This window comes from Rickettsia conorii str. Malish 7 (assembly GCF_000007025.1).
In the GTDB taxonomy this organism is placed as follows: domain Bacteria; phylum Pseudomonadota; class Alphaproteobacteria; order Rickettsiales; family Rickettsiaceae; genus Rickettsia; species Rickettsia rickettsii.
In genome coordinates this window covers 1-230,686 of sequence record NC_003103.1, presented here as the reverse complement: position 1 = coordinate 230,686, position 230,686 = coordinate 1, and the positions used below count along the sequence as shown (strand labels likewise).

The window sequence follows — 230,686 nt, the reverse complement described above, 5'->3', positions numbered from 1 at the left end:
GGTATTCCCGGTGCCTCTTTGATAATGCTTCCTATGGTTCTTTCTTCGGTTCACTTACCTATAGAGGGAGTAGCAATTATTGCTGGTATTGACCGAATACTTGATATGCTACGTACTACTATCAATATTACCGGCGATGCAACAATTACTATGATTATAGATAACAGCGAAGATACTTTAGATAAGGAAGTATATTTATCTTAATGATATTGCTAACTAAGACCAGACATTGTCATTGCGAGCAACTATAAGCATTGTTGTCTGAATTGAAAAATGCGTTTTATGTCATTCCCGCGAAAGCGGGAATCCAAGGAAAAGCGAAATTAAAATATAGTTATCAAAAAGAAGATAATAGAATCGAATTTTTACAAGGTGATTCTAATAAAGTAGAGGCAATATTCCCAAAAGAAAAAATATCTGAAATAGTACATCCTATACTTTGAATAGAAGATACTCATATTAATACTATAGGTATTTTAGAATATTTTTGAAGAAGGGGATTATTTCATCATTGAAGATACTAATATTGACTATAATAATGCGTGCTATGATGTTTGGAGGAAAATTTTAGATGAAAAAACTTGTATAGCAACATTAGAAAATTTAAACAATAAAATCGTTAGATTAACTAGCTGGTTGAAAGAAAACAAAGATTTATATTTAGTAGATACAAAATATGTAAATTATACAAAAGAAATTAAAGATGCCGTAAATAATAATGCAGAAATTATACATATAAAAAATATCGATCAAAAAAATTATAATATAATGACTCCCTATGACGGTGAGGTACAGATTAGCGGAATAGAAGAATTAATTTGTCATATGTATGGAGTAATAGGGATAATTGGTAGTTTGCCTGTATTATATAAAGAAGATAAGAATATTATTAGAGCAGTAGCACCAAGACGTAATTCGCATAATGAACATAGCTCTCAATCACCGTATAATGATTGAGATTGGCATGTAGATGCTGCATACCGTCCAAATGACCAAGAAGAGTGATAACTTATCTCCTATAGTTGACTACTTAATTTTGGGGATTGTACATAAAGGACATGAGAATCTACCTATAGTATATATAGTATATATTAGCCTTAAAGCTATATTAAATCAATTGAGCTACCAAGATATCTTAATCGGGCTAACAACATCGCAGTCGTAGACTGCATGGCACTCCCCAAAAAATAACACAAAAATTTCTGTAAATCAGAATTTTTTCTCTTCCTTACTTCGTCAATTGCTATGCAATTTTCTTGCAATGACAGAGATAGAACATAAGGCAGAAAATTAAGATAGGTTTTTATCCTAACTTGTGAAGTATAAATAGAAACGCTACAAAAATTTAACGGTGAGAATTGAGAAGCTTTTTTATTGCTTTTCTTTGTTTTGAGTCTTTATGCTATTTCTTTCTTTTATAATTTTCAGTTTAGTTTTAAATGGAGCAACAAATAAAGCAGTATTATAGTATTCTACGTCAGAAGCATGTAAAGTTCTATTAGCATCCACCGCTATCTAATCTCAAGCTCTTTGCCCTTTGCAATCTTTAATTTTTTTATATTATTATTCGATATAGCATAATCTAAAGGAGTCCAGCCCAAGTATGGTTGATTTACTCCATATCCCTCATCTAATATTTTTTTACTTCATCAATATTATCTGCTTTAATAGCATTTGCTATCGGTGTAATTGGATTTTCGACTTTTTGATCATACTCAACACCATTCACATATATCTTTTTTAAACTCAAGTGTACATTAAATAGAAGTAATAATAAAAATAATTATAAACTTTAAAATTACTTGAATAATTTTCATATAATCAATCTAGGTACTATGTAGCTATACAGCATTAAACCTTTGTCGGTAAGATAGATATTTTCATCTAGTCTAATTAAGTCTAACGCTTGATAATGCTTAAGATTATTCATATCTAAAATATTCTCTAATTTCGTGTTTAATTTCTGCTCTAATGTAGAAATATTTATACCTTTGCTAAGGCGTAAACCCATCATTAGCATTTCTTCAATAATCTCTTGATGTGTTAACTTAGTATTAGTTTGAATACCAACATTTTTTGTTTTAACCGCATCTAACCATTTTTCAGGTTTATGCCACATCATAATTGCCGATACCGAACTTGAGGATTCAATGATTCTACTATGAGCTCCGGGGCCTATACCTAAATAGCTATTATAATTCCAATAAGTTAAATTATGCAAACATTCATACCCTATCATAGCATAATTGGATATTTCATATCTAAAATACTTTTTAGATTCTAGATAATGATTAGTCCATTCATACATTTCAGCTGCCGCATCTGAATGCGGCAAAATCAGATTACCCTCCTTAAATAATTTATAACACGGCGTACCTTTTTCGATAGTCAATTGATAAAGAGAAATATGTGAGGTAGCGAGCTGCATAGCTTGTTTTAATTCTTCTTGCCAGTCTTTTAATGTCTGACCGCTACGTGCATATATTAAATCAAATGACACTCGTAGAAAAATCGTATTTGCCGCCTCAATTGTTTTAATGGCCTGCATACAATCATGAGTTCTACCTAATTTTTTTAAATCGTCCTCTTTTAAGGATTGCACTCCTATTGAAATACGATTAATTCCGACGGCTTTGAATGCTTTAAATTTTTCAGTTTCAAATGATGTGGGATTAGTTTCTAGAGTTATCTCGGTTTGATTATCAATAATTGCTAGAGTACTGATTTTATTTATTATGCCTTCAACTATTACAGGATTCATTAAAGAGGGAGTACCGCCCCCAAAAAAAATAGATTTTATATATTTATTTTGAATAATATCCTTAAAATATTCAATTTCAGTTTCATAAGATTTAAGCCACTGATTATGATCTATAGTACTTGCTACATGAGAATTAAAATCACAATACGGACATTTGGACACACAAAAAGGCCAATGAATATAAATACTTAAATCATTAGCCATAACTCTCATATTTTGTATTTTTGCTAGTGCTAACTTAGGTTTTGTGGACATTACTAAAAAGATTTAATTTTGGTTATTTTTTGCTACAAATTATAAGATTTTTTTGAAATATGAATAACTATTTCTACAAAAATCTTATTAATTTTCGTTAAAAAAGACCTCAAAATAGCAAATCAATTAGCAATGTCCACAAAACCTAGCATTTTCTTTGATGTTATTCAAGGTGTATGATAAAACACTATTCTAATTCAAAGAAAACTTTAAATAAAGCTTTTAATTTAATAGATATTATTAAAATAATAAAAAAAATTACCCACTATTTTATAATTTTTTGTGTTCAAGCTATGGGAAGTAATAATGAACAAATATATAACCCAAAAAACACTAAATTTCTAGAAGAAACTGAAGCTCTAAAATGGGCAAAAGAGCCTACTGATAAAACAGCAAAGGCTTGCCAATCTATGCCTACTTATAAGGTAGTGAAGAAAGAACTAGAATCTGTTTGCTATGATCAAAGAAACACTCCTTTTGGTGCTATACGTAAAGGTTACATGTATAATTTTTGGATGGATTATAAAAACCCGCAAGGGTTATGGCGTAGGACATTGGTTGAGAATTACTCGAAAGATAAACCAAAGTGGGAAGTTCTAATCGATTTTGATAAATTATCCAAAAAACTCGGTAAAAAAGTAATGTATAGAGGTGAGAGTGATTGTTTTCAAAATCCTAATCGTTTCTTAATTACCATGTCATTTGGCGGTAAGGATGAGATGTTTTTTAGAGCATGGGATTTAGAGAAAAAGATTTTGTAAAAAATGGTTTTGAGCCAAAAACAAGTAGCGGGAAATTACTAGAAGGTAAATTTACTGTCCCTACTTGGGTTGATCAAGATACTATTATATTTATCCAGTTTTGCATCAAGAGGAAGTGACTGACTCTTTATATCCTAGCTTGCTCTACATATGGAAGCGAGGAGAACCTATAGAGAAAGCCAAAAAATTATTTGAAATACCAAAGAATTATATACGTGTATCAGCCAGTAAGCTTTTACCGATAATATTTCTGCATCTTTAATATTTATATCTGCAAATAAGGCTTTTTATAATTACGATAATTATATTTTAGATACTAAAGATGAGAGCTTAAAATTACAAAAAATAAATATGCCATCAGATGCAATACCTGAAGGTTCTTTTAAAGCATATGTATTTTGGCTACTGCGTTCCGATTGGCAATTTAAAGATAGTAATATAGAGTAGGTTCACTTGTTGCCATACACTACGCTGATCTTCTAAAAGAAGATAGCGATAAAGCTAGCTTAAAAATATTATTTACCCCAACAGAGAGGGAAGTATTGTATTTTGTAGGAATGACTAAAGATACGGTATTTTTAACTAGCTATGAGAATGTTATTTTCAAAAGTAGTAACATTTACATTAGAAAATCATGAATGGACAAAACCGGTAACTTTACTGTCTTATGAAAATACAATTTTTGGTATGTTGTCTGATGATGAGGAAGAAGATGCATTAATTACTATAGAAAATTCTATAGTTCCTCCCACTATCTATTTATGGGATAAAACTCATGAATTAAAAGTTATTAGAAAGCCTTTATATCCGTTTGATAGCAAAAATTATGTTGTAGATCAAAAGGAAGCTACAAGCTCGGATGGAGTTAAAATACCATATTTTATTGTCTATAAAAAAGGTACAAAGATTGTAAGAATCCAACATTACTTGAAGCATACAGCGGTTTTCAAGTAATCAACTCTCCATATTTCTCTCGCATGGAAAATGAAGTATGGGTTAAACATGGCAGGGTTAGTGTTCTTGCTAATATTAGAGGTGGCGGAGAGTTTGGTCCTGAGTGGCATGAGGCGACTCAAGGAATAAAACGTCAAACCGGCTTGAATGATTTTATTGCAGTAGCAGAGGATTTAATAAAGCAAAATATTACTAGTCCTGAGTATTTAGGAATTAAAGGAGGAAGTCACGGCGGATTGCTAGTAAGTGTTGCAATGACACAGTGTCCTGATTTATTTGGAGCTATAGCATGTGAAGTGCCGATACTTGATACGATATAAAGAATTCGGAGCAGGACATTCATGGGGTACAGAATATGGTGATCCAAAGTAGAAGATTTAGTACATATCAAAAAATATGCACCGCTAGAGAATTTATCTTTAACGCAAAAATACCAAGCTGTGTTAATTACAGATTTCAGTATTAGAGCAGCGTGTACACCCATGACATGGAAGAATTTTTGAGTATGTGCTTGAGAAAAACCCAAATACTAAACCTTACTTTCTAGGAAGTGTAGATAGTGGGCATGGTAGTGGGAGTGATTTAAAAGATAGTGCCAATTATTTGATCAATATTTATACATTTTTTGCAAATGCTTTGAAATTAAAAATTAATTAAATTTAATACTAGGTCAATATGTGTTACTTATTATACTACTGGATAGTTTAAAAAAACCGTCGATGTCATTCCTGCGAAGACACATGGGTGTCAACTTAAGGAAAAGGTCACCCCCGTGGTTTGACCACAGGATCCATATAATTTTAGTATTTTTAACTGGATCCTGCAATCAAGTCGGCATTGTTGCATGGATCGGAAAACCTACTCGATGTCATTCCCGCGTAGGCGGGAATCCAGAAAAATAACTTCAATATTGCTACAGAAGTTACATACTTGATAAAATAACCATACAAACACTTGTTTTTATATGCTTGACTGGATTTCCGCTTCGCAGGAATGACATAATGTAGATATAATATAAATTCAAGAAAACAATTTTCCAATTCCGCTACGTAATAGATTTTTAGGATTCATTTTACTGACTTTTTTCATTATCTCGCTTATTTGTTTATATTGCTTTAGCAAAATATTTACCTTTTGTACCGTAGTTCCTGCTCCAACAGCTATACGTTTCCTACGAGAAGCATTAATTATATCGGGATTTTTACGTTCTTTTGGCGTCATAGATAAAATAATTGCTTCTTGATGTTCAATTATTTTACTATTTAATTTTGATTGATCTATTTGATCCATAATTTTACCGCTACCCGGTAACATACTAAGTATACTTCCAAAACCTCCCATTTTTTTTATACTTCTCATTTGCTGAAGATAATCATTTAAATCAAACTTACCCTTTTTTAATTTAGCTGCCGTTTTTTCGGCTTCTTCTCTATCAACAATACTAGCTGCTTTTTCAACAAAAGAGATAATATCACCCATATCCAGTATTCGAGAAGCTAAACGTTCAGCATCGAATTCTTCTAAATCAATTAGGTTTTCACCGCTACTTAAAAATTTAATCGGCTTTTTAGTAATATATTTTACACTGAGTGCTGCACCACCCTTGGAATCGCCGTCAATTCTAGATAAAATTAATCCTGAAATTGCTAACTTTTCATTAAAACTACTTGCCGTAACTACTGCATCCTGCCCTGTCATACTGTCGATTACTAACAAAGTTTCTGTAGGCTCCACTATCTTTTTTATTGCAAGCGCTTCCTCCATCATCGCTTTATCAATTTGTGTACGACCTGCCGTATCATAAATTACGACATCATAAGCAGAAATTTTAGCCTCGGCAATAGCTCTTTTGACAATATCGAGGGGTTTCTCACCTTGCACAATAGGTAATGAATTAATCTGTACTGAGTTTGCAAGTATAGCGAGTTGCTCTTGTGCGGCCGGTCTGTAAGTATCCAAAGAAACAAGTAAAACTTTCTTATTTTGATTTCTAAGCCGTAAAGCAAGCTTACTACTCGCCGTAGTTTTACCACTCCCTTGCAGCCCTACCATTAGGAAATTTACGGGCGGCTTTGAATTTAAATTTAGCTTTGTCTCACTTTTACTTGAAGCTAAGAGATTGATCATCTCTTCATGGATAATTTTAATTATCATCTGTCCAGGTGAAACAGACTTAATAACCTCCTGCCCTAAAGCTTTCTGTTTAACTTCCGCTATAAAATCTTTTATCACCGGTAATGCAACATCTGACTCTAAAAGAGCCACTCTTATATCCCGCATAGCAGCATCTATTTGGGCTTCCGTCAAAATGCCTGAGCTAACTAGCTTATCAAAAATCTTCGTTAAATTTTGTGTTAAAGTTTTAAACATACAAATAATTTAATTTATAAAGTTCCTAAAACCTAATATATACTACGAGTAAATGAACAATAGTCAAAATAAAACATAAATTAAATTTATATTCAAGCCGCTTTCTATCTTGAATATCTATTAACTATTAAAAAAAAAGAGTATCTCAATATATTTTGTTGTTTTATGGATAACATAGAAAGGAACGTAGTGATATCGTGTTAATTACTAGAAAACTCATTCACCACTAATATATAACTTGTTTTTAAGTCCAAATCATAATCAATGGTATTATATATTAACTTTTTTATGTCGGTAAATTTTTGCAGTAAATATGAAGGGTGTCTATTTGATAGTTTATTAAAAATCTTATTTTCCAAATCTAGAAGTTCAATATTAACGTTGGCAGATTTTTTAAGGATTCTATTCATTAATAATAATAAATTATCAATAAAATCTAGCCATAATTCTCGGTCTTTAGTAGTAAAGCGATGAATAAAATCTAACGTTTTGTTATCTGCTATCGACTGAATAAACTCGGAATATAATTCGTTTTTAGTATGATGGATAGATGATCTAACATTAATTTTAAAACATCTCGATCTAATTGTAGAAATAATACTTGCAGCTCTTGAAGTAATTAAAAAAATGTAACTATTCTTTGGTGCATCTTCAAGAATTTTTAAGCATGAATTCGCTGCATTCAAATTCATAAGCTCTGCCGAATAAATTATTGCAACTTTATAACCTGAAATTGCAGAAGTTTTACTTAAGAAGTCTTGTAATTTTCTTATTTGTTCAATAGAAATATTTTTAGCATTAGATGTAGCTGAAGTTTCCCTAGCGATGAAATGATAATCAGGATTGTTGTCAAGAGGAATGCTATTCTTAAAAAGCTTAATATATATAAACTCTTCTAAATCTTTTAAAGCTTGCTCTATATTTTCGGCTTCGATAAGCCAACTATTGTATAGCTTATTATGTTTTAAGTTAAACTCTAGGCGTTCAATTATCAATGGTTGTAATATCATTATGAATTGTACTTAAGAAGTATTCTATATCATTCCGGCTTTTGCAAAGCATTATTGCATGAGCTGGTTTTTCTAGTGTCACCCCGCAAGCGTGTAACGGGGTTCGGAAATTATTAGTACTGTAAATACGTTACTTCTTTTAATTACAAGCTTCTTTCATTTTTCTTCCGGCTCTAAAAGTAGGTTGATTGTAAGCATCTATTTTCATTTTTGCTCCGGTTTTTGGGTTACGACCCTCACGTGCTTTTCTATGATGTATTTCAAATGAACCGAAACCTGTTATATTAATATTATGGTGGCTCTTTATAGCACTAATCACACTATCAAGAACTAAATTAAGTGCTTTCTCGGCTTCAGCTTTTGTTAATGTTTTATGTGAAGCATGTTTATGATTATGACCATGGTCGGTCATAAATGCTATAAATTCGGTTTTATTCATTTTTTTTGGTTCTTTTGTGTTATGTGTACTCATAATAAAATCAATTCTCCTTTGATAGGTTAATATGTATTGATGTTTTTTTATAAAACAATATATACAACTGGCAATAATATACATCAATATATTTTTTATGTGAGTTAATTATAACAAACTACCCACATACTGCAAATGCCAGTTATTTACAAAATTTAAAATATATACGTTATTATATTAATTTATAGAAAAATGTAGCCATTTTACATCAGTTATACTGTTAAAACTATCTTAATCAAGTAATTAAAGTGCAAATTTATCGTTAAAACCCTAATTTATTATCAGTAGTAAATTACAAAAACTAATTTTCTACTCTATAAAAAATTATAAGTTTTTTAATAAAAAACAATATATACTTAATTTACATAAAAAGTGGAAACCGTCTTTCACCTTTTATATAGAATATTTCTAACCGAATAGCAGATTATGTAATAATTCACTATGCACATTAATTTAGAATAAAATTTTTAATCCAATGTTATTGTCTAAAATTTGTATTAAACGCCCTGTCTTTGCTACAGTTTTGAATTTGGTTATCGTAGCTCTTGGAGCAATTTTTTTTACCAAACTACAAATTAGAGGTACTCCGGATATTTCAGTTCCTATTATAAATGTTGAAGCTCATTATGCAGGTGCCGATGCCTTATATATGGAACAAGAAATAACGACACGTATAGAAAAAGCTTTAAAGACGGTTAAAAATTTAGATTATATAACTTCTCAAAGTTCTACCGGCGAAAGTAGTATTACTTTATCGTTTCTATTATCTACCGATATTGAAGTAGCACTAAACGATGTCCGCGCCAAAATATCGGATATCACTTATATGTTCCCGCAAGATATGAAAACCCCGTCAGTTACAAAACTTGATGCCGATAGTTTCCCAAGCCTCTTCATAAGCATTGAAAGTGATCAATATAGCGATTTAGAATTAACAAAGATCGTCGAAGATAATCTACAAACACCGTTAGATAAACTTGAAAGCGTAGGACAGTCACAAATTTACGGCGGTCGGGAATATATAATGAGAATAGAACCCGATTCTAAAAAATTATATCAACATAAAATTTCTTTATTGGAGATTGAATCCGCAATAAAAGAGCAAAACAAAGATTATCCCGCAGGTACGATTAAAACAAAAAGCAATAATTTTATAGTAACTCTTGCAGGTTCTTTATCTACACCGGAAGAATTCGGTAATATTATTCTAAAAGTACAAAACGGAGGTATCATAAAATTACGAGATATAGCAAAAATATCTTTAACTTCTCCCGATGAGGACATAATTTTTAGATATAACGGCAAAAGCTCTATTGCCCTTGGTCTTATAAAAGAATCAAAAGCTAACGTCATAGATTTATCACATGAAGTAACTAAAGCACTAGAAAGAATTAAAGAATCCATGCCCAAAGGAATAAGCATGGGTATCGCATATGATGCAGCAACACCTGTAAAAGCATCAATTTATGCAGTATTTCAAACAATTTTTGAAGCTTTAATATTAGTAGTTTTAGTCACTTATTTATTTCTTGCTTCTGCTAAAATTACCTTAATTCCGTTTGTAACGATTCCGGTATCGTTGATCGGTACTTTTAGCATAATGTATGCTTTTGGATTTTCTATTAATATATTTACGCTCCTTGCTATGATACTTGCTATAGGTTTAGTGGTCGATGATGCGATAGTTATGCTTGAAAACATTTTTAGATATAATGAAATGGGGCATAAACCCATGGAAGCGGCTATGCTTGCTTCTAAAGAAATCGGCTTTGCAATCATTGCTATGACTATTACGCTTGCTGCCGTATTTTTACCCGTGGGTTTTATAGAGGGTTTTATCGGGAAATTATTTATTGAATTTGCTTGGACTTTAGCATTTTGTATTTTGTTCTCAGGATTTGTTGCTTTAACTTTAACTCCTATGATGTCAAGTCGTATGGTTACAAAACATAATACGGACTTACCGAAATTCTTAGTAAAGTTTAACGACATTCTACAATTTATTCAAAATAAATATATTTACTATCTAAAGCTAACTTTTGACAATCAAAAGAAATTTGTCATCATTATTGCATCATCATTTATAGTGCTGATTATTAGTTTTAAATTTACTCAAAAAATTTTCGTACCCCAAGAAGATGATGGATTCTTACAAGTTTCTCTTAAAGGTCCTGAAGGTTCTAATTTAGAATCTTCTACTAAAGTAGTGAAAGAAGCCGAAAAAATCCTTGCTAATTATAAAGATATATTAGGTTATCTGATGGTAATAGGTGCAGGCGGTAGCGATAACGTTTTTGGATTCATTCCTCTAAAAAATTGGGGTGAGCGTTCTTGTTCCCAAGAAACTATTAAGAATATGTTAAATAAGCAGTTTTCTGAAATACCGGGCATGTCGATTTACGCTATGGATCCACGTTCAATGGTTAGCGGAAATGCAAGTAGCCCTATCGAGTTTACTATTCAAACGAACCTTGAATATGATGATCTAGATAAAATATCACAACAATTTATTGATATAATGAAAACAAATCCTATTTTCTTAAACGTCAATAGAAATTTACAATCGGCAATGCCGACTATAAGTATAGAAGTCAACCGTGATAAGGCTTATTTATACGGAATGGATTTGGCAAATATAGGCAAAACGGTACAATATTTACTTGCAGGTCAACAAATCGGACATTTTAGAATGAGTAATGATTTATATGACGTTATATTACAATTTAATCAAAAAGATCGAAAAGATATTAGCGATTTTAGTAAAATTTTAATCAGAGCAAAAAATAATAATATGTTACCGCTTGAATCGATAGCCAATATTACGGAAAAAATATCAGTAAAATCATATAGTCATTATAATAATTCAAAATCCGTTACTATTTCTTCCGATCTTGCTCCTGACAGGAAAATTGATGATGCAATTAATGAAATCAATAAAATAGCCGCTAAGTTACTTGATCCTAGTAATACTATAATTGAATATATCGGAGAAATTAAACAAATGAGAGAGGCAGACAGTAATATGCTTATAACATTTGTGTTTGCTCTTATATTTATCTATTTAGTGCTTGCAGCTCAATTTGAAAGCTTTACTGACCCTTTATTAATATTACTCGCCGTACCTTTCTCAATAACCGGTGGTGTACTTGCTCTCTGGCTTGCCGGTAATAGCCTTAATATGTATAGTAATATCGGACTTATTACTTTAATTGGATTAATTACTAAGAATTCTATTATGATAGTAGAATTTGCTAATCAGCTAAGAGCAAAAGGAGTAAAGGTTCAAGAAGCTATAATAGAATCCTCAAAACTTCGCTTGCGTCCAATTCTTATGACTACTCTTGCTGCCGTAGTCGGAGCTTTACCTCTAGTTTTTGCAGACGGGGCCAGTGCTGCTGCTCGTAATTCTATAGGCTTTGTAATAGTTGGAGGATTAAGCATCGGTACTATATTTACAATTTTTGTTATACCTGTAATATATCACACTTTTAAGAAGGATTAATAAATTATAGAATTATAAAATTTAGTAGACATATAGCTCAAAATGAGGAATGATTATTTTACGTTAGTTTTGTTGCATGGCTCGGAAAACGCATGTAGTGTCATCCCGAGGCCTCGCCACAGGATCCAAAAATGTAACTCATAATACTAGTGTAATTTTAGTATTTTAACTGGACCCCACTATCAAGTTGTGGGATGACAGAGGTATGAGCCACACAACAAGGTCTTTTACGTTTAACTAAAAGGAGATTAAATATATTAATAAATACTTCTAATAATCCACTTATTACTACTGTACATTTATTATCTTCTATAGGTGCTATAAATTGGGGCTTAGTCGAATTATTTAATTTTAATTTAGTCACACTTTTATTTGGCTCATTTCCAATTATTGTTACAATACTTTATATAATTATAGGCTTTTGTGGTGTATATTCTTTCCTTTGTTTAGGTAAGCTATTTTGTAAACCCGGAATAGAAAAGGCGAAGTAACTCTACCTTTTCGTCATTGCGAGCAGCCGTAGGCTGCGTGGCAATCTCATGAAATCATAACAAACTCCTGAGATTGCTTCGTCAATTGCTATGCAATTTCCTCGCAATGACTACCTAACAACCTCACTTGTGCTATAGCAGTTATTGCTGCTGTTTCAGCACGTAATATATTACTTCCTAAACTTATAGATTTTGTATTCTTATATGAGGCAAGAAGTTCCAGCTCATCATTAGTAAAGCCTCCCTCCGGTCCTACAATAATAGTTATATCACTATTACTAAGTGATGATGAAATTCGTAATATAGAATTTTCTTCTTTTTCATGTTCATTAGCATATAACATCAAATTATTATTCTTTTTTAGGTAATCTTGTATTGTGATAGCTTTTTCAATTATCGGGGGAGTAAGACGTTCTGATTGCTCTGTTGCCTCAATAACACATTTTGTTAAACGTTCGATATTTACCGATCTAAATTGACACCACCTAGTAATTAACGGAATAATTTTAGTTATACCGAGTTGCGTAGCCATATTTATTGCAAGCATTAATTTATCTTGCTTTATTATAGCAACAGCAAGAGTTAACGTAGATTTTGTATAAGGCTTTTTTAACTGTTCTTTAAGTCTAACCGATAGGTTATTTTTACCTATATCGTTAATTTGTGCTAGAAATTCTCCATCCGTACCGTTAAAGAGACGTAAGCCGTCATTTACTTTAAGACGTAGCACCGTTTTGACATAATGAACATGATGATCACTTGCTAATTCTATCTTGCTATTTTCAGCTAAACGACTATTAATATAAATACGGTTATATTTCATATATTTAGTACTATGGACGATAAAAAAGATAATAGACATCTTTCCAAACCAGCTTATAGAGAGGAATGTACAGGAGACACGGAACGCAGCACTACAGCGTATATGGACATACTTGAGGATGTGAGTACCGGATCGACGTCTAAATTACCTCTAGAAGCGAAGTTTGTAAAGATATCTAATAATATATCAGAAAAAGAAAATTTACCAAAAGAAAAAGAAATTGGCGGTGTTAAAGGTCTAGAACCGACAAGATACGGGGACTGGCAGCATAAAGGTAAAGTTACAGATTTCTAATGCCTTCCCTTCAACACACTAAAATTTTACCCTATAAACCGCAAGAATTGTTTGATTTGGTCTGGGATGTAAAATCTTATCCTAAATTCTTGCCTTGGTGTTCTGCTTCTAGAATTATTTCAGAAAATAATCAAGAGGTTATTGCTGAATTAGTAATTCAGTTAAAAGGCTTTTCAGAAAAATATAACTCACGAGTTACAAGCGAAATAACAGATGATGGAATATATTTGATTAATACGGTAGCTATTTCAGGACCTTTTGAATATTTAAAAAGTACTTGGCAATTTGTGCCATGCACGGCAGGAACTGCATTAAAATTCTTTATTGATTTTAAAATGAAATCCGTAATACTGGATAAATTAATCGGCACTTATTTTACCAAAGCAACCGAAAAAATGATTATAGCTTTTGAAAGGAGAGCTAAAGAGGTTATTAAATAAAAAAGAGTAAGGTTAGAGATCTATAACCTTACTCTTTAGAAAGTTTTGTATTTAGTTACTAGGCAATATCAGATATATATCCTGCATCTCCCTCATCTCCTAAGATTTGAGTTTGATCACCATTAAGATTATTATAATCAAAGCTATAAAACTGCTCTTCTTGTTCTTCACTAGTACTGGAAGTATGATAATTAAATAATTCTTCATAAGCTGCATTTATTTCAGCATATTTCTGTATTTCTTTTGAAAGTTCTACTACTTTATTTTGTATAGCTTTTTCTGTACCATGCCATAACTTACTTGTCAAATTTGGCTTGTATTCTGCTAATTGGTTATTTTTGTAACTTTCTCTCTTTGCAACAGTTCCTAAACTTAAAGCTTTTTCAATATCGTCACTTGAATAGCCATTTTGTATTAGCTGCTGAATAATACAAGAATGTAAAGGAAGAATACTAGTATCTAGAACTAATTTATTTGTATATTGTCCTTTCACGCCAGGTATTGCCTGATATAACGCACGATCTGTTGATTCTACTATTTCATAGCCACCATTATATTTGTAACCAACGCCGTCTCCCGTTAAACTTAAGGTTGGTACGCGAGTTATTGCATTAGATATTATCTTAGCGTTTGTTCCTTCAATATATTTACCGGTAAATTTATCTATACCGTTTTTATCTATAGCAGTAGCGTATACAAAACTTCCTAACCCCGAAGTAGCCAAATACTCTTCAAATTTAGTTGCTTCATGAGCTTGAGTAAAAAGCTTTATTTGTTCATTACTCTCCATAATGCCTTTTGCCCCATAACTAGTACCAAAAACACCCCATGTTATTAAAGGTATTTTGCTTAACCAACTACTAAATGAAAACAAACTACTTACTCCTACAAAAAAGCTTCCTGATGCTAATTTTGTATAAAAACCATAATCTGCTTTTGCTTTTTCTATTAAAGATAAGTAAGTAATCGGTTTATTACTGCCGAATAAGTTTTGTATTAATAATTTCAACATAGTCTATCTCATAATTTTAATTTAAATCACCATGTTTCATGGTTGTAAATGCACTATATAACAAAAGTAATCAAATATCAATCCTTTATTTAATAATAGATTAATATTTGACTTGACATTTTTTAGAAAAAACCATATTTTATGGTAATATTGATCAAAAAGAGGTAGATATGCCTACGTACAAAAATTCTAAACATATTAGCACTAAAAAGCTTGCTTATATAGGTTTAGACCTCGCATATAAAACAGATGATTTAAATATTTATAAGCTAAAAGCATCAAAGGTCAATGAACAATTAACAGATAGCGGCTGGGAAATACTGACTGCTTCATGTGATAATATCAACACTGCTAAATATGCTTATAAAGCTGTCGCATTTATAAATAAAGACACTAAAGAAGTTCATATTGCTAGTGCCGGCACAAAATTCAATATATATGATTTATTAGACGACTTGCTTATCGCGCTGCACTACTTACCTACTAAACTAACTCCAATTCAGGATTTTGTTAATGAAATAATTAATAAATTAGGCGGCTTAAGTAAAGCCACAGAATATAGTTTTAATACTAGCGGTCATTCACTTGGAGCAATCATTGCAGATTTAACCTTAGTAGAAATACATTCTCGCAACCTACATTTTAATAAATCTACAACTTTTGATAGCCCTGGTTCAAAACCGATAATTGAAAGAGGCATAGAAAAAAATTTATTTACCGGAAAAGTAACAACTCCAATAAAAGAGCTAGCTACCCATTCTAAGATATATAATGCAAAACATAATCTTATTAATATTACTAATAAGCATTTTGGACAAACAACAATGGTACTTCCTGGTAAAAAAACAACACTATCACAATCAGAAGAATGGGCATCATATTTATATAATTTTGCCAAACAAAAAGTTACAAAATATCTAGGAATTAATGGAATAGTCGAAGGCTTTGAAGAAATCATAGCCGGAATCAGTAAACATGGACTTGTTAATTTTTCTGATTTGAAACAGAATATTACTTTAACCATAGATGATTGGGAAGCAGCAACACCAAAATATGCTAAAAATACTCTAAATTTAAAAAATAATTTATATAATCAAATAGTTGAAACTGAAACCGGAGCTAATTTAGTTGGGATGTATAATAATTTTCAAAGCTGCAATCAAGAATATGCTCAGGAAGTCCAAACAACAGGAGATATAAGTAATTATAATCTATATCCTCTAATATATTAAATAAAAAAATAAATTTATAGGCAGAAATCACCTTTAGCCTTTCATATTCATTATTTCTTATTTAGAGCCACTAAATAGATTTCCGTAGATTCACTGCGGCTGGATGAAGGTTTAAAATGTTTCACTGTTTTAAATTCACGCTTTACTTTATGTAATAATTCATTTTCTGCACCGCCACGAAAAATTTTAGCAATAAAATGACCGGAGGGTTTTAGTACTTTTAAAGCAAATTCAAAAGCTTGCTCACATAAAAGTAAGGTTCTTATATGGTCTGTAGCTTTATGACCTATGGTATTTGATGCCATATCACTCATTACTATATCAGCTCTACCGTCTAAAGCCTGAATAATTAATTCTTCCGTATCTGCTTCAAAAAAGTCCTTTTGAACAAATTCAACTCCAGCAACATGTTCAATTTCTAACACATCGATAGAGATTATTTTATTATTTAGGTTATTATCCGAAGCTTTAATCAGCTTGGAAGCTACTTGACTCCATCCCCCAGGAGCTGCTCCTAGATCAACAATTTTCATGTTAGGAGTAAAAAGTTTAAATTTTTCATGAATTTCAAGTAGTTTATATGCAGCTCTCGACCTAAAGCCGTCTATACGTGCTTTTGCAACATACGGATCGTTTAATTGGCGTCTAAGCCAATTACTAGAAGAGACGGTGCGTTTTTTAGAAGTCTTAACTCTAACAAATTTATTTCTATAACCGCTTAAATTATTTGTCATAAAATCCTTTATACTTATAAATAAATGAAGAATAAGTAGACGAAGTTTAATCTGGAAAAGATCAAGGAATCCACAAGATGAGGCACGAAAGCCGTTAATAATACTTGAGTACCACAGTACTTATAGCTAATTTTTCAAATTAAACGAGTATGCTCTTTTGCTATTTTATCTAATACAGAATTAACAAAACCAATTTCATGCTCATTTAACATATCATTTGCTATGTCCGTATATTCGTTGATTACTACTTTAGCAGGCGTAGTAGGGCAAAACAATAGCTCACATATACTAACACGCAATAAAGCTCGGAGTAAGATCGGCATATGTGCAGGATCTTTATCATTTGTTAAATGATTGTCGATAATTTCGTCTAGTTTATGAATATTTTCAAATACTGACTTTACCAGCATTTTAAAATGACTTATACTTAATGATATTTTTAAATTCTCAGGTAAATCTGTTATAGCATTATTATTTTGATAAAAAGAAAGTACATTTTGCATGATATCATCCATATCGTCGTTATTTTGCAATATGTTTTGATAAATAGCTTGCACTGCTGCAATACGTGCAATCGACTTTTTATTAATTTTATTTGAACTCATAGAGAAAAGAAATTTAAAATTTAATTTTCGTCAATGCGTAAGGTGATATGGCGTGATGTTATTCCCGTGAAAGCGAGAATCCAGTAATTCAAAAACATAAATACTATTAGTTTTTAAAACTAATACATTTGGATTACTTCATTTTTTTTCTGTGGATTCCCGCTTTCGCGGGAATGACATCGGACACCAAGGAGCAACGTCCACTCACAACGACGAAATGATATCTATAACCTTACAAGGTATACCTTAAAATAATTTATTAGTAAACTTATAAAATTTTTATGCTCTCTATAATAGGATTTATTATAACAATTAGTATCTTGGTATTTATCCATGAATTTGGACATTATTGTATTGCTAGATATTTTAATGTAAAAGTTGAGGAGTTCTCGATAGGGTTCGGTAAAGCACTAATAGGCATTACCGATAAAAAAGGAGTTAGGTGGAAGATTTGCCTTATACCACTTGGCGGTTATGTCAAGATTTACGGCTATGATCGCAGCCTTATGGATAAGACTAAAGAAGTTAACGAAAAAGTAGCTTTTGATGCTAAATCTTGTTTAGAACGTTTTTTAATCGTTGCAGCAGGTCCGTTAATTAATTATTTACTTGCCATAATAATATTTGCAGGTTTTTATTGTTACTTTGGAAAAACAGAGATTCCTCCTATAATAGGTAATGTAGTAGCTTCATCACCGGCAGAGAGAGCAGACTTAAGAGCAGGAGATAAAATTGTTAAGGTTAACGATAAATCTGTTAAAGATTTCGGGGACGTGCAAAGAGAGATATTAATTAACGGTTTTAGCTCTTCTACTTTAACTATAGAAAGAAAAAGTGAGGAATTTATCGTTAATATAATGCCTCAAGAAATAATTATATCACCTCCCGAAGAAAAGCAAGTTAATAAGAAAACTCTTCGCATCGGTATTATAGCTAAAAATGAATCTATTCATACTAAAATAGGAATTTTAGGAGGATTATGGGAAGCTATTAATACTACTATAGATATGTCTGCTTTAACTCTAAACGCAATATCGCAAATGATTGTAGGAAAACGTTCATTCGATGAGATAGGAGGGCCGATAGCTATTGCTAAAGAGTCAGGCAAATCTATAGCTGGTGGAACCCAAATGTATCTGTTATTTATAGCAATGCTTTCCGTTAATTTAGGGTTACTTAACTTACTACCTATACCAGTGCTTGACGGCGGACATTTAGTATTTATATTATATGAAGCAATTACAGGTAAATTACCGCATCCTAAGACTAAAAATATTTTGTTACAATTAGGAGCAATAATCATAATTTTTCTTATTATAATTGCTGTTTCCAACGATATACAAAATTTGTTTTCCTAAATTATAGATTTGCTTGCTCTCGTTTATATTATCTACTATAGTGGAGTACATTAATTATGTTTGAATGCATTAGTTAGGAGAACTTTGTATTATTCTTAGCTAAAAGCAGAAATCCAGTTCTTTGTCATACCGCGACTTGAACGCGGTATCTAATTTATTATTTTTACCGTGGTCAAGCCACGGGATGACATTGGGTTTAAACACAGAAATTTAAATTAAATCTTAAAGAAGGTTTTAGGTGACAATCAGATCAATTAGTAAGTTAACAATTTTATTATTAACGATTTTTTATTATCATATTTCATTAGCTGACTCTGTAATTCGTAAAATAACTATCGAAGGTAATCATAGGGTTGAGCGTTCTACTATTGAGAGCTATTTAAAGCTTAAGGTAGGAGAAACCTATAATAATTCTAAAGAAGATGAGGTAATAAAACGTTTATATGCCACCTCACTTTTTAGAAATATAAATATGCATATAACAAATGATGGTAATTTAATAGTTAACGTTACTGAAACGCCTTTTATAAGTAGTGTAGTATTTAGCGGTAATTCTAAAATCAAAACTAATATGCTCGCTAAAGAAATTTACACAATGTCGGGTGAATCTCTTAGCCAAGCTAAAATTGAATTAGATGTAAAGAAAATATTAGAAATTTATAAACGTAGCGGACGTTTTGCTACTACGGTAACACCTAAAATCGAAAATTTAGAAAACAACAGAGTTAAGGTTATTTTTGATATAGCAGAAGGACCAAAAACCGGTATTAACTATATTTATTTTAGCGGTAATGAAAATTATAGTGATTCAGAACTTAAGTCTATTGTTTTAACTAAAGAATCTCGTTGGTTTCGTTTTTTAGAAAGTAACGATACTTACGATCCTGATAGAATGGAGTATGATAAAGAATTACTGAGAGATTTTTATCAATCTGTAGGTTTTGCAGATTTTAGAGTAATTTCGGCATCGGCAGAACTCAATAATACTAAAGAATATTTCACCCTTACCTATTCCATTGAAGAGGGAGAAAAATATAGCTTCGGTAATATTACAATAGATAATAAATTAACTAATATAGATATAACACCGCTTAATAAAATTGTTAATATTAAGCAAGGCAAGGTTTTCAATATGAAAAAGGTTGATGATATAGCTGAAAAAATCGGAGAATATTTTACAGCGAACGGTTACCCTGCGGTAAATGTTTATCCGAATATAATGAAAAATGCTAATCATACTGCAGATATTAAATTTATTATTGAAAAAGCCGATAAGGTTTATATTAATAAAATTAATATTATTAATAACCTTAAAACCGAAGACCCTGTTATAAGAAGAGAATTTAAAATAGAAGAAGGTGATATAATTAATCGTTCATATATTGAAAAAGGTGAGCGTAATCTTAGAAATTTAGATTATTTTGAGAAAGTAGCAATTAGCTTAGCTCCGACTAAAGCTAAAGATAAATATGATGTTAACGTTGAAGTTGATGAAAAATCTACTTCCTCTATAGGTTTTGATTTAGGATATAATACTGCCGGCGGTTTATTCGGACGTTTCTCTTTCTTAGAGCGTAATTTAGTCGGTACCGGGAAACTGCTTAATGCCGGTGTGCAAGTAAGTAAAAACACTACAAGCTATTACGGTGGTATTACCGCACCGCACTTTTTAGATCGTGATTTATCACTTGGCGTAAACACATTTAGAAACTATACCGGACGCGGTGCTAGTGTATTAAATACAACTGATCAAAGCTATAAGTTACACTCTATAGGAGTCAAAACTTCTCTTGGTTATGAAATTAAAGAGGATTTAGGTCACGAAATAGATTATTTAATCAAACGTGATATTTTAAGTGCTCCAACTCCATCAAGCTCAATATTCTTAAAGGAACAAATGGGAAGATTCATTACTTCTGCTATAGGACATACTATTACTTATGATCAAACCGATAATAAAATTGTTCCAAAGAACGGTTATTTAGTAAGTGGCACACAAGAATTTGCCGGCGTTGGAGGTAATAACAAATATATAAAGCATGAAGTTGACGGTAAATATTATAAATCTTTCATACATAACAAGCTTACTTTAAAATTATCTGCTTCCGGAGGCAATATTACAGGCCTTGGAGGAAAAATTATTAGAATTTCCGATCGCTTTAATTTAGGTGATTATAGTTTAAGAGGCTTTGCAAACGGTGGTGTAGGACCTCGTGAAAAGGTCACTAACGAAGGACTTGGTGGTGAGCGATATTACAAATTCTCAACAGAGCTTAATTTCCCAACACCTATACCTGAGGAATTTAATTTAACTGGTACAGTCTTTATGGATTTAGGAAGCGTTGGGGGAGTAGGCCTAAATAAGAAACAATATCAAACTCCAAACGGTTTTTATAATGATACATCTCTTAGAGCTTCCATTGGTTTCGGCTTTATTTGGGTAACACGTTTTGCACCAATCAGAATGGATTGGGGTTTCCCGATTAAGAAGAAGAAATATGACGATACGCAGCATTTCCATTTAAGATTTTCGACGCATTTATAAAGATGTCTCATTGTCACCCCGTGGCTTGACCACGGGGTCCAATTAAGGATGCTAGTCTTTTAGCATTTTAAAATTTTTTATTGGATTGCCACGCTCCTTGTCAGTCGTCGCTCGCAATGACGAAACATGTCTCGTAGGAATCCGTATCTCAGCATAATATAATCATATTTCAGCCGATGTAGCTCAGCTGGTAGAGCGGCGCATTCGTAATGCGTAGGTCTGGGGTTCAAATCCCCACATTGGCACCATCTTCTAAATAAAACTATAGCCCTATTTGTGATAGGCGTGGTAGAACCTGATATACTAATAATGTGTAGAAAAACGCTTTCGTGTCATACCGTGGCTTGACCACGATATCCAAAAAAAACTTAAAATACTAATCATTTATTATCACCCTCAATTCAAGTGGTCAAAAAGTCCAGCATCTAAAGAACCTAAGGCGGTTTTAAAAAATGCTTATAAAATAAGTAATGATACTGAAAAACTTATTGCTGTTGATATAAAAAATGACCAGTTTGTAATATTTGATAATACAAGTGGTAATGTAGCTCATGTAAGGACATATCAAGAAATAGAGAGAGATGCTGTTTTAAAAAAATAACCTAATCACAACAAAAATATGCAAATAAGGTAATAAAAACTTTAATGAAACCTCGAAGCGGTATAAATTATTAGAATAACAAAATGAAATAAACAAATAATATACACTTAGCTTTACATAAAAAGTGAAAGCCAATTGTCACCTTTTATATTCAACTTCTTAAGCCGAATAGCAGATTATGTAATAATTCGCTATTTGTGTTAATTAACTATTATCTTTTTTCTTGGAGGAATATAGATTGTTTCATCTTCAGCATGCGAAATCTTTTCTAAAAGTCCGATAAAACGGTCGTTATTAGGTACTAGCTTTACTATCGCCCACCCCTCTTCTATTGATTTCTTTATGCGTTCTATATCAGATTTATGCTCTGAAAAAGATATAACTTTTTGTGCTGGGTTTTGCATATTGATAAATCAATTATAGTTAATTAATATTATAGTAAATATTTTTAATAAATCAATCACATATTTATTATTTGCTAAATATAAATAAAATGATTACCATATATTATGTCTTGTCTACTTATATCCTAATCAATAGTTTAATTAAAAATTAAAAGTTGTACGATGATTTTTTATTTTAAACATATATGTCACTTATTAACTTTATTTAATTTAAACTGTATAATTTAATTATGTCAAATTATAATTTACAACCGCCTGCTCTTTCTAAAAAGCAATTATTTGCTTTTTTTGGTATGGTTGTCGGCATGTTTATGTCGGTACTTGATATTCAAATTGTCGCTAGCTCATTATCCGTAATAGCTGCCGGTCTTGCCGCTTCAAGCGATGAACTTTCTTGGGTTCAAACATCGTACTTAATAGCTGAAGTTATCATTATTCCTATTACCGGCTTTTTAGCAAGGTTACTTACTACTAGAATTTCTTATTTTATTGCAGCTTTAGGGTTTACGGTTATGAGCATATTATGTTCGCTTGCAACTAATATTGAATCCATGATTATCTTTAGAGCATTACAAGGCTTTTTTGGCGGTGCTATGATACCGACGGTCTTTAGTACCGTTTTTATACTTTTTCCTGCATCGCAACGTCCTATCGTTACTATCTTAATTGGACTTGTCGTAACTGTTGCCCCTACTTTAGGACCTACACTCGGTGGATATATTACGGAGATTTTATCATGGCATTTTATGTTTTTATTAAACGTCATACCCGGTATTTTCGTATGTACGGTAGTTTTTTTATATGGGGATTTTGATAAACCAAATTATAAATTACTGAAAAATTTTGATTTTCTCGGTATATTATTAATGGCTTTAACGCTTGGCTTATTACAGTATGTGTTAGAAGAAGGAAACAAAAAAGGTTGGCTTGAGGATAATTTAATATTATTCTTAAGTATTACAGTAGTTTTAGGTTTTATTTTATTAATCATTAGAGAACTAACCTGTATTAATCCAATTTTAGACTTAAAAACATTTCTTTATAAAGACTTTACTTTTGGTTGCCTTTATTCGTTCGTTATGGGTATCGGATTATACGGGACAGTATATATATTACCGCTATTTCTCTTTACTATTGCCGGATATGATACATTACAAATCGGGGCTACTATGATGGTGACGGGCGGAGCACAATTTTTATCTGCACCACTCGCCGGTAGAATGTTAGGATTAGGGGTAGATTTACGCCTGATGCTTATTATAGGTCTTGGAGGGTTTGCTCTTGGATGTCATTTGAATAGTTTTCTAACGCCTGATTCTAAATTTGCTGCATTTGTGCTTCCTCAATTTGTTAGAGGGCTTTCATTAATGTTTTGTTTTATACCGACTAATAATATAGCTCTTGGCAATATGCCGAAAGAAAGAGTAGGTAACGCTAGCGGGCTTTATAATCTTACTCGCAATTTAGGAGGAGCGGTAGGGCTTGCAATAATCAGTACTATACTTACTAATGATACTAAAACCTTTATGCAATATTTATCGGAAAATATCTCGTCTACTTCTATAATGGCATTAGAACAACTAGATTCTTATACTGAATTATTAAGCGGAAAAGTTTTAAATCCCGAAAAAGCATCATATTTGTTATTAGCAAACAAATTAAATCATGATGCTTTTGTAATTGCAATAAATAATATATTTAATATGATAGGGCTGTTATTTGTATTTATAATGCTACTAATACCTTTTACTTCAAATATCAAATTAACCGAAAATGTTAATGCTCACTAAAATTAAATTTATATTATATTTTCCTTGGTTATTATTAGAAATATGGAAATCGGCTTTCGCGGTTATTAAAATAATTTGGCAAAGAAAGATAGGAATAGAGCCAGTTTTTGAATGGGTTGACGCAGAAGGGCTAGAAGAAATAGGCGAAATAATTTATGGTAATTCGATTACTCTAACTCCAGGTACAGTAACACTTGATATAAATAATAATATGTTATTAGTGCATGCACTCAATAAATCATCGATTACCGACCTACAAAGAGGTATAATGATTAAAAAAATTAAGCAGATATTAAAAACAACTTGAAGCAGAAAATGATATCAGATATAAACGCTCTAAAGTATAAAAAAGTTTTACTTAAAGTGTCAGGGGAAGCTTTAATGGGAGATAAGCAATTTGGGCATGAATATGACGTAATAAAAAAGATTGCCATCGATATTAAAGAAGTTATCGATTTAGGAGTAGAAGTCGCTATTGTAGTCGGCGGTGGAAATATTTACCGCGGGATTAATGCAGCACTTGTCGGTATGGACCGAGCTTCAGCGGACTATATAGGTATGCTTGCAACGGTGATTAATGCTTTAACTTTACAAAACGTTATGGAAAGCCTCAATATCTATACAAGAGTTCTATCGGCTATTCCTATGATGAGCGTGTGCGAACCTTATATTCGCCGCAAAGCTAAAAGACATATGGAAAAAAAGCGTGTAGTAATTTTTGCCGGCGGTACGGGTAACCCGTTTTGTACAACCGATAGTGCCGCAGTACTTCGCGCAATCGAAATGAATTGCGATATTTTATTAAAAGCAACTCAGGTTGACGGTGTATATGATTCCGACCCTAAAAAAAATCCGGATGCTAAAAAATATTTCACTATTAGCTATAAAGATGTTATAACTAATAACCTGCAAGTCATGGATACAGCAGCTATTGCAGTTGCAAGAGAAAATAAATTACCTATAAGGGTATTTTCGATAAAAGAACAGGGAAATTTTGCTAGAGTAATACAAGATAAAGGGGAATATACGACAATTGAGGCATAATATATTGTAGTGTGAATTGTTGTATGATTTTTATGTCATTTCCGCATAGGTGTTGTTGCGTAGAGACTAAATCGTCATTGCGAGCAGCCGTAGGCTGCGTGGCAATCTAGAAAAAATAATAAAAAATTCTGTAGATCAGAATTTTTTACTAGATTGCTTCGTCAAAACTTATAGTTTTTCCTTGCAATGACGGAAAAACCAATCTACACGGGAATTACATCGGGGACATTTCCTAATACATATAACAATGTCTCAATTCGTGTACTAATAATATATGGATAAATAAAGATGGATAAAGAGCATTTAAAGAAAAACTTACAAGAAAAGATGGAGAAAGCTCTAAAAGTTTTAGATCATGAGCTTAAAGGGCTACGTACCGGTAGAGCTTCAGTGAATTTACTTGATAGCGTAACCGTGGAAGCTTACGGGAGTAAAATGCCGCTTTCACAAGTTGCTTCTCTATCCACCCCTGATGCACGAACAATTAACGTGCAGGTTTGGGATAAATCTATGGTATCATCGGTAGAGAAAGGAATTACGATAGCAAATCTTGGCTTAACTCCTGCAACGGACGGTCAATTAATCAGACTGCCGATACCGGCTTTAACTGAAGAAAGACGTACAGCACTGGTAAAACTTGCTCATAAATACGGTGAAGATACTAAAATTTCATTACGTAATATTAGAAGAGACGGCAATGAAGCACTTAAAAAGCTAGAAAAGGATAACGTTATCGCAAAAGATGAGCATCATAGCTTATCTGAACAAGTACAAAAGCTAACCGATGATTATAGTAGTAAAGTTGACTCGGTAATAAAACAAAAAGAACAAGAAATAATGACTGTTTGATTTTCTATGTCATTCCTGCTTTAGATTTGTTTCGTGGATACTAAATCATCATTGCGAAGAGGCCATTGTTGCGTGGACCGGTAAAATCCACTGTGTCACCCCGTGGCTTGACCACAGGGTCTATAAAAACAATAAAAAATACTAATAATTTTATAACTGGATCCCACAATCAAGTCGCGGAATGACAGCAGTGGAATTGATCCACGCAACAATACCTTGCGAGGAGAAAAGCGACGTGGCAATCCAGAAAAATCGATCCATGCAACAATGCTACGCGAGAATGACATACATTGAATCTATACTGACAAAATAAAATGACAAAATTAGTTAGAGATTTAATTCCAGAAATTATCTTAAAATCAGGCAGGATACCAGTTACTCATATTGCTGAATCATATGAGTATAAAGAATTATTAAAAAATAAACTACTAGAAGAAGTAGAGGAAATTTTACAAGATGAGTATATGGAGAAGTTGCCGATATATTAGAAATACTTGAAACAATCTGTAATATTAATGGCTATAAACTAAAAGATATATTAAAAATTAAAAAACAAAAAAAGAAAGTTAATGGTGGTTTTGATAATAAGATAATTTTAGAAAAAATAACTAATTAGCTTTTTTGCCTTAATAAAATAAATGAGTCATGCAATAAAATCGGCTATAGAATCTTGTATCACAGGCTGTATCCAGGATCTAGCTCACAAGTCGCAGGACGACAGAAATACCGTTACAAACAGGCAAGCCTTCACAGGAATAACATCAGACTATACCACTCAAAATAATAAAACTATGATAACAAAAGAAGAAGCACAGAAAATAGCAAAATTAGCTAGATTAAAATTTGAAGAAGATACTGTAGAAAAATTTTTTACTCAGCTTAGTACTATTATGGATATGATCGATATTTTAAATGAAATAGATTGCAAAGATATAGAGCCTTTAACTTCGGTTTGTAATATGAATGCTAGAATGCGAGAGGACGCCGTTACAAGTTCTGATTTATCAAGTGAGTTATTGGATAATGTAAGTGGAAATAGTGCTCAGCTGGCTAAAGAAGTAAAATATTTTATCACTCCAAAGGTTGTTGAATAATTATGACGGAACTAAACAAACTAACAGTAGCAGACAGTATAAAAGGTCTAAAAAATAAAGATTTTACAAGTACGGAATTAATAGGTGCACATATTAAACAAATAGAGAAGCATAGAAACCTAAATGCTTATGTTACCGACACTTTTGACTTAGCTTTAAAACAGGCTGAAGCAGCCGATCAAAAGTATGCTCAAAATAACGCAAGAACCCTTGAGGGTATCCCGTTTGCCGCTAAAGATCTTTTCTGCACGAAAGGAATTAGAACTACGGCATGTTCTAATATACTGAAAAATTTTATACCTAATTATGAATCAAGTGTTACACAAAATATTTTTGATAAGGGCGGTGTGATGCTCGGCAAAACCAATATGGATGAGTTTGCTATGGGTTCAGCAAATATCACTAGTTGTTTTGGAAATGTAATTAGCCCTTGGAAAGCAAATGATGATAATGCTGATTTAGTTCCAGGCGGTTCTTCAGGCGGTTCAGCTGCAGCAGTTAGCGGATTTATGGCATCTGCTGCTCTTGGTAGCGATACGGGCGGCTCGGTACGTCAACCTGCAAGCTTTACGGGTTTAGTCGGTTTTAAACCGACATATGGTCGTTGCTCAAGATACGGAATGATATCGTTTGCTAGCTCCCTTGATCAAGCAGGAATATTTACTAGAAGCGTTTTAGACAGTAGCATTATGCTTGAAGCGATGATGGGGTTTGACGAAAAAGATTCTACTTCGATTAAAGCAGAAGTTCCAGAGCTACAATCGGCTATCGGAAGTTCTATGAAAAATATGAAGATAGGCGTACCTCTTAGCCTTGGTGAGGGCAGTATTATTGAACCTGATATTATGAAAATGTGGCAGGATACCATAGAACTACTTAAAAACGCCGGTGCTGAAATAGTTGATATTACTTTGCCGCATGCTAAATACGGTGTTGCTGTTTATTACGTAATAGCCCCGGCTGAAGCGTCTTCAAATTTATCTAGATATGACGGCGTTAGATACGGTCTTCGAGTAGAACGTGAAAATATGACGCTTGACGAAATGTATGAAATGACTAGATCAACTGGATTTGGGGAGGAAGTAAAACGTCGTATTATGATTGGAACATATGTGCTATCATCTAGTGGTATGGATGCATATTATCTAAAAGCTCAAAAAGTACGTCGTTTAGTTGCAAACGATTTTAATAATGCTTTTGCAAAAGTTGATGCCATTTTATTACCGGCTGCCCCGACTGCAGCTTTTAAGATTGGTGAAAAACAAAATGATCCGACTATTATGTATTTAAACGATTTATTTACTATTCCTGCAAGTTTAGCCGGTTTACCTTGTGCATCGGTTCCTGCTGGATTATCGGCACGCGGTTTACCTCTTGGGATACAGATTATAGGTAAACAATTAGACGAATATAATGTTTTGAAAGTAGCATCGACAATTGAGTCAGGTGTAAAACATATTAAATTTGAACCAAAGGGTTTTTAATTATGGCATATATTGAAGGTAATACGGGGAAATGGGAATATGTAATAGGGCTTGAAATCCATGCTCAAATTTCCTCAAAATCTAAGCTTTTTTCAGGAAGTAGTACTATTTTTGCAGCAAATCCAAATTCGCAGGTTTCCTATGTCGATGCAGCAATGCCCGGGATGTTACCGGTATTAAATAAGCATTGTGTACACCAAGCAATTAAAACAGGGCTTGGGCTTAAAGCTAAAATAAATAAATATTCGGTATTTGACCGTAAAAATTATTTTTATGCCGATCTGCCGCAAGGTTACCAAATTTCGCAATTTTACTATCCTATAGTACAAAACGGCACTATGGAAATACCGACTAGTACCGGCGATCTTAAAACTATTCGTATTAACCGTTTGCATTTAGAGCAAGATGCGGGTAAATCTATGCATGATCAATCACCACATTACAGCTTTATCGATTTGAATCGTGCCGGTATTGGACTTATGGAAATTGTGACCGAACCTGATATATCATCACCGGAAGAAGCAGCTGAATTTGTAAAAAAGCTAAGAAATTTGTTACGTTATATTGGCAGCTGTGACGGTGATATGGAAAAAGGCTCGATGCGTTGCGATGCTAATATTTCAGTAAGACGTAGCGGCGAACCACTCGGCACAAGATGCGAAATTAAAAATATTAATTCAATTCGTAACATCATTAAAGCAATAGAATTTGAAGCTAAAAGACAAGTTGACTTGCTTGAAAGCGGTGAAAAAATAATTCAAGAAACACGCCTATTTAATGCCGATAGCGGCGAAACAAGAACTATGCGTTTAAAAGAAGAAGCACTTGATTATAGATATTTTCCTGATCCCGATTTATTACCGCTTGTTATTTCTGATGAGTTAATAAATGAGCTAAAAGCAAATTTACCTGAGCTACCTGATCAAAAGATTGAAAAATATACGAAGGAATTTAGCTTAAGTAAATATGATGCCGAAGTAATAGTAGCCGATGAATCGGTTGCTGAGTATTTTGAGAAAGCAGCAAATGAATGTAACCCTAAAATGCTTACTAATTGGCTAACTAGTGAATTATTTGGCCAATTAAATAAAGCATCGATAGGAATCAATGAATGCAAAATTACCCCTAGTAACTTTGCAAAACTGGTAAAATTAATAGAAAATGATACTATTTCCGGTAAAATTGCAAAAACCGTTTTTGAAATTATGTTTGAAACCGGTAAAGCACCTGATAAAATAGTAGAAGAAAAAGGACTTGTACAAGTTTCGGATAATAACGTGCTAAACACGGTAATTGACGAGGTAATAGCTGAAAATCCTGAATCAGTAGAGGGTTATAGAAGTGGTAAGGATAAATTATTCGGTTTCTTTGTAGGACAGGTAATGAAAAAAACCGGCGGTAAGGCTAATCCGACGCTTGTGAATCAGCTTTTAAAGGAGAAATTGAGTTCTTGATGCTATTCCTTTGAAGATATTGCCCGAGTGGATAGATTTTTCTGTCATTGCGAGCAGCCATAGACTTTGTTGCATGGCTCGGTTTCATCGTCATTGCGAGCAACCGTAGGCTACATGGCAATTTCGCCAAATATCCTGAGATTGCTTCGTCAATTACTACGTAATTTTCCTCGCAATGACGATTTGATATCCGTACAACAAGGGCAATGCCTCGTAGGATGACACAGAATATACTCAAACTTAAAACATTATTTTTATGAAATTTCTGAAAATATTTTTACTATCTTGCTTACTAGTTTCTTGTGAAAAAAAAGAAACGGAAAAAACTTTAATAGTCGGTACTGCCGCAGATAATCCTCCTTATGAATTTATCCAAGACGGAGAGATTGTTGGGATTGATATTGATATTATCAAAGCAATAAGCGAACGTCTAAATAAAAAAGTTATCATAAAAAACTTCGACTTTAACGGTTTACTTGCAGCTTTGGTTAGTGAAAATATTGATGTTGCGGTGGCGGAGCTTTCCGTAACACCGGAGCGTGCTGAATATATCAGCTTTTCCGATAATTATGCTACTGCAAGATTTGCCATAATATATAGAACAGGTGATAATATACAAAATAGCAAAGATCTAGAAAATAAAATAGTAGGGGTACAGCTCGGTAGTGTTTTAGAAAAAAAAGCACACGATCTATCACAGACGATAAATATTAAAGTTCATTCTTTAGCAAATCATTTAATGTTGGTTGAAGAATTAAAAGCCAGAGTCATAGATGCTATTATTTCTGAGGAATTTCAAGGCAAAAAATTAAAAGAAAATAATTCAAATTTAGAAAGCAGTACTTTAGAAGAATTTTCATCCGATTTTGCTATAGGCATGTCTAAAAACTCAGGACTAATTAATGAAATTAATGAGGCAATCGATTCATTAAAAAAAGACGGAACCATTAACAAAATTATGAAAAAATGGCTGGGACAGTAACAGAAAGTCAATTTAAAGATGCTATGAGCCGATTCCCTCAGGGAGTGACTATTATAACAACAAATTGCAATAACGAACTTTTTGGCTTTACTGCTAGTTCTCTTACTTCCGTATCTTTAAAACCGCCGTTAATATTATTTTGCCTTAATAAAAACTCTTTTAGTATCAACAGTTTTCAAAAAAGTGATAAGTTTGCAATTAGTATTTTAGCAGAGAATCAAATTGATATCTCAAAACATTTTGCTAAATCACAATCTAATAAATTTACAAAAATTGATTATGAGCTTGGTAATAAAACTGATTGCCCTTTAATAAACGGTGCAACTTATCATATAGAGTGTAATAAATATGCTTCTTACGATGCCGGTGATCATGTTATATTTATCGGTGAAGTAATAAATACCGCTATTAAAAATGATTTAAAGCCTCTATTATATTTTCATAAATCGTATACAAAGATTTAATTTTGGTTATTTTTTGCTGCAAATTATAAGATTTTTTGAAATATAAGTAACTATTCCAGCAAAAATCTTATTAATTTTCGCTAAAAAATACCTCAAAATAGCCAATCAATTAGAAATATTCACAGAACCTAGTTTAATTTGAAAAATTGGCGTCGTATAATAAGATCTGCGGTTCAAACTATATTAAGTATACACTGCGATCCAAGGACTTTAGATGCCTTGCTCTTGTCCAAATTAAACTTCGTCTACTTACTGTTCATTTATTAGGAGTATACATTGCCAATATGTTAAATATCGGTCTTAGTGGTTCTACCGGTAAAATGGGAGAAACCATTCTAGAGAGAATAGATAAATTTAAAGATTGCAAAATTGCAGCAAAATTTAATAGTACTAATAATTTAGATGATTTAGATAATTTTTGTAAAAATTCTGATGTGATCATCGATTTTTCTACCCCTGAAATATTAGAAAAATTAATTAATTATGCATTAAAACATAATACAAAATTAGTAATCGGAACCACAGGTCTCCAACCTCAACATTTTAAGCTTTTAGAAAAAGCAGCTCAAACTTTACCTGTTTTATATTCTGCAAATATGAGTATAGGAGCTAATTTGCTTAGCTATCTAGCTAAAGAAGTAACAAAAATACTAGATGATTACGATGTTGAAATTCTAGAAACGCATCACCGTAATAAAAAAGATTCACCCTCAGGAACTGCTGTTATGCTTGCTGAAACAATTGCCAGCAAAAAAGGATTAAATATAACATTTAATCGTGGTAATAGACTAAGAAGCGAAAAAGAAATAGGTATTTCCTCGCTTCGTGGTGGAAATGTTCACGGTATACATGAAATATCTTTCCTAGGTGACGATGAAATAATCACCTTAAAACATGAAGCTCTGAATAAAAATTCTTTTTCTATTGGTGCAATTAAAGCCGCTATTTGGCTACAAGATAAACCTTCTGCTTTATATTCAATGCAAGATATTTATAAAATATAATTAATATAGCTTGAAAAAATACCTTTAAGAGGCTATATTTTATTATGTAAATAACATAATCCTAAGGTTACTTATGATCGATTATACAAAAACTTTAACTGCCGCCTCAAAACATAAAACTTTTGATGAAGGCTTAAGACAATACATGCTTAAAGTATATAATTATATGGCTTTAGCACTTTTACTAACCGGTGTAGCAGCCGTAACGACTATATCAGTTGAGCCTATTTATAATTTAATGTTTCAAACAGGTTTCGGTACTATTATAATGTTTGCTCCGCTCGGTATTGCTTTATATTTCTTTATGGGCTTCGGACAAATGAACCTGCCAACGGCACAAATATTATTTTGGGTTTATGCCGGTTTAACCGGTATGTCGCTTGCATATTTAGCTCTTATTTATACCGGTGCATCAATAGCTCGTACTTTCTTTATTTGCTCTTCCGTTTTTGGAGCAATGAGTTTATACGGTTATAGCACAAGTAGAGATTTAACATCTATGGGTTCATTTTTTGCAATGGGTCTTATAGGTCTTATCATTGCTTCATTAGTTAACTTGTTTCTAAAAAGCTCGGCTCTTTCTTTTGCTACTTCTCTTATTGGAATAGTAATATTTATGGGATTAATTGCTTGGGATACTCAAAAGATTAAGTCTATGTATTACATGGCAGGAAACGATGAAGTAGGACAAAAGCTTTCTATTATGGCAGCCTTTACTTTATATTTAGATTTTATAAATCTTTTCCTATATTTAATGAGATTTTTAGGCAATAGAAGAGATTAATTGGTATCATTCTTGCAAAGTCATGATTTTATTTCATTGCTTCGGTTTTTTCATTGTTATATCACGATCAAATCTATTACTGAATAGTTTTTAAAAAGACCTGGATGTCATATCCCCGCAAAAGCGGGGGCTTTGTTGCACGGCTTCAAAAACTTATTCAATGTCATGCCCACGTGGCATTGTTGCGTGGATACCGAATCATCATTGCAAACGGTCGCAGCGAACTCGGCAATCCAGAAAAAATAATAAAAAAATTCTGTAAATCAAAATGTTTACTGGATTGCTTCATCAATTGCTGCGTGGTTTCCTCACAATGATGAGGATTTTGACCCACGCAACAACACTTTTTCACTATTAGTTAATATTAAGCAGGTTATTTTTATGTCTAAAGAGAAAACTCAACAAGAATTATTATTACAAGAGCAACTTTTTAAAGCCCTGAAAACTAATGATACAGAATTGAATGCCAAAATATCTAGAACCTGCAAAGGCATTGCCGAATCTGTTATTGACCTTTCTAATGACCAATCTCCTACTGCTGAAAGCCTATATATTAGCTATATGGCCCTAGCCGATTTAAACACTAAGGATTTAGCTAAAGTTACAACAATAATAAAAAACTCGTTTCCAGGAGATAAAAACAAGAAATTAAGGGAAATAATCGATGCACCTCTTTTAGAGCACTTAGTTATGATAGAGGCAATTGAACGACAGGTTGGATTAGATGATAGCCGATATAACGCAGATTACAGAAAACTTGAAGAAATAAGAAATCCTAATGACCCTAAAAAAGTAATTGATGCTATGCTACGTGATAAGAGGGTGGCACAGCAAGCTGAGTTTGAGGAGAAAGGAAAAAAGGCAGCAGGCGTCTCAGCCGGTTATGTTGCTAAAGATAACGCCGGTAATACTTTTATTTTAAAACATTTTTATAAAACTCATGCTGCATGCCAAAAAATACAAGGTAATCATGCACAAAGACAGGCTATGGCTGACCGAAGAGACGGAGTACAAGAATTAATAGGCTCTACCATGTATCAATTTTTATTACATGATCGCGCACCAAAAGAAGGGCTGGTAACAGCGGATGAACAACACCCTGATTCACTTTATGTACGTTCTAAATTTTTTGATAATGCTGTAACACTAACAGAATTTTCCGGTTTATCAGGTGAAACTAGAGTCAGAGATAATGATCAAAATTTAAAAAAGTTGGAAGGATTTGAAAAAGCCATAGCTGCTTGTCATATGCTGGGGGAAGTAGATTATCATGCTGGTAATTTAATGGTACAGGATGGTAAAACAATAACCAAAATTGATCATGGTCGCTCTTTTTTAGCATTTCATAAGAATTTTAGCAGTATGATTCAATCAACAGCTGAAATGTTTACACATCCTGGTGTTGGCTACAGTGCTGCTATTAAAGCAGGTAATTTCTCATTTAGTATCGATAAATATAGCGAATCATTAAATCAAATGATAAGTCAATTTGATGAGAAACATATGGAAGCAATAGTTGATCAAAAAATTGATGAATTAAAAAAAGCTGGGTTTGATCCAAAAAATATTATGTTATCCACTAATATTCAAAATTTTGATGATTTGAGAAAACACTATAAAAGCAGTATAAAAGAAAATCTTGTTAATATGCAAGAAGTGGCCAAAGGAGCTGAGATAGTAACAAAATTCAGTAATGTTTCACCTGAATTTAAAAATGGTGGTTGGTTAGAGGCTTTCGCTAATTCACCTGTAAAAGACCCGGTACTCTATGCAATAGATAATAACATTACAATTGAAGGTAAAGATGCTAAAGAGTGGGCGTATGAAAATAATTACCAAATTAAAATTTCTATAGGCTTGAAAAAAGAAACAATCAAGGAACAACAATGGAGCAAAGATTTGGACGGAAAATGGAAAGAAAAAGAAGTTGAGGTTAAGACAGATAAAGTAGAAGTACAAATTTCTGATCCTGCAAAATCAATGCGTATACAAGACAAATCTACAGGCGAAAAATTGGCATCACTAATTGTTGATTTTACAAAGCAGGCAACAACTAAAAACGTAACCGATAAAGCAGTAGCAAAATTCTACGACAATATAATGAAAGTGCTAAAAAAAGAAAATTATCTTACCGAGCAAGATATTAAGGGTATAAAGAAAAATTTAAAATATCAGGATAACATCGAAAACACGACCAACTTATTAAATGCTAAATCTTTCAAGTTAAATTCTAAAGATACTATATATTACAAGGTAGGAATTTTTTGTGAAAAGAGAGGTTTACCTAGTATCTCAAATTATTTTATGAAACAAATTTCTCCTGAGAATTTAAATAAAATTCATAATACAGAAAAACTTATAGCAGAAACTATAAAAATTGGTAATATACTACAACAGAAGAAGCAAGAAAGACTCCAAACAAAAAGAGTAGAAACGGTAAAAGAAATCGCATTCTCTCAATTACAAGCTAGGAAGGAAAGACATCAACAAAGATAAGCATTGTTGAGTATATGCTTTAAACGTCATTGCGAGCAGTCACAGAGTCGTTGCATAGTCCTAATGTCATTTCTAGCTAAAAGCGGAAAGCCAGTAACTATTAATCTCATCCTGCAACTTGATCGCAGGATCTAGTCTTTTTTAAATTTTTTTCTCGATACCGTGGTCAAGCCACGGTATGACAGCGAAAAGTACTGGATTTCCGCTTTTAGCTAGAAATGACATACTATAGACCAAGTTGCGGTATGACATAATAACATACAACAACTATAAATTCTTATTCTTTTTCTGCATTTTTTCTAGCAGACGGTGAGAGCATAATGCTTAGCTCTTTTAGAGCTTTATCCTCTACATAGCTTGGGGCGTTCATTAGTAAATCTTCAGCCTGCTGGTTTAAAGGAAACGCAATTATTTCCCTTATATTTGTTGCTTCCGCAAGCAGCATAACGATTCGGTCAATACCGGGGGCTATTCCACCATGTGGTGGAGCTCCAAACTTAAATGCTCTAATCATCCCTCCAAATCTCTTATCAACTTCCTCTTCACTATAACCTGCTATGGAAAATGCTTTATACATAATTTCCGGCTTATGGTTTCTAATAGCACCGCTGGACAGTTCAATACCGTTACAAACAATATCATATTGGTATGCGGTAAGTTCTAATAACTCTTCAGTGGTTTTAGCTTGCTCTAAAGCATCTATTCCGCCCTGCGGCATAGAAAACGGATTATGGCTAAAATCAATTTTTCCTGTTTCTTCATTTAACTCATAGAATGGAAAATCGGTAATCCAGCAGAATTTAAAACAATCTTTTTCAAGTAAATCAAGCTCTTCACCAAGTCTTATTCTAACCTTACCGGCAAGTTTAGCAGCTTTCTCTTTCTTATCGCTAGCGAAAAATACAGCATCACCGTTACTAATACTAGCTGTAGCTTTTAGACTCTCTAATTGCTGCGGGCTTAAGAATTTTACTACTGGTCCCTTTGCTTCACCGGTTTCACTAAACTGAATATAGCCAAGTCCACCTGCTCCTTCTGATATCGCAAACTCTATCATTTTATCGAAGAAACTACGAGGCAGTGCAGCTGCCTTAGGTGCAGGAATTGCACGCACTATGCTACCTTTTTTAATATTCTCTCTAAAGATTGTAAAATCGGAATCTCTAAATATCTCAGTTACATCGGCAATTATAATAGGGTTACGCAAATCAGGCTTATCAGAGCCGTATTTTAGCATAGATTCATTATATGGAATACAAACAAAAGGAGTCTCTGATACTTTCTTATCCGTGAATTTAGTGAATAAATCATACATCACAGGCTCAATAGTACTAAATACGTCTTCCTGTGTAACAAACGACATTTCTACATCTAGCTGATAAAACTCGCCGGGTGATCTATCGGCTCTTGCATCTTCATCCCGAAAACAAGGAGCAATTTGGAAATAACGATCAAAGCCTGATACCATCAATAACTGCTTGAATTGCTGAGGTGCTTGCGGTAATGCATAGAACTTACCCGGATGCATTCTACTAGGTACTAAAAAATCCCTAGCCCCCTCAGGTGAGCTTGCTGTTAAAATCGGAGTTTGAAATTCGGTAAAACCGCTTGCCGTCATCAAATGACGAATATGAGAAATAATTTGTGAGCGGAGTATTATATTATTATGTAATTTCTCACGCCTAAGATCTAAAAAGCGATGTTTAAGCCTAGACTCTTCGGGAGCGTCTTTTTCAGTATTAATAACAAAAGGTAGAGTGTCCGCAGCTGACTCAACACTAAATTCCACAGCTAGCACTTCAACATGACCTGTCGGAAGCGTATTATTAATCGTGTCCTCTGATCTTGCTACAACTGTACCCCTTACCGTAATTACCGACTCATAACGCAAACGACTTGCATCCTCCATAAGCTGAGGATTTTGATCGGTAAACACGATTTGAGTTATACCGTAATGATCACGTAAATCTATAAAAACTAGATTCCCGTGATCTCTTCTTCTATGTACCCAACCGGATAACTTAACTTCTGTTTCTACATCGGATATTTGTAATTCGTTACAATTATGAGTTCTGTATTTATGCATTTTTATTTTTTTATTATACGATTTCCCCATTATATACATAAAATCACAAATTTTCGCAAATAAAAACTAAAAATTTATCTTGCCAAAGTTTTATCTTGATATTGCAGCAGCTTTTGGCTTTGATGGACGTTGCTGATAATTTTGTTGTTGAGGTTTTACTTGATTTAACTCACCTTTAATCCATTCATATATTGCTTTCTTAGGATTTTTAATTATCTCTGCAACATTTTCGACTAGATTTATTATTCCTTTAACTAACGATAATACATCTTTTGCTATTTCACCTATAGAATTATTACCTGCTTGTAGTTTTTCTTGGTCTTGCTTAGACAAATTACTACGTATCCTATTCATTCTTGATTTAAGCTCATCTTGTTCTAGCTCTTCTTTTGTAAAATGTGACTTAAGTTTTCTATCAACAATTTTTTGTTCTTCCGGAGTTAAATTTTTATATTGATCAACAAGCTTATTAACTTTTTCTTGTTCTTCCGGTAGTTTTGAAATATTTTCAGCAATATTTGACATTTGTTTCTCTTCTCTTATAAAGTTAAAACATATTAATTTACATTATATATATATTTTTATACAAGAAAAACTTTAATAGAAATTAACCTTTGAACGCAGCCTTAATACCTAGAAAGTCTAAAAAATTTCGTAATTCTTGACGTGCAAGCACGTGTGAGCTATTAAATGCTCTATCATATTTTGCAGTTTTTAGATCAAGTAATGTTAGACCTTGTAAAAATAACTCCCTATATATTACACGTTCACTAAATCCTTCTGCGAGTTTAAAGTTAATTCTTTTAGCAAGTTTAGCTAATACATTTCCTACGCGTCTTTTATTTAATGCATCAAGATTACTTAAACGATTACGAAGTATGACCCAATCTATACTAATTCTATCACGACTAGCACGTTCCATTTTCTGCTCCCAAATCATTTGACTATATATTGATGGGCTAATAATTTCATCCTTGCTATCGACTTTTGCTATTACGTCTAAATCTAGAAAGCTATCATTAATCGGTGTAATAATTGTATCGGCGTAAGAATGAACAACCCTTGATAAAGGAGTATGACTGCCTGGGGTATCAATCACTATATAATCGACATCCTGATTATTTTTGAGTATCGGCTCAAAACTCTTTGCTTGCTCTTCTACGTTGCTTTCCGATATATGAAAATGTTTCGGTACTAATACAGGTTTATCAGGATTGTGTTTATTATATAAATCTCGATTTTTTAAATAATTCGTTAACGAACTTTGACGTGAATCGGTATCTATACTTACTACCGAATAATTTTGATAAAGCAGAGCGATTATTAAATGCATAGAACAGGTAGTTTTACCTGCTCCGCCTTTCTCATTACCTATAACAAATATATAAGGTTTATTTATTGTGTTCATAATTATATTCAGAATAAACGAATAGTAAATAGACGAAGTTTAATGTCATTCTTAGCTCAGTATTACACATTTGGATAGTTTTTTCCGTCATTGCAAGAAAATGACGTAAGTAATTGACGAAGCAATCTCAGAATATTTGACGAGATTGCCACGCAGCCTAAGGCTGCTCGCAATGACGACTCGGTATCCATGCAGGCAATGCAACGCAAGAATAGCATTTAAGTATATTCTTTGATAAATTTCTCTAGTAATCTCACGCCGTATCCTACTGCCCCCTTAGGACCGAGTGCTGAAGCTTTATTACTATTTGCAACGCCTGCTATATCTAAATGAGCCCAATCTACTCCATCTTTAATGAAACGTTTAATGAAATGTGCAGCTATGCAGCTTCCGGCAGCTCTCGGTACGTTCCCGATATTTGCCATATCGGCTATGTCGGAGTTAATCATTGCATCGTACTCATCATGCAGCGGCATTCTCCAAAGTTTTTCATTAACTTCTTCCCCTACTTTTATTAACTTATCAGCTAACTCATCATTATTGGAAAAACAACCAGCATATGTATTACCAAGTGCTATGGTTATTGCTCCTGTTAGAGTTGCAACGTCAATCACGCATTTAGGCTTAAATTTTTCTTGTGCATACCACACAGCATCAGCAAGTACTAACCGCCCTTCTGCATCGGTATTTAAAACTTCGGCAGTTTGCCCTGACATGGTAGTTACTACATCCCCTGGACGCTGTGCATTACCGGACGGCATATTTTCGACAAGCCCTACAACACCGACTATATTTATAGGTAATTTTTGACCAGCAACCGCAATGATGGTACCCACAACTGCTGCAGAACCTCCCATATCGTATCGCATTAAGTGCATATCACTTGACGGTTTTAATGAAATACCGCCTGTATCAAAAATCACTCCTTTACCAACCAAAGCAATAGTCGGAGCATCTTTACTGCCACCTTTATATTCCATCACCACTAACTTTGACTCGTTTTGTGAACCTTGCCCCACACCAAGTAATGCTCCCATACCAAGGTTTTTCATCTCACGTTCACCGATAACATCAACATCTACCCCTAGCGGTTCAAGTCTATCAACTATTCTTTCGGCATAAACTTGAGGAGTTTTAATATTTGACGGTTCATTACTTATATCTCTTGTAAAAAATACTGCTTCAGCAATTAATTTTTTGATTTCAAATAATTTTGCCGTTTCAGTGCTATTATCAGTAAAAATTTCAATTGACTCTACTGCGAACTTCTCTGCTTCTTTTAAGGTAGTTCTATATTTATCAAATCTGTAAGAAGCAAGAAACGCACCGCTAGCAACTAAAGACGCAAATGTTTGAGATGTAAACCTGCTAATTCTATTTGTAAGTTTTAAGCCAATAGTAGAAATTTTACAACCGGTTGCATGCTGTAAGATTTTGCCGCCTAACTCTTCAATTTTTGCTTCAGTTAATTTTTCTTCATTCCCAAGACCTGCTATTATCAAATATCTAACCTCGCCTGATTTAATGACGGACGGAATAACCTTGATCTGTCCATATTTACCGGTAAATTGCAGTTTATTCTGAATAGTTTTAGAAATTAATCCATGATGTTGTTGATCAAGTCCTATTAAATTACTATCAAGCTTTAACTGTTCATCAATAAAAACTACTAGACCTTGATTAGTAGATGATTCTTCATTCACAAAATTTACGTTAAGCATATTTACTCCTTATATTATTTTTGACTTTGGATCATTCTATTTATCTTGATAAAACTTTGCAAGTATTATAATTGATTTAAAACAAAATCTCATTAAATAGCATTTGACAAATGTTAACGTTTTTTATATCTTACTGACGAATTAGTTAAATTTAAGTAATAATATGCCAGTATATGACATCACTTCTCATTTAATTAAGCAGAAGTATAAAATGATTAAAGCATCATGTGAGTTAAACCAAGATATGGGTAAGATTTATAGTCTCACTCCTCATCCAATACGATATAATTGCCTTAACTATTTAAAGTTATTATCTCTACCTATATCGCTAGCATTTTATATAACAAAGCTTTGTTTTACGGCTAATCCGTCATGGACATGGATCGGGGTTAATATTTTGCATGAGAAGATGGGTCAAGCAACAGCCAAAAAAATACTACACGGCTTACCTGACGAAGTAGAACCAGATCAAAATATACCTAAAATTGTTGAGTATGTATTTAGACAATATGAAGAAAATCCTACATTAACCCCTATTATTGAACCTACATTTATACAAAAATTTTTAGCAAAGGCCAGTAACTATATTCCTGCTTTGTCTAGAATAGTAAAGTTTTGGAATGAAGGAGGAATTAACTATTCTGATGAAATACAAACAAAACGAGCATTAATTGACGTTATTTATAAACACATTATTGCTAAAGCTTATGAAGTAGGTAAAAAAGGAGGAAAACTTGAAATAACGGATGTGACAGCACTTTTCCCAGAGATAAATTTTGAAGAAAAAGTCAATGCTGCATCAGCAAATCTTGAAACAGAGAAGGTAGAAGTAAGCAATGAAGAGTCTTTAATTTCTGAATTGCCTGTTAGACATCTTTCTAAACCAGTTTATAGAGAGGAATTTAAAAGAGATACGGAACACAGCACCGCAGACATACGTGAGGATGCGAGTACCGGATCGACGTCTAAATTACCTCTAGAAGTGAAGTGTGGAAAGATGTCTATTGATCAAAAACACGAAGAAGCTACGATTACTACTAATGCAAATAATAGTATTAACCCATTAGTAAACTTACTCATGTTAAAAGCTTTACATGATGCAATTCGTCAAGAAGTACTGAAAACTTATGTTGAACATTGTTTAGCAGAAATTCAGATATCTAAAAATCAAGAAACACTTGAAAACTTCCAATATGACGATTCTCTAGCAAAATTACAATTATACGGTAATTATGATAACAATGATACGTATATCTTTGAACAACCAGTATCTTATTTAGGTCAAACCTACGAGCATTTAACAGCACCGATTGCTTGTTATTAAAGCGTCATTTCTGCAAGTGGGCAATAAGAAAAAGCCTATAAAAAACTTGGTTTTTTATAGGCTTTTTTTTTGTCAATAATGCGCGTAGTAAGGTTATTTTTCTGGATTCCCACTTCTGCTAGGAAGGCATTGTTGCGTGGATACCACCTCGTCATTGCAAGGACATTACAAAGTAATTGACGAAGCCAGCTCAGGGGAGTTTGTTATTATTTCATGAGATTGCCACGCCAGCATAAATGTTGGCTCGCAATGACGGGTTTTTTATAAACTATCCGGTACATACGAAGATCAACTTGGAAAAGAGCAAAGGGTCTATAAATCGAGGAGCGGAGCGTATATTAAACGTTCAGCATCCTACGACTTACAAAGACGACACCGCCAATTTTTCAAGTTCTATCTTAGTATATTTATACATTCTCTTCATCAAGCTTTGCAGCTGCTTTACGCATTTTATCCATAAAGTAACCGGTTCCAGCAGGTACTAATCGTCCAACTATCACGTTTTCTTTTAGTCCTCGCAACTTATCTACTTTACCAGCAATAGCTGCTTCAGTTAAAACTCTAGTAGTCTCTTGGAATGATGCCGCGGAGATAAACGATCTAGTTTGCAGAGAAGCTTTAGTAATACCTTGTAATATTAATTGTGCTTCAGCAGGTTTTAAACCATTTTTCATAGCTTTTTCATTTATCTCATCAAATTCATGTCTATCTATTTTTTCACCTACTAATAACGTAGTTCCTCCTGAATCCGTAACCTCTACTTTTTGTAACATCTGACGGATAATAACTTCTATGTGCTTATCATCAATCTTTACACCTTGTAGACGATAAACGGCTTGAACCTCATTAACAATATAATTTGCAAGAACCTCTACGCCCATTACTTTTAAAATATCTTGAAGTACCGGATTACCGTCAATCAATAAATCACCTTTTTTAACAAAGTCACCTTCGTTAACTACAACATGCTTGCCTTTTGGTACCATATACTCAATAGACATTGTTTCATCAATCGGATGTATAATAATACGTCTTTTAGATTTATAGTCTTTACCGAATTCTACTCTACCGTCAATTTCGGCAATAACTGCATGATCTTTAGGGCGTCTTGCTTCTACAAGCTCGGCAACTCTTGGTAAACCACCTGTAATATCTTTAGTAGTTGTTGATTCTTTCGGTATACGTGCAATGATATCACCTACCGATATTTGTACTCCGTCTTCTACGCTTAAAACTGCTCCAACCGGCAAGTAATATCTAGCTTCTAAACCGTTTGATAAGGTGATAACTTCACCTTTAGCATCTAAAAGCTGTATACGCGGACGTAATTCTGCACCGCGTGAATATTGCTTTGATTCAATAATAACTTTACTCGGTATTCCGGTAGCTTCGTCAGTTACGTCACGAATAGAAATACCCTCAACCATATCTTTGAATAAAACTTTACCTGACTTCTCCGTGATAATCGGTATAGTATAAGGATCCCATTCTGCTAGTTTTTGAGTTTTAATCACCATATCACCGTCATCAACAAGTAATCTAGCACCGTATGGAATTTTATGACGAGCCTTTTCATTACCGTTATTATCAAGCAATAATAATTCACAATTTCGGCTCATAACAATTTTGCGTTCTTCAGAATTAATCACAACGTTACGACTTATAATTTTCACTTTTGCGTCATAGGAAGCGTCTACGGAAGAAACCTCAGCACCTTTTGTTGCCGCTCCTCCGATATGGAAAGTTCTCATTGTAAGCTGCGTACCCGGTTCACCGATAGATTGAGCAGCAATAACCCCGATTGCTTCACCCTCCGATACTAATGTACCGGTAGCAAGATCCCTACCGTAACATATGCTACATATACCGGTAGTACTTTCACAGGTTAATACGGATTTTATCATAATTCTGTCGAATCCTGCCGACTCAATCTGCTCTAACTTTGCTTCATTAATAAGCTCGCCTTTATTGAGAATTAGATCATTAGTTACCGGATGAAATATATCAATAGCAGCAGTACGACCTAAAATCTTTTCAGCTAAAGGTACTATAACTTCTCCACCTTCAATAACACTCTTAACTTCAATTCCTTTATCAGTTCCACAATCTTTTTCAGTAATAATACAATCTTGTGCAACATCTACTAATTTTCTTGTTAAGTAACCTGAGCTTGCCGTTTTTAAAGCCGTATCTATTTGCCCTTTACGCATTCCGTTAGCAGAATTAAAACACTCAAATTCAGTTAATCCTTCCTTAAAGTTAGAGATAATAGGAGTTTGTATAATTTGACCGTTTGATTTGGTCATTAAACCTCGCATACCGCCTAGCTGCTTAATTTGCTGGAAAGAACCTCTTGCTCCGGAAATAGCCATCATATATATAGCATTTATTTTCTGATGATTTGGAGCATCATTAACCGGCGGCGTAGCAATCTCTTTCATCATGTCGTTTGCTACTCTATCGGTACATCTTGACCAAGCATCGACTACTTTATTATATTTCTCTCCGTAAGTAATTAAACCGTTTGAATATTGTTGTTCAAATTCTTTTATTTCAAGCTGAGTTTCGTTGATATGAGTACTCTTAGATTCCGGTACTACCATATCGTCCATTCCAAAAGAAATACCTGAAGAACAAGCATATTTAAAACCTAGTTTCATTAACTGATCGGCAAAAATTACCGTAGCTTTTTGACCGCAGTGACGATAAACTAAATCTATAACTAATGATATGTCTTTTTTAGTTAGTTGTTTATTAATACACTTGAATTCTATATTAGGGTTAGAAGGCAATAACTCACCGACCATTAACCTACCGTAAGTAGTATCAATGATAACAGGGACCATTTTACCTTCGGCATTTAACTGATTTCTGCGATATTTTATCTTTGTATGAATAGTTATAAATTTATTATATAAAGCATGTTCCATCTCAGCTAAATCTGAGAACATCATCCCTGCGCCTACTTCATTATCAAATGCAAGGGTTAGATAATATAAACCAAGCACTATATCTTTATCCGGTACAATGATAGGACGACCGTTTGCGGGGCTTAAGATATTATTTGTAGACATCATAAATACCCTAGCTTCAAGCTGTGCTTCAATCGATAACGGGATATGTACTGCCATCTGATCACCATCAAAATCCGCATTGAACGCAGCACACACAAGCGGATGAAGCTGGATCGCTTTACCTTCAATTAATAGCGGTTCAAATGCTTGAATACCAAGCCTATGTAACGTCGGAGCCCTATTCAGTAAAACCGGATGCTCTCTAATTACCTCTTCAAGCACGTCCCACACTTCGGATTTTTCAGCTTCCACCATTCTTTTAGCGGCTTTAATAGTTGTAGCGATGCCGTACAACTCAAGCTTAGAATAAATAAACGGCTTAAATAACTCCAGAGCCATTTTTTTAGGTAAACCGCACTGGTGAAGTTTAAGCTCAGGTCCTACCACGATAACCGAACGTCCTGAGTAATCAACCCTCTTACCTAGCAAGTTCTGACGGAAACGCCCCTGCTTACCTTTAAGCATATCACTTAATGACTTAAATGGACGCTTATTAGCATTTTTCGCTGCTCTACCGCGACGACCGTTATCAAATAACGCATCCACCGCTTCTTGTAACATTCTTTTTTCGTTTCTGACTATTATATCAGGAGCTTTTGACTCTATTAATTTCTTTAAACGATTATTTCTATTAATTACTCTTCTATAAAGTTCATTTAAGTCTGAAGTAGCAAATCTTCCGCCGTCAAGCATAACAAGCGGTCTAATTTCAGGAGGAATAACCGGTAAAACATCCATAATCATCCATTCCGGCTTGTTTTCCGACTCTAAAAAATTCTCTACTAATTTTAAACGCTTTACTAATTTTTTCTTTTTGACTTCTGAAGAAGTGGTTTGTAATTCCTCGTATAACTCTTGCTTTAACTTTGAAAAATCAAGCTCTTTAAGCATTTGTTGTATTACTTCTGCACCTATAGAGGCAGTAAATGCATCTTCACCGTACTTATCTTTTGCTTTCTGTAATTCTTCCTCTGTTAAGAGTTCGCCTTTTTGTAAAATCGATAGCCCTGGGTCAACTACTACATAATTTTCAAAATAAAGAATCTTTTCTACATCTCGCATTGTCATATCAAGAAGTGTACTAATTCTTGAAGGTAGCGACTTTAAAAACCAAATATGAGCAACGGGAGCTGCAAGTTCAATATGCCCCATTCTTTCACGTCTTACTCTAGAAACCGTAACTTCAACGCCGCATTTCTCACACGTAATGCCACGGTTTTTCATCCGCTTATATTTACCGCAGAGACATTCATAATCTTTTACCGGACCAAAAATTCTTGCACAAAATAAACCATCTTTCTCAGGCTTAAAAGTTCTATAGTTAATTGTTTCAGGTTTTGTTACTTCACCGAAAGACCACGAACGTACCTGATCGGGACTTGCTATATTAATCCTTATCTGATCAAATTGTTGAGTATTACTTAATTGTCCGTAAAAATTTACTACGCTCATAAATACTTTTCCTTAAAAATTACTCGTATATACTCAGTGAATTTCAAAAATTGGCGTTGTCGTTCTACAAGTTCTGCGGTGCTCACGTATTAAGTATACGCTCCGCTCCTCGCCTTGTGAACTCCTAGCTCTTTTTGAAATTGACCTTCGTCTACCCAGAGTTCTTATTGCACCCTATATGTCATTCCCGCAAAAGCGGGAATCTAGTAAAACAGATAAAAAACAAGTTTTTTATCTGTTTAAATGACCTGTCTTTCTTAACTTGAAGTTACTTCAAGCTTTACGTTAAGACATAAAGATCTAAATTCTTTTATCATAACATTAAATGATTCAGGAATGCCTGATTCAAAATTATTTTCACCACGTACTATAGAATCATAAGTTTTGATCCTACCATTTACGTCATCCGACTTAACCGTTAACATTTCCTGTAACGTATAAGCTGCACCGTAAGCTTGTAATGCCCAGCATTCCATTTCTCCGAAACGCTGTCCGCCGAAATGAGACTTACCTCCAAGCGGTTGCTGCGTTACTAAGCTATAAGGTCCTATAGAACGGGAGTGAATTTTATTATCGACTAAATGATGCAATTTCAGCAAATATTTCTGTCCGACAGTTACTAGACGGTCAAAATATTCACCGGTTCTACCGTCAATTAATTTCACTTGTCCTGAAGGGTCTTGACCGGCAAGCTTTAGCATATCTTTAACGTCCTGAACTTTTGCTCCGTCAAATACAGGAGTTGCAAAATGTACGCCTTTACTTACTTTCTTACAAAAAGAGATAATCTCTTCTTCCGGTCTTTCAAGTATAGAATTAATATTTTCTCCATACAGTTCAATTAAGAATTTCTTAATCTGCTCAATACCTATATGTTTATTTTTATATTCCTTTACTAAGGTAGATATTTTTTTTGCTAAATTTATTGATGCCCACCCAAGATGCGTTTCTAAAATCTGTCCTATATTCATACGGGACGGAAGACCTAGAGGGTTAAGAACGATATCTACCACAGTTCCATCTTCTAAAAACGGCATATCTTCTTCAGGTACGATACGTGAAATAACACCTTTATTTCCGTGTCTTCCTGCCATTTTATCCCCGGGTTGTAATTTATGCTTAGTTGCAATAAATACTTTTACTACTTTTAAAGCTCCCTGAGGTAAATCATCACCACTTTGCAATTTCTCTACCTTAGTAGCAAATCTTTTATCAAGAGCCTCTTTTTTCTCATCATAATGAGTCTTTATCTGCTCTATTTCATTCATTACATTTGCATCTTCCACGATAATCTGCCAAAATTGCCCTTTAGATAAGCCTTTTAGCATTTCAGTAGTAATAGTTTGTCCTACTTTTACTTGCTTAGGACCGTTAATAATCACCTGCCCTACTAAAAGCTTTTCAAGCCAACTAAACACAAAATGCTCAATAATTTCTAATTCATCGTCTCTGTCTTTTGCGAATTTTTCAATTTGTTGTTTTTCAATAGCAATAGCTCGCTGGTCTTTTTCTACACCTCTACGAGAAAATACCCTTACTTCTACTACAGTTCCGCTCACTCCGGAAGGTACATGCAGCGATGAATCTTTTACGTCAAAAGCTTTTTCCCCGAAAATAGCACGTAGTAGCTTCTCTTCAGGAGTAATAGGCGATTCACTTTTTGGTGTTACTTTTCCAACTAAAATATCACCGGCTTTTACTTCTGCACCTATATAAATTATTCCGACCTCATCAAGATGACGCAACGCTTCTTCACTTACATTCGGTATATCACGGGTAATTTCTTCAGGACCAAGGCGTGTATCTCTAGCTATTACTTCAAACTCTTCAATATGAATAGATGTAAATACATCCTCTTTTACTATACGTTCGGATATTAAAATGGAATCTTCAAAATTATAACCGTTCCAAGGTAAGAAAGCCACAAGCACGTTTCGACCTAAAGCAATTTCACCGTTATCGGTACTAGGACCGTCAGCTATAATATCGTTTTTCTTAACGTAATGACCGACCTTAACTAAAGGCTTTTGATTTATACAAGTATTATGATTGGATTTTTGGAATTTTAGTAAGTTATAAATATCAACCGAAGGAGAACCGTCAACTTTTTGTTCTAGAGTTCTAATCACGATTCTATTTGAATCTACCTGCTCAACAATACCGTCATGTAATGCAAGCACTGACGCTCCAGAATCTTTAGCTACTACCCCTTCAACTCCGGTACCTACAAAAGGTGCATCCGTTTTAATTAAAGGAACGGCTTGTCTTTGCATGTTTGAACCCATCAAAGCACGGTTAGCATCATCGTTTTCTAAGAAAGGTATAAGAGAAGCCGCAACCGATACTACCTGCATAGGAGTCACATCAATGAAGTCTACCTCATACGGTTCTACCATTACAAAATTACCGCCTTCAACACGGCAATTAATAAACTCTCCTTGCAGCTTTCCGTCTTTATTAATTTTAGAATTTGCTTGTCCGATTTTGTATTTACCTTCTTCAATAGCAGAAAGATATACCACTTCATCGGTTACACATCCATCTTTAACTCTTCTATACGGACTCTCTATAAAACCATGTTTATTTATTCTAGCATAAGTAGCCATAGAGTTAATTAACCCGATATTCTGACCTTCAGGTGTTTCAATAGGACAAATACGACCGTAATGAGTCGGATGTACGTCACGCACCTCAAAACCTGCTCGATCTCGACTAAGACCTCCGGGACCGAGTGCCGACAGCCTTCTTTTATGAGTTATTTCCGATAATGGATTTGTTTGATCCATAAATTGGGATAATTGGGAGGTACTAAAAAATTCTTTTACTACTGAAACTAAAATTTTAGAATTTACTAAATCATGAGGCATTACGGTATCAACATCACCTGCCGACATCCTTTCAATTACAGATTTTTCCATTCGGACTAAACCTATTCTAAATTGATTTTCTATCAATTCACCTACCGATCTAACCCTTCTATTACCTAAATGATCAATATCGTCTATGATACCTTTACCGTCTTTAAGCTCTACTAAAACTCTTACGATATTTTTAATATCATCAATTGTTAAAACCGTAACTTCTTCAGAAATATTCAGCTCTAACCTAGAATTCATTTTTATTCGCCCGACTTCTGACAGATCATATCTTTCCGTATCAAAGAATAAATTATAAAACAGGCTTTCAGCCGCTTCGATATTAGCAGGTTCGCCTGGTCTTAGAACTCTGAAAATATCACATAATGCTGCCTCACGATCCTGATTTTTATCAGCAAATAAGGTGTTCCTTATATATGGACCGGATTGAGGATTGATTACTAATACGTTAACATTTTTAATTTTAAGATCATTAATAACATTGAGCATATCAGCAGTAATCATTTCACCGATTTTTGCTAATACTTCATCGCTTGCAGGATCTCTTAAATCTTCGGATAGATATTTGCCGATTAAAGTTTCATGAGCTACTAAAATATTATTAAGCCCTTCCCCAGAATATTTTTTAGCCAAACGCGGAGTAATTTTTTGTCCTGCTTTCAGTAGAATATTTCCGGTATCTGCATCTACTAAATCACTTGTTAAACGATGAGCAGTAATATGCTGAGGTATAAATTTAACCGCCCAACCTTTATTTTTAACAAGCTTATAAGTTACTGAATTATAATAAAATTTTATAATTTCTTCAGTACTCATACCTATAGCTCTAAGCAAAGTAGTAGTATAAAGCTTTCTTTTTCTATCAATCCTGAAATAAATCACATCCTTAGCGTCGAATTCTAAATCAAGCCAAGACCCTCTATATGGAATAACACGAGCAGAATATAAAAGCTTGCCGGAAGAGTGGACTTTTCCTTCATCATGATAAAAGAATACACCAGGTGAGCGATGCATTTGTGATACAACTACTCTTTCCGTACCGTTGATAATAAAAGTACCGTTTTTAGTCATTAATGGGATATCACCCATATATACTTCTTGCTCTTTAATCCCTTTAATTTCTCTAGTACCGGTATCCTCATCTATATCCCAAATACTTAATCTTAAAGTAACTTTAAGAGGAGCAGCATAACTTAAACTTCTTTGACTGCACTCTTCTACATCATATTTTGGAGTATCAAATTCATATTTTACAAATTCTAAATTAGCAATATTGGAGGAATCTGAAATAGGAAAAATCGAGTTTAATATAGATTGTAAACCTTTGTTTTTTCTTTCAGAATCTTTAATATTTAACTGTAGAAAGTTTTTCTCATATGAATTTTTTTGAATTTCAATCAAATTCGGTATATCTGCTACTAAATTTATGTGACCGAAATTTTTTCTTATTCTTCTATTATGTGACAAGGGTTGTGCTTCTATATTATCCCTTAATGAAACCATATAATCTCCTGACTGATAAAATTACTGCCCGTAACAGTGATTAGGTCCTATGCACTTTTAATAGAATAATCATAATTATGGCTCTTTTTAGCTGTAAATCATAAGATTTTTTTGAAATAGTTAAACTCTCCTCTCAAAAATCTTATTAATGTTCGCTTAAAAATATCTCCTAATTAATAATCATTAATCAAAAGTGTTCAGAACCTAGGTTCTGTATATAAAATTTAAATTATTTATATTTTAAACAATAAAGTTTTTATTGGAATAGCTACCTATTTCAATAAAATACTTATAATTTGCAGTAAAATACAATATACTGTTTTAAAATTTTTCACATAACACTTAAATTAAAGAAACCTAGTAAGTTTCTTATTTAGATCTTGTGTAGGCTCTACGAACATTTCCAAAAAGATTTGATTTTGGTTATTTGTTTGTTGCAACAAATTATAATATTTTTTTAAAAGTAGGTAGCTATTCCTTCAAAAATCTCATTAATTTTCACTAAAAATCAATTATAAATGTTCACAGAACCTAGAAAATTTCAATAATTTAAACTTCTAGACGTATGGTACATTAACAAAATTATTTTAATCAATAAGATTTTTAATGTAATAGCTTTATCCTATTGCAAAAAAATAACTTAAATTAGCTTTAAATTAACTTCTTAAAATCTAAAAAGCCTTATTTAGTAATTAAATTTGAATAAGGCTTTTTGGATTTTAAGAAGTTAATTTAAAGCTATAAAATATTTCATCTGTAATGCAAAAACATTAGGTCCTGTAAAAAAATTAATCTATACTTAGTTGTTTTTGATTGAAAATTATAAGATTTTTCTTGGAATAAAAACAACTGTTTCAACAAGAATCTTATTAATTTTTACTTAAAACTATCTAAAATACGAATAATTCAACTTTTCTTTACAGAACCTAGTGCAGAAATAATTATTTTAATTCAACTTTTGCTCCAGCAGCTTCTAACTTACCTTTGATTTCGTCTGCTTCTGCTTTTTTCACATTGCTTTTAATCGGCTTTGGAGCTTCATCAACTAATTTCTTAGCTTCAATTAAACCAAGACCTGTGATATCTTTCACAACTTTAATTACTTCAACTTTCTTATCACCGGCAGCTGTTAAAACTACTTCAAACTCAGTTTTTTCAGCTACTGCTTCAGCTGCAGGAGCTGCAGCACCGACAGCTGCTACAGCTACAGGAGCTGCTGCAGATACACCCCATTTTTCTTCTAGCATTTTCACAAGCTCAGCTGCTTGCATTAACGTTAATGATGATAATTGTTCTTCAATTTTAGCTAAATCTGCCATAATTTTTTCCTTTTTACTTTTTTTATATTGAGAGATTACTAACATCAGGCATTTTAAAGTTAATTAAATTCTTTTGTGCTTCAAATTATAAGACTTTTTTAAAATAAGAATAATATCCTATAAAAAACCTTATTAATTTTCACTATAACAGCTCTTTAATTATCAATTAAAATACCTGATGCAGTAACCTTTAAGTTAATTTTTACTAGCATGTGCTTGTATTACTCTCGCCATACTCGAAGATGGGGCTTGTAAAACACCTACAACCTTAGTAGCCGGTGCTTGTAATAACCCAACAATTTTACCCCTAAGCTCATTAAGTGTAGGTAGCTTAGAAAGTTCTTTTATTGAATGTTCATCTAATACGTGATTATCTACTATTCCACCAATAATCTTAAGATTATCATTAGCCTTAGCAAAATTAACTACTAATTTTGCCATCTCAACCGGTTCTTTAGAATAAACAATAGCAGTAGGACCCGCAAATAAATTAACAATACTATTAAGCCCTGTTTGATTTGCAGCTATTTTTGCTAAAGTATTTTTAACTACTTTAAAACCTGCTTCTTTAGATTTAAGTGATTCTCTAAGCGAACTCACTTGACTAACGGTTAACCCGTGATAATGAGTAATAATTATAGAGGGCGATTCTTTATAAATATTTACAATATCCTCTACTGCTACCGGTTTTTCTGATCTTAACACCTTTTAATTCTCCTTTTATAATACAGTTTAATATATTTAAACTGATACAAATGCTTAAAATAACAAAATTTTTTTATTATTACTATACTACCGTTAAACGGCTATAAAAATTATGCTATACTAGTTAAATCTATTTGTACCGATGCTCCCATAGTAGAAGATAAATACATTGCTTTTAAATAACTTCCTTTTAATCCGGCAGGTTTTGCTTTAATTACTGCCTCAATAAACGCATTTAAATTTTTTAATAAATCTTGGTCTGAAAAAGATAATTTTCCAAGCCCTGCATGAATTATACCTGCTTTCTCTGCTCTATATTCTACCTGACCGCTTTTAGCATTTTTAATAGCATTTTTAATATCTAAAGTTACGGTACCAAGTTTAGGGTTAGGCATTAAACCTTTTGGTCCTAAAATTCTTGCAACTGAACCTATAGCTGCCATCATATCGGGAGTAGCTATACATACATCAAAATTAATTTTCCCTGCTTTAATTTCATCAATAATATTTGTTGAACCTACTAAATCTGCTCCGGCACTTTTAGCTTCTTCTTCTCTTTCTTCTTTACAAATAACGGCAACTCTTACGGTTTTGCCTGTACCGGCAGGTAAATTAACTACACCACGTACCATTTGATCGGAATGCCTAGAATCAATTCCAAGCTTCATAACTATTTCTAAGGTTGGATCAAATTTAACATATGATGCTGATTTTAATCGTTCAACTGCATTTGTTAAATTATATAAAGTATCTGATTTTACTTTTTCTCTAGCTTCTCTTATTTTTTTACCGCCGCTAATTTTTACAGCAACATCTTTCTTATTTGACATAATAATTAATTCCCTACTACTTCAAGTCCCATAGATGCAGCACTACCACAAATAATTTTTGTTGCTGCTTCAATATTTTTTGTATTTAAATCAGGCATTTTTAACTTTGCAATTTCACGACAATCATCCATAGTAACTTTACCTACTACGGCTTCTTTTTTAGTAGCACTAGAACCTTTAGTAATTTTAGCATATTTCTTTAAAAAGTAAGAAGCAGGAGGAGTTTTTATTTTAAAAGAAAAACTACTATCTTCATAAACGGTAATTACGGTTGGCAGAGGTATTCCTTTTTCCATACCTTGCGTAGCATCATTAAAATCTTTACAAAATGCTGCAATATTAACTTTTCTTTGTCCTAGGGCCGGTCCTATAGGAGGTGCAGGAGTGGCTCCAGCAGCTGGAATTATCAAGTTAATATAACCTTTTATTGCTTTCTGAGACATTTATAAATATCCTTATTTTTCTCTTAAATTAATATTACTTTGTAACAATTGCATGGATCTTGTGTCCCATCATTGCAAGGAAAAGCTGTAAGTTTTGACAAAACAAGGAAGAAAAAAATTCTGTAAATCAGAAGTTTTTTATTATTTCTCCTAGATTGCCACGCAGCCTACGGCTGCTTGCAATGACGACGCATTATCCCGCAACAATGACATCCTGAACATTCGTACAATACAGCTTAAGTAATTTATAAACCGTATTTAGCCCAACTTTTAATCATTTTTCTTTACTTGATTAAAATTTAGTTCTATTGGAGTTGCTTTACCAAATATTGCAACTGAAACTTTTAACCTATTTTTTTCTTGATCTATTTCTTCTACTGTACCCATGAAAGTTTCAAAAGGACCGTCTGTAACAGTCACTATTTCACCAACTTCATACAATTTAGAATTCTTTGCTTCTTTAGCTTCTGCTTCCAAATTATTAAAAATATTTTGTATTTCACTTTCTGTAAGAGCTTTTGGCGTGGTTTTGCTTCCTAAAAAGCCGGTTACTCCAGATATATTTTTTACTAAATGCCAAGATTTATCAGTCATATTCATCTTTATCAAGATATAACTCGGCATTAGTTTTTTTTCTACCTTGACATTTTTACCGCGTTTAACTTCAGAAACTCCAAAAACAGGTATTAATATATCTTCAAAAAAATGCGTCATGTTCTGTTTAGCGATTTTTCTAAGCATATCTTCTTTAATGCGTTTCTCTGCTCCTGATGCCGTATGTACTACATACCACTGCTTTACATTTTTTTCAGAAGAAGACAATATATTATCTATACTCTGTGCTGTCACAATTTATTCCTTATACTATTTGCCGATATTAAGCAAAAGCTGCATTATGTTATGTATACTATAATCAAGTACCAAACAAATTAGGCTAAAAATAAAAACTGCTACTACCACTACTAATGTTGAAGCAACAAGCTCTTTTCTAGTTGGCCAAACTACCTTATAAGTTTCTTGTTTAACTTGTTCAAAAAACTTATAAATTTTATATTCTTTAAACATATTTTTGTTAGGTAATTTATTAGACTCCTTACAAAATGCTACTTCTAGAGGCAATTGAGACGATAATCCAGCACTGGAATTCTCACATACTAGTATGTACGCTGCGATTCGAGGTGAAGTACCTCTTTCAAATTTCTCTCTATAAGCAAATTTTGTAAAAATTCTATATTTTATAGCAAAAAAGCTCTAAGCCTATAATGGCAGGAGCGACAGGTATCGAACCCGCAACCTCCGGTTTTGGAGACCGGCGCTCTACCAATTGAGCTACACTCCTATCATATTTTTAATAAAAAATCAATAAAAGTTATTAAAAATATTTGTTATTATTAAAAAATTACTATAATAAACAGTACTGTTAATTTATAAGCTGCCACGGCAAAACAACATTTATTTCTGTAAGACGTGACACCTTCACCCCTAAATTATTTTTTAGCTTTAATAATATCAGCTACTTGACTCGGCACTTGATCATAATGAGAGAATATCATACTAAACTGAGCTCTACCTTGAGATAAAGACCTAAGCGTATTAACATAACCAAACATTTCCGCTAAAGGAACATTCGCAGTAACTACTTGAGCATTCCCTCTTGGATCCATGCTTTGAATTTGTCCTCTACGACTATTTAAATCGCCTATAATATCACCCATATATTCATCAGGAGTGATAACTTCAACTTGCATAATCGGCTCAAGTAATTTAGGATTACCTTTCGGCATCCCTTCCCTAAATGCTGCCTTTGCAGCAATTTCAAACGCAAGTACACTAGAATCTACATCATGAAACGCACCGTCAACTAAAGTTGCTTTAAAATCAATCATAGGATAACCGGCAATAACACCGGTTTCTCTAATATTATTTAATCCTTTTTCAACACCTGGTATATATTCTTTAGGCACGGCACCGCCGATGATTTTACTTTCAAAGACAAAAATTTTATTTTTATCTTCATCTTTTAGATCTTTTACCTCTTTTAGAGGCTCAAAAATAATTTTTACACGAGCAAATTGTCCTGCACCGCCGGATTGTTTCTTATGGGTATAATCAATTTCACAAACTTTTGTTATAGTTTCACGATATGCTACTTGAGGAGCTCCAATATTTGCTTCGACCTTAAACTCTCTTCTCATACGATCAATGATAATTTCTAAATGGAGCTCTCCCATTCCTTTTATCACTGTTTGTCCTGTTTCATAATCAGTTGACACTCTAAATGATGGATCTTCAGCTGCTAAACGAGAAAGTGCGAGGCCCATTTTTTCTTGATCGGCTGTTGATTTAGGTTCTACCGCAAGCTCAATTACCGGCTCTGGAAATTCCATTCTTTCTAAGATTACTTGCTGATCAATATCAGATAACGTATCACCTGTGGTAGTATCTTTAAGACCTGCTAAAGCTACTATATCACCTGCTGATGCTTCTTTTACGTCTTCACGATTATTAGCATGCATTAATAGCATTCTACCGATTTTTTCTCTTTTATTCTTTACGGTATTAATAACAGTTGTTCCTGAAGTAATTTTACCTGAATATATTCTAATAAAAGTTAATGAACCGACAAATGGGTCATTCATAATTTTAAATGCTAAAGCTGCAAAAGGCTCAGTTACCGAAATAGGGAAATCTTTTTCTTCACCGGTACTTACTTCCATACCTTTTACTATACCTATATCAATAGGCGAAGGTAGGAAATCTACTACGGCATCAAGTAAAGGCTGTACCCCTTTATTTTTAAAAGCACTACCGCATAAAACCGGATAAAATGCTGCTGAAATAGTACCTTTTCTAATTAATCTTTTAATTTCTTCTGCTGTTACTTCTTCACCTGATAAATATTTTTCCATAACATGATCATCTAATTCAACAACCATATCAAGTAATTTAGCACGATATTCTTCAGCTTTATCTTTCATATCGGCAGGTATATCTTCTTCAAAATACTCAGCTCCAAGTGCTTCATCTTTCCAAATCACTGCTTTCATTTTGATAAGATCAATGATACCTTTAAAATTTTCTTCAATCCCTACAGGCAACTGAATAACAAGCGGTTTTGCTCCTAAACGATCTTTGAGCATTTCCACGCATCTATAAAAATCTGCTCCCATTCTGTCCATTTTATTGACAAAACACATTCTAGGAACATTATATTTATCTGCTTGCCTCCAAACCGTTTCTGACTGCGGTTCAACACCTGCTACACCGTCAAATACTGCAACCGCACCGTCAAGAACACGAAGCGAACGCTCTACTTCGATAGTAAAGTCAACGTGTCCAGGAGTATCGATAATATTAATTATTTTATCTTGCCATCTACAAGTAGTAGCAGCTGAGGTAATGGTTATACCGCGTTCTTGTTCTTGTTCCATCCAATCCATGGTAGCACCGCCCTCATGAACTTCACCTATTTTATGCGATTTACCGGTATAATATAAAATACGTTCGGTAGTTGTGGTTTTACCGGCATCAATGTGAGCACATATACCGATATTACGAATATGCTCAAGTTTATTTATTTTACTCATTATACCCTACCTTATTTCATTTTTTTAGGGCTAAAATGAGAGAAAGCTTTATTAGCTTCGGCCATTTTATGAGTATCTTCTTTCTTCTTAATGGCAACACCTCTATTATTAGAAGCTTCAAACAGCTCTTCGGCAAGTTTATCAATCATCATTTTTTCAGAACGTTTTGACGCAGCATTAATAATCCAACGGCTAGCAAGGGCATATCCTCTTCTTTCATCAACATGCGTCGGAACTTGATAATTAGCTCCTCCAACCCTAACCGAAGTTACTTCTAAATGCGGCTTCACGTTATGCATAGCATTATTAAAGGTTTGATACGGATCAACTCTATGCTTCTTTTCAATTTTATTAAAGGCTGAATAAACAATTTTCTCTGCAAGGGCTTTCTTCCCTTCTTTCATAATATTATTGATAAATCTTGACAGTAAAATACTGTTATATTTCATATCAGGTAAAATTACTCGCTTCTCTGCGGCATGACGACGTGACATTTTATTTTTTCTCTCTAACTAATAATTTATTTTTTTGTAACTGCAACTTGTTTACGAGGAGCACCGTAACGTGACCGACCTTGCTTACGTCCTTTAACTCCGGCAATATCATAAGCACCGAGTACGATATGATATTTCACCCCCGGAAGATCAGGAACCTGACCGCCTCTTACTAACACCCTATCATGTTCCTTTACACTATGCTTTTCACCAGGAATATATGCATTTACGGTTCTTTTATTACTTAAACGCACCGTTGCAATCTTACGAAGTGCAGAGTTAGGCTTTTTAGGGGTAACGGTTTTTACAACTAGGCAAACACCGCTTTTAAAAGGATTAGATTCTAAGGCAGGAGATTTGGTCTTACGAGTTTTTGACTTTCTCCCAAAACGTACTAATTGATTATATGTCGGCATTAAAAAAAATACTCCAAAAAAAACTTATATATACGATAATTAAAGGGTGAAAAATACTTCCACCCTTTATTTTCAATCATTTCTAAATACAAATTATAAGAATTTGTAAATTACACTAAATTTAAATTATAATTACTTTTTCCATAAAAGCAAGTATGTTTTAATTAACAATCATTTTTTTCTCAATTATTTTTGCTATAAAGCTGATTAACATCACTAAAATATAGTAACAGCACGCAGCAATAAGCATTGGAAAAAAATAATTATATGTTTCAATTGATACAATTTGTGCTCTACGCATTAAATCCATTTCTCCAAGCATAGAAATAATGGCTGATTCTTTAATCAAATTTACAAGCTCATTTACTAATGACGGAAAAATATTTTTAACTGCTTGCGGCAGAATTATATCTTTCGTTATTAAAAACTTTGGAATAGCAAGAGCTTCAGCCGCTTCAAACTGCCCTTTATCAACTGCATTAATCCCTGCCCTGATTACTTCGGAAACATATGCTCCCGAATTAAGAGAAAAAGCAATAGCTCCCGCCATAAACACACTAAATTTAATGCCTATGATATAAGGTGAAGCAAAATAAATAATACTTAATTGAATTAATAAAGGCGTTCCTCTGAAAATAGAAGTATAGAAATTTGCAAAAAGCCTTAAAGCACGATTTTTATTTACCTTACAAATAGCGAGCAGCATCCCTATTACTAAACCGAATATAACGGCAATAACGCTATATTTTAAAGTTACCAAAGTTCCCTCTACAATAAAAAAGATTTTTGGATAGAATTTTATTAAATACTCAAACATATTTTATATATATTTTTTTCTGTCATACCGCGGCTTGACCGCGATATCTAAAAAATAAGCATTTTTGGATCCCGCGATTTAATCGCGGGATAACATTAAAGGTTTCTAGATTCCTGCTTTCGCATGAATGACATAAGAACATTAATCAGTACACTCTCTTCACCGGCGGGACTGCTGTTACTTCATCGGTTAAAGTAGTTAAAGTCACAGGTTTATAATCAAGAACTACTTTACCTGCTTCATCGATAGAGCTAAGAGTATGCTTCATCCAGTCCTCATCATTACGATCAGGATAATCTTCACGTGCATGAGCTCCTCTGCTTTCTTTTCTTGCAGCTGCCGAATATACCGTTACTAAAGCTTGATCAAGTAGATTATCTAGCTCTAAGGCTTCCACCAAATCGCTATTCCAAATTAAAGATTTATCGTTAATTTTTATATCTTTATAGCCGCTTCTTATTTCGCTAATCATTCCTGCCCCTTCATCTAGTACCTCTTGAGTTCTAAATACCGAAGCATGGCTTTGCATAGTTCTTTGCATTTTAAGCCTTAACTCTGCAACTAAAATATTACCGTTAGCGTGACGGACTTTATCAAATCTATTTATAATTTTTTCAAGGCTTTCTTCTTTTATAGACCTGTGGGGACTCGCAGGCTTAATAAGCTCGGCTGCTTTTAATGCAGAACTTCTACCAAATACTACTAAATCAAGCAAAGAATTTGATCCTAATCGGTTAGCACCGTGTACCGATACGCAAGCCGCTTCACCGATTGCCATAAGCCCTTTTACTACGCTATTATGATTTTTACCGTCTTTAATTATGACTTGACCGTGATAATTCGTCGGTATCCCGCCCATATTATAATGTACCGTAGGAAGTACCGGTATCGGCTCTTTAGTCACGTCAACACCGGCAAAAATTTTAGCCGTCTCAGAGATACCGGGCAAACGACTATGTAAAATCTCCGGCGATAAATGATTTAAATGTAAAAATACATGATCTTTATGCTCGCCGACTCCTCGCCCCTCTCTGATTTCTATAGTCATTGCTCTTGAAACTACATCTCTTGAAGCTAAATCCTTTGCAGCAGGAGCATAACGCTCCATAAAACGCTCACCGTTTGCATTAACGAGATATCCCCCTTCGCCTCTTGCCCCCTCGGTAATAAGACAGCCGGCCGAATATATACCTGTCGGATGGAACTGTACAAATTCCATATCTTGCAGTGGAAGACCGGCTCTAATCGCCATGCCGCCCCCATCACCAGTACAAGTATGAGCAGACGTCGCCGAAAAATAAGCACGCCCGTATCCGCCCGTTGCAAGCACTACATTATGCGCTCTAAAACAATGCAGACTACCGTCATCTAAATTCCACGCAACTACGCCTCTACATTCACCATCTTCCATCAATAAATCAATAGCAAAATACTCAACGAAAAACTGTACTTTATGTTTTAGTGACTGTTGATATAAAGTATGCAGTATGGCATGCCCTGTACGATCTGCCGCAGCACATGTACGCTGAGCTGCTTTTCCTTTGCCGTACTCTGTTGTCATTCCTCCAAAAGGACGCTGATAAATTTTTCCCTCTTCAGTTCTTGAGAAAGGTACGCCGTAATGCTCTAGCTCTAAAATCGCATCGGGAGCGTTTTTGCACATATACTCAATGGCATCCTGATCGCCTAACCAATCAGAACCTTTGACCGTATCATACATATGCCAACGCCAATCATCTTCGCCCATATTCCCAAGAGCCGCACTAATTCCGCCCTGAGCAGCCACAGTATGACTACGGGTTGGGAACAGCTTAGTTATACAAGCGGTATTTAGCCCTTCTTTAGCCATACCGAATGCAGAACGAAGACCTGCTCCGCCTGCACCTACAACTACTACGTCAAATTTATGATGAATGATATTATACGCTTTGGTCATTAAATTAATTTTTTACTATTTTGATACGTGAATTGTCTACCTCTGTCACCCCATGGCTTGACCACGGGGTCCAGTAATTCAATACACAATATTGTTTTCTGGATACCGCGGTCAAGCCGCGGTATGACACTTTTTATCCTTTATAAAACAGCGCTACTACAAAAGCTACAATAGTAACAATGCAAAATAATTGCACTATTATAATCAATGTATTACGTAATTTGTGATAACTTATATAATCTTCAATTACTACACGCATACCAAGCATCGCATGATACAACGAAATAACCACCGTAATTAACAAAGCTACTACATTAAAAGGCTTTTTAAGTTCCCACAACATAATAATATTTATATCATTATTTTTGTTGGTTAACGTAAAATATATTAGCCACACAGAACATAAAGCTAATATAATCCCCGTTACTCTTTGCAATAACCAATGATGAGAACCGCTTTTAGCAGAACCGCTATTTTTTGCTTTTACAATTTCTGCTTTAAAATCATATACCATTAATTTTCTCTATTATTTGTTTTAGCTTTTCGTCATTGCGAGGAAATTGCATAGCAATTGACGAAACAATCTCAGGCATTTGTTATTATTTCTGAGATTGCCACGTCGATGCTACGCATCTCCTCGCAATGACATTTTTAATTACTACACCCATAACAATACCGTTAATAATACAGATCCTACCACTACACACCAACCGGTGATATTAACCAATTTTATAGAAAAACCGTACCCGATATCCCAAAATAAATGCCGAATGCCGTTACATAAATGATAAAACCAAGCGTAGCTAACAGCTACTAAGCATATTTTTATAATACAGCATTCAGCAAGCTGTAAATAATTATTGTCATATTTACTAAGAATCAACCACCACACCAAGATTGACACCGCAAAAAACAAAGCTACGCCGGTCATACGATACAAAATTGATAATGTAGAACTTATTTGCGGCTTATATATAGTTAAATGCGGTGAAGTTGGACGCTTATTATAAATTTCTTGTTTGGTTTTAGTCATATATTTCTAATAAATAAACAAAGGGTTATGTCATTCCCGCGGAAGCAGGAATCCAGTAATTAAAAAATACAAATATACTGAATTTTTAAAATTAAAAGCTCTCTTTTTTCTGGATTCCCGTTTTCGCGGGAATGACATACTACACGTTTCAATCGGTCAACGACATCTATCTCTGCAACCAATGTCTTTCTACAGGCGATAAATCATCTGTCACTGCTCTCCTATCATCGAAGACAAAACATTCACCTTGCCATAAATTGTTCTTGTTTTGTGTATCTTCTAGATATTGCAGTATTCCACCCTTTAAATGATATACCTCATCATAACCTATGCTTTTAAGTAAGCTGGTGGATTTTTCACACCTGATACCACCTGTACAAACCATAGCAATTTTCTTACCTTTGAGCAATTCTTGATTCTGCTGAACCCAAGCAGGAAATTGTTTAAATGTTTTGGTATTAGGATTAATTGCTGATTTAAATGTACCAACCTCTACTTCATAATCATTTCGAGTATCTATTACTATAACATCTTGTTGTGTGATAAATTCATCCCAATCTTTCGGCTCTATATATTCGCCTTTAAACAAATCAACATTTAAACCATCAACGTTCATTGCTACGATCTCTTTCTTCAGTCTGACTTTCAATTTCTGAAAAGGATGAACATCACTATAATTTATTTTAACGTTAACATCTTTGGGACCGGTCAGCTTTATCAATTCTTCAAGTACAAGATTTACATTTTCATATGAACCTGAAAAAGAACCGTTAAAGCCTTCATTAGCTAATAAAATAGTACCTCTAACATATTTTCTTTTACCTATAAGCAAAAGTTTCGGTATCAAATTCGCCGGTTCTTCTATATTAACAAAACTATATGCACTTAAAATTGCTATTTTTTCATTCATACATAAATTATTTAGGTATTATTTTTACATTCTATGTCATTCCCGCGAAGACGGGCATCCAGCAAAAGCTATAAAAAACTTATTTTTATAGCTTTCTTTTATTAAATATGTAATTTTTGTATCAATGTTAAGATTATTTTTCTGGATTCCCGCCTTCGTGGAAATAACATAGAAAACTACATAACCTGCAATGGTACGAACATATTACTACTCCCCCTTTCAATCAAGAGCAAAATATTTTTCTTATCTGATTTTTTAGCATTTTCATATAATTCTTCTAGCTTACTTATATCGTCTATGCTTTTCTGATTAATATTGGTTATCAGATCACCAATTTTGAAGCTACTTTCTTCTTCATCAATATTGGTTATCACTATTCCCATTTTATCTTGAGGAATAGTATATTTTTGTCTTAGTTCTTCAGTCAAATTACCAAAAGTAATATTATTTTTAGTAATAGATAAATTATTTTCTTCTTTATTTGTTATTTCTTTCTTATTGGTCTCTTCTGTAGAATCTTTGGTAACCTCTTCATTATCCGAAGTAATTTTAATAGGTAACTCAAGCTCCTTTTTATCGCGAAGTATTTTTACTTTTACTTCCTGATCAATAGGAGCATCTGCAATAATTACACGTAATTTTTTAGTATTTTTAACCGGTATATCTGCAAACTCTATTATTATATCACCTGTTTTAATTCCCGCTTTATCACCTGGACCGTCTTCTTGTACTTTAGCTACTAACACCCCTCTAGTATTTTTAAGTCCTAGCCCTTCAGAAATGTCCTCGGTTAAATCTTGTATTGTTACTCCAAGGCGCCCTCTACTTACTTTTCCATCTTTCTTAAGACGTTCGATTATAGGCTTTGCAGTATTTGACGGTATTGCAAAACCGATACCTATATTAGTACCGAGCGGTGAAAAAATTGCCGTATTTACGCCGATTACTTTCTGATCCAAATTAAACATAGGACCACCGGAATTACCGTTATTAATTGCAGCATCCGTTTGAATAAAATTATCGACTATATTGTCCGTATCTATATCGATATCCCGCCCTTTAGAAGAAATAATACCACTTGTCACCGTACCGCCTAGATTACCGAACGGATTACCGATCGCAATAACCCAATCTCCTACTCTTGCATCATTTGAATCTCCAAACTCAACAAAAGGTAGAGGTTCCTCGCTATCTATTTTTAAGAGAGCTAAATCGGTTTTAGTATCGTTACCTATTAATTTAGCCGATAATTCGGTATTATCTGCAAGTTTTATATTAATTTTATCAACATTTGCAATTACATGATAGTTTGTCACTATTAAGCCGTTAGGTTCAATAATAAATCCTGAACCAAGCGGGACACTTTTCGGAGTTTGATCAACCTCTTCCAAATTCAGCGGTATATTAAGCTTTTCTAAAAAATCATTAACTTTTTCTTGCAGAGGATCTTTCTCGGCGTTTTCCGATTTACTATTAACATATTCTATTGTTGAAATATTAACGACTGCAGGAATTAACGGTTCAACTATATCGGCAAAGCTATAACGAGCGGCTTCACTTACTTTTAAAGGAGCAGAATTTATTTCCGTAAATTCATTCTCTTCTTGAGCTGCTACTTTTAAAGACCTACTATTTTCTTTTGCTAGAACAACGTTACTTGATATTAAAACTATTATAACAATAACTATTTTCAGATTAACCATATACTCCAAGTAAATAAAAAGTAGATAGACTAGTATACTACTTAGTGAGATTTAGATATTTTAAAACTTCAGCATCCGGTGAAATTACAAAATTAGTATTCTCTTTCTTTAAAGAATTTTTATATACTAAAAGTGATCTATAAAATTTATAAAATTCCGGATCAACTGAATAAGCAGAATTATATATTTTTGCCGCTTTCTCATCGCCGTCACCTTTAATAATTTGTGCATCTCGATAAGCTTTAGCAAGTATTATTTTACTTTCTTTATCTGCTTTTGAACGAATACGCACGCTTTCTTCTTGTCCTTCCGCTCTAATTTGGGTTGCTTCTTTTTCACGTGCCGTTTGCATACGACGATAAATAGCTGCACTATTTTCTTTTGGTAAGTCTGCTCTTAAAATTCTAACATCTACAACATCAATACCGAAGCTTTTAGCTTCACCGTTCACTTGATTTAAGATATTTAACATTACATTACTACGTTCCTGACTTAAAAGGCTACTTAGCGAGATTTTACCTATCACCTTACGCATTGACGATTCAAGATTACGAGTCAGCCTAATTTTCACACCTTGATAATCATGTACCGTTTTATAAAACATTACGGGATTATTAATTTGGAATTTGGCGTAGGCATCAACAATAACTCGTTTACCGTCAGCAGCCGTTAATTCTTTTGCCTCAACCTCAACATCTAAAAGACGCTTATCAAAAAATTCAACATTTTGAATAAACGGGATTTTAATATTCAGTCCTGGATTTTCTATAGTTCTAATTGCCTCACCAAACTGGAATACTACTGCAGATTGGCGTTGGTCAACTGAAAATAAGGAGCTAGAAATCAGTATCAGCCCAAAAACAATTGTAAAAATTATATAATAAATCTTTTGTTGCATTTAATATTCCTTGTTGTTTAGATGTCATTTGTGTATAGCGTGAAAAACACGCTTGATGTCATTCCCGCAAAAGCGGGAATAACATAGCACCCCTATGGTTTAATAGCCATGTGCGGCAGTAGTGCATTATTAATAATCGTTTTATTTGAACCACCTAATATCTCTTCGACTACTTCTAAATATAATCTATCTCTAGTTACTTGCCTACCTGTAGCATATTGTTTATAAATAGCATTAAATCTTTGGCTATCACCTTCTGCTTTCGATATAACTTCTGCTCTATAACCTTCTGCTTCTTGTATAATCTTTGCAGCCGCTCCTCTAGCTTCCGGCAAAATCTTATTATTATAGGCTTGAGCTTGATTTATTTCTTTTTCTTTATCTGCTTTTGAAGTTTGCACGTCTCTATAAGCGTCTATTACTTCGGCAGGCGGCTCGGCTTTTAATAATTGTACTTTCTCAATCATAACGCCGGCATTATAACTATCCAATATCTTCTGTGCTAATTTCTCTATTTTATAAGTAATCTCCTGCTTTTGATCGGATAATACCCAAGAAATAGGAGTATTACCTATGACTTCCCTAACGGCACTCTCGACTGTTGCTTTTACTGTTTCTGCAGGTCTTTGTACGTTAAAAATAAAATCTTCAAGATTATTAATATGCCACATTACGTCACAATTTAAAGCAATGATATTTTCATCACCGGTGAGCATTATACTTTCACCGGCAATATTTTTAGTATTATCGCCACCGCTACGCAGAGAGCTATTTGTACGATAACCAATCTCAATCCGACGTGATTGTTTAACTTTCTCAACTATTATCTTTTCAAAAGGTGCCGGTAAATGATAATTAAGCCCGGGATAGCCCTTACGCACAAAACGCCCAAATCTTATTACCGCTGCTTCTTCGCCTTCTTTTATTTCATAAATACCCGAAGCGAGCCATAAAGCAACCACTGCAACAACAGCTAAAATTATTGTTTTAGCATTGAAATTAAACGGGAATTGAAATTGATCAAAATTAAATTGATTTTTACGCGGTCTTGTGAATATGTTATCTTCTTTATCAGAATCAAAATCTTTCCATGGGGATTTTTTTAAAATTGAGATATGTTTTTTATTAAGCATTTGCTTTATTGTTTTATATTATTTTTAAAGATGAGATAATTATATATATTATAGTATATAACGTCAAGTTACGAGCTTAAACAGCTTTAAAAAGGAAATTTAATTATGGCGAATTTACACCAACGACAAATTATAGATAAAATTCAGCATATTACCTTTAAAGACGGTACTTTTTTAAATGAAGTTATATCGGATATTATAATTAAAGGTAATAATATCGGTTTCTCAATAGATATATCAGGTAAAAACAAGTTAGAAGCCGAAGAAATTAGACTTAAGGCAATTAATAAACTTAACGAGATTTCGGAAGTAAATAAAATAACAATTGTTTTTACCGAAAGTAAACCGATGGAGAAAAAAGTTCAAAAACCAAAACATTTTGTAGAAAATGTAAAAAAAATTATCTTAGTAGCGTCAGGTAAAGGCGGAGTCGGAAAATCTACAATATCGGCTCTTATCGCTCAGCAGTTAAGTCTAGCAAATTACCGAGTCGGGATAGTAGATGCGGATATTTACGGTCCGTCAATTCCGCATATATTCGGCATTAACGAAGTACCGCAAACGAAAGATGGACGAATAATACCGGTACTTGCTCAAAGCATCGAAATTATATCTATAGGCTTCTTCGTTAAAGACCACTCGGCAATTATTTGGCGTGGTCCTATGGCGAGTAAGACTATTTATCAATTATTATCGGTAACAAAATGGGATAATTTAGATTATTTAATTATCGATATGCCGCCGGGAACAGGTGATATTCATTTAAGTATACTAGAAAATTATCATTTAGACGGCGTAATAATCGTAACTACACCACAAAAAATATCAGAAATAGACGTAATACGTTCTATAGATTTATATCAAAAACTAAATTTACCTATTTTGGGAATAATTGAGAATATGAGCTATATGCTTAAAAATAATAGTGGCGGACATTTATCACAAAAATATAATATACCACTAATCGCTCAAATGCCGATCACACCACAAATAGCCGAGGCTTGCGATAAATCACTACCTCTAACAAACTTATTAACATTACCTTTAGAGAAGTATTTACAATGAAAATACACGTATTGGAGGATGATAGAACAGGCAACACCCATCAGGCTATTGCACTTGCTGAAAAATTAACGGAAGAATATACAACAATTAAGCTTGAATATAATTGCTTAGCTAAGCTACCGAACTTTTTACTAAAATATTATCCTATTCATATAAAAAGTGAGCTATTGCAGTATCTTTTGGATAAGTCCCCGCCTGATATGATAATTACCGCTGGAAGAAGAACGGCAGTACTAGCATTTTATTTAAAAAAGAAATTTAAAGATATCAAGTTAATACAAATAATGCATCCTAATCTTCCTTACAATGCATTTGATGCCGTTATTCTGCCTTATCATGACCAACGTCATTGCGAAGCCACAAAGTGGCTGAAGCAATCTCAGGGCTTTTTTACTAGATTGCTTCGTCAATACTTCGTATTTCCTCGCAATGACGACTTTAAAAACATCATCCCCATCAACGGAGCTATCAACAACGTAACTGAACAGTTCGCCGCAGCGAACTTGGAACTCCAAAAACATTATCCTAATCTTAAACAGTTTATTGCAGTGATAATCGGTGGGAATAATAAAAAATTTAATTTCCATGAAGATGAAGCAGTTTTATTTGCTTCATTATTAAATAAAATATATACTAATCAAAAAATACCTTTTTTCATTAGTTTTAGTAGACGTACACCACACACTGTAAAATCAATTATTAAAAATAATGTGCCGTCCTCCACAATTATTTATTACCCGAACGAAGACACAGGCTATAATCCTTATATAGCTATGCTCTCCAAGGCAAAATATATAATCTCTACGGCCGACTCAATCTCAATGTGCAGTGAAGCAGCTTCAAGCGGCAAGCCTCTTTATATATTCTGCCCACCAAACTTTAATTCGTCAAAGCATAAGATTTTTATAAAGCAGTTAGTAGAACAGAAGATAGCAAGAATTTTTGATAAGTCGGCTATTGCTCTAGAAGAATATAGCTACAAACCCTTAAATGAAGCGGAAAGAGTAGCTGAAATTATTAAATCTTTAATCAAAAGCTGGTAATTATATGGATAAGATATACAATCATATATATTCATTAATAAGCTAAAATCTTTACCGTTTGTCAACGCAATATGGCTTTTTGGCTTTTCGTGCTAGAGGGGATAACGATGAGCGTTCTGATATTGATATTGCAATTATCTGCCCTAATATTCCAAGATCAAGAATGGCTAGCAGTTATTTCTATTATAGAGAATGCCGACACGCTTTTAAAAATAGATTGTGTAAGGTTTGAAAGTACTAAAATAAGCTCTGAACTTTATAAAAATATATTAAAAGAAAAAAAATTATATATGTCAAAAATAAACCTTAAACTTGAAAAATTTCGTAAAGCTTTTATGACGCTTGAAGATATTTATTTAAAACCGACAACAGAAGATAGGGCTTATATTGATGCCACTATACAAAGATTTGAATTTACTTTTGAACTCGCTTGGAAGTTTTTAAAAGAATATTTTTCTCAAAAAGGCACATTTCTTCACTATCCTAAAGAAGTGATAAAGGAAGCTTTTGTTGCCGGTATTATAAATGATGAGAGTTTATGGATTTATATGCTTACTGATCGTAGTAATATGATATCTTATACTTACGATAAAAAGCTTGCTGATGAAATATATAACCGAATAAGAAATTATGTTCCTGAACTTAAGAAATTACTAAATATCATTGATTTAAAGATTTAATAATACCTTACAGAGTTTGGACTTCAGGGGAAGAGAGACTATTTATACGTGTAAATATATTAGTGATACTTTGTTGCATAGCAGTTTTTTTGTCGGGAGCCTTGAAGAATCCAGCTTTATCGAGTTTGCCGAATAAATTTACTAAAAAATGCTCTATTTCTTCTTTAGTAGCTAATTTTTGAATGTTATGTATATCCTCTCTGGGCGTAGAATTACGCAACAACTCATAACATATAATAATAACCGCTTGAGCAATGTTTAATGAGCTAAATTCGGTTGTATTAATAGTGATAATCTTATTAGCAAATGCGATTTCTTCGTTGCTAAGCCCATTATTTTCCCGTCCGAACATTATCCCGACTTTTTCAGAATTTGGATAATCTAAAGGTAAATTTTGTGAAAATACATAATCTTTATTCATAGCCCTTTTAATGCAAGTAGTAGCATATAAATATTCGAGGTCTTTAATGCTATCCTCTAGGCTATCAAAAATTTTTGCATGATCTATAATATTAACCGCTCCGACTGCATTACTACGTGCTTGCTCATTAGGCCAGCCGTCTCTTGGAGCCACGATTCTAAGCTCATTTAAGCCAAAATTCTTCATTGCTCTTGCAGTAGCACCGATATTCGCACCCATTTGCGGGGCAACTAATATTATTATTGGATTCATTTTAATAATTTTTTGTAACTAAGCAGGTATAGGCAATCGCTACGGCGTCAGCTTCATCAGAATTGGTAATTAAGGCAGTGCCAGACAGCAAAAGCTTTATCATATGCAACATTTGGTCTTTTTCTGCATGCCCATATCCTGTTACGGTTTTTTTTACCGTATTTGGCTTAAACTCTCGCATGTCCAAATTATATCTACCGATCAGCGACATTATCGCCCCTCTAGCATATCCAAGCTTTAAAGAAGTCACGCTATTAGTATTAACAAATGTTTCTTCAATCGCTACCATATTTGGTTGATATTCTAATATTACTTTTTCTAATGTACTATTAATAAAAGCAAGTCTATGATGAATTGCATCCTTACTATTTGTTCTAATAATACCACTAGCTAAATATTTCAACTGTGCGGTCTCCTTTGCCACTACTGCCCATCCAAGACTCCCAAGTGCCGGATCAATCCCAAGTATTATCATGATTATTTAATGTTATTTTTATTGGCATTATTATATGGCTTTTATGTCATTCCCGCTTTCGGGGGAATGAAATCGAAAACGATCCAACAAAGCCTGTCAAGCCACAGGGTAACAGCTTTATATCTTCATATACTGATAAAATTCTTGATTATTCTCCCACAGCTCACGCACCTTAACGAATAAAAATAAATGAACAGGAAATCCAAAAAATCTCTCCATTTGCATTCGGGATTTTGCTCCTATTTCTTTGATTTTAGAGCCGTTTTTACCGAGTATTATAGTTTTATAGCTCTCTCTTGAAACTACTATAACTTGATTAATCTTTACGGATTTGTCTTTAAGATCTTCCCATTTTTCGGTTTGTACGGTTAATTTATAAGGGAGTTCTTTCTGCAAATTTAAAAATAACTGCTCTCTTGTAATTTCTGCTGCAATAAAACGCATAGGTAAATCCGTTATGTCGTCTTCCGCATAAAGCCAAGGAGAAATTTTGGCCTTACTTGTTATATATTCAAGTAATCCATCAATATTTTTGCCTGATAAAGCAGATATAGGAAAAAGCAAGCTATCAGGATGATTTTCTGTTAAAAAAGCTTTAATGTCATTTAGATATTTTGATTCGATGTCTATTTTGTTCAATAAAAATATCGGAACAATATTAAGTGAGCGAAGCTTATCTACAATATTATGCGTTATATCATCAAACGACTTTAGACTATCAATAATTAACAGAACTAAATCCGCACTATGCAAACTAGACCACGCACATCTTACCATTGCTTTCTCTAAGCTCCCTTTCGGCTCAAATATACCGGGCGTATCGTATAAAATTACCTGTGTATCTTTTAAGGTAATAATACCGGTAATAATTGACCTAGTAGTTTGAACTTTTGGGGTAACGATTGAAAGCTTCTCACCGATTATTCTGTTTAATAAAGTTGATTTTCCGCTATTAGGTCGCCCGATTATACAAACCGATACCGTTTTCTGATTAGACATCTTCCCAAACTGCACTTCTAGAGGTAATTGAGACGTCGATCCAGTACTCGCATCCTCGCGTACTGCGGCGGCAAGTGCTTCCGTGTCTCCTTTAAATTCCTCTCTATAAGCGAATTTGGCAAGATGTCTATTAGTCATTTTTAAGTCTATGCAATAAGCTACGTGCTGCGTTTTTCTCTGCTTCTTTTATTGTGTGACCAGTGCCTGTTTGTTCATAATCTTTTACTTTTACAAGAACCGTAAAAGTCGATGAATGGGAGGCTCCTTCTCTTTTTATCAGACGATATATAGGTAGGTGATGATCACTAGCTTGAGCCCATTCTTGTAAAGCAGTTTTTGGGTCATAATCCGTTAAATTCTGAACTTTTATAAATTCTGCCCATAAATTCTCGATAATATCATGGGTTGTTTCAATATTGCTATCAAGATATATAGCTGCAATTAAAGCTTCCGTGGCATTTTCTATATTATTAAGATTATCACGCCCGCCTGCTACTTCTTCACCATGAGTCATAATTATATAATTTTTTAAAGTAAGTTTAGCTCCAACCATGCATATTGTTTCTTTGCAAACCAAATATGATCTAATTTTAGCTAAATTCCCCTCATTATAATTGGCAAAATTTCTAAATAAAATTTCTGTGATTACTAAATTTAATACGGCATCACCTAGAAATTCTAATCGTTCATAATCTTTATCATCCTTGTACTCGTGATGTTGCCTTAAAGACGGGTGACTCAACGCCTCTATTAAAAGCTCTTTATTTTTGAAACTATAGCTAAGTAGCTTTTCTAACTTCTCAAATGATTCCATTACGCATCCGTGTTATAAAGATTTCTGAAAATTCGATTTAACCTAACAGATTCAATCCATGGCTTTAACTTTAGTACTAGATTAATAACTCCTATATCATTATCCCACCAAGTTATTTTTGTTGAGAACCAAATAAATTGTGCTTTAGCAATAAAATTTTCAAACGGTACAAATCCAAGATTTACTCTACTATCATTTGACTGATCTCTATTATCCCCTAAAAAGAAATATTGCCCTTCAGGTACATAAAAAACATCCGTATTACTGTATCTATCATTATATATAACGCCATAAATAGGAGCAAGCTTATAAGAAAAATATGTTCTACCGTTTGGCAGTGTTTCTTTAAACTTTAAATATTTTATTCCCTCTTCGCTTATATAAGTTCCAACTTCCGTGCGTTCTATTTTTTTGTCGTTAATATATATTACGTCATCAATCAATTGAATTTTATCACCGGGTAGCCCTATTAAACGCTTTATATATCTAACACTCATATCGTTAGGCGGACGAAAAACTACAATATCGCCACGATCCGGTTCACGAGCAAATATGCGCCCTTTAAAAAGAGGAATAAAATCAAAAAAAGATAAAGAATAATTACTATAACCATAACTATATTTCGTAGAAAATATATAATCATTCTCAAGTATGGTTGCTTTCATAGACCCGGTCGGAACGTTAAACGGCTCCATAATAAGTATTCTAATAAGTAAAGCGATACATATTACAAAAGCAAAAGACCCCCACTCTTGCTTAGCTGTTTTATTAGTGTTTGATTTTGTATTATCTGTTTGCATAATCTCTTAATTATTTATAAATTGGAATCATCATTGCGAGGAAATTACAAAGTAATTGACGAAGCAATCTCAGGAGTTTGTTATTATTTCATGAGATTACCACGCTCCTTTCTCCTTTCAGTCGCTTGCAATGACGGCTTAGTATCCACGCAGGCAATATCTCCTCGCAATGACGATAAAAAGTCAAACCACACTATCACTCTTTATCCTTGCCTCAATCTCGCTTCTAAAATGGCGTATCAGCCCTTGAATCGGCCAAGCTGCCGCATCACCTAAAGCACAGATAGTATGCCCCTCTATTTCTTTCGTAACGTTAAGGAGTTCGTCTATCTCAGATTTTTTGACATTACCTTTAACTAGTCGCATCATAACTCGCCACATCCAGCCCGTACCCTCACGGCAAGGAGTACATTGCCCGCAAGATTCATGCATGTAAAATTTACTAAGCCTTGCTATTGCATAAATAATATCGGTAGATTGATCCATAACTATAATACCGCCTGTACCAAGTCCAGAACCTGCTGTTCTTAAACTATCAAAATCCATATCCACTTCACATAATGACTTAGGAAGTAAAGGCACGGAAGAACCGCCCGGGATTATGGCTTTAAGATTATCCCATCCACCACGAACACCACCCGCATATTTCTCAATCAATTCTTTTAACGAAATGCCCATTGCTTCCTCAACATTACAAGGCTTGTTAACATGCCCTGATATGCAGAAAATCTTAGTGCCCGTATTGTTAGGTTTACCTATACCAGCAAACCAACTAGCTCCTCGTCTTAAAATGGTTGGCACTACTGCGATAGACTCAACATTATTTATAGTAGTCGGACAGCCATATAACCCAAAGCCGGCAGGAAAAGGCGGCTTTAAACGAGGCATACCTTTTTTGCCCTCTAAGCTTTCAAGCAATGCCGTTTCTTCGCCACAAATATAAGCACCCGCCCCACGATGTAAATAAATATTACAATCAAAGCCCGAACCGCAAGAATTCTTTCCTATTAACCCTTCTTTATAGGCTTCATCTAAGGCACGCTGAATATTAGAGGCTTCATTATAAAACTCACCTCTAATATAGATATAACAATTATTCGCTCCTATAGCAAAGCTTGCAAGCAAGCAACCTTCTATTAATTTGTGCGGCTCAAACCTTAATATATCACGATCCTTACAAGTGCCAGGCTCAGACTCGTCGGCATTTACTACTAAATAGCAAGACTTCTCTAAATTTTTAGGCATAAATGACCATTTCATACCGGTAGAAAATCCGGCACCTCCTCGCCCTCTAAGCCCTGATTTCTTAACCTCTTCAACGATGAAATCTCTACCTTTATCAAGCAAAGCTTTAGTATTCTCCCAATCGCCTCGCTTCTTGCTAGATTTCAAATCATGGCTTTGCTGCCCATGCAGGTTAGTAAAAATTTTGTCTTCTTCTTTTAGCATAAACTATTCTCATTATGGCTTAAAAACGTCATTGCGAGGAAAAATTGAAAATTTTGACGAAGCAACCTCGTGCCAAAATCCTGAGATTGTCATGCAGGCTACGGCCACTCGCAATGACAATAAAGCCGGCCCAAGCAACAATGCCTGCTCGCAATGATGATTCTTTACCTTTCTATTACTTTTTTATTAAACTTCCTATTAACAAACATTGTAAGTATCGGAGCAGAGATAAAAATTGAGGAATAAGTACCGGCTATTATCCCAAAAAATACAAGTACGCTAAAACTACGGATTGCCTCACCGCCAAAAAGAATAAGGGCTAAATTGGCAAGTAGCGTGGTAATAACAGTTAAAATAGTTCTTGATAAAGTCTCATTAATACTTAAATTTATAATTTCCGTGATATTTTTTTTATGATATTTACGTAAATTTTCTCTAATCCTATCATATATTACTACCGAATCATTAACGGAATAACCTATAATAGTTAACACTGCAGCAATAGTACTTAAGTTAAAATCAAGCTTTGTCATACTCATAAACCCAAGAGCGAGTATTACGTCATGCACTAAGGCGATAAGTATACCAAGACCAAAATACCACTCAAAACGCACCCAAATATAAACCATAATCGCTAAGAAAGAGAATAGCATCGCCATAGCCCCCGCTTCTATTAGCTGCCTACCGACTTGCGGACCGACAAAATCTACCTTACGATATTCAAACTTATACGGAAAATTACTTTGCAAAAATCCCTTAATTAACTCAATATTTTTCATGAGATTTTCTTCACTACTACTACCGAATCTAATCGATAAATCACGCTCACTACCGAAATTCTGTAAGACCACCTCACCTATTCCAAGCTTGCCTAGAACCCCACGCATTTTTGGCAAATCAGGAGCTTGATCAAGCCTTACTTCAATAACTATACCGCCGGCAAAATCAATACCGAAATTAAATTTATATATACCGATCCAAATAAAGCTAATGAGTGATAAAATAATTGAGAAAGTGTAACTAACTTTTTTAAAATTCATAAAATCAAAATCGATTTTATTAGGTAAAAGTCTTAAAGGATAAATTTGCATTATTATATATTTTGTTGAATAAGGATTATATTTGTATTATATAGTAAATTCAAAAAGGTTAAATGATTTTTTATGTCAGAAGTAGTAGTAAAAGAACAATTAGAGCAATATATAAGCAAAATAGAAAGATTAGAACAAGAAAAAGCTGATTTATCTCAAGAAGTAAAAGATATCTTCCAAGATGCTTCTTCACATGGATTTGATGTTAAAGCTATGAAATCTATATTGAAACTAAAGAAATTAGATAAAGATAAACTTGCCGAGCAGGACGCTATGCTTGAGCTTTATAGAGATACTTTAGGGATTTGAGGCATACGTCATTGCGAGGAAATTACGAAGTAATTGACGAAGCAATCTAAGGAGTTTGTTATTATTTCATGAGATTGCCATGCAGCCTACGGCTGCTTGCAATGACGTATTTAGTATTCACGTAGCAATGCACTCTTTCGCAGTAATGACATAAGAGATACAAATATATTTAAGCTTTTGCTGCCTTAGTTTTAGCAATAGGGATATGTCTCTCTTTAATTCTAGCCGACTTACCGCTTCTATTTCTTAAATAATAAAGTTTAGCACGACGAACTACTCCGTATTTTACTACATCAATAGAGTGTACCATCGGCGAGTAAGTCATAAAGCGTCTTTCGACTCCTTCACCGTGGCTAATTTTACGTACTAAGAAAGATGAAGTAATACCGCGATTTCTTTTTGCGATAACTACACCTTCATAAGCTTGAAATCTTTCCGTTAATTTTTCCTTACCGTCTTTCTCAATCGATCTATCAATAATTTTAACAGTTACCTTAACTGTATCGCCGGCTTCAAAATCAGGAATTTTTTTATTTGCAGTACGCTTTGAAATATTTTCCTGTTCAAAGCGGTCAATAATATTCATTTTTTAACTCCTTAACTCTATAAATCTTTAAGTAACTCCGGACGGCGTAATTTAGTAATCATATGTGATTGCTCTTTTTTCCATTCATTAATTAGCCTGTGGTTACCGGATAACAAAACACTCGGTACAGCTCGACCACGCCAAATTTCAGGTCTTGTATATAGGCTGCATTCAAGCCCGCCCTTAAATTCCCCGTCTTCTTCAAAAGACTCAGAAGATAAGGTATTTTGGTTCATTAAAACACCTGGCAGTAGTCTAATTAAGCAATCGAGAATGGTGAGGGTAGGTATTTCTCCGCCGGATAAAATGTAGTCGCCTACACTAATTTCTTTAACATTATACTCTTCAATTACACGTTCGTCAATCCCTTCGTAACGTCCACATAAGAATATGAGGTTTTTATTTTTTAACATCTCTTTAGCAAAGCTTTGGGTAAAGACTCTACCGCGAGGTGAAGGATAGTACATTTCAGCATTAGGATTTAAAGCAAGAGCATGATCTATGCTACTGCCTAGAACATCAGGACGCATTATAAGCCCGTTACCACCGCCATAAGCCTCATCATCAATATTTTTATGCTTAGTTAAACCGAAATCTCGAATATTAATAACGTCATATGACCAAATATTTTTATTTAGTGCTTGTCCTGCTAAAGAATGTCCTAGAGTTCCAGGAAACATTTCAGGAAAAACGGTTAAGATTGTGGCATGAAGTATAGACATACGTTTAAAATAGTAGACAGTACCAATTAACGCAATTAAATTATAATTTAATTATTTATCCCACCCACCTGTCCTATAATCTTCTTTTCTTTGTTTTTTAGCAGCAGCTGTTGTACCACTCCTAAATGCTTCAGCTTTTTGTTGATGCGTTTTATGAGCTTGATCACTTTGAAATTTTTGAAATTCTGCTTTCTTAGCAGCTGCTATATTAATGGACTTGTTATTTTCTCTAAGCGTTTCATAGCATCTTTATCTAAACTAATACCTGCTTCTTTTGCTTGCTGCTCTTTTAATGCTGTCTTATAACCTGCTGCTGCGTTTTTAGCTATAACTTGCCTCTGCATCAACCCACTTTTCTAGAATCTTTCTTCATTGCATCATTATATGGATTTATCTTATTATTTTTAATATCCTTTATTTGTTTTTCTGCTTTCATTTTATCAAAAAATCTTCTGGCATAACTTCCCCCCAAATTTAAGTTAAAAATATATCTATAGTTGCATATATTTCAAAAAAAGTTAATAAAGAAAAATAGATGTATAAGTAATTAAAAATTAACCAATTTGTGTTATAAAAACTTCATCACTTCCTCAGCGATGATTAGCTCTTCGTTTGTCGGCACAGCGAAAACTTTAACCTTACTGCTTTCAGCACTTATTAGATGCTCATTTTTTTGGTTTTTTGTATCATCTATTTTAATGCCTAGCCATAAAAAGTTTTTCAGTAATCATTTCTCGTATTACAGTGGAATTCTGTCCAACACCGGCAGTAAAAATTAGACAATCAACTCCCTCAAGTGCAGCAGTTAGCTTACCTATTTCAAGTACAATGCGATATACAAATAAATCTATAGCAAATTTAGCATCAGGTGAGTTACTGGCAAGCAAAGTACGCATATCGGAGCTTTCACTGGACATACCGAGTAATCCTGATTTCTTATATAGTAACTCGGTTACTGCTTTCGTAGTCATTTGCTCATGATCGATAAGATATAACACTACTCCAGGATCAAGGTTACCTGTCCTTGTACCCATCATAACACCGTCAAGTACGCTAAAGCCCATGGAACTTGTTAAACTAAGACCGTTTTTAATAGCACATAGACTACTACTGCGTCCTAAATGAGCTATAATAGTCTTTTTGTAGGTAAATCTTCCTTTGTCATTTCGTTAAAATGGCTGCTAACATATTTATATGATAACCCCTGAAAACCGTAACGAATTATCCCTTTATCATAATATTTTTTCGGTAAACCGAAAACTTTTGTAATAGGAGGATTGGTAAAATGAAACGACGTATCAAAACAAGCTATATGTGAGATTTCTTTATATTTTTGAAGAAATAAAGCCAGTACCTGCAAATTATAAGGTTGATGCAAGGGACTTTTAGAGGTATTAATGGTCTTAAATCTTCACTAACTTTTTCATTAATAATAACCAGTTTATTAAAAATTTTCTCGCCATGGACAATACGGCGACCGGTTGCAATTAACTTGAGATTTTGTTGTTTTTTCCACCAATCTTCAAAAAGATCAATAATCATTTCAATAGCATCATTTTTAATGTCGGTAGCAGATGCCTGTGTTTTATTTATATGAAATAATATTTCATTATCATTTTTTCTAAAAAAATATTATAAATTTTATCCTTAACTTTTTCATTCTGAATTTCAAAAATAGAAATTTTCAAACTAGATGAGCCGGCATTAGCTATTAAAATAACATTTTTCATTATTTACCTGCTTGGATATGTAGCTTCGCCTTAGTGTGATTATAAATAAATGAAGCAAGTACACAGGAAATACCATAGGATCGGCTCTACTTGTTAAAATAATAGGAACACGGGCTCCAAGAACGATACCCGCCATAAGCCATAACCGCTTGACCCAAATATTTTAGCTGCTTTGCAAGCATATTGCCTGATTCAAGATCAGGTACTACTAATATATCAGCATTTCCTGAAACTGAAGAGCTAATGCATTTTGCTTCTGCAGCAAATAAAGAAATAGCATTATCAAACGCAAGCGGTCCGTCAACTATAGCATTCGTAATTTGCCCTCTATCTACCATTTGCGATAAAGCAGCAGCATCAAGGGTTGTAGGGATTGCAGAAGTTACCGTCTCAACTACCGATAATACCGCAACTCTAACCTGCGTGTCTTCTCTGATCATATGCATTAAATCAATAGCATTCTGCACTATATCACGCTTATCTTCTAGAGTAGGACGAATATTAATAGCAGCATCGGTAATAATGAACGGTTTTGGAAATGTAGCAACTACCATTAAGAAAGCATGGCTTATACGACGTTCAGTACGTAGAGTCCATTCTCCTTATAAACTACCACAGACATAAGCTTATCAGTATGAAGCGCCCCCCGCCCCCCTTGGCATAATAGCCGCAACTTCCCTTTGCTTCGCAAGCTCTACGGCTTTTTTTGCTGCTTCGTGGCTATACTCAACATTAATTACTTAGTTTTAACAGGCTTAAAGCCGTCGGCTCTAAGTAATAGATCGATGAAATGCTTTGCTGCTTCATCACAGTCAGGATCGTTGATTTCTTTTGGCGGAGTATAAGTAGTACCTAATTTCTTAGCTAGAATGGCATCTAAAAAAGTCTCGTTTATTATATTATTATATGTTGCTTCTTCATAAACCCCTTAATAAATTAATCACTAACTTAATTAGATAGTATATAAGTTAATTAATAAAGGGAAAACTAATTATTGTTTTTAGCGGGCATTTCTTAAATGCTATTAACGCAACAGTGTATATTCGCGTGTAGGCATTGTTGCGTAGTTCGGAAAATACCCTTATAATGTCATTCCCACGGAAACGAGAATCCAGTAAAGCATAAAAAAACTTGTTTTTTATATGCTTATTTTATCAAATATGTAACTTCTGTATCAATATTGAAGTTATTTTTCTGGATTCCTGCTTTCGCAAGAATTACATAAGAGCTATATATCAATCATTTAAATAATTTCCAATTTCGTTCTTGCGGTGGAGAATCTTCTCTTCCTTCAGAAAAAAATCATTAGTAGGATTTGAGCTTAGTTCTGTAAATAGTTCTTCCCAACTTTTTGCGGTTTTAAGCTTTTATCTGATGATAAATACTTGAGTTCTTCAGAACCATTTTTAGTTTGATCATTCATCAATATGTTTGTTTTTACATATTCTATATACTGTAATTGTTAAAAAAAACAATTATGAGTTATTCTACTTCATATTTCTTAAATGATCTTCTAATTTTCTTAGCTTTCTACCCTCGTTTACTATAGGCTTTACATAGGTTTGCATTTTGGCATTTTCTCTATATTTATTAATCTTATCGATCTGAGCATTGACTTCATCGGTAATGGCTTGCTTTCTATCCTCTATTTTATTTAATACTTCAGTACTATATTCATAATTTTTAACATCAGCATTAAAGTTATTAAGCTCTTCTGTAATCTTTTGGTCTATTTCAGCTCCCTCGGCGGTATCTTTAACTTTTTGTGCTATTAATGCCGGCATTTCTTCGATCTTGATATCATCTCTTTTGAAATGATCTTTAAGCTCTTTATAAGTTTGCTCTAAATTTTCCTGGGCTTTCTCGTGCATAATATCATAATGCTCTTGGCGACGAATATATCGATCTCCATCTATAAATTCTGCATGTTTTCTATGAGCGTTATCTATCATATCGCGCATCTGAGAATCAGTAGCTTTCTCACGCATAAATCTGTCGCCCATCATTACCGGTTCACCTTCCTCAAATAACCTACCATGCACCTCATGAATAAGCTTTCTTTGAGCTAATTCTTGATAATATTCCACATCACTATGTCTGCCTGCTTTTTCTAGTCTTGCTAGATATTCCGGTGATAATATATCTGCTTGAGCAGCTAGCGCCTCCTTATTAATATGCATTTGGAGCTCTTCATGTTCTCGTGCTTTTTCATCATCTTTTAATTTTTCGCTATAAGTTCTAAGCCTTGGATCGTTATATTCAAAATCATGCCATTCGGCACTGGTTAGATTACCCTCATAAGCATCACGTAAATCTTTACCGACTATTGCAGTTAAAACTCCTCTTTTTATTCCTGTATAACCTGCATATATTTTTTCGCCTATACCTACACGCTTTTCTTCTTTTAATTTACGTTTTGTATCAACACGATGTTTTATCTCTTGCCAACTTCTAAGCACTCCTATATTCTTACCGAACAGACCAACACCTCGCCCGGACATTTCTTGGTGAGCATTTTTATAAGCATCTTGATAATCTCTAGTAAAGTTTGCATCGCTAGCGAGTTCACGTAAGTTAGCATCTTTTAATGACTTATCAAGCTCAGCTTTTTGTTCTTTACTTAAAGCAGCGTAATCTTTCACTCCATATTTATTTGCAGCAATTTTATCTCGAAGCTGAGTAAACTTCATTTGCGATAGTTCTTTTGCTTTTAATTCATTCCCCTTAGGTAAATTCTTTAATAATCCTGCAATACCGTTTTCATAATCCGTAATAGCATTCATTTTTACATCTTTAGAATCTATACCGTATTTTCTCTTAACCTCATTTTGTACGGTTTTATTTGCTGAAGAACCGAGAGCTTGCTTTTCAAGCCTTCCCATCATCATATTTTCAAACTTCTCGGCAAAAAACATACGAACTTGCTCTTTCCCGGCACTTACACGGCTAGTTACAGGTGCACTTACCGTCTTAGCCACATAATTTAGCGGTCTATTCATTTGTTTCGCTGCAGATTCATAAGATTGCTGATTAACTTTTTGTATTTCTGTTAAATTACCTGAAGTACCGGCAATAAATTGTGCCGTCGATATAGCAGTATCGTTAAATTTACTTAGCAAATAAATAGACACAAAAATTAGTAATATCCCATCAAGTTGGACAAATTTCCCATTTATAAAATTACTAATTCTTTTTGCATCTTTAACTAAATCTAAAAACGGTAATTCAATATAGCGTTCATCTATACACTCATACGCAGCACAATGCTTACATTTATCAGGGTCATTCTTACAAGAATCATCTACTACTATATGATCTTTAGGAACTAATATATTTGCTTTGTGGAAATTATTTATACCACCTTTCATCGGTACTGGGAACCACCAATAAAATATTGAATGACCCAGGCTTGGATCTATATCCTCAAGGAAGCTACCGAATATTTCATTTATCGGACCTAAATTAGGAAAATCATGTTTACATACTGCAAAACCAAGCGTTGAATATATTTCGGTTCTGATGATCATTGAAATAAAAGCGATACCGGTAAATAAAATTATAGGCTGTAATGCATATGATATTAATTGTCTTAACCAATTCTCAAATAACGAACGCGTTATATTAAACAACATGAAACAAATAAATATCGGTCCCATAATTATAATCATACCGATAGTTATAAGAGCGGTTAGATAGATAATAGTGGCTTTAAATATAAGAAAGAAAATAAAATATAAGGCTATTAAATATAGAATGATATATATAAAACCAAGCCAATCAACAAATAGTAAAGAAAATAATTTAGATAAAGTTTGAGGAGAAATAAGTAACCCAAGCAAGCTTTGAGAACCGGGACCGGTAGCCGAAGCTTCATTAATTATTTGCAGTATTTGCTGAACCCCATCAATAAAAAATACGAATAAATAATCATGAAAAAATGTCCAAGCTTTATCAGTACTTAATAATATTGAGACTATACTAACTTTTAATATTCTAACTATAAGTTCGACATGAGTAAGGTTTATATTACCTATTAAAAAGGAAAAGCCTGTAAACATTATGTATAGAGTTAAAATAGCCGAGACACTCATCCTATAACCCGACGTATCAATTATTTGTTGATAAGTTTTCTTTATAATCCCATCCTTACCAAATAATACTCCTTTTATTAAATCCGTTAAAAATTGTAGCGGATCGGCTCTAGTATCAGTAACTCCGGACTTTATTACTAATCTATATTGCCCGCTATTATCATTATAAAATTTATCTATAATCTTAAAATAAAGAGGAGATTGAGCATATTTTGACTTATCTTCACCTTTATATTGATAATTTATACCGCCGGCTTTCGAGAATTGTCCTGTACTACTAGTACTATAAAATTCATAGCCCGAAGTAAGCTCCTCTCCTAAATGCTGAGTTATACCTTGCGGTTTACTCTGTGAGTCCGGTGAAATATTGGGATCGGTATTTTTAGCGGCAATAAGAAAATAAAGCCCGACACCGTTTGTCATTATACATGGAGCATTACTAATCATTGCATCATTTTGATTTGCGGGATTAGGAGTACACATATCAAGTCTAGTATTATCCCAAAAAGTACACGGTTGTAGCTTAACGCAAAAAGCAGCCAAAGTAGTTGTGTTATTTTTTTGACCATACCATGGACACCATGCAGATAACTGACCTGAAGTATTTTTATCGCCAAGTATATAACTCCACGGTCTTACCATAATGGTTAAAGGATAGCCGTTTACTTTATAAGCACTATCACGCCATGGTGCTACCTGATTACCTTCCTGTCTTGAAGTAATTTCTTCCGGATCATATCTAGCAGAGACATTGAATTTGATAAAACCGAAATCATCAGGGTCAATACAAGTATCGCCGGTACAACCGGAAAGCAGCAATAGCGATATTAATAATGTAATAAAAATATTTTTGTTCATTTATTATGTGTTATTTCCATATGTCTTAATTTCAATGTCATTGCGAGCGACCATAGGGAGCGTGGCAATCTCATGAAGCAGTATTAAATTCCTGAGATTGCTTTGTCAATTGCTATGCAATTTCCTCGCAATGACGGTGAAAATATTTACAATTATTCTTTCTTCTCTCCTTCCTCTTTCTTCACATCATTACGCTCAGCAAGAAATTTATTTGTAAATTCACCACCTACTTCCGCTTTTCTAGCTTTATAATTTTGATCAATTATCTTGTCTTTGAAAACTCTAGCCGGAGCCATTGCAGCCTTTTTAATCGGTTTTGTTACTGAATCTATATCCTGCATAACGGCTCCCACAGGATCAGAACGTTCTTGATAATTTCCTGATATTCGTGCCGGTGTAACATTTGTAAGCATTCCAACTACTATATTTACAAAAGTTACTAAACTATATGACATCAAGCAATATGAATAAAATAATAAAGCCGTAGTAAATAATACTAAGAAAGTATTAGCATTGTTCGTTAGAATATTCGAGCTACTAATTTCTGGAACATCCGGTACATAGAAAGGTATTCCGGGTAAGAACGGTAATGTAAAAGAGAAATGAATCGGAATACCAAGATTTGTTAAATCAAGCCCTATTTTTATTGGTATAAGAGTATCCCAACAGGCTCTAACTACCACTTTTAAAAGCTGCTCAGATAAAACCTGATCTATCAATAAAAAGAAAATCAATAATATTGTCGGCTGCACTACATAGCTAAGCAATGTCGATATCCAATTATCAAATAAACTTTTAGTTTTTTCAAATAACATTAATATTATAAAAAACGGTGCCAATGAAATCATAACAGTTACCCCTATGAATGCAATCACATAACCTATTATAACTTCTAAAATAGCTCTAAAATAAGTAATAAGTGAATAAATGGTTATAATAGCGATAAATGCTAAACCATTATGTATTTGTAATAATTCAATAAATAGTAATCCCCAAATCCTACCGTTAGTATATTTATCAAATATAGGATCAATAAAACCAAAAATATTAGATCTAGAGCTTGTAGCACCTACTACGTTAGTTACAAAGAAATCAATACCGTCAGTAAATGCACTAAAGAAATATGTATTAAAGAAGCTCCAACTTTCTTCTCTAATTAAAAAAGCTACTATAGCTATTTTGCATATACGTGTTATTACTTCTACGGCAGTTAATTTTAATGCTCCTGTAACGAACATTAGCCCAAATATAGTAACATAAAGGGTTAATGCAGTTTTAGCTAAATTCTGCACTGCAGAATTTTTAACTAACTTAATATAAAAGTTTTGACTAAAAGTTCTAAACTGATCTGTAATAGGTTTAATAGCACCGTTATATATTATATCAGAAAACCAAGTTGTACCGGTATAATTAGCATAATTTACACTAACTACCCCTTGTATATTACTATTAGGATTTACCACCCTTAACCATAAATATCCATCTTGCGGGGCATCAGTCGCAAAGTTATAATCTACCGGCATACCACGAACAGATGGATCAGGTAATGTACCATCAGACGTTATTAAATATTCTAACTTTATATTTTGTTGATCATCAGGATTAATTAAATTTGCCCCATTACCTATTTCAACAATCATTGAATAACAACCAAAATATAAAAAATTAGCTGACCAATCATTCTTATTTATATAATCTACAAAACTAGCATAATTTGAAAAATTTCGGCTCCAATCATTCATTAAAACTGAATTACTAAACATGTTACTAACTTGCCAATCGCTAGTAAAATCCATAATACCACCGCTAGTGGCTTGATAATATATAAAGCTACTTTGAGTACTGCCTGAATTTACAAAACTCTGATCTTGTCCCTTAATAACCTGCCCGCCTACTTTAATTATCATCCCTCTACCTTGATCGTAATAGCAAGCAGGGCTAGTATTTATACCGGCATTAGCAGGACAAGCCTTAATTAAGCCCATGAAATACTGTACCGCTCCCGTTATCATAGGCTTACCGACTATTACTCCATTATCGGTATTTTTATACTTTGTAGCAGTACCCGTGCCGCTACATACACTTTTTCTTTCCTTATCTATCATATTACACACCTGCTCTGCAGAAGAGTAAATTATTCTATTATCAAAATCTCCAAGGTTACTTTGAGTATAAAGTGCAGAAGCAGCGAATATCGAGCTATCAAGTTCCTGTGTTAAAATATTATCTACGGTATTAGGAAGTTTTAGAGTATTAGGGCTAAAAAAATTATCTTTACCAACTAAACTAATATTTACTACATCGCCGGCCTTAACTTCAATTCTCGAATTACCGTTAGAATAGTTAAAATATTTAACAAAATCAGACATTTTAGTAAATGAAAGTGCATCAAGGTCTTTATCAGGCGGTATAGTCCCCGGTGTTTCACTGTTATTGTCCGTAACAAAACGAGGAAATCCTAAAGCTTCAAATTGTAATTTAGAATAATTATAAGTTTTAATGAAAACTTGCGGCATACTAAACCTTGGATCAATTCTATATAATACTAGATATTTTCTAGGTTCAAGAGTAATACCTGAAGTAGACCAATTTATTTTTAACAATTTACCTTTCTGAACAGTATTACCTGTTGATTGCCAAATTCCGGCTGTAGATAAACTAATTCCTATATTACCCTCTTGAAAACTTGTAAATTCAGGCACTTCTAAACAACCGAATAAGCTTTTTAGCCCACCAAAACTGGTTGACATCCATGAAAAAGCATCATCGGCTTTAGCTGGCATCGCCATAAACAAAACTAATAAAACTAAACTCTTAAGAATTTTCATAATTTTAAATTGTTATCCAACACGTCATACCGTGGCTTGTCCATAGTATTAAATAGTAAACCTGTCATTGCGAGCAGTTGTATGGCTGCACGGCAATCTCATGAAATCACTCCTGAGATTGCTTTGTCAATTATTTCATAATTTCCTCGCAATGACGATTTTCGATTCACCCTCTATTTCGGTGTTTCAGGTTTAGGTGGTTCTTCATTTGTCTTCTCGCCCCCTTCTTTTTGCGTATTTTTCCTATTTTTCTCAGCCTGATCTAATGTCTTATTGCGTTGTTTTAATCGTGCTTCCGCTCTGCCGGTAATACCTTGTCTTGTTTTATCATCCATTCCTATTGAACTTAATACTTTTTGTCCTGCATCATGAGACATTTTACCACCAATTTCAGTAGCCGAAGGCCCAACAGCACTAGTTAATTTTACTACTATACGTCCTGAAAATTCGACATAACCGTACATACCGTAAGCAATAATAACTAGAGCTACGATATTTTGCATATTTACTCCCATCATACCCGACATATAATCCATTCCCCAAGGGGCAAACCAATTAATACAGAAGATAGGTACATTCAGCAAGGCAATAGGTAAAATAGTACCGATAAACGGAATTTTTATCGGTAAAGCACATTTCCAACACACGCTATAACCTAAAACAAAATCTAGATAAATGGTAAATAGTTGTGTTAGCACTATAATACCTGCCATCATAACTACCGGTTCCATCATATAGCGGATCGTAAACCTCACCCAATTATCAAATAAATACCTAGTAAAATCAAATAATAAGAAACTAATAAATAAAGGGGCTATACCGATTAATATACAAGTTGCCATAAATGCCATAATATAAACGGCAACAGCTCTAAGCGCCGTAATAATTACTATACAAACCGCAATAAAAGTAATTATAAAATATATAATACCGCTAAGCCCAAGAGAAAGAAGTGCAAGTAATTGAGCGATAAAGGTTTGACTAAAAAATATTTTACTCATTACTGCATCTAAAAACATGAAAGGATTAGAAATAGTATTAGTAGAAGTAAACAAACTATATCCACTCATATTAGCAATAATTGAGTCTGAAAAATTGGTAATTGCATCAAAAAGATAGTTATTGAAAAATTCAAAGGTATTACCGTTCATAAGTCCGCTAACTACCCCGATTTTTGCTATTCTAATTACTAGCTCTTTTTGGTTTATCTTAGCAAAACCAAGTAAAAACATTGCTCCGTAAGTCATCACATACAGAATTAAAATTGCTTTAATATAGGTAAAAAAGTTAGTACAGGACGAACTATCATTAGCTTTATAACATACCATATTTTTAAAAATAGAAGTAGCAGCCCCTTGCACTTTAGTTTTAAATAACTGAAGTAACGGATTCATTACTTTAATAGTAAAACTTCCTACTTTTAAGGATGTTGAGAAATGTACTTTATAGCTACCTTCACTATCTTTATAGTCCCTTAAATTATTACCAGGATCATTTAGAATTTTCATCCATATATAACCCGCCTCATTTGCGTTAAAGCTATATTTACCTTCACTATCAACACTAATTCCTTGAGGTGAATAGGTTTTACCGCTAGTATTCGGGTTTTCCGAAGGCTTTACTATGATGTATTGCACTCGTCCTCGATCATCAAAAGTATCGTTAAAACTATTACCGTTTTCTCTATAGCATTTAGTCTGTTTAATATTTAAAACGTATCCTCCCGTATTCTTACTACTATCTTGTGAGGTAGGCGACCACAGCCTATATTGTAAATAACTTTTTGCAATATTACTGTTAAAAGGTATATTATATATAACTTTATATAAATATTTACCGTCTTTACCTTTATAGTCAGGCGGTTGATCTGTATCTGCAACAAATTTAGCAAATTCTAGCTTAGAAGGCAGAGCTTGACTTACAGAACCCGCATCATTCATTTGATATATTAATCCAGTTGGTCCTTTGCCTCCTTTACCGTCCGCCGTATACCAAAATCTCCGATTCTTTTGAAAATCTCCATCGCTACATATGCCCGAAGTACAATGTACACCTCCAATATAATCTTTATCTTTTATACGACGATCGCGAACACGATCAGGACATTTATCAACTGGAGGAATATTAGCATTATAAGAACATTGAAGGGCTGAATAGTCGATAAATAATTTACCTGTGTTGTCAGACCACGAAAATGTAAAACTCCCATCATCTAGGTAGTTTTCTGGTGCTGGTCTCGTTATATTAACCCAAGCCATACATTTCGTTGTACATTCTGGTATCTTTTTACAAGACGCAACACAGCCCAATGCTCCCCAGTCGCAACCTATTTGCTCATGCCAGGTAGGGCACCTCCATGTGACTTCACAATTCCAATACTTCTCTTTTAACTCGCAAGCATTGACATACTCACCTGAATAAACAGAATATTTTCCACAAATTGGATTATAAGTAGTTTTATTCTCTGAACAATCTTGCGTAACTTCAGCACCTTTAAAAGCATCTTTAACTGTCGCATCCGTATTGGCAAAATTAGGAGATACGGAAACTAAAACTCTATCATTGGCGTATAATTCGGCAATATTACGCCATTCATTATTTTTTGCATCCATTATTAGAGAGACAGGTGGATTATTTGCATCGTTAATACGAGGAATCGGGATCATTTGACCGTTATCGTCTAAATTAGATCCAGCCCCTGTACGTTGTAAATTATCTTTCGGTATATAAGCTAAACACAAACTAACCTGACCGACCACTTGTAAATTCACCGGTTGGCTGTTTTCTACTAGCACCTGAGTATTTAGCCATTCACCGTAACGAGTAGGATCAGGAACAAGTAGAGTCGTGCCGTCGGACAACATCTTAGCAGTGTTTACATAATTAGCATTAGCATTAAGGGTTATAGTACCGATTATTGAATCCGCTCCTCCTTGACCGTCCGACGCATATCTCATGTAGCAGCTGTCACCGACTTTTACTGCTCCTATCATACCAAGTGCTGCAAAAATAAAGCAAACTAACGTTGCTACTATAGCAAGTACTCCTAAAACTTTTAATAAGTTACCCTGCATATTCTATCATTTACCTCCACCCGAACCGCTTGCTAAATCCCCGCCTTGCTGCTCTCCCTCTTTACGCTTACCTCCAACACCCGGCTTATCTCCTACCAGCGGCTTACCTTGCGAAGCCATAGCAGCATCCTTAAGGAAAGCTGCTCCTTTCTTTACTAAACCAACGATTTTAGTGGGACTTGCCGTTACTGCATCCATATTAGGACCATTAGTTAAATCAGAAGCAAATCGCCCTATAGATTTAGAGAAGTAATAAAAAATAACCGAAAATACTAATACGCATAAAAGTTCTGCTAAAATAGATACAACATCTCTAACAATTGATTTTATTGGAAAAAGTATCAATAAATGCTCTTCCCAACCTTTACCTGCATAATATTCTAACATTTTATATCCAAAACTTTCCTGACATTTATCTGCCCCACCAACAGGAAGCCTTAACTCAAAAGTACTAAATCTAATATCCCCTCTTTCATAATCATATCTCAGGAATTCACAATTTTTAAATATTGCGGAATCATACATAGTTATTAATAAAGCTATAAAACCTGCTACTACTGCCGGCTGCAATGCACATGAAATACATACTTTTAGCCACCCGTCAAAATAAGCTTTTGTACGAGTAAATAGAGCCATAGGAATGAATATAGGAGAAATATATGTCATAACGTAAATAGTAATCATGCAAACTAAATAATGCGTAATAAAATATAAAAGTATAGATAAAAATATTACAGAAAATACTAAACCTGCTGCAAGTATAATAACATTTCCGGCCATAAAGAATCCAAACATAACGGTAAAAAATCTAAGTGCTCCTGCTTTACTTAAATCCTTCGGTCTGTCATTTTTGCCTTCAGGATCAAAATTAGGTATAGGTGTATTATTACCACGGGGACCATTGCCGACCACATTCCCTAACACTCGATTCTTATCTATATTATAAAGTAAATCCAAGCCAAGATAATAACCTATACGGCAATCAATCGCATCCCATAAACCGTAAAATTTATAACCGTCCTTATACTTTGAATTATCAAATTGACATAATCCTCTAGAACCTGCTGCATTAAAGATCATCTGTGCAAAGTCCGGTGCTGCTCCTGTCAAAAGAGGTAATCCATATTTTAACATACCGTTTTCTTTTGTCGGCTGACCGCCGCTAAAATCTAAAGGTCCAAGACCGATAGAAAAATAAGCAACAAATAAGAATTTTATTACAAAAAGAGCTATTTTTTCAGTACTTGCATATTCTGTATTTAGAGCCATATTAAAGGCAAAAAACATAGTATAAAGAATTAATGCCGCACCTATAATTCTCTTTAAATAACCTTGAAACGTAGAAAAAGCAGCAAGATTAGTTATTCTAGAATTTTGATCTTGAGCACTACAACTCTTTCCAGCAAAAAATATTTTATTAAGCGTTTCACTCAAACACTGAACTGCAAGACCGGAAAAATTAATTAACGATTGACTATAATTTGCTCCCGTATAGCAACTTTTGCCTATATTACAATTCTTATCCTCAGAAGGAGGTGGAGTCGGTGTAGCACTCAAAGATTTACATGCTACCGGCATCGGTCCCCTTGACGTAGGCATAACTAAACATAGATCATTATCCCATTTTTTAACCGTTAAAACGATATTCTTTAATACAGGATTTGCTCCAAGATCAGGATTATTATCGGTACTTAAATCACTAATCTTTTTAGAGTCACCTTCATTTAAAGTATACATGGTGCAAGGGCTACTACTACCTTCTACATTTTTAAAACAAAACGTTATACTAGACGCAACTGAGTTACAATTACCTCTCGGATCCTTCATATCAATATTACGAATTATATAGCCATATGCCGTGTCCGTTTCTAAATACCCATCTGAAGTAGTCGGTAAACTAGAACATGATTCTCCAAAGCCGGCAAAGCTAGCTAAGCTTACAGACGCTATAAAAACTATAATAAATATCTTTAAGGTTTTAAGAGTTTTCATTAGAACTATTATCTTTTTTTTCTGTTACTACGCCGCTTTTTACTAACTCATCCCATGCCTTTTCAGCATTTGCACGTCGTTCTGATATTTCTCCTCCTTCTTGTTCTCTGACTCTTCCTCCTCCTCTTGCTACTAGTTCATTCCATGCTTTTTCTACTTTTACACGTTTATCTCGAATCTCTGCATTTTCCCGTATCTGTTTTACGCCTGTCGGATTATCATGTTCCTTTAAGTTAAAACTATAATCAATTACTCCTGTACCTTTACTTGTGCTGTCAACTTTTTCTTGTGGAGCTGCATTATCAACTTTTTCCTGTGAAGGCGGAGTATTATCAATCTCTTTTTTACTTTCTTGATTATTATCTCTTATGATTTTTCCAACACGTGGTGCAAGTGTAGAAATAGAAGTTCTAATACTAGCAGGCGGTGGTGAAACAGCTTCTGTAGGAGCAGGAGGAGTAACAACATCTGATCTTGCTTCACTACTTACAGTTTTTGGGCTAGAACTTGCTACAGAAGACGAAGCTGTCGGCGTTGTTACCGCAGGTGCCGACGTACCTCCACTTGCAGCAATATTATCATTTGGTAGTCCGCCTTTCCCTACCTCTAAATCACTTGCTCCTCCACCTTGACCAGCTTTTAAATCACCAACTCCTCCTCTACTTGCTATCTGATCGCCCCCCTTAGTTGCAGCACCCGCAGTAGCAAGTACTGCCATAGCTGCCTTAAATATTGCTTGCGGTTTTATAGCAACATTATTAAGAGCTACTCCTTCCGTCATATCTGCAGCAAATTCAGCTAGCTGACTACTAAAATTATACATCAAATACAATGTAAAACATGCCATAACTAACGCAAGCAAAATATTTTTAATTTTCTCAAAAAGCACTTTTGGAGACATGAAAAACATTCCGGGCCCTAAAACTACTCCTGATAAAAACTGGAATTTAGCAAGAAATTTATCGGTAGGGGTACTACCCGGTTTACTACCGACAATTTCACTTACACTATCTTTTGTAAAGTTAAATACCGTGGTAATAGGGTTATTTAACATATAACCTAAACTATTTTGACAGCTTTCTACGGCATCTTTATCAGGATACTGTGACGTATCATCCCAATCATTATTAATGTAAAATATTAAAACATCCCTCTTAGAAGTAATGCCACCTTGAATTTTGTCTTCTATACTATTGTGAATTAACTTGCTCTTATATTGACATTTACCGTAGAAACCATAATCATATACCGAAAACATTGTGATCATAAAAGTAACTACCACCATAGGTTGTAGCAAGAACGAGATCATTAGTTTAACCCAGCTCTCAAAATAATTTCTTGTATATGCGAATAAAAACATAGGTACAAAAAGAGGAGCCAAAATACCGAGTATTACTATAGATATCATACACATAATCGTTGCATTAACCATAAAGGCAGCAACCGAAATCACAAGTAACGGATAAGAAAGAGCGAGTGACACCAACATCATATTACCGGAGATTATCGCCGGAATTAGCAAATAAATATATGGTGGAGCACTAAAACTAAAGAAATCAAAATTTAAAAAATCATGACTGCGATAAGCATTTTCGACAAGTAACGTAGATAATATATCAAGCCCTAAATAATGAGCTACCCTACAATCTAATGCATCCCATAATGCAATATAAGAAACGGTACCGTCATAAGAAAGATTGTTAAATTTACATAAACCGGACGGAGCAGCATTCATAACCCAGCTTGCTAAACCGTTTATACCGTCAAGTAAGAAAGGAAACGCCCACTGAATCATGCCGTCTAACCGGTCATACGGAGAACCATTACCAGGGGTTATATTAATTCCTATTGAAAAATAAGTTACGAATATCATTTTCAATATAAAATTTATATACTCACTTTTTGGCGGCACTTCACCTGCAAGTAATAGTTTAAAGCCAAAAAACATAACATATAAAGTTAGAAAAGCCGTAACTATTTTATACATTCCTACTTGAAACTGAAAGAATACACTATCTTGCCTTGAAACCAAATTAACCACTTGGCTTACATTATCAAAACTACAAACATCTTTACTAATTAGTAATCTAGCAATCATTTGCCTCATACATTCTATAAGAGGAGAAGTCATGACTACTGCAGTTTTTGAAGCATTATAAGCTTTTTGATAACATCCATCACCCGCTGCACTACAGGAAACTAAAGCTAAAGGATCGGTAGGAGTTTTATTTGGATCCTCAATAAAATCCTTATCTGCTACATCCATAAAGCTATTATACATGGATTTTGGAAACGGCTCTTTCATATATTTACAGCCAACGGGAACGTCTCCTGTAAATCCTTTTGTCGATACGCATATTCTATCTTTATCTTGAATAACTTTCCAATATATTACAGGAAAGCCTAAATCAAATGCAAAACCGTCATCACCGGGCTTACCACTATATGGAACATGATATTCCTTTTTTTTATTTGCCCATGCTGTCTTTATATCATCCCAAGGGTCGCTCCCTGTTAAGACGGCTTTAGCAATAGCAAGTGCCGATTCTGCAACAGATTTTGCCCGAGATACAATTAATTTAGCATTATTACATAAAGCAAAGCGTAATTCTGGATTTTTAGGATCAATTCTGTTTTCACGAGTACATTGACCTCCGGGAAAATTCCCAAAGTTACTATCGTTAAATAAATCACTGTCGTTTATTTTAAGCTTTAAAAACGTATTCATGTATAAAACGGGAGAGACAAGATTCATTACCGCAAAAGTAAAGAACGGAGCAACAATACATGTATGAGAAAATTCAGTACGCAGCAAATCGCCTACGCCTTGGGTTTCGCAAGTTAAGCCACTCAAAATATCTACAATGCTATCAAGAGTATCTTTAGCATGAATTTTAGTAACTATCCCTAAATTTAGGGCAAAGCTTAATACTAATGTTATAAGTATACTACGAGGAAATAATTTCATAACTAGTTACTTGCCTCGCATTGTAAAAATGTCATCCCGTGGCTTGTCCACGGGATCTCAGAATACAGTCTGTAAGACAAGATCCCGCGGTCAAGCCGTGGGATGACAGACAGGCATTTATAATGTTTTAACTGCTGCATAAAATATAGGTAACCATTTATCCGGATCATTGCCGTGTTTCTCTCTAATTTGATCGAGCAATATTACAGTCTCAACTCTACCGGATAAAACACTGATTATGTTATCCATACCATCTAAGCTAACTTTTGCCACTACGGCATCTATTCCTTGTTTTATTAAAAAATAACGTGTAGTAGGGTCGGTAGTTTTAATTAAAATATATTCTCGTTGACTTAACATAAATGCACTACGATAAATATCCGTAGCTTTCAAATTAGGTAAAAAAATCTGCGTAGCTGTTTGTTGAATCAACGTATCACTAATTCTACTTTTTGCAGCATCTTCGACACTCTGCGTAGCAAATATAACAAAAGTATTTAATTTTCTCAACACTTTTAACCAATCTTTGATCTTAGGTGCAAATACCGGATTATCGATTAAAGCCCATGCTTCATCAAGTACTATCATAGTTTTCTGCCCATCTAAAGAGATATTAATACGATGGAAAATATATAGTAATACCGGTGCAAGACTTACAGGATCTTTAAGTAATTCAGTCATATCAAAACCGAATACTCTTGCTTTTTGTAAATCAATATCATCTATTTCATTGTCAAATATCTTAGCGTGTGAACCTTTACCAACCCACATTGCAATCCTACTTGCCAAACTATTTGGTGTATCAATACCAAGAAATGCTATAACATTACTAAGCCTTCTATCTTGTTTTGCTAATCTAAAATTACCGCTTACCGCTTGAGATAAGATTTTATTATCTTGTGCAGTTAAACTTTCACCGTTAGAAGTTACAAGCACACGAAGCCACTCTAAAATAAACGTTCTATTCTCACTAGTATCTTCAAGCTGTAAAGGGTTAAAGTTGCATTTTAAACCCGGATCAATTACTGTATAAACTCCGTTTAAAGCACGTATAAATATTTCTGCTCCTCGATCTTTATCAAAAAAGAACATACGAGGTTTGAATTTTTGTGCTTCAGCACATAAGAAATTCATAAGAACTGTTTTACCGGCACCGGTTGGACCGATAATGAGAGTATGTCCAACATCCCTTACATGGAAATTAAAATAAAACGGTGTACCTGAAGTAGTATCAAGTACTGTGACATATTCTCCCCAATGGTTATCTCTAATTTTACCGAGCGGATAATTATGTTGTGAGGCAAAGCTAGCCATATTAAGAGTATTTATAGTGGATTTACGCACTATATAATCCATATTTCCCGGCAACTGTCCCCAATAGCTAGGTTCCATGTTAACTTTTTCTCTAACCGGCTGAATTCCTGAATTAGAAAGCTCAACTGCTGCCATTGACAATATATCTTCCAAAGCTTTAATATTATTTGCGGAACATAAAAGCGATAAATGATGCTCACCGAAAGCGATATCACCGCTGGTGGCCATATCAAGGGCCGTATTAATTTCAGCAATTTGTGAAGTAGCTTTATCACCGGATTGTATCATTCTATTTTGCTGTAATTGCATTTTACCGATCGCTACTGTTCTATTAACAAAGACAAAACTTTGCGTCATAACAAATTCAAAAGGCATTTGCAGGAATCCGTCAAAAATTCCTGCCGAAGTATTAGGACCGTATTCAAGTATACTGATCATTCCAGCATATTTCTTGCCAAGCGGACTTCTTGCTTCAATAGTACGAGAATCAAAAAATAAGCGATGAGTCGGTAAATACTCGTCAATAGTACCACGCGGTAATGCTATAGGACCCGGTGAATCGCCGCAATTGATTAAAGATGAAAGGAATTCTAAAATTTCACAATAACTACCTGACTGCGTTTGACGAACTCCAAGTAATCTTGCTCCGTAACTTCTGAATGTATTAATCACTCTAGTTGACATTTCTTGAAGATTTTCTTTCATCTCTTTCATGTCGTTTTCCCAAGCGGTTTTATTAGATTTCTGTCTAAGCTTCTTTAGAAAATACTCAACTATAGCAACACCGCCAGTATCAGGCTTATATAAAATACTAACATATAATTCATTAAAAAACGACCTAGCCCCAGCATGTTTCTTACGCCATTCTGCACCTAAATAAGTAATAAAATCATTAGGGACTTTTACGGTAGGATCATAAGTAAATTCTGTATCGTCAAATATTACTGCTTTACGTCTTCTAATAGTATGGAAATACATAACGATATTTCCCGAGGCCATATTTTTAAGTAAGGCATTTCTGATATTCTTTTTAATGTCTAGATCTTCATCATCAGCAGTTTCAAAAGAAAATCCATTTATTTTAATAACTTGTAATAAAGAATTATCTTTTGTTAAAATAGTATTACTATCCCAATGACATTTATAAGGAATAAAATGCGAAGTGGGTCTTTCTTGTTTAGACCTTAATTCTTTAGCGGCTCTAGTTCTAAATAATTTCATTACCTCACCTGATTTAACTATTTTGATTTATTTTGTCAGTTATACCTCTTTTTATGTCATTCCCGCGTAAGGCGGGAATGACATAAAACTCAAATATTATACGAATTTGCTCCGTAGTAAAATTTATTAGGACATTGGCTAGTTCTTGACATTTTATTTAAATATAGCTCTATGAATCTCGGTTCTTTAAAACATATAATATAAGCTACCAAATGCAAAGCAGCTGCAATGAATAAAATCATAATGCCGTTATTCCAAATAAATACTATCATCGTCATTATCATATTTAATGCAGCAAACTTAATACTTACTCCAAATATCATCGGCGGTCTAGTTAACCCTACAAATAAAAGATCGGATGCTAATGCTCCTGCCATAAAAAACCTCTATTAATTTATATTAATATCAAACATAGTTGACAATATTGAATTCGGTGCTTCACTATTCACAAAATGTACGTAACCATTATTATTTTCAAGGGCATTAACTGCTATCTTAATTAATGCTTCTTCGATGAAATTATTACTATCATCTAACATTGATTTCAACAAGTTAATATCTCGTATTTTTATATTATACGGAAACGTCTCGGATACCTGTAATATCTCATATGGCAATATTAAATGTTCTGCACTTAATGCAGAAGCAATTGTTGCTAACGTTAAGTTAACATTTAATAAATGCGTTTTCTCCTGATCGTCGCTCGCAAACGGTGCTATCACGGGTATAATATTATTATCTGCAAAATTTAATAAAATTTCTGGATTAATCATAATAGGCTCACTTAAAAAACCAATATTTATAACATCATGATTTACAATTTTTCGGTAAGATAGTTTTGATTTTTTTGCTTGCAGTAAATTAGCATCCTTACCTGAAATACCAACTGCATAACAACCTATACTACTTAACTTTGTTACTATAAGCTTGTTAACGTAACTGGATAAAATTTCCATAATAATAGGATTATTTAGAGAACTATAGTCGCTTATTTTACTAATTTTTTGACTAAAATTTTCATCTATTTGTGATATTAAAGACGAACTTCGTAAATCAATATGATCATGTACTATATATATTTTAGCACCGCACATCTCAAGCAATCTAACAGATTCAATAAAAGCCGTAAATAATTTATCGTCAATAATAATAGTAGCAGGTAATTTTAGAACTATTGCTTGATTCTTCAACTCACTACTACACTTTATTATATTCTTAATTATAGCAATGTTATTTAATGAAGAAATACTATCTACCTCTTTATTTTTGAGGTTTGATGCATTTTGCCAAACTAGCTTTAAGTTCTCTTGCACCTTCTTTACTCCTATTGCTTACATACATAACATTACATGAGTAGTTTAAAGTTGCAAGAAAATTCTGTGCTTCATCGTGAAGGTTTTTATGATCCGTAACTTTATCGGATTTTGTGAAAATAATTTGAAATTCTCTTTTATTTGCAAGTAATAGATCAGCTACTTTCTTATCATTTTCTTTTATACCCCTTCTTGAATCAATCAATAAGTTAACTAACCTTAAATTATAACTATTTCGTAAATAATAACTAATTAACACTCCCCACTGCTCTTTGACTGATATAGGAACATTAGCAAAACCATAACCGGGAAGGTCAACTATAATAAGTTTATCTGCAAGGTTAAAGAAATTGATTTGCCTAGTACGCCCTGGAGTATTAGAAACTTTAGCAAGATTTTTATTATTGCATATCGTGTTTATTAGGCTTGATTTGCCGACATTTGACTTACCGACAAAAGCAATTTCCGGTAATGAAAAATTGAGGATTTGATTTATATTCATAGCACCGGCTACAAATTTAGCTTGATGACGAAAAAGCTTACTGCCATCAGTTGATTTTGTAGGCACTATTTTCTGAGTAGTCATAATTTGCTTTCGTATTGGATGTAAGTAAGGCATTGCCTGCGTGAATATCAAGTCGTCATTGCGAGAAGGCATTATTGCGTGGTTCGGTAAAATTCGCTGTGTTACCCCGTGGCTTGACCACTGGATCCAGTTAAAAATACTATATTAGTATTTTTTATTGTTTTTATGGACCCCGTGGCTTGACCACGGGGTAACACAGCGAATTTTACCGAACCACGCAATAATGCCTTCTCGCAATGACAGGAAAACCAAACCATGCAACAACACTGAGTTAGGAATGGCATCAGCAGACTTCAATAACACTATAAGTGAGCTAGCATGACATTAAAAAATATGGTAGCGGGGGCTGGATTTGAACCAACGACCTTCAGGTTATGAGCCTGACGAGCTACCAAGCTGCTCCACCCCGCAATAATTGAGAATTGACGATTTATCTGTGTTATATTTTGTTGTTAGTGTCATTCTTGCGTAAATACCGAGTAGTCGTAGACTGCACGGCAACCCAGAAAAAATAATAAAAAAATTCTATAAATCAAAATTGTTTACTGGATTGCTTCGTCAATTGCTATGCAATTTCCTCGCAATGACGATTTGTTATCCACAAACAAAGCCTAGCTAGCTTCTTTCTTACTACCGAAAGAAAGACCTGAGAATCTTTTATTGAAATCACTAACACTTTTGTTCGATTGATTTACTACATTTCCGGAATCTTTATTCCATGCCGGATGCTTTCTAAAATCAACATCCATTAAAATTTCACCTGTAGGATGAGTAGACATTGTTTCAAAAACATCGCTTCCTACTTTAATCAAAAACTTTTTATATTCTGGATGTATACTGCTTTTCATAATGATTTTGCTGTTTTAGTCTGAATTATTTTTTTCTTAATAGCTCTAGCGTTACTTGATAAAACATTATCATCGGCTTTTAGAATATATGCATCAAAACCCCCGGCTTTTTCCACTGAACTAATACATCTAGCATTAACCGATAATCTATATTCCCCGGCTGTTATATCACTTGTAAACTTAACCGACCTTAGGTTAGGTTCAAAACGTCTTCTAGTTTTACGCTGAGAATGTGATACATTGTTGCCGTATAAAACACCCACACCTGTGAGTTCGCACTTACGAGACATAAGCTAAATACCTTAAAACTTATAAAATATACTTCAAGTAAATGAAGAGTCATATACGAAGATCAACTTCAAAAAGAGCTAAGAGTTCACACGCCGAGAAGCGGAGCTTATACTTAACAAGTGAGCACCGCAGATCTTGTAGAACGACGTAGCCAATTTTGAAGTTCATCCAGTATATACAACAGATAAAGAATATAAAGCAATACTCCCCTAGTGTCAAGAGATAATTATTTTGTAGCTAATAATGCTTGATTTTTATTAAATAACAGAGTTTTATATAAAAATATAAATTAATTAAACTATTATAAATCTATGCTTATTAATGGGAAGCCAGTTCAAGGAGTAATATCACCGGACTAATTAAAAAATTAGGCGAGTTGCCTTCAAGTTTTCCTGAATATATTAGTAATCTTAATCCAAAACCATTAAGTACAAAGGAGCAAATTGATCATAATCAAGCAGCTTTTTGTATAATGAAGGATTTAAATTATATAGATAATCATCTTGTTGCTCTTAAACAACTACAACAAGCTGAACAAATTGCTATAGGTCAAACTGACAGTAATTTTCTTTCCTATATTAATGCTATGATAGGACGTAGCTATCAACAGCTAGGACTGTTTGATAATGCTATTCAACAATTTCAAGATAGCATAGAGAATTCTTTTGAAGCAAAACAATATTATAATGTCGAAAATTCATACAAAGAATTAGTCACTGCACATCAACCACAAGGAACATTAGCCAAGCTAAAGAATTAATGGCAAGATTAGCTTTAGGAGCTGCTTATAAAACTCAAAACCGTAAAGAAAATTCAATAGCACAGTATGCATATTCTTACTCATTACAGCAAGGTATAGTTGATTATGAAGCTGTTCGTGTGGAACAGCATAAAGTTGGTTTTTCTGATCAAGAAAAGATAGGCACTGATAACATTCAACAATGCGTTGCTGTAATTTTACATGATCCATTAACTAAAAAAACTGCATTAGCCCATGTTGACAGGTTTACTTATGCTGGTTCTTTAACACATGATGTAATAAGCAACTTTCCTCCTAATACTCAATTAGAAGCTTATTTAGTAGGAGGGCGTGATAGATCTGCAGTATCAATTTCGGTATCAGATGGTAATATTCGTAAAGTAACACAAGAATTAACTAACCACTTTAACGTAAATATAAAATCTGCAGATATAGAAGACAAGGGAGCCCCATTAGGAATTATATTTGATCCAATAACAAGTAACTGTTCCGGATAAAAAGGATAAAACAACCACTGCTAGACAAGTACATTTAAGTATAGGAAGTAATACTCCTGTACTTTATAAAGCTTTTGATTTCACTAAAAATAAAAATATACCTAATCGCTCTTTAAATAAAATCCAACAAAAACATATTATTCAGCAATATTTATTAGGATCTAATCAAATATCAAGACCACTTACTAAAGTAGCAGAGGAAATTCAAAAAACTAATCCAAAATTAGTAAAAAATGTAGTAACTAAAAATATTAGTAATCGAGTTCACGAATTGAATCTAAAGGATCAAGAACAAACAAAAATTGTAAATAATTTAATAGCTAAAACTGATTATTTATTATCTAACAATTTAAATCCGTTGGAAAGTGTACGTTCAGAAATTAATAAAACATTAGCACTTACTCATTCTACCTACCAACAAGATAGTAATATTAAAAAATCCTGGATACAAAAAAGTGTACAAAAAATAAAAGATTTGTTCATAAATATTTTTAGTAGTAATAAAACAAAAAATGAACCAAAATTAAACTTAACAAGTGATAAGATATTAAAAAAATATAAGTACTAAGACAAAAATAGCTGCACCTAGCTATACTCTTCCCAATAAAAATATTGCTTTACACAAAAATAATCAACAAAGTAAATAAACTATGCAAATTGAAATTAACTCACAAGAATATAAAATTTTTGATATAAATGATGATTTAGTAATTTATACTAAAGATTTAAATGAAGAGATTGCCTGTAGTTTCTTTTCCGTAAAATGAAATAAAATAGCATTAGCTAGAAATATTAATTCACAACAGTTAGAGCAATTAATTACTGACTTTAATCAGAATGAATTGATAGAACAAGATTTAATAAAAGTACGAATAATTGGAGGTAATGATTCGCCTGAATCATCTAAATACTTGGAAGATATTCGTACTACTTTAAATGGTATTGATAATAATACTAATATGATTAATATAATAGGTTTAGATGCATGTAAAAATATACATCCCAATTCTTTTGAATTAGATGGCTATCACGGGGGAGTTAGAGCTTTAGATTGTAGAATATTAAATTGATACTATTAGAAGAGAAAATAGCTGAGATGTGGGGCGTCACTAATAGCAATATTTATCTTTATGGTCCATTTAGTAAAGAAATAAAGATAGGTACGATGTATTTATACGTGAAATAGGCACAAGACAAGCCTAACATAGTACCGATAACGATTATACGGAATTTTGCAGGACTAAAAATTAAAATAACTATTCCAAGAATAATTACTATTTTTATTATATCATCTGTCGTATAAGAGCTAGAATTTATAGCATAAACATTTAGATTTATACCTAGAAATATTATTATACATAATAAGTTCTTAAACATTTTATACCTCTATAGGCCCAGTAGTTAATCCATTTATAAATTGTTTTAAATAAGGATTATCACTATTACGCATTTCATCTTTACTACCGTACCATTTAATTTTTCCTTGATAAATCATAGCTACTTCTTTAGCTATTTTTGCGGCACTAATCATATCATGAGTTATAGTAATCGTAGTTGCCTCTAACTCTTCTTGGATTTTTATAATTAATTCGTTGATAACATTTGCCATGACAGGATCAAGCCCTGTGGTCGGTTCATCAAGAAATAAAATCGACGGTGTACTACAAATAGCCCTAGCAAGGGCTACTCTTTTTTGCATTCCTCCCGATAACTCGGCAGGGTAAAGCTCGAGTATTCTAGGAGATAAACCAACGGCATTAAGCTTTGCACCGGCAAGGTCATTTTTTTCTTTCTTAGATAATTTTTTAGTCTCGAAAGTAATATTATCACGTATATTTAAGGAGTCAAATAATGCTCCGCCTTGGAATAAAAAACCTATACCATCCATAATCTCAAATTTTTGTTTACTTGAGATATCTTGGATTTCTACATTATCAATAAAAATTTTACCTTTATCAGGTTTAATCAATCCTACTATATTTTTAATTAGAACTGATTTGCCACTACCAGAACCACCTAAAATCACTAATGAACTGCCCTTTTTTACATCCAAATCTATTCCGTCTAACACCTTATGATTAGCAAATGATTTATATAATGACCGAATTTTAATTTTAAATTCTTCTACACTCATGCATACTCCAAATAAACAAAAAAACTGTATACTCGTTTAATTTGGAAAAGAGCTAGGCGTTTTATATTTTTTGACCGCAGCGTACATAAACGTACGTGAGGATCAAAAAATATAAAACAACAAAACCAATTTTTCAAATTAAACGAGTATACCTATACTTTAAAAAATAATTCGGTTATTAAATAATTACTGATTAAGATAAGGATAGAAGAATTCACTACTGCCGAGGTAGTTGCTCTTCCAACTCCCTTAGCCCCTTTACCTGAATAATAGCCGCTATAGCAACTTATTATAGAAATAATAAACCCAAAAACTCCCGCTTTAACAAGACCGGAAATTACGTCAATCGGTTCTAAATACTGAAAAGTACTGGTTAAATAAGCTGCACTATTAAAATCAAGTTTATATACCCCTACCAAATAACCGCCCATAACACCAATGATATCCCCGATTAAAACAAGACAAGGCATTGTAATAATAGCTGTTATTACTCTTGGAAAAACTAAATATTTAATAGGATCGGTAGATAAAGTATATAAAGCATCTATCTGCTCCGTTACTCTCATTGTGGCTATTTCGGCGGCGATTGATGCCCCAACTCTTCCCGCTACCATTAGTCCAGCTAAGACAGGTCCAAGCTCTCTAGTCAGCGACAATACTACTACCGTTGCAATAGAGCTTTCAGCTGAGAAACGGGAAAAACCGATATAGCTCTGTAATGCAAGTACCGCCCCTGAGAAAAAAGTCGTCATCGCAACAACCGGAAGCGAGTGAAACCCGATAAATAATAATTGTCTGATAATTAAACTCAAATATAAAGGCGGTCTTATGATACTGCTAACGGCAGCAAAGCTAAATAGAGAAAAACTACCTACACTTTGTGCAAACTTTACAGTACGTTTACCGACCGAATTAGCTATATTGAATAACATTTGTATTTTTTCTATTTAATTTAAGTACGCTATGTCATTTCTGCGCAAGCAGGAATCCAGTAACCTCTAATGTCATCCCGCGACTTGATCGCGGGATCCAGTCTTTTTTAATTTTTTTCTGGATACCGTGGTCAAGCCATGGTATGACACAGATATCTACCCGATATACTTTCTTTTATATCTACTACCAAGGTTAGTTAATACCTCATACCCGATAGTACCTATAATACTCGCTATTTTATCGGGCGTGCAATAATTTCCGATAATTTCCGCTTCCTGCCCTAGAAAAATCTCGGATGGTGGTAGATCGGTAACATCGATATTTATTAAATCCATCGATACTCGCCCTACTATAGGAACGCTGCGACTGTTAATAAATACTTCGCCTTGATTGCTAAAATTACGACTAAACCCATCGGCATAACCAAGCGGTAACGTTGCAATGACACTATCACGCTTAGTTGTAAAAGTCATATTATAACCGATATGGCTATCTAGTGTCAAATTCTGTAAGTGAATTATAGGAGCTTTTAAGGTTACGGGATTCTTTGTTAAGGGATTAAGACCATATAAGGCTGCCCCTGGTCTTGCTAAATCAAAATGGTAATCCTGTCCTAAAAATATGCCGCCGGAATTAGCAAGGCTTGCTTTGACGTTTGGGAAATATTGTAAATAAGCTTTAAATCTGTTTAATTGTTCTAGATTATAAGGATTATCTATTTCCTCGGATATAGCTAGATGGCTTATAATATATTGTAAATCTAGCCCTTTTAACAAATCACGATCATTAATGAGCTGCTCTATCTCATCAGAGCTTAAGCCAAGACGATTAATCCCCGTATTGAAATGTAAATAACAAGGCAATAATCGGTTTTTCAAATTACTAAATTTTTGCCAAATTTCTATTTGTTTTAAGTTATTTAGGACAGGTGTTAAATTATATTCTATCAGCTCTAAAGCATCATGTTCAAAAACGCCGTTAAGAACTAAAATATTAACATCTAATCCTAAAGCATTGCGTAAATTCACTCCTTCTTCACTTGAGGCCACAAAAAAATGCCTACAATTTTCTTCTATTAAAGCTTTAGAAATTTGTACTGCTCCAAGACCGTAACCGTTAGCTTTAACGGCAGCACCGACTAATGAGGTTTTGCAAATATCTTGTAATAAAAGGTAATTATTTTTTATTGTAGATAGATTTATTTCTACAGTACACAAGCTCATAGTATATTTATTAACTCTTTTACGAGGATAGACAATACGGGTATTATATGAAATTTTGTAGATAAGTCACTTGTTTCTAGTATCCGTGATAAAAATATTGTCTATTAGACCTCTTGCATAACTTGCTTCTAAAGGTAATTTGTACGTCAATCCAGTACTCGCATCCTCACGTACTAAAGTGTACGCTGCGATACTGCGTTCCGTGTTTCCTACAAATTCCTCTTTATTAGCTTCGTTCTCCAAGAGGTCTATTATCGAATTTTTAGAACCGGCCGGCAGAAAACACTGCATGAGTTATAAAAGCACTAACCGATAAAGCCGAATGTTCTTTTAAAAATCTCGCTGCTTTTACGATTGTTTCTCCACTATCTATAATATCATCAATTAACATGCAATTTTTGCCCTCTACACTACTTGTGATTGATATCAATCTCGCAATTATTATTTATATCCCTTTCTTTGTTTATATAAGCTGAATCTATATTTAGTAAATTACTAATTTTTTGAACTCGATTGATACTTCCTTTATCAGGTGTAACTATAACGAAATTGCTATAAGTGCTTAAAAACGGGATATATAAATTTATAGGTTCAAGATTAGAAACAGGAATATTAAAAAATTGCTCTATTTTATCGGAGTGTAAATCAATAGTAATGACATGGTTTACTCCGAGCTTCTCTAAAAAATCTGCTATTAACTTAGCAGGAATTATATTTTGAGAATTTATATTATCTTGCCTTGCATAACCAAAATAAGGCATTACTAAAATTATTCGATTTGTGCTCCCGCTTTTTTTGCTGCATCTACTAGCAAAAACACCTCAATTAAGCGATCATTAACGGGTTTTGATGTGGATTGTACTATGATTATATCTTCATTATGAAACGATTTTTGAATTTCTACTTTTATTTCGGAATCATTGAAATAGGTAATTTTCGGCTCAATATATTTAATATTTAATGCTATAGCTAAACGCGTTGCAAGTAACTTATTACTACTTGCCTGCTAAGATTTTCATGTGAGTGATTTATGTTGTTTAACACTATTAGCGAGCGGACTTTGTTGCGTGGATATCTAATCATCATTGCGAGCAGTCGTAGACTGCGTGGCAATCTCATGCAATAATAACAAACCCCTGAGATTGCTTCGTCAATTGCTACGCAATTTCCTCGCAATGACGACGAGGTGTCTACGCAACAATACCTCCTCACAATGACGATTTAAGATGAAAGTGAAATAAACTTAAGAACGACTTTCTAATTTTTGTATTAGTGCCTTAAAGCCTTGATTTTTTAAAGTATCAGTAAACTCGTCTTGTTGAGCTCCAATAAGACTTACACCTTCCGTAATTATATCAGAAACTTTAAAAACGTCTTTTCCGTTTCCTTTCATTTCACGTACAAGATATTCTACTTTAATAGGGTCTTGCTCTTTATTACTAATGATATTCATAGCAACCATAAAATCGGTTGAGCTTAAAGGACGAACTCCTACTATTTTAGGCTGTTTGCCTTTATAATCTTTTATTAAATCAGTATAAGATTTAGTAACATATTTAGAGTAAACTTTGATGAATTCCTGAACCTGCCCACCTGATAAAGTTTTTATCCCATTTCTGCCTAATGTATATTTAGCCATCCAATCAAAATCTAGGTTCTGAGACATTAACTCACGTGCTTTAGCAATTTTTACTCGCTCAGATAACTTACTATCGTTTAATATACTAGAAGCTTCATTTACTAAATTAGTAACGTAACTGTTCAAACCGGCAGGCACTTTTTCATTAGAATAAGCGTAAAACGTCATAACTAATAAAAATAAACCTGTAATAATTTTTTGCATATAATCCTCTTTAATTTCATTAATTCTTGGGTTTAGGACATTTAAAATTTTCAGGATATTGAACCGATGCTTCACGAACACGATGTAATGCTGATCTAATAGCCACATAAGGATCGGTAGAATTCTTCATCACATAATCACTAAACGGTAATACAACATATCGATCGTTTATTTTACTAACTGCTAGTACTCCTAAGTCAAAATCATTATGAGTGTAGTACATTAATGGATTAAGAGCATAATTAGTAATTACCGAATCCGTCATATCTCTTGCGTTAGTACTACCGATTATCGGCAATACTAAATAAGGACCTGGGGCAACTCCATAATGTGCGAGGGTACTACCGAAAGTTTGACGATCAGACGGCAAACCTACTTTACCTGCCACGTCAAATAAACCGCCTATGCCAAGCGTCGTGTTAATGAGAAACCGCCAAACGCTTTTCATAGTTTTATCGTAATTTAACTGAAGCCCGTAATTTATCGCCGTAAGCGGTGTATCGACATTACTGACGAAACTATTAACGCGTGCTTTTACGTAATCATTCGTGATGTTCTTATAACCTACCGCTAAAGGACGCAATATTATATAATCTAACACAGAATTAAATACAAACACTTTACGGTTAAATTTTTCATATGGATCATAAACTTCCACGCAACCGTTTTCATTGCTTCCACCATTATAGTTATATATTTCATTATCAACATATTCAAGATCAGCTCTTATCGATAATGAACATAAAATAATGGATAATATAATTAATATTCTCATTGATTTATGCTGTTTTCTTACAAACAATAATACTATATTTATTGTTTTCCGCTAGTATTATTTCTTCCGAAGTTAATATAGTAAAATTATTTTTTTGTAAAAAATTATTTATTTCATTCAAGTTAAAAATAAATTCTTTGCGTTTTACTGAAAATTGTGTCTTCGTCGCATTCGGTAAACAAAGGGCAAAATACCCTTGTTTATTAAGAGATGAGTATATTAAATTAAAATATTCTATTAAATTGTTAGTAAACGATAATCCGCAAAAACTAAAAATAATATCAAATTTATTAGAGTTTTGTTTTAAAAATTCATCGATAGCAATATTATATATTTGATCGTAAATTTTAGTGTTCGGGTAATATGTTGCTTGTAACTTATTCATTAAAGCAGAAACTTCTACACCGGTTAAAGTCAAACGTTCCGGAAAACGTTTTTGTATTTCATAACCTACAAGCCCTATATTACTTCCCAGTTCCAAAATAGAGTAATTATCCGGTAAATCAGATATCTGCTTAAGTGCTTCATTAACAAACCTATAAGGAAGATGGATATTTTTATCGTTATTAAAAATAGTAGGATAATATTGTGCAGTTAAATCACGATATTTTCCACAAATTTCTTGAGGTATTTCAGTAATATCCTTATAATTTTTCAAAAAATTTATAAATATAGGTTTATATTTTTCATTAGATTTTTCTAAATATTCTATAGCTTGCCTGTAATTATTTTTTAAAAAATAAACCCATCCGAGTTGAGAATATACTTTAGAATCATTAGGATTAAAAAATTTATCGACTAGTTTAAACCTAAGTAATGCATCATTTAAATTACCTCTATATAAATGATCGAGTCCAAGTTGATAATTAGTTTCGGTTAAATGAGAGAATTTATATTTACAATCACTTATATAATTTTTAAATTCTAAAATTTTATTCTTAATAAAATTCGGTACATTTATTATAGTTAAGCAATAATGTTTGATTTTGTCTTTTATTTTACCGAGCATAGTTTAATTACTAAATTAATATTACTTACTATAATAAAGCATATCTTGATAAATTTTTAAATAAAATAATAATTTTACTTGTGAATTAATGGTATTGAAGCTAGGATGTACATGTTATTATATGTACATCAGTAGGTAGCTCATGAACTCAATTAGCGGCACTTCATTTAGAAAAAACTTAAGCTCTGTACTAAATACCGTAGAAAACGATCATGTCCCTTATCTTATTAAAAGAAAGAATCATAAGAATATTATTCTTTTAACCGAAGAAGAATATGAATCTACAAAAGAAACATTATATTTATTATCTAATCTGGGGCTAATGCGAATCGAATAAAAAAATCTATCGAACAAGCAAAAAGAGGAGAGTTTGCTAAAGTTAATTTAGATGATTGAGATTGAGTAGACACTAGAATCAGCGGAGGATTTAGCGTATTGGAAAAAATACGATATTAAAAAATATGAACGTATTAAACTTCTAATAAAAAATATCCAAGAAGCACCGGTTACAGGTATAGGTAAGCCCGAACCTTTAAAACATATATTATCAGGTTTATGGTCACGTAGAATTAACCACGAACATAGACTAATATATTCTGTCAATACTAAACAAATTATAATATATAATTGTAGCTTTCATTTAATACGGACTCAAACTATGTCAATTATTTCTACGAGGCTAAGTTCTATAAAACCGTCGCCGACCCTTGCAGTCGTTAAAAAAACTCTTGAACTTAAAAAAGCGGGAGTTGATATTATCACACTCGGTGCCGGTGAGCCTGATTTTGATACGCCTGACAATATTAAGGAAGGAGCGATTAAAGCGATTAAAGACGGCTTTACTAAATATACTAACGTTGAGGGTATGCCTCTTTTAAAGCAAGCAATAAAAGACAAATTCAAACGTGAAAATAATATAGATTACGAACTTGATGAAATAATAGTAAGCACCGGCGGTAAACAAGTTATATATAATTTGTTTATGGCATCTTTAGACCAAGGGGATGAGGTAATTATTCCAGCACCCTATTGGGTTTCATATCCTGATATGGTTGCACTTAGCACAGGAACACCTGTTTTTGTAAATTGCGGAATTGAAAATAACTTTAAATTAAGTGCAGAAGCTTTAGAACGTTCAATTACGGATAAAACTAAGTGGCTTATTATTAACTCACCTAGTAATCCAACAGGTGCAAGCTATAATTTTGAAGAACTAGAAAATATTGCTAAAGTTTTAAGAAAATATTCACATGTAAACGTAATGTCCGATGATATTTACGAGCATATTACTTTTGATGATTTTAAATTTTATACATTAGCCCAAATAGCACCTGATTTAAAAAAGAGAATATTTACCGTAAACGGAGTATCTAAAGCTTATTCTATGACGGGTTGGCGTATAGGCTACGGTGCAGGCTCTAAAACTTTGATTAAAGCAATGACTATTATTCAGTCGCAAAGTACTTCAAACCCTTGTTCAATAAGTCAAATGGCTGCTATTGAAGCATTAAACGGTCCTCAAGATTATATAAAGCCTAATGCTTTAAATTGTCAAAAAAAGCGTGATCTTGCTTTATCAATTTTGAAAAGAGTAAAATATTTTGAATGCTATAAGCCGGAAGGGGCGTTTTACTTATTTGTTAAATGCGATAAAATATTTGGGCATAAAACTAAATCAGGAACAATTATTGCAAATAGTAATGATTTTGCCGAATATTTACTTGAAGAAGCAAAAGTTGCAGTAGTACCTGGTATCGCTTTCGGCTTAGAGGGATATTTTAGAATCTCTTATGCTACTTCTATGGAAGAGCTAGAAAAAGCTTGTATTAGAATTGAGAAAACAATTGATGTCATTCCTGCTTAAGGCTTTGCATGGATACCAAATCGTCATTGCGAGCAGCCATAGGCTGCGTGACAATTTCGTCAAATATCCTGAGATTGCTTCGTCACTTACTTCGTAATTTCCTCGCAATGACGGAAAAGTTAAAAAGCCACCTAAATCAACAAAAAAATAATGCGGAAAGTTTTTAAAAAATTTTTAAAAAATAATAAATACGTACTTAGTATAATTACTATTTTACTATATTGGTATTTGCGTTTTGTTTACTTTACTTCAAAGCAGAAATTTATATTTTACGATAACGGCAATAAGGAAAAATTCCTAAACGAACAAGGGGTAATCTTTGCATTTTGGCATAATATGCTTGCCTTAAGTCCGTCTATGTTTATAGGACATAAAAATATCTATGCTTTAATATCACCGCATTTAGACGGAAAAATTTTAAACGATCTAGTAGGAAAATTCGGTTGCAGAGTGATAGTAGGTTCTACTAATAAAAATCCAATTGGAGCTTTACGTAATATTATAGGTAAGTTATCTCAAGGTGCAAATATAATAGTCACGCCGGACGGTCCTAAAGGACCGGTATATAAAGTAAATAGCGGTATTACCGAAATTGCCTATAGATATAACACAAAACTTATTACTATAGTCAGCTCCACTTCTAGATGTTTCAGATTAAAAAGTTGGGATAAATTAATAATACCCCTACCGTTTGGTACCATTAAAATCATAGTTGGCTCGCCTTTAGAACTCACAAATGATAAAATACAAAACCATATAAGCCTTGAACAACAATTAGCAAGCTTAACAGAAAGTTTAAAGAAATGATGTTATTATATTATGCTTTAAGCTTTATATTATTACCTGTTTATTTTATCATAATTCTTATACGTTTATTAATAGGTAAAGAAGATATAAGACGCATCCAAGAGCGTTTTGCTATTGGCAAACACAGACAAGACGATTCATTAGACTTCATGCAAACGTCCGCTAATAAAGAGGAATTTAAAGGAGACACTTCACTGCGAACCACAACGTATACACTAATACGTGAGGATGAAGGGTTAGGATCAACGTATAAATTACCTTTAGAAGCAAGTGATGCACGAAGGCTGATATGGATTAATGCAGCAAGCATTGGCGAGTCTATGGTAGCTTTAACATTAATACATAATATAAGTAAACGCTACCCTGACGTTCGTTTTCTAGTAACTTCTTGGACTAACAGCTCCGCTAAAATATTAACTGCCAAATTACCTAAAATAGCAGTTCACCAATTTTTACCGATAGATAATATTATTTTTACTCGAAAATTTTTAAGAAATTGGCAACCTGATTTAGGCATTTTTATAGAATCGGAATTATGGCCGTGTACTATTAATGAGGGAGCAAAGCAGTGTAAATTACTACTAGTTAATGCTCGTATTTCCGATAAATCGTTTAAAGCTTGGCTACAAAGAAAAAGCTTTTTTCAGCTTATTCTCAAAAATTGCAGTAAAATTATCGTGCAAAGCGAACGTGACTTACAAAAATTCAATGAACTTGGCGTATCAGATGCAGTGAATTTAGGCAATATTAAATTTGCCAACGAAAAACTTCCGGTTAATCAAGAAGAGTTATCAAAATTAAGCTTACATTTAGACAATAAGCGAGTCGTGCTATTTGCCAGCACTCATCCCGAAGATGAAGAGGTGATTTTGCCCATAATCAAAAACCTAAAAGAGCAGTTTTTAGACTGCTATATTATCTTAATTCCAAGACATCCTGAGCGAGTTAAATCAATTATCGATAATTGTAAGTCACATAATTTATCCGCTACCGCTAAGTCACAAAATGATTTACCTGTTTTAAGCGATGATCTTTATATAGTTGATAGGTTCGGCGAAATGGGACTATTTTTTTCTGTAGCTACAATTTCTTTTATCGGCGGTTCTTTTAAACAAGGCGGGCATAATATTTTAGAAGCAGCATATTTCTCTAATTGTATTATATTCGGTCCCGATATGAGCAAAAACACTGATATCGCTAAAGGCGTACTGCAAAATGAAGCAGCTATCCAAATCAAAAACGGTGAAGATTTACTAACTAAACTAACATATCTACTCAGGTCTAATAATGCTCTAGAACTTACAACTTACCGCGAAAATGCTTTAAAATTTATTAAGGACAACCAAAAAGTCCTAGATGAATATTTAAACGTAATTACGAAGTTTCTTTGATAGAATTTAACTAAAAACTCTTATTCTCCTAAAAGCTCTATAGTAAATTCAGGATCTACGTGACTGATTTCTATACTTCCGTTATTTTCTAGTATTTTCTTATTCAAATACCTATAATACCCACTACTTATAGGCAAAGAACAATCATTCACCTTTATAAACGGTTAAGGCCGGATACCATTGGTTATGCAAAATTATAGGTGGGTTTGGCAACGATAACTTATTTAATTTTCCGTCTCTACCGTAATGTATCTTTAAAAAAGCAGGATCTGCTTTAGGCATATTTGCCCCATCAGAATATTTTAAAATTAGCGAAATCTCAAAAGTTTCTCCTGTATCTTCTGTAGTATCAGGGACAATCATGCTTCTAAATTCTTTAATCTTACTATACGCTTGTTATTTAATCTTAATGTTAAGGAAGCTTCAATTGTCTCTTCCAACACAATACCGCACTTATAACCGTTTTCGGTTTTAAATTCTTTTTGAACAACTTTAAGCTTAGTAGGTTCAGAAAATATAAATTTTTCCTTACCGGTGCTGTTAAAAATCACTTCCCGGACCGACGACTTCTATTGTACCGATTGTCACTTTATAAGCATTTGAAAGGGTTTTAGCTCCAATCTTTGCACTATCTACCAGTTTTTTTCCGTATATTTTAGCCTTTTCTCTTTTAGAGGTAGGAGTATTAGGGGAAGTTTGCTCTAAAGGATCTACACGATTAGTTGTCATCGACTGAGTGGGAGTACTCGTATTACCTCGAGACGAAGGATACTTAAGTAAAATAACTTTGTTATATAAGTTATTTTACTTTCAGCATCAGTACCGAGTACTGCTATTTGTCCACTTCCTATCTTATAGGCGTTTTCTATAATTTTACTTCCTGTGACGGTAACTTTTACTGCCCCTTCTACTGCTTTATAACATGCATAACCGGCACATACTATAATAACTTCAAGCAATTCGGCATCATTGTCACTATAATTAGCTTGTCTCCTACGATGCTCTTCGGCAACATAAATTTGTGCAGCATATTCCTCTTGTGTCCTTGACATAAAATGCTCTTCATTTAAACTAATAATAACAATTAATGTAAGATTTTCTATGATTAAGTCAATATAAATCTTTTATTATAAAGTAACAAACCGAAAATTATTTATTAATAGATAGTTTTGTAGTTAGAGAGATATTATAAATACAAGTTTAGAATAAGCACTTATCCTAAATTCGCCTTTGTTTGCTTTGAAAAGGTGTGAGTGAGTATTCACGAGTTTTTTACTGTCACCTAGTTCAATTGACCACGGGAAGGTATTATTGCGTGGATAGAAAAACGTATTCGGTGTCATACCGTGGTTTGACCACGGTATTCATAAAAATAACTAGTATTAGGTGTTTTTATATTTTTACTGGATCCCACGATCAAGTCACGGGATGAGAGGACAGAATTGTGTCTGCACAACAACGCATGCTCACAATGACGATTTGGTATCCACGCGGGAATGACATTGAAGCTATGAAACAAGCCCATTAACCTTGCGTAATGGCAGCTACTTCATCGGCAAAGTTTTTTTCTTCGTGTTCTATACCTTCACCAAGTTCGTATCTAATAAATTTGGCAATTTTAATTTCTGCACCGAGTTCTTTTTCAGCATTTTTAATTACTTCCGCAACGGTAAGTTTAGGTTCAAATAAGAAATTTTGCTGAAGTAATACAACTTCTGAGAAGAATTTACGTATTCTACCTTCTACCATTTTTGCTATAATATTATCAGGCTTTCCTTCTTCTTTAGATTTTTCAAAAAATACTTTTCTCTCACGCTCTACGAGTGCTTGATCCAAGCTTGAATCATCTATACTTTGCGGGTTATTTCCTGCTACATGAACAGCAATTTGTTTAGCTAAAGCTTCTAGTTTTGCTTTATCTTTTGCGTTAGACGCAAGACCTACTAATACGGAAATTTTTCCTAAATTCGGTACAACTTCATTATGCACGTACGAACCGATTGCTCCTTCAGATATCTCTAATATATCCATACGACGTAATGTTAAATTTTCACCGATTGTAGCGATATTTTCTATAATTTCTTCTTCAACTGATTTACCACTTTGCATTTTAAATGTTTTTAGCGTGTCTATAGTTTTTGCAATTACTGCAAGATTTGCAATATCCTTAACTAGATCCTGAAACTGCTCATTTCTAGCAACAAAATCTGTTTCGGAATTTACTTCAATTACCACTCCGGTAAGCCCATCAACTTTTGCAGCCGTTAAACCTTCAGAAGCAATGCGTCCGGCTTTCTTTGCAGCAGCAGCTAAACCTTTCTTACGAAGAAAATCAATAGCTTCTTCAAAATTACCGCTGGTTTCTATTAATGCTTTTTTGCAATCCATCATACCTGCACCGGTTTTTTCTCTTAATTCTTTAACTGCTGCAGCACTTATATTTATTTCACTCATACCTTACTTTCTCCTTAATTATTATATTTGGCTTGGGTTGTAGCTCGAAGAACGACCCCGGTGTCACCCCGTGGATTGCTCCTGGGGTCCATAAAAACAATTTAAAATACTAATATTATTAATATTAGTATTTCAAGCTGGATCCCGCGATCAAGTCGCGGGATGACAATGGGAAATCCGATCCATGCAACAACACTTATGCATTATCAGAATTTTTATTTTCATCGGCATCATTTAATGCTTGCTCAAATTCTGTATTTGTCTCTTCATCAATATTTTTCGTTTTAGAGAATTTTTTAGTTTGTTTTAATTTAGAAACATTTTTAGAAGTTAACCCCTTATCTGTATGCTCTTGCATAGCACCCATATCAACTCCTGAAGCTTTCATTGATTCTTCAAGTCCTTGTAATGCCGCATCTGCAAATAAACTACAATAAAGTCTTATTGCTCTTATAGAATCATCATTACCCGGAATAGGATAATCTACATTATCAGGATTAGAATTAGTATCAACTACTGCAACTATAGGAACATTAAGCTTTACCGCTTCATTAATTGCGATATGCTCTTTATTAGTGTCAATAACTACTAGAAGATCAGGTTTAGAATTAAGATTTCTAATACCGGCAAGAGATAGAAGTAATTTATCTTTCTTACGACTCATATTGAGTATCTCTTTCTTAGTATAACCCATAAGTGCTTCTTCGTTTTCTAAGGTTTTGTCTAACTTATTTAGCTTTTCTATTGAACCCGCAATAGTTTTCCAGTTAGTTAGCATACCACCAAGCCATCTATGATTTACGTAATACTGCCCGCATTTTTCGGCATATTCCGCTATAATATCGCTTGCCTGTATTTTAGTACTTACAAATAATATTTTACCGTCTTTTTTTACAGTTTCATATATTGCATTCAAAGCAACGCTCATTAAAGCGACACTTTGTCTTAAATCGATTATATGAACATCATCACGTTCACCATATATATAAGATGCCATTTTAGGATTCCAGCGTGAGGTCTTGTGACCGAAATGCACGCCCGCATCTAATAATGCTTTAATGTTAACAGATGGTATTTTCGACATTTTTAAATTCTCCTAATTGTTAGTTTATACCTCCGTAAGATGTCCATTCTAATGAACTAACATATATCTTACGTGTGAATTTTTTGCTTAAGTTTTGGATAATCGTCATTGCGAGCAGCCGTAGACTGCGTGGCAATCTCATCAAATATCCTGTGAGATTGCTTCGTCAATTATTACATAATTTCCTCGCAATGACGACTTACAAGCCCATAAATTATATACGCATATTGCGTAATTTACAAGCTTTTATTCTTTTCGCCAAATAGTAGTACCATCAGGTCGATCTTCTAGAATTATTTTTTCCTCTAATAACTGGTTACGAATTTGATCGGCTAATAACCAATTTTTTTGTTTTTTTGCTTCCAAACGCTTATTTACAAGCTCATTTACATAGAGTTCATCCACACCGCTATTAAACCACTCGTGTGGAGTCTTATTCATTAAACCAATAAAATTAGCACAAGTAATAATAGCAGAGGCGTTAAGCTGCCTTTCTTCTTCAGTTTTAGAAATAAAAACACCTTTAGCGTAGTCATTAATGATTTTAACGGCAAGCGGCGTATTCATATCATCAAGTAAGCTTTGCATGAAATCATGAGGTAAATCTATTTTCTGCACATTAATATTTTCTATAGCTCTATACCAATAATCTAAAGTTTTCTTAGCATCTTCTATAGCTTTATCATTATAATCAAGAGGACGCCTATAGTGACTACTTAATAAAAATAACCTTACTACTTCTCCTTGAATTTGTTTATCCATTAAATCCCTTACAGTAATAAAATTACCAAGAGATTTACTCATTTTCTCACCGTTAACCGTTAGAAACCCATTATGTACCCAATATTTAGCATAGGTAGAACTTGGAAAAGCACATCTACTTTGAGCAATCTCATTGGTATGATGCGGAAAGATTAAATCTGCTCCGCCGCCGTGAATATCAAAATTCTCACCTAAATATTTGTAGCTCATGGCTGAACATTCAATATGCCATCCAGGGCGACCAAGTCCCCAGGGGCTTTCAAAATTCATATTTGCCGATTCATTTTGCTTTGCCGGTTTCCATAATACAAAATCTTGTGGATTTTTTTTGGTTTTACTATTTTCTACATGCACTCCCTCAAACATTTCTTCTAAATTTCGGTTAGATAATTCCGTATAATTTGGCGCTGATAAAACATCAAAATAAACATGATTATCAGCAATATATGCGTGATCTTTTGCTATTAAGCGTTCTATTATTGCGATCATTACATCAATATGCTTTGTAGCTTTCGGCTCAATACTAGGTAGCATACAACCTAAATATGCCATATTTTTATGAAACTCTTTCGTAACTTTATCAGTCAACTCATCAATAGTAACACCAAGTAGTGCAGCTCTATCGATAATTTTATCGTCAACATCCGTAATGTTACGTACATATTTTACTGCCTTCTCACCGAATATTTTTATAACTATACGATAAAGTAAATCATATACTACTCCCGACCTACTATTGCCTATATGAGGATTATAATAAACAGTCGGTCCACATACATACATTTTTACGTTAGCTTGATCTTGAGGATTAAAAACCTCTTTAGTACGACTAAGAGTGTTATATAAGTGAAATTGAATTTGCATATTTTATATTTACCAAAAACTGAAGTACATTTCTTTCAAAAGTAGTATTACATAGTCCTTTTGAAACAAGTTTAAAATTCGGAGTATACATTAGCTTGTGATATATTAAACACATTTTGGCTAAAAAATTTATTGGTTAACAAAAATTAGTAATTAATAGTTCACATAAGTTAACAAAAATTATATAATTTGCCTCGTTTGTATTTAAAAAATAATAACTAATCGAGGTTTGAATGAATTTACAAAATTCCCACTCAAAAAAATATGTTTTAACTTTTTTCATGTCAACATGTTTGTTGACTAGTAGCTTTTTAAGTACAAGTGCTAGAGCGGCAAGCTTTAAAGATTTAGTTAGTAAAACCCCGGCATGGGAAAAGCACAATTCAACACAGCAACAAAATATTTGGAAAGATTTGACTCCAAATGAAAAAATCAAAAAATGGCAAGAAGCAGCTTTAGTTCCTAGTTTTACTCAAGCACAAAATGATCTAGGAATAAAGTATAAGGAAACAGATTTATCAAGTTTTTTAGATAATACTAGACATAAAGCAAGACAAGCAAGAGCTGAAATTTTATTATACATCGAAAGAGTAAAACAACAGGATTTTGATACAAAAAAACAAGCATATATTAATCAAGGTGTAGTTCCTACAGATATAGAAGCAGCAACAAATCTTGGAATAAGTTATGACCCTAGCAAAATAGACAATAATGTAGAACACGATCAAAAGGTACGTCGTGCAGAAAAAGACAAAAAAGCAGTAATCGAACTATATGTCAGCTCAATAAACAGAGGTATTAAATACAAACATTATGTTGATAATGATATTATCCCTGAAATACAAGAAGTAAGGACTGCTCTTAACATGAATAAAGATGATGCACAATCTTTTGTTGCTTCAATAAGAACTGAAATTATGGAAAACGCAAAGGGACAATATATAGCCGATAGCCATATTCCTACAGAAAAAGAGTTAAAAAAGAAGTTTGGTATATCTCGTGATGATAATAGAGACGGCTATATTAAGTCAATAAGACTTAAAGTTATGGACAAAGAAAAGCCACAATATATAGCCGATAGCCATATTCCTACAGAAAAAGAGCTAGAGCAGAAATTTGGTGCTGATAAAGGTGAGGCAACAAACTATATCGCATCAATAGCAACTCAGATGATGCTTGATAAAAAATCGTACTATATAGATAATAATATTATCCCTAACGCTGACGAATTAATGAATGAATTTAAGATAGGGCCAGTAAAAGCAACTTCTTATATAAACCAAATAAGAGCCGGAATAGAAGCAAACCAGTTTCTAAACAACAATGATACTACTAAACCATCTACCGGACGCTCTCAAAAAAAGAGCGGAAGCAAAAACGACCATTGGTATATGTCAAATCAAAGTATAAATAATACAGGAACATCTGCACGGATTGTCACGGGTAGAGAAAAGAAACAACGATATTTTTTTGATCCTATAAGTACTTTTAAAACTTACTTTAATACTAAAGCAAGTAAGGGTAATTTAACGCAGTCTCAACACAATATAAATAGAATAATACAACAAGAAGAAAATATTGAAGAATTTAAAAATCTTATTAAAACAGATCCTATAGCAGCATTAACTCTTCAAGTAGATAGTAGTTATAAACAAGAAGCAGTAACGACTATCTTAAGTGATTTTAATGATGATACTATTCAAAGGGTATTATTTAGCAATGATAAGGGAAAATTAGATTTCAATACCAATATTGACGTTAAAAATAGACCTATTTTACAAGAATTACTAGAAAATAGTTCTTCTGAAGAAAAAACTAAATTTGCTGAAAGAATTCAAGACTATGCAACACGAAATATATCTAATAGTCAATTTGAAGAAAAGGCACGATTAGATCTTATCAAACTAGCAGCAAGTAAAGATAAGAGTTCAGTAGAAAACTTTTTAACTCTGCAATTAGAGTTAAAAAACAGAATGCAACCCTATGTTGTAAACAGCGTCTATATTTTAACACCAGAAATAGTAAAAGAAATAAATATAGAACTAAAAAATAAAGGGCTAATAAGAGATAGTTTAACTAAAGACTATATGATTAAACTAGCAAAAGAAGTAAATAACCACACATTAAATTCAGTAATTAAAGTAATATTATCTGATAGTAAAATACTCAGCAATGAAACCAATAAAATTTTAGGGTTAGCAGTAAGTAATAATGCAAATAATTTAGAACAAACACAAAGCGGCATTCCGAATCCACCACCGCTACCGCTAAATGGGGGTATTCCAAATCCACCACCTCTACCGCTAAACGGAAGCATGCCACCACCACCCTTACATTCTCAAGGCTTTAGTAGCAACTCTAAACATTTTGATTTAAATCAGTTACAAACAGAATATCCTCACATACATTCATTATATGTTCAGTTTACTCACAATACTACTGTTCAATCAAAAGCACCACTTCAACCTACAGCTTCTAGTGCAACCAGCACAGGCAGAAGCACGCCAGAGACAGCTTATGCCAAACTATATGCAGAATATAGAACTGAGACAGGAGGTACAAAAGCTAATGATTTACAAGATCAGCTTATAAAAAGACAAGCTGATCTTACAAATGTTATACGTCAAATATTAACAGAATCATACGCCAACCAAGGAGCTGACGAGAAAACTCTTTTAAATTTATTTAGCATTTCAACCCCTGAAATCGCAGAAAAAGCTAAAGAAGCTTTTAACACCCTTGCTCAAGACCAGTATATAAAAGATATAACCGTAAATGGTAAGAAAACAATAACAAGCGAAGAGATAATTAAAAATCTTTTCAATGAAGACACTGATGATGCAATAAAACGTATTTTATTATCGTCATGTAAAATATCTGAAGAATTAAAGAGACCTATTAAACTTGAATTCAATAAATCAGAATTGATTAGAGAGTTACAGGGCAAACAAAATCCGTTTAAACAATTAGAATTTGCCTATATTAATACAAAAAATTTCGATCAAGATATATTTGGCAATAGAATCGACGAGTTAATTAACAACCCTAATATATTAACTATAGTACAACAAGCTACTTTTTTAACAAAAGAAGATACAAACTTAAGAAAAACAATTAATTCTGATCAAGCACAGGCTAAACTTGATGATTTAAGAACAGCTATTTTAAGCACAATAAAAATTGAAGAATTAATTACAGCAAATTTACCTCAACATGATTTTATTGCTATAGTAAAGGAAAAAGACCCCGAATTATTAAAAGAGTTTTTAAAAGCTACTACTCTCACAGTAACAGGTAATAATAATTTAGATCAATTAAGATTAGCTTTGCCTTCATTTACAGGCATGAGCAATGAACAAATAAGAATTCTTTCTAATAAATTAAAGATGTCTATAATATTAAAAGCTCTTAAAGAGTGCTCGCAAGAAAAAGCTACACAATACATCCATACCGGAAACATGCCACCACCACCACCGCCACCACCGCCACTGCCTGATTCACAAGATTTGGAATTAGCTTATCTAAAAAGTTTAGGGATTACTAAAGCAAATACATCTACTTTTAAAACCACTCCAAAAACTTATCACTTTAGCTCCGATATAGCTTTAAGATATAAAGAATTTACTTTATCAGGACAAAAATCAGCAGGATATAAAGCAAAATACTCCGATGCCGATTTATTGAAAAAAGCTATAGTGGAATCAGTAGCATTTGAGCATTCAAAAAATTTATCTAAAGCTCATCAAAATAATAAGTATTTTGAACAAATCCAAAAAGCAGTCAACACTATGTACTCTAGCTTTATAGGTCATAGAACTGAACTAGAACAAAAAATACATAATATTTATACTTCTAAACTTTTGGAATTAACAAAAGATAAAGAATTTATTAAATATGTTGAAGATAATATTATACTTAACAAAAAATTAACGAAGGCGTTTACTTCCGCTGACTCTGATTTTATAGATTCTAGAACTGAACTAGAACAAAAAATACATAATATTTATATACAGCAATTGACAAAATATCCAGAGGAAGAGGTAAAAGAGGCATTTAATACTGCTAGCCTTGATTTTATAGGTCCTAGAACTGAAATAGGGCAAGAAGTACATAATATTTATAAATCTCAACTTTTAGAGTTAACAAAAGATACAGAATTGTGTCTATTTACTCAACAAGTACTAGCAGAGGCTACTGAACTAGAACAAAAATATGGTAGTGATATTCAATCAGAAAATAGTAACAATGAAAAGAAAGTAGAGCGTTTAGATCAGGAAAAATTACAATTATTCAAACAAGAAAACGAAGCTACAAATGACGAATCCTCAACAAAGGATGATACACAACCTGAAGATAGCAATAAAAAGTCAGAGCAATCTGATTCAAAAACCGCTTTATCACCGAGATTATTGAGTTCTAACGATAGCAAAAATGATAAATCATCAGATGACAAAAAATCACTTCTAGCATTAAGATCTAGTGATGAAGACGATACAGGGTATGCAACTGATGAAGAAGAATTAGAAGAAAGCAATAGCACCACTGACGAAGAATTAAAAAAAGATGTAGTTTTAGAAAGCGAAGATGAAGCTATCGATGTGTCATTCAAAACTGAAGCAATTACAGAACAAGATGAGGTGACACAGAGACAACAGGTATCTGATGATACTAGTGGGAAAGTAGCAATATTAGTTCAGGCGACTTCAACTCTTCACAAACCTGTTCACTATAATATAAATGATAGATTAACGGTTGCTGCAATAGGAGCCGGTGATGAAGAAACTAGTATAAACAGAGGGGTATGGATTAGCGGCTTATACGGCATCAACAAACAAAGAATTTGGAAGAATATTCCAAAATATCAAAATCGTACAACCGGCATAACCATCGGGACTGATGCTGAATTCATCAATAGTCATGATGTTATAGGAATAGCTTATAGCCGTTTGGAATCCCAAATTAAATATAATAAAAAACTAGGGAAAACAACAGTTAACGGTCATCTTTTAAGCATTTACAGTCTAAAAGAACTAATTAAAGGTTTCTCATTGCAGACTATAACATCTTACGGTCATAATTATATTAAGAATAGATCTAAAAATATTAATAATATAATTGGAAAATATCAAAACAATAGTTTAAGTTTTCAAACTTTATTAAATTATAAATATCGTACAAAATACGATTTACATTTTATTCCTAATATCGGTTTTCAATATGATTATTCAAGAGCTAGCAACTATAAAGAGTATAATGTAGATATAGAAAATCTCATGATTCAAAAGAAATCAAATCAATTATTTGAAAGTAGCCTTGGCGGTAAAATAGTGTTTAAGCCTATAGTGACCACAAACAATATAGTATTAACACCAAGTTTGTATGGTAATATTGAGCATCACTTCAATAATAAAAATACAAAAGTTAATGCAAAAGCGACTTTTAAAGGACAAACATTACAAGAAACAATTATTACACTAAAACAACCTAAGCTTGGATATAATATTGGTAGTAATATACTTATGAGTAGAAAAAATATCAATGTTCTACTTGAGTATAATTATTATACGCATAGAAAGTATCAAAGCCATCAAGGGCTTATTAAACTAAAAGTCAATTTGTAAATCACCAATAGAAAATTTAAATAAGGATAAGCTTTTCCTAAGAGCTTATCCTTTCTTAATGAATAAACTTATTAACAAAACTCCTGCATAGAATACTGGAGTACTAAATATAGTAAAAAATAAAATGAATAGCTATTAAGTACAATATGACCTAATTGATCAAAAGGAAAAATACTAAATAAGCTCATAATACCAATTACAATAAAAGTATCGATAAATAAAGAAATTGCCGTACTAAAATTATTTCTGATCCATAAATAGATATTAATATCAACAAGTTGAGCTATATAACAGGCAAAAGTTGATACTAAAAAAGATATTAGTAGCTTCCAATTTATCCATGAGACTTATTATTAAAACTACTATTATATTAAAAATAATAGCAAGCTTTACACAAAAATTGGCTCTTTCTTTACCGTAAAACTCAGCTATTAAATCCGTTAATAAAAAAGTTAACGGGTAAAAAATTGCTCCTATAGATAATTCAAGAATATAAAAATTAAAAATATTAAGGTAAACAAATTTTTGCTATATTAAGTTTCCTACTATAATAAGGACTGTAAAAAACGTACATAAGATGATATAAATTTTTTCTTTTATATTAAATTCTATAGACATTTCTAAAATTATTTTAGGTGCAAAAATATTGCTGTACTCTAATAATATATATTGGGAGTTCTGAAAACTATACTAAATTCTCTGATGTCATGCCATTGATCCATAGGTGTTGTTACATGACGCCTGTTATGTCATTCCCGCAAAAGCAGGAATCCAGTACTTTTATCTGTCACCCCGTGGTCAAGCCACGGGGTGACACAGTGGATTTTACCGATCCACACAACAATACCAACAAAGGTAGACAATGACAAGTATGAGAGATATTACTAAGATAAAGCTGTAACTATTTAGCTATAGGTAAACTATTTTCTGCTTGATTTTCTTCAATTTCATTAATCTTAGAAACTAAATCAGATTTCTTTTTTGAGGAAAGGTTAGCAAGTACTATTGCATTTATTAAAAATAATGTTGTAAGTATTATAGTGCTTTTAGTAAGAAAATTACCGACTGTTTTAGCACTGACTACTCCCATATTATTACCGCCGCTTATACTACTAATTCCATCCGATCCGCTACGCTGCATCAGAATAACTATAATTAGCAATATTGCAATAGTAATATGTACAAAAAGAAGAATGTCTATCATATAATAAAATAATCGTTACCGTATTTTAAATGTAAATCATACATTAGTTTTATATTATTTGCAACTTAGCTTTTAAAATAAACATAATACTATAATAGTATCTGACAGAAACTAGACTAAAATCATCATATGAGTTTTTCAAGAAAGGTTAAAAACTCACAAAGCTTAGGATGTGTGGTGGTGCTACTAGGGGGAATCGAACCCCCGACCTCTTCATTACCAATGAAGTGCTCTACCCCTGAGCTATAGTAGCAAGATTATTTCAAACCCTTTTTGCCACATATTTGTCATTAAATCAAGAAAAATTTTGGAAATTCGTTTACTCTTTACAAAAAAGCTCTTATTCAATCTCTTCATTCGCTCCACTTATATGTACCCATCATAAGATGCTATTGTAGTTTCATTAGCATGCATCCCAAATTCTTTCTGTAAATAATCACTTAAAATCTTTAGTGTTTTTTCTTTGGTTTGGCATGCTAATATCATTTTATTATCTTGTACTAACTTGTGTAATTTGGGTATCTCTTCTGCAGTAACAAGCCTCATTGCCAAACAACCATTTTCTTCTTATTGTAGAAGGTCAGCCGTTACACTCGTAGTAACTCTATGACATGTACCGAATAAGTCTAGATCTATCCTTGAAATTGCTTCGTCACTAGTTACTTCTTTAAAAGTTCTGGAATGATTGATGTATCCTCAGAAATACTGGCAAAGACTAATCCCTTTTCAGTTATTTTATGTTCACAAGCATCGCCATAGTAATAACTCTTAGGTTTAAAGACTACAATTTTGTTATTAAATTCAACTAGGTTTGTAGGTTTTGTAATTTTTTTCATATTTTATCTAAACTTCTATTTTTGTAAAAAAATAAGGCAATCAATGCAAAAATACAGCTTAATATGACATAATAAACTGCTGAGGTTACATGCCCTGTTTTGTGTACTAAATATTCAAAGACAAGAGGCGTAGTACCACCAAAAATACTTGTAGCAGTGTTATATGAAATAGAGAGAGCAGTATTACGTATATTTGTAGGATACAATTCTGCTTGTAATGCTGGTTCAGGACCGATATAGCTAGCAGCAAGTATAGCAAGTATCAATTGTGAGATAATTACACTTGTGAAGGCCCCATTCTCAAAATTATTAAGTAAAAATGGCGTTGTTACAATAATTATTATCAGATTAATTACAAAAATTTTCCTGCGACCTATAATATCGGATAGATAACCACTTAATAAAGTTACGGCTATCATAATCACGTAACACACGCTAGCAAGGCTATTTACCTCATTTTCAGTAAAGTTGCGGCTGATTTTTAAAAACGATACCAAGTAAATTGTAGTGAGATAGAATATTATCGAACCGGGAGCATTGATAAAAATCGAGATTAATATATCAAACCAATAATTGGTAATGACTTTTTTTAACGGTGATTGTAAAATCTTTTTCTGCTCTTTTAGATTTTTAAAATTCGGTGTTTCGTGTGTATTTTTTTTAATATAAAATGCTGCAAAAAGAATAAAAAAACCAAGTAAAAAAGGTATTCTCCAGCCAAAACTATCAAATTGTGAAGCTGTTAGGATATTCTTAACGATATAAGAAACAAAAGAACCAAGCAATAAACCGGAGCATATACTAGACATTGAAATACTACCGGTGAAGCCTTGGTGTTTATGGCTAGTATGCTCAATAACAAAGGAAATAGAGCCGGTCAAAACTCCCCCCATTGATAATCCTTGTAGAATTCGTACACAAATCATTAATATAGTCGCAGTTATACCGATAGTATGGTAAGTTGGTAATATTCCTATTAATACGGTTGGGGCAGACATGCAAAATAACGCACTAGTTAAGGCTACTTTGCGTCCAAATCTATCACCGATAACACCAAAAAATATGCCGCCCAACGGTCTTGCCAAATAACCTATAGCAAATACTAAAAAAACTTGCAGTAAAGAAGTATTAGCATCATCATTTGGAAAAAATTTTGTTCCTATTATGGGTGCAAAATAACCGAATAATACATAATCATACCATTCAAAAGTGTTAGCGATACCGCTTGAAAATACTAGTTTACTGCGATTCATGTTTTCTATTCATAGCTTTTTTTTCGGAATATATTATAAACAAGGTGGTAGGAATTATTATTACTGCTCCATGAAGTGTGCTTTTATCAGGAAATTCGTTAAATATGAAATATGCCGCTATTACCGAAATCACCAGCTCTAAATATCTATAAGGAGCGGTAGCGGTTGCATCTACCATAGAAAAAGCTTTAAGCAGGAAGAATAATATTAAGCTTCCGCTACTACCGAGTACAAACAATAAAGCTAATTCAAAACTACTAGGAGTTAGCCAATACTGCGATGCTACAGGTAACGACACTATAGCAGTTACTATTGCCGAATAAAATAGCATGCTAATCATCGATTCTTTTATTACGAATTTTTTATTAATAATATCAAGCATAGCAAATGAAATAGCGGCTAATACAAAATACAAAATTTCTGGGTTAAAATCCTCGGCATGCGGTTTAAGAGTAACAACAAGTCCTATAAATCCTACTACGGTAACTACCCATCTTGGCCAAATAATATTTTCGTTCAGAAAAAATACGGCAAGTATTAAAGTAAATAAAGGAATAGAAAAACTTACGACTGTTGCAGTAGTAACGGGAGCTATGGTAAGACCGTAAGTCCAAGAAGTCATACCGAAAAATAATAATAACCCTCTTAATATATGTACAAAAGGACGACTTGTTTTTAAAGTATTTTTACCATAATAAACAACAAAAGGTAGTAAAACTATGCTACTGAAAAAGAAGCGGAAAAAAGCTACTTCAAAGCTATGTAAACGAGTCCCAAGATATTTAGATATTACATCATTGGCACTACTACTTACTAAACTAAGTAAAAACCAACCTATACCGGTTAAATATGTTTTTAATGCATCATTCATTAATATGCTCCAATAATTTCTATAATTTTACTTAAATGTCTTGACTTTTAGCATAAAAGAATTCTATCTTTTATGACAATGGTATAAATATATAAACAAAAATTTTATATAATAATACGGTAATCAATTTTAAGCAAGTAAAGGTTATAATTATATGTTAAGAATAGTGAAAAAATTAGGGATAATTTTGTTTGTATCCACCATAAGTATTAATAGTTTTGCTAAAAGCATGTATGATGATGTAGACTCTGCTTCTGACTATGATAGTACACCGTATTACGAAAACGAAGGCAGTTTAGTTTTCAAGATGCGTCTAGGAGGTGTTGTTTCAAGTGCTAAGCAAAAAGGATTACCTACTCCTACCTCTCCTCAACCTGTTTCAGTAGGAGAAGTGGCAAAAAACGGTTATGGAGGTGATGCGTCCACTACTATATTCTTTAATAATTATTTAGCTACTGAATTATCACTTGGCTTTAATGTTTTACGCACTAAATATACATCCCTTGCAGCCGTTGCTCATAATTATGGCGTTGATAATGTTAAACTAGGAAAACACAAACCTATTTATATGATTCCTGCAACAATTACCGGACAATTTCATATAGCTCCTTACGGTGGAATAAGACCATATATAGGTATAGGTTATCACGGTTCTTATATGCTTACTCAAGCTACCGGTCTTAAAATTAGAAACGGACACGGTGCCGTAGGACAAATAGGTGTAGATTTTTATGCTAAAGACGATACTTTAATCAATATTGACGTAAGACAATTTTTCTTAAATCCTAAACTTGAGTATAAACCGAATTTAGTAGGTAATAAAACCATGACCTCTAAAGTTAAACTTAATCCTTTAATAGTGTCTATAGGTATAGGATTTACTTTTTAGCCTTGTTGCATGGTTCTTGAAGCGTATTTGTCATCCCGCGACTTGATATCGCGGGATCCAGTTTTTTTATTTTTTTTGGATACCGTGGTCAAGCCGCGGTATGACACTAAATAGCTAATAATATAAACATACATTCACCTATGTCCCTACAAATTATCCAGTTATTATACTTAGTTGCGGCTGTTTGCTTTATTCTATCACTCAAATTCTTATCCTCACAGAAACAAGCACGTTTAGGCAGTACCATAGGTATTTTGGGGATGGCGATAGCAGTCATCGTTACTTTTTTCCTACCGGATTTTACTCATAAATTACCCATTATAGCAACCATATTATTAGGTGCTGTAATCGGCGGGATTATCGCACTTAAAATCTCCATGACGGCAATGCCTCAATTAGTAGCGGGATTTCACTCTTTTGTCGGTCTTGCTGCGGTATTTGTAGCTTATGCTACAGTACTTGCTCCTGAAAATTTTTCTATAGGAATAGCAGGAAGTTTACCGATTAATGCATTAATAGAAATATCAGTAGGCGTCTCTATCGGTGCTTTAACTTTTAGCGGTTCGATTATAGCTTTTCTAAAACTACAAGGCTTAATGAAAAGTAGCCCGTTAAAATTCTACGGTCAGCAATATATATGCTTATTAACGGCAATAATATTGGTTATTCTAGTAATATCGTTTATTCGTTCAGAGAATATATTTTTATTTAATCTAATAGTCTTTTTATCACTGTTAATCGGAGTATTACTAATAATACCGGTAGGCAGTGCAGATATGCCTGTTATAGTCTCAATGCTAAATTCTTATTCAGGTTTTGCGGCAGCAGGTATAGGCTTTACGCTTAGCAATAGCCTACTTATTATTACTGGAGCATTAGTCGGTAGTAGCGGAGCTATACTTAGCTATATAATGTGCAAAGCGATGAATCGCTCATTAATTAAGGTTATTTTTGGGGCGTTTTTGCCTGCACCTACTGGAATTAACAAGGATATAGACGACGATAAAATAGCAAAAACAAGCTGCCCTGAAGATGCGGCACATTTACTACTTAATACATCATCGGTGATAATTGTTCCCGGTTACGGTATGGCAGTAGCCCAATCTCAGCATATCATAAAAGAGATGGTTGATATATTAGAACGTTCAGATATTAATGTACGTTTTGCCGTACATCCGGTAGCAGGTAGAATGCCGGGGCATATGAATGTTTTACTTGCAGAAGCTAATATAGATTATGAGAAAGTACTTGAGCTTGAAGAAATTAATAGAGATTTCGCTACCACTGACGTAGTGCTTGTGATTGGTGCAAATGACGTAACTAATCCTGCTGCTAAAAATGATCCGAACAGTCCAATTTACGGTATGCCGGTACTCGATGTCGAAAAAGCACGTACGATCTTGTTTATTAAACGTTCTATGGCATCAGGATATGCAGGTATAAAAAATGCGCTATTTTATCACGATAATACTTTTATGTTATTCGGCGATGCTAAGAAAGTAGTTGAGGAGATAGTTAAGTTTCTAAATGAAGATTGACTTAAATAACTCTATTTGTTATAACTTCTTAAATTAAGCCAAAAAACAATTATCATGAATTCGCAAAAAACATTACCGCTTCTGCCAAAAGCCACGGCTATATGGTTAATTGAAAATACTTCTTTAACTTTTAAACAAATTGCCGATTTTTGCGGTATTCATGAATTTGAAATAAAAGGTATGGCTGACGGTGAAGTAGCACAATCTATAAAAGGTTTAAATCCAATTGCAAACGGTCAGTTAACTTTAGAGGAAATTGAGCGTTGCAGTAAAGATCCTAATGCTAATTTACAAATTTCATATAGCCCTGCTTATGAATTGATGAAAAATCAGAAAAAAAAACGTGCTAAATACACTCCTATAGCAAGACGTCAAGATAAACCGGATGCTATATATTGGTTATTGTCTAATTATCCGAACATCCAAGACCATCAAATAATTAAATTAATAGGTACTACTAAAATTACTATAGATGCTATTAGAACCCGTAGCCATTGGAATATGAATTCTATTCGTCCTCGTGATCCCGTATTACTGGGGATCTGTAGTCAAATAGACCTAAATAAAATAGTAGAAAGCCTAAAGCCTCCACAAAATCCTACAAAAGAATCATAAAATTATACTAACTGCTATCCTGCGAAAAGCTTGCTTACGTGAATTATTTTTGATTGTTACCCCGCCTTGATCAGCGTTATTGCGTGGCTCGTTTATGTCATTCCTGTATAGTCGAACATTGCTGGATGGACCGGTAAAAGCCACTGTGTCACCCCGTGGCTTGACCCACGGAATCCAAAAAAAATCTAAAATACTATTAATAAGCTAGATTCCGTGGTCAAGCCACGGAATGACAACGGATGCGTTTTTCAATCCACACTGACAATACTTTTCGCACAAACGGATTTTTTTATGGATTAGAAAAGTGATTATTGCCTAATAAATCGCTTATCGCTAGGTAAAGTATAACTTTTATCGGTAGAACGATAGGGACAAATATCAATGCCTCCACGCCTAGCATATACTATATAAATAGAAAGAAAATCAGGACTTATAGCATTTTTAATATCCGTAAAAATACGCTCAGCACACTGCTCTGCAAACTCATTACAATTTCTAAAAGATATTAAATATTTCAGAAAAGAATCATATTTTAACTTTTTTCCTTTATATTTTATAACGATTGTACCCCAATCCGGTTGACCGGTTACTAGGCAATTTGATTTGAGTAAATGAGAATTAATCTCTTCTTCTACCAAAACATCTTCATACTCAATTAAACTATTATCGGGTGCACCGTAATTATTGCATACTATATCTAAATCATCGATATTTTTACCGCTTGGAACACCAAATTCTACTTTTGTATTTATAGGAAATATACGTCCTGTTACTTTAGCGTGTGTAACATTACTTAGATCCTGCAAGATAATTCTTTCTAGTTCTTTTACTGATTCAACAACAAAGTTATTAAAAGAATTTAGATATAATTTAAATGATTTTGATTCTACTATATTTTCAGAATCCGTCGGTATATAAAAAGTGCCTACTCCAACCCATGGCTTACCGTTCTTATTAAGACAAGATAGTTCATATGTATTCCAAACATCTACACCGTAAAACGGAAGATTATTACTATTTATTCCAAGTTCGTTTCGATTATTTATACGTGGAATTTTAAATAATAAAGTCACATCATAACTATCTTTATAAGTACTTTTTTTACCAAGTAAAGAAGTAGATAAAGGCATTAATTATGCTCCTTGTGCTAAAATTTCTTTTTGTTGTAACTCATCATATTCTTTTAGCATATAACCACGTCCCCATACTGTGTCGATATAATCTCTACCACCGGCAGCATCACTTAACTTTTTACGAAGTTTACAAATAAATACGTCAATAATTTTCATTTCTGGTTCATCAACACTACTATATAAGTGATTTAAGAACATTTCTTTAGTTAAGATAGTTCCTCTTCGGAGTATTAATAGCTCTAAAATAGCATATTCTTTGTTCGTCAAATGTACTTTTTTGCCGTCAACTTCTACACTTCTAGTATCTAGGTTTATGCTAACCTTATCAAACCTAAATACTGATGCTGCATGACCTTTAGAACGTCTAACTATAGCTTTAATTCTAGCAATTAATTCCTCTCTTACAAACGGCTTGGTTAGATAATCATCGGCTCCGGAAGAGAAACCAGTAATCTTTTGATACGTATCCGTTAAGCTAGATAAAATTAAGATTGGGGTTTTTATTTTTGCAGCACGCAATCTTAGTAATATCTCAAAACCATTAATATCCGGTAACATAAGGTCTAAGATTACTAGATCATAACCACCAACTTTACCAAGTCTTAAACCTTCTACACCAACTGAAGCTTTATCGCAAACTATCCCTTCTGAAGCTAAAGTTAGTTCAATTAAGTTAGCCATTTCCGGCTCGCCTTCAATTAACAAAACTCTCATTATTTTTCTCCATAAAATTCAATTTTTATATTGTGCTATAATTTAATTACAGTTAATTATTGTTAACTAAATTATAATTTTTTATCTAGTGCTTTATACAGTCATTAATAACATAAGTAAAGAATATTTAATCAAATTTATAAAATTTTTACTATTAAGCTCTATCTGTGGTTTAAAAACCATGGCGTTTACAATGAAATTTATTAAATAATTAAATGATTTTCTTAGTTTTGATGCTCTGACATTTTCTTATGATATAAGGCACCAAAATCTATAGGATCAATCATTAAAGGCTGGAATCCTGCATCTTGAGTACAGCTAGCTATAATTTTTCTGGCAAATGGAAATATCATTGCCGGACAATGAACGGATAATAAAACCGGATGTTGTTCAGAATCAATATTAATTAAATTAAATACTCCAGCATATTTTAATTCTATCTGAAATAATTTATATTTCTCATTTCTTGCAATTGCCTCGATATTTAACTCTACTTCATAGAAATTTTCTTCCGATAAATTAGTAATATTTATATCTAGAGATAAATCAATTTGAGGGCGTTGATCCAAAGCCGCAAGAGAAGACGGGGCAGAAGGGTTCTCAAGAGATAAATCTTTTATATATTGTGCATTAACGGAAATATGCGGCATTGTCTCATTAGTATCGGTGTTTATTGTACTCATAAAAATCCTTATTAAAAATTTAATATAATTTTCTACATAAAAAAGTTATGTTAGCGGTAAAGTTACGCCTACTTGTTTCATATATTTTCCTTGGCGATCGGCATATGAAGTATCACAAATTTGATCACTCTTTAAAAATAAAAACTGACAAGCTCCTTCATTTGCATATATTTTAGCAGGTAATGGAGTAGTATTAGAAAACTCTAAAGTTACATGTCCTTCCCACTCCGGTTCTAACGGAGTCACATTTACTATTATACCGCATCTTGCATAAGTAGACTTGCCGACACAAATAACTAATACATCACGCGGTATTTTAAAATATTCTATAGTTCTGCCAAGGGCAAAGCTATTAGGTGGGATAATACACACATCTACTTCTCTATCAACTAAATTATATTCACTGAAATTTTTTGGATCAACCGTAGTAGAATTTATATTGGTGAATATTTTAAATTCATTAGATACTCTAGCATCATAGCCGTAAGAAGATAAGCCGTAAGAAATAATCTTTTCTTTATTATGCACTCTTACCTGCTTTTCCGCAAAGGGCCTTATCATACTGTGATTTATAACAGCTTCTTTTATCCACTTATCTGACATTATAGCCATAATCAAAATTTGATTTAATTAATAAACTAATGATTATAACTCATAATTATTTACAATACAAAATTTTTCTTTAAAACTATAAGTCTGAGACTACTTGAATAATGATAGTGATAATAATACAACATTATATACTTAAAATTAAATTATTACAAATTAAAATAGTTTTTTATTATCAATTCTGAAAAGTATTATTATATTATAGCATAGTTGACTTAATATTTATTAATACTAAACATTTACTTTGTATAGTAAATATTTATTTAAATTTATAGGAGCTTTATTAAAGTGAAAAAGTTATTATTAGCTGCAAGTATTATTTGCCTTGCATCGGCTGGTCTTGCTGAAGAAAATCCAACACCTGTTATTTCTAATTCTGATACTGAAATAAAATTAGAAGGATTCTATTTATTTGAAAACGGTTATGTTAAACAGGATCATTTAATTTTATTTGATAAAAATGTAACTGATAACAGGAAAAAGCTAGGGTTTTACACAGAAGCAGCGTTTGCGGCCACTATTGCTAAAACTATCAATGATGTAATAGCAGGTGCTAAAATAGTGCTTCAGCCTACTACAAGAGCAAAAACCTCTACAAATTATAATGGATCACATATATTTATTGAAACTAGTTACGGTAAAGTAGAACTAGGCTCTCCTGCTGATGCAAGCGCTAAGTTGCGTATTACCGGTAGTCAAGTAACTGCAGGTACCGGAGGATGGTCTAGATATGCTCTACTTGACGGTCAATATATGCGATATAATGGTTTAAAATCGGATTTTGATACTAATGCTAGCTTTTATCTTGAGTCATACTCTAATTCTTTTGATCAAATCAATGATAAAGCTGAGAGAGCTAGAAGATTGAATTTTTTCACGCCTAAAATGAAAGGCTTCCAAGCCGGAGTTTCTTATACTCCCGATACTGCTAATACAGGCGGTAATAGAGATATAAATAATTTAACGCTTGCAAGCTCAGGCAGAAACGGAGTTAGTGTTTCTAAAACCGGAATAAAGACGGTTAAATTAGAGAATAACGAAACCATGACTATTAATCAGAATATTAGGGATGCTTTTTCTGCCGGCTTAACTTATGAACATGAAATTAGCGAAGATGCAGACTTAAAACTATCTGTCACCGGAGAATACGGTAAACCTGCTCGTCGTCTTATTCATGCTAAAATGGACGGAACTACAATTCAAGTGCTTAATACCTATAAACTTTCTAATTTAAAAGCATATAATCTTGGAGCTGTATTTACTTACGGTAATTTCTCTTGTGGTGCTTCTTACGGTAATTTAGGTAAAAGCTTAACCGCTAAGGAATATTATAAAGTCGGTCGTGATACCTATTATTACAATGGGGCAGTTGCTTATGGACAAGGACCTATAAAAACAAGTCTTGAATATCTTAAAACTTCAAGATATAAAAACACCGTTGATGCTGTAAGCCTCGCTACTGAATATAAGATCATGCCTGGTTTATTACCATATGCTGAAATTTCTCATTTCCAAGCTAAAGGTAAACCTGTATATTACCCTGAAGCACCTAGTAAAACAACACGAGGTACTGTTGGCCTTATAGGTACAAAACTTAAGTTTTAATTATTTACAAATTAATTTGCCATCACTATTATAATCAAGGCTTAGAGTAATCTTATGCCTTGGTTATTATATTTTTTTTAATTGAACTATCAATAAACTTTATAGTTCCGTCGTTGTAATAATCTTGTTTTCTCTGCTGTTAAATCTTTAAACCATTTTATTAGCTTACAGTGCTCTAATTCTTGTCAAATTATGCTTAGCTTTTGTACTTCAAGTACCGGCCCAAACCTTGAAAAATTTATGTTATACTGCCTTTTGATTAAATAAAATTATATATTTTACTTTTTTTATTTTTAGATATTGATTTTCTCTGATTACCATATATTGTGACGCAACCACAATATATGGTAATCACGTGATATATGATTTTTATTATTTTAAAACAGGAGTAACACTATGAATCATGCTCAATTTACAAGCTCAGGATATTCCTTTGTAAATGGATTAAAAGCAGTTACAAGATATGCAACCGCTTCTAAATTATTATTTAAAGATGCATATAATTTTGTTTCTAGTTCCAACTTAAAAAATATTTACAATATTACATGCTTTAAATATTCAGAAAGTCTATACACAAGACAGGGATTTTGAGACAGCATTGAAGTTTTTTAATATGCAACAGGATAATTCTCTAAAGATATGTAACTCAGAACATCGAAAACCAGCATCAGAGAACAATGAAAATCTTTTCCCTCCTATATTAATATGATGAAAATCTATTATTTTTTGGGAAGCCCATAGGAGGTAATTTACCGGTACTACCTCTTTTGCCTAAAAATGCAACAATGTTTTTCTCAAGTTTTACTTTTCCATTGTTATTCCAACCTAAGCCGTCTTCTTTATTGAATATTTTAATATCTAGAAGCTTAGCATTCTTAAATTTTTGCAGCGTTACACCTTGCCCTTTTTTCATTTCAGGTATTTCATCTATATTAAATACCAGTAATTTACGACTTTCACCAATACAAGCAATACTATCACCGTTTACAGGTAAACAAGCTATACATACATGACCATCCGGTACATTCATAATTTGCTTTCCTGTTTTTGTTTGAGCCATTACTTCATTTGAATTAACTAAAAACCCCTTACCTACACTACTTGCAAGTAATAAAAGCTGATCAGGTTTATAGACTAAAATATTCGTAATATCGTTATTACCTATATCCACAAGTAGTTTTATAGATTCCCCTGTTCCTTTACCTTTGGAAATATTATCGGCAAGCAAAGTAAAAAATCTGCCTTCTGAACTAACTATTAATATTTTATCAGTCGTGTAAGCTTCTAAAATAAATTTTTCTGCATCACCTTCTTTATATTTGATAGTCGATAAATCGGTGTTATGACCTTTTAACGAACGCACCCACCCCATTTTTGAGCAGATAATAGTAATCGGCTCTTTAGTAATGAAAGCCGTTATATCAACTACTTGATTCGTAAGCGTTACTTCCTCAAAGCTTGTACGCCTTGCTCCTATTACCGTATTTAATCCAAATTTCGTTTGTACTGTTTTGATTTCTTTTTTAACTATTTTCCATAGTTCTTTAGGATTATTTAGAATTTCTTCTAATATAGCTTGTTGCTTCTGCAAATTACTATGCTCATTAATAATTTCCTGCTCTTCAAGCTTACGAAGCGAGCGAAGACGGGTATTTAATATCGCTTCTACTTGTATTTCGGTTAGTTTAAACCACTCCATCATTATCGCTTTTGGCTCATCTTCTTCACGAATAATTTTAATGATCTCATCAAGATTTAGATAAGCTATCCTAAGCCCTTTTAGAATTTCTAAACGATGCTTGATTTTGTTTAAAAGATAAGTTGATCTGCGAGTAACAATATTTTGTCTATGATATAGAAACTCTTGTAAAATCTCTAAAATATTCATTACTCTCGGCACGTTATTACTGCCGATCACATTCATATTTAACTGAATGCGGCTTTCTAAATTCGTTAGCTTGAATAGAGATTCCATAACTATTTGCGGATCACATCCCCGATCTCTCGGCTCTATAACCAACCTTATAATGTCTGTTGATTCATCTCTAATATTGCTAACAAGGGGAATTTTTTTATCCTTTAGTAATATTGCTATTTGTTCTATAAGTTTTGATTTCTGAACCTGATAAGGTATCTCGGTTACGACTATCTGATATGTACCGTAACTTAGCTCCTCTTTTTCCCATCTGCTTCTTACTCTAAGACTACCGCGTCCAGTAGTATATGCAGCATTAATAACTTCAGCTTTATCAATAATTATGCCGCCGGTCGGGAAATCAGGACCTTTGACAAAGTTTATTATATCGTTAATTTCAGCTTTCGGATGGTTGATTAAATGTATTAGAGCATCACAAAGCTCATGTAAATTATGCGGCGGTATATTGGTTGCCATACCGACTGCTATCCCTTCAGAACCATTAGCTAGTAAATTCGGAAAACTTGCCGGCATTATTACCGGTTCTAAATCGGAACCATCATAAGTAGGACGAAAATCTACCGTATCTTTATCGATGTCCTCCATTAATAACGTACATATGTCCGTCATACGTGATTCGGTATAACGCATAGCTGCTGCATTATCACCGTCGATAGAACCGAAATTACCCTGCCCATCAATTAAAGGATAACGCAACGAAAAATGCTGAGCAAGGCGTACCAAGGTATCATACACTGCCACATCACCGTGCGGGTGGTATTTACCTATTACGTCACCGACCACCCTCGCACATTTCTTATAGCCGGAATTCGGCTCAAGCCTTAACTGTAGCATTGCGTATAATAACCTACGATGTACAGGCTTGAGTCCGTCACGTACGTCAGGAAGCGAACGTGACATAATTGTTGATAACGCATAAGCAAGATAACGCTCTGATAATGCATTACCAAAGTCAATATTTTCTACTTTAGCTTCTTTCATAAGTTATTTAGTTTTTATTTATAGTCGTTGTTGCGTGGTTCTCTATGTCATTCCTGCGAAAGCAGAAATCCAGAAAAAAAGTATAAACACAGCAAATTCTTAAAATTAAAAGCTCGATTTATCTCGCTTTATGATGGATTTCTGCTTTCGCAGGAATGACATAAGAGTATACAAATATCACTTCAATACACAACTCTGCTTATTATAAGCTAATTTCTTACAAACCGCTTTAGCTTGACTAAGACTACCATAATCACCGGCTAAGATTAAATAGAAAAATTTGCCGTCGTCATATTTAACTTTTTTGGTTGTGATAACAACATTTTTAAGAATTTTCGGGAATTGCTTTTTTATTCTTTCCCCTTCTTTCATTGCTTCTGCTTCAGATTTTACCGAACCTAGTTGTACTTTATAACTTTCATTATTTTTACAATTTTTAGCATTACTAACCTTATCTTTACTTCCTTTTTCAAGCTTTATTATATTTAAATCCGTTTCATTTTTGGCGTTATTATTTGGCTCTATTAATGCAATAAGGTTAGATATTTCATCAAAAGATTCATCGCTTTGACTTTGGTTGCGAGAATCTATACTCATAGGTTTCTCAGGGTCAGGAAGCAATTTTACGGTTTTAATATTTGTATCTTTAGCAATAAGATTTTCATATATAGTACTATGTACTGCGGCTATTTGGTTATTTTCTATTATAGACGGTTTTATTTTTGTAGGCAGCTCATCAGGATAAATAGTAATTACCGGCTTGCTATTCTGATAATATTGATAACCAAAATAAATAGCGGACATACATACTAAAAATACTAGAAATATTTTAATAAAAATATTATTGATCATATTTAGTAATTTGATAATAGAAAAACGTCATTGCGAGGAAAAATTGTAAGTTTTGACGAAGCACTCTCAGGAGTATTATTTCATGAGATTGCCACGCAGCCTACGGCTGCTCACAATGACGACTCGGTATCCACATGAGCAATACCTCCTTGCAATGACGATGAAAACCTAACTACATTTTGTTCATTGGTTCTACACCTATCACTTCGAGACCGCTAGCTATAACTTTCTGTATGGCACTTGCAAGAGCAAGGCGTGCTAGAGTTAATTCTTTATTGCTCTCAATTACAAATCTATAATCGCTATTTTCTTTACCGAAATTCCACATAGAATGAAATTTTGAGGCTAAATTTATTAAATAAAATGCGATGCGATGCGGTTCAAAATATTTTGCAGATGCTTCTAATGTTTTTGTCCAGCTAGCCAAAAGTTTTATAATCTCAATTTCTTCTTCAGAGGATAATAAAGATAAATCATACTTACCTGATTCAAAGTTATTATAAGATTCAGGCATTAATTCTTTAGCTTTTGATAAAATAGATATCGTTCTCACATGTGCATATTGTACATAAAAGATAGGATTTTCTCTTGATTGTTCTTTCACTTTTACCAAATCAAAATCAAGTGGCTTATCATTTTGTCTAGTTAACATCATAAATCTTATGATATCTTTCCCCACCTCATGATTTACGTCTTGTACACTAGCAAAGCTCCCAAGACGTTTTGACATTTTAACCGGCACACCGTTTTCAACGAAATTGACCAATTGACAAATTTTAACGTCCACTTTAACCTGCTCCTTACCTAAAGCTTTAACTATTGCCTCAATTCTTTTAACATATCCACTATGATCGGCACCAAGTACATAAATTAAGTGATTCGCTCCCCGCTCTATTTTATCCTTAGCATATGCAAGATCAGAAGCAAAATAAGACCAACTTCCATCAGCTTTTTCTATAGGACGATCTTGACTATCACCGTACTTAGTAGATTTAAATAATTTTTGAACTCTATTATCCCACTCTTCGTGAATTTTACCTTTAGGGGCAGGTAACGTACCTTCATAAATTAGCCCCATACGCTCCAGTAGTTTAACTGTTTCCTCTATCTCACCTTTATCATGCAATGATTGCTCAGAGAAAAATATATCATGTTTAATCCCTAAATCTGCTAAATCTTTTCTATTTAAATCAAGCATTTTTTCTACGGCAAAACTTTTAATTATTTTGAACCTTTCAGCATAGTTCATCGTTAATAATTTATTGCCGTATTCTTTCGCTAAAATTTGCCCAAGCGGAATTAAATACTCTCCCGGATATAACCCGGCAGGGATAGTAATTTGCTCACCTAAAGCCTCTTTATAACGTAATAATACCGTACTAACTAAATCATTTATTTGTGAGCCTGCATCATTAACATAATATTCTTTTGTAACGGAATAACTTACCTTTTGCAAAATCCTTGCTAGCACATCACCATATACCGCACCCCTAGCATGCCCTATATGCATTGGACCGGTGGGATTTGCCGAAACATACTCGATGTTAATATTTCTGCTTTTATCTATATCAATTTCAAAAAACTTTTCTTCATGCTGTAAAATATCCTTTATTGATGCCTGCCAACTATCAGCTTTTATAGTAAAATTAATAAAGCCAGGTCCTGCTATTTCTATACTTGCAATATAAGGTAATGTTATAAGGACTTCTTTAAATTTTAAAGCCACTTCCCGAGGAGCAATACTTTCTTTAGCTGCAATAATCATTGCAATATTACTTGATAAATCACCGTTAAAACTATCTTTCGGTATTTCAATAGTAGCAGTATTTGCTATTTCTTGATTATTATATAATTGCCTGCTTGCCACAATTATATCTTGTTTCAATTGATTAAATATATTCATAATTATTAAATGTTATTAAAATTCAGCGAATAGAATTCTTACAAACGCTTGCTAATAAGGAGGAATTTGTAGGAGACACAGAACGCAGCACCGCAGCGACGCACAAATTACCCTTAGAAGCAAGTTATGTAGGAAGTCGAGCAGAGCTGATTATATTCCTGAATGGCAAAACGGTCAGTCATCCCTGCTATATAATCAGCAACAACTCTAGCTTTACTATATGTTTCATTAGAGTCTATTAGCATTTTCCAATTAACCGGCAATAAATTAATATCATCCATATAAACCTTAAACAGCCCTTGTACGATTTTAGTACATTTAAGGCTGATGGCCGTAATTTTATTACTTTTATAAACTCGCTCATGAAGAAACTTCTTAGTTTCCTTAATATTTTTATTAGTTTTTTCCGTAAAATCCACTATCTGATAATTTAAGTTACGTATCTCATCTATGTTAGTAATTTTTTCTTTATTTAAATTTTCTTTTGTTTGCCATAATAAATCGGTAATTAACTCATGTATTAGCTTACGTACTACCTCATAAATCAGACATGAGGAACTAATATTTTTAAATTTTGACTTGAGTTCAACAACATGTTGATCAATATATTTAAGTTCAGCAAGACTATGAAAATCGATAATTTTAGCACCGATACTATCTTCCAAATCATGCGAAATATAGCTAATATCATCGGCAAGAGCTGCTATTTGAGCCTCTGCTGATGCATAGGTACTAAGTTCTAAATCATTTTGCTTATTATACTCTGCTATATATTCATTTATCTCGCCTAGTATAGGACCGTTATGTTTTACTATTCCTTCTAAAACTTCCCATGTTAAATTTACTCCATTATAAGCCGCATATCTTTTTTCAAGTAATGTTAGTATCTTTAAAGATTGAGCATTATGAGAAAAGCCGTTATACTCTCTCATACATTCATTTAAAGCCCGCTCTCCCGCATGACCGAAAGGCGTATGCCCAAGATCATGAGCAAGTGCTATTGTCTCAGCTAAATCATTTGATAAATTTAAAGTACTAGCGACTGAACGTGCAACAGTCGAAACCTCTAGAGAATGAGTTAGCCTATTTCTGTAATGATCTCCCTCGTGATTAATAAAAACTTGAGTTTTATATTGCAAACGCCTAAATGCATTAGTATGTATAATGCGATCACGATCACGTTCAAACTCGTTTCTATAAGAGGTCGGGATTTCCTTATATAATCTTCCCCTACTTTTAAGAGGATCAGAAGCGTATGAAGCAAGCATCGTTATCCTTTATTTTGAAAGACGTTGTTGTGGTTCTAACTTTTCGTCATTGCGAGGAAATTGCATAGCAATTGACGAAGCAATCTCAGGAGTTTGTTATTATTTCATGAGATTACCACGCAGCCTACGGCTGCTCGCAATGCCGATTGGGTATCCACACAACAAACCAACTTGAAAAATATCAAGATATACTATATAATTTATGAGACTTTTACAAGGTAATTTTAAGTGACGATAACAATTACGGATAGAGCTTTTGAACGGGTTTGCGAGTTAGTAAAGCTAGAAAAAGATAAGAATTTAGTACTGCGAATTTCGGTTGATAGCGGCGGTTGCTCAGGACTTATGTATAATTACGAACTAGTCTCAAAAGATAATATAGAGCAAGATGATTATGTCATTACTAAACATAATGCTACAATTATTATTGATCCTATCTCTCAAAAATTTATACTAGATTGCACTCTTGATTTTATAGAAGAACTAGGCAGTTCATATTTCAACGTTAGTAATCCGCAAGCTAAAGCAAAATGCGGCTGCGGTAATTCTTTCTCAGTGTAAATGCAAGTATTGTGAGTGGACATTGTTATTAGAATGCCGATGTCATTCCTGCAACAGCAGCAATGACATCGCAACGTCAAACTTTTAATGTTAATCATTAAGTTGCATAGTTGCTCCACCTACCTCAACTTCGTCCTTATTATCATAAGGAGGACGCTCTACTTCATTACTTATTAACGTTATTATCTTTATCTTCTTCATTATCTGAAGCATTACTATCTAATGTTAATATAAACATGTTGTTCTTGGACTTGTTGAGGACTATTAAACTTTGTTTTAATGTTTCAGCTTGAGATTTTCTTAAATTTAGTCCTTGTCCTTTACATTGCTCCGTAGAGAGAATTTTAAGGCCTTGAGATTGTCTTATTAAATCATCGCATACCAAAACTCCGTAGTCCTAAGTATTTCCTTCTTCTTGTTGTTGAGTTTTTAAATCCATTATTTCCGCATCAGAGCAAACCTCGGTCTGCCCAAAGGATCATTATAAGTAAATATTATCTTATTTGTATCATTATCTCATATTTACCCAATGCCTATGTCCTGTATTAATTGGCATTTGTTTACTTCTTGTTGATTATTAGTCAATTGCTCATTTTGATTTTGTTGTACTTCTGGCCACTCCTTGGCTTGCAACTCCGGCAGTGAAACAAAATCATTTATTATAGTCTGTGTATCACTTAAAAATTTTGTTCTGTCAGCCTCTTTAGTAACTATACTCAGATCTTCCATCTTACCTTTGTCAAGCATTGAGCGTATAAAAACAGTATTTTCCTCCATCTCCGTACTATAAACTTTATGAACTTTTAACAATAATTTTTGTTCTTCCTGAGGGCTAGCTATACTTGCAGCCTTTAAATATTCAAAAGCAGCTAGCGGTATTAAATTTAATTTAAATAAAAATTCTTCTAAAGATATATAAAGATCTTTTTTTAAAGATAGATACTTCTCTACTTCTTTTTTATTCTTAGGGATGTTAAAAATTTCTCTAAGAATAAAACTACACTCTTCTATCGGGTCTATACTTAAACTTACCTTGAAATATTTTATTGCTTCAAGAAGCAATTTAATTACTATTTCGCTTTTATTTTCGTCCTTATAGAATCTCCCTAAATTTAAAATAATCCACCTATTTTTTTACAAATATTGCTAAAAATGTATAGATATAATAATATGCTCAGCTTGCGATCCCGTAAGTTTATCAAGCCATTCTAATGCTTCTTTATAATATTTTTTTTGTTCTTTATTAAATTCTACATTATAGGTTACTTGATAAGGTTTTAATTTTATATTATTATTTACTCCGTCAAAAAATCATTTATATTTTTCTGTTTAGAACTACCAAACAGTGTACTGCCAACTGCTTTTATTTGATTCCATATAATAATTATACCTATAAATTATTTGCATTTATACAAATAAAAACATTTTTGATCTATAAACTGAATAAATTAATATTAATACTATTTAAAAAAATTATTACTTCTATTTTAAAATTGAATTAATAGGGGATATTTATATATATTTTGAAAGGTAACATTTGAAGTTATTTTTCTTTTGTAATTTTATCATATTTTTTTAGTTTGATAAGAATAGACTCTAGATTATCCAACTTCATCATACATGGACCATCGCTTGGAGCGTTATCGGGGTCTTGATGTACTTCCATATAAATACCGGCGATACCTACAGAAGTTGCTGCCTTTGCAAGTAACTCTACATATTTTCTTTCTCCGCCGGTACTGCCTCCTAACCCGCCCGGTTGCTGAACGGAATGTGTGGCATCAAAAACTACAGGTACATTTAACTCTGCCATTATTGCAAGACTACGCATATCAGATACCAAGTTATTATAGCCAAAACATGCTCCTCGCTCTGTAAATAATATATCCTTCACTCCAAAAGCTTCTAGTTTTGTTTGTACATTTTTCATATCCCACGGAGCTAGAAACTGTCCTTTTTTTACTTTTACTATCTTACCTGTTTTTGCTGCAGCTTGAAGCAAGTCGGTTTGTCTACATAAAAATGCCGGAATTTGTAAAATATCTGCTACTTCGGCTGTTTCAGTACATTGACTCTCTGAATGAACATCAGTAACAATAGGGCAATCGAATTCAGATTTTACTTTTGATAAAATTTCTAAACCTTTCTCAATACCAACTCCTCTAATCCCATGTACGGAAGTTCTATTAGCTTTATCAAAAGAAGATTTATAAATAAATGGAATCTCAAGCTTGCTAGTTAATTTAACAAGTTTTTCTGCCATAAACAACGCATGATCTTTTCCTTCAATCTGACAAGGCCCTGTAATTAGAACAAACGGTAAATCATTTCCTATTTTGATATTGTTAAGTTTTACTACTTTTTGCATAATTCTTAGATTTAATCAATTGAACGAGGCACGGATTAGTGTTTCTCTGTTATATCAGGTACTGATTCATTTTCTATTAAGTCATTATTAATTATTAGTGTATAATATTTTTCTTTTATTGTCGTTAAATCATAACTACCATGATAATAACCTTCTAGGTTAATAATTTTTTTTAAATAAAAATTTACCTGCTCTGTTTCTAACGGTTCATCTATATTTTTTACAATAGATGACTTAATATTAATTAAATACGCTTTTATTTTTTTTAATTCTTTAATAATTATAAAAATATCATGCGGTGTTGTTACCAATATTCCTACAAACAAAATTAATAATATTTGTGTTAAAGACATATTTATATTAATTTCTTATGTTTATATTTTGGATTTAAAATACTTTCCCCGTTAGTACTTAGCATATATTCATGATAATCTTGATAATTTCCTTCAAACCATGTAGCATTATTTTCTTTATCATATGATATAATATGAGTGGTTATTCTATCTAAAAACCATCTATCATGACTAATCACTAATACACAACCTGCAAAATCTAAAATAGCATCTTCAAGTGCTCTTAACGTATCAATATCTAAATCATTAGACGGCTCATCTAATAATATAACATTTGCTCCTTCTTTTAGTAATTTTGCCAAATGTACTCTGTTACGTTCTCCACCTGAAAGTTGTCCAACTTTTTTTTGTTGATCACCGCCTCTAAAATTAAAAGCTGCACAATAAGCTCTACTTTTAATTATTCTATTACCAAGTTGTAATTCATCTAGACCTTCTGAAATTTCTTCCCATATAGTCTTATTATCATCTAAATGATCCCGTGATTGATCGACATAACCTAATTTTACCGTTTGACCAATTTTAATAGAACCACTATCTGGCATTATTTTACCTGTAATAATATTAAACAAAGTAGACTTACCTGCTCCATTCGGTCCAATAATTCCTACAATAGCTCCACGTGGAACTTTAAAACTAAAATCTGATAATAATATTTTATTATTAAATTTTTTAGCTATATGTTCTGCTTCAATAACAAAATCACCTAAACGAGGTCCGTTAGGTATAATTATTTGAGTAGGATCAGTTTTTTGTTCTTGTTGTTTATTTAATAACTCTTGATATGCTGTAATACGTGCTTTATTTTTTGATTGTCTAGCTTTTGGAGTTTGACGAATCCATTCAAGTTCACGATTCAATTGTTTTTTTCTATCATCGTCTTCTTTACTTTCTAAAGCTAATTTTTTTTGCTTCTGCTCAAGCCAAGAACTATAATTTGATTCCCACGGTATACAATTTCCACGATCTATTTCTAATATCCATTCTGTAACATTATCTAAAAAATAACGATCATGGGTAATTACTATTACAGTACCTTCATAATGCTTTAAATAATCCTCAAGCCAAGAAACTGATTCTGCATCCAAATGATTTGTAGGTTCATCAAGTAACAACATATCAGGTTTCTCTAAAAGCAATTTACATAAAGCTACTCTTCTTTTTTCTCCACCGGAAATTTTTGTAATATCTGCTTCTTTTGCTGGGCAACGTAAAGCAAGCATTGCGATCTCTATTTCACGTTCTAGATTCCATCCATCACAATTGTCTATTTTTTCTTGCAATTCTGCTTGTTTATCAAAAAGCTTTTGCATTTCTTCATCAGCGATTTCAGCAGCAAATTTGTTACTTATATAATTAAATTCATCAATAAGTTTTTTCTTTTCATGAAGACCTTCTATGATATTATCAAAAACATTTTTACTAGCATCAAGATACGGTTCTTGAGGTAAATATCCTACTTTTATACCAATTTTAGCTGTTGCTTTACCTTCAAACTCTTTATCAATACCTGCCATTATTTTTAATAAAGTCGATTTGCCTGCTCCATTTGGACCTATTATACCGATTTTAGCTTTTGGTAAAAATGATAAATTTGTTTCTTTTAAAATTCGTTTACCATTTATAATTTTGCTTAAACCAACCATTTCATAAACATATTGATATGACATAAATTACTTATTTCCTTATATTATTATTTTACACCGATATATATATTTACTACTGTATTGTATGAATTTATTGCTCTATGATCATATAATTCAAAATTAGACATTGTAATTTCTATCATTGTGTTTCTCGTTTAGATATTTATTTTAAGAAATAAAATGCTGTATATATACTTTAATTTTAGCAGCTTGAGGATTGTGTATACTTTTATACTTATAATTTTTCGTTCAAGCTTATTGATAATTTTTCCATATGCATTTTAATTTAATTTTAACAATATCAAGTCTAATTCTTCCAAATCTTTATAATGAAATATTAATTTTCCACCTAATGGATAATTTTCTATTGTTATTTTTATACCAAATTTTTCTGATAAAGCTTTTACTAATAATTCTAGATCATTATCCGTAGCGTTGTCCTTTAAAAAACGCTTTCCTATTTTGTTATTATTGTTCGGGGATTTTGTATACTCATTTTTATACCATTGTCTTACTAGTTCTTCTGTTTGACGTACATTTAAATCATTATTTATAATATAATCGGCTATTACTTCTGCATGTTCATGATTTATTAAACACCGAGCTTGACCCATACTTAGTATATTTTCATTTACTTTATCTTGAATAGACTGCGGCAAATTATTAAGCCTTAATAAATTAGCTATATGACTACGACTTTTACCAAGCCTTTCAGCTAATTTTTCTGCCGTATAATTAAAATTTTCTATTAAATATTTAAAGCCACGAGCTTCTTCCATCACTGTTAAATCAGTTCTTTGTATGTTCTCAATTAATGCTATTTCCATACTCTCTCTAGCATCTAAATTTTTTATAATTACCGGTATCTCTAAAACTTTTGCTAATTTACATGCACGCCAGCGTCGCTCTCCTGCTATAATTTGGAAATTATTGTCAACAATAATAGGCTGTAATAAACCATTATTCAATATAGAATCTGCTAATTCTTTTATTTTATCATATTCAAAGTTTTTTCTAGGCTGATTCTCGTTTGGTCTTATTTTATCAATATTTATTATTTGTACTATTTCTGATTCTATAGAAATAACTTCTTCTCCAAGTAATGAAGATAATCCTCTTCCTAGTCCTTTATTTTTCGCCATATCTTTCTAAGATTTCTTTTGTAAGTTCTATATATGCAACTGCTCCCGAACATTTATAATCATATATAATAGCCGGTTTTCCATATGAAGGAGCTTCAGATAGTTTAATATTTCTTGGAATAACGGTTTTAAATACTAATTCTCCTAAGCATTTTCTAACATCATCTTCTACTTGTTCCGTTAAACGATTACGCTTATCATACATTGTAAATAATATACCTGCAATCTTTATCTTAGGATTTAATTTTTTCTCTACAATTTCAATTGTTTTTAACAAATGACTTAATCCTTCTAAAGAATAAAAATCACATTGCATTGGAATCAGTACTTCATCGCTTGCAACTAAAGCATTTACCGTTAATAAATTTAATGAAGGAGGGCAATCAATAATTATATAATCATATAATATTTTTATTTCTGCCAATAGCTTCATTAAAATATATTCTCGGTCCTTTAATTTTGTTAAGTCTAATTCAGCTGCAGATAGATTAGTGTTTGAAGTAATTATTTCTAAATTTGGTATATCTGTAGAAATTATTGCATCTTGCAATTCTATTAAATTTGTTAATACTTGGTATATAGTATTTTTGCGTTGTTGCTGACTAATTCCAAAACCGGTACTACTATTCCCTTGAGGATCAAGATCTATAACTAAAATTTTTTTATTTACAGCAGCAAAAGCTGTAGCTAAATTCACAGTAGTTGTAGTTTTAGCTACCCCTCCTTTTTGATTAACAATAGCAATTACTTTCATATCATTTTTGTTAAATTACTAACTTCTAGAATTTTCCCTTCTTCACAAGTAATACTTTGATGTATTAAATAACCAAATAACCATCTCTCTTTAGCTTCTACTATTTCAGTTAAATAATTTTTTCCTTTTAATAACAAAAATTTTTCTCGTACTGAAATATTTTTTATGCAATTAAATATTGTATTTAAGTTAGAGAAAGCTCTACAAGTTAATATACTACAATCTATTTCTACTTTTTCTATTCTTTGATTGATTATTTGTATGTTATTATTTGATATCTTTGATGCTTTTTCTAAAAATATACATTTACGTAAATCAGCTTCTATTAAACTTACTTGCGCTACCCCCGCTATAGATAATACTATACCAGGCAAACCGGAACCGCTTCCTATATCAACCAAATGTATTTCTTTATTATCAATATATTGTATTAATTGTAATGAGTCTAATATATGACGTTGCCAAAAATTATGTATAGTATTATCCGATACAAGATTGATTGATTTATTCCATTTTTTAACTAACTTTTGAAAAATTTCTAACTTTTCAATTATTTCACGTGGAACTTCCATCACTATATTTAGTTTTTAAATAAATTATAATAGCCGTAATTGCTGCAGGTGTAATCCCTGGAATTCGACGTGCTACACCAATAGTAGTAGGTTTATGGGAAGAAAGTTTTTCCTGTATCTCTAATGATATACTTGGTATTTTAAAATAGTCAATATTTTTAGGTATGAACTGCGCCTCTTCACTTTGAAATAAATTAATATCTGCGTGTTGTCTAGTTAAATATGAAGCATATTTTGCTTCAATATAGAGTAATTGCAAAATGTTATTATTTTGTGTTTCTTTAAGCATAGGAAAAATTTTAATAGCTTGTTCAACATTAAAATTAGGTATTTTAAATAAGTCTAATACTGTTTTATATGTACCATCCTGTGCAACCTGTATACCCATTTTAGCAAGTTTACTAGTACTTAAAGACAAGGTATTCAATAATGATTTTATTTTTTCTATGTCTTCACATTTTTTTGTGAATATTTTTTTACGTTTTTCTGATACGACTCCAATGTTCATCCCTAATTCCGTTAAACGTAAATCAGAGTTATCTGCTCTTAAAGATAATCTATATTCTGAGCGAGAAGTAAACATACGATAAGGTTCTATAGTACCAAATGTTGTTAAATCGTCAATCATTACTCCAATATAACTGTTTGCTCTTGTTAACATAAACGGTGCTTGATCTTTTACTGCTAAAGCAGCATTTATACCGGCTATTATACCTTGCCCTGCGGCTTCCTCATATCCTGTAGTACCGTTAATTTGCCCGGCCAAATACAATCCAGCTATTTTTTTTGTCTCTAGCGTAACACTTATTTCACGTGGATCAACATAATCATATTCTATAGCATAACCTGGACGTAAAACCTTTACATTTTCTAATCCTGGTATTGTTTTGATTAATTTATGTTGCACATCTTCAGGCAAAGAAGTAGAAATACCGTTTGGATAAATCGTATAATCATCTAACCCTTCAGGTTCTAAAAATATACGATGTTCTGATTTTGTACTAAATCTGACTATTTTATCTTCAATAGAAGGACAATATCGTGGTCCTATTCCTTCTATTTGCCCTGAATACATTGCGGATTTATCAAGATTCTCACGTATAATATCATGAGTTTCTGAGGTTGTTTTTGTGATAAAACAATTTATCTGAGAAACATTAACAATATTTGTTAATTCAGAAAAAGGACGAGGAATTTTATCGCCGGGTTGTAAAATTGTTTTACTATAATCAATAGTACGTCCATCAATGCGAGGCGGTGTACCTGTTTTTAAACGAGCCAGTTTAAAACCTATTTGTTTTAATGTATTTGATAATCCATACGAAGGCTCTTCATCTACTCTACCTGCAGGAATTTTTTTTTGTCCAATATGAATAAGACCTGATAGGAAAGTACCTGTAGTTAATATAATTTTTTGACAAAGAATTTTGCTACCGTTATTTAAAATAACCGCTTCAATTTTAGAAGATTTAATTTCTATATCTTCCACTTTTCCATATAATATATCTAGATTAGGATAATTTGTTAATATTTGATACATTGCTTTTTTATAAAGCTTTCGATCAGCTTGAGCTCTAGGTCCCCAAACTGCTGGTCCTCTAGTCTCATTCAGCATTTTATAATGTATACCGGCTTGGTCTATAACATAACCCATTAACCCATCAAGTGCATCGATTTCTTTAACTAATGTGCCTTTTGCAATGCCACCGATTGCTGGATTGCAAGACATTTCGCCTAAATTTTCTGGTTTTAACGTAATTAAGAGAGTAGGAACTCCAAGACGTGCAGAAGCAGCGGCTGCTTCTACGCCTGCATGTCCACCGCCTATAACTATTACGTCATATTTTAGCATTAATTATTCTATAATTTCAGATTTATTAAAGAAAAATTCGATTTCTCTTTTCGCACTATTTTCACTATCTGAACCATGAATACTATTAGCCTCAATTGATTCGCCTAAATCTTTTCTAATAGTGCCTGCTTCAGCTTCAGCAGGATTAGTTGCACCCATAACGGTACGGTTTAAAGTTATAGCATCCTCCCCCTTAAGCACTTGAAGTACTACCGCTCCTGAAGTAATATATTCAACTAAGCTATTAAAAAACGGTCTTGCTCTATGCTCATCATAAAAACATGCAGCTTCATATTTAGTTAAAAATTTCATTTTCTGAGCCACTATTTTTAAACCGGCATTTTCTAAGTAAGTATTAACTTGCCCTATTTTATTCCTTTTGATAGCATCAGGCTTAATCATTGAAAAAGTATATTGTATTGTCATTTTGTAACCTATTTATTATAATTATTAAATGTATTTTTTAGCTGAACGATTCCATATTAAAGCAAATAATCCTCCTCCTAAAAGAGCAGAAATACTGAAAAATATAAATACCCCATTCCAACCATAATTATCGCTAATCCATCCTACGCCGACTCCCGCAATAGCCGCTCCTAAATAACCAAATAACCCTGATAATCCATTAGCCGTACCGACAGCCTGACGGGTACTAAAATCAGCAGCTGCTATACCTACAAGGAGCTGAGGTCCTGAAACAAAAAAGCCTATTAAAGAAAGAATTACTATACTTAATAATTCACTGTGAATAGGAAGTTTCCAAAACAAGACTAACAATAAGCTAAGCAATACCATACATATGGATGCAACAGGACCTCGACGACCTTGAAATAGTTTATCAGATAACACACCTGCTATTAATGCCCCTGGGATACCTATCATTTCATATAAACCGATTTGTAAGCCTGCATTTGCAAGACTTATATTACGTAAATCTTTTAAAAATGTTGGAGCCCAATAAATTACTCCGGAACGTATTATATAAACAAACATGTTTGCTAAACAAACATACCATATTAGCTTATTACAAAAGACCATTTTAAGTAATTGTGGAGTTAATAGCTTTTCATAATCTCCTATAGCTTCAAGCGGATATTCTTTATATTCCTCTACGGTAGATAAACCTACTTCTTTTGGAGAATTACGAAGCCTATTATATAAAAAAAGCGATACTACACAAGCAACTACACCTGGAACAAAAAAGGCAGCTCTCCAATCAAATTTATCGATTAAATAACCGCAGCTTATCATAGCAAGGGCACCACCTATTTGATTAGAAGTTGCACCCATAGCCCATTTAGTTCCAAGTTCTTTTGAAGCGAACCAGTGAGTAAGCATCTTTGTTGCAGGAGGCCAGCCCATAGATTGAAACCAGTTACTGGCTATCCATAAAATTCCTATAAGCCATAAAGAATCTGAAAAACCTATTAGCATAGTAATGATCCCGACAAATAAAAGACCCAAAACCATAAATATCCGAGCATTAACTTTATCGCTAATAAACCCGTTACACGCTTTACTAACTCCATACATAATAGATGAAGCAGTTAATATCCAGCCAATTTGCGTTTTAGTAACCCCAAAATATTCTCTTATAGCAGGAGTTGCTATATTAAAATTCTGACGACAAAAATAAAAAGTTGCGTAACCTATAATAATAGAATACAAAATCCTTACTCGCCAACTATTATATTTTTTTACATATGGCGATCTTGGAGTTTTAATTTTGGATCTTGTATTTGTCATATTATAAACTCTCCGACTATAAAAAAAGCAAGTTTAAGAGTCTAGCAGTAATAAATTTTCATTAATAATTAAAGAGCTTTTTTGCTACAAAAATCTTATAATGTGTAGCAAAAAAGCTCTTTAATTATTAATGAAAATTTATTACTGCTAGACTCTTAGAAGCTTGTTTTTTTATAAAATTAAATTTTAACAAATTCTATTTTTCGGTTTTATTTACCAAAACTTTATACTCTTTATTTAAACCTTTAACGGCATATATCCATAATATTACTATTACAAAGAATATAGAAGCAAAATAAGGAGTTGCCTCTACAAAACCAAATGCAGGAAATAAAATAAAGAATGTAGATTGAATAATAGCACCACCTGATTTACCAAATCTTCCTCCGATAACTTCAACAGCAGCTTGCCCTTTTACTCGTAAATCCTTATCAAGCGGAATATACGCCATGTTTTTAGTGGCATCAAATAAAGAATATTTTACACCTTTACTTAAAACATTTTGAATCATACCGATCATAACAGCAAGTGCTAAAGGACCTGAAGCAAGAATACCTGTTAAATGCATAGCAATAACACTATCAAAAAAGATAAATGCAAAAAACGCTGCACCGGTAATTAACATCATTAATGGAGTTATCATAGCTGCAGTTAGCCATGATACTTTTCTTAAAATATTACTACCTATAAGCATGAAAGCAATTGCAACCCAACCCTGATAAAATTGGAACTTCCCCATATATATAGTGTAAGCCTCTTTCGTCGGATATAATTCTTTTACTTTGGATTTCCAAACACCTTCAACTAAATTTACTGAAACACCGTAAGCAATAAGTAACAATGCAATATAACCTACATACTTAGAAGTAAAGATCATTTTAAAACTGTCTATTAATGACATTTTAGCTTTAGCTTTCTTTTCTTTTACTAATGCCGGATCATAAAGTCTAGGATCGGTTAGAACGTTTTTATTCATCCATCTATATGTTAATATTACCAAAAAGCTACTTGTTATCATTATAACAAATAAAGGCACAAATTTTAGATGTTCTGCAACTATTTGAGTTTTTTCATGCAAGCAATATCCAATAATTACGGATGTTACAGGCAATGCTAAATTAGCAAGTAAACCAAACATTGAGTAAAAACGTTTAGCTTCATCGGTTTTAGTAATTTGGTTAGCAAATTGCCAAAATAATAAACTAAGCATCATTGTTCCCCAAAGCTCTGCCATAGTATAAAAAGATGCAAAACTCCATTTCCCAACTATTCTTATAAACCATTTGACATTAGGATAAGCTACACTCCAAGATTCTATGGTTTCAGGATCAGGATGAACTAAATCAGGGTAAGGGTAAAGAACAAACGCAAATAATGCAAAATACCCTAAGAAAAATGAAGTAATAACATAAAACACGTTTTCTTGCTTTAAAATATCGCAGAGCTTAACATAAATTACCATAGCGATTACGGCAGAAGGTAGTACTATATATGTTTTTAAGAAACTTATTGCTTCTGCTCCTATATCCGTTACTACAAACCCGTCTTTAATTGAACGAAGCGTTGAGTAGTTTAATAAAATACAGAACATCATAAACGCCATAGGAAGAAACTTCTTATTTTCATATCTTTCTATAGGCCAAATTACCTTGCTTAGTTCCGAGAGATAATTGTCATTTTTGGGATTATTCATAAATTAAATTTTTCTATTTATTTTGAAGATAAGTATTATACTAGAATATGTTAGAAAAGTCAAACCTATTGATTTTTCTCAAAAGAAATTAAATAAAATTATTAACTATAGGATGCGTAAAAGAAATATGACAATTTATTTACTTGATTTTAGTTTCTATCTATAATTTTCTATTTATAAATTATTATAATAAAATATATGTCCAAATTAAAAACAGCTCTATTATTAACTGCTATAATTTTTATAACAGGTTGTAAAAGTAATATGAAAAATGAAAACAATATTTCATTACCGCAATATGTAACTTTGAACATTCAAACCTTAAATAGTTCAGAGGATAAAACTATTAGAATAAAGGCAAAAACTTTAAACTTTCCGTTATCTTCAGAAGATTTACGTGATATATCTATTTTAGAAAAGAAATATGATCAAGAAGAAAATTGTGCAGGACTTGCTGCACCGCAAATAGGCATATCAAAATGTATAATAATATTTGCAGTACATGAAGATGCAGAGTTAAAAAAATGGCATCCTGACCTTAAGGATACAATGCCTAAAACTATTTGGATTAACCCCTCATACAAACCGATAGGTATTGATAAACATGAAGATTACGAGGGATGCTTTTCTGTTGAAAATGCTACAGGACCGGTAGCAAGATTCAAGAAAATTCATTATCACGCATATGATATAAATGGCAATCAAATTCAAGGTATCGCAGAAGGATTTTTAGCAAGAGTTATCCAGCATGAAATCGATCATCTAAACGGAAAAGTATTTTTAGATTATGTAGCTCCCAAAAAAATAATGACTAAAGAAGAATATTTAGAAATGCGTAAAAAAGCAATGGAGCAGGAAAATATAAAATCTTAGAGTTCTCTAAATCTCAAATATCATTCTAGCTAAAATTTGAGTATGTCATTCCCGCGAAAATTTACTTTATATTATTTGGTATAATACTATTGAATCGGATACGGGACGCACGCGATGTTCGCCTAAAGCTTCATCTTCATCACCTGTTACATTATTTATAATTTTCCGCCCATGAATAATGTAGAAGAACCGCCACCGTCTAAATTGATTGCCGATTCATATCCAAGTTAACATATAATCTGCAAGTTCTGTTTTAGTTAATCCTATCACAGTATAATTAACCAGGTGTTTTTCTAAAATTTTCAAAGCTTCAGGGATTATTAATTTATCAACATTTATTTCTTTCTCTTGCCGTAATATTGATCTTACTTGCACAAGCTTAAGGTCTTTTACATGTTGCTTATAAATATGCTCGACTACAACTATAACTATAGTGCCGTCATTACACACTCCTAAGGCAGTACGAGCATGAGCCGGATCATCTTGCTTTGGATTATCTACAACATTTTTACCGTTTTGAACCAATAAGGGAATACCGGTTACTATTGAAGCAGTGTTACTTAAATTTATAAGCTTACCGTCTTTATCGATAAATTCCAAAATTAACTTTACAGAATCATTTATATTTACTACCGGCAAACTTGTTGCTTGTGGAAAGGACAATATAAAGCCTTTCTGTGGGATTTGATTATCACCATGCTTACTTATTGCCGTAACAATAAAATTAGACCTATTCTGATCAATCAAAATTTCTTTGTTAGTATACGACGTTAATGTGGTAGACGCCCAAACATCATTATAGAAAGTAATATCTTTTAGGTTTGAAAAATAATGAACTTGATTTGGAATAACAGATTTATCGCCTATTACTACTAAAATTTTTGCACTAGCCTTGGTAATTTGAATATTGCCCTGATCTATAATTAACAAACTTTGTAGTTGTTTTCTAAGGCTAAATAGCTTGCTGTCTATCATTAAAGTAAGACCTGGTCTGCCGTCATCACTACCAGCGATTTCAAAGAATCCGACATTAATAGCAGCAACTGCATTAGTGCGGTATGCCATAACGTTTACTGTTTCTCTGCCTTATCACCTGATTATGAGCTTTAACTAGTTTTAACCCAAAATTCTTAGGATCAATAGTTAAGACATGAATCACATGCTTATCTTTTTCATAACGATTATATGTTAAGCCTTTATATTCCTTTGCGTATGTTTTAAAACTAATTATTAAAGCAAGAAATAATTAAACTAATCTAATCATATTGTTTTACTTTTTTTAACAATAAAATTTAACCATAATGCCTCTTTACTTGGAGAGAATCTCTTACTCTTTTCCGTCCATATTTTAACTATTTCAAAAAGCCTGTTAAAATAAGGTTTTATTGTATCTTCATGCATATTGTAAAAATCGCGATCATCACGTTGTATAATATCTGAACCGTATCCGTAAGAAACATAAAAAATGCCTTCCGGCTTTAATGCAGCATGAATTTTTTATACACATTGATTGTTTCATTATAAGGTACATAAATGAGAGTTGCTTGAGCCCAAACACCATCAAACGACTCCTTAAAATCGATATCTTGAAAAGTGGAGTGCAGTACATCTATTCCGGTTGCTTTTGTAGCTCATTTAACCATTTCGGTTGAACCGTCAAAAGCAGTAACTTGATATCTTTGACTTAAAAAATATTTTGTATCACAACCAACTCCGCAACCTGCATCTACAATATGAGCTTGTTCAGGTAAATAGCTAGTAAATGCTTTATAGTTATCAGACAAATCTGCATTGATTGTTCTGCTATAAAACTCTTGAGCGTTATTATTATAATATTGTATATTTTTCCCAACTATTAGTATATTTATACTCACCAAACAATAACATACAAATAGAAAATACATATAATTTCTATTATATAATAGACTTCTTTTCGAACTCGCTTATAGGGAGGAATTTGGAGGAAACATGGAACGCAGCACCGCAGCGTATAAAAAAGTACGTAAGGATGCGAGTACCGGATTGACGTATAAATTACCCCTAGAAGTAGAGTTCCAAAAGAAGTCTATTGACTATTAGACTTAAAAATGGTCTACTTATCAAGAATAAGGCTTAAGGTTTATATGATAAAAAAAATAATATTTGGAATAGCTATTTTACTTAGTACAAGCTGCTTTGCCAATAGTACAACTTCTGACGGCTCAAAAAAAGATGCAGCAAAAACTAACGATATTACAACACAAAAAATTATAGATGATTTTTCTGCTTACGCCGGCACTATAAAACCGGAAGTACGGGAGGAAATACAAAAATATAGAGTAGCAATAGTCAAGATTAATAAGAAGAAACGTGAACTATATAACAGGCTTTCCAAAGAGGCTCAAAATTTTTTAGCAGAGCAACAAAAATATAAACAAAAACTATCTATCTCTAAGCTAACGGTAGAAAACGACCAAAAGAATAATACTGCTGATTCTAATGATAATAAGAGCAAAGATACAAAATAAATTACTTTTCTTAGCCGTTATTGTGCGGGCCAAAAATCGTCATTGCGAGCAGCCGTAGGCTGTGGCGGCAATCTCATGAAATAATAACAAACTCCTGAGATTGCTTCGTCAATTGCTACGCAATGTCCTCACAATGACGGATAAACCTATCCATACAACAACTCCGCTTTTAGCTAGGTATTTCATAAATCTGCTCTACTACACCATCAAGACCCATTAAAAAAGTATAAACTTTTAATTGGGGGAATTTTTCTTTTATTATATCACGGGCCTTGTTTAAAATTGCTGCATGTGCTGCCGTTTCTTTTTCCTTGGTATTTAGCTGTTCCTGACCTATAAGTATTTTATAAGCTCCACATTCTCTATGATCAAGAAAAACAATTTGTTTTATGTTATGTAATTCTTGCAAAATTTCAATAGTATCTTCTATTGTTTTTCCCCAATAAGTATATTTGTCGTTAATGAGAGCAAGCGATGCACCGGGCAGTGATACTTTATCAAAATTATCTTCTAATCCTAATTGCTTCATTAATTTATCTGTTTCGTCTATTAATCTAAAATCTACACAACTAATTAAAAGAGTAGAAGCTTCATTTAATGTTTTTAAATGTTCATTACTTACTTCTACCTTCACAACTTTCTTATTGGCAATTATATCATTGTTAGCAGCGTAAAGATTTAAACTAGACACCATAATAAACCCTAAAATTATATATTTTACATGTATCATAAAATTCCCCTATTTAAAAATATTTCTTACAGGCTTTAAAATAAGAATAACCTGTAATGATTGTTAAAAAAGCGGCAATCCATAAAATTATTTCCCCTACTATATCTAAATAAATAATTCCTGAACCTTTTGAGCCTAGTATCAATATCGATAAAGCAAACATTTGTAAAAACGTTTTTACCTTAGCAAGTCTCGATACAGGCACACTAACCTTTACTAGAGCTAAAAATTCCCGAAGACCGCTAACTAAAAATTCTCGTGCTAAAATTAATAAGCAAGGTATCTCATCTACATTATCTTTTTTTAGTAGCATGATAATAACGCAACCTACAAGTAGCTTATCTGCTATAGGGTCAAACATCTTGCCGAAACTTGTAACTAAATTATATTTTCTTGCAATATAACCGTCAAAAAAATCCGTAATACTAGCTAAAACAAATAATAATGCCCCAAGTGTACGTGCAAGTGAATTATTTATATAAAATACCAGTATAATAACTGGAATTACCATTATTCGAGCAATAGTTAGATAATTAGGTAAATTTTTATCTATTCTCATTAATTAATTAAATTTATTAATATAATATTGTTGAATGATGGATAGAATATTATTCCAAGACCAATATATTAAAAGTCCCACAGGAAAACTACTAAACATAAATAAAAAAATTAGCGGCATAAATTTCATTACTTGAGCTTGCATCGGATCCGCAGGTTCAGGACTCATTTTTTGCTGTAAGAACATAGTAATAGCCATTAAAATAGGCCATGCTCCAATCATTAAAAATGACGGCGGCGAAAACGGTAATAAGCCGAATAAATTAAAAATAGTAGTAGGATCAGATGCAGATAAGTCTTTAATCCAGCCGTAAAACGGTGCTTGCCGCATTTCAATAGTTACATATAATACTTTATAAATGGAGAAAAATACCGGAATTTGAACAAGTATAGGTAAACAACCAGCTACCGGATTTACTTTTTCTTTTTTATATAAAGCCATAATTTCTTGATTTAAACGTGCTTTATCATCACTGTATAAATTTTTTATCCTATCGATTTCCGGCTGTAAATTTTTCATTTTTTTCATCGAACGATAAGACTTATTGGCTAAAGTAAACATTAATAGCTTAATTATAACCGTAACAATTAATATACTAACACCGAAATTACCGACATAGCCATAGAAAAAATTCATGGCGTAGAAAACCGGTTTGGTAATTATATAGAACCAGCCGAAATCAATAGCTCTATCAAATAATTTAATATCATATTGCTTTTCATATTTATCAAGCAAGTCTACTTTTTTTGCTCCAGCAAAAATTCTGCTTTTAATTGAAAAATTTTCGCCGGGCTTTATTATTTGTACCGGTGAAATAAAATCTACCTGATATCTTTCAGTCCCTTGCTTAAGAGCATAATTAAAATTCGAGCTGTAATTACTTGATTTATCCGGAATCAAGGAAGATAACCAATATTTATCGGTAATCCCTATCCAGTCAACCTTACTTGCTGCAAATTTTTCACTTTTCTTATCTTTAATATCATCATAAGAATATTCTTTAAGATTCTCGTCTATACACCCGATAGGTCCTTGATGTAATATATTCACCGCTTTCTCTACGGCAATATATTTACGATTTATTAAACCGTAAGATTGCACAGGAAGTTCTTTATCACTATTATTAACGATGGTTTGCTCTATAGTAAATAAATAGTTTTCATCGACAGTAATAGTAACTAAAAATTTAACTCCGTCTTCATTAACCCAAAATAAATGCACAGGTTTTTCAGGGCTTAATATTTCACTATCACTATTCCATATAGTATCGTTGTTAGGGAGTTTTACACTAGATAAATTACTAACTAAACCAACTTCAGCAAAATATGCATTTTCTGTATTAGCCGGTGAAAATAATCTCACTTCAGGACTATTTTTAGATAAATCTTGTTTATATTTCTTTAATATTAAATCATCAAATCTAAGTCCTTTTAATGAAATAGAACCGGTAAGTGATTCAGATTCTATTTTAATACGCTGTACTTGACTTTCTTCTTGCACAACAATACCAGTTGCAGGTTCGACTAAAGCTTTTAACTGTTGTTTCTTTAAATTTTCTGCTTTCTGCACTGCTATTTGCTGTTGCTGTTTTTTTTGTTCAGGTTTTACAACAAAATACTGCCAACCGAAAATTATACTTAAAGACAGTATAATAGCGGCTATTAAATTAATTATATTATTATTCATTCCTAGGTCTTAAATTTTAATATTTTTAAAGCTTTAAGTTTTAAAGCATTTAGAGCAAATAATCAAGTAGTATAATATACTTCTTTGCTTTCAAAAGTAGTAAATATCCAAGCTGAAAGACAACTTCCATCTTGGATACAAATTTAATTTATTTTTTTATTTTTACTACTTTTCATTTTACTTCGGATATATTATACCACTCCTACATTCTGAAATATTTTTAATTTAAATTCAGGAAGTATAGAAATGAAATGTTCAGAAATATTGTCCTGTATATTTTCATAACCTACTAAATTTACTTCTTTAACAAAGATATATATTTCTATAGGCAACCCATTAATCGTAGGTTCAAGCTGTCTTACTAGAAAAGTAAACCCTTCGGTATAAACTGCTGGATTATTTTTTAGATATTCCTGAATATATAATTTGAATAGTTTAATGTTGGTTAAATCTTTCTCTTCTTTATCAAGAGTGATTTTATCTATTACATCCTTTGATATATAAGGAGATTTTTTTAGTGCTTTTAAAATAGTAGCATCACAGAAGTTAATAGTTGCCATATTAATATTAAATACTCTCTTTACCCTTCTTGCTCCTGATTCACTAATTCCTCTATAATTAGTTACGTTAGAATTTAAAATGCTGTAAGTAGGAACTGTGGAAATAGATTGGTCAAAATTCCTAATTGTTACTACGGAAATAGTAATTTTTTCAACTGTTCCTTCAATTGCGCCTATACGTACCCAGTCTCCAATATTAATAATTTCTTGAGTAGTTAGTTGCAAGCTTGCAAGTAATCCTAAAACGGTATCTTTGAAAACAAATGTTAAAAGAGCTGCGGCTGCACCTAAGCTTGTTAAGAATGTACTAAGCGAAATATTTAATATATATGAAATAGTTACCATTGCTGCAATAACTATGACAATAATTTTTAATATTTGAAAATATAAGCTAAGCGGTGCATTTTTTGTAACGGCTTTGATTCTATTGTGATACAGATCTGCAAAAGCATCTATAAGCGTTAATAATAACATCGTCACAGATATACCAGTATATAAGATTACTATAGTATCTTTGATTCCCAGTAATACATGTGCTTTAAAAGAAGTAGGATGAAAAATCTTTCCCCAACATATAAAGTAAAGTGCTAATAAAGTATGTAATAAATAACGAAATATAGGATATTTTTTTATCCTTTCATAATCATCATAATGATGTCTAGTTAAATAATTTTTTACCGGAATAAAAATTAATCTTTTAATTAGAAATATCACCGGTATAAGAGATACTAACATAACAAACAATAATACTAACTCAGTACTTGAGGTATGATATAGATCCATTAAATATTGCATATTTTACCTATCATTATTATTATAAATACAAATCTTTTTTATTATTACTAAGAATTTTATTTTTATCAATAATTTTAACTCAAAAGAATTTGGTATTGCTAAGCAAATATAGATACTGTCATTGCAAAGCCACGACGCAGCTGCGGCAACCCATAAAAATAATAAAAAACTGAATTGCCTAGTCAATTACTTACGTAATTTTCCGTAACTCAGACGTTAAATGAATTAAATAACTTATTTATCTATGACATTTCCTAATATCAATCCAATTATTTTCTCTATAGGTCCACTTGCTATCTCTTGGTATTCTCTTTCATATGTAATAGGAATTTTGCTAGGCTGGTTCTATGCAAATAAAATTGTAGAAAAATTTAAGCCTCAAATTACCAAAAAAAATCTAGAAGATTTCATTACTTATGCCGTTATAGGCATAATAGTCGGAGGCAGACTAGGGTTTGTTTTATTATATAACCCTTCTAGATATTTTTCAAATCCAATAGATATCTTAAAAACTTATGAAGGCGGGATGTCTTTCCATGGCGGAGCTTTAGGGGGGATTATTGCTGCTTATTTGTTTTGCCGAAAATATAAAATTAATTTTTTAAGTCTCACGGATATAATAGCCCCTGTAGTACCTATCGGATTATTTTTAGGTAGAATCGCTAATTTTATTAACGGCGAACTATACGGACGTATTACAAATTCTTCTTTTGGTATGATTTTTCCGAATAGCGATTTGATGCCAAGACATCCTAGTCAACTATATGAAGCTTTTTTTGAAGGTTTAGTATTATTTAGTATCTTAGCATATACAACATTTAAGCACAAAACTCTTAAAAAGTGCGGTTTAAACTCAGGAATATTTTTCACATTTTACGGTCTTTTCCGAATCACTATTGAAATATTTAGAGAACCCGACATACAAATCGGGTTTATTTTAGATAGCTTAACTATGGGACAAATTTTATCTGTACCTATGTTACTTTTAGGAAGTTATTTAATATGTCAATCGAATCCAAAATAAGACAATTAATTGATCAAAACGGTTATATTACTTGCGATGTCCTCATGCAGGAGGTATTAAACTTAAATCCTACTTCCTATTATAAGCAAGTAAAATCATTAGCTAATGAAGGTGACTTTGTTACGGCTCCTGAAATTTCACAGCTATTCGGTGAAATTATCGGCTTATGGTGTATCAGAGAGTGGCAAAGAATTGGCTGCCCAAAAAGTCTTAGTTTAGTAGAGCTTGGTCCTGGTCGAGGTCTATTAATGCGTGATTTACTACGTACTGCAAAATTAGTACCGGAATTTTATAAAGCCTTATCAATTGAACTAATAGAAATTAATAAAAATTTTATTGCTTATCAAAAGGCTAATTTACAAGATATTAATTTACCGATTAGTCATCAATCATTTGTAGAAGATATACCAAAAAAACCTACTATAATAATAGCTAACGAATTCTTTGATGCTATACCGATAAAGCAATATATTAAAGTCAAGGAATTATGGTATGAAAGAATATTTGTAGTGCAGCCGGTAGACGAAAGAATTAAATACGATAAAATAAGCGTTAATAAGCAACTACAAGAATATCTGCTGTGTACTCATATTGAAGCAAAAGACGGGGCAGTACTTGAAGAATCTTATAAATCGATAGAAATTATAAAATTTATAGCGCAGCATCTAAAAAGACTAAGCGGCAGTGGCTTAATAATAGATTACGGCTATGATATAGCTCCGAATGGTAGAACTAGATATCAATATAATCAAACATTACAAGCGGTTAAAAACCATAAATATTGCCCCATCCTTGAAAATCTTGGAGAAGCTGATTTATCGGCACATGTGGATTTTTATGCATTGAAGACGGTAGCTAAAAACAGCAAAATAAACGTAATAGATACAATATCGCAACGAGATTTTTTAATAGAAAATGGAATCTTATTACGTAAACAAACATTGCAAGACAAGCTTAATGATAGACATCTTGCCAAATTCGCTTATAGAGAGGAATTTAAAGGAGACACGAAACGCAGCACCGCAGCGTACACTTTAGTACGTGAGGATGCGAGTATCGGATCGACGTATAAATTACCTCTAGAAGTAGAGTTTGGCAAGATGTCTGAGCAGGCACAAATAATAGAAAGACAGGTAGAAAGACTAATATCACCGAAACAAATGGGAGAATTATTTAAAGTATTACAAATTATGAATTAATTTAGGTTTTGTAAACATTTCTAAAAAGATTTAATTTTGGCTATTTGTTGCTGCAAATTATAAGATTTTTTTGAAATATGACTAACTATTCCGCAAAAATCTTATTAATTTTTGTTACAAAATACCTCAAAATAGCAAATCAACTAGAAATGTCCACAAAAAAACCTAGGTTCTGAGTCTTGATTATAAATGGACAACTTAAGTCCCCTTCTTCACATTTCAGCATGGCTTCAAATTCTTTTTTATACGCTCTTCGGTTTTTCCTGTAAGATGTAAGACACATAAGCAGTATCATTGGATATACGGAACCGCCATAAACCCCAAAACTTCGAAATTCACAATCAGCATCTCGGTACTTAATCCATAAATTTGGGGATTTTTTAAGTAAATTAACTTGTTCTCGTTTGTCTGAAATATGTTTTAATATTTCTTTGGTATATTTGATTTAGTTTCTTATCAACTTTCTTATATTCTGCAGCGACACAATAATTCATGTCACCTTGTATCATGGTATTATTACAATCAACAGAAAATAATTGCTTTTTTCATTATTTTATCATTTTTAAAAATAATTAATTAAGAATCACAAACCGTGACGTTCTGCAATTAAACTTTTTATTTTACCGATAGCTTTAGCAGGATTTAAACCTTTCGGGCAGGTCTTAGTACAGTTCATAATCGTATGACAACGGTAAAGCTTAAATGGGTCTTCTAAAGCTTCAAGACGTTCACCGGTATTATCATCCCTTGAATCGGCAATCCATCTATATGCTTGTAGTAAAATCGCAGGACCCAAATATTTATCACCGTTCCACCAATAACTAGGACAAGAAGTAGAACAGCAAGCACATAATATACACTCATATAAACCGTCAAGCTTTTCTCGGTCTTTAATCGACTGTAACCTTTCAGAGTTTGAAGGGGTAGGGCTATCGGTTTTGAGCCAAGGTTCTATAGATTCGTATTGTGCATAAAAATGCGACATATCAGGTACTAAATCTTTCACTACTTTCATATGAGGAAGCGGATAGATTTTGATATCGCCTGATATATCTTCTATTGGTTTTATGCATGCTAAAGTATTTGTACCGTCAATATTCATTGCACAACTACCGCAAATTCCTTCCCGACAAGAACGCCTAAAAGTTAAAGTAGAATCGATTTCGTTTTTGATTTTAATTAAAGCATCTAAAATCATCGGTCCGGTTTTGCTTAAATCTATCTCAAAACTATCGATAGTAGGATTCTTATCAAGATCAGGGTCATACCTATAAATTTTTATCTTTCTAGGTTTAAGCATTTCCTCTTGTTCTTTATGCTCTCTACCTTTTTTTACTACTGAATTTGGCGGTAACCTTAACTCTGCCATTTTAAGTACTCTCTTAAAATTTGTTTTTAGAACTATACAAAATAATTAGCTAATTCACAATCTTTCATACCTGTTACGTGGATGACATTAATGTCTCTAGGTTGCCATGCTACTTACAGTTACTCACAAGGTATTGCCAGCGTGGATACCGATGTCATTCCCGCAGCAGCAGGAATCCAGAAAAAATAGTCTTAGTACTAACAAAATAAACCTAAAAAAACAAAGATTCCCGCTTCTGCGGGAATGACATCAAGAGCATTTACTGGTCCACGCAACAACGCCTACTCACAATGACGATATTTATAGTTAGCAATCCATATACGAAGATCAACTGTAAAAAGAGCCAGGAGTTCACAAGACGAGGAACGCAGCATATACTTAATACGTGAGTACCGCAGTACTTGTAGAACGACTTAGCCAATTTTTAAAGTTGATCGAGTATATTCCATTATCCATTAAACTGCTCTTTTATTGAGTCATATATGGTTTGTGATATTGTACTATTCTGATTATTTCATACAAAAGTCTACATGGCTTATCACCGAAATTTCTTTTATATGCTTCTTGTACGTCTTTGTCTATGAAAAAATACATTCAAGACCCTTTATTTCCAAGGCTTTTCTAAAACCACCGATACCACAAAATAAATCTATAAATTTATACATAAATTATACTACTAAACTTAGGAAGCGTAATTTTCTTTTTTAGCTTTAGTTGTTTTTGTTTTCTCAGGTGATTTTTCTTTATCTATTTTTATAGTAGATGAATCATTAAAAGGAAATTTATTCTCCTCTTCTGAATCTAAAGCTCTACCACTAAGTAAATTTTTAATTTGCTGACCGGACAATGTCTCATATTCAATTAAAGCATTTGCTAAGGTATGAAGTTGATCTATATGTTTTGTTAAAATATCTTTTGCAAATTCATATCCTTGCGTAATAATTCTTTTAACTTCAGCATCAATTAACTCTGCAGTAGCTTCCGAGGTTTCATTATTAGGTTGTCTACCATACATATCATCACCACTTGAACCGTGAAATATCGGTCCTATTAAATCACTTAAACCTGCTTTTGTAACCATCGCTCTGGCAATATTAGTTGCACCTTTTATATCCGACGAAGCTCCTGAGGTAACTTTATTTCTACCGAAAATAATTTCCTCCGCTACTCTTCCTGCCATATAAACTGCTATAGATGATTCCATCTGTTCACGATTCTGAGAATATTCATCAGTTTCAGGAAGTCTTTGCACCATCCCAAGAGCATTACCACGCGGTATAATCGTAGCCTTATGAATAGGCGATGCTGCAGGACAATAAAGTCCTACTAATGCATGTCCGCCTTCATGATATGCAGTCAACCTTTTTTCTTTCTCCGACATTGCAATGGAGCGACGTGCAACTCCCATCAGCACCTTATCTTTTGCCTCTTCCATGTCGTGCATATCTACTTCTTTCTTACCAAGCCTTGCAGCAATAAGAGCAGCTTCATTAACTAAGTTAGCAAGTTCAGCACCGGAAAAGCCCGGGGTACCGCGAGCAATAATTCGTGCTAGTACCGTACTATTATATTTAATTTTCTTTAAATGTACTTTTAGAATTTGCTCACGACCGTTTATATCAGGGTTTGCAACGGCAATTTGACGATCAAACCTACCGGGACGCAATAATGCACGATCAAGAACGTCAGGACGGTTTGTAGCTGCAATGATCACAACTCCCTCGTTTGCTTCAAATCCATCCATTTCGACTAACATTTGGTTTAAGGTTTGCTCACGTTCATCATTGCCGCCACCCATACCGATACCTCTATGACGACCTACCGCATCAATTTCATCGATAAAGATAATACAAGGAGCATTACGTTTACCCTGTTCAAACATGTCACGCACACGGCTTGCACCGACACCTACAAACATTTCAACAAAATCAGAGCCGGATATGCTAAAAAACGGAACATTAGCCTCACCTGCAATTGCTTTAGCAAGAAGTGTCTTACCGGTTCCAGGAGGACCTATAAGTAAGCAGCCTTTCGGTATTTTACCACCAAGCTTTTGGAACTTGCTTGGATCCCTTAAAAAATCTACTATTTCAGTTAATTCTTCTTTTGCTTCATCGATACCTGCTACATCTTTAAAGGTAATTTTTGGTCCTTTATCTGATAGCAACCTAGCTTTAGATTTTCCAAACCCCATGGCTTTCCCACCTCCATGCATTTGACGCATGAAAAAAACCCAAACACCTATCAATAAAAGCATAGGAAACCAAGAAATTAAAAAGCCTAAAAAGGTATTCATTCTTGTTTCAAGAGGCACTACTTCAATATTAACGTCATTGCTAGTAAGACGATTTACTAAATCAGGATAATCAGGAGCATAAGTATTAAAAGTAGAGCCGTCATTTGAAGTGCCTTCAATTACTCTACCCTGAATTTTTACCGAATTAACGGTCTTTTCATCAACTCGTGTTAAAAAATCCGAGAAAGTTATATTATTTCTTCCACCAAGTAAACTGTCAGATTGGAACACATTAAAAAGTAATATTACAAAAATAAAAAGTGTTGCCCAAGCTAAAATACTTCTACCTTGATTATTCATCGATATAAAACCTAATAAAAATTTTTATTGGTATAAGAGAGGTCTGTAAATAAATTTTATCGTTAAAATTTATTTACAGATAACCTCTTAAATACCGGTGTTAGCAAAAATGGGTGAAACGAGATACAAAATTTGGAGAAAAAGATACTTCAAAGTTCCACATGTCGTTATCATAATATGATATATGTGGTATTGCTATAACTTTTTCAAGTATTTTAATGATAGGTAAGGTCAATAAAACTGCATTGTGGTTTTTGCAGGATAGATTTTTCAAAGGTTCTAAATCTAATTGTTTCTTTATTATTTTATAATCTTTTAACGATAGATGAGTTACAAAACAATTTGGAGTTTCTTGATTTTTTGTGATACAAAATCTATTATCCCAAATAACGGATTTATCTAGTAATATTTTACTCTCAGGCAATTTTTTGCCGAATTCCCTGTATATAAGTAACTCGTTTTGTATGCGCTTAATTATACAGCCATGAAGTGTATTCTTAAAGTTTACGTCTTGAGTAATTAATTTCAAAATAGGTTCTACCGAATAAAAACGAGCTGCTCTAGATTGTCCACTAATTATTATCAGTAAAAAATTAATTATTTGTACTTTCACCTCATTTGAAAACTTATCAAATTTAACTAAATCAAGAAAAGCAAAGCCATATTCAAAAATCTTGACCGCTTCAGCTATCGCCGATATTAATTCAGGCTTAAACTCGTTTTCTATAAGTTTGTTGGTTTTAAGTTGTTGTGAGATTATTGCGGCTTTAGACATCTTTCCACACTTCGCTTCTAGAGATAATTTAGACGCCGTTCCGGTACTCGCATCCTCACGTACTAAAGTGTACGCTGCGGTGCTGCGTTCCGTGTCTCCTTTAAATTCCTCTCTATAAACTGGTTTGGAAAAATGTCTAATATAATCTGCACCTTTAGCTAATTTTTGCCTAATAACATTTCGTCTATATTTATCAGATGAATTTGACTCATCTTCAAACCATTTTATATTATGCCTGACTAAATATTCTACTAATTCACTTTTTGGAATATTATATAGCGGTCTAATTATTTGTATATTATTATACCAATTGATATTACTGCTACTAAGTCCAAATATACCGCTATTACGCTCTAATCTTAAACAAAAATTTTCTACGTAATCATCTTCATGATGAGCAGTTAAAAGTACTAATATATCGAGTTCTAGACATAGATTTGTCATCAAATCATAGCGTCCTTCTCTTGCTCTTTCTTGTAAATTGGAAAAATTATTTTGATGGTCAAAAGATAAACTATAATGCTTGCGATTTAGACTATTACTGATATTTTGGATATAATGGGTCTCTTGCTTCGACTGTTCCCGTAAGTTATGATCAACCGATATAACAAATAATTCTATATTATTTTTCTCTGCCCAAATATTAGCAAGATAAAGAAGTGCTACCGAATCGCTCCCACCAGATACTGCAATCGATATTTTAGATAAGCCAAAATTACCTATTAGATTATTGATATTATACTCAAATTTTTCATATAGCATAGTTGAAAAATGTTAGTACTGTAAAGTGTTTGGATATTGTGGTCAAACTTAGTAGTATATCATTTCCGCGTAGGCGGGACGTTGTTGCATGGCTCTTATGTCATTCCTGCGAAAGCAGGAACCCAGAAAAAAAGTATAAATACAGCAAATTCTTGAAATTAAAAGCTCGATTTATCTCGCTTTATGCTGGATGCCCGCCTACACGGGAATGACATCGAGCAAGTTTCTCAATCCATACAACAATACTCTACTTTTGCAATGGTAACAAAAAACTACACAATTAGATGATAAAAAAAATTTATGCTAACTCAGCTAAATCTTCTGAAGTTTCAGTCTTTTGTTCGCGTAAATAATCTTGTGCTTCTGATTCTGATCTTGCAACAATAACCGTAACTATAGCATTAAGCTCTGCATGGAGTCTTATTTCAACTGTATAAATTCCGGTAGATTTAATTTGTTTATCAAGAATAATATTTGAATGAGAGATATTATAAGATATATTTTCAGATAATTTATCGGCTATTTCTTTATTAGTAACCGAACCGAAAAGTTTACCGTCATTTGATGTTTGACGGATAAAAACTAATTGTTGATCTTTAATAAGAGCATTAATTTTTTCTACTTCTTCTCTTATTTGCTTATCTTTTGCTTCAAATTCGTGTTTTTGTTTAACTATTAGCTCTTTATTAGGCTCAGTAGCTCTAATAGCTAATTTTTGCGGTAAAAGATAATTACGACCAAACCCGTCTGCTACTTTGAGTATGTCGCCAATTTTACCTAATTTTCTTACGGGTTTTATTAATATAATTTCCATGTACTATGCCTTTATTTAGCTTGAAATACAAAAGGTAATAACGCTAAAATTCTTGCAATTTTAATAGCATTATTTAGCTTTCTTTGTTTCTTTGCACAAACATTTGTGATCCTGCTTGGTAACATTCTACCGCCTTCAGAGACAAATTTTATTAAAAGCTCAGGGTTTTTATAATCAATAACAGGTGCATTAGGCACAGAAAGAGGGCATCCTTTACGTCTTCTAAAAAATACTTTTTTAGCAGTTTTATCTCCTACCTTGTGAGCAGCTGTTTCACTAGCATTATTACTTTTTAACATTCTTTAACCTTAATTCTTACAAATTTAATTATTAATCGTTACGTCAATTACCGGAGTATTCTCTGTACTTTGATTTTTTAATATCGGTGAAGGTTCACTACTAATTGAATCTGCTTGAATTGTAAGAAATCTAATGATATTTTCGTTAAGCTTCATTTTTCTTTCTAGCTCTTCTTTTACATTACCAGTAATATCTAGACCTAAAAAATAATAATGTCCTTTTTTGTTATTACCGATTTTGTAAGCTAAAGTTCTTAACCCCCAATATTCTTTTTTTATGATAGTGCCATTATTATCTTTAATAATTTTAGCAAAATCATCAACGATTTTATCTATATCGTTTAATGATACGTCTTGACGTATAATAAAAACTGATTCATAAAAGCTCATGATATATAAGAATCTCCAACAAACAAACTTTAAAATAAAGCTATTTATAGCAACTAAAACTATTAAATTCAAGTATTATCTTTAAAAATTATTATTTCTTTGTTTCTTTTTATAAAAAGTTTGCTATAAACCCTAATAAATTAGAAAATTATTACAAAAATTTTTAATTATTTACTAAATATTAATGAAGATTAATTCAGTGTTTGATAAGCTACTACCTGAAGTTTTAATTATAGAAGAAAAAAATAAAAAAGTGTTAATCTTTCTTTAAGTAATGATATAAGAGAGAGCAGGATTTAATATAATGAGGGCTTCAACTCTAGAAAAAGCATTAACTTATTTTTTTTAGTCAGCTGCTTGTTATCATGATTATTAGTGCAGAATTACAAGAAAATCCTTTAATAACAATAAATAACTAACAGAATATATAACGTGCTATTTTTTTATAAGCCCTTCTTATCTGAGCAAATAGTAGGTACTTTAAAGAGCTTATTGAGACGTTTCAAGTCAGTTGTACAAGATAATATTATTAAATTTAAGAATCTAAATATTGATTTAAATACTGAAAAAGTATACAAAGACGGACTGAATATTCCTCTAGGTCCTACTGAGTTTAAAATTTTACAACTTTTTTTTCAGGTTCCAAATGAAGTATTTTTGCGTCAAGAAATAATAAAATATTTATGGGAAAGTGAAGAGACCTTTAATGAACGTCTCATAGATGTTCATATAAATAGGATTAGAGACGTCTTAGGGAAAGACAATTTAATTATTACAACCGTTCGTTTATCGGTTGTTGTCTAAATAAAGGATAACTAGAATTTTATTGTCAAAATTTTCTTTGTATTTATGCATTAAGTATGTATAATATAATTAAGATTTTATTCGTTGCCGATTTATATATATTTTATAACTAAAAACTGTAAATTTTATGTTAAGTAAACTAAATAAGCCCGCTTTATTTGCTTTAATATTTTATCCTATTTTTATTATATCTCTTGTAGTTAAATATTCGTTTGATTATGGAATAGGGCTAACTGAAGTTATTTTTATAATTGCTAGTTATTATATTAATAATATTACCGTTGGGATCGGTCTGCATAGGTTATGGTCTCATAATGCCTATAAAATAAATAAATATGCCGAGTTTGTCTTAATTATGCTGTCTGCAGGAACATTACAAGGACCAGCTTTATCTTGGGCATCGAATCATTATAAACATCATAGATATACGGATCAAGACCAAGATCCACATACTCCTTTAAAATTTGATAATAAATTTTTAGGCTTTATGTGGTCTCATATAGGATGGATGCTAGTCGGAAGCGGTAGCTATAAGTCTATTGATCGCATTACTTGGGCTAAGCACGGGAAAAACAATTTATTAAAATGGCAGCTAAAATATTATTGGCAAATAGCAGCTTTTATGAATATTGTCGTGCCTTTATTTATCGGTTACTTAGTCGGTGGTACTATGCAATCGGCATATGCAGGATTTTTATTTATGGGGCTCGGTAGATTCCTACAGCAGCAAGCAACCTTCTGCGTTAATTCTTTATGCCACTTTGCCGGTAGTAAAAAATATTACAAAGGCACTGCTGGAGATATTTGGTGGATGGCATTATTCTTACTCGGTGAAAATTGGCATAATTACCATCATGCTTTTCCTTCAGATTATCGTAACGGTGCAAAATGGTATCATTTGGACGTTCACAAATGGATAATATTTTTAATGAGTAAAATCGGTTTAGCTTCAGAACTTGAACGTACTACAAAAGTACGTATACAGGCAAAAATGCAAGAAACTTTAAACTATCTTAGTGAAAAACAAAAGCAAAAATTGACTTTAATGCAAACTAAAATAGATCATTTATTAGAAAATCTATGCTTAAAAATTAAAGAGCTTGAAGAATCATCTATTACTATCAAAGAACAATTTAAAAAATCTTTTGTAGAAATACAAGAATCACTTAAAAATTTAGCGGAGCAAGTAAGTGCTGCAACGCAAATAACAGAAAAATCTTCAGAAAAACTATTAAAAATAGTTAATAAAAAAATTATTGATGCCGAACAATCTATTTATAAGCTGTATAATCAATTAAATACCTTAAAGGTATCTCATTAGGCATTATTAAATAAAGATAGATATCGTGATTACAAGCGGGTGTTGGTGTTGTCACAATGACGCAAACTATCATTTTTTACTTAACAACGCCTCTAATTAGTTTCAATTTGAATGATAAAAATTTTAGGTATAGAATCAAGCTGTGATGATACAGCTGTTTCTATAATCACCGAAAATCGAGAAATCTTATCTAATATAATCATTTCACAAAATACAGAACATGCAGTTTTTGGAGGGGTAGTACCTGAAATTGCTGCACGTTCTCACTTATCGCATCTAGATAAAGCATTAAAAAATGTTTTAAAAGAAAGCAACACTAAATTAACGGACATTAGTACAATTGCTGCAACTTCCGGTCCAGGTTTAATCGGCGGTGTTATAGTTGGCTCAATGTTTGCAAGATCACTAAGCAGTGCTTTAAAAAAACCCTTTATTGCAATTAATCATTTAGAAGGTCATGCTTTAACCGCAAGACTAACCGATAATATTCCTTATCCTTATTTACTCTTGTTAGCTTCAGGCGGACATTGCCAATTTGTAGCAGTTTTAGGTCTCGGAAAATATAAAATACTAGGATCTACTATAGATGATGCCGTAGGCGAAGCCTTTGACAAGGTAGCCAAAATGCTAAACTTAGCTTTTCCCGGAGGACCTGAAATTGAGAAAAGAGCAAAACTTGGCGATCCTCATAAATATAAATTTCCAAAACCTATAATTAACAGCGGTAATTGCAATATGTCCTTTTCAGGACTTAAAACTGCCGTGCGTACTTTAATAATGACTTTAAAGGAAATTAATGACACTGTAATCAATGATATAGCGGCAAGTTTTCAATTTACTATAGGAGAAATTCTAAGTAGTAAGGTACAAGATGCTATTAGAGCATATGAACAAATAACAAATAATTTTGATAAGAAGAATATAGTTATTGCCGGCGGTGTCGCTGCTAATAAATATTTACAAAAAATATTAAGTAGCTGTGCTAAAACATATGGTTATCGGCTTATTTATCCACCTATCCACTTATGCACCGATAATGCTGCAATGATTGCATATGCAGGACTTGAGCGTTACAATAATAAGTTATTTACTCCTTTGAATTTCTGTCCAAAAGCTAGGTGGAGTTTAGAGGATATTAGTAATTAAAATTTATTTACTGATATCCTCTAAGAAGAAATATAATTTTTTAATATTGACACTTCTTAATTTAGTAGTATGATATGTAATTACCATAAAACATGGCAATTACATATATAAAAAAGAGGTAAGTTTATGAGCAATAGCAATTATGAAAACATATACAAAGCATTTTATTGTTTTTCAGAAGCAACCAATTCTGCCTATTCAGCCATAAATACTTTTTTAGAACTACCTAATGTATTTAATAAATATCCTGCTGTTATTTCTTTAATTTTTTCTAAAACAGCAACATTAGACTCTAATATAAACAATATAATTAAAAACGGTGTTATTATATATGATATATCAACAGCCTTAATAGGGGCCATAAATACTTTTTATAAAGATAAAAAACTAGTCAATAAAATATTAAAAGACGGACAGAATGCTATTGATAAGCTTATTGAAACAACAACCTATTTATCGCCAATAGTTACAGATATTACAAATTCTTACTTAGTTGATCCGTATAAAGAAGAAAACGCACTATTATTTGACTTACAAATTCCTAACTCTACTAGTAGTGATTATTATAAATTATCAGGTACTGAAAGTATAACATTAGCTGAAATTGAATATTATTAATACTAATTTATAGAATTTTTTTATTACTTTTTCTAGATGACCATACTCCTTTTAGTTGTGGTCTTGTTGCATTGCTCGTTTTGTGTCATTCCCGCTCCCGCAGGAATGACATCAAACGCATTTTTTGAGCTATGCAACAAATCTTTTAATAGCTCGCAATGACAAAATCAATAATTATTAAACAGTGCCTTTAACAAGAATAGTGGATTATGCGATAATTCGTTATTCGGAAAAAATTAATCAACTCATTGTTACCTTCAATTCTTTATCCTTTGAATTTATTTTAACCGTTTTACCGCTACTTATTTCACCTGCTAAAATCATTTTGGCTAAATTATTTTGTATTTCCCGCTGGATAAGACGTTTTAAGGGTCTTGCTCCAAAGCTTGGATCATAACCTTTTTCGGCTAAATAATTTAATGCAGATTCATCAAATTCAAGAATAATATTTTGTGCTAGTAAAATTTTCTTTAAACTTTCAAGCTGTATCTTAACTATATCATGAATATTATTACGATTTAGGCGATGGAATAATATAATCTCGTCTAGTCTGTTTAAAAACTCAGGTTTAAATACTGCTTTTACATATTCCATAACCTCATCCTTTACTTTATATGTATCTTCGTCCTCTTTCTGATTAACGAGTATCTCAGCACCTAAATTAGACGTTAAAACTATTATAGTATTCTTAAAATCAACCGTTATACCTTGACTATCTGTTAATCTTCCCTCATCAAGTATTTGCAGCATAATATTAAATATGTCGGGATGGGCTTTTTCAACCTCATCAAATAATATTACCTGATAAGGACGGCGTCTTACTGCCTCCGTCAACACTCCGCCTTGATCATATCCGATATAGCCGGGAGGAGCTCCTATCAGGCGAGAAATAGCGTGCTTCTCCATATATTCTGACATATCTATACGAAGTATTGCATTACGGTCATCAAAAAGAAAACCAGCTAAGGCTTTGGTAAGCTCGGTTTTACCGACTCCGGTCGGTCCTAAGAATAAGAACGAACCAAGCGGGCGGTTAATATCTTGAATCCCTGCACGTGATCTTCTTACCGCATCACTAACACCTTTAATTGCCTTATCCTGCCCTATTACCGATTCTCGTAATTTCTGCTCCATCACAAGCAGACGCTCACGTTCACTTGATAGCATCGTATCAATTGGAATACCAGTAATACGAGAGATAATACTTGCTATATCGCTTTCCGATACAATTTCTTTTAACAGCCCTTTATTATCCATACTTTCGGCTTCCTGAAGCTTTTTCATAATCTCAGGTATAATTCCGTATTTTAGCTCACTAGCTTTAGCGAGATTAGCATCACGTTCGGCACGTTCAAGCTCGTTTCGGCTACGGTCTAGTTCTTCTTTGAGCTTTTGTGTTTGCTGTAGTTTAGACTTTTCAGCTTGCCATTTAGCTCCCATATCATAGGATTGAGACTCTAATTTTTCTAATGCTGTAGTTAAATGCTCTATTTTCTTTTTAGAATGCTCGTCATTTTCTTTTTTAAGTGCTGCAAGCTCTATTTTTATCTGAATAATACGACGGTCCAGCTCATCAAGCTCTTCTGGTTTACTTGATAGCTCTATTTTCATACGGCTACAAGCTTCATCAATCAAATCAATAGCTTTATCAGGTAAATAACGATCGGTAATATAACGGTTTGATAACGTCGCTGCTGCAACTATTGCACTATCGGAAATTCGCACTGCATGATGCAGCTCATATTTTTCTTTAATTCCTCTAAGTATTGATATAGTATCCTCAACCGTCGGCTCACTCACGTAAACAGGCTGAAAACGACGAGCAAGTGCCGCATCTTTCTCGATATATTTACGATATTCATCTAAAGTAGTAGCACCGATACAATGCAGCTCACCACGAGCAAGCATCGGCTTTAGTAAATTCGAGGCATCCATAGCACCGTCGGTTTTTCCCGTACCGACTAATAGATGCAATTCATCGATAAATAAAATAATTTCACCGCTTGATTCTTTGATTTCGCTAAGCACTGCTTTAAGACGTTCTTCAAATTCGCCTCGATATTTAGCTCCCGCTATTAAAGCTCCCATATCAAGCTCAATAATACGGCAATTAATAAGCGATTCAGGTACGTCCTTACTAAATATTCGTTGTGCAAGCCCCTCTATTATAGCAGTTTTACCGACTCCAGGTTCTCCAATCAATACAGGATTATTTTTCATACGTCGTGATAGTACCTGCACCGTTCTTCTTATTTCTTCATCACGTCCAATTATCGGATCAAGCTTACCGCTTTCGGCAAGCTCTGTTACGTCTCTGCCGTATTTCTTTAAAGCATCGTAACTATTTTCTGCCGATTCGGTATCTGCTTTTTTGCCTTTACGAAACTGTAAAATAGCTGTTGCTATTTTTTTATTATTAATTCCATTATTCGTTAAAATTTTACCGGCTATAGTATTATCATACGTTAATGCTTCAAATATACGCTCTATGGTTACAAAGCTATCCCCATTGTCTTTAGCAATGCTACTAGCTTTTTCTAAAACTTTAAGAGCTTCAGCAGAAGAATAAACTTGTCCCCCTCCCTCAACCTGAACTTTTGGGATTTTATTTAGTTCTAGCTGAACTTGATCTTTTAATAAGTTTATATTACCGCCAGTATTATTAATAAGGGTTTGAATTATACCTGTTTCTTCACTTAAAAGACTAGATAATAAATGCAAAGGTAATATTTGCTGATGATCATTTTTAGCAGCAAGTAATTGGCTACTAGCTATCACTGATTTAGCATGTGCAGTAAATTTATCAATATTCATATAAATAATATATTTTAATTAATAAAGTTAAATATTTTTAACTAGATTATTTTTATATAATAATTTTTAATTAAAATAACAAGAGATGCACAACTACATATAGAATTTTATAATGCTTTCATCATTAAAAAAACAATTTGATAACGATAAGGAGTTTTTATTAAATCATACAAAAGAATTTTTAACCACACCCGGAGTAGGCGTTACTTTAGAAACAAATAGAGCGAACATTGAAGGAAAAAACGGTGAAACTCCAATATTAATACGTGACGGTCGTAACAATCCCAATGAAAAAATTGTTTTAGGCACTAAAGCTTTTGAATATTTAAATGCTATCAGAGGAGCGATAAACATAGCAAAGGGCAAAAATAAACCTGAGCTTGTACTGAAATTAAATAAAAAAACAGTAAAATTTATTAATCGTTTTAATGCTTTTAATATGGAAAAATCACAAGAAAACATCTCAAAAATAGGCAAGCTGAAATTGACAGTGTTGCTGAATTGCTAGGAAAAAATGATATTAAAAATGTTCATAAAAAATTAAATGTTGCTAAAGATTTTCAAAATTTCAATGATGAGCATTGTAATATAGTCACTTTGTCAAAAGTCATCAATGATGAGGGAAAAAAGCATATTGTAGTCGAAGCGGAAGTAGCTTTTAAAGGCTTGACAGAAGAACAAAAGCAAGAATATCAAAATAGAGACGGTAAAAACTGGTATAATGTAATGCCTGAATGCGAGAGGAAGCTTGTTGATCAGTATACTGATACAATTTAAAACGGTAGGCATGTTATCCCAACCCAGTTACGACAAATTGTTGGCATGAAAAACGCCTTTGAGAAAATTGGGGCAATAACCGACAAAGACGGTAAAAATTTTGAAACATTGCTTACATCTAAACATGCAGGTACATTAGCTTCGATTTCAAATGATATAGATTCTAGACAAAAAATTACCAAATTAAATGCACGCCAAGCTCAAGAATGGCTTGAAGAAGGCGTTATTCTTCATACTAATACATTAAACTCAGGTCCTATAGGAGCTGGCAATGATCCCACAATTACTGATCAGACAAAAAAATCTATGGAAAATGTCGGTGGGAAAAATACTAATACTCCTCTTAATTTATTTAGGCTTATAGGAGTAACAAATAACTTTGCAGGAGTGAGTGATACTTTAAACAAAATAGCAAAAAATTTACCGACTGAAAAAGGAATTGATGAATTAAAAGCACATATTAAACCGAGAAGCAAATTTGAACATTTTTTTAGGATAAATAAACCTAAAGGAAATGCAGCAGAAACAATTAACAATGCAAATTTAACGGATCAGGAAAAAGAAATATTAAAAAAAGCTGTAACATTAAGAAAAAATATTGAACAAGCAGATATTCCTTTTAGAGTATCCTTCTAGACAAAACTTCCTTTTATATCTTTTGATAAAGAAAATATTAATCTAAATATATCAGATGTCTTAAGTAATTTAACAGCGAAAATAAGACAAAATAAACAAGAAACTAAAACCACTAGTTTAATAAATTTACCTCAGGAAGAAATATGCACAATGTGTGCTAGCGGTAAAGATAGAGAAGGGCTTAATGAACATAATAAAATATCTCAAGCAGTATCATAAAAAGAAAACAAACATCGATAAACAATTACTTAAAAACTGTCATATTACTCAGCAAGCAGGTAGTAATTTATGCAGGCGGTGCAACAATAGGTTGTTACGGCACTATAAAAAAGAAAATAAAAGAGTCATTCCAAAAAGTAGAAAAGAAACACTTGCTGCTATAATGGCATTAACTGCTAAAACTAATAAAATTGCAGACAAAAAAAAGATGGATAAAAGATAGATGCAGAATATGAAAAAAAGCACCCTAGAGAATCTATCGCAATACGCAGTGATAGGAAAGTTGTTAAACCGTTAACTAAATCGGTATCACAGCTTAAACTAAGTATAACCCCACCGGTTAAATTTAATAAAAGTCAAAATATAGGTATGGAGAAATAATGTCAGAACTTACAATTGTAACAGGTGGTACTAGAGGAATAGGTAAAGCTACCGCTTTAGAATTAAAAAATAAGGGTCTTACGGTAGTTGCTAATTTTTTCAGCAATTACGACACTGCTAAAGAAATAGAAGAAAAATACGGTATAAAAACCAAACGCTGGAATATTGCGAATTTTGAAGAATGTAGAAAAGCAGTAAAGGAAATTGAAGAGGAGTTTAAAAAACCGGTAAGTATTCTTGTAAATAATGCCGGTATTACCAAAGATAAAATGCTACATAGAACGAGTTATCAAGATTGGAATGATGTGATGAACATTAATCTCAATTCTTGCTTTAATATGTCCAGTAGCGTAATGGAGCAGATACGAAACCAAGATTACGGTCGTATAATAAATATCAGTTCAATTAATGCTCAAGCAAGGCAGATTGGGCAGACTAATTACTCTGCTGCTAAAGCTGGAATTATCAGCTTTACTAAGGCCCTTGCTCGTGAAACTGCTTCTAAAAATATCACCATTAACTGTATAGCTCCAGGGTATATTGCAATCAAAATGGTAGGAGCAGTACCCGAAGACGTGCTTGTTAAAATCGTTAATAGTATCCCCAAAAAAAGACTAGGACAGCCGGAAGAAATAGCTAGAGCCGTGGCATTTTTAGTTGATGAAAATGCCGGATTTATCACAGGTGAGACTATTTCTATCAACGGCGGCCATAATATGATTTAAACAATTAACTAATAATAGATTAGAATATGAAAGAGATCGTAAACCAATTAATCTCTAAAGGAAGAGAACTTTTAAGTAAAAATGAATATAAAGAAGCACTTAATATATTTACCTTAAATTAAACAATATAAAGGTTTTCTACATATCTATTATTATGAAGGCATCACTTACTTGTGTTGGAGAGTATTATAATAATGTTGAACAAACAGAGCTTTACCTTAAGGCAGTAGCTTCATTACGACAAACAGCTCTATATACATCTAAACCTAAAGATACTGATATTTTATTAGGAAAAGCTTTTTATAAAGCAGGCAAATTAAGCGAAGCTGGTACTGTACTTAACAAATATATATATATCTTGTCCAGAGAATGAGGAAGAATTTCAGGAAATTCTCAGTCAAATAACTCCAGAACTTAATAAAACTAATAATTCACCGATGTTATCGAGAGATAGTAGTCAATTAACTTCGTTTAATAATAAAGATTCGCATGATATAATAGAAGTGAGTCAAACATTAAATGCATTAATAAGCATAATAGCTAAACATGACCACGATATAGCTCGACATGCGCAAGCAATTGCAGACATAAAAAAATGTTACAATCTGCAAATGTTGGGTATACTGCAGATATAAACAACCAAATTAAAGAATTGAAAGTCATTAACCCTAAATTAGAAGAATATTATAAATGTTTTAATATGGCTTTACAACAATGTATGTATTACTGCTAGTGCTGTAAGTAGCGGTCTAGTAGTTCCTGATGTATTTAACGTGTGAGTGCCTCTTCTCTTATAAAATGGGTTTGTTATCTTGGCGACATAGCAGCGTCCGGTTTTTTAAATTCTATTGCCACTGCTCTAATAGCAGTTCTGCATGATGCCGGTGATAATATGTTTAATTCTAAGGAAGAAAAAAAGCTAGTAGATATACTTACTAAATTTTATAAAATGATTAATAAACAATCTGATATAACCGTACCTGTAGGACAAGATCTACAGAGATTAGCTTTACTTTTTGCTAATTTAAGGAGTGTAGAAATCAAAAAAAATAATGAGACAGATTTCAGTAATTTCTTTACGACTAAATTGCCAATGCACAATAAATTTTTTCGTTATGATACCAAATAATATCAAAGAAATGAATAGTAATCCTATGGAAAAATTAGCGTTTCAAGATGCTATTTCTTTGATTAGTTATATGTATCATCATGCAGAGGATATATTAAAGAGTTCTAAATCGTTGTTAAATCAAATTTTAACTACTACAAAAGAAGGATTAAGCACATCATGGGATGATATAAAGAAAACTACTTCCGGCAATGTAGAGTACGATTTATGGCAAATGGAAAAGCAAGTACCTGAATCTGAAATAATAACTGAGAAAGCAAAAAGTGGACAGCTGCGAAGTATAAAGATATCTTGCTTTTCGGTTGATTGCTCAAAACCACTTTAAAAAAATAGCGATTTCTTCAACCGGTATCAGAAGAGGAGTTGAAGATTTTCTTAATCAAAAATATTTTGCTGATAAATTTACTGAAGAAGAACAAGGTTGTTTTGTCTTATTCTTAGCATATAAAATATTTAGATATGGTAATAAGGTATGTCTCAAATATTTTAGCGAGCAACAGCCGGAGCTAATTACAAAAATTTTCGATGATTATCCTCATTTATTTTTTAGGAGAGAGGCAATTAACATATGTATTAAAAATAAAGATGGTAGACAAAAAGCATTAGATGCAATAAAGTTAAAATCGTCAAATAAATTTTTTAAAGATTGCTTTGATACAGTATTCCCTAAGGTAGATGTTGTTGTAAACCTCATATTTGAAGAAGAACCTAAACCGAAGCACGTACCTAATGAACCTGAGCTTGTATTTAACTTAGAGCTCATACCTTTAAATATAGACGAAAATGATGATGTACTACCAACAAGTAATGTAGAAAATAACCACTAAATTTTTAAAATGACTAGCATATATCACATTCTTGACCGTGTTCCTGCTATTTATAAGCAAGACATGGAAATAGAGTATGAGCATTTGGCTATGCAATTAATTAAGTCCGGTAAATTACGGATAGATACCGATGATTGCTGCAATTTTGCAAGGTTTACCGAACCTGCTCTTAATATAAGCTTAATGGTTAGTCAAGAAGAGCTAACAAGCCCGCATTTAATCCCTGAAACTACCAAGCTTTTTCAAAATTTATACAAAAATTCCGCTTCAGATCAAAAAATAAAATCAATTTTCGATAATTTAAAAAAGCAAATACAAAAGCTACAGCCGGTTAAGAAAGAAGTAACCGAAATGCTAGCACGTATTTTTGTTCAGTCGGCTCATCCGATCGTAATAAGGTGGCTTCTTCTTAATAAGACGGAAGTATTTCTTACCTACTCACATAATATCGGCGATATGATGGATATGGTTAGCTGGCAACGAGTAGGCGGTAATAGCGGTATGCAAAGCACTAACGGCAAGGACGTAGCTATTTTTGTTTCATGCGGCGGTAATCCTTTTGCTGAAAATAATAAAGATCATCCGACTTACGGCAACGGCTTTGCTGCGGCAGCAAGACTTCAGATTATCGCAGCCCAAGAGCTTGGGCATTTTGCCGATATAAAGAGAGATGATAAAGGCAGGCAAATAACTCGTCATTCAGCTAATTTTTCCGGTACTAAAGCTACCGATAAAGTACGAATTGCTAGAAAAAATGACATAATACATTGTCATAATTTGCTGAGTAAGCTCCTTAAAGCAGGTATGAAAAAGCAATTAGATTATGAAACGAAACTTAAATTTTATAATGCAAATAAAGTTAGCGGCTTAAAAGTTTATGCTATAAAATTCATGATTTTTATATATAAATTTCAGCTTCTAAATTATAGCAGTAGGAATAATCTAATATTTGTAAGAAAATTTAAAACCGATGAATATATGGCATTAATGATTGATGCTATGTTTAAAGATATGCAAGCTAATTTATCACCGGCAGCTGACGTGTATAAAAATAAAAACCCTGAAATTGAAGAAGCGATAGCCTGCATTGAAGCCTTAGCAAGAGTACCGCAACAAACCGTAAAATGGGGATATTTAACTACCAAAGAAACTATGCATGACCTTTATAAAATATATTATAACGAGGTCATACCTTCTTTAATTACTAGCTATAATGCTATCACCGGTGAAAATTATCAACGTGATTTTAAAAAGCCAAAAAGTAATTTCTTTTCTAAAATCAATATCTTTAGTAACAAAAAGTTAGTACTAAAACCGGTTAGGGAATTATGAGTATACTGATGTGAAATGAAGAATGGTAGACGAAGATTAACTTCAAAAAGAGCAAGGAATTCACAAGGCGATGAGGCATTGCTGCGTGGATATTGTTTTTTCGTCATTGCAAGGAAAATTACAAAGTAATTTGACGCAGCAATCTCAGGAGTTTGTTATTATTTCATGAGATTGCCACGCAGCCTACGGCTGCTCGCAATGACGATTTGGTATCCCGCACAGGAATGATATTTTTAGAACAATATCTTTAACTTTATGAACCTTTGGTGGCTAGTATATTTGCTGCGTAAATTACAGTTATACGTTGCAAATAGCTCAATATTCTCTTATGAGCGGTAAGTAAACTTGCACCTACATTATAGCCGACTTTCGGTGTGCTGCTACTTGTAGTGTTCTCAAAGTAATTATCTGCCCAAATAAATCTAGCTTTCACCTTAGGTTGCTTATTGCTAAAGCTATTTTCTACAGAAGCATGTAGTCCCGGTACTATTTGAGTATCGTTTTAGGAGCGGTTAATTTTATGCCTGCAATCCCTGTAGTTAAGTTACCGGCCTTACCAGCGACATACATATTATTCACACCTGTACCGGTTTGCTGCAGTATAAGTATATCCATTAGAAATCCATCTCCATTACTCATCCTCAAAATTGATAGGGCGGCTACATCATTCGCCGTGTGAACCCTATTAATATTAATCACAATATTTGTACCGAATGCCGTAGGGAGATTTTGAAAAACTATACCGCTTTCTCCTAAAGCATTTATAGTAATATTACCTTCAAGTACTACATCACCGGTAAGAATTACGTTACGTCTAAGATCGAATGTCGAGCCATTAACGTTACCGTTAATTGTAATGTCCTGCGTGCAAATATTATAAGTTCCCGAATCAAAATTAGTTTGTCTAGAATGAATATCATTATGCAATTTGTGTTCATGATTACCTTCAAACATCACTTTAGAAACTTGTTTGGTTTGTGAGCCGATTTCATAAATATCAGGAATCTTTACGAAAGTTACCTCTCCTCTCATAGTTTTAGTATTAGTAATATTACCGGTAATGGTTAGCTCAGCACCTGTTCCATTACCGCTTATAAGCTTTAGCTTTGCTTTTGCATTATTATTATTGGCGCCATATGCAAGAGGTGCTCCTAAAGCATTTTGAACTGCCCTTTGAGTTTGCAGATTGTCAACGTTAGTTATATTGTTAATACTAACTCTTGTAGTTGGATTGCCTTCAATAATAGTAAATACCCCATTAAAACCATAAAGATTAATATCATTAATATTAATATTTTGGGCAAAATTAACCATATGGTTATTTTCTGCGATAATAATATTGTTATTATCTTGTGGAAGATAATGGTTGTGATTATATCTTCAATCATTCATCGTACCTATATTAGAAGATGGATTTCCCGCCGGAATAATATCCGCCGCAAAGCCTCCCATGCTTGCAAGCAGCCCAATAATACTACTGGTTGCTAGTAAAAGTTTATTAAAAAAAATTTTGTTCTTATTAGTTATAATTTCCCCTATAACTTATTGCTTTTAATGATTTTACCACTTAACTTATCGGTCATTATACACTATTTATTTACGACACACAATAATTAATGAATAAATTTACTATTAGTTAATATTTATTAATTATTTACGATGGCGTGATTTATGAAATTTAAGGGAAATAGGCTGGTTTAATGAAAGGTAGGGGTTATGGTGTTTGTTTGATAGGTAATCATCATTGCGAGCAGACATTGCCCGTGTGGATCAGTTTTCCGTTGTCATCCCGTGGTTTGACCACGGGATGACACCGAGTGCGTTTTTCAATTCGCACAATAATGTCGTAATTTCCTCGCAATGACGTCAAAATAACATCCTATTCATCATCTATATTAGAAAGCTCATCTTGTAATTCTCGAGAAAATACATCCTCATCATCGTTAGAAGCATTCGATTTCTTAAGAGAGTTTTTGAAATTATTTAGGTCTTTATTTTCAAATATTTCAATAGATTTTAAAGTCTCGTTTGGAATTATAACTATAATATTTTTACTTAATTCATCTAAATAATCAGTGGTAACGGCAACTTTCAGTACTCCTCCATATTTGCTCTGTTTGCTACTTACTACAAAATCTTTTAAAGATTTACTTTTAAAATAGTTTTCAGAAGTAAAGATCATTGTTATAAAAAATAGTACTAACGAGATAGTAGTACCTACGGCAAATCCTGCTAATAGCCCTAAGAATCTATCAATAAAACCGTTTCTCATAAATGAAATTATAGCAAGAAATTTATAAACTATAAAAACACATAAAATTAAAGCAATAACATAAGATATAACACCGGCAATAATTATTCTTATAACCTCATTATCCATATATTTCCCGATTAGGTCAGAAATATATGGATATAAAAAATATCCTAACATTATAGAAGTAATAAAACCGAGTATTCTAGTTGTAAACCCGATTATGCCTTGATATAAGCCGAAAAATGAGAAAAGAGTAATAATAGCAAAAATAGTAATATCAAAAAATGTGATCATTATTGTTAACTTCTATTGAATAATTGGATTTAAATCTTATATATTATATAATTAAAGTTTAATTTATGGGCGATAAAATTTTTCATAACTTATCCGGTAAAACACTAGTTGCTACACCGCATGTAATTACAAAAGGCATTTACCATAAATCCTTAATTTATATGTTATCACACACGGAAGAAGGAGCAATAGGATTAATATTTAACCGCTTAGTAAATCATATAGATTTAAAATCGTTTTTTAAAATAAAAAATGACGAAATAACAACCCCGGTTATGGTTCCTATATATCTTGGCGGACCCGTAGAACATGAAAAAGGGTTTTTTCTTCATTCTAGCGATTATAATAAAAATTTGTTATTGGATTTCCATAATGATTTAGCAGTAAGCTCTAATTTAGAAATTTCAGAAGATATAGCTTTCGGTAAAGGACCTAAAAATAGCTTATTCATTGTCGGTTATACAGCATGGAAACCAGGGCAGCTTGAAGAAGAATTAGAGACAAATCTATGGCTGGTTATGGATTGTAATAAAGAATTTATTTTTGCCGATAATCCTGAAAGTAAATGGCATAATGCATTAAAACACTTAGGCATTGATGAAATACATTTCTCATCACAAATAGGAAATGCTTAGAGATTATCTGTTAACCATTTTTCGGTAAGCCTAAGTAATAATGCTTTAAAAATTTTCCCTGACTGCTAATTAAATACACAAAATTAGAATGTTGTAATTCATATTTGTTTGTTTTTACATCAAATATTTTGGATGTATAGAAGAAGACCTTAAATTGATCTGCTAATTGTTCAATATCTTCGACTCTCCCTGTTAAACCTATAAAATTATCATCTATTTTTTCTAAATATTTTTTTAATACTTCACTTGTATCATGCTCAGAATCTAGAGTAATAAAAACTACTTGTACTAAAATATTCTCTTTCTTCAAAATCTTAATAATATCTTCTACTCTTTTTAGTGTTTGATTGTCATATAAGGAATAGGTAGTACCAAAATAAATCAAACTTAAATGACCTTGCAAATGGGTACTATCAAATTTCTTTCCTTCTTGATCTATAAGAGTAAACTTAATTTTAGGCGAATCGTCCATATTACTAGTTTTCACACCAATCTTAAGCTTAGACGGAGTTAATGAAGAATACAATAAACATAAAAATATTATGCCCGTAATCATAGCTAGGGCTATAAAAATTTTTATAATATACATTTGGTTTTTATTATTTCTCATAACCTATTAATATTTATTTATAATAAAACTTATTCTTATCATATATGCAATAAAAATCATCTTTCAGTATATTAAATATCGTAATATCTAAATTGTGATATTTTTAGTTAAAATTAATTAATTTATTAACTAAATTGAAATTTTTTGAGTTAAGATTATTAAATAAAAAACAACTAAGAAACGGATTAATTATGTACAATTATACCGTTTATGTAAAACGTTTAAATGATAAATTTAAAAAACAAGAACAGAAATAGTAGATAGTACTATTTCAAATACTAAATGACAACAACAATGCAACTCAACCGATACAAACACACTCCTAAATCAAAATTCGTTTGAAAGAACAAATAATATTGAACACAATAAAGCAGAAAAATATGAGGGATATAATGATGTTGAAAAAAGAAGAAATAAAGGAAGCAGAAACGGAACATTTTATATCCAATATGTAAAGGATAAAAATTTTATCGACTTAATTAATAAAAGATACTGAGAAATATGAATCTATTATTGATAGGAGTAATAAAGCTATAATTATATTAGGGCAAGAGAAAGAAGATTTAAAGCTCATAGCTACTTTTCTTAAAGACGGTGAATTAATATTAGAAAGTAATGAGTATTGAGATTGGGACTGCTCAAAAAAAGTCTAACCACAAGTTCAAATATTTTAGATAGTTTTTATATAAAAAACGCAAAATATTTAACATATAACAGTTCTTATTTGGATGCTGCTAATTCATCCTCTGAATCTACTATTGACAAATTTTTCCTACAAAAAATCTAAGTACGACTCCTACTAAATTTATATTAGCAATAAAAAATATTGAAACCAAAAACTCTAACTTTTCCCTTGTCAAAACCAATGTCGGTATATTTGAACAATTTACTAAATTATATTGATATAAATGAAGCTAATTTATCTATAGTAGTGACTGATAGCCCAAACAAGCAATAATCATACTCGTATATCTAAAATTATTGATGAAACTATAAAACTCGGTAATTTTAGCGATGAACAAAAGAGTATCTAATAAAATAAAAGATTCTATTTTTACTTCAAGCTAGCGAGCAAGCAAAAGACTATACAAAGCTATTAAATATTAGAGATGATAATTATATCATTCTAGATGAATATAATAAAATAACAATCGACGGCGAAAATTTAACATATATTTTAAATTCTATAAATATAATTAATAAAGAAGTACCAATTAGTATCAATGAGCTTAAAACATATATAGAAAATAATTTAAAGTTTTGAAGATGTTTTGCCTAAAACAGACAAATTGAAACAATTAATAGATATAGTAAATTATTATAAACAGTTAGAAGACAATGCCAAAACTATAGGAAATTTCTTAGAAACCGTTAAAAAATTAAATCAGCTTTTAGAAACACCGAAATCAGAAAATAAATTAGAGAATCTTCTAAATTACCTTAAATATATTTATCTAACATCAAATTTTCCGAAAAAGAAAATTTGGTTACACTTAATTCTGCAAAATGGTTTAACGATTTATTTACCTCGGGGCATATAATATAAAAGAAAAGTTATTAGAATCATTTAAGCATACAATATGCAAAGATAAAGATTCATTTTATAACAAATTAAATAAGACTATTGAAAAATTTTATGAAGATATCAAAAATAACGATGTTTTAGACTTAAAAGCAATCAATAATATATATAAAAACTTTTTACAGCATATTAACAATTCTAGCACTGATGTTGAAAATTTAGATAATATTAAATTATTTTTAACAAAGAGCTTTAAGAATTTTAATAATATATTAGGTATAACTATAAATAATAGCATTAGTAATTTAGAAAAACTAATAGGCTCAGTCAGCAAGCAAGAAGCTAAATCTCTTTGGAAGTATATTACCGCCTCTAAATCTATTACAGAAATATCTCAAAATCTCGATAAAGTAATATATGATAAGCTTTTACATCAGCCTGTGTTACCTGATCAAGCGCTACCTATTTATAATTTATTAGAAAAATTACTAAAAGAAACTCACAAATCTATTAATGATTGTTATAAAAACGAAAACTTATATAAACATCAATTAGCAAAAATTTATTGTCAACAAGCACAAATCTGTACACCTAATGGCTCAACAAAACTATCTAAAAACTCAATAGGATTGTATGAAAACGCTGCTAACCTTGGTTCTGAAGAGGCAAATATAAAACTTGGGAAGATTGAATTTAAGAGCGGAAATTATGTAAAAGCTTTAGAATATTTTAAAAACTTATGCAAAAGAAGCTTTTAATGAATTATTACATCTAAAAGAATCAGAACTAAAAAAGAAAATACAGCAAAAGAAGCTAAATTAACATCAGAAATAATTGAATTATATTCAAGCCAAGGTGATTTTTATAACCAATATAATCTAGATATATCAGAAAAAAGTCTGCAAGATTCACTAAAAGTATTTTGTCTTAATACGAAAGCTCTCATAGAAGAACAAGGAAGACCTAAACCTTATGGAATATTATATGATTTGTCTAAAGAGTTAACATCAATAATTTCTGCACCGTGTAGTCAACTTAAATTTATACAAAAAACTGAAAAATATAAAAATTTAAAGAAGAAAAACTAGAAACTAATTATACGAATATTACGACAAGCCGGTCACATGATTCATACTTTAAAGAACCTTTACTGAAGTTCGATGATTTACACCTTAATTCTTCATTTAGACCATATTATGATAATAATGAAGATTCTAGCAATATGTTAGGTGCTTGTTATAATTCCTCAGAGTTAGCCTCAATGAGAAAAATTTAATATCTCTTAATACAATTTTTATAGACAAGCAGAAATGTGGTGCTAGTATAAAAATAGCTATATTTAATGATGAATTAGATTATGACAAATAATCAATTTTCTGAAGATACCAAAAAAATTGCTGATCAAATAAAAGATGCATTAATGGGTATTAGTGACGATCTTGTACTTGAAAGTAAAGAGGTAGAGGAAATTTTTGAAGAATTAAGCCAAAATGAAGAATTTGAGTATGAGATGGAACGAATGCTTTCTATCTTAAATGAACAAACTATGGATTTAACTCAACTGCAAAGTCGGATTATCTTATTAATCCGTAAGTATTTAGGTAAAACTAAAAACTTAAAGCTTAAAATGCTTAAAATGGATGAGAAGCTCATTAACAAGAATGTTGCCGAAGTCAGTAATTATTTAATGCATCAGCATTCTAAAATAGTTAGAGATGCTAATAAAAACCTTACAAACCCAAAAGACAAATTACAAGGTTTAACCAAACAAGCTAGAATAGACTTAAAACGTTTATTAAAAAGCTTTGCCGTTTACCAAATTTATATGTTTATGAACCCAAAAAGAATAGCAGGCGAAACGAAGCTAATGAACTTCGCCTATAATATGATCAAAGGGGGCATGAAACTCGCTAAAAAATATGAAGGCGGCAAGGAACAAGAAATTAAATCATATTCACCTAGACTTATTAAAAAACTTAAAAAAGCTCATGTCGGCTTTAAAAAAAGTGGCGGTATATCAATTTAACTATTGTATCTTTTTATAAATTTTTATAAAGAGCTTATACTAAACTAACATTAATATTATGATAGGTATCAAGCTTTCAACTTAAATTATGTAAACTTAATATTGCGGAACTAATAACTTGGGTACATCTTGGCTGCAGTACTCAAGAAAAACACCACGCTCAACCTGTAAAAATTAACATAAAACTCTTTCTCTCAACTCCTCCCCTTGCTACTGTAACGGATAATATAAACGATACTGTTTGTTATGCAAAAATCGTACGGCTAGTACAAAAACTTTCTCAAGAAAATCACTTTAATCTTATCGAGTATTTAGCCGCACAAATATATGTGATATTATTTATCAAAATTTTATCGAATCTAAATTAGAAAAGATTTTTCTAAACGTAACCGTTACTAAATTAAAATCACCGGTTTCAGGAGTGCATGGCGGAGTTTCTTTTTCTTATTCAGGAAAGGAGACACTATGATTTATATTTCTATAGGCAGTAATTTAGGTAATAAACTTTTAAATATTAAAAAAGCTCTAAATTCATTAAAAAGTTGTAATTTTATATCGCTTAAGCAAGCTATTATTTTTGAAACACAAGCTATTCTACAACCTAATGCAGATAAAGCTTGGGATAAATCATATTTAAATATGGTGGTGCAGGGCAAAAGTACTTTAACGCCTAGTAAACTTCTAATTGAGCTTAACAAAGATTGAAAAACAACTAGGTCGAGTAAGCTCTTACGATAAATGGTCTCCAAGAGTTATTGACTTAGATATCCTACTTTGGAATAATTGCCATATAGATTTACCTGATTTAAAGATACCGCATCCTGAATTATTAAACAGACCGTTTCTTATTCATCTAATTGCAGGTTTAAGCTTGGAATGTCGTTATTCATGTCCGATCAATAATTTTTACAACAATAAAACCTTTGCAGCAATAGCACATTTAATTGAACATCAAGGAGTTATACGCTCTCTTGTTTTAAATCCTCAATTTGTCGGTATTTTAAACATTACTCCTGATTCTTTTTCTGATGGAGGATTGAGTTTTCATGAAGAAGATGCCGTTAGAAATTTTGTACGCTTGATAAATGAAGGGGCTACAATAAATTGAGCTTGGATCACAATCAACACGTCCTTCTGCTTTAATTATTAATGAAGATGAAGAATATGCAAGGCTTAATAATGTTCTTGAAGAGCTTAAGGAAGTTATAAAGGAAAAAAAGTTATAGTCAGTATTGATAGTTTTACTCCTGAAGTAATTAAACGTGTTTTAAAAAAATACCCTATTTCCTGTATCAACTTGGTTAAAAATAATCTAGATGATTATACATTACGATTAATTGCCGATTATAATTGTAAAATTATTACTATGCATTCATTAACCGTTCCACCGCAAAAACAAAAATGTCTTGATTTCGATAAATCTCCGCTTGCTAGCTTAAATATATGGACAGAGCAAGAAATAACAAAATTAGAAAAATGTGGATTTGATAGAAAAAATATCATTCTTGATCCTGGAATTGGTTTTGGAAAATCCGTTTATCAAAATTTATATATTACAATATATTAAAGAATTTAAAAATCTAGGATGTGAGATATTGTTAGGACACTCACGAAAATCTTATATTTCCGCTTTTTATAATTCCAAAGCATCGGAAAGAGACTTAGAAATAATAGCAATATCAAAATATTTAATGGAAAACTTAGTTGATTATTTACAAGTGCATAATGTTATAGAGCATCAAAAATTTTTTGTAGCAGACCATATGATTAACTATATCTTATGAAAAATAGAAAAATCATCGGTATAATGGCATGTGACCCACAAGGGGTGATAGGTAATAAAGGTCAGATGCCTTGGTCTTATACTAAGGAGTTTGAATATTTTTATCAGACGGTAAAAAATAATATTATAGTCATGGGACGAAAAACCTTTGACTCTATACCTACAAAGATTTTAAAAAATTGTATTTGTATTGTTTTTTCAAGAAATACACCATTACAATCTTATAATAATATATTTTTTATTAAATCCTTAGATGATTTTTGGCAGGTAATAAAACCTTTTACTGATAAAAAAATTTTTATGGTTGGAGGGACAAAAATAGCAACTCTTTTCCTAGAACAAAATCTTATTGATGAATTTTTACTTACAAAAATAAATAAAAATTATGATGGAGATACTTTTTTGCCTCTTAATCTTTTAGCAGAATGGCATTCTGTAATAATAGATAAAACAAACAATTATCAGATTTATAAATTTACTAAGAGGAGGTAAGATGAAATTTTTAGAACAGCTTAATATAAAAATCTTGAGCAATATAACCTCTTAAATCATCCATTTTTCAATTATGGCATATGGGAAAACTTACTCATTCTACTTTACAAATTTACACAAAAGAATATTATCATCACGTTACAGCTTTCCCACGTTATATTAAGTGCAATACATTCCAAATGTAGTGATATACAAGCTAGACAAAGATTACTTGGTAATCTTATAGAAGAAGAACAAGGTGAAGAAAATCACCCGGAACTATGGAAACGTTTTGCTAAAGGACTTGGATGTTTAAGAAACCAACGCACTTCAGAACCTAAATTAGACTTAACTCAAAAACTTGTTCAAGGTTATTAAATTAACAGAGGAATCTTTTTCTATAGGTCTTGGAGTACTTTATGCTTATGAGCGTCAGACTCCTAAAGTATCTGACTCTAAAATTCAAGGATTACAAAAATTTTATGGAAATTCAGATTACAGAACTTTACAGTCCTTCATTGTTCATAGTAAAGTTGATCAATGGCATACACAAGAATGTGCAAATTTGATTAATAATTTAAGCTCAAAAGAACAAACATTAGCATATCAAGGAGCAAAACTACTATGGCAATTTCTAGACGGTATAAATGCAACGTATCAATAATTTAACTATTATTCTTTCATAAAATGAAAAATATCTTCCTACATTCCTTAAATCTTGAGAATTATCGTAATTTTAAAAATCTTGAACTAAAAACAGATAATACACCAATAATTTTAATAGGTGAAAACGGTAGCGGTAAAACTAATATTTTAGAAGCTATATCGCTATTTTATCCAGGAAGAGGGCTGAGATCAGCAAAACTTGCCAATGTATGCAAAACTTCAGAAGATCATTGTCTAGTTAAAGCTCTATTGCAAAGTAAGCTAGGACTTGCAGAATTTACCACCCAATTTAAACGTAGTTCTAATAGAAGGATAACTGAGTATAACGAAAGTAAAATAGCCAATAATGAGTTAAGTAAATTCACTAGCATGGTATGGCTGACTCCACACATGGAAGGAATCTTTACAAGCGGTAGCAGTGATAGAAGAAAATTTCTTGATAGAATAGTTTATAATTTTGATCCAAAGCATGCAGAGCTAGTTAGTAAATACGAATATTACATGCATGAGAGAAATAAAATTCTAGTAGAAGATAGAAGAGATGATAATTGGCTTAAAATTATTGAAGAAAAGATGGCTGATATTTCTAACCATATTGCTAATAATCGCTTAAAAACCTTAGAATTTATGCAGCAAGCAATAGATGACCTTGAAAATGAATTTCCAAAAGCCGATTTATCGATTGACGGCATTGTTGAACAAAAAATATTAAACGGCAAAAAAAATATTGTTAGTTTTATTACTGCAGAACTTTATCAAACAAGAAGCAAAGATAAACTACTTGGTCGCACTAGTTTTGGAGTTCATAAAAGTGACTTTTTAGTAAAGCATCAAAAGAAAAATATCTTAGCCAAATTCTGTTCTACCGGTGAACAAAAAGCTATATTAATTGCAATAATCCTTGCTGAAATGAATTATGCTATAAAGCTAACTAAAATAGCACCGATTTTACTTTTAGATGAGGTCTTTGTGCATTTAGACGACAAAAGACGTCAATATTTAATCGAATTTTTGACCGGCTTAAATATGCAACTATGGGTTACCACTACCAATCTAGAGGGAATAGACAATTTTGCAACTAAAGCACAATTGATTAAGTTATAGTTTGTTTAATAATGTCATTCCTGCGAAAGCAGGAATCCAGCATAAAGCGAGATAAATCAAGCTTTTAATTTCAAAAATTTGCTGTATTTAATACTTTTTTTCTGGATTCCTGCTTTCGCAGGAATGACATTGAACACTTTTCTCACACCATGTAACAACGCCCGCTAAAAGCGGGAATGACATCAAGTGTATTTTCTGATCCATACAATAAAGCACTATCCCAATCAAATTCACAAGAAAAATTTCATCCTTCTTGATTTTTATCGCACCTCTTAAAAAACCAAAATAACTATTATTATTTTTCATAAAATAAAATTACACTTCACTTACATATTATTAGTTAAATTTAAAGTTTTTTGTATATAAATATATTGCTTAATCTTTTGAAACTGCTTAAAATTGATTTTTAATTTATGTAAATACTATGACAAAACAAGCTAATAAAATATCCTATGATGAAGTACCTTATTCTCCATTTACTTTCAGTTATACCTCCCCACCTTATTTAAGAACTATAGGCAAGCTATTCGGGCTAAACCCTCCACCTCTTGAAACTGCTAAAATACTTGAACTCGGTTGTGGAATCGGTGTTAATCTGCTTAACTTTGCTGAAACATATCCTAAATCACAATCTCTAGGTGTTGACTTATCCAAAACACAAATAGAATTAGGTAAAAAAATTATCAGTGATTTGAAAATAAAAAATGCCGAACTAAAGGCATTATCTATATTGGACCTTGATGAGTCATACGGTAAGTTTGATTACATAGTTTGTCACGGCGTATATTCATGGGTACCTGAAGAAGTACAAGATAAAATACTCAAAGTCTGTAATAAACTGCTAAATCCGAACGGTATAGCTTTTGTAAGCTATAATACGCTCCCGGGCTGGAATATGCAGAGAACAATACGTGAAATGATTATGTTCCATTCAGAGCCATTTAATACTAGCCATGATAAATTACAGCAAGCTAAATTACTTTTAAAGTTCATCAATGACTCATTAGAAAGCTCCACAACGCCTTATTCTAATTTCTTACGAGATGAAACAAAATTATTATCTGCATATACGGACTCATATGTATTACATGAATATTTAGGCGAAATTAATACAGGTATATATTTTCACCAATTCATAGAAAAAGCTCAAAAAAATCATCTAAATTACTTAGGTGATACGTCGCTTACTGCAATGTTTATCGGTAATTTACCTACTCAGGCAGCAGAAAAGCTACAAGCCATTAATGATATTGTTCGTACTGAGCAATATATGGATTTTATCACTAATAGAAAGTTCCGCTCGACATTATTATGTCATCAAAACATACCTATAAACAGAAAAATTGAATTTAATAATTTAAAAGAGTTTTTTACTAGCCTTAATATTAGACCGGTAATTCTAGAAAAAGCTGTTGATTTAACTAACGAACAGGAAAATGTTAGCTTCTATTACGAAAATTTACCTGAGCCTTTTATTTCAACCACTTCGCCGATCATGAAAGCTATTTTATATGTATATGCCGAAAATATTAGCAATCCGATAAGCTTAGAACAAGTAGCAAAAGAAGCTTTTAAAAAGCTTGGTAAATATCAATTACAAGATTTCTTAGCAGCATTAGAACAGCATTTTATCATATTCATTTTTCAAGGTTATCTCAAAATATTTGAGACAAAACCTCATGCTATAGCAACTATCACCGAAAAACCTAAAACTAGCGAATTTGCAAGATACCAAGCAAAACAAGCATATTTTAATAATGTAACTAGCGTGTTTAGCGTCACTAATAGACTTAACGATATGGTAGGTATACCGATACATGAAAAATATATTTTAGAAATGTTAGACGGTACGCATAATATTGATGATATTAAGAAAGGTGTTCTTGAAAAAATTAATTCAAAACTTTTAACTGCTCGTGACGATAAAGGACAGGAAGTAACAGATCCAAAATTATTAAAAGAATTTGTTGACTATGTAGTTAATACATCCCTTGAGAAATTCCGGATGAATTATCTGTTAGTAGAGTAATTAAAATGTTCGTGATCAAGTCTGCTTTGCTGCATGGATCAGCTTTTTCGTTATTGCGAGTAGTCGTAGACTACAGCCAATCCATAAAAATATAATCCGAGTAAATGAAGGGTAGCTATACGAAGCTCAACTTGGAAAAGAGCAAGGAGCCTGTAAGCCGAGGAGCAGAGCGTATACTTTTAATACGTGAGCATCCGAGGACTTACAAAGACGACACAGTCAATTTTTCAAGTTGAACGAGTATAACTATGCTACTAATTTTTCACGCAATACTTCAACTAACTTATTAATTGCTTCGGTTGGGTGGATGTTTTCAAGGATAGCAAGCTCGCCTGCAAGTCTATTTAAAGCTGATTCGTAGAGTGTTCTTTCACTGTAAGAACGATCATTATCAACATTTTTATGTAAGTCCCGTAATACTTCGGCTATAGCTACAATATTACCTGAGTTAATTTTGCCTTCATATTCTTGGGCTCTTCTACTCCACATTCTATTTCCTTGTTTTGGTTTACCTTGAAGAGTTGAATATATGACATCTAAATCTTTTCTGCTTGCAACCGCTCTAAGACCAACAACCGCAGCTCTACTAACAGGCACTTTTAATGTCATTTTATCCTGCGAAAAGGAAATTACATATACTTTAATTTCAGTACCTGCAATAGTATGATATTCTATATTTGTTATTTCACCAACTCCATGTGCAGGATAGACAATTCTCTGCCCTATTTTAAACTCAGATTTTTGTTCGGATTGTGTTGTATTTGCCATTATTAATTCCTCCGTAGTGGTTTTAGTGCCTAAGAACTTAATGTTAGACTATTATTTTCTATAGCATAGCACATTTTGCTTTTATTATAAAGTAGAGATTTTTATTGAAATAAAATTGATACGATCTTATTGTAGATAATATTAAATAAGTTAAAGGAATAAATATGCGAAGTATTTTTATTATACTAATATTTTTATTATTTTTGAGTAGCTGTTCAGAAGAAAAAGCACAAGATAAGAACCATGAGGAAAAACAAATAATAGAGCACGAAACTCAAAATAACGAAACTTCTAAAGCAACGAATCAGGAAGCCGTAAATTCTGAAAATACGACTGAATCAATAGTTCCTGCTAATGATAATAATCAGACTGATGAAGTATCAACGCCGGCTTCACAAAAACAAAAAAATCCTGCAATAAAAGCTGTTAAAGTTACTTTTAAAGTTGATGATAATGATATGGTTCTTGGTAACAAAAAATCAAATGTTATAGTAGTCGAGTATTTTTCTCCTACCTGTCCGCATTGTGCTTATTATCATCAAACAATTTTTCCGGAACTTAAGAAAAAATATATTGATACTAACAAAATTGCATATGTGGTTCGTGAATTTATTGCTACTAAACAAGATTTAGATGCTGCAATTTTAGCCCGCTGCAAGGGGGATACAAATAGTTTTACACAACTTCATAATATCATATTAATACAACAAGATAAGTGGGCATATAGCAATAAATACAGAGAATTATTAACTGATATAGGACAACTTGGCGGTATTTCTCCAGAAGAATATAAACAATGTTTAAATAATGATAAAATTACTGCAATACTAATTGCTAATACCAATTTTGTAGCAAAAGCACCCCAATTTATAGGTACTCCTTCTTTCTTCGTTAACGGAGTACAAACAGGAAATTATAGCATAGATACTATTTCCACAGCAGTTGATAAAGCTTTAGAGGAGCAGAAAGAAAAAGCAAAAAATGAAATGAGCTTGTAATTTAGATCGTCATTGCGAGCAGTCGTAGACTGTGCGGCAATCTCGTTAAATATCCTGAGATTGCTTCGTCGACGGCTATGGCGTCTTCTCGCAATGACGGAGATAAACTAATGAATACGGAAAAACTAAAAGATATCAAAGCAAGAATTAAAGACTTAACAACTCCTAAGTTTTCTAATCCTAAAATTCGGCAAGAAATTAGCCCCTTCACTATCGCTGTAGATTTAGTTTCAGGTACAATGTTAGGTGTCGTAATTGGAATATTTACGGATAAAATTTTTAATTCTAAACCTTTATTCCTTATTATATTTACAATAATAGGAATGATTGCCGGCTTTAACATTATAAGGAAAAAAGTAAATAATAAAAAGTAAGGAAATGACTCATAGCCCTTTAGCACAATTTGATATCAAAAAATTAATAGACATCAAAATGTTCGGTTTTGACGTCAGCTTTACTAATTCGAGTATCTATATGTTACTTGCTAGCATCTTAGCTCTAACTTATTTTTACTTAGCTTTTTATAACCGGAAATTAGTACCTTCTAGATTACAAGTGAGTGCTGAAATAGTTTATAATCTTGTAGCTGATATGTTAAATCAGAATATAGGAGTAAAAGGACGTAAATTTATTCCGTTAGTTTTTAGTTTATTTATTTTCATTTTATTCTGTAATTTACTTGGTATGACACCTTATAGCTTTACTACTACTAGTCATATTATCGTTACTTTTACCTTGGCAATTCTAGTATTTTTAATGGTAACTATAGTCGGTTTTGTAAAACACGGCTTACGTTTTTTAACCCTTTTTTTACCGCATGGTACTCCTCTATGGTTAGCACCGTTGATGATAGTAATTGAACTATTTACATATTTAGCAAGACCGGTTAGTTTATCATTGCGACTTGCCGCTAATATGATGGCAGGACATGTTTTATTAAAAGTAATAGCCGGTTTTACCGTGTCATTAATGATTTACTTGAAATTTCTGCCAATCCCTATTATGGTGATACTAATTGGGTTTGAAATTTTTGTTGCAATACTTCAAGCTTATATTTTTACTATTTTATCTTGTATGTATCTTAATGATGCTATTAATTTACACTAGGCTTTTTGCACAACTTGCTTCTAAAGGTAATTTGTACGTCAATCCGATGCTTGAATCCTCACGTACTTTTTTGTACTCTGCAGTTCTGTGCTTCGTGTTTCCTGCAAATTCCTCTTTATTAGCTTCGTTGTGCAAAAAGCCTATTATACAGATAATTAGATAAAATTTTTTGATTAATTAAAAGTGAGTTTTTTTATGGACATGGTTTCTTTAAAATTTATTGGTACAGGACTTATGGCTATCGGCATGTACGGTGCAGCTTTAGGCGTTAGTAATATATTTAGCTCTCTACTTAGTTCAATAGCACGAAACCCTTCGGCTACAGAAAACTTACAAAGAATGGCTCTGATCGGTGCAGGTCTTGCTGAAGCAATGGGACTTTTTTCCTTTGTAATTGCTATGTTACTTATTTTTTCTTAAAATTCATTTTTAAATAAGATGCCTCAATTTGATATTGCTACCTATTATTCACAAATTTTTTGGCTTATCGTTACTTTCGGCTTATTGTATATCTTTGTTTATAAATTTATAACTCCAAAAGCTGAAGAAATTTTTAATAATAGACAGACAAATATTCAAGATAATATTACGCAAGCCGATACATTGACCATAGAAGTAGAAAAGCTAAATAAATATTATAACGAGGAAATAGACAAAACAAATGCTGAAATAGATAGACTAAAAAAAGAAAAAATAGACTCTTTAGAATCAGAATTTTTAATTAAAAAAAAGAATCTAGAGCAAGATTTAAAAAACGCTATAAATCAAAACATTGAAGATATAAATTTAGCTGCTAAGCAATTTAGAACTAATAAAAGCGCAGCAATCATAAAGCTTGCCGTTAATATTATTGAAAAAATAGCTGGCACTAAAGCAGATATGAATTTACTACAAAATATAAAAGTAAAATAATGAATTTCCTAGATGAGAGCTTCTGGCTTGCCGTTAGTTTTGTAATTTTTTTATATTTAGTTTATAGACCGGCAAAAAAAGCCATTTTAAATTCTTTAGATGCTAAGATTTTAGAAGTCCAAGAAAAAGTTCTACAAGCTGAAAAGTTAAAAGAAGATGCTGCTTTGCTCTTTAAACACACCAACGCACAAATAAAGAAATTAGAAACTTTACGCTCTCAAATGATAGAAGACAGTAATGAAGTTACTAAGAAAATCATTCAAGAAAAAACTAAAGAAATTGAAGAATTTTTAGAGCATAAAAAATCTGATGCTATACAGTTAATGCAAAACCAAAAATCAACCGCAAGTAAAGAGCTACAAGATGAATTTTGTGATGAAGTGATAAAACTTGTATCCGAATATTTTCAATCAGTTAAGCTTTCAGAAAGCAATATTGCTAAAAATTTAATGGATAAATCTGATTTTCCTCAGGATGAGGGTAAAGCTACATAGCCACACTAACCACTAGCTAGCAATTTATTTAAAATTGCTTTATCATTAACACATATCCGTAATATTGAGCCATCAATAAAATATTCAGGATGTTCGTTTGTTATCTTATTTGTTAATTCAGGATAGGCTCTAACAAATTCTTTTACACAAGTGAAGTTTTTGCTAGAGCTGTTAATCGCTCCTAAGCAAATCGCTTCAAAACATAACATTTTAGCTATTTCTATATTTTTAAGGTCAGATAAAAACTCCTAGTTGTTTTGCTATAAATATCTATCACCTAAATAGCCTTGCACCCCCAATTTTCTAAGATTGAGAACTTACTATTCCACTTATCTTTAGCAACATTAATATATATTTTATTTAAAACATTCTTTTGTATTTTTTGTTTAATTTCTAATGTAACTTCCTCAAAATCGCCTCTTTATAATATAAACTCCCTAGTTTCATTATTTTTTATAAATTCTGGTGTAATTTTTTTGAGATAAGTTTTTAGCCTTGTAGTGGCCTAAACCTAAAGTTTGACGTACATTAAATAAGATTGTTTATAGAACTCTATAGCTTCGTATGTATTATCTAATTTTCATAAATCACTCCGATATTATTAAGAGAACTAGCAATAAAAGAAGGATGAACTAATTCTTGATCGATTTTTAAAGCTTTCTTATAATATTTTAACGATTCTTCAAATTTACATAATATATATTCATTATAATAACCCATTTTTTGATATAAATTTGCCTTTCTACATTTATCCATTTCAATATCATCATTTAATATTTTTACTACATGGGGATAAAATATTTTAGAATTTTCCCAGTCTTCACTTGGAACATCTGTTAATATTGGAAATAAATCATCTAAGATTTCTGCTAGTCTTGTATAAATCTCTTTTTCATCTATCGCATGTTCTTTATTTTATTTATATATTGCTTTGTTATAAATTGCATTAATCTATGTAATTGTAAGCCGGCTTGTCTATTTTGGTATGTTAGATTCATTACCGATAATGCTTCTATAACCTTTTTATAGGTTCTTGTAGCTTTTCTTCATCTATTAAAAATAATTCTTCGAAAATCTCTATACTGATAAACTCAGGGTCTAAATCTGCAGAATATTGTAAAATATCTGCCAAGCTAAAGGTGATTTTTCTAATAATTGTAGTAATAAAACAGTTTCTATATGATCATCTTTGCTATTTTTAAAGTAATTAATGTTAATCATTTACTTTAAGTAATTTATTTGCTTTTAAATATGCTACTGCTTTAGATAGCCTATAAGGTGATGCAGCATCGTTACTACCAAAGTCTTCTACTAATTTATCAATATCTTTCTTGTTTAATCTATTTTTTAGAGATTTCTTTAAATATAATATCGCTTCTTTTTTACTAAAAGACTCTACTAATATAATATTTTCTATATCATCACTTAAATTATTATTTTTAGTAGTAATTATCACTTGTGCCTTATCATTAAGTATATTAATTATACTGTTAAGATAAGGCTCTATATCTTTATGATCTTCAACATTATCAAAAATAAATAATATAGCTGAATTTAAATTAGCAATCCTTTCATGGACTAATCTTATTATGTTTTCTTCCTTTTCATCTATTACGTAAATAGTAAATTCTTTAGCAAGTTGTCTATATGCTTCAAGGACTTTGTCTGCAGAATCTACGTTAATAAAACGTACTATTTTCTTTTTCGCTTGTGTTTGTCTATCTCCATATTTTATAGCTAGAGTGGTTTTACCGGCTCCAGCGAAAGCACTAATTGTTACAAATCGTTTTTCGTTTAAAGTTTCTTCTATTTGTTGTAATATTTCATTATGGACAATCAAATTATAAGTTGATAAACTTACTTCAATTAACCTTAAAATTTGCTCTCTTAAGTCATCTACTTTAACTTTAGGTAAGTTTGTAAAGATATAATATTTGCCATATTGAGGTTCATATAGTTTTTTTATTACTTTTAACTATTGTTTTATTAAATTTGGTATTTCTTTTTTATCTATACTCAATTTACTCAACTGTGCTAGATACCAATCACTACTGCCCTTATTATTTGTATTTGCTATATCTACAGACAAATTTACTTCTTTTATACGATAATGACCTTTGTAAGAAAGTTCAAATGTTCCCTCAGGGGTTATGATCTCTTTTGATGGGCAACCTTGTGCGGCATTATTTTCTAAATGCTTATAAACCTCTAAAAATTGTCCGGTTGCAATATTACCGCTTATAGGCTGATCGATTACCTCTAAGAAGCTTCCAAATGTCGTTGCAGTAGCATTTTTATATATTAGATTGCTTGCTAAAGGTAATAAATATCAAGTGCTTTATTAATATGCGGATTACAGACATTTACAAAATTTGGAGCTGATAAATAAGTTGTTATTTTAAAATTTTTACGTCAAAGGTAGTTTCATGGCTATACATCTGCGGCTAAAGATTTTCTGTAGCTAAACCCGGGCTATCGAATGTGATTGCCTTTGCTTTTGGATAATGAAAATCTCTATGAGCAAAATATAAACTAAGCTCTGCGAGCCATACACCTAAAGAATGACCTGTGAAAGATAAATTATAATTATTCTCTTCAGCATATTTGGTAATCTCCTTTGTAACTTCATATGCGGCCGCTTGCTGTGCCACTATCTGTCCACCTAAAATACTTTTAAAATGAGCTTTAAACGGTGAATTAGTTTTGAGCAAATCTAATTTTTCAAATGTAGTACCTCGATAGGTAAGTACAATCTGTTTTACTTTTTCATTTACATATGCTACTGCGTAATATCTACCTATTTCAGGCTCCAGTCTTTTAATTGTTCATTTCGGGTTTTGACCTTTTCATTATTTTCTTTTTCTACAGCAAACTCTACAATATCATTTTCCGTAGAATCCATATAAGCATGTAAACTAAATAACCCATGGACAAAATCGGTAGGGTGGTGCTTTTTATAGTTTTGATTATTTAAGATCTTATATTATAGGAAAATATAGAATGGTGACCCCTACGGGACTCGAACCCGTGTTCCCACCGTGAAAGGGTGGTGTCCTAACCACTAGACGAAGGGGCCTTAATTTTAAAGTAAGCAATATAGTTAGTCATACCGTGGCTATGACCACGGCATGACATTAAGTTAGAAGTTTTATATAACACCTTTGCAAATATTGCAAGTATAAAAATTATAGGTTTACCTTAAGCTTAACACTACCTTGATGACTTCTATAATGTTTATTTAGATAATAATTATAATCCAACGAAATAGTAGTATTTTTGATACTGCCTATAATACCCGTTCCTAAATTATAGGATGTTTTCGGTTGCTTCGGTATTAGATAATTATGTTTGAATGTATTATCAAATATTTTAACAACTCTATTTATTCTTTGGGTTTTCTCTTTAAAATTATGTTCTACCGCTCCTTGGAATATTAGACCTAAATTATTAAATTTTAGAGCATCTTTTAAAGGTACTGTGACTTTAGTACCGACAATTCCGGACAATATATTATTCTCTTTCATTGTAAGAGCTATTTCTTGTACGTTAACACCGGTTTCATTATATACCCCGTCTCGTGACTTCCCGTATCTTAAGCCGATATTCGGGGTAATAACGAGCTTGCTCTGCAAAAGATAATTATAATGCAGTAATGCTTCCGCATTATAACTATGATTACGATGTTTTACATTACTTTTAATTTTAGTATCACCATATGAATAAGTTGTTTTATCTTTAATAAAGTTTTTAGAAGCAGATACTAAAGCTTGTAGTGCAAAATTCTTCGGTAATTCTTTTTGTCCGTAAATAGAAACCACATGACTATTAATAAGTTCTTTATCATTATTTTTACTATTTTTAAATTTAAATACTGAATGAACATTACTATAAGCTATACCTACGATATTATTGTCGATTTCAGCATCGAACCCGATAGTAGCACCTTTGTTAGTACCTCTATAACCGGTCATATTCTCAACGCGTCCATGATTATTAGTGCCGTACATACCACGCATCCACAAACCTCTTTTTATATGAGACTCTTCTTCATCACCGGCTCCCACTGCTACCATATTATTAGACATATTCATAGATGCATCTAATCTGTTACGAATCATATTATTTACAATAGTATTAACAACTTTCGCTTGATTTAAAGTAGGAGCGTTTTCTGAAATTTGCGTTTGCATTTCTTTTTTTGCTTCCTGTTCAAGAGGAATAACCGTATCAACTTCCGTTATTTTAAGATTATCCCCATCGGAATCGGATAATTGCCCTATTGTTTCTTCTTCCTCTTCAAACCCTGAATCATAACTTTCTTCATCTTCGCTACTATCGCCTAATGCTAAACATTCCTTTTCTCTATCGTCACTTAATGCTAATGCACTCTCATTACTTGATGCAAGTGCAGGTAATGAAGATAATTGTCTACTTACTTCTGTGTCTTCTTGTTCTTCATCTCCTGCAGGTAAGGTAGATTCTGATTTACCATCCGACACTAACATTTCTTGTAGCAATAACTGAGCAAGAATATCTGTAGCTTCTTCGCGAAGTAACGAAGAAATTTTTTCATCATGTTCTTGTAATTGTGCATTTATTGCTAAAAGCATTTTTTCATCTAATTCCTCTACATCCTGTATACGATTACTTATATAAGCCATTGCTTCTTTAATATGATTAAGTTCCTCACTTCTAGAACTTGAGCCAGACAATTCTTCTATTTTTTGTATTTCTTCTATTTTTTGTATTTTATTGCTTAATACTCTTATATAGGTATCTACATAATCTTTATTAATTTCTATATTTAGAGTATCTACCGGAGTTACAACATCACGACTACTCAAATCATCATCATTAGAGAAGCTGTTTATGCTACCAACTGAAGATGAACATGAAAATACCGGCTTACTCTCAGTTACCTTAGGTTTAAATTCAGTATCTAGATGCTTTATCTCCCCTTCTAACCAAATCTTTTCTTTATTTAAAGTATCTAACTCCAATTCCTTATTATAATCATTGGCTATTTTTTCATGTTTAGATTTTAATTCCTCTAATTGCATAACATTAGAATTGTTTAAATCCTCTAAGCCACTAACCGAAGGTGAACGGGATAGATTTGATTCTGCATCACTAAGTACACCGCTTATGTCATCAATTGAATAGGAACGTAATATTGATACATCTGTGCTTGAAGACTTTTCATTTAAAGAAAATTCTGCTTCTATGGCTTTCCTTTTTTGTTTTAATTGTGATTCTTTTGAAGATAAGTCTAGTGCTTCCATAGCTAACCGCTTAAATTCTAGGTTTTCTGGATCTTGATATTGATTCAATTTGGCAATAGCTTCCTTTTCCTTAACTATTCTAGCTTCCTCTACTTCTAACAGTTTATCTTCTAAATCCAAATACTCTAATTTCTTGTCAAGCTCGGCACTTCTGAATAATGGTATAGGTAATTTTCGTTTACTAGTATTCGTGTAACTTATAGATGGCTTAGGTTGCTCTGTCTTATATATTGTTTCTGATGCTAAATTCTCATAACTAACCGACTCATATATAGTAGATAAATTAGATAATGGCTGTGTACCTTTTTTAATAGTATTATCAACCAAATTTAGTCTACCTTGTGATCTATCAAGTAAAGCTTCAGCTTCTTTTAATACCTCAGGAGGAGCAGTATTATATATTGAAGCATCTACATCTGTAAGTTCTCTTACTATAGTACTATCAACCAAATTTAGTCTACCTTGTGATCTATCATTTATTATAATATTTTTATGATCTTCTTGAAATTGTTGAGCTTGCGGAGAGTTATATAGTGACCCTACATTTGTAGGTGGGGTTACAGCTAAATTTTTTGGTAAGATATCCATATTAGCAGTTGGCATAGAATGACTATTTCCCCCATTTGGATTAAATCCAACATCTACATCTGTTTCTATATTATTAAAGTGTTTATCTGCTCTGCTTTTAATAGCATCCAATTTTTTTTCTGCTTTTGCATTATAAGCTTTTATATCTTCCGGTTTGCGTATTAATACCTGCTGTAATTTTTGAGAGATCTTAATTGCTTCTCGGTAATCATTTTCTATTTCCTGTAAAACTAAACTAACTGATCTTCTTTGTGAAGGACTGGTTGTTTGCAGTATTGCGGTTCTCTTTGCATCTAAAAGGCTTATAAGCTGAGTTGCCTTTTTTATGCATCCACTAACTACACTTAAACTAGACTCCTTATGATTCTCATTTCCCCAAGCGTGGCCAAATTCTCCCTCTTGATCTACTGTTCTTTGCTTTGAGGTTTCTCCATCTCTTTTCCTTCTTCTGTTCTCTGCATAATTTGTTTGCAAAATTGACCCTACTTTTGATACAGCTCTCTTTATTATATTACCTTGTTTTTTCTTACTAGAAACTAAATAGGTACTTTTTTCAGTTAAAGTTTCTTGAGGTGTATAATGTAAATCTAGCCCTAGATCATCCTGCACACCTAAAGTTTCTGTACGCATTTTTTCTGATTGCAGTTGTTGTATCTCCGAAATACTTCCACTTACATTATTTTTCCTCGATGAGTCACTTTTAGCAACAGTTGTATTTTGTGTTGGCGTTATTAAACCAAGAGTTTCTATAGTTAACGTATCAGGTTGTTTTAGATTCTGAACGAACGCGTCGCCAGCTAAATCTAAATATTCTAATCCTCTTTTATCAAGCTTTGGACTTGAAGAATATGGTGCAGAATTTTTCCAATTGTTGTCAGATCTCAAGCTTTCATCTGTAGTTGTGGTTTGTAACAATGCTGATTTTTCTTCAAAATTTGATGATATTACACTTTTAGCTGAAGACGAACGTGATAATACTGGAATACTGCTTTTTCTTGAATTCTCTTCATACTCTGCATAAGACTGAGATATTTCCGCTTGCTCATATACTTTTTGAGTTTCTAGAATTCTAGCTTGCTGAATTTCATATAACTTCTCGAACAAACCTTCATATGCCTTTATACTGGCAAGATGTGCAATCTCACCTAATTTTTGACTAAATTGATCTGCACTAAACTTTCTCATTTCTGTTGCTAAACCATCTATTACACTATCTATTTGAGCTTGATTTGACTGATTTGGCTGTATGCTATTCAAATAATTAATGTATTGTGAAACCTTAGCCTCATAAATATCTTTTGAATGACTTGGAATAGGGTCCTCTATTTCTTGATAAGGTTGCTGCTGAACTTTTATTGGCACTAAGTACCCCTCTTCATCCTCTGGTTGTTCACCTAAAATTCTCTGAACCCCATGACTTAATGGTATAGTTGGCGTTGCTTTTGGCGACTGCTTATAAGTAGGACCGGTAGAACTATTATAAACAACAGGAGTTAATAACTTTAGATTTTCCTCTATCTTATTTAATTGTTCAGAATCACCATTCATTTTATCTTGCATGGCTCGTAATGCCGTTCTACTTGTTTCTTTTTTCGCACTAGCAGCTACTTCTTTAGCTTTATCTGATGCCGTTTTTATAGCTTTTTCTTGTTTCTTTATTTCTGATAACTGCTTTTGTGCTTCTTGTTTTTTCTTTTCTCTTTTTGTTCCAGCACTACTTTTTCTTGCATTACCTCCGCTTGATTTATTTTTATTAAATACACCTTGCCGAGCCTCATTAATTCTTGCTTGCTGTGCTTGAAACGCACTAACTTCGGTTGACGCCGTTGTAACCGGAACTGTTTCCTGCGATTTTATCGAAACTTTATTTGCTGGAATATCTATTTTTTCTATTTTCTGAAATAATCTATCTGCTTTATTGTTTTTACTTGTTAACTCTTTTTCAAGTTTCTTTATTTTATCTTTATTTTCACCTATTTTGATTTTTGTTTCTATCTCTTCAGCTCTTGACTTGAGTTTTTCTGTTGTTTTTTGTGTTGAAGTTAGCTGCGTATACAACTTCTGCAATCGTTCTTTATCTTTTTTATCTGTGGTATCAATAGCCTGTGTTACTTCAGCTAACTTGATTCCTATCATCTCATTAACTCGTGATATATTACTTACCATTCCTGCTACAATTTCAGTACTGCTTTTTTTTATAGGCAACGGTACAAATGTCGGCTTCGGAGGAACTTCTGATTTAACCTGTGAGCTAGATTGCACTGCCTGTTGTTGCGGGCCGCTACTGCTAAATGATAATCTTCGTACTGCCTTTGAGTTTGTGTTTATGTTTGGTGGTGTATTAGCTCCTAAACTATCATTTGGTTTAGAATCTGAAGTAGACTGATACGGAGTCGCCGGTGTTGATGATGGAGTACCAGGTGCCGTAGTATAATGTTCAGGTGATGTCAGGGTAGTATTTGGTGTATTAGGTGCAGTGATAAAACTATTTGAAGCTGGGCTAACAGTAGGCGAAGACGCTGTTATTATAATCTCTGGTTTTTGAGGCATTTGTTCTGTCGATTCAGGAGTATAAGTATTTTGACTTTGTTCTGTTTTTTCAATGCCTGCAAATGTTTTGCATCTAGTAATTGGTCGTACTTTTCTTGCTGTCCCGACATCAGACTTACTACGTGCTACCACTTTATAATGATCCTCTATAGGAACATCTTTTAATGGATTAGATGCCTTAGGTTTGTTGGATATTTTCATTTCTCTTATTTCAGATGGAGTATATGTGTTTATTTTTGGTTCCGATACAATTACTTTTCCTATCTGCTGCGGGGTATTATTTGTCGTATCTTTGTATCCGTTTAATTGTGACACGTGATTCAACAATTTATTACTGAGATCGATACGAAATGCTTCTTTACTCATCGCCATACCCTCAAAAGGTATTGCAGCTCCTACTGAAATAGAGGCAAGCAGAGAATATTTTAAAAATCTTGATTTTTTTAGTAAATGTTGTTCTGTTAACTTATTCATTACAAATATCTCAATTTAAATTAAAATTTCATGTACATAACGTTGGACATTATAATAAATAAGTTAATAAAAAGCAATATATAAGTTAATTTATCTTAATTTATAATTACAAGAGAATTTTGTTCTAATTATTGAAAATATAACAGATATAACTATAATCTATAATGCATTTTTAACTTTTGATAGAAAATACTGCGATATTTTAAAATAACTTTGGAAACAGAGTATAATAATTTAAATATTTGATATTTGGTATTTTGTTAGTTTTATTTACAGTATTATTGTTTATTTTTCGCTTTTGTGTTTGTTTAATATTAACCTTTACTAGAAATTCTAATATATTTTTACAGTTTACTTACTGAATGATTATTGCTTTTATTTTTGGCATATTCATCTCTAAATATCGTGTAACAAATTTACATAGCGAAATGCTTTATAAACCTATCATCACTAAAATTAGCGGTAAAATAGAATCGATAAAACCGACTATTATAGGAGGATAAGTAGTATTAAGTCGCATAAAGATAGAAAAAATTAATCGTAACTTACAAAAAGTTAAAAAATTAGTATACCGAAAAAATATATACAAGAAATTAGGGTAAATCACCGAATTACTTTGCTTGCTAAGCTCTATAAGCCGCAAAATAGTATACTACCCGAGGGTTATGATTTTGGTTTTTACGCTTATCTATCGGATATTGGAGCAAACGGCTATGCGATGTCTGAGCCGCAAATTATAGAACGTAATGAAACAAATTTTGATAGTTTTATTTATAGAGTGCGTTCCTATATTTATAATAATTTAATAGAAAAGATAAAGGGACTTTTGCAGCTGCAATATTACTTGGCAAGACAAAAGGTTTAAACAGGCAAATAATGCAGGATATGAGGCAAAACGGTATATCACACGTGCTTTGTGTTTCAGGATTGCATCTATCTTTAGTTGTGATGATTATTTTCCTTACTACAAGGTTTTTATTAAATCTTTCAAATTATTTGGCATATAATTTCAATATAAAATTAATCTCTGCTTATTGTTCGCTAATAGGAAGCTTTGGTTATTTAGAACTAAGCGGTATGCAAGCAGCGACTAGAGCTTTTATTACTGCTGCAATTTTTATTTACGGTATTATATTTATCGGACGCTCTTGCTTTCCCCTTCATTCACTTGCAATTGCGGCTTTTATAATATTATCGTTAAATCCCGAATATATTTTTCATCCAAGTTTCCAATTATCTTTTATCGCCGTATTATCGCTTGTTGCCGGTTATGAATTTTACTTAAAGAATTCATGGTTACTTGGAGAAAAGAAAGGCATTTTTGGAGCAGTAAAATTTTATACAGCCTCAAATATTTATTCAAGCTTCTTAGCAAGCATCATAACGGCACCTGTAGTAATTAATCAATTCTTTATATTTGCTACTTACTCAGTACCAGCTAACCTCATTGTCGTTCCAATAACGTTATTTTTTCTTATGCCTCTTGCTTTGTTATCTCTGCCTTTTACCATGATCGGGTTTGATAACTATATCCTAAAGCTTATGGGATTCTTTATTGATATAATAATAAAATCAGCCGCCTATTTTAATAGTTTACCGGCTGCTGTATAGTATTTCAGTTATATTACAATTTCAGCATATTACTCTTTTTTATTCGGCTTTTTTGGCTTTGTATATGGAAAACTGCTTGGCGTTTGCTTGGTCTTGCAATCATGGCAATATCTTTTATATTTATGTCCTACTCCCCAAAGCCAGAATTAATATTTGATGCAAATCATATGGCGGTAGGCGTTAAAGATAGAGAAAATAAACTAGTAATACATGCTGATAAAATACCTGCTTTCAATAGAACTTACTGGGCTAATTGGTTTGGACAAAAAGATAGTATGGTGTTACCTTTAGAGAATAATATTTTTTAACCAACTACGGACAAAAAATTGTCATTAATAAAGATAATCATTGTGAGAAAGCCGAAATTCATATTAATCTCAATTATAAATCTAAATGCCGCGGGAGCTTAATAACGATTAATAAAGATTAAAAAAAAAGCCCTATTATACTTATCTTTTGCAATAAAAAGGAATGTACGTAAAATCTTAGTACCGGACTGTTCTTGTTCTATGTCATTCCCACTTGGCATTGTTGTGTGGATACTTAGTCGTTATTGCGAGGAAAAACTGTAAGTTTTGACAAAGCAATCCAGTAAAAAATGCTAGTTTTTAACATTTTTTTATTATTTTTCTGGATTGCCACGCTCCTTACAGTCGCTTGCAATAACGACTAAGTATCCACACAACAATGCCAAGTGGGAATGACATAAACGAGCCATATAACAAGGTCCAGTTTTTAGCTAGGATGACATCAAAGTCTTTTTAAAAACTATCCGATACTTTAGGTAAAATCGAATAATGCAAGTTACACACAAAATACTAAAAATCCCCTCAAAAGGATATAGAAAAATCTTGAGTCTCTTAAATGAAAAAGGACAAGCAAGACTTATAGGCGGCTGCGTACGTGATGCGTTACTAGATCTCTTGCATAACAAAACTAATAAAGAGGAATTTGAAGGAGACACGGAACGCAGAATCGCAATGTACATAAACGTACGTGAGGATTCGAGTACCGGATCAACGTACAAATTACCTTTAGAAGCAAGTTATCCAAGAGATCGACTTGAGAAAGGTAGCTGCGATATAGATATAGCTACTAATTTGACACCTAGTGAAGTAACAAATATTTTATCTGGAGCTAAAATAAAAACTATTCCGACCGGTTTAAAATTCGGCACGATTACGGCTACTTTAAATAATGAAAAATTTGAGATCACGACTCTTAGGAAAGATATTGAATGTAACGGCAGACATGCCAAAGTAATATTCACCAACGATTTTGCCGAAGATGCCGCAAGACGAGATTTTACTATTAATGCTTTAAGCTATTGTCCCTTTAAGAACGAGATATATGATTATTTTGAAGGGTTTAAGGATTTGCAGCAGGAAAAGGTTGTATTTATAGGGGAAGCTCTAGATAGAATTAAAGAAGATTATTTGCGAATTCTACGCTTTTTTCGGTTTTCTAGCTATTATGCGAATCAGCTTGATGATGGCAACTTTAAAGCATGTAAAGCTTTAAAAGACGGCTTAAAAACTTTATCACGAGAGCGAATTAAAAGCGAAATGGATAAAATTATTGTTTCAAAAAGAGCAGCACAAATTTTAAAAGCTATGTTTGAAATAGGAATATTAGAACTAATATTCTCTATCCAAAATTATGAAATAAAATTTTTTGAGCAGGCAAATGATTTTAAATTAGAATTAGTTACTCGATATGCACTCTTATTATATTGTCAAAAAGATTTAAATTTAAAGGTCTTTCTAGATTGGAAATTCTCAAAACATGAAGCAATGCAAATATTATCAATAACGAACTTTCTGAATGACGCTAAATTTAACATGAAAAAAATTTGGTTTGAAAAAAAGAATTATAAGGAATATTTATTAGCAGCTAGAATAATCGGTAAATTAAATCATTCACAAGTAAAAGAATTTATTCTTAAATATGATGCGTTATTACGTCCTAAATTCCAAGTAAACGGTAATGATTTGTTAAATATGAATATAGAAAAAAAAAAAATAGGAGCAAAACTAGAATATCTAAAAAATTTTTGGATAGAGCAGGATTTTAAACCTAGTAAATTAGAGTTGTTGGCGAAATTATGAGAGCTAGTACGTCAAACCGTCATTGCGAGGAAAAATTGAAAATTTTGACGAAGCAATCTCGTGCCAAAATCCTGAGATTTCCACGCTCCTTTCAGTCGCTAGCAATGACGATTTGGTATCAACGCAAGCAAGCCTTCACAGAGATGACATACCTAGCATTACTATTCCTTACATTCCTCAGCCTTACTAGCTATGCTACGCCTAAGATAGTTGTAAGTATTACGCCAATCGGCAGCATTGTTTCGATGCTTGTTAAGGATAAAGCGGATATCGAGAGCTTAGCTATTAGTAGTGACTGTCCACATCATTATAATTTAAAACCTAGTGATTTAGTAAAAGTCAAAAATTCTGATATAGCAATTTATATTAATGAACAATTTGACGGTTTTGCCGAGAAATTAATTGATAATCATAGCAAAAACATTATAAAAATCAGTGATATTAAATCTTTAACCACTATAAAAGATAATTGGCATATTTGGCTTGATCTTAATAATGCTGTGATTTTACTACAGGAATTTGCACAAATATTTAGTGAAAAATTTCCTGAGCTACAAGAAGATATTAATAATAACCTTTCAACAGCACTTAAAGAATTAAATAAGCTACAAGAGATTAAAAATAATGAGCTTGCAACGATAAAAGACGTAATTTTATTAAGTGACAGTAGCGAGTATTTTTTTCTTAATACTAATATTAAAACTGCAAAATTATATAGCGAAAGTCAAAAAAGCCTCCGATATATAAGCAAGCTAGAAGATTTAATTAAAGAGTCTAATAACAAATGTCTTGTTTTAAGTAATGAACAAAATTCACGATTATACGACAAATTAAACGCTAAAATAATAATATTAAATAGCGAAAACTGGAATGTGCAGAATATAGGTTCCAACACTTTTCAGAATCAATATTTACAAATGATTTATCAAGTTAAAAAATGCATACACTAAATAGCGAAGAAGAGACAAAGAAGCTTGCAAAGCTTTTAGCACAAAGCTTAAAACCAAATGATATAGTTTTACTTAACGGTGACCTTGGAGCAGGTAAAACATTTTTTTGTCGTGAAATTATTAAATATTTTTGCGGTGAAAATACAAGCATTATAAGCCCTACTTTTAACTTACTGCAAACTTATAAAGCATCTAACTTCACTATATATCACTATGACCTGTATCGTCTTAAATCACCTGAAGAAATTTATGAACTTGGATTTGAAGAGGCATTAAACGGCAATTTAATTTTAATAGAATGGTCTGAAATTATTAAGCATTTACTTACTCCGCCTTTAATCGAAGTAAATCTAGAAGCATTAGATAATAATAAACGTTTATGTAGTATAATAACAAATCATAAAGAAAATTCACAAGAATCTTCCCTTATTGATTTTTTACAAGATTCTCCGCTATTCGATACAAAACTTGATATTCAAAGAGATAAAAGCCCTACTAGAAAAGTTAAGTTATAATTATGAACTATTTAATTTTTCTTTTAACTAATTTATAAACTTTTCCATCATTTCTTTTTCCTATAAGAAAGATATTTAATATATTTAAAAAATCCTTACTCTCTTCCTCTGATAAAAAACCACTTTTACTCGCATTTTCCAATACATATCTTCAAGCTGATTAATTTTCTCATATTCTTCATGTGATATAAGAACAACTATGAGCTTACCGTATTATTAATATCTAACTAATCAATTGTCATGTAATAAAAACGCCTTTTCAATAGGAAGTAATTTTAATTCCGGTAACATCGGCATAATTAAATCTATTCCGGCTTTTTCGTTACTATTACCGTGTACCAATATAAAAGAACCATTTTGAACTTTTTCGCCTTTAGCAAGCCATGCATTACTCCCAAGCGGAATAAATCCCAAATCTTTTAATTTTTCTATTAATGTTTGATCGGAAACTAATCCAGGAAAACGAAAGAAAGGTGACGGAGCAATATTATAACTTACTAATATTTTCCCTGCTTCTAATACTTCATTTTCAAAATCATCTTTATTGGAAAGAAGGAAATTATCTTCAAGAGGTTTATCTTTAAAATAAGGATGACTAAATGAATGATTAACCCATGTTATTTGTAAATAACCGTTTTCTTGTTGTTTTAATAACCATAAGAATTCTTCTGTATGCTTATTAATCCATAATCCTGAAACACATATAGCAATCGGAATAGGTTTATTTAGTTTGATCGATAATTCTACGAGCTTTTTAAAAAAATCTTTTTCAAAGCTTTTGGAAGAAGGACACATGTCAATTGTCAAGAACTGTCCTTTTACTTTATACATGCTACTCGTAGCACCGTAATTTTGTTGTATATAAGGTGTAGAGCTATATTTATTTAAAACTTTAATATACGGAGTTTTACTTAATTTTTTTAGAAGATTTTCTTTTTCTATTTTATTCGTAGGTAAAATTACCAGCTCTTGTAGGGCTATTTCAGTTTTAAAAGAATTCGGATCTACTAAAACGAAATATGATTTTTCATTATTTAAATAAGAACGAATAGCAATTCTTATTTTTTTATTTTCAGCAATTACAGGCAAAAATACCGGTTTATAATCAGTTATAATTACTGCTTTTTCACTTGCATAGCTTAAACTAAAAAACAATATTACAAAAATAAAACTTAAAATTCTTTTAATTTATTCGTCTCCATAACGCTCGTATAAAATTCCGCAATTTTCTCTTTTACGGCTAGAGGATCGTTCATTAAATTAACAGCACCTCTAAACTCTGCTGAATTCGGTAAACCGCTACTATACCAGCCAATATGCTTACGTGCAATAGGTACGCCCACAGATTCACCATAATAATCAAGTATTGCCTCATAATGCTCGGTTACGATATCTAGCTGCTCTGCTATAGAGGGAGCAGATTTTTCTTCACCTGTTTTAAGATAATGATCAATTTGTGAAATAAGCCAAGGTTTGCCATATGCTCCTCTACCGACCATAATACCGTCTGCACCAGATTTTTGTAGGGCTTCTTTTGCCTTAGCAAAATTAGTAATATCACCATTAGCAATAACCGGAATCTTTACCGATTCTTTAACTGATCGTATAAAATCCCAATCGGCATTACCGGAATAAAACTGGCATCTAGTTCTACCATGAACGGTAATCATCTGAACACCTGAGCTTTCAGCAATTTTGGCTAAAGTCGGAGCGTTTTTCGTATTATCATCCCAACCCATACGCATTTTAACAGTTACCGGCAGCTTAACCGCTTCAACGGTAGCTTCAAAAATTTTAGCTGCCAGCTGCTCATCCTTCATTAGAGCCGAGCCTGAATAACCGCCTACTACTTTTTTCGCCGGACAGCCAAAATTAAGATCGATAATTTTTGCTCCCATACCCTCATTCATTTTAGCAGCTTCTGCTATCACATTCGGCTCACAGCCTGCTAGCTGTACGCAAGCACTTGTTGCATCATCACGCATAATGGCACTTTTTTTTAGTGACTGCCTAGATTCCACAATCATTGCTCTACTTGCTACCATTTCAGAAACTACAAGCCCTGCACCAAATCTTTTCACTAATCTTCTAAATTCCAAATCCGTAACACCTGACATTGGAGCTAGTATAATATTTGAAGAAAGCTCAATATTGCCGATTTTGATCATAAAAACCGTTATAAAAATAAACACTCATGATATCATAATTAAGTATTTTTGTCTAATATTACTAATTAAGAATAGACAAAAGCCGATTAATCTATTATAAGCTTAAGTTATATTTCCTTACACCCTAATAAATGAAAGAATAGTATAGACGAAGATCAACTTGGAAAAGAGCAAGGAGTCTGTAAGCCGAGGAGCGGAGCGTATACTAATACGTGAGTATCCGAGGACTTACAAAGACGACGAAGTCAAATTTTCAAGTTCATCGAGTATATACGGCCACGTAGCTCAGTCGGTAGAGCAAAGGACTGAAAATCCTTGTGTCGTTGGTTCAATTCCAACCGTGGCCACCACTATTCCTCACTTTAAATCCCGTTATTTTATATCTTCAATTAAATTTCTATTGCATCTGTAAACTTATTTTTGTAATTTTAATTAACTTTAGGTTAATAAGGATAAATTATATTGATAAGATTTGTACTAAAATAGCTACTTCTATTTCAAAAAAGCTTTATAATTCAGTAACAAAAAATAGCTACAATATATTAATTTAATTCTTCTTAATAAAACGTAAATTAATATTTGTGACTTTTTATCTATTTTTTTCCTAGATCTTACAATCAAGTAGACGTTGTTGCGTGGATCGGTTTTTCCGTCATTGCGAAGAATTTGCATAGCAATTGACGAAGCAATCTCAGGAGTTTGTTATTATTTCATGAGACTGCCACGCAAGCCTACGGCTGCTCGCAATGACGACATCATTCTTTACTTAGCAATACCTTTTATTCCACCTGTAAATTTTGTTGCATAATAAAACTATCACTTATATACTGTCGCTAATGATTAATTTGCTTAAAGTTATATGGTAAGTAGTAATTTTTATAAAAATCTAGGGCCACGAAAACTAACAGCAATTATAGATTTTTTACACGATATTATAGCACCTCCTAAGATTCATGAAGATATAGCTATTCATGATATTAAAATTCTGCAGGAAGCATCACCAAATGATATTAGCTTTTTAAGCAATCCTAAATACTCCGAATTTTTAAAAACTACCAAAGCTGCTGCTTGTATAGTGCCGAAAAATTTTACGGGAGAAGCAAATCCAAACACTGTTTTATTACACGCCCAGAACCCATATTTTGCTTACGGCAAATTAATAGATTTTTTTTATGCTCCTATTAAATCATACCCTGCTAAAATAATGAAATCCGCTATTGTTGCAGATTCGGCGACTATCGGAAAAAATTGTTATATAGGTCACAATGTAGTTATTGAAGACGATGTTATTATAGGTGATAATAGTATTATAGAAGCTGGAAGTTTTATAGGTAGAGGAGTAAATATCGGCAGAAACGCTAGAATAGAACAACATGTTTCAATAAATTATGCAATTATAGGCGACGACGTCGTAATACTTGCAGGTGCAAAAATTGGACAGGACGGGTTTGGATTTTCTACCGAAAAAGGCGTACATCACAAAATATCTCATATAGGAATAGTTAAAATCGGCAATAATGTTGAAATTGGTGCAAACACTACTATTGATAGAGGATCACTTCAAGATACAATTATAAAAGATTTATGCCGCATAGATAATTTAGTACAAATAGGGCATGGCGTCAAAATAGGTAAAGGCTCTATTATCGTAGCACAAACAGGTATAGCAGGAAGTAGCACGATCGGTAAATATTGTACTCTTGGAGGGCAAGTAGGAATCGCCGGACATCTAAATATAGGCGACGGGGCACAGGTAGCGGCACAAGGCGGTGTAGCACAAAATATAGAAGCAGGTAAAATTGTCGGCGGCAGCCCTGCAATTCCTATTATGGATTGGCATAGACAATCTATTATTATGAAACAATTACTAAAGACCTCTAATAGCAAATTAAAAAAGTAGCTTGCTATTGAAAAGAGCTTTGTTGTTGCATGAATACCTGAGTCGTCATTGTGGGCAGCCATAGGCTACGGTGGCAATCCAAAAAAATTAGCAAAAAGTGCTGATTTTAGTACTTTTTACTAGATTGCTTCGTCAATTATTTCATAATTTCCTCGCAATGACGGAAAATTTACATTAAAGAAGAGATCTAAATAAATGATCATAGATATTACCGAAATCATGGATTGGATACCTCATCGCTATCCATTTTTATTAGTAGATAGAGTACTTAAAATCGATCCTAACAAATCAATAACAGGTATTAAAAACGTTACTGTTAACGAACCGCAATTTACAGGACATTTTCCGGCAAGGCCTGTTATGCCCGGTGTTCTAATGGTTGAGGCTATGGCACAATTAGCTGCTATATTAGTTGCTAAATCTTTAGGTTCTACTAAGAATAAAGAAGTGTTTTTAATGACTATCGAAAATGCAAAATTTCGTAGAATTGTTCAGCCGGGGGATACTATGCATATCCACGCTGTTATTGATCAGCAAAGAGCTAACGTATGGAAATTTTCAAGTACGGTTACGGTCGAAGGTGAAATAGCTACAGAAAGTAAGTTTACCGCAATGATTAAAGATAAAACATAGGGACATAGTGTCAAATTCTAATATCCATACTACAGCTGTAATTGCAGAAGGTGCAAAGCTTGGTAAAAACGTAAAAATCGGACCGTATTGTATTATAGGTCCTGAAGTTGTGCTTCATGACAATGTCGAGCTAAAATCCCATGTAGTAATTGAAGGGATTACCGAAATCGGCGAAAATACCGTAATCTATCCTTTTGCATCAATAGGTCAACCTCCACAAATCTTAAAATATGCTAATGAGCGATCAAGCACGATAATTGGCTCTAATAATACTATTAGAGAATATGTTACGGTACAAGCAGGAAGCCAAAGAGGCGGAATGATGACAAGAGTAGGAAATAATAATTTATTTATGGTCGGCGTCCATATAGGTCATGATTGTAAAATCGGCAATAATGTAGTATTTGCTAATTATGTAAGCCTAGCAGGTCATATTGGGGTAGGTGATTATACAATAATCGGCGGACTGTCTGCCGTACATCAATATGCTAGAATCGGTGAATATTCGATGATCGGCGGGCTATCGCCGGTCGGAGCAGATGTAATACCGTTTGGGCTTGTAAGTAGCAAACGTGCGGTGCTTGAGGGCTTAAATCTAATCGGTATGAATAGAAAAGGGTTTGATAAAGTAAAGTCTTTAAGTGCTTTAAAAGCTATCGAAGAAATTTTCTCAGGTGAAGGTAATTTTGCTGAGCGTATAAAACAAGTTGCTGAGAAATATAACAATAATTCTATAGTAATACAAATTATCGATTTTCTTAATCAAGATAGTAATAGAGCATTTTGTCGTTTTGAGAAGTAAATTTATTTAACTAGCGATATGTAACACTTTGTGTTACAATTAAATATTATAAGGAGGATAAAAATGACAAAAAGTATTACGACTAGTATACGCTTAGAAATAAATTTAAGTAAAAAACTTGAAAAAGCAACTTATGATTTACACCGTGAAAAAAGCTGGATAATTAGTGAAGCATATCTTAAACAACTAGAAAATTCAGACCTAGCCAAAGAAGCTAAACGTCAATCCTTATTAGCTAGTAAAGAAAACAATCCTGATGCCAACTTATGGTTAAAACACAATGAAGAAAGTTGGTTAGATGAATGGAAATAATAGAAATTAAAAAAAGATATATTGTTGCTTGGTGTAATATCTGGAGATTATGGTAAACCTCGCCCCGCTGTTGTTGTTCAATCTAATTTATATAAAAATCATCCCAGTATAACAGTTTGCCTTCACAATGGATTTAATAGATGCCCCACAACTTTTCACCTGTTATTAACTCCTACAGAGCTAAATGGTTTTAATTTAGAATCTCATATTATGGTTGATGAAATTAGTGCTATAAGAAGTGATAAAATTCAAAAAAATTGGTGAATTATCACCTGAACAACTATAAGAGTTAATTGAAGCTATTATATTAAATTATGGATAAATTAGCCACTAATTTTCTCATTTTTTCTTGCAAAGAGTTTTGGCGTAAACGAGTTTTCAAGCTCTTAAAATCAACTATTTCTGCATTTTGATTTTGCTGGCTACATGCAAAAATATATTTCTGCTCTCCTTTAACTTTTTGAATACATTGTCCACAAATTCCTTTCATCATACATTGCATCGGTGAATTAACGCTAACTATTATTTTTGTATTTTCACTGAATATTTCATTTTTTAGACTTTGCAATTCTTCTATTATTTCAGGAGAAGCATTAATTATTACTATATCCACTGAAACTAATTTACGGACTTTTATATCAGGATAGGTAACAAATATAACTTCATTATTATTTTCTTTTAGAACTTTTAATAAGCCTATATTACCGACTTCGAAATTAACAATAACTATTTTTTTATTTTGAGGTATTTCTAGCGGCGAACCTGTCGGTCCCATTAAAACTACTTTCTCATTTTCGGATAATATTTTACATAAGCTAGTAGATTTACCGACTTCAAAAACTATAAAGTTAATTAAGCCTTTTTCTACATCAATATCGATAGGGCTTAAGGCTACAGGCTCTATTAACTTAGCAGCATCTTCAGAATAATTTTGTAAGCGAAAAAACTGTCCGAACTTAAAATTTTTAGCAGCAAGCGGCGAATGAATTATCAACTCAAAAGTTTTATCATCTAAAATATTTATTTTATTAACCCTAGAAGTCAGCAAATAATCAAGCTGCGTACAAAAATCTTTATAACTACCTTTAAATCTAGGATTATTATTTATAAGCTTTTTGTTAATAGCGTCGTACCCTTCTTTGGTACTAGCAAGAGCCTTCACTACACTACCCGAATATTTAGGATTACAATCACCGAAATAGCTATATTTATCCTCATTGAATTGAGTGTTATTTTCTATACCGATTGCCATAATCACGGTTTTGGTTTTGATGTCATTGCGAGGAAATGCGTAGCATTGACGCGGCAATCTTGTTAAGCCAAACTCCTGAGATTGCCACACAGTCTTTGACTGCTCGCAACGACGGTTTCGATTCTCAAACTCCACAGATTCCACATGACCGTATTTATCAACATTAATCCTTAAAGGTTGCATATTTTCCTTAAAATCAACACCGAGTGCTAATGCATATATTAGCTCCTCGTGATTTAATTTATATACCGGCGAATCTTGCAATCTTCCACGATAGTAGACAGTAGCACCCCCAAGCTTATTAAAAACCTTTCTTAATTCTTCATTATTCTTAGCTTCTTTAAACAATTTTGCATGAGCAATAAATTCTTCAGCTATTTCTTTATCTTCCTCCGTTAAATCTTTTTCTATATAATCTTCGGCAAATTCCTCTACTTGTTTTTTATAGTAATATAAACTTTCCGTTGCTGCGTCTAAGGAAGTAAGACCGCCGCCTATTACCGCAATCGGCATCCTAATTACCATATTAGTACTAGAATTTTTCAAAAATGCCCCTCCGTTTTGCAAAGTCATTAAGAAATCAGAAGCCGTTTTTACGCCCTTAGCTTCAAAATTTTCTATATCCAAAACTTTCGGCTGACCTGCTCCAATGCAAAAAGCTATATAGTCAAAACCCAAATCGAAAGCTTGTTCTTTCGTTATATTAAAATCTAAAGCTACTCCGTCATAATATTTGAAATTATTATTTCTCTCTAATATTAGCCGCAATATATCGAGATTGTTTTTATCCCACCGAACAGTAATCCCATATTCCGCTACCCCTCCAAATCCTCTTGGCATTCTTTCCGATAACAAATTTTTATATTCATGCCAAAACTTTATAGGCTTATGAACGTCAAAAGGCAGTAGAGTAATTCTTAAACCGTCAATAGCCACAACATTATGACCTGACCGTAATAAATAATAGCTAAGACTAAAACCTGCAGGACCAAGACCGGTAACTAAAATATTATAATTAGTAGGTTCTTTCGGAAGCGGTGCATAAATATTAAGCGGATTCCAACGAGTAAGCAGTAAATATATCTCTAAGCCGTAAGGTAATTTAAGTGTTTCTTCTAAAATATTTGATTCTATTAATGGGATATTTACCGGATCTTGCTTTTGGTAAATACAAGCTTTTGAGCAATCATTACAAATTCTATGACCTGTTGCTGCAACCATCGGATTATCAATAACGATAATAGCAAGAGCACTTAGGTTAAAACCTTGTGCCTTAACATAGTTCATTTCAGAAATTTTTTGTTTTAATGGGCAGCCTTGTTTTAAATCCGTCATTGCGAGCGACTGCAAGGAGCGTGGCAATCTCGTCAAATCTCCTGAGATTGCCACGTCGCTTCGCTCCTCGCAATGACGGTTCTGAGGTTGCAGTAATCCCTTAGAACAGCTATCCTTATCTTGCTTATGGCAATAAATACAATAATGAGAATGGTTTAAAGCTTCATCTAGATTTAAAAAAGAATCTGTATAGTCAAAATCTACTCTCTCATTTTTTTGATATTTTAATATTTTTTCATCGTCTATTAGATTTTCTTTATCTAGTTTTTGTGGGAGGTTGAATAGGATGTTATCCTGTGGCTTGATACCCTCACACAAATAAACCCTATACGCAGCATACCTAGCTGCTATGTCTAATTCTTCTGCAAAACTTTCTTCTGCCTGTTGCCATATAATTATTTGTTTGGCAAATTCTCTAGAAGTAAAATTCGCACCTATTAAATCAGTTAGTTTTAAATACACATCTTCAAAATCAATATCTTTTATTTTTTCCGGTGGATATTTTTTTACGGCAACACGTTGAACAAATTTTCTTTTACATTCATAAATAATATCAAAATCTTTATGTTTTAACCTTGATATCGTTATTTCTTTTGAAATACAAAATAACTCTGCTAAAAAATCGTCTAAATGAGGGGAAATTTTTAGCAAAAATTCGGAATAATCTTTTGGAATAATGGAGAGAGGAGTCGATCTAAATAACATTAAATCTTTATGCAAAGATCTATCAGCTTTAAAGAGATAATCTAAAAATATTTGATCTAATTTTTTAAGTCCGGTTAAATCTAATTCATTAAAATCTAGATTAAAACCAAGTTTCATAAATAATAAATAACTCTTTTAGAAAATTGTCTATAAATTAAATAACTGATACAAACAGTAATAAATGCAACTATAATAGACTTAACTATCAGCATCATATCCGGTAATGTTCCGTCAATCACCAACGCTTGTACGGGTCTTATAACTAAAAAGAACGGATTAAATTCAAAATATATCTTTTTAGACTCCGGAATTAGCGAATATGGATAAACTATCGGTATACTCCAATAAATAACTCCAAGAATAACACTCAACATTTGCGGAATATCTCGAATATACGGCGTTAAAAATGCTACTGCGATAGAACCGCTAATTACACATATTATTAAGGGCAAAATTAATATCGGCATAAATATTATTTGCCAAGAAAATTTTTCTGGAAATAATAAAATAAAAGCAAAATACATTGCCGAAAATGAGCAAATTAAAGTATATAATTGCCCTAAACTATCCGCAACAGGAAAAAAAGTCTTAGAAATTCTAACTTTTTTTATTATTTGATCACGTGTAACTAAAGAACTTGAACACATCGTTAAGCTGCTTACTATAAAACTCCACAAAGGAATACCGCCGACTAAGTTCATTACCATAAATTCTCTCGGCTGTCTTAATAAAAAACCGAAAAAATATGAAATTACCATTATGTGAATAAAAGGCTGAATTAAACTCCATAAAGAACCTAAAAAAGAATCTTTATTTTGCCTAATTATAGAAGCTTTAACTAGTAATGCTATTGCTCGCCAGTATTTTTTAGAAAAAAAATACTTTATCATTTATGAATTTCCTTGTTGTTGGTTATAGATTTTAAACATTTCCGATGGTGTACCATCACCTATAATATTGCCGTCTTTTAATAAAATACATCTATCGCAATTATCTTTTATAATTTCTTCTTGATGGCTTACTATTATTGAAATAGGAGTATTTTTAAATTTATTCTTCATTAAACTAAGAGATTTTTCTATAAAATAGCTATCGCCTGCCGCAAAAACTTCATCAAGTAATAGAATCTGCGGATTTTGAAATATCGATACAGAAAAAGCAAGACGTGATAACATACCGGAGCTATAAATTTTTATCGGTAAATCAATTTTACTACCAAGTTCTGAAAAATCTATAATTTCTTTTTCAATTTTTTTGCTATATTTATCCAGCATATTATTATATAGCATTAACATTTTAATATTTTCACGACCAGTTTGCTCAGACTCAAAACCAACTCCCATATCTATAATTGCCGCAATATCTCCATGAACTTTGACTGTACCGGATTTTAACGGATATATTCCGGCGATTAACTTTAGAAACGAACTTTTTCCCGAACCGTTACTCCCTATAAAAGCTATTTTTTCTCCCTCATAACAAGAAAAATTAATATTGTTTAATATAGGTATATTTGGAGAAAGAGAGACTCCTTTTTTCAAGAAGAAATGCTTTAAACCTTGAGCTCTTTTATGAGTATCAATACCTTCAACATAACCATTAGTTATCTCTATAAATACTTTTGGATAGCTAAGTGACATAAAATAAATATTAAATAGATTTATTAATCCAATCTAAAAGAGAATTTTTTTGTTGCAAACCTATTTTAGTATCTTTTTGTTCACCATTTTTAAATAACATTATCGTTGGAATACTACGAATACCGTATTCTGAAGGAGTGTTAGGATTTTCATCAATATTCATTTTAAGTACTTTTACTTTGCCTTGTAATTCTTTACTGATTTCATCTATTATCGGTGTTAACATTTTACACGGTCCGCACCATTCTGCCCAAAAATCAACCAATACAGGTAAATCCGATTCTAATACTTCCTTTTTAAAAGAGCTATCCATTACGTTATTTGCCATAAATTCCTCTATGTTTTTGCAGCATTGTCCATATGGCTTTTATGTCATTCCCGCGTGTAGGCGGGGATGACATCGAGTAGGTTTTTCAATCTATGCAACAAAGTCGCTTTTAGCTAGGAATGACATAGTGTTGCTTTCGGATTCATATGGACAACATCTATATTTATAAATAAAATTATAAAGTACAGGCTTCTACTTGTAAATAATGAAAATCTTTTATTTATTATATTTATTTTTTCTATTATAATATATTCGCATTATTAAAGCTGCTGTTTCCTCTATTGATCTAGTCGACACATCAATTACCGGCCAATTTCTTTGATCACAAATTTTTCTGACTTCTAGGCACTCTTTTTGTACTATATTAAAATCCGTATAGCTTTTATTTTCGTTAATTTGTAATAGATTTAATCTAGCTTCTCTTATCTCAATTAACCTATTTGGATTAATAACGAGTCCTACTACCAATTGATCTATATCTTTTTCTATAAAATCAGGAAAGGGGCAATTATAAACATAAGGAATATTGGCAGCTTTTAAACCGTTATACGCTAGAAATACGGAAGTCGGTGTCTTAGAAGTTCTAGAAGGACCTATTAATATTATATCAGCCTCTGATAATTCATTAAGCATTTGTCCGTCATCATGTCTTATAGCATAATCTATGGCATTAAGTGTATCAAAATAAGTTTTATCAAATTTATAATTGTAATTCTGTTCTTTTTCTATTTCAATACCTGAAAAAACAGACATTTCTTTAATAATTTTACCTATTACAGAAATACATGGAATTTTTAATTCATAGCAAAATTTCGTTAAAGTTTTTCGGAGTTCTTGATCGGCAATCGTGTATAATACTATCCCATGTTTATATTCTATTTTACTTAATACTTCATTTAGCAATTCCAAATTTCTAATCATTGGCCAATGATATAATTTTGGTTTTACGGAAGTAAATTGTGCAAGGGCAGAATTTGCTGTATATTTTGCAGTTTGCACGGAAGAGTCTGAAACTAAGTGAATAATTAGCTTTGTCAT

Annotated in this window: 220 protein-coding genes, 6 tRNA genes and 11 pseudogenes (1 of these 237 cut by a window edge); 99 read left to right on the top strand and 138 right to left on the bottom strand. The window is 32.6% G+C overall.

What is annotated here, in order from left to right; genetic code table 11:
• The 3 genes from RC_RS01165 to RC_RS10955 form a co-directional block, all read left to right on the top strand.
• Positions 1 to 204, top strand: the 3' portion of a protein-coding gene (locus tag RC_RS01165) for a dicarboxylate/amino acid:cation symporter (protein WP_004996557.1). The gene continues 996 nt to the left of window position 1, outside the view; only the last 204 of its 1,200 coding nucleotides appear in the window; its start codon lies off the left edge, out of view; the stop codon is at positions 202 to 204.
• A gap of 53 nt (positions 205 to 257) precedes the next feature.
• Positions 258 to 443 carry a hypothetical protein gene (locus RC_RS01160; protein ID WP_014013930.1) on the top strand — a complete coding sequence of 62 codons (186 nt, stop codon included), beginning with the start codon at positions 258 to 260 and terminating at the stop codon, positions 441 to 443.
• Positions 444 to 768: 325 nt separating this feature from the next.
• A complete protein-coding gene (locus RC_RS10955) occupies positions 769 to 957 on the top strand; it encodes a hypothetical protein (protein ID WP_016830646.1) in 189 nt (62 codons plus the stop codon).
• 856 nt (positions 958 to 1,813) lie between these two features.
• On the opposite strand, the gene hemW is transcribed toward RC_RS10955, so the two are convergent.
• Positions 1,814 to 3,016 (bottom strand): radical SAM family heme chaperone HemW, encoded by a 1,203-nt coding sequence (gene hemW, locus RC_RS01145; protein ID WP_010976884.1) that lies wholly within the window; start codon positions 3,014 to 3,016, stop codon positions 1,814 to 1,816.
• Between the two features lie 176 nt (positions 3,017 to 3,192).
• Here hemW and RC_RS10950 point away from each other — a divergent pair, with 176 nt between their 5' ends.
• The 4 genes from RC_RS10950 to RC_RS10935 all read left to right on the top strand — a co-directional run bounded on the left by RC_RS10950 (position 3,193) and on the right by RC_RS10935 (position 5,051).
• Entirely contained in the window at positions 3,193 to 3,777 is a 585-nt protein-coding gene (locus RC_RS10950; protein WP_010976883.1) for a prolyl oligopeptidase family protein, read from the top strand.
• A gap of 351 nt (positions 3,778 to 4,128) precedes the next feature.
• A complete protein-coding gene (locus tag RC_RS10945; RefSeq protein WP_016830642.1) occupies positions 4,129 to 4,224 on the top strand; it encodes a hypothetical protein in 96 nt (31 codons plus the stop codon).
• 147 nt (positions 4,225 to 4,371) lie between these two features.
• Complete coding sequence (locus RC_RS10940) at positions 4,372 to 4,731, top strand: S9 family peptidase (RefSeq protein WP_324602838.1); 360 nt, start codon at positions 4,372 to 4,374, stop codon at positions 4,729 to 4,731.
• Between the two features lie 23 nt (positions 4,732 to 4,754).
• Positions 4,755 to 5,051, top strand: a complete 297-nt coding sequence (locus RC_RS10935) for a prolyl oligopeptidase family serine peptidase (protein ID WP_010976881.1) — start codon at positions 4,755 to 4,757, stop codon at positions 5,049 to 5,051.
• 700 nt (positions 5,052 to 5,751) lie between these two features.
• Here RC_RS10935 and ffh read toward each other — a convergent pair.
• The 3 genes from ffh to RC_RS01100 all read right to left on the bottom strand — a co-directional run bounded on the left by ffh (position 5,752) and on the right by RC_RS01100 (position 8,583).
• Positions 5,752 to 7,101: a signal recognition particle protein gene (gene ffh, locus RC_RS01110; protein ID WP_010976880.1), complete on the bottom strand. Its 1,350-nt coding sequence runs from the start codon at positions 7,099 to 7,101 to the stop codon at positions 5,752 to 5,754.
• Between the two features lie 200 nt (positions 7,102 to 7,301).
• Positions 7,302 to 8,111 carry a DNA polymerase III subunit delta' gene (locus RC_RS01105; RefSeq protein WP_010976879.1) on the bottom strand — a complete coding sequence of 270 codons (810 nt, stop codon included), beginning with the start codon at positions 8,109 to 8,111 and terminating at the stop codon, positions 7,302 to 7,304.
• A gap of 139 nt (positions 8,112 to 8,250) precedes the next feature.
• Positions 8,251 to 8,583, bottom strand: coding sequence for an HU family DNA-binding protein (locus tag RC_RS01100; RefSeq protein ID WP_004996579.1), 333 nt, complete (start codon positions 8,581 to 8,583; stop codon positions 8,251 to 8,253).
• Between the two features lie 475 nt (positions 8,584 to 9,058).
• Here RC_RS01100 and RC_RS01095 point away from each other — a divergent pair, with 475 nt between their 5' ends.
• On the top strand, positions 9,059 to 12,085 hold the full coding sequence (locus RC_RS01095) for an efflux RND transporter permease subunit (protein ID WP_010976877.1): 3,027 nt from the start codon (positions 9,059 to 9,061) through the stop codon (positions 12,083 to 12,085).
• Positions 12,086 to 12,339: 254 nt separating this feature from the next.
• Positions 12,340 to 12,576, top strand: a complete 237-nt coding sequence (locus RC_RS07135; RefSeq protein ID WP_071597826.1) for a DUF378 domain-containing protein — start codon at positions 12,340 to 12,342, stop codon at positions 12,574 to 12,576.
• Positions 12,577 to 12,664: 88 nt separating this feature from the next.
• Here RC_RS07135 and RC_RS01090 read toward each other — a convergent pair whose 3' ends face one another.
• Positions 12,665 to 13,399: a 16S rRNA (uracil(1498)-N(3))-methyltransferase gene (locus RC_RS01090; RefSeq protein ID WP_010976876.1), complete on the bottom strand. Its 735-nt coding sequence runs from the start codon at positions 13,397 to 13,399 to the stop codon at positions 12,665 to 12,667.
• A gap of 12 nt (positions 13,400 to 13,411) precedes the next feature.
• Between RC_RS01090 and RC_RS01085 the strand changes: the two genes are divergently transcribed.
• Positions 13,412 to 13,693: a DUF1674 domain-containing protein gene (locus tag RC_RS01085; RefSeq protein WP_010976875.1), complete on the top strand. Its 282-nt coding sequence runs from the start codon at positions 13,412 to 13,414 to the stop codon at positions 13,691 to 13,693.
• On the top strand, positions 13,693 to 14,133 hold the full coding sequence (locus RC_RS01080) for a type II toxin-antitoxin system RatA family toxin (RefSeq protein ID WP_010976874.1): 441 nt from the start codon (positions 13,693 to 13,695) through the stop codon (positions 14,131 to 14,133). Before RC_RS01085 ends, RC_RS01080 begins: the two co-directional genes overlap by 1 nt.
• A 58-nt stretch (positions 14,134 to 14,191) precedes the next feature.
• On the opposite strand, the gene RC_RS01075 is transcribed toward RC_RS01080, so the two are convergent.
• The gene (locus RC_RS01075) at positions 14,192 to 15,145 is read right to left on the bottom strand and encodes a hypothetical protein (RefSeq protein WP_010976873.1); all 954 of its coding nucleotides are present in this window, start codon (positions 15,143 to 15,145) and stop codon (positions 14,192 to 14,194) included.
• Positions 15,146 to 15,315: 170 nt separating this feature from the next.
• Here RC_RS01075 and RC_RS01070 point away from each other — a divergent pair, with 170 nt between their 5' ends.
• Positions 15,316 to 16,377 (top strand): hypothetical protein, encoded by a 1,062-nt coding sequence (locus RC_RS01070; RefSeq protein WP_010976872.1) that lies wholly within the window; start codon positions 15,316 to 15,318, stop codon positions 16,375 to 16,377.
• Positions 16,378 to 16,427: 50 nt separating this feature from the next.
• On the opposite strand, the gene RC_RS01065 is transcribed toward RC_RS01070, so the two are convergent.
• On the bottom strand, positions 16,428 to 17,111 hold the full coding sequence (locus tag RC_RS01065) for an RlmE family RNA methyltransferase (RefSeq protein ID WP_004996598.1): 684 nt from the start codon (positions 17,109 to 17,111) through the stop codon (positions 16,428 to 16,430).
• Between the two features lie 134 nt (positions 17,112 to 17,245).
• A complete protein-coding gene (gene nusB, locus RC_RS01060; RefSeq protein WP_010976871.1) occupies positions 17,246 to 17,716 on the bottom strand; it encodes a transcription antitermination factor NusB in 471 nt (156 codons plus the stop codon).
• A gap of 281 nt (positions 17,717 to 17,997) precedes the next feature.
• On the opposite strand from nusB, the gene rseP reads away from it, so the two are divergent.
• From rseP to RC_RS01045, 3 genes are all read left to right on the top strand, one after another.
• The gene (rseP, locus tag RC_RS01055) at positions 17,998 to 19,074 is read left to right on the top strand and encodes an RIP metalloprotease RseP (protein WP_010976870.1); all 1,077 of its coding nucleotides are present in this window, start codon (positions 17,998 to 18,000) and stop codon (positions 19,072 to 19,074) included.
• Positions 19,075 to 19,312: 238 nt separating this feature from the next.
• A complete protein-coding gene (bamA, locus tag RC_RS01050; RefSeq protein ID WP_010976869.1) occupies positions 19,313 to 21,619 on the top strand; it encodes an outer membrane protein assembly factor BamA in 2,307 nt (768 codons plus the stop codon).
• A 172-nt stretch (positions 21,620 to 21,791) separates the two neighbouring features.
• Positions 21,792 to 21,867: transfer RNA gene (locus RC_RS01045), tRNA-Thr, on the top strand.
• A 553-nt stretch (positions 21,868 to 22,420) separates the two neighbouring features.
• Here the strand turns inward: RC_RS01045 and RC_RS01040 are convergent.
• Positions 22,421 to 22,624 carry a DUF2674 domain-containing protein gene (locus RC_RS01040; protein WP_004996604.1) on the bottom strand — a complete coding sequence of 68 codons (204 nt, stop codon included), beginning with the start codon at positions 22,622 to 22,624 and terminating at the stop codon, positions 22,421 to 22,423.
• Positions 22,625 to 22,854: 230 nt separating this feature from the next.
• Here RC_RS01040 and RC_RS01035 point away from each other — a divergent pair, with 230 nt between their 5' ends.
• From RC_RS01035 to RC_RS00980, 13 genes are all read left to right on the top strand, one after another.
• On the top strand, positions 22,855 to 24,414 hold the full coding sequence (locus RC_RS01035) for a DHA2 family efflux MFS transporter permease subunit (RefSeq protein WP_010976868.1): 1,560 nt from the start codon (positions 22,855 to 22,857) through the stop codon (positions 24,412 to 24,414).
• Positions 24,398 to 24,721, top strand: a complete 324-nt coding sequence (locus RC_RS01030; protein ID WP_004996606.1) for a monovalent cation/H+ antiporter subunit E — start codon at positions 24,398 to 24,400, stop codon at positions 24,719 to 24,721. The genes RC_RS01035 and RC_RS01030 overlap by 17 nt, the downstream gene beginning before the upstream one ends.
• Positions 24,722 to 24,729: 8 nt before the next feature.
• The gene (gene pyrH / locus RC_RS01025; protein WP_041471756.1) at positions 24,730 to 25,458 is read left to right on the top strand and encodes a UMP kinase; all 729 of its coding nucleotides are present in this window, start codon (positions 24,730 to 24,732) and stop codon (positions 25,456 to 25,458) included.
• A gap of 288 nt (positions 25,459 to 25,746) precedes the next feature.
• Complete coding sequence (frr, locus tag RC_RS01020; protein WP_010976866.1) at positions 25,747 to 26,307, top strand: ribosome recycling factor; 561 nt, start codon at positions 25,747 to 25,749, stop codon at positions 26,305 to 26,307.
• A 314-nt stretch (positions 26,308 to 26,621) separates the two neighbouring features.
• Complete coding sequence (locus RC_RS09550; protein WP_010976865.1) at positions 26,622 to 26,795, top strand: hypothetical protein; 174 nt, start codon at positions 26,622 to 26,624, stop codon at positions 26,793 to 26,795.
• Positions 26,796 to 27,098: 303 nt separating this feature from the next.
• Positions 27,099 to 27,401, top strand: a complete 303-nt coding sequence (gene gatC, locus RC_RS01015; protein WP_010976864.1) for an Asp-tRNA(Asn)/Glu-tRNA(Gln) amidotransferase subunit GatC — start codon at positions 27,099 to 27,101, stop codon at positions 27,399 to 27,401.
• Positions 27,402 to 27,403: 2 nt separating this feature from the next.
• Complete coding sequence (gene gatA / locus RC_RS01010; RefSeq protein ID WP_010976863.1) at positions 27,404 to 28,885, top strand: Asp-tRNA(Asn)/Glu-tRNA(Gln) amidotransferase subunit GatA; 1,482 nt, start codon at positions 27,404 to 27,406, stop codon at positions 28,883 to 28,885.
• Between the two features lie 2 nt (positions 28,886 to 28,887).
• Positions 28,888 to 30,339 carry an Asp-tRNA(Asn)/Glu-tRNA(Gln) amidotransferase subunit GatB gene (gatB, locus tag RC_RS01005; protein ID WP_010976862.1) on the top strand — a complete coding sequence of 484 codons (1,452 nt, stop codon included), beginning with the start codon at positions 28,888 to 28,890 and terminating at the stop codon, positions 30,337 to 30,339.
• Between the two features lie 256 nt (positions 30,340 to 30,595).
• Positions 30,596 to 31,321, top strand: coding sequence for an ABC transporter substrate-binding protein (locus RC_RS01000; RefSeq protein ID WP_010976861.1), 726 nt, complete (start codon positions 30,596 to 30,598; stop codon positions 31,319 to 31,321).
• Positions 31,306 to 31,785, top strand: a complete 480-nt coding sequence (locus RC_RS00995) for a flavin reductase family protein (RefSeq protein WP_010976860.1) — start codon at positions 31,306 to 31,308, stop codon at positions 31,783 to 31,785. Before RC_RS01000 ends, RC_RS00995 begins: the two co-directional genes overlap by 16 nt.
• Positions 31,786 to 32,069: 284 nt before the next feature.
• A complete protein-coding gene (gene dapB / locus RC_RS00990; RefSeq protein ID WP_012150406.1) occupies positions 32,070 to 32,789 on the top strand; it encodes a 4-hydroxy-tetrahydrodipicolinate reductase in 720 nt (239 codons plus the stop codon).
• A 73-nt stretch (positions 32,790 to 32,862) separates the two neighbouring features.
• On the top strand, positions 32,863 to 33,573 hold the full coding sequence (locus RC_RS00985; protein ID WP_010976858.1) for a Bax inhibitor-1/YccA family protein: 711 nt from the start codon (positions 32,863 to 32,865) through the stop codon (positions 33,571 to 33,573).
• A 381-nt stretch (positions 33,574 to 33,954) separates the two neighbouring features.
• Positions 33,955 to 36,069 (top strand): T4SS effector phosphatidylinositol 3-Kinase RisK1, encoded by a 2,115-nt coding sequence (locus RC_RS00980; RefSeq protein WP_010976857.1) that lies wholly within the window; start codon positions 33,955 to 33,957, stop codon positions 36,067 to 36,069.
• A 277-nt stretch (positions 36,070 to 36,346) separates the two neighbouring features.
• Here RC_RS00980 and aspS read toward each other — a convergent pair whose 3' ends face one another.
• The 4 genes from aspS to RC_RS00960 all read right to left on the bottom strand — a co-directional run bounded on the left by aspS (position 36,347) and on the right by RC_RS00960 (position 41,284).
• Complete coding sequence (aspS, locus tag RC_RS00975) at positions 36,347 to 38,155, bottom strand: aspartate--tRNA ligase (protein ID WP_029374431.1); 1,809 nt, start codon at positions 38,153 to 38,155, stop codon at positions 36,347 to 36,349.
• A gap of 90 nt (positions 38,156 to 38,245) precedes the next feature.
• Positions 38,246 to 38,680 carry a DUF3106 domain-containing protein gene (locus RC_RS00970; protein WP_004996619.1) on the bottom strand — a complete coding sequence of 145 codons (435 nt, stop codon included), beginning with the start codon at positions 38,678 to 38,680 and terminating at the stop codon, positions 38,246 to 38,248.
• Positions 38,681 to 38,762: 82 nt separating this feature from the next.
• Entirely contained in the window at positions 38,763 to 39,563 is an 801-nt protein-coding gene (locus RC_RS00965) for a division plane positioning ATPase MipZ (protein WP_010976855.1), read from the bottom strand.
• Between the two features lie 218 nt (positions 39,564 to 39,781).
• The gene (locus RC_RS00960) at positions 39,782 to 41,284 is read right to left on the bottom strand and encodes a leucyl aminopeptidase (RefSeq protein WP_010976854.1); all 1,503 of its coding nucleotides are present in this window, start codon (positions 41,282 to 41,284) and stop codon (positions 39,782 to 39,784) included.
• Between the two features lie 163 nt (positions 41,285 to 41,447).
• On the opposite strand from RC_RS00960, the gene RC_RS00955 reads away from it, so the two are divergent.
• A complete protein-coding gene (locus tag RC_RS00955) occupies positions 41,448 to 42,608 on the top strand; it encodes a palindromic element RPE1 domain-containing protein (RefSeq protein WP_010976853.1) in 1,161 nt (386 codons plus the stop codon).
• A gap of 407 nt (positions 42,609 to 43,015) precedes the next feature.
• Here the strand turns inward: RC_RS00955 and rpoC are convergent, their stop codons facing one another.
• The 20 genes from rpoC to hflK form a co-directional block, all read right to left on the bottom strand.
• Entirely contained in the window at positions 43,016 to 47,134 is a 4,119-nt protein-coding gene (gene rpoC, locus RC_RS00950) for a DNA-directed RNA polymerase subunit beta' (protein WP_010976852.1), read from the bottom strand.
• A gap of 257 nt (positions 47,135 to 47,391) precedes the next feature.
• A complete protein-coding gene (gene rpoB, locus RC_RS00945; RefSeq protein WP_010976851.1) occupies positions 47,392 to 51,513 on the bottom strand; it encodes a DNA-directed RNA polymerase subunit beta in 4,122 nt (1,373 codons plus the stop codon).
• Positions 51,514 to 52,454: 941 nt separating this feature from the next.
• Positions 52,455 to 52,832, bottom strand: a complete 378-nt coding sequence (rplL, locus tag RC_RS00940) for a 50S ribosomal protein L7/L12 (RefSeq protein ID WP_010976850.1) — start codon at positions 52,830 to 52,832, stop codon at positions 52,455 to 52,457.
• A gap of 195 nt (positions 52,833 to 53,027) precedes the next feature.
• Positions 53,028 to 53,537, bottom strand: a complete 510-nt coding sequence (rplJ, locus tag RC_RS00935; RefSeq protein WP_004996634.1) for a 50S ribosomal protein L10 — start codon at positions 53,535 to 53,537, stop codon at positions 53,028 to 53,030.
• Positions 53,538 to 53,647: 110 nt separating this feature from the next.
• Positions 53,648 to 54,367, bottom strand: a complete 720-nt coding sequence (gene rplA, locus RC_RS00930) for a 50S ribosomal protein L1 (RefSeq protein WP_010976849.1) — start codon at positions 54,365 to 54,367, stop codon at positions 53,648 to 53,650.
• A gap of 5 nt (positions 54,368 to 54,372) precedes the next feature.
• Positions 54,373 to 54,810 carry a 50S ribosomal protein L11 gene (rplK, locus tag RC_RS00925; RefSeq protein ID WP_004996639.1) on the bottom strand — a complete coding sequence of 146 codons (438 nt, stop codon included), beginning with the start codon at positions 54,808 to 54,810 and terminating at the stop codon, positions 54,373 to 54,375.
• Between the two features lie 270 nt (positions 54,811 to 55,080).
• Positions 55,081 to 55,659, bottom strand: coding sequence for a transcription termination/antitermination protein NusG (nusG, locus tag RC_RS00920; protein ID WP_010976848.1), 579 nt, complete (start codon positions 55,657 to 55,659; stop codon positions 55,081 to 55,083).
• Positions 55,660 to 55,674: 15 nt separating this feature from the next.
• Positions 55,675 to 55,875, bottom strand: coding sequence for a preprotein translocase subunit SecE (gene secE, locus RC_RS07105; protein WP_004996644.1), 201 nt, complete (start codon positions 55,873 to 55,875; stop codon positions 55,675 to 55,677).
• Between the two features lie 198 nt (positions 55,876 to 56,073).
• Positions 56,074 to 56,149 (bottom strand) — tRNA-Trp (locus tag RC_RS00910).
• Between the two features lie 148 nt (positions 56,150 to 56,297).
• Positions 56,298 to 58,397: an elongation factor G gene (fusA, locus tag RC_RS00905; protein ID WP_010976846.1), complete on the bottom strand. Its 2,100-nt coding sequence runs from the start codon at positions 58,395 to 58,397 to the stop codon at positions 56,298 to 56,300.
• An 11-nt stretch (positions 58,398 to 58,408) separates the two neighbouring features.
• Positions 58,409 to 58,891, bottom strand: a complete 483-nt coding sequence (gene rpsG / locus RC_RS00900) for a 30S ribosomal protein S7 (protein ID WP_004996646.1) — start codon at positions 58,889 to 58,891, stop codon at positions 58,409 to 58,411.
• Between the two features lie 26 nt (positions 58,892 to 58,917).
• Positions 58,918 to 59,307 carry a 30S ribosomal protein S12 gene (gene rpsL, locus RC_RS00895; RefSeq protein ID WP_004996647.1) on the bottom strand — a complete coding sequence of 130 codons (390 nt, stop codon included), beginning with the start codon at positions 59,305 to 59,307 and terminating at the stop codon, positions 58,918 to 58,920.
• Positions 59,308 to 59,467: 160 nt separating this feature from the next.
• Entirely contained in the window at positions 59,468 to 60,124 is a 657-nt protein-coding gene (locus RC_RS00890; RefSeq protein ID WP_004996648.1) for an amino acid ABC transporter permease, read from the bottom strand.
• A gap of 145 nt (positions 60,125 to 60,269) precedes the next feature.
• Entirely contained in the window at positions 60,270 to 62,060 is a 1,791-nt protein-coding gene (sdhA, locus tag RC_RS00885) for a succinate dehydrogenase flavoprotein subunit (protein ID WP_010976845.1), read from the bottom strand.
• Positions 62,061 to 62,193: 133 nt separating this feature from the next.
• A complete protein-coding gene (gene sdhD, locus RC_RS00880) occupies positions 62,194 to 62,574 on the bottom strand; it encodes a succinate dehydrogenase, hydrophobic membrane anchor protein (RefSeq protein WP_010976844.1) in 381 nt (126 codons plus the stop codon).
• Positions 62,575 to 62,718: 144 nt separating this feature from the next.
• On the bottom strand, positions 62,719 to 63,093 hold the full coding sequence (gene sdhC / locus RC_RS00875; protein WP_010976843.1) for a succinate dehydrogenase, cytochrome b556 subunit: 375 nt from the start codon (positions 63,091 to 63,093) through the stop codon (positions 62,719 to 62,721).
• 166 nt (positions 63,094 to 63,259) lie between these two features.
• Positions 63,260 to 64,003 carry a rhodanese domain-containing protein gene (locus RC_RS00870; protein WP_010976842.1) on the bottom strand — a complete coding sequence of 248 codons (744 nt, stop codon included), beginning with the start codon at positions 64,001 to 64,003 and terminating at the stop codon, positions 63,260 to 63,262.
• Between the two features lie 176 nt (positions 64,004 to 64,179).
• A complete protein-coding gene (locus RC_RS00865; RefSeq protein ID WP_041471707.1) occupies positions 64,180 to 65,706 on the bottom strand; it encodes a Do family serine endopeptidase in 1,527 nt (508 codons plus the stop codon).
• A 37-nt stretch (positions 65,707 to 65,743) separates the two neighbouring features.
• Positions 65,744 to 66,604 carry a protease modulator HflC gene (hflC, locus tag RC_RS00860; RefSeq protein WP_010976840.1) on the bottom strand — a complete coding sequence of 287 codons (861 nt, stop codon included), beginning with the start codon at positions 66,602 to 66,604 and terminating at the stop codon, positions 65,744 to 65,746.
• Between the two features lie 92 nt (positions 66,605 to 66,696).
• Positions 66,697 to 67,737 (bottom strand): FtsH protease activity modulator HflK, encoded by a 1,041-nt coding sequence (gene hflK, locus RC_RS00855; protein ID WP_004996655.1) that lies wholly within the window; start codon positions 67,735 to 67,737, stop codon positions 66,697 to 66,699.
• A 105-nt stretch (positions 67,738 to 67,842) separates the two neighbouring features.
• Here hflK and RC_RS00850 point away from each other — a divergent pair, with 105 nt between their 5' ends.
• The 3 genes from RC_RS00850 to RC_RS10045 all read left to right on the top strand — a co-directional run bounded on the left by RC_RS00850 (position 67,843) and on the right by RC_RS10045 (position 70,525).
• Positions 67,843 to 68,802: an Mrp/NBP35 family ATP-binding protein gene (locus tag RC_RS00850; protein ID WP_010976839.1), complete on the top strand. Its 960-nt coding sequence runs from the start codon at positions 67,843 to 67,845 to the stop codon at positions 68,800 to 68,802.
• On the top strand, positions 68,799 to 69,845 hold the full coding sequence (locus tag RC_RS00845; protein ID WP_010976838.1) for a mitochondrial fission ELM1 family protein: 1,047 nt from the start codon (positions 68,799 to 68,801) through the stop codon (positions 69,843 to 69,845). Before RC_RS00850 ends, RC_RS00845 begins: the two co-directional genes overlap by 4 nt.
• A gap of 71 nt (positions 69,846 to 69,916) precedes the next feature.
• On the top strand, positions 69,917 to 70,525 hold the full coding sequence (locus tag RC_RS10045; RefSeq protein ID WP_010976837.1) for a nucleotidyltransferase substrate binding protein: 609 nt from the start codon (positions 69,917 to 69,919) through the stop codon (positions 70,523 to 70,525).
• Positions 70,526 to 70,532: 7 nt separating this feature from the next.
• Here RC_RS10045 and RC_RS00830 read toward each other — a convergent pair whose 3' ends face one another.
• The 7 genes from RC_RS00830 to secF all read right to left on the bottom strand — a co-directional run bounded on the left by RC_RS00830 (position 70,533) and on the right by secF (position 76,826).
• Positions 70,533 to 71,198: an RNA methyltransferase gene (locus RC_RS00830; RefSeq protein ID WP_010976836.1), complete on the bottom strand. Its 666-nt coding sequence runs from the start codon at positions 71,196 to 71,198 to the stop codon at positions 70,533 to 70,535.
• Between the two features lies 1 nt (position 71,199).
• Positions 71,200 to 71,673, bottom strand: a complete 474-nt coding sequence (ruvC, locus tag RC_RS00825; protein ID WP_010976835.1) for a crossover junction endodeoxyribonuclease RuvC — start codon at positions 71,671 to 71,673, stop codon at positions 71,200 to 71,202.
• A gap of 117 nt (positions 71,674 to 71,790) precedes the next feature.
• A complete protein-coding gene (gene era, locus RC_RS00820) occupies positions 71,791 to 72,810 on the bottom strand; it encodes a GTPase Era (protein WP_010976834.1) in 1,020 nt (339 codons plus the stop codon).
• Positions 72,803 to 73,486 (bottom strand): ribonuclease III, encoded by a 684-nt coding sequence (rnc, locus tag RC_RS00815; protein ID WP_010976833.1) that lies wholly within the window; start codon positions 73,484 to 73,486, stop codon positions 72,803 to 72,805. The genes era and rnc overlap by 8 nt, the downstream gene beginning before the upstream one ends.
• Positions 73,486 to 74,286: a signal peptidase I gene (gene lepB, locus RC_RS00810; protein ID WP_010976832.1), complete on the bottom strand. Its 801-nt coding sequence runs from the start codon at positions 74,284 to 74,286 to the stop codon at positions 73,486 to 73,488. The genes rnc and lepB overlap by 1 nt, the downstream gene beginning before the upstream one ends.
• Before the next feature lie 183 nt (positions 74,287 to 74,469).
• Positions 74,470 to 75,735, bottom strand: coding sequence for an NADH-quinone oxidoreductase subunit NuoF (gene nuoF, locus RC_RS00805; protein ID WP_010976831.1), 1,266 nt, complete (start codon positions 75,733 to 75,735; stop codon positions 74,470 to 74,472).
• Positions 75,736 to 75,899: 164 nt separating this feature from the next.
• Positions 75,900 to 76,826: a protein translocase subunit SecF gene (gene secF / locus RC_RS00800; RefSeq protein ID WP_010976830.1), complete on the bottom strand. Its 927-nt coding sequence runs from the start codon at positions 76,824 to 76,826 to the stop codon at positions 75,900 to 75,902.
• Positions 76,827 to 76,898: 72 nt separating this feature from the next.
• Here secF and RC_RS00795 point away from each other — a divergent pair, with 72 nt between their 5' ends.
• Positions 76,899 to 77,135 (top strand): DUF2312 domain-containing protein, encoded by a 237-nt coding sequence (locus RC_RS00795; RefSeq protein ID WP_004996682.1) that lies wholly within the window; start codon positions 76,899 to 76,901, stop codon positions 77,133 to 77,135.
• A gap of 169 nt (positions 77,136 to 77,304) precedes the next feature.
• Here the strand turns inward: RC_RS00795 and rplS are convergent, their stop codons facing one another.
• The 19 genes and pseudogenes from rplS to rpmB form a co-directional block, all read right to left on the bottom strand.
• On the bottom strand, positions 77,305 to 77,721 hold the full coding sequence (gene rplS / locus RC_RS00790) for a 50S ribosomal protein L19 (RefSeq protein ID WP_010976829.1): 417 nt from the start codon (positions 77,719 to 77,721) through the stop codon (positions 77,305 to 77,307).
• 17 nt (positions 77,722 to 77,738) lie between these two features.
• Entirely contained in the window at positions 77,739 to 78,443 is a 705-nt protein-coding gene (gene trmD, locus RC_RS00785) for a tRNA (guanosine(37)-N1)-methyltransferase TrmD (RefSeq protein WP_010976828.1), read from the bottom strand.
• 203 nt (positions 78,444 to 78,646) lie between these two features.
• A complete protein-coding gene (locus tag RC_RS09545) occupies positions 78,647 to 78,787 on the bottom strand; it encodes a hypothetical protein (protein WP_016830618.1) in 141 nt (46 codons plus the stop codon).
• Positions 78,787 to 78,915 carry a hypothetical protein gene (locus tag RC_RS10685; protein ID WP_267878452.1) on the bottom strand — a complete coding sequence of 43 codons (129 nt, stop codon included), beginning with the start codon at positions 78,913 to 78,915 and terminating at the stop codon, positions 78,787 to 78,789. The genes RC_RS09545 and RC_RS10685 overlap by 1 nt, the downstream gene beginning before the upstream one ends.
• 96 nt (positions 78,916 to 79,011) lie before the next feature.
• Positions 79,012 to 80,173: pseudogene (locus RC_RS00770) on the bottom strand (acetate/propionate family kinase).
• Positions 80,173 to 81,071 (bottom strand): annotated as a pseudogene (locus tag RC_RS00765) (bifunctional enoyl-CoA hydratase/phosphate acetyltransferase). The pseudogenes RC_RS00770 and RC_RS00765 overlap by 1 nt, the downstream one beginning before the upstream one ends.
• Before the next feature lie 589 nt (positions 81,072 to 81,660).
• Positions 81,661 to 85,122, bottom strand: a complete 3,462-nt coding sequence (locus RC_RS00760; RefSeq protein ID WP_010976823.1) for a type IV secretion system protein — start codon at positions 85,120 to 85,122, stop codon at positions 81,661 to 81,663.
• A 152-nt stretch (positions 85,123 to 85,274) separates the two neighbouring features.
• Positions 85,275 to 87,950: a type IV secretion system protein gene (locus RC_RS00755; protein ID WP_010976822.1), complete on the bottom strand. Its 2,676-nt coding sequence runs from the start codon at positions 87,948 to 87,950 to the stop codon at positions 85,275 to 85,277.
• 173 nt (positions 87,951 to 88,123) lie between these two features.
• Positions 88,124 to 91,024 carry a type IV secretion system protein gene (locus RC_RS00750; protein WP_010976821.1) on the bottom strand — a complete coding sequence of 967 codons (2,901 nt, stop codon included), beginning with the start codon at positions 91,022 to 91,024 and terminating at the stop codon, positions 88,124 to 88,126.
• A gap of 6 nt (positions 91,025 to 91,030) precedes the next feature.
• Positions 91,031 to 93,016 (bottom strand): type IV secretion system protein, encoded by a 1,986-nt coding sequence (locus tag RC_RS00745; protein ID WP_010976820.1) that lies wholly within the window; start codon positions 93,014 to 93,016, stop codon positions 91,031 to 91,033.
• Positions 93,003 to 95,984: a type IV secretion system protein gene (locus tag RC_RS00740; RefSeq protein ID WP_010976819.1), complete on the bottom strand. Its 2,982-nt coding sequence runs from the start codon at positions 95,982 to 95,984 to the stop codon at positions 93,003 to 93,005. Before RC_RS00740 ends, RC_RS00745 begins: the two co-directional genes overlap by 14 nt.
• Positions 95,985 to 96,101: 117 nt before the next feature.
• On the bottom strand, positions 96,102 to 98,519 hold the full coding sequence (locus RC_RS00735; protein WP_010976818.1) for a VirB4 family type IV secretion/conjugal transfer ATPase: 2,418 nt from the start codon (positions 98,517 to 98,519) through the stop codon (positions 96,102 to 96,104).
• 89 nt (positions 98,520 to 98,608) lie between these two features.
• On the bottom strand, positions 98,609 to 98,896 hold the full coding sequence (locus RC_RS00730; protein WP_010976817.1) for a type IV secretion system protein VirB3: 288 nt from the start codon (positions 98,894 to 98,896) through the stop codon (positions 98,609 to 98,611).
• 12 nt (positions 98,897 to 98,908) lie between these two features.
• Positions 98,909 to 99,832 (bottom strand): acetylglutamate kinase, encoded by a 924-nt coding sequence (locus RC_RS00725; protein WP_010976816.1) that lies wholly within the window; start codon positions 99,830 to 99,832, stop codon positions 98,909 to 98,911.
• Positions 99,780 to 100,418 carry a ribosome biogenesis GTP-binding protein YihA/YsxC gene (gene yihA, locus RC_RS00720; RefSeq protein WP_016830613.1) on the bottom strand — a complete coding sequence of 213 codons (639 nt, stop codon included), beginning with the start codon at positions 100,416 to 100,418 and terminating at the stop codon, positions 99,780 to 99,782. Before yihA ends, RC_RS00725 begins: the two co-directional genes overlap by 53 nt.
• 101 nt (positions 100,419 to 100,519) lie before the next feature.
• Complete coding sequence (locus tag RC_RS08790; RefSeq protein ID WP_201763727.1) at positions 100,520 to 100,675, bottom strand: hypothetical protein; 156 nt, start codon at positions 100,673 to 100,675, stop codon at positions 100,520 to 100,522.
• Positions 100,676 to 100,752: 77 nt separating this feature from the next.
• A tRNA-Met gene (locus tag RC_RS00715) sits at positions 100,753 to 100,829 on the bottom strand.
• A gap of 200 nt (positions 100,830 to 101,029) precedes the next feature.
• Positions 101,030 to 101,266 carry a 50S ribosomal protein L31 gene (rpmE, locus tag RC_RS00710; RefSeq protein WP_010976814.1) on the bottom strand — a complete coding sequence of 79 codons (237 nt, stop codon included), beginning with the start codon at positions 101,264 to 101,266 and terminating at the stop codon, positions 101,030 to 101,032.
• A complete protein-coding gene (gene rpmB, locus RC_RS00705; protein WP_004996729.1) occupies positions 101,263 to 101,556 on the bottom strand; it encodes a 50S ribosomal protein L28 in 294 nt (97 codons plus the stop codon). Before rpmB ends, rpmE begins: the two co-directional genes overlap by 4 nt.
• A 377-nt stretch (positions 101,557 to 101,933) precedes the next feature.
• On the opposite strand from rpmB, the gene RC_RS09480 reads away from it, so the two are divergent.
• From RC_RS09480 to RC_RS00680, 4 genes are all read left to right on the top strand, one after another.
• Positions 101,934 to 102,317 (top strand): tetratricopeptide repeat protein, encoded by a 384-nt coding sequence (locus RC_RS09480; protein WP_010976813.1) that lies wholly within the window; start codon positions 101,934 to 101,936, stop codon positions 102,315 to 102,317.
• Positions 102,317 to 102,814, top strand: a complete 498-nt coding sequence (locus RC_RS00690) for a hypothetical protein (protein ID WP_010976812.1) — start codon at positions 102,317 to 102,319, stop codon at positions 102,812 to 102,814. The genes RC_RS09480 and RC_RS00690 overlap by 1 nt, the downstream gene beginning before the upstream one ends.
• A gap of 271 nt (positions 102,815 to 103,085) precedes the next feature.
• Positions 103,086 to 103,382 (top strand): hypothetical protein, encoded by a 297-nt coding sequence (locus RC_RS00685; RefSeq protein ID WP_010976811.1) that lies wholly within the window; start codon positions 103,086 to 103,088, stop codon positions 103,380 to 103,382.
• Between the two features lie 274 nt (positions 103,383 to 103,656).
• Positions 103,657 to 103,884, top strand: coding sequence for a hypothetical protein (locus tag RC_RS00680; protein WP_010976810.1), 228 nt, complete (start codon positions 103,657 to 103,659; stop codon positions 103,882 to 103,884).
• A 58-nt stretch (positions 103,885 to 103,942) separates the two neighbouring features.
• On the opposite strand, the gene RC_RS00675 is transcribed toward RC_RS00680, so the two are convergent.
• The 11 genes from RC_RS00675 to RC_RS00630 form a co-directional block, all read right to left on the bottom strand.
• On the bottom strand, positions 103,943 to 104,191 hold the full coding sequence (locus tag RC_RS00675) for a DUF5510 family protein (RefSeq protein ID WP_004996738.1): 249 nt from the start codon (positions 104,189 to 104,191) through the stop codon (positions 103,943 to 103,945).
• 1 nt (position 104,192) lies between these two features.
• A complete protein-coding gene (locus RC_RS00670) occupies positions 104,193 to 104,948 on the bottom strand; it encodes an ABC transporter ATP-binding protein (protein WP_010976809.1) in 756 nt (251 codons plus the stop codon).
• Positions 104,949 to 105,100: 152 nt separating this feature from the next.
• Complete coding sequence (locus tag RC_RS00665; RefSeq protein WP_004996740.1) at positions 105,101 to 105,880, bottom strand: MlaE family ABC transporter permease; 780 nt, start codon at positions 105,878 to 105,880, stop codon at positions 105,101 to 105,103.
• A gap of 156 nt (positions 105,881 to 106,036) precedes the next feature.
• Positions 106,037 to 107,104 carry an alanine racemase gene (locus tag RC_RS00660; RefSeq protein WP_010976808.1) on the bottom strand — a complete coding sequence of 356 codons (1,068 nt, stop codon included), beginning with the start codon at positions 107,102 to 107,104 and terminating at the stop codon, positions 106,037 to 106,039.
• A 66-nt stretch (positions 107,105 to 107,170) separates the two neighbouring features.
• The gene (locus RC_RS08320) at positions 107,171 to 107,395 is read right to left on the bottom strand and encodes a palindromic element RPE1 domain-containing protein (RefSeq protein ID WP_010976807.1); all 225 of its coding nucleotides are present in this window, start codon (positions 107,393 to 107,395) and stop codon (positions 107,171 to 107,173) included.
• The gene (locus tag RC_RS08315) at positions 107,367 to 107,495 is read right to left on the bottom strand and encodes a phosphoribosyltransferase family protein (RefSeq protein ID WP_016830610.1); all 129 of its coding nucleotides are present in this window, start codon (positions 107,493 to 107,495) and stop codon (positions 107,367 to 107,369) included. The genes RC_RS08320 and RC_RS08315 overlap by 29 nt, the downstream gene beginning before the upstream one ends.
• A gap of 19 nt (positions 107,496 to 107,514) precedes the next feature.
• Positions 107,515 to 107,865 carry a ribose-phosphate diphosphokinase gene (prs, locus tag RC_RS08310; protein WP_010976805.1) on the bottom strand — a complete coding sequence of 117 codons (351 nt, stop codon included), beginning with the start codon at positions 107,863 to 107,865 and terminating at the stop codon, positions 107,515 to 107,517.
• A gap of 8 nt (positions 107,866 to 107,873) precedes the next feature.
• Positions 107,874 to 108,050, bottom strand: a complete 177-nt coding sequence (locus RC_RS10680) for a ribose-phosphate pyrophosphokinase-like domain-containing protein (RefSeq protein WP_267878466.1) — start codon at positions 108,048 to 108,050, stop codon at positions 107,874 to 107,876.
• Positions 108,051 to 108,347: 297 nt separating this feature from the next.
• Positions 108,348 to 108,947 (bottom strand): MlaC/ttg2D family ABC transporter substrate-binding protein, encoded by a 600-nt coding sequence (locus tag RC_RS00640; RefSeq protein WP_004996745.1) that lies wholly within the window; start codon positions 108,945 to 108,947, stop codon positions 108,348 to 108,350.
• A 19-nt stretch (positions 108,948 to 108,966) separates the two neighbouring features.
• Complete coding sequence (locus tag RC_RS00635; RefSeq protein ID WP_029374425.1) at positions 108,967 to 109,722, bottom strand: MlaA family lipoprotein; 756 nt, start codon at positions 109,720 to 109,722, stop codon at positions 108,967 to 108,969.
• A 4-nt stretch (positions 109,723 to 109,726) separates the two neighbouring features.
• A complete protein-coding gene (locus RC_RS00630) occupies positions 109,727 to 110,731 on the bottom strand; it encodes a methyltransferase domain-containing protein (protein WP_010976802.1) in 1,005 nt (334 codons plus the stop codon).
• Positions 110,732 to 110,873: 142 nt separating this feature from the next.
• On the opposite strand from RC_RS00630, the gene RC_RS00625 reads away from it, so the two are divergent.
• From RC_RS00625 to waaA, 5 genes and pseudogenes are all read left to right on the top strand, one after another.
• On the top strand, positions 110,874 to 111,068 hold the full coding sequence (locus RC_RS00625) for a type II toxin-antitoxin system Phd/YefM family antitoxin (protein ID WP_010976801.1): 195 nt from the start codon (positions 110,874 to 110,876) through the stop codon (positions 111,066 to 111,068).
• A gap of 87 nt (positions 111,069 to 111,155) precedes the next feature.
• Positions 111,156 to 111,359, top strand: a pseudogene (locus tag RC_RS10675) (Txe/YoeB family addiction module toxin); the annotation flags it as partial.
• A gap of 30 nt (positions 111,360 to 111,389) precedes the next feature.
• Complete coding sequence (locus RC_RS00620; protein ID WP_010976800.1) at positions 111,390 to 112,595, top strand: pyridoxal phosphate-dependent aminotransferase; 1,206 nt, start codon at positions 111,390 to 111,392, stop codon at positions 112,593 to 112,595.
• 150 nt (positions 112,596 to 112,745) lie between these two features.
• Positions 112,746 to 113,402 carry a lysophospholipid acyltransferase family protein gene (locus tag RC_RS00615; RefSeq protein WP_010976799.1) on the top strand — a complete coding sequence of 219 codons (657 nt, stop codon included), beginning with the start codon at positions 112,746 to 112,748 and terminating at the stop codon, positions 113,400 to 113,402.
• The gene (gene waaA / locus RC_RS00610; protein WP_010976798.1) at positions 113,399 to 114,793 is read left to right on the top strand and encodes a lipid IV(A) 3-deoxy-D-manno-octulosonic acid transferase; all 1,395 of its coding nucleotides are present in this window, start codon (positions 113,399 to 113,401) and stop codon (positions 114,791 to 114,793) included. The genes RC_RS00615 and waaA overlap by 4 nt, the downstream gene beginning before the upstream one ends.
• A gap of 144 nt (positions 114,794 to 114,937) precedes the next feature.
• Here waaA and RC_RS00605 read toward each other — a convergent pair whose 3' ends face one another.
• The 7 genes from RC_RS00605 to cysS form a co-directional block, all read right to left on the bottom strand.
• Positions 114,938 to 115,156: a Sca4 family protein gene (locus tag RC_RS00605; protein ID WP_010976797.1), complete on the bottom strand. Its 219-nt coding sequence runs from the start codon at positions 115,154 to 115,156 to the stop codon at positions 114,938 to 114,940.
• The gene (locus tag RC_RS00600) at positions 115,153 to 115,344 is read right to left on the bottom strand and encodes a hypothetical protein (protein ID WP_010976796.1); all 192 of its coding nucleotides are present in this window, start codon (positions 115,342 to 115,344) and stop codon (positions 115,153 to 115,155) included. Before RC_RS00600 ends, RC_RS00605 begins: the two co-directional genes overlap by 4 nt.
• Positions 115,334 to 115,522: a hypothetical protein gene (locus RC_RS10035; RefSeq protein ID WP_010976795.1), complete on the bottom strand. Its 189-nt coding sequence runs from the start codon at positions 115,520 to 115,522 to the stop codon at positions 115,334 to 115,336. The genes RC_RS00600 and RC_RS10035 overlap by 11 nt, the downstream gene beginning before the upstream one ends.
• Positions 115,519 to 115,845: a hypothetical protein gene (locus RC_RS10030; protein ID WP_010976794.1), complete on the bottom strand. Its 327-nt coding sequence runs from the start codon at positions 115,843 to 115,845 to the stop codon at positions 115,519 to 115,521. Before RC_RS10030 ends, RC_RS10035 begins: the two co-directional genes overlap by 4 nt.
• Before the next feature lie 472 nt (positions 115,846 to 116,317).
• Positions 116,318 to 117,247 carry a translation elongation factor Ts gene (gene tsf / locus RC_RS00590; protein WP_004996761.1) on the bottom strand — a complete coding sequence of 310 codons (930 nt, stop codon included), beginning with the start codon at positions 117,245 to 117,247 and terminating at the stop codon, positions 116,318 to 116,320.
• A 196-nt stretch (positions 117,248 to 117,443) separates the two neighbouring features.
• On the bottom strand, positions 117,444 to 118,331 hold the full coding sequence (gene rpsB / locus RC_RS00585; protein ID WP_010976793.1) for a 30S ribosomal protein S2: 888 nt from the start codon (positions 118,329 to 118,331) through the stop codon (positions 117,444 to 117,446).
• 246 nt (positions 118,332 to 118,577) lie between these two features.
• On the bottom strand, positions 118,578 to 119,957 hold the full coding sequence (cysS, locus tag RC_RS00580; protein ID WP_010976792.1) for a cysteine--tRNA ligase: 1,380 nt from the start codon (positions 119,955 to 119,957) through the stop codon (positions 118,578 to 118,580).
• Positions 119,958 to 120,190: 233 nt separating this feature from the next.
• Between cysS and RC_RS00575 the strand changes: the two genes are divergently transcribed.
• Positions 120,191 to 125,578, top strand: coding sequence for an autotransporter outer membrane beta-barrel domain-containing protein (locus RC_RS00575; RefSeq protein WP_010976791.1), 5,388 nt, complete (start codon positions 120,191 to 120,193; stop codon positions 125,576 to 125,578).
• 45 nt (positions 125,579 to 125,623) lie between these two features.
• Here the strand turns inward: RC_RS00575 and RC_RS07065 are convergent.
• From RC_RS07065 to RC_RS00550, 7 genes and pseudogenes are all read right to left on the bottom strand, one after another.
• Positions 125,624 to 126,196 (bottom strand): annotated as a pseudogene (locus RC_RS07065) (VUT family protein).
• 283 nt (positions 126,197 to 126,479) lie between these two features.
• Positions 126,480 to 126,782 (bottom strand): preprotein translocase subunit SecG, encoded by a 303-nt coding sequence (gene secG, locus RC_RS00570; RefSeq protein WP_004996773.1) that lies wholly within the window; start codon positions 126,780 to 126,782, stop codon positions 126,480 to 126,482.
• Between the two features lie 178 nt (positions 126,783 to 126,960).
• A tRNA-Thr gene (locus RC_RS00565) sits at positions 126,961 to 127,035 on the bottom strand.
• A gap of 87 nt (positions 127,036 to 127,122) precedes the next feature.
• Positions 127,123 to 127,334, bottom strand: a pseudogene (locus RC_RS00560) (hypothetical protein).
• A 107-nt stretch (positions 127,335 to 127,441) separates the two neighbouring features.
• Positions 127,442 to 127,618 carry a hypothetical protein gene (locus tag RC_RS09540; RefSeq protein WP_164490342.1) on the bottom strand — a complete coding sequence of 59 codons (177 nt, stop codon included), beginning with the start codon at positions 127,616 to 127,618 and terminating at the stop codon, positions 127,442 to 127,444.
• Positions 127,615 to 128,871: an MFS transporter gene (locus RC_RS00555; protein ID WP_010976789.1), complete on the bottom strand. Its 1,257-nt coding sequence runs from the start codon at positions 128,869 to 128,871 to the stop codon at positions 127,615 to 127,617. Before RC_RS00555 ends, RC_RS09540 begins: the two co-directional genes overlap by 4 nt.
• Complete coding sequence (locus tag RC_RS00550) at positions 128,858 to 129,742, bottom strand: DMT family transporter (protein ID WP_004996775.1); 885 nt, start codon at positions 129,740 to 129,742, stop codon at positions 128,858 to 128,860. Before RC_RS00550 ends, RC_RS00555 begins: the two co-directional genes overlap by 14 nt.
• 154 nt (positions 129,743 to 129,896) lie before the next feature.
• Between RC_RS00550 and RC_RS00545 the strand changes: the two genes are divergently transcribed.
• The 3 genes from RC_RS00545 to RC_RS00535 all read left to right on the top strand — a co-directional run bounded on the left by RC_RS00545 (position 129,897) and on the right by RC_RS00535 (position 132,784).
• Positions 129,897 to 130,631 carry an OmpW family outer membrane protein gene (locus tag RC_RS00545; protein WP_010976788.1) on the top strand — a complete coding sequence of 245 codons (735 nt, stop codon included), beginning with the start codon at positions 129,897 to 129,899 and terminating at the stop codon, positions 130,629 to 130,631.
• Between the two features lie 140 nt (positions 130,632 to 130,771).
• Positions 130,772 to 132,169 (top strand): NAD(P)(+) transhydrogenase (Re/Si-specific) subunit beta, encoded by a 1,398-nt coding sequence (locus RC_RS00540; RefSeq protein ID WP_010976787.1) that lies wholly within the window; start codon positions 130,772 to 130,774, stop codon positions 132,167 to 132,169.
• A 54-nt stretch (positions 132,170 to 132,223) separates the two neighbouring features.
• Positions 132,224 to 132,784 carry a DUF1013 domain-containing protein gene (locus RC_RS00535; protein WP_010976786.1) on the top strand — a complete coding sequence of 187 codons (561 nt, stop codon included), beginning with the start codon at positions 132,224 to 132,226 and terminating at the stop codon, positions 132,782 to 132,784.
• Positions 132,785 to 133,092: 308 nt separating this feature from the next.
• Here RC_RS00535 and queF read toward each other — a convergent pair whose 3' ends face one another.
• The 4 genes from queF to dcd all read right to left on the bottom strand — a co-directional run bounded on the left by queF (position 133,093) and on the right by dcd (position 135,926).
• Complete coding sequence (gene queF / locus RC_RS00530) at positions 133,093 to 133,914, bottom strand: NADPH-dependent 7-cyano-7-deazaguanine reductase QueF (protein WP_010976785.1); 822 nt, start codon at positions 133,912 to 133,914, stop codon at positions 133,093 to 133,095.
• Between the two features lie 3 nt (positions 133,915 to 133,917).
• Positions 133,918 to 134,631: a response regulator transcription factor CtrA gene (gene ctrA, locus RC_RS00525; protein WP_010976784.1), complete on the bottom strand. Its 714-nt coding sequence runs from the start codon at positions 134,629 to 134,631 to the stop codon at positions 133,918 to 133,920.
• 224 nt (positions 134,632 to 134,855) lie between these two features.
• The gene (gene secB, locus RC_RS00520; RefSeq protein WP_004996787.1) at positions 134,856 to 135,314 is read right to left on the bottom strand and encodes a protein-export chaperone SecB; all 459 of its coding nucleotides are present in this window, start codon (positions 135,312 to 135,314) and stop codon (positions 134,856 to 134,858) included.
• Positions 135,315 to 135,359: 45 nt separating this feature from the next.
• Complete coding sequence (dcd, locus tag RC_RS00515; RefSeq protein ID WP_004996797.1) at positions 135,360 to 135,926, bottom strand: dCTP deaminase; 567 nt, start codon at positions 135,924 to 135,926, stop codon at positions 135,360 to 135,362.
• A gap of 285 nt (positions 135,927 to 136,211) precedes the next feature.
• On the opposite strand from dcd, the gene RC_RS00510 reads away from it, so the two are divergent.
• Positions 136,212 to 137,528 carry a porin gene (locus RC_RS00510; protein ID WP_010976782.1) on the top strand — a complete coding sequence of 439 codons (1,317 nt, stop codon included), beginning with the start codon at positions 136,212 to 136,214 and terminating at the stop codon, positions 137,526 to 137,528.
• A 700-nt stretch (positions 137,529 to 138,228) separates the two neighbouring features.
• Here RC_RS00510 and parC read toward each other — a convergent pair.
• From parC to argS, 3 genes are all read right to left on the bottom strand, one after another.
• Complete coding sequence (gene parC / locus RC_RS00505; protein WP_010976781.1) at positions 138,229 to 140,445, bottom strand: DNA topoisomerase IV subunit A; 2,217 nt, start codon at positions 140,443 to 140,445, stop codon at positions 138,229 to 138,231.
• 177 nt (positions 140,446 to 140,622) lie between these two features.
• Positions 140,623 to 141,297 (bottom strand): SPOR domain-containing protein, encoded by a 675-nt coding sequence (locus tag RC_RS00500; protein ID WP_010976780.1) that lies wholly within the window; start codon positions 141,295 to 141,297, stop codon positions 140,623 to 140,625.
• Positions 141,298 to 141,469: 172 nt separating this feature from the next.
• Positions 141,470 to 143,200, bottom strand: a complete 1,731-nt coding sequence (gene argS / locus RC_RS00495; RefSeq protein WP_010976779.1) for an arginine--tRNA ligase — start codon at positions 143,198 to 143,200, stop codon at positions 141,470 to 141,472.
• Between the two features lie 20 nt (positions 143,201 to 143,220).
• Between argS and RC_RS11140 the strand changes: the two are divergent.
• Positions 143,221 to 143,400: pseudogene (locus tag RC_RS11140) on the top strand (hypothetical protein); the annotation flags it as partial.
• Here RC_RS11140 and RC_RS00490 read toward each other — a convergent pair.
• On the bottom strand, positions 143,314 to 144,468 hold the full coding sequence (locus RC_RS00490) for a deoxyguanosinetriphosphate triphosphohydrolase (RefSeq protein WP_010976778.1): 1,155 nt from the start codon (positions 144,466 to 144,468) through the stop codon (positions 143,314 to 143,316). The pseudogene RC_RS11140 and the gene RC_RS00490 sit on opposite strands and share 87 nt — an antisense overlap.
• A 228-nt stretch (positions 144,469 to 144,696) precedes the next feature.
• Between RC_RS00490 and RC_RS00485 the strand changes: the two genes are divergently transcribed.
• Positions 144,697 to 145,029 carry an iron-sulfur cluster assembly accessory protein gene (locus RC_RS00485; RefSeq protein ID WP_010976777.1) on the top strand — a complete coding sequence of 111 codons (333 nt, stop codon included), beginning with the start codon at positions 144,697 to 144,699 and terminating at the stop codon, positions 145,027 to 145,029.
• Between the two features lie 522 nt (positions 145,030 to 145,551).
• Here the strand turns inward: RC_RS00485 and RC_RS00475 are convergent.
• From RC_RS00475 to tlc1, 11 genes are all read right to left on the bottom strand, one after another.
• Positions 145,552 to 146,091: a hypothetical protein gene (locus RC_RS00475; RefSeq protein WP_010976775.1), complete on the bottom strand. Its 540-nt coding sequence runs from the start codon at positions 146,089 to 146,091 to the stop codon at positions 145,552 to 145,554.
• Between the two features lie 481 nt (positions 146,092 to 146,572).
• On the bottom strand, positions 146,573 to 147,397 hold the full coding sequence (kdsA, locus tag RC_RS00470; protein ID WP_010976774.1) for a 3-deoxy-8-phosphooctulonate synthase: 825 nt from the start codon (positions 147,395 to 147,397) through the stop codon (positions 146,573 to 146,575).
• A gap of 35 nt (positions 147,398 to 147,432) precedes the next feature.
• Entirely contained in the window at positions 147,433 to 147,750 is a 318-nt protein-coding gene (locus RC_RS00465; RefSeq protein WP_010976773.1) for a DUF2672 domain-containing protein, read from the bottom strand.
• 2 nt (positions 147,751 to 147,752) lie between these two features.
• Entirely contained in the window at positions 147,753 to 149,420 is a 1,668-nt protein-coding gene (gene ettA, locus RC_RS00460; RefSeq protein WP_010976772.1) for an energy-dependent translational throttle protein EttA, read from the bottom strand.
• A 257-nt stretch (positions 149,421 to 149,677) separates the two neighbouring features.
• Entirely contained in the window at positions 149,678 to 150,538 is an 861-nt protein-coding gene (locus RC_RS00455) for a ParB/RepB/Spo0J family partition protein (protein ID WP_010976771.1), read from the bottom strand.
• On the bottom strand, positions 150,525 to 151,292 hold the full coding sequence (locus RC_RS00450) for a ParA family protein (protein ID WP_010976770.1): 768 nt from the start codon (positions 151,290 to 151,292) through the stop codon (positions 150,525 to 150,527). Before RC_RS00450 ends, RC_RS00455 begins: the two co-directional genes overlap by 14 nt.
• The gene (rsmG, locus tag RC_RS00445) at positions 151,289 to 151,864 is read right to left on the bottom strand and encodes a 16S rRNA (guanine(527)-N(7))-methyltransferase RsmG (RefSeq protein ID WP_004996817.1); all 576 of its coding nucleotides are present in this window, start codon (positions 151,862 to 151,864) and stop codon (positions 151,289 to 151,291) included. Before rsmG ends, RC_RS00450 begins: the two co-directional genes overlap by 4 nt.
• Complete coding sequence (mnmG, locus tag RC_RS00440) at positions 151,848 to 153,716, bottom strand: tRNA uridine-5-carboxymethylaminomethyl(34) synthesis enzyme MnmG (protein ID WP_010976768.1); 1,869 nt, start codon at positions 153,714 to 153,716, stop codon at positions 151,848 to 151,850. Before mnmG ends, rsmG begins: the two co-directional genes overlap by 17 nt.
• Positions 153,717 to 153,719: 3 nt before the next feature.
• The gene (gene ndk / locus RC_RS00435) at positions 153,720 to 154,142 is read right to left on the bottom strand and encodes a nucleoside-diphosphate kinase (RefSeq protein WP_010976767.1); all 423 of its coding nucleotides are present in this window, start codon (positions 154,140 to 154,142) and stop codon (positions 153,720 to 153,722) included.
• A 24-nt stretch (positions 154,143 to 154,166) separates the two neighbouring features.
• Positions 154,167 to 155,462 (bottom strand): MFS transporter, encoded by a 1,296-nt coding sequence (locus tag RC_RS00430; protein ID WP_010976766.1) that lies wholly within the window; start codon positions 155,460 to 155,462, stop codon positions 154,167 to 154,169.
• 196 nt (positions 155,463 to 155,658) lie between these two features.
• On the bottom strand, positions 155,659 to 157,155 hold the full coding sequence (tlc1, locus tag RC_RS00425) for an ATP/ADP exchange transporter Tlc1 (RefSeq protein WP_010976765.1): 1,497 nt from the start codon (positions 157,153 to 157,155) through the stop codon (positions 155,659 to 155,661).
• A 198-nt stretch (positions 157,156 to 157,353) separates the two neighbouring features.
• Between tlc1 and RC_RS00420 the strand changes: the two genes are divergently transcribed.
• On the top strand, positions 157,354 to 158,028 hold the full coding sequence (locus RC_RS00420; RefSeq protein WP_010976764.1) for a peptide deformylase: 675 nt from the start codon (positions 157,354 to 157,356) through the stop codon (positions 158,026 to 158,028).
• Between the two features lie 155 nt (positions 158,029 to 158,183).
• Here RC_RS00420 and RC_RS10670 read toward each other — a convergent pair whose 3' ends face one another.
• The 4 genes from RC_RS10670 to RC_RS00405 form a co-directional block, all read right to left on the bottom strand.
• Positions 158,184 to 158,237, bottom strand: a complete 54-nt coding sequence (locus RC_RS10670; RefSeq protein ID WP_152023032.1) for a hypothetical protein — start codon at positions 158,235 to 158,237, stop codon at positions 158,184 to 158,186.
• A 7-nt stretch (positions 158,238 to 158,244) separates the two neighbouring features.
• Positions 158,245 to 159,093, bottom strand: a complete 849-nt coding sequence (locus RC_RS08290; RefSeq protein ID WP_010976763.1) for a phosphodiester glycosidase family protein — start codon at positions 159,091 to 159,093, stop codon at positions 158,245 to 158,247.
• Positions 159,094 to 159,288: 195 nt separating this feature from the next.
• The gene (locus tag RC_RS10025; RefSeq protein WP_016769756.1) at positions 159,289 to 159,429 is read right to left on the bottom strand and encodes a hypothetical protein; all 141 of its coding nucleotides are present in this window, start codon (positions 159,427 to 159,429) and stop codon (positions 159,289 to 159,291) included.
• 230 nt (positions 159,430 to 159,659) lie between these two features.
• The gene (locus RC_RS00405; RefSeq protein WP_016830603.1) at positions 159,660 to 159,902 is read right to left on the bottom strand and encodes a hypothetical protein; all 243 of its coding nucleotides are present in this window, start codon (positions 159,900 to 159,902) and stop codon (positions 159,660 to 159,662) included.
• Between the two features lie 43 nt (positions 159,903 to 159,945).
• On the opposite strand from RC_RS00405, the pseudogene RC_RS07030 reads away from it, so the two are divergent.
• Both RC_RS07030 and RC_RS00400 read left to right on the top strand, forming a co-directional pair.
• Positions 159,946 to 160,101: pseudogene (locus RC_RS07030) on the top strand (palindromic element RPE1 domain-containing protein); the annotation flags it as partial.
• 50 nt (positions 160,102 to 160,151) lie between these two features.
• Positions 160,152 to 160,535 carry a hypothetical protein gene (locus RC_RS00400; RefSeq protein ID WP_016830601.1) on the top strand — a complete coding sequence of 128 codons (384 nt, stop codon included), beginning with the start codon at positions 160,152 to 160,154 and terminating at the stop codon, positions 160,533 to 160,535.
• Positions 160,536 to 160,704: 169 nt separating this feature from the next.
• Here RC_RS00400 and RC_RS00395 read toward each other — a convergent pair whose 3' ends face one another.
• The 4 genes from RC_RS00395 to RC_RS00380 all read right to left on the bottom strand — a co-directional run bounded on the left by RC_RS00395 (position 160,705) and on the right by RC_RS00380 (position 164,865).
• Positions 160,705 to 161,265 carry a carbonic anhydrase gene (locus RC_RS00395; protein ID WP_004996838.1) on the bottom strand — a complete coding sequence of 187 codons (561 nt, stop codon included), beginning with the start codon at positions 161,263 to 161,265 and terminating at the stop codon, positions 160,705 to 160,707.
• A 13-nt stretch (positions 161,266 to 161,278) separates the two neighbouring features.
• Complete coding sequence (gene pgsA / locus RC_RS00390) at positions 161,279 to 161,824, bottom strand: CDP-diacylglycerol--glycerol-3-phosphate 3-phosphatidyltransferase (RefSeq protein WP_010976760.1); 546 nt, start codon at positions 161,822 to 161,824, stop codon at positions 161,279 to 161,281.
• Between the two features lie 3 nt (positions 161,825 to 161,827).
• Positions 161,828 to 163,510, bottom strand: coding sequence for a membrane protein insertase YidC (gene yidC, locus RC_RS00385; RefSeq protein ID WP_010976759.1), 1,683 nt, complete (start codon positions 163,508 to 163,510; stop codon positions 161,828 to 161,830).
• Positions 163,511 to 163,701: 191 nt separating this feature from the next.
• Complete coding sequence (locus RC_RS00380; RefSeq protein ID WP_010976758.1) at positions 163,702 to 164,865, bottom strand: mechanosensitive ion channel family protein; 1,164 nt, start codon at positions 164,863 to 164,865, stop codon at positions 163,702 to 163,704.
• A 244-nt stretch (positions 164,866 to 165,109) separates the two neighbouring features.
• Between RC_RS00380 and lgt the strand changes: the two genes are divergently transcribed.
• The gene (gene lgt / locus RC_RS00375; RefSeq protein ID WP_010976757.1) at positions 165,110 to 165,889 is read left to right on the top strand and encodes a prolipoprotein diacylglyceryl transferase; all 780 of its coding nucleotides are present in this window, start codon (positions 165,110 to 165,112) and stop codon (positions 165,887 to 165,889) included.
• The gene (locus RC_RS00370; RefSeq protein WP_010976756.1) at positions 165,868 to 167,088 is read left to right on the top strand and encodes a class I SAM-dependent methyltransferase; all 1,221 of its coding nucleotides are present in this window, start codon (positions 165,868 to 165,870) and stop codon (positions 167,086 to 167,088) included. The genes lgt and RC_RS00370 overlap by 22 nt, the downstream gene beginning before the upstream one ends.
• 139 nt (positions 167,089 to 167,227) lie before the next feature.
• On the opposite strand, the pseudogene RC_RS10930 reads toward RC_RS00370, so the two are convergent.
• The 8 genes and pseudogenes from RC_RS10930 to rpsF all read right to left on the bottom strand — a co-directional run bounded on the left by RC_RS10930 (position 167,228) and on the right by rpsF (position 174,093).
• Positions 167,228 to 167,582: pseudogene (locus tag RC_RS10930) on the bottom strand (lysozyme inhibitor LprI family protein).
• 89 nt (positions 167,583 to 167,671) lie between these two features.
• Positions 167,672 to 168,457 (bottom strand): succinate dehydrogenase iron-sulfur subunit, encoded by a 786-nt coding sequence (locus tag RC_RS00360; RefSeq protein ID WP_010976754.1) that lies wholly within the window; start codon positions 168,455 to 168,457, stop codon positions 167,672 to 167,674.
• A gap of 578 nt (positions 168,458 to 169,035) precedes the next feature.
• Positions 169,036 to 169,122: a DNA cytosine methyltransferase gene (locus RC_RS10020; RefSeq protein ID WP_071597771.1), complete on the bottom strand. Its 87-nt coding sequence runs from the start codon at positions 169,120 to 169,122 to the stop codon at positions 169,036 to 169,038.
• A gap of 17 nt (positions 169,123 to 169,139) precedes the next feature.
• On the bottom strand, positions 169,140 to 171,053 hold the full coding sequence (ftsH, locus tag RC_RS00355; RefSeq protein WP_010976753.1) for an ATP-dependent zinc metalloprotease FtsH: 1,914 nt from the start codon (positions 171,051 to 171,053) through the stop codon (positions 169,140 to 169,142).
• A 100-nt stretch (positions 171,054 to 171,153) separates the two neighbouring features.
• Positions 171,154 to 172,590, bottom strand: a complete 1,437-nt coding sequence (tilS, locus tag RC_RS00350; RefSeq protein ID WP_010976752.1) for a tRNA lysidine(34) synthetase TilS — start codon at positions 172,588 to 172,590, stop codon at positions 171,154 to 171,156.
• A 298-nt stretch (positions 172,591 to 172,888) separates the two neighbouring features.
• Positions 172,889 to 173,404: a 50S ribosomal protein L9 gene (gene rplI / locus RC_RS00345; protein ID WP_010976751.1), complete on the bottom strand. Its 516-nt coding sequence runs from the start codon at positions 173,402 to 173,404 to the stop codon at positions 172,889 to 172,891.
• Between the two features lie 11 nt (positions 173,405 to 173,415).
• Complete coding sequence (rpsR, locus tag RC_RS00340; RefSeq protein WP_004996865.1) at positions 173,416 to 173,703, bottom strand: 30S ribosomal protein S18; 288 nt, start codon at positions 173,701 to 173,703, stop codon at positions 173,416 to 173,418.
• 24 nt (positions 173,704 to 173,727) lie between these two features.
• On the bottom strand, positions 173,728 to 174,093 hold the full coding sequence (gene rpsF / locus RC_RS00335) for a 30S ribosomal protein S6 (protein ID WP_010976750.1): 366 nt from the start codon (positions 174,091 to 174,093) through the stop codon (positions 173,728 to 173,730).
• Positions 174,094 to 174,525: 432 nt separating this feature from the next.
• On the opposite strand from rpsF, the gene RC_RS10015 reads away from it, so the two are divergent.
• From RC_RS10015 to RC_RS00315, 4 genes are all read left to right on the top strand, one after another.
• Complete coding sequence (locus tag RC_RS10015) at positions 174,526 to 174,897, top strand: winged helix-turn-helix domain-containing protein (protein WP_010976749.1); 372 nt, start codon at positions 174,526 to 174,528, stop codon at positions 174,895 to 174,897.
• A 127-nt stretch (positions 174,898 to 175,024) separates the two neighbouring features.
• Positions 175,025 to 176,218, top strand: coding sequence for a fatty acid desaturase (locus tag RC_RS00325; protein ID WP_010976748.1), 1,194 nt, complete (start codon positions 175,025 to 175,027; stop codon positions 176,216 to 176,218).
• A 111-nt stretch (positions 176,219 to 176,329) separates the two neighbouring features.
• A complete protein-coding gene (gene tsaD, locus RC_RS00320) occupies positions 176,330 to 177,364 on the top strand; it encodes a tRNA (adenosine(37)-N6)-threonylcarbamoyltransferase complex transferase subunit TsaD (protein ID WP_010976747.1) in 1,035 nt (344 codons plus the stop codon).
• A 126-nt stretch (positions 177,365 to 177,490) separates the two neighbouring features.
• Positions 177,491 to 177,982: a DUF5424 family protein gene (locus RC_RS00315; RefSeq protein ID WP_010976746.1), complete on the top strand. Its 492-nt coding sequence runs from the start codon at positions 177,491 to 177,493 to the stop codon at positions 177,980 to 177,982.
• A gap of 240 nt (positions 177,983 to 178,222) precedes the next feature.
• Here RC_RS00315 and clpB read toward each other — a convergent pair whose 3' ends face one another.
• Positions 178,223 to 180,796: an ATP-dependent chaperone ClpB gene (gene clpB / locus RC_RS00310; RefSeq protein WP_010976745.1), complete on the bottom strand. Its 2,574-nt coding sequence runs from the start codon at positions 180,794 to 180,796 to the stop codon at positions 178,223 to 178,225.
• A 112-nt stretch (positions 180,797 to 180,908) separates the two neighbouring features.
• Here clpB and RC_RS00305 point away from each other — a divergent pair, with 112 nt between their 5' ends.
• The 11 genes from RC_RS00305 (at position 180,909) to RC_RS00255 (ending at position 186,822) form a co-directional block, all read left to right on the top strand.
• Positions 180,909 to 181,304: a hypothetical protein gene (locus RC_RS00305; protein WP_010976744.1), complete on the top strand. Its 396-nt coding sequence runs from the start codon at positions 180,909 to 180,911 to the stop codon at positions 181,302 to 181,304.
• The gene (locus RC_RS00300; protein ID WP_010976743.1) at positions 181,298 to 181,573 is read left to right on the top strand and encodes a hypothetical protein; all 276 of its coding nucleotides are present in this window, start codon (positions 181,298 to 181,300) and stop codon (positions 181,571 to 181,573) included. Before RC_RS00305 ends, RC_RS00300 begins: the two co-directional genes overlap by 7 nt.
• A gap of 45 nt (positions 181,574 to 181,618) precedes the next feature.
• Complete coding sequence (locus RC_RS09775) at positions 181,619 to 182,209, top strand: hypothetical protein (RefSeq protein ID WP_010976742.1); 591 nt, start codon at positions 181,619 to 181,621, stop codon at positions 182,207 to 182,209.
• A 184-nt stretch (positions 182,210 to 182,393) separates the two neighbouring features.
• The gene (locus RC_RS08760) at positions 182,394 to 182,651 is read left to right on the top strand and encodes a hypothetical protein (protein WP_152023024.1); all 258 of its coding nucleotides are present in this window, start codon (positions 182,394 to 182,396) and stop codon (positions 182,649 to 182,651) included.
• 157 nt (positions 182,652 to 182,808) lie between these two features.
• Positions 182,809 to 183,534: an SDR family oxidoreductase gene (locus RC_RS00285; RefSeq protein WP_010976740.1), complete on the top strand. Its 726-nt coding sequence runs from the start codon at positions 182,809 to 182,811 to the stop codon at positions 183,532 to 183,534.
• A 154-nt stretch (positions 183,535 to 183,688) separates the two neighbouring features.
• Positions 183,689 to 183,907 carry a hypothetical protein gene (locus tag RC_RS00280; protein WP_010976739.1) on the top strand — a complete coding sequence of 73 codons (219 nt, stop codon included), beginning with the start codon at positions 183,689 to 183,691 and terminating at the stop codon, positions 183,905 to 183,907.
• A 64-nt stretch (positions 183,908 to 183,971) separates the two neighbouring features.
• Positions 183,972 to 184,169 (top strand): hypothetical protein, encoded by a 198-nt coding sequence (locus RC_RS00275; protein WP_004996895.1) that lies wholly within the window; start codon positions 183,972 to 183,974, stop codon positions 184,167 to 184,169.
• A gap of 140 nt (positions 184,170 to 184,309) precedes the next feature.
• Entirely contained in the window at positions 184,310 to 184,663 is a 354-nt protein-coding gene (locus tag RC_RS00270) for a hypothetical protein (protein WP_010976738.1), read from the top strand.
• Positions 184,650 to 184,988: a hypothetical protein gene (locus tag RC_RS00265; RefSeq protein WP_233417453.1), complete on the top strand. Its 339-nt coding sequence runs from the start codon at positions 184,650 to 184,652 to the stop codon at positions 184,986 to 184,988. The genes RC_RS00270 and RC_RS00265 overlap by 14 nt, the downstream gene beginning before the upstream one ends.
• Positions 184,966 to 185,490, top strand: coding sequence for a hypothetical protein (locus RC_RS00260; protein WP_010976736.1), 525 nt, complete (start codon positions 184,966 to 184,968; stop codon positions 185,488 to 185,490). The genes RC_RS00265 and RC_RS00260 overlap by 23 nt, the downstream gene beginning before the upstream one ends.
• Positions 185,491 to 185,499: 9 nt before the next feature.
• On the top strand, positions 185,500 to 186,822 hold the full coding sequence (locus RC_RS00255) for a DUF2748 family protein (RefSeq protein ID WP_010976735.1): 1,323 nt from the start codon (positions 185,500 to 185,502) through the stop codon (positions 186,820 to 186,822).
• 233 nt (positions 186,823 to 187,055) lie between these two features.
• Here RC_RS00255 and RC_RS10925 read toward each other — a convergent pair.
• Positions 187,056 to 187,437, bottom strand: a pseudogene (locus RC_RS10925) (autotransporter domain-containing protein).
• A gap of 1,264 nt (positions 187,438 to 188,701) precedes the next feature.
• Positions 188,702 to 189,370 carry a CvpA family protein gene (locus RC_RS00240; protein WP_010976731.1) on the bottom strand — a complete coding sequence of 223 codons (669 nt, stop codon included), beginning with the start codon at positions 189,368 to 189,370 and terminating at the stop codon, positions 188,702 to 188,704.
• Between the two features lie 65 nt (positions 189,371 to 189,435).
• Between RC_RS00240 and RC_RS00235 the strand changes: the two genes are divergently transcribed.
• Positions 189,436 to 190,005 carry a YqgE/AlgH family protein gene (locus tag RC_RS00235; protein ID WP_010976730.1) on the top strand — a complete coding sequence of 190 codons (570 nt, stop codon included), beginning with the start codon at positions 189,436 to 189,438 and terminating at the stop codon, positions 190,003 to 190,005.
• A 10-nt stretch (positions 190,006 to 190,015) separates the two neighbouring features.
• On the opposite strand, the gene RC_RS00230 is transcribed toward RC_RS00235, so the two are convergent.
• Positions 190,016 to 190,615 carry an SCO family protein gene (locus tag RC_RS00230; protein WP_010976729.1) on the bottom strand — a complete coding sequence of 200 codons (600 nt, stop codon included), beginning with the start codon at positions 190,613 to 190,615 and terminating at the stop codon, positions 190,016 to 190,018.
• Positions 190,616 to 191,886: 1,271 nt separating this feature from the next.
• Between RC_RS00230 and RC_RS00225 the strand changes: the two genes are divergently transcribed.
• From RC_RS00225 to RC_RS00170, 10 genes and pseudogenes are all read left to right on the top strand, one after another.
• Positions 191,887 to 192,156, top strand: coding sequence for a hypothetical protein (locus RC_RS00225; RefSeq protein WP_010976728.1), 270 nt, complete (start codon positions 191,887 to 191,889; stop codon positions 192,154 to 192,156).
• Between the two features lie 421 nt (positions 192,157 to 192,577).
• On the top strand, positions 192,578 to 192,895 hold the full coding sequence (locus RC_RS00220) for a hypothetical protein (RefSeq protein ID WP_010976727.1): 318 nt from the start codon (positions 192,578 to 192,580) through the stop codon (positions 192,893 to 192,895).
• Positions 192,896 to 193,494: 599 nt separating this feature from the next.
• Positions 193,495 to 194,163, top strand: a complete 669-nt coding sequence (locus RC_RS00215; protein ID WP_010976726.1) for a DUF5394 family protein — start codon at positions 193,495 to 193,497, stop codon at positions 194,161 to 194,163.
• Positions 194,164 to 194,264: 101 nt separating this feature from the next.
• Positions 194,265 to 194,531, top strand: a complete 267-nt coding sequence (locus RC_RS06960; protein ID WP_228368905.1) for a dihydroneopterin aldolase — start codon at positions 194,265 to 194,267, stop codon at positions 194,529 to 194,531.
• Positions 194,532 to 194,628: 97 nt separating this feature from the next.
• Entirely contained in the window at positions 194,629 to 194,868 is a 240-nt protein-coding gene (locus RC_RS09760) for a 2-amino-4-hydroxy-6-hydroxymethyldihydropteridine diphosphokinase (RefSeq protein ID WP_010976725.1), read from the top strand.
• Positions 194,849 to 195,947, top strand: a pseudogene (locus RC_RS10000) (dihydropteroate synthase). Before RC_RS09760 ends, RC_RS10000 begins: the two are co-directional and overlap by 20 nt.
• A complete protein-coding gene (locus RC_RS00190; protein WP_010976722.1) occupies positions 195,944 to 196,438 on the top strand; it encodes a dihydrofolate reductase in 495 nt (164 codons plus the stop codon). The pseudogene RC_RS10000 and the gene RC_RS00190 overlap by 4 nt, the downstream one beginning before the upstream one ends.
• A gap of 340 nt (positions 196,439 to 196,778) precedes the next feature.
• Entirely contained in the window at positions 196,779 to 197,081 is a 303-nt protein-coding gene (locus RC_RS08250) for an iron-containing redox enzyme family protein (protein ID WP_010976721.1), read from the top strand.
• Positions 197,082 to 197,104: 23 nt separating this feature from the next.
• Entirely contained in the window at positions 197,105 to 198,187 is a 1,083-nt protein-coding gene (recF, locus tag RC_RS00180) for a DNA replication/repair protein RecF (protein WP_010976720.1), read from the top strand.
• Positions 198,188 to 198,611: 424 nt separating this feature from the next.
• Complete coding sequence (locus RC_RS00170; protein ID WP_010976719.1) at positions 198,612 to 200,216, top strand: methyltransferase regulatory domain-containing protein; 1,605 nt, start codon at positions 198,612 to 198,614, stop codon at positions 200,214 to 200,216.
• 246 nt (positions 200,217 to 200,462) lie between these two features.
• On the opposite strand, the gene RC_RS00165 is transcribed toward RC_RS00170, so the two are convergent.
• Positions 200,463 to 200,984 (bottom strand): CarD family transcriptional regulator, encoded by a 522-nt coding sequence (locus RC_RS00165; RefSeq protein WP_010976718.1) that lies wholly within the window; start codon positions 200,982 to 200,984, stop codon positions 200,463 to 200,465.
• 164 nt (positions 200,985 to 201,148) lie between these two features.
• Between RC_RS00165 and RC_RS00160 the strand changes: the two genes are divergently transcribed.
• The 3 genes from RC_RS00160 (at position 201,149) to RC_RS00150 (ending at position 203,089) form a co-directional block, all read left to right on the top strand.
• Entirely contained in the window at positions 201,149 to 201,982 is an 834-nt protein-coding gene (locus RC_RS00160; protein ID WP_010976717.1) for a DsbA family protein, read from the top strand.
• A 110-nt stretch (positions 201,983 to 202,092) separates the two neighbouring features.
• The gene (locus RC_RS00155; protein WP_016830591.1) at positions 202,093 to 202,356 is read left to right on the top strand and encodes an AtpZ/AtpI family protein; all 264 of its coding nucleotides are present in this window, start codon (positions 202,093 to 202,095) and stop codon (positions 202,354 to 202,356) included.
• Between the two features lie 4 nt (positions 202,357 to 202,360).
• Complete coding sequence (locus RC_RS00150; RefSeq protein ID WP_010976715.1) at positions 202,361 to 203,089, top strand: F0F1 ATP synthase subunit A; 729 nt, start codon at positions 202,361 to 202,363, stop codon at positions 203,087 to 203,089.
• On the opposite strand, the pseudogene RC_RS06940 reads toward RC_RS00150, so the two are convergent.
• Positions 203,084 to 203,263 (bottom strand): annotated as a pseudogene (locus RC_RS06940) (palindromic element RPE1 domain-containing protein); the annotation flags it as partial. The gene RC_RS00150 and the pseudogene RC_RS06940 overlap by 6 nt on opposite strands.
• A gap of 21 nt (positions 203,264 to 203,284) precedes the next feature.
• On the opposite strand from RC_RS06940, the gene RC_RS00145 reads away from it, so the two are divergent.
• The 3 genes from RC_RS00145 to RC_RS00135 are packed head-to-tail and all read left to right on the top strand — an operon-like array spanning position 203,285 to position 204,495.
• A complete protein-coding gene (locus RC_RS00145) occupies positions 203,285 to 203,509 on the top strand; it encodes a F0F1 ATP synthase subunit C (protein WP_010976714.1) in 225 nt (74 codons plus the stop codon).
• An 18-nt stretch (positions 203,510 to 203,527) separates the two neighbouring features.
• Positions 203,528 to 204,001, top strand: a complete 474-nt coding sequence (locus tag RC_RS00140) for a F0F1 ATP synthase subunit B' (RefSeq protein ID WP_010976713.1) — start codon at positions 203,528 to 203,530, stop codon at positions 203,999 to 204,001.
• On the top strand, positions 204,001 to 204,495 hold the full coding sequence (locus RC_RS00135; RefSeq protein ID WP_010976712.1) for a F0F1 ATP synthase subunit B: 495 nt from the start codon (positions 204,001 to 204,003) through the stop codon (positions 204,493 to 204,495). The genes RC_RS00140 and RC_RS00135 overlap by 1 nt, the downstream gene beginning before the upstream one ends.
• 5 nt (positions 204,496 to 204,500) lie before the next feature.
• Here the strand turns inward: RC_RS00135 and RC_RS00130 are convergent, their stop codons facing one another.
• The 6 genes from RC_RS00130 to RC_RS00105 all read right to left on the bottom strand — a co-directional run bounded on the left by RC_RS00130 (position 204,501) and on the right by RC_RS00105 (position 213,389).
• Positions 204,501 to 204,704 (bottom strand): hypothetical protein, encoded by a 204-nt coding sequence (locus RC_RS00130; protein ID WP_010976711.1) that lies wholly within the window; start codon positions 204,702 to 204,704, stop codon positions 204,501 to 204,503.
• A 364-nt stretch (positions 204,705 to 205,068) separates the two neighbouring features.
• On the bottom strand, positions 205,069 to 205,251 hold the full coding sequence (locus tag RC_RS00125) for a tetratricopeptide repeat protein (protein WP_010976710.1): 183 nt from the start codon (positions 205,249 to 205,251) through the stop codon (positions 205,069 to 205,071).
• 457 nt (positions 205,252 to 205,708) lie between these two features.
• The gene (locus RC_RS00120; protein WP_010976709.1) at positions 205,709 to 206,335 is read right to left on the bottom strand and encodes an NB-ARC domain-containing protein; all 627 of its coding nucleotides are present in this window, start codon (positions 206,333 to 206,335) and stop codon (positions 205,709 to 205,711) included.
• A gap of 604 nt (positions 206,336 to 206,939) precedes the next feature.
• Positions 206,940 to 207,296 (bottom strand): lipase family protein, encoded by a 357-nt coding sequence (locus tag RC_RS00115; protein ID WP_071597768.1) that lies wholly within the window; start codon positions 207,294 to 207,296, stop codon positions 206,940 to 206,942.
• A 200-nt stretch (positions 207,297 to 207,496) separates the two neighbouring features.
• A tRNA-Glu gene (locus tag RC_RS00110) sits at positions 207,497 to 207,571 on the bottom strand.
• Between the two features lie 109 nt (positions 207,572 to 207,680).
• Positions 207,681 to 213,389 (bottom strand): autotransporter outer membrane beta-barrel domain-containing protein, encoded by a 5,709-nt coding sequence (locus tag RC_RS00105; RefSeq protein ID WP_010976707.1) that lies wholly within the window; start codon positions 213,387 to 213,389, stop codon positions 207,681 to 207,683.
• 362 nt (positions 213,390 to 213,751) lie between these two features.
• Here RC_RS00105 and RC_RS09520 point away from each other — a divergent pair, with 362 nt between their 5' ends.
• The 7 genes from RC_RS09520 (at position 213,752) to tsaE (ending at position 218,573) form a co-directional block, all read left to right on the top strand.
• A complete protein-coding gene (locus RC_RS09520; RefSeq protein ID WP_014410261.1) occupies positions 213,752 to 213,892 on the top strand; it encodes a hypothetical protein in 141 nt (46 codons plus the stop codon).
• 113 nt (positions 213,893 to 214,005) lie between these two features.
• The gene (locus tag RC_RS00095) at positions 214,006 to 214,254 is read left to right on the top strand and encodes a hypothetical protein (RefSeq protein WP_010976706.1); all 249 of its coding nucleotides are present in this window, start codon (positions 214,006 to 214,008) and stop codon (positions 214,252 to 214,254) included.
• A gap of 20 nt (positions 214,255 to 214,274) precedes the next feature.
• The gene (locus RC_RS00090) at positions 214,275 to 215,000 is read left to right on the top strand and encodes a ComEC/Rec2 family competence protein (RefSeq protein WP_041471705.1); all 726 of its coding nucleotides are present in this window, start codon (positions 214,275 to 214,277) and stop codon (positions 214,998 to 215,000) included.
• A gap of 101 nt (positions 215,001 to 215,101) precedes the next feature.
• Positions 215,102 to 215,308: a hypothetical protein gene (locus RC_RS00085; protein WP_014362268.1), complete on the top strand. Its 207-nt coding sequence runs from the start codon at positions 215,102 to 215,104 to the stop codon at positions 215,306 to 215,308.
• A 489-nt stretch (positions 215,309 to 215,797) separates the two neighbouring features.
• Positions 215,798 to 217,108 carry a palindromic element RPE1 domain-containing protein gene (locus tag RC_RS00080; RefSeq protein ID WP_010976703.1) on the top strand — a complete coding sequence of 437 codons (1,311 nt, stop codon included), beginning with the start codon at positions 215,798 to 215,800 and terminating at the stop codon, positions 217,106 to 217,108.
• Entirely contained in the window at positions 217,105 to 218,058 is a 954-nt protein-coding gene (locus tag RC_RS00075) for a metal ABC transporter solute-binding protein, Zn/Mn family (protein ID WP_010976702.1), read from the top strand. The genes RC_RS00080 and RC_RS00075 overlap by 4 nt, the downstream gene beginning before the upstream one ends.
• Complete coding sequence (tsaE, locus tag RC_RS00070; protein WP_010976701.1) at positions 218,046 to 218,573, top strand: tRNA (adenosine(37)-N6)-threonylcarbamoyltransferase complex ATPase subunit type 1 TsaE; 528 nt, start codon at positions 218,046 to 218,048, stop codon at positions 218,571 to 218,573. The genes RC_RS00075 and tsaE overlap by 13 nt, the downstream gene beginning before the upstream one ends.
• Positions 218,574 to 218,804: 231 nt before the next feature.
• Here the strand turns inward: tsaE and RC_RS00065 are convergent, their stop codons facing one another.
• Positions 218,805 to 219,761, bottom strand: a complete 957-nt coding sequence (locus RC_RS00065; RefSeq protein WP_100206883.1) for a polysaccharide deacetylase family protein — start codon at positions 219,759 to 219,761, stop codon at positions 218,805 to 218,807.
• Entirely contained in the window at positions 219,746 to 220,741 is a 996-nt protein-coding gene (gene dusB, locus RC_RS00060) for a tRNA dihydrouridine synthase DusB (RefSeq protein WP_029374420.1), read from the bottom strand. Before dusB ends, RC_RS00065 begins: the two co-directional genes overlap by 16 nt.
• A 274-nt stretch (positions 220,742 to 221,015) precedes the next feature.
• On the opposite strand from dusB, the gene RC_RS00055 reads away from it, so the two are divergent.
• The 6 genes from RC_RS00055 to RC_RS00030 all read left to right on the top strand — a co-directional run bounded on the left by RC_RS00055 (position 221,016) and on the right by RC_RS00030 (position 224,652).
• Positions 221,016 to 221,091 (top strand) — tRNA-Phe (locus RC_RS00055).
• Between the two features lie 509 nt (positions 221,092 to 221,600).
• The gene (gene lpxD / locus RC_RS00050; protein WP_010976698.1) at positions 221,601 to 222,641 is read left to right on the top strand and encodes a UDP-3-O-(3-hydroxymyristoyl)glucosamine N-acyltransferase; all 1,041 of its coding nucleotides are present in this window, start codon (positions 221,601 to 221,603) and stop codon (positions 222,639 to 222,641) included.
• Between the two features lie 195 nt (positions 222,642 to 222,836).
• On the top strand, positions 222,837 to 223,274 hold the full coding sequence (gene fabZ, locus RC_RS00045; RefSeq protein ID WP_010976697.1) for a 3-hydroxyacyl-ACP dehydratase FabZ: 438 nt from the start codon (positions 222,837 to 222,839) through the stop codon (positions 223,272 to 223,274).
• A 7-nt stretch (positions 223,275 to 223,281) separates the two neighbouring features.
• Positions 223,282 to 224,076: an acyl-ACP--UDP-N-acetylglucosamine O-acyltransferase gene (gene lpxA, locus RC_RS00040; RefSeq protein WP_010976696.1), complete on the top strand. Its 795-nt coding sequence runs from the start codon at positions 223,282 to 223,284 to the stop codon at positions 224,074 to 224,076.
• Between the two features lie 63 nt (positions 224,077 to 224,139).
• Positions 224,140 to 224,388 (top strand): hypothetical protein, encoded by a 249-nt coding sequence (locus tag RC_RS00035; RefSeq protein WP_041471704.1) that lies wholly within the window; start codon positions 224,140 to 224,142, stop codon positions 224,386 to 224,388.
• A 24-nt stretch (positions 224,389 to 224,412) separates the two neighbouring features.
• Complete coding sequence (locus RC_RS00030; protein ID WP_014410250.1) at positions 224,413 to 224,652, top strand: type II toxin-antitoxin system PemK/MazF family toxin; 240 nt, start codon at positions 224,413 to 224,415, stop codon at positions 224,650 to 224,652.
• A 43-nt stretch (positions 224,653 to 224,695) separates the two neighbouring features.
• Here the strand turns inward: RC_RS00030 and RC_RS00025 are convergent, their stop codons facing one another.
• The 5 genes from RC_RS00025 to RC_RS00005 form a co-directional block, all read right to left on the bottom strand.
• Complete coding sequence (locus RC_RS00025; protein ID WP_010976693.1) at positions 224,696 to 227,797, bottom strand: FAD-dependent oxidoreductase; 3,102 nt, start codon at positions 227,795 to 227,797, stop codon at positions 224,696 to 224,698.
• Positions 227,794 to 228,570: an ABC transporter permease gene (locus tag RC_RS00020; RefSeq protein WP_010976692.1), complete on the bottom strand. Its 777-nt coding sequence runs from the start codon at positions 228,568 to 228,570 to the stop codon at positions 227,794 to 227,796. The genes RC_RS00025 and RC_RS00020 overlap by 4 nt, the downstream gene beginning before the upstream one ends.
• On the bottom strand, positions 228,571 to 229,320 hold the full coding sequence (locus tag RC_RS00015; RefSeq protein WP_004997012.1) for an ABC transporter ATP-binding protein: 750 nt from the start codon (positions 229,318 to 229,320) through the stop codon (positions 228,571 to 228,573). It lies immediately after the preceding gene.
• A 10-nt stretch (positions 229,321 to 229,330) separates the two neighbouring features.
• Complete coding sequence (gene trxA, locus RC_RS00010) at positions 229,331 to 229,648, bottom strand: thioredoxin (protein ID WP_004997015.1); 318 nt, start codon at positions 229,646 to 229,648, stop codon at positions 229,331 to 229,333.
• A gap of 216 nt (positions 229,649 to 229,864) precedes the next feature.
• Complete coding sequence (locus tag RC_RS00005; RefSeq protein WP_010976691.1) at positions 229,865 to 230,686, bottom strand: pyruvate, water dikinase regulatory protein; 822 nt, start codon at positions 230,684 to 230,686, stop codon at positions 229,865 to 229,867.

What these genes read in the sequence shown, in the direction of transcription:
- RC_RS00865 (WP_041471707.1), bottom strand. Translation starts at nt 65,706, where the DNA reads ATGGTTAATCTGAAAATAGTTATTGTTATAATAGTTTTAATATCAAGT.
- RC_RS00730 (WP_010976817.1), bottom strand. Translation starts at nt 98,896, where the DNA reads ATGGCAGGAGCATTAGCATCCGATCTTTTATTTGTAGGGTTAACTAGA.
- mnmG (WP_010976768.1), bottom strand. Translation starts at nt 153,716, where the DNA reads ATGCTAAAATATGACGTAATAGTTATAGGCGGTGGACATGCAGGCGTA.
- RC_RS00455 (WP_010976771.1), bottom strand. Translation starts at nt 150,538, where the DNA reads ATGGCGAAAAATAAAGGACTAGGAAGAGGATTATCTTCATTACTTGGA.
- RC_RS00550 (WP_004996775.1), bottom strand. Translation starts at nt 129,742, where the DNA reads ATGAATGATGCATTAAAAACATATTTAACCGGTATAGGTTGGTTTTTA.
- secF (WP_010976830.1), bottom strand. Translation starts at nt 76,826, where the DNA reads ATGCAAATTTATCCTTTAAGACTTTTACCTAATAAAATCGATTTTGAT.
- RC_RS00125 (WP_010976710.1), bottom strand. Translation starts at nt 205,251, where the DNA reads ATGGATAAATGTAGAAAGGCAAATTTATATCAAAAAATGGGTTATTAT.
- RC_RS00235 (WP_010976730.1), top strand. Translation starts at nt 189,436, where the DNA reads ATGGGCGATAAAATTTTTCATAACTTATCCGGTAAAACACTAGTTGCT.
- tsaE (WP_010976701.1), top strand. Translation starts at nt 218,046, where the DNA reads ATGCATACACTAAATAGCGAAGAAGAGACAAAGAAGCTTGCAAAGCTT.
- RC_RS00080 (WP_010976703.1), top strand. Translation starts at nt 215,798, where the DNA reads ATGCAAGTTACACACAAAATACTAAAAATCCCCTCAAAAGGATATAGA.
- RC_RS00380 (WP_010976758.1), bottom strand. Translation starts at nt 164,865, where the DNA reads ATGCAATATTTAATGGATCTATATCATACCTCAAGTACTGAGTTAGTA.
- RC_RS08760 (WP_152023024.1), top strand. Translation starts at nt 182,394, where the DNA reads ATGAACATAATAAAATATCTCAAGCAGTATCATAAAAAGAAAACAAAC.
- RC_RS00675 (WP_004996738.1), bottom strand. Translation starts at nt 104,191, where the DNA reads ATGTTTAAGAACTTATTATGTATAATAATATTTCTAGGTATAAATCTA.
- ffh (WP_010976880.1), bottom strand. Translation starts at nt 7,101, where the DNA reads ATGTTTAAAACTTTAACACAAAATTTAACGAAGATTTTTGATAAGCTA.
- RC_RS01100 (WP_004996579.1), bottom strand. Translation starts at nt 8,583, where the DNA reads ATGAGTACACATAACACAAAAGAACCAAAAAAAATGAATAAAACCGAA.
- RC_RS00960 (WP_010976854.1), bottom strand. Translation starts at nt 41,284, where the DNA reads ATGCTTAACGTAAATTTTGTGAATGAAGAATCATCTACTAATCAAGGT.
- yihA (WP_016830613.1), bottom strand. Translation starts at nt 100,418, where the DNA reads ATGACTACTCAGAAAATAGTGCCTACAAAATCAACTGATGGCAGTAAG.
- pyrH (WP_041471756.1), top strand. Translation starts at nt 24,730, where the DNA reads ATGATATCAGATATAAACGCTCTAAAGTATAAAAAAGTTTTACTTAAA.
- RC_RS00890 (WP_004996648.1), bottom strand. Translation starts at nt 60,124, where the DNA reads ATGTTTGAGTATTTAATAAAATTCTATCCAAAAATCTTTTTTATTGTA.
- ftsH (WP_010976753.1), bottom strand. Translation starts at nt 171,053, where the DNA reads ATGAATAATCAAGGTAGAAGTATTTTAGCTTGGGCAACACTTTTTATT.
- RC_RS00275 (WP_004996895.1), top strand. Translation starts at nt 183,972, where the DNA reads ATGTTATCGAGAGATAGTAGTCAATTAACTTCGTTTAATAATAAAGAT.
- rnc (WP_010976833.1), bottom strand. Translation starts at nt 73,486, where the DNA reads ATGGAATCATTTGAGAAGTTAGAAAAGCTACTTAGCTATAGTTTCAAA.
- ettA (WP_010976772.1), bottom strand. Translation starts at nt 149,420, where the DNA reads ATGTCATATCAATATGTTTATGAAATGGTTGGTTTAAGCAAAATTATA.
- RC_RS01040 (WP_004996604.1), bottom strand. Translation starts at nt 22,624, where the DNA reads ATGCAAAACCCAGCACAAAAAGTTATATCTTTTTCAGAGCATAAATCT.
- parC (WP_010976781.1), bottom strand. Translation starts at nt 140,445, where the DNA reads ATGAAAGAAGCTAAAGTAGAAAATATTGACTTTGGTAATGCATTATCA.
- pgsA (WP_010976760.1), bottom strand. Translation starts at nt 161,824, where the DNA reads ATGAGAATAGATAAAAATTTACCTAATTATCTAACTATTGCTCGAATA.
- RC_RS00850 (WP_010976839.1), top strand. Translation starts at nt 67,843, where the DNA reads ATGGCGAATTTACACCAACGACAAATTATAGATAAAATTCAGCATATT.
- RC_RS00870 (WP_010976842.1), bottom strand. Translation starts at nt 64,003, where the DNA reads ATGAATGAAAAAATAGCAATTTTAAGTGCATATAGTTTTGTTAATATA.
- hflC (WP_010976840.1), bottom strand. Translation starts at nt 66,604, where the DNA reads ATGCAACAAAAGATTTATTATATAATTTTTACAATTGTTTTTGGGCTG.
- RC_RS00085 (WP_014362268.1), top strand. Translation starts at nt 215,102, where the DNA reads ATGGCAATATCTTTTATATTTATGTCCTACTCCCCAAAGCCAGAATTA.
- RC_RS00830 (WP_010976836.1), bottom strand. Translation starts at nt 71,198, where the DNA reads ATGAATCCAATAATAATATTAGTTGCCCCGCAAATGGGTGCGAATATC.
- recF (WP_010976720.1), top strand. Translation starts at nt 197,105, where the DNA reads ATGAAAAATATCTTCCTACATTCCTTAAATCTTGAGAATTATCGTAAT.
- lpxD (WP_010976698.1), top strand. Translation starts at nt 221,601, where the DNA reads ATGGTAAGTAGTAATTTTTATAAAAATCTAGGGCCACGAAAACTAACA.
- rpsB (WP_010976793.1), bottom strand. Translation starts at nt 118,331, where the DNA reads ATGTCGAAAATACCATCTGTTAACATTAAAGCATTATTAGATGCGGGC.
- era (WP_010976834.1), bottom strand. Translation starts at nt 72,810, where the DNA reads ATGACTAATAGACATCTTGCCAAATTCGCTTATAGAGAGGAATTTAAA.
- ndk (WP_010976767.1), bottom strand. Translation starts at nt 154,142, where the DNA reads ATGACAATACAATATACTTTTTCAATGATTAAGCCTGATGCTATCAAA.
- RC_RS09520 (WP_014410261.1), top strand. Translation starts at nt 213,752, where the DNA reads ATGATTATTGCTTTTATTTTTGGCATATTCATCTCTAAATATCGTGTA.
- RC_RS00105 (WP_010976707.1), bottom strand. Translation starts at nt 213,389, where the DNA reads ATGAATAAGTTAACAGAACAACATTTACTAAAAAAATCAAGATTTTTA.
- aspS (WP_029374431.1), bottom strand. Translation starts at nt 38,155, where the DNA reads ATGCATAAATACAGAACTCATAATTGTAACGAATTACAAATATCCGAT.
- waaA (WP_010976798.1), top strand. Translation starts at nt 113,399, where the DNA reads ATGATGTTATTATATTATGCTTTAAGCTTTATATTATTACCTGTTTAT.
- RC_RS00985 (WP_010976858.1), top strand. Translation starts at nt 32,863, where the DNA reads ATGATCGATTATACAAAAACTTTAACTGCCGCCTCAAAACATAAAACT.
- RC_RS00740 (WP_010976819.1), bottom strand. Translation starts at nt 95,984, where the DNA reads ATGAAATTATTTCCTCGTAGTATACTTATAACATTAGTATTAAGCTTT.
- trxA (WP_004997015.1), bottom strand. Translation starts at nt 229,648, where the DNA reads ATGGCAAATAACGTAATGGATAGCTCTTTTAAAAAGGAAGTATTAGAA.
- sdhD (WP_010976844.1), bottom strand. Translation starts at nt 62,574, where the DNA reads ATGGTATATGATTTTAAAGCAGAAATTGTAAAAGCAAAAAATAGCGGT.
- RC_RS01000 (WP_010976861.1), top strand. Translation starts at nt 30,596, where the DNA reads ATGAAATTTCTGAAAATATTTTTACTATCTTGCTTACTAGTTTCTTGT.
- secG (WP_004996773.1), bottom strand. Translation starts at nt 126,782, where the DNA reads ATGATAGACATTCTTCTTTTTGTACATATTACTATTGCAATATTGCTA.
- RC_RS09550 (WP_010976865.1), top strand. Translation starts at nt 26,622, where the DNA reads ATGACAAAATTAGTTAGAGATTTAATTCCAGAAATTATCTTAAAATCA.
- RC_RS00190 (WP_010976722.1), top strand. Translation starts at nt 195,944, where the DNA reads ATGAAAAATAGAAAAATCATCGGTATAATGGCATGTGACCCACAAGGG.
- RC_RS00400 (WP_016830601.1), top strand. Translation starts at nt 160,152, where the DNA reads ATGATAAAAAAAATAATATTTGGAATAGCTATTTTACTTAGTACAAGC.
- RC_RS00395 (WP_004996838.1), bottom strand. Translation starts at nt 161,265, where the DNA reads ATGATACATGTAAAATATATAATTTTAGGGTTTATTATGGTGTCTAGT.
- RC_RS10945 (WP_016830642.1), top strand. Translation starts at nt 4,129, where the DNA reads ATGCCATCAGATGCAATACCTGAAGGTTCTTTTAAAGCATATGTATTT.
- kdsA (WP_010976774.1), bottom strand. Translation starts at nt 147,397, where the DNA reads ATGCAAAAAGTAGTAAAACTTAACAATATCAAAATAGGAAATGATTTA.
- RC_RS00575 (WP_010976791.1), top strand. Translation starts at nt 120,191, where the DNA reads ATGAATTTACAAAATTCCCACTCAAAAAAATATGTTTTAACTTTTTTC.
- RC_RS00230 (WP_010976729.1), bottom strand. Translation starts at nt 190,615, where the DNA reads ATGAGAAATAATAAAAACCAAATGTATATTATAAAAATTTTTATAGCC.
- RC_RS00635 (WP_029374425.1), bottom strand. Translation starts at nt 109,722, where the DNA reads ATGAGAATATTAATTATATTATCCATTATTTTATGTTCATTATCGATA.
- RC_RS00490 (WP_010976778.1), bottom strand. Translation starts at nt 144,468, where the DNA reads ATGCTTGCTTCATACGCTTCTGATCCTCTTAAAAGTAGGGGAAGATTA.
- cysS (WP_010976792.1), bottom strand. Translation starts at nt 119,957, where the DNA reads ATGCAAATTCAATTTCACTTATATAACACTCTTAGTCGTACTAAAGAG.
- RC_RS00090 (WP_041471705.1), top strand. Translation starts at nt 214,275, where the DNA reads ATGAGGCAAAACGGTATATCACACGTGCTTTGTGTTTCAGGATTGCAT.
- RC_RS00170 (WP_010976719.1), top strand. Translation starts at nt 198,612, where the DNA reads ATGACAAAACAAGCTAATAAAATATCCTATGATGAAGTACCTTATTCT.
- RC_RS00420 (WP_010976764.1), top strand. Translation starts at nt 157,354, where the DNA reads ATGTCCAAATTAAAAACAGCTCTATTATTAACTGCTATAATTTTTATA.
- nusB (WP_010976871.1), bottom strand. Translation starts at nt 17,716, where the DNA reads ATGAGTTCAAATAAAATTAATAAAAAGTCGATTGCACGTATTGCAGCA.
- yidC (WP_010976759.1), bottom strand. Translation starts at nt 163,510, where the DNA reads ATGAATAATAATATAATTAATTTAATAGCCGCTATTATACTGTCTTTA.
- RC_RS00145 (WP_010976714.1), top strand. Translation starts at nt 203,285, where the DNA reads ATGGACATGGTTTCTTTAAAATTTATTGGTACAGGACTTATGGCTATC.
- RC_RS01105 (WP_010976879.1), bottom strand. Translation starts at nt 8,111, where the DNA reads ATGATATTACAACCATTGATAATTGAACGCCTAGAGTTTAACTTAAAA.
- rpoB (WP_010976851.1), bottom strand. Translation starts at nt 51,513, where the DNA reads ATGGTTTCATTAAGGGATAATATAGAAGCACAACCCTTGTCACATAAT.
- RC_RS00500 (WP_010976780.1), bottom strand. Translation starts at nt 141,297, where the DNA reads ATGATCAATAATATTTTTATTAAAATATTTCTAGTATTTTTAGTATGT.
- tsaD (WP_010976747.1), top strand. Translation starts at nt 176,330, where the DNA reads ATGATAAAAATTTTAGGTATAGAATCAAGCTGTGATGATACAGCTGTT.
- ruvC (WP_010976835.1), bottom strand. Translation starts at nt 71,673, where the DNA reads ATGATAATACTTGGGATTGATCCGGCACTTGGGAGTCTTGGATGGGCA.
- RC_RS00130 (WP_010976711.1), bottom strand. Translation starts at nt 204,704, where the DNA reads ATGTTATGTTTTGAAGCGATTTGCTTAGGAGCGATTAACAGCTCTAGC.
- RC_RS00670 (WP_010976809.1), bottom strand. Translation starts at nt 104,948, where the DNA reads ATGAGTGTAGAAGAATTTAAAATTAAAATTCGGTCATTATATAAATCA.
- fusA (WP_010976846.1), bottom strand. Translation starts at nt 58,397, where the DNA reads ATGAGTAAAATAAATAAACTTGAGCATATTCGTAATATCGGTATATGT.
- RC_RS00135 (WP_010976712.1), top strand. Translation starts at nt 204,001, where the DNA reads ATGAATTTCCTAGATGAGAGCTTCTGGCTTGCCGTTAGTTTTGTAATT.
- RC_RS01095 (WP_010976877.1), top strand. Translation starts at nt 9,059, where the DNA reads ATGTTATTGTCTAAAATTTGTATTAAACGCCCTGTCTTTGCTACAGTT.
- queF (WP_010976785.1), bottom strand. Translation starts at nt 133,914, where the DNA reads ATGCCTTTATCTACTTCTTTACTTGGTAAAAAAAGTACTTATAAAGAT.
- RC_RS00750 (WP_010976821.1), bottom strand. Translation starts at nt 91,024, where the DNA reads ATGCAGGGTAACTTATTAAAAGTTTTAGGAGTACTTGCTATAGTAGCA.
- RC_RS00075 (WP_010976702.1), top strand. Translation starts at nt 217,105, where the DNA reads ATGAGAGCTAGTACGTCAAACCGTCATTGCGAGGAAAAATTGAAAATT.
- RC_RS00745 (WP_010976820.1), bottom strand. Translation starts at nt 93,016, where the DNA reads ATGAAAACTCTTAAAACCTTAAAGATATTTATTATAGTTTTTATAGCG.
- RC_RS00165 (WP_010976718.1), bottom strand. Translation starts at nt 200,984, where the DNA reads ATGGCAAATACAACACAATCCGAACAAAAATCTGAGTTTAAAATAGGG.
- RC_RS00265 (WP_233417453.1), top strand. Translation starts at nt 184,650, where the DNA reads ATGATACCAAATAATATCAAAGAAATGAATAGTAATCCTATGGAAAAA.
- RC_RS00690 (WP_010976812.1), top strand. Translation starts at nt 102,317, where the DNA reads ATGGCAAGATTAGCTTTAGGAGCTGCTTATAAAACTCAAAACCGTAAA.
- RC_RS00965 (WP_010976855.1), bottom strand. Translation starts at nt 39,563, where the DNA reads ATGAACACAATAAATAAACCTTATATATTTGTTATAGGTAATGAGAAA.
- rpsL (WP_004996647.1), bottom strand. Translation starts at nt 59,307, where the DNA reads ATGCCGACATATAATCAATTAGTACGTTTTGGGAGAAAGTCAAAAACT.
- rplS (WP_010976829.1), bottom strand. Translation starts at nt 77,721, where the DNA reads ATGAATATTATTGACCGCTTTGAACAGGAAAATATTTCAAAGCGTACT.
- fabZ (WP_010976697.1), top strand. Translation starts at nt 222,837, where the DNA reads ATGATCATAGATATTACCGAAATCATGGATTGGATACCTCATCGCTAT.
- RC_RS00640 (WP_004996745.1), bottom strand. Translation starts at nt 108,947, where the DNA reads ATGCAAAAAATTATTACAGGTTTATTTTTATTAGTTATGACGTTTTAC.
- RC_RS00545 (WP_010976788.1), top strand. Translation starts at nt 129,897, where the DNA reads ATGTTAAGAATAGTGAAAAAATTAGGGATAATTTTGTTTGTATCCACC.
- sdhC (WP_010976843.1), bottom strand. Translation starts at nt 63,093, where the DNA reads ATGACTAAAACCAAACAAGAAATTTATAATAAGCGTCCAACTTCACCG.
- RC_RS00615 (WP_010976799.1), top strand. Translation starts at nt 112,746, where the DNA reads ATGCGGAAAGTTTTTAAAAAATTTTTAAAAAATAATAAATACGTACTT.
- RC_RS00450 (WP_010976770.1), bottom strand. Translation starts at nt 151,292, where the DNA reads ATGAAAGTAATTGCTATTGTTAATCAAAAAGGAGGGGTAGCTAAAACT.
- clpB (WP_010976745.1), bottom strand. Translation starts at nt 180,796, where the DNA reads ATGAATATTGATAAATTTACTGCACATGCTAAATCAGTGATAGCTAGT.
- gatA (WP_010976863.1), top strand. Translation starts at nt 27,404, where the DNA reads ATGACGGAACTAAACAAACTAACAGTAGCAGACAGTATAAAAGGTCTA.
- rplL (WP_010976850.1), bottom strand. Translation starts at nt 52,832, where the DNA reads ATGGCAGATTTAGCTAAAATTGAAGAACAATTATCATCATTAACGTTA.
- RC_RS01070 (WP_010976872.1), top strand. Translation starts at nt 15,316, where the DNA reads ATGCCTACGTACAAAAATTCTAAACATATTAGCACTAAAAAGCTTGCT.
- RC_RS00555 (WP_010976789.1), bottom strand. Translation starts at nt 128,871, where the DNA reads ATGAATCGCAGTAAACTAGTATTTTCAAGCGGTATCGCTAACACTTTT.
- RC_RS00035 (WP_041471704.1), top strand. Translation starts at nt 224,140, where the DNA reads ATGACAAAAAGTATTACGACTAGTATACGCTTAGAAATAAATTTAAGT.
- RC_RS00315 (WP_010976746.1), top strand. Translation starts at nt 177,491, where the DNA reads ATGAGCAATAGCAATTATGAAAACATATACAAAGCATTTTATTGTTTT.
- RC_RS10020 (WP_071597771.1), bottom strand. Translation starts at nt 169,122, where the DNA reads ATGTATAAATTTATAGATTTATTTTGTGGTATCGGTGGTTTTAGAAAA.
- RC_RS00760 (WP_010976823.1), bottom strand. Translation starts at nt 85,122, where the DNA reads ATGAACAAAAATATTTTTATTACATTATTAATATCGCTATTGCTGCTT.
- tlc1 (WP_010976765.1), bottom strand. Translation starts at nt 157,155, where the DNA reads ATGAATAATCCCAAAAATGACAATTATCTCTCGGAACTAAGCAAGGTA.
- RC_RS00430 (WP_010976766.1), bottom strand. Translation starts at nt 155,462, where the DNA reads ATGACAAATACAAGATCCAAAATTAAAACTCCAAGATCGCCATATGTA.
- RC_RS00280 (WP_010976739.1), top strand. Translation starts at nt 183,689, where the DNA reads ATGAAGGCATCACTTACTTGTGTTGGAGAGTATTATAATAATGTTGAA.
- gatB (WP_010976862.1), top strand. Translation starts at nt 28,888, where the DNA reads ATGGCATATATTGAAGGTAATACGGGGAAATGGGAATATGTAATAGGG.
- RC_RS00970 (WP_004996619.1), bottom strand. Translation starts at nt 38,680, where the DNA reads ATGTCAAATATTGCTGAAAATATTTCAAAACTACCGGAAGAACAAGAA.
- RC_RS00155 (WP_016830591.1), top strand. Translation starts at nt 202,093, where the DNA reads ATGAATACGGAAAAACTAAAAGATATCAAAGCAAGAATTAAAGACTTA.
- RC_RS00005 (WP_010976691.1), bottom strand. Translation starts at nt 230,686, where the DNA reads ATGACAAAGCTAATTATTCACTTAGTTTCAGACTCTTCCGTGCAAACT.
- RC_RS00735 (WP_010976818.1), bottom strand. Translation starts at nt 98,519, where the DNA reads ATGAAATTATTTAGAACTAGAGCCGCTAAAGAATTAAGGTCTAAACAA.
- RC_RS00755 (WP_010976822.1), bottom strand. Translation starts at nt 87,950, where the DNA reads ATGAAAATTCTTAAGAGTTTAGTTTTATTAGTTTTGTTTATGGCGATG.
- rplI (WP_010976751.1), bottom strand. Translation starts at nt 173,404, where the DNA reads ATGGAAATTATATTAATAAAACCCGTAAGAAAATTAGGTAAAATTGGC.
- RC_RS00980 (WP_010976857.1), top strand. Translation starts at nt 33,955, where the DNA reads ATGTCTAAAGAGAAAACTCAACAAGAATTATTATTACAAGAGCAACTT.
- gatC (WP_010976864.1), top strand. Translation starts at nt 27,099, where the DNA reads ATGATAACAAAAGAAGAAGCACAGAAAATAGCAAAATTAGCTAGATTA.
- RC_RS00215 (WP_010976726.1), top strand. Translation starts at nt 193,495, where the DNA reads ATGACAAATAATCAATTTTCTGAAGATACCAAAAAAATTGCTGATCAA.
- RC_RS00255 (WP_010976735.1), top strand. Translation starts at nt 185,500, where the DNA reads ATGACTAGCATATATCACATTCTTGACCGTGTTCCTGCTATTTATAAG.
- RC_RS00285 (WP_010976740.1), top strand. Translation starts at nt 182,809, where the DNA reads ATGTCAGAACTTACAATTGTAACAGGTGGTACTAGAGGAATAGGTAAA.
- argS (WP_010976779.1), bottom strand. Translation starts at nt 143,200, where the DNA reads ATGAATATATTTAATCAATTGAAACAAGATATAATTGTGGCAAGCAGG.
- RC_RS00995 (WP_010976860.1), top strand. Translation starts at nt 31,306, where the DNA reads ATGGCTGGGACAGTAACAGAAAGTCAATTTAAAGATGCTATGAGCCGA.
- RC_RS00620 (WP_010976800.1), top strand. Translation starts at nt 111,390, where the DNA reads ATGTCAATTATTTCTACGAGGCTAAGTTCTATAAAACCGTCGCCGACC.
- RC_RS08315 (WP_016830610.1), bottom strand. Translation starts at nt 107,495, where the DNA reads ATGTTAATTGATGATATTATAGATAGTGGAGAAACAATCGTAAAAGCA.
- RC_RS10935 (WP_010976881.1), top strand. Translation starts at nt 4,755, where the DNA reads ATGGAAAATGAAGTATGGGTTAAACATGGCAGGGTTAGTGTTCTTGCT.
- RC_RS08320 (WP_010976807.1), bottom strand. Translation starts at nt 107,395, where the DNA reads ATGCAGTGTTTTCTGCCGGCCGGTTCTAAAAATTCGATAATAGACCTC.
- rplA (WP_010976849.1), bottom strand. Translation starts at nt 54,367, where the DNA reads ATGTCAAATAAGAAAGATGTTGCTGTAAAAATTAGCGGCGGTAAAAAA.
- RC_RS01065 (WP_004996598.1), bottom strand. Translation starts at nt 17,111, where the DNA reads ATGACAAATAATTTAAGCGGTTATAGAAATAAATTTGTTAGAGTTAAG.
- dusB (WP_029374420.1), bottom strand. Translation starts at nt 220,741, where the DNA reads ATGATCAAAATCGGCAATATTGAGCTTTCTTCAAATATTATACTAGCT.
- lgt (WP_010976757.1), top strand. Translation starts at nt 165,110, where the DNA reads ATGACATTTCCTAATATCAATCCAATTATTTTCTCTATAGGTCCACTT.
- lepB (WP_010976832.1), bottom strand. Translation starts at nt 74,286, where the DNA reads ATGCAAACAGATAATACAAAATCAAACACTAATAAAACAGCTAAGCAA.
- RC_RS09540 (WP_164490342.1), bottom strand. Translation starts at nt 127,618, where the DNA reads ATGAAAAAAATTACAAAACCTACAAACCTAGTTGAATTTAATAACAAA.
- rseP (WP_010976870.1), top strand. Translation starts at nt 17,998, where the DNA reads ATGCTCTCTATAATAGGATTTATTATAACAATTAGTATCTTGGTATTT.
- rpoC (WP_010976852.1), bottom strand. Translation starts at nt 47,134, where the DNA reads ATGAGCGTAGTAAATTTTTACGGACAATTAAGTAATACTCAACAATTT.
- RC_RS01035 (WP_010976868.1), top strand. Translation starts at nt 22,855, where the DNA reads ATGTCAAATTATAATTTACAACCGCCTGCTCTTTCTAAAAAGCAATTA.
- RC_RS01085 (WP_010976875.1), top strand. Translation starts at nt 13,412, where the DNA reads ATGGACGATAAAAAAGATAATAGACATCTTTCCAAACCAGCTTATAGA.
- hemW (WP_010976884.1), bottom strand. Translation starts at nt 3,016, where the DNA reads ATGTCCACAAAACCTAAGTTAGCACTAGCAAAAATACAAAATATGAGA.
- trmD (WP_010976828.1), bottom strand. Translation starts at nt 78,443, where the DNA reads ATGTCTATACTTCATGCCACAATCTTAACCGTTTTTCCTGAAATGTTT.
- RC_RS10950 (WP_010976883.1), top strand. Translation starts at nt 3,193, where the DNA reads ATGATAAAACACTATTCTAATTCAAAGAAAACTTTAAATAAAGCTTTT.
- RC_RS09760 (WP_010976725.1), top strand. Translation starts at nt 194,629, where the DNA reads ATGATTTATATTTCTATAGGCAGTAATTTAGGTAATAAACTTTTAAAT.
- RC_RS00540 (WP_010976787.1), top strand. Translation starts at nt 130,772, where the DNA reads ATGTCCCTACAAATTATCCAGTTATTATACTTAGTTGCGGCTGTTTGC.
- RC_RS00795 (WP_004996682.1), top strand. Translation starts at nt 76,899, where the DNA reads ATGTCAGAAGTAGTAGTAAAAGAACAATTAGAGCAATATATAAGCAAA.
- RC_RS00605 (WP_010976797.1), bottom strand. Translation starts at nt 115,156, where the DNA reads ATGATTGTCCCTGATACTACAGAAGATACAGGAGAAACTTTTGAGATT.
- rpsG (WP_004996646.1), bottom strand. Translation starts at nt 58,891, where the DNA reads ATGTCACGTCGTCATGCCGCAGAGAAGCGAGTAATTTTACCTGATATG.
- ctrA (WP_010976784.1), bottom strand. Translation starts at nt 134,631, where the DNA reads ATGAGAGTTTTGTTAATTGAAGGCGAGCCGGAAATGGCTAACTTAATT.
- RC_RS00660 (WP_010976808.1), bottom strand. Translation starts at nt 107,104, where the DNA reads ATGAGCTTGTGTACTGTAGAAATAAATCTATCTACAATAAAAAATAAT.
- secE (WP_004996644.1), bottom strand. Translation starts at nt 55,875, where the DNA reads ATGTTTAAAGAATATAAAATTTATAAGTTTTTTGAACAAGTTAAACAA.
- RC_RS00240 (WP_010976731.1), bottom strand. Translation starts at nt 189,370, where the DNA reads ATGATCACATTTTTTGATATTACTATTTTTGCTATTATTACTCTTTTC.
- RC_RS00955 (WP_010976853.1), top strand. Translation starts at nt 41,448, where the DNA reads ATGCCAGTATATGACATCACTTCTCATTTAATTAAGCAGAAGTATAAA.
- rsmG (WP_004996817.1), bottom strand. Translation starts at nt 151,864, where the DNA reads ATGGAAGTTCCACGTGAAATAATTGAAAAGTTAGAAATTTTTCAAAAG.
- RC_RS00150 (WP_010976715.1), top strand. Translation starts at nt 202,361, where the DNA reads ATGACTCATAGCCCTTTAGCACAATTTGATATCAAAAAATTAATAGAC.
- RC_RS00305 (WP_010976744.1), top strand. Translation starts at nt 180,909, where the DNA reads ATGCTTTCATCATTAAAAAAACAATTTGATAACGATAAGGAGTTTTTA.
- RC_RS00140 (WP_010976713.1), top strand. Translation starts at nt 203,528, where the DNA reads ATGCCTCAATTTGATATTGCTACCTATTATTCACAAATTTTTTGGCTT.
- secB (WP_004996787.1), bottom strand. Translation starts at nt 135,314, where the DNA reads ATGAGTACAATAAACACCGATACTAATGAGACAATGCCGCATATTTCC.
- RC_RS01030 (WP_004996606.1), top strand. Translation starts at nt 24,398, where the DNA reads ATGTTAATGCTCACTAAAATTAAATTTATATTATATTTTCCTTGGTTA.
- RC_RS01075 (WP_010976873.1), bottom strand. Translation starts at nt 15,145, where the DNA reads ATGTTGAAATTATTAATACAAAACTTATTCGGCAGTAATAAACCGATT.
- RC_RS10940 (WP_324602838.1), top strand. Translation starts at nt 4,372, where the DNA reads ATGTTATTTTCAAAAGTAGTAACATTTACATTAGAAAATCATGAATGG.
- RC_RS10045 (WP_010976837.1), top strand. Translation starts at nt 69,917, where the DNA reads ATGGCTTTTTGGCTTTTCGTGCTAGAGGGGATAACGATGAGCGTTCTG.
- RC_RS08790 (WP_201763727.1), bottom strand. Translation starts at nt 100,675, where the DNA reads ATGGTTTGGTTTTCCTGTCATTGCGAGAAGGCATTATTGCGTGGTTCG.
- RC_RS00625 (WP_010976801.1), top strand. Translation starts at nt 110,874, where the DNA reads ATGAACTCAATTAGCGGCACTTCATTTAGAAAAAACTTAAGCTCTGTA.
- RC_RS00465 (WP_010976773.1), bottom strand. Translation starts at nt 147,750, where the DNA reads ATGTCTTTAACACAAATATTATTAATTTTGTTTGTAGGAATATTGGTA.
- RC_RS10035 (WP_010976795.1), bottom strand. Translation starts at nt 115,522, where the DNA reads ATGACAACTAATCGTGTAGATCCTTTAGAGCAAACTTCCCCTAATACT.
- rpsF (WP_010976750.1), bottom strand. Translation starts at nt 174,093, where the DNA reads ATGAGCTTTTATGAATCAGTTTTTATTATACGTCAAGACGTATCATTA.
- RC_RS01080 (WP_010976874.1), top strand. Translation starts at nt 13,693, where the DNA reads ATGCCTTCCCTTCAACACACTAAAATTTTACCCTATAAACCGCAAGAA.
- RC_RS01090 (WP_010976876.1), bottom strand. Translation starts at nt 13,399, where the DNA reads ATGAAATATAACCGTATTTATATTAATAGTCGTTTAGCTGAAAATAGC.
- RC_RS00630 (WP_010976802.1), bottom strand. Translation starts at nt 110,731, where the DNA reads ATGCTCGGTAAAATAAAAGACAAAATCAAACATTATTGCTTAACTATA.
- tsf (WP_004996761.1), bottom strand. Translation starts at nt 117,247, where the DNA reads ATGAGTGAAATAAATATAAGTGCTGCAGCAGTTAAAGAATTAAGAGAA.
- RC_RS10025 (WP_016769756.1), bottom strand. Translation starts at nt 159,429, where the DNA reads ATGCATGAAGATACAATAAAACCTTATTTTAACAGGCTTTTTGAAATA.
- tilS (WP_010976752.1), bottom strand. Translation starts at nt 172,590, where the DNA reads ATGCTATATGAAAAATTTGAGTATAATATCAATAATCTAATAGGTAAT.
- RC_RS00020 (WP_010976692.1), bottom strand. Translation starts at nt 228,570, where the DNA reads ATGATAAAGTATTTTTTTTCTAAAAAATACTGGCGAGCAATAGCATTA.
- RC_RS00360 (WP_010976754.1), bottom strand. Translation starts at nt 168,457, where the DNA reads ATGGCAGAGTTAAGGTTACCGCCAAATTCAGTAGTAAAAAAAGGTAGA.
- rpmE (WP_010976814.1), bottom strand. Translation starts at nt 101,266, where the DNA reads ATGAAAAGCAGTATACATCCAGAATATAAAAAGTTTTTGATTAAAGTA.
- RC_RS00325 (WP_010976748.1), top strand. Translation starts at nt 175,025, where the DNA reads ATGTTAAGTAAACTAAATAAGCCCGCTTTATTTGCTTTAATATTTTAT.
- RC_RS00025 (WP_010976693.1), bottom strand. Translation starts at nt 227,797, where the DNA reads ATGAAACTTGGTTTTAATCTAGATTTTAATGAATTAGATTTAACCGGA.
- rpsR (WP_004996865.1), bottom strand. Translation starts at nt 173,703, where the DNA reads ATGTTAAAAAGTAATAATGCTAGTGAAACAGCTGCTCACAAGGTAGGA.
- rplK (WP_004996639.1), bottom strand. Translation starts at nt 54,810, where the DNA reads ATGTCTCAGAAAGCAATAAAAGGTTATATTAACTTGATAATTCCAGCT.
- RC_RS09775 (WP_010976742.1), top strand. Translation starts at nt 181,619, where the DNA reads ATGAAAAACGCCTTTGAGAAAATTGGGGCAATAACCGACAAAGACGGT.
- RC_RS00015 (WP_004997012.1), bottom strand. Translation starts at nt 229,320, where the DNA reads ATGTCACTTAGCTATCCAAAAGTATTTATAGAGATAACTAATGGTTAT.
- dcd (WP_004996797.1), bottom strand. Translation starts at nt 135,926, where the DNA reads ATGGCTATAATGTCAGATAAGTGGATAAAAGAAGCTGTTATAAATCAC.
- RC_RS08290 (WP_010976763.1), bottom strand. Translation starts at nt 159,093, where the DNA reads ATGGCATACCGCACTAATGCAGTTGCTGCTATTAATGTCGGATTCTTT.
- RC_RS00535 (WP_010976786.1), top strand. Translation starts at nt 132,224, where the DNA reads ATGAATTCGCAAAAAACATTACCGCTTCTGCCAAAAGCCACGGCTATA.
- RC_RS00665 (WP_004996740.1), bottom strand. Translation starts at nt 105,880, where the DNA reads ATGTTATTCAATATAGCTAATTCGGTCGGTAAACGTACTGTAAAGTTT.
- RC_RS00370 (WP_010976756.1), top strand. Translation starts at nt 165,868, where the DNA reads ATGTCAATCGAATCCAAAATAAGACAATTAATTGATCAAAACGGTTAT.
- rpmB (WP_004996729.1), bottom strand. Translation starts at nt 101,556, where the DNA reads ATGTCTCGTAAGTGCGAACTCACAGGTGTGGGTGTTTTATACGGCAAC.
- RC_RS10030 (WP_010976794.1), bottom strand. Translation starts at nt 115,845, where the DNA reads ATGTCAAGGACACAAGAGGAATATGCTGCACAAATTTATGTTGCCGAA.
- prs (WP_010976805.1), bottom strand. Translation starts at nt 107,865, where the DNA reads ATGCCTTATTTTGGTTATGCAAGGCAAGATAATATAAATTCTCAAAAT.
- dapB (WP_012150406.1), top strand. Translation starts at nt 32,070, where the DNA reads ATGTTAAATATCGGTCTTAGTGGTTCTACCGGTAAAATGGGAGAAACC.
- RC_RS00845 (WP_010976838.1), top strand. Translation starts at nt 68,799, where the DNA reads ATGAAAATACACGTATTGGAGGATGATAGAACAGGCAACACCCATCAG.
- RC_RS09545 (WP_016830618.1), bottom strand. Translation starts at nt 78,787, where the DNA reads ATGCAGAGGCAAGTTATAGCTAAAAACGCAGCAGCAGGTTATAAGACA.
- frr (WP_010976866.1), top strand. Translation starts at nt 25,747, where the DNA reads ATGGATAAAGAGCATTTAAAGAAAAACTTACAAGAAAAGATGGAGAAA.
- sdhA (WP_010976845.1), bottom strand. Translation starts at nt 62,060, where the DNA reads ATGACCAAAGCGTATAATATCATTCATCATAAATTTGACGTAGTAGTT.
- RC_RS10955 (WP_016830646.1), top strand. Translation starts at nt 769, where the DNA reads ATGACTCCCTATGACGGTGAGGTACAGATTAGCGGAATAGAAGAATTA.
- RC_RS00160 (WP_010976717.1), top strand. Translation starts at nt 201,149, where the DNA reads ATGCGAAGTATTTTTATTATACTAATATTTTTATTATTTTTGAGTAGC.
- nuoF (WP_010976831.1), bottom strand. Translation starts at nt 75,735, where the DNA reads ATGCTAAAAGAAGAAGACAAAATTTTTACTAACCTGCATGGGCAGCAA.
- hflK (WP_004996655.1), bottom strand. Translation starts at nt 67,737, where the DNA reads ATGCTTAATAAAAAACATATCTCAATTTTAAAAAAATCCCCATGGAAA.